The organism is Streptomyces sp. NBC_00631 (genome assembly GCF_045206895.1).
Lineage (GTDB): Bacteria > Actinomycetota > Actinomycetes > Streptomycetales > Streptomycetaceae > Streptomyces.
The window spans coordinates 3,200,753-3,425,473 of the sequence record NZ_CP107734.1 but is presented as its reverse complement, the minus strand read 5'-3'; the positions used below and the strand labels follow the sequence as shown (position 1 = coordinate 3,425,473).

The following is a 224,721-nucleotide window of genomic DNA, read 5'->3' as shown; positions in this document are numbered from 1 at the left end:
CTCGGCGAGGTCCTGCTCACCGTCGTCGGCTACGCGACGGCGCCCCTGATAGCGGCCCGCCGCCTGAAGGACGTCCCGACGCTGCAGCTGATAGCCCCGTGCCTGACCCTGGCGACCCTGGTCTACGCCCCGGCGGCCGCGGCGACCTGGCCCTCTTCCGTCCCCTCGACGAACGCCTTGCTCTGCCTGCTCGCCCTGGGGGTCCTCTGCACGGCGGTGGCCTTCGTGGCGTTCCTGGAGCTGATCAAGGAGATAGGCCCCACCCGCTCCACCGTGATCACGTACGTCAACCCGGCGGTGGCGGTGGCGGCGGGCGCCCTCTTCCTGAGCGAGAGCTTCACCCCGACGATCGCCGTCTCCTTCGCGCTGATCCTGACGGGATCGGTGCTGGCGACGATGGCCTCGGCACCGAAGGGGGTGGCACGCCCGGTGCCGCGTCGTCCCGGGGGACGCAGCACCCGACAGCGGCTCCGCCGCGGGCCGGACCCCCGGCCGGAACGAGGCGAGGCGCGCGCCCGGTAACATGGTCGACACGGCAGACGAGCCGGGCGGACGGCCGCGTGGAGTCCCCTTGACGGGGGGCTTCCCGAGGAACGTCCGGGCTCCACAGGGCAGGGTGGTGGCTAACGGCCACCCGAGGCGACTCGCGGGACAGTGCCACAGAAAGCAAACCGCCGGGGACCTCGGTCCTCGGTAAGGGTGAAACGGTGGTGTAAGAGACCACCAGTGCCCAGGGTGACCTGGGCAGCTAGGTAAACCCCACCCGGAGCAAGGTCAAGAGGAAACACCCCGGTGTTTCTGCGCGGACGTTCGAGGGCTGCCCGCCCGAGTCCGCGGGTAGACCGCACGAGGCCGGCGGCAACGCCGGCCCTAGATGGATGGCCGTCGCCGAGGGCTCCGCGAGGAACCCTCGGAACAGAACCCGGCGTACAGCCTGACTCGTCTGCCGCTCCTCATTTTCGCAGGTCAGAGGCAATGTTTACCAGCTAAACAAACCATCGGGGTCGAATCCGGGTCGAATCCGTACTACAGGTATCGTCGTTTCTGTCTGCTGCCCATGCCGTATATCCGGGCATTCCGGGTGTCAAATGCGGTCCGCGGCCGCTCTGTAGCAGACATCTCGGCACGGATGCATTGGAAGTACATGTGCGAGGTGTCTCCTTGCCGACCCGCTCCGGCTGAACCTCGATCACCTATGGCGCGTCCGGCAGTGGAGCCCGTTAGAAGTGATCACTGGTGAGAGCGTTTCGCTGCTTGCTCCTGCCGGGTACTACTGCCGTTCTCGGCGGGAGTCCAGTCGAGCGGGGCGCGGGTGACGCGTCGGCCCACCTCGTGAACGCCGATGTCGACGCTGGTGAGGGAGAGGTGGCGGATCTTGGCGAGGAAGCAGTTGTCGAAGCTCGCCAGCTACAGGTGCGCGGGGACAGGGGAGCAACATGACCTCCTCCAACCGTTGGATTCGACCATCAACGGCCCCGTCCGGCAGGTGTTCGATATCGTCACCTAGGTCCGGTTCTGGCCCAAGTGGCATGTGCTGACCAGGTCCGTTCCCTGTCAAGCCCTACGTGTTGAACCTCTACAACCCGCCCGAGCCCTCGCCCGGTTGCCGAGCCGGTCACAGTCAGGCTCCGCGCGTCGTGTCGGGCGCTCGCCCCGGTGTCGGCTTCGGCGCCCAGGCGGAGAGGAGTTCGTAACCGACATGGGCGGCGGCCACGCCGGTGATCTCGGCGTGGTCATAGGCCGGGGCCACTTCGACAATGTCCGCGCCCACGATGTTCAGCCCACTCGTCGCGCGCAGCATCATGAGCAGTTCGCGGGAAGTGAGACCGCCGGACTCCGGCGTACCGGTGCCCGGTGCGAACGCGGGATCCAGGACGTCGATGTCGACCGAGATGTAGACCGGGCGGTCCTGGAGGCGGGCGCGCATCCGCTCGATGGTGCCCCGCACGCCTATGTCCTCGATCTCCTCGCAGCGGATGGGCACGAATCCGAGGGCGCGGTCCTGCTTCATGTCACCCGGGCCGTACAGGCCGCCGCGGATGCCGACGTGCATGCAGCCCTCGGGGTCGAGCAGTCCTTCCTCGGCGGCTCTGCGGAAGGGGGTGCCGTGCAGGTAGGGCGAGTTGAAGTAGGTGTCCCAGGTGTCGAGGTGCGCGTCGAAGTGCAGGACGGAGATCGGCCCGTGCTGAGCGTGCAGGGCTCGCAGGACGGGCAGGGCGATGGTGTGGTCGCCGCCGAGGACGAGCAGTTTCCCGGCGCGTTCGAGAACGGCGCGGGTGCCGTCCTCGATGGCTGCGATGGCGGCCGGGATGTCGTACGGGTGGGCGGCGATGTCGCCGAGGTCGACCACCTGCTGGCCGAGGAAGGGCCAGGCGTCGGCCTCCGGGTTGTACGGCCGTAGCAGACGGGAGCTGATGCGGATGTGCTGCGGGCCGAAGCGGGCGCCGGGGCGGTAGCTCACACCTGCGTCGAAGGGCACGCCGACGACCGCGACGTCCAGGTCTCCGGTCTCGTGGGGGCGGGGCAGGGAGGCGAAGGTGGTGGGTCCGGCGAAGCGGGGGACCTGGGTGAAGTCGACCTGGCCGACCACTTGGTCGAGGTGGACCCGTGGCTGCGAGGGCAGGGGGAGGCTCACTGCGCTGTCCTTTGTGTCGTGGGGATGCAGGGTGCGGGCGTGCGCGGGGGCCAGAGGCGCTGGTGACGACAGGCGGCCGACTGCGGGGTGGCTACAGACCGATCACTGTGGTCTTGAGTTCGGTGTAGTGGTCAACGGCGGCCGAGCCGAGCTCACGGCCGAATCCGGACGCCTTCACGCCGCCGAAGGGCAGTGTCGGGTGGAAGATGCCGTAGGTATTGGCCCAGACCGTGCCGGCGCGCAGGCCGCGGGCGACGCGGTGCACCCGGGAGACGTCCTTGCTCCACACGGAGGAGGCCAGGCCGTAGGCGGTGCCGTTGGCGAGGCGGATCGCCTCTGCCTCGTCGTTGAAGGGCAGCACGCTCAGGACGGGCCCGAACACCTCCTCCCGCTCGACGGTCTGGCCTGGGCGGACACCGGTGACCAGGGTCGGTGCGACGAAGAAGCCGTCCTCCGCCGGCAGCGAGCACGCAGTTTGCACGTTGGAGCCCTCCGCGGCGGCCTTCTCCACCAGCGTGACGACATGGTCACGCTGCTTGGCCGAGATGAGCGGGCCCAGCGTCGTGCCGGGTGCCAGACCGTGGCCGAGTGAGGTCGCGTCCGCCGTCCGCCGTAGGAGTTCGGTGACGAATTCGTCGTGGACGCGGCGGTCGACCAGCAGGCGGCTGCCAGCGACACATACCTGGCCGGCGTTGGTCCAGATGCCGGCCATCACGCCCTCGATGGCTGCGTCCATGTCGGCGTCCGCGAAGACGATTTGTGGGCTCTTGCCGCCGAGTTCCAGGCTCACCCTGGTCATCGTGGTGGCGGCGGCGCGCATGACCGACTGGCCGGTGCGGGTCGAGCCGGTGAAGGCGATCTTGTCGACACCTTCGGCCGCGGTGAGGGCCGCACCGGTCGCGCCGGCACCGGGTACGACATTGACCACACCGTCCGGGATGCCGGTCTGTGCGCACAACTGGGCGAAGTACGCGGTCGACAGCACCGTTTGTTCCGACGGCTTGGCGACGAACGTATTGCCGAAGGCGAGTGCGGGCGCGAGCTTGTACATCAGGATGGGCAGCGGATAGTTCCAGGGCGTGATCGCTGCGCACACCCCGAGCGGCTCGCGGGTTCCGGTCGCCAGGAAACTGCGGGGTGCGGGATAGACAGCACCCTCTGCCTTCGTGGCCCAACCCGCGTAGTAGCGCAGCACGGCGACGGCCTCGTCGACGTCGAGTCGGGCCTCGGCCAGGGTCTTGCCCGTGTCCAGCGCTTCGAGCTGGGCGACGGTCTCCGTGGTCCCTTCCAGCAGGTCGGCCAGGAGGCGCAGCTCGGACTCCCGCTGCTCGGGGTCGAGTTCACTCCAGCGGCCGTCGTCGAACGCGGTCCGGGCGGCTGCCACGGCGTCGTTCACGTCCTGGGCGGATGCGGCGGTGTACTCGGTGAGAGTCAGTCCGGTGCCCGGGTCGATCACCGCGATGCGGTCGTCGGAGCGGGCGGCGCGGAAGGAACCGCCGATGAACGGCTCCAGCGGCGGCTTCTCCAGCCAGGCGCGGGTGGAGGCCAGGAGGTTGTCGCGCACGACAGGCGCGAGACGGGTGGTCATGGCTGTTCACTCTCCGGTGTCGATGACGGAGTCATGGCCGTCACCACTGGGTGGCGATGTACTTGGTTTCCAGGAACTCGTGAATGCCGTGGCGACCGCCTTCGCGGCCGATGCCGCTCTGCTTGATTCCGCCGAACGGAGCCGCGGGGTCGGAGAAGACCCCGGTGTTCAGGCCGACCATGCCCGACTCCAGCCGCTCCGCCACCCCGAGTCCGCGACGCAGATCCTGCGTGTAGACGTATGAGCCCAGACCCATCTCTGTGCTGTTGGCCATGCTGATCGCCTCGTCCTCGGTGTCGAAGGAGACGATGGGGGCGACTGGCCCGAACAGTTCGTGGCCGAGCACGGGGGCGTTCGGCGGGACGTCGTCGATCAGGGTGGGTGGGAAGTAGTAGCCCGTGCCGTCAGGAGCGCTGCCGCCCAGGACGACTCTGCCTCCCGAGTCCACGGCGGACTGCACTGCCTCGGCCAGCGTGTCGCGCGTGGATGCGGATGCCATCGGGCCCACTTGCACGGAAGGAACGGTGCCGGGCGCGACCTCCAGGGCGGAGAGGCCGTCGGCGAGGCGGGAGACGAACTCGTCGTGCACGGATCTGTGCACGTAGAACCGGTTGGCCGCGGTGCACGCCTCGGCATTGTGACGCATCTTGGCGACCAGTGCTCCGGCGACCGCCGCGTCGATGTCCGCGTCCTCGAAGACGAGGAACGGGGCGTTGCCGCCCAGTTCCATGGACGTCTTCAGCACGCGCTCGGCGGCCTGCGCGAGCAGGGCGCTGCCGACCCGGGTGGATCCGGTGAAGGACAGGGCTCGCACCGGGCCGTCGGCGACCAGCTCGGCGGTCACTGTGACGTCACGGGAGGTCGGTACGACATTGACCACTCCGGCGGGAACGCCTGCTTCGGCGAGCAGCCTGGCCAGGAACAGCGCGGTCAGCGGTGTCTGCCAGGACGGTTTGACGACGACCGAGCAGCCCGCGGCGAGGGCGGGTGCGACCTTTCGCGTGATCATGGCGGCCGGCAGGTTCCACGGAGTGAGCAGCAGGGCCACACCGACCGGCTGCGAGATCTCGATGATGCGCTTGTCACCGGCCGGCGACAGGCTGAGGTGACCGTCGATCCGGACCGCCTCCTCGCTATACCAGCGGAAGAACTCCGCCGCGTAGACGACTTCTGCCTCGGCATCCGCGCGGGCCTTGCCGTTCTCGGCGGTGATGAGCGCCGCGAGCTGCTCCTTCGCGCCGATCACCAACTCGTAGGCACGGCGCAGGATCTCAGCGCGCTCGCGGGGAGGACGCCGGCTCCAGGCCGGGAGCGCGGCGGCGGCTGCTGCGGCGGCGGCCTTGGCGTCCTCGACGTCCGCGTCGGCGACTTCGGCGATGACCTGTTGGGTGGCGGGGTCCTCCACCTGGAAGGTGCCGGCGTTCGCGGCCTTCCGCCAGGTCCCGTCTATGAAGAGGTCGGTGGGAGTGGTAGGGATCACGAGGACACCTCTGCGGGATGGTTCGGGCGGAACTCGTCGTTGTCGGAGCCGAGTCGGGGCACCGGCCCCGGTCGCGCTCCCTGGCCGTCGAAGAGCAGGGGGAGGCGTGGCAGGCTGAGAAGCGATCCGTCCGGGCGCCGGGCGCGCTCGTCGTCGATGGGGGCGAACAGGCCGCGGTGGGCGAGCTGTGCACAGGCGCGGACGTCGGCGACGGTCTGCACGACTCCGGCCGGCTGACCCGCGGCACGCAGCGCCGCCGCCGCCTCGTGGTGGTCCATGTCCTTGGCCCACTCCTCCAGCAACGGGACGATGCGGTCCGCCATGTGTTCCGCGCGCTTGAGGGTGGTATCGAGCTCGGGGTCCGTCTCCAGCTCCGGATTCCCCAGCGCGGCGCAGCAGCGCCGCCACATCTCGTCGGTGGGGATGACGATGGACACCCACGCTCCGTCGCCGGCCCGGAAGGCACCGACCGGGCTGAAGCGGTCGATGCCGCGCGTGGGCACCTCACCGGTGTACTCGTGCAGCGTCAGGGGGCGTTCCAGGAAGGCCGCGCCGATGTCGTACATGGCGGCGTCGACGTGGGAGCCCTGACCGGTGGCGGCCCTGCCGACAAGGGCGGTGAGGATGCCGATGGTGCCGTAGATGCCGGACATCAGGTCCATCGTGCCCATCGGGGCCAGACCAGGCGGGCCGTCCTGCTCACCGATGAGGCTGGACAGGCCGCTCATGCCCTGGATGACCGAGTCGAAGGCCGGCCACTGCGCGTACGGCCCGCCAGTCGTGCCGAAGCCGGAGATCTCGCAGATCACCAGGCGGGGGTGGCGCTCGCGCAGCACATCGGGTGCCAGCCCCTGCCGGGCGAGGGAGCCCGGGCGCAGGTTGCTGACCAGGACGTCGGCCGTTCCGAGGAGTTGGTCGAAGATCTCCCGGTCGTCCTCGGCGCTCAGGTCCAGCTCGACGGACTTCTTGCCGCGGTTGTACGAGGCGAAGCCGCCGCTGATGTAGTCGTCGTCGGGTCCGACCTTGGGGTCGTACCAGCGACGGGGGTCCCCGGTCCCGGGCCGTTCTACCTTGATCACCTCAGCGCCGGCGTCGGCCAGCATCTGCGTGCAGTACGGGGCGGCGATGAACTGCTCCAGCGACACCACACGGATGCCGTCGAGCAAGTGGAGTCCGTCAGACATGGGTCCCTCCAGAAGTGCCGGCGACCAGCGCCACAGGGCGGAAGTCGAGGACGTCCACCGGCTCGGCCTCGGGCCCCAGGGTCCGTCCCCGGAGCCGGAAGCCGACGAGCGCACCGTCAGTGACCGGCAGGATGTCTTCGAAGGTCAGGTCGAACGACAGCAGGTCGTCTTCGAAACAGGGGGCGAGGTGGTCGCACGAGCGCCAGCCGACGACCGCTGCCAGCCCCGGTACCAGCCGGGACAGTGACGCCTGGGCGAGAGCGACGGTGTGACCGCCGTAGACCAGCCGCCGGCCCCGCTGCCCGCGGGCGGGGTCGCGATGGGCGGCGGCTTGGTTCTGGGTCAGGCGTACGAGGTCCAGGGCGCCGCTGATCGAGTCGCGCAGCGGATCGGCCGCCTGGAAGCCCTCGGCGGGCAGCGGAGCTCGCGACAGTCGGGCGAGATCCCAGTGCCCGGGTACGGCGGGCAGGAAATCGGCGAGGGGGCGGGTGGAGTCGGCACTGCCGATGTCTCCGGCCTCTTCCAGGCGGCCCTGGTCGCGCAGGGGCAGCAGGGCCAGACGCTCCAGAGAGGCGACCAGGGCGCCGTGCTCGTCACGCGTCTCGATGGAGAGCAGGACCTTGGCCCGTCTGCCCTTGCCGTTGTCGCGTGTGAAGGCACGGGCGACGGGAGTGACGGTCGAGGTCACCGTCGCTCCGATGTGCACCTGTCGGTGCAAGGTGACGTCGCGGTAGAAGAGGTTGGCGATGACGATCTTCGTTGCGACGGTCGACTGACCGATGGCGACCTGCAGGGCGAGCGCCGAGTTCACCACTCGCGCGTCCGCGCCGGTGACCGCGTGCGACAGCGGTGTGCTGAGGGAGAGCCGGGCCGGGTCACCGCTGAGGGCCTGGTACAGGGCGGCGGTGCCCTCGTCGATGGTGATGGCCGGCGCGTTGGGCAGGGGTTCACCGATGACGAAGTCGTCGCCGTAGGGGCCGTCCCAGGGGTGGGCTGTGTTCTGTTCGCTCATTGCCGGCCTTCCGCGAGGATGCGACGGGCGCGGTCGACGACGGGTTTGTCGACCATGGATCCGTCCACGGCGATCGCGCCGTCGGCGGGTGCGTCGGCCGCGGCGGTCGTCACGCGGCGTGCCCAGGCGACCATGTCGGCCGAGGGAGCGAACGCCCGTTGTACGAGCTCGAGTTGAGCTGGGTGGATACAGAGCTTGCCGGTGAAGCCGAGGTCGCTCTGTCGTTGGCAGTCGGCCCGGAGCCGGGGCTCGTCCTCGACAGCGGCGGTGGGGCCGGCAATCGCCGGGATGGCGGCGCAGGCCGCCGCGTTCACGATGCGCGCCTGGGCCCAGGAGGTGTCCTGGGCGCGGAGTCCGCCCGCCGCGGCGAGTTCCGCACGGTAGTCCAGCTCGCCGAACATCACGGCCCGTACGGCCGGGTGGGCAGCGATGGCGCGGGCGTCCTCGACTCCGTCGGGGCTTTCGACAAGCGCCACGAGCGGCAGGTCCGTGCGGGCCGCGATCTCGCGCACAGTGTCGGGGGTGGCTTTGGGCAGCACGAGGGCATCGAGGTGTTCTCCCTGCGCGTTCGCGAGGGCAAGGTCGGCGGCCAGATGTGGTGAGCCGACGGCGTTGACCCGCAGCCAGAGCAGCCGTTGTGTCGAGGCGAGCCGATGTGCCGACATCCGCACCAGCGAGCGGGCTTCCTCCTTGCCGGTGGCGGCGACGCCGTCCTCGAGGTCGACCATCAGCGCCGAGGCGGTGGAAGTCCGGGCCTTGTGCAGGAACCGCTCGGAGGAGGCGGGCACCGCCAACACGGTCCGGGGAAGGAGCACGCTCATGCCGGGCTGAACCTCACCGGGAGGGAGGCCAGGCCGTTGACGAAGTTGGAGTGCAGGCGCACCGGTTCGCCGCTGACCTCGATGTCCGGCAGACGGACGAACAGTTCCTCGAAGAAGATCGTCATCTCCTTGCGGGCCAGTACCGCCCCCAGGCAGAAGTGGGGGCCGCCGCCGCCGAAAGCCACATGCTGCTCCTCTGGCCGTTCGAAGTCGAGCTCACCGGCCCGTTCGAACGCGCGCTCGTCGCGGTTCGCGGAGGTGTACCACAGCACCACCTTGTCGCCCTTGGCGATCGGCTGCCCGGCGATCTGCGTGTCTCGGGTCGCGGTGCGCCGGAAGTACATCACCGGGGTCACCCAGCGGACGATCTCCTCCACCGCGCGCGGCGCGAGCCGATGGAAGTCCTCCTGCCAGCTGCGCCGCTGCTCGGGGTGGAGCGACAGGGCGTACATGCCCTGCCCGATGCTGGTCGCCGTCGTTTCGATGCCGGCGGTCACCAACAGGGCGAAGAACACCGCGATCTCGTGGTCGCTCATCCGCTGCCCGTCGACCTCGGCGGCCAGCAGGCGTCGCAGGAACGAGGCCGAGTCGTCGACCTGTTCCCGTGCCCGCGCGACCAGTTCCTCGGCGTAGGCGATGATCTCCAGCATGGCGTCGTACGCCTCGGCGGTGCCGTACGCGGACAGCGCGGTGCCGGTGAGCGCGACGAGCCGGGGCCGGTCGTCGGCGGGGACGCCGAGCAGCTCGCAGATGATCTGCGCCGGGAAGTCACCGACGATGTCCTGCATGAAGTCGCACGAGCCCTTGTCGACGACGCGGTCGATGCACCGGCGGGCGTGTGCGCGGATCGTGTCGCTGAGGGCCTCGACGGTACGGGGGGTGAGGACCCGGTTGACGATGGCCCGGTGGTGGGCGTGCGCGGCGCCGCTCATGTTGAGCATCCCGCCGAAGATGTGGACCATCTCCGGCGTCATGTCGACGATCTCGGTGCCGTGAGCGGAGGTGAAGGTGTCCTGGTCGCGGCTGACCTCGACCAGTTCCTGGTAGCGGACCACCGACCAGAACCCCCGGCCGCCCTCGGGGAACCAGGAGGAGGGCGGTTCGTCGTGCCAGTGCACGGCGCCTTCCCGGCGCATCGCGGCGAACGCCGCCTGCGGATCCGGCTGTGTCCAGAACTCCGGCAGGGCCGGGTTGGTGGGTGTGTCGATGTCATGCATGAGGTTCGGCCTGTTCTGCTGGCTGTGGGAAGGGAGGGGTGCCGAACGGCTCAGAGGTCGAGGACGAGCTTGCGGGACAGGCAGCGGCCGACGCAGATCATCATCGTCTCGTTGCTGTCGCGCTCCTCCGGGGTGAGGACCTGGTCGCGGTGGTCGGGCGTGCCGTCGAGGACGGTCGTCTCGCAGGAGCCGCAGTAGCCCTCTTCGCAGGAGAAGGGGACCTGCGGCACGACCTCTCGGACCACGTCGATCAGCCGCTTGTCCGCCGGCACGGTCAGGGTCCGTGCGGAGCGGGCGAGTTCGACCTCGAACGAGGTGTCGGTGTCGGTTCGCTCGCCGTCGGGTACGGGCTTGGCGCCGAAACGTTCCAGGTGGAGCGTGCCGACGGGCAGCAACGTTTCGCTGAGGGTCTCGGCGGCCTGGAGCATCGGCTCGGGACCGCACGCGTAGACCGCGGTTCCCTCGGGCAGGTCGGCGAAGGCGGCGGCGAAGTCCGGATGCCCCAGCTCGTCCTGCGGCACCAGCGCCACCTCGCCCCCGGAGGAGGCGGCCAGTTCGGAGAGTTCGGCCGTGTAGGCCATGGACGACCGGGTCCGCCCGCCGTAGATGAGCGTCCAGGGAGTCCCCGCGGCGGCGGCTCGCCGCACCATCGCCAGGATCGGAGTGACACCGATGCCGCCGGCCAGGAAGAGATACCGGTCGGCCTCGGCCAGGCGGAAGTGGTTGCGAGGTCCGCGTATGGACAGCAGTGAGCCCTCGGTGAGCCGGTCGTGTACTTCGGCGGAGCCGCCTCGCCCATCCGGCTCCCGGAGCACGGCCACTACGTACTCGTCGGAGCGTTCCCCGGGCCCGCACAGGGAGTACTGCCTGACCGTTCCCGACGGCAGGACGAGGTCGATGTGCGCGCCGGGCTCCCACGCCTCGAACGGCCCGTCGGCCGTTTCGGCCGGTACGAGGGTCAGCTCCATCACGCCCTCGGCCGCTTCACGCCGGCCGGCGATCCTCACTCGCCGGTCCCCGGGACTCGACGTCTGCTCTTGCGAACTCACCGGTCGGTCTCCGGCAATGCTGGTGCTCATGACCCGTGTCTCACTTTCTTTCTGATCGTCCGCCGGCGAACGCCCGGACACTCCACCGGTCAGGCGGCGGAGTTCTGACGAAGCGCGAACGCCATCTCGGCTCCTGAGTCAGCCACGACATCGGTGCCGTTGACCCACGTGGCCTGCGCACTGGCCAGGAACTCGACGACAGCGGCGATCTCCTCAGGACGCCCATTGCGTCCACCGGCGAGTTCCGTCAGAGGGTCCAGCTCCGCGTGTCCCATCGACGCGTAGAACGAGGGCAGGAGGGGAGTCTCGACCGCACCCGGACTCACGGTGTTGAGGCGCACGTGACCGCGGTAGCGCTGGGCGGCGAGGGAGGTCCACACGATGAGGGCCTCCTTGCTGCGCGCATAGGCGTCCTTGCCGTCGCGAAGCAGAGCGGCGCCTGTGTCGACGCCGCTTCGGAAGTCGGGCGCTTCGATCAGCCGGGTCACCTCGGCGAGGTGATCGCGCCAGTACCAGCCGGCGGTGGACGCCACGCTGACGACGGCGCCGCCCTCGTTCATGCGCGGCACCAGCCGGTCGGTCAGGTGGCGCAGCCCGAAGAAGTTGACGCCGAGGATCAGCGGGACCGGGGAGGCTCCGGAGACCCCGGCCACGTTGCACAGGACATCGGCAGGCCGGTCCAGCGCGTCCACGGCCGTGTCGATCGACGAGCAGTCGTTCAGATCGGTCTCGACGAAGTGAACCGGAGAGCCGGGCTTCCTGCGGTCGAGAACGATGACCTCGTCCCCCCGCGCCGTGAAACGACGGACGACGGCTTCACCGATGCCCGACGCCCCTCCGGTGACCACGACGGTGCGTGACCTGGTCATGGACTTCCCCTTACGAACCCGCGGCAACTCACTGCTGCGCCGTAGGGGCACGGCAGCGCCGGACACCCTCACGATGACATGAGGAGACTGGTTCGGCAAGGGAATCTAACGAACGCGTGCAACTTGAGGCGCTAATTTTGCAGATCTACCTCGCCGGGGAAGCTTTTTTCTCGCGGGGTTTTACAGGGCGGACCAGGTGTACGGAAGTTTGTGGATGTCGATGTAGTTGAAGGTCTCCGTGGTCAGCACCCCCGGGATGCCGCGCAGGACGCTCCCGGTCAAGCGGTACAGATCGGCCCTGTCGGCGCAGCTCACCTCCAGCAGGAGGTCGTAAGGGCCGATCGTGGCGGCCACGACATCGATCTCCGGCACCTGACGCAGTCGCTCCACGACCTCGGGCAGGGGGCCCTGCACGCGTACTCCCACGCCGGCCTGCACCCGATGGCCGTAGCGGAGTTGGTTGGTGATGGTGACGATCTGCACGAGGCCGTTGTCGAGGAGGCGCAGCACCCGCCGGCGCGCTTGGGCGTACGGGACGCCCGACTCCTCGGCGAGTTGGCGGTAGCTGGCGCGCCCGTCCCGCTGCAGTATCCGGATCAGCGCCCTGTCGGCCTCGTCGAGTTCATCGGCGGAACGACGGGGGACCGGGGGGTGTTGCCGCGCGCCGCCGAGGAGAGCGTGCTGCGACCCGGCGGGCTCGTACTTCTCCACGGAGAGGTACTGCATGGTCAGGCACTGGGCGACACCGGGCAGCGTACGGACCGACTCGTCGAGGATCCGCAGCAGGTCGCGGTCATCCCGGGCCACCAGCTCGGCGACGATGTCGAACACCCCGGCCGTCTGTACGACGAGATCGGCTGCCGGAAGCGCGTTCAGCGCGCGAGCGATGGGCAGGGCCGGGCCGCTCACCGTGATGCCGAGCAGTGCGAAGCTCTCCAGCCCGAGCAGGGGGGCGGGGATGCTCCCCACCACCTGGATGACGTCTTCTGCGATCAGGCGCTTGAGCCGCTCACGGACCGCGTCCCCCGACAGGTCGACACCGGCGCCCAGTTCTGCATACGCGGCCCTCCCGTTCGCCGTGAGAAGTCTGATCAACTTCTCGTCCACGGGGTCAAGGGCCGCCCCGGATTTGGGGGTCTCCGGATCGGCGCTCCGGTCATCGTGCTGCCGTGGCATGAGCAATACCTCCGCGTGTAGGACCCCCGAGGGGGGTCCGCACACTACACTTCGAAACCAGGGAATTTTGCTATCTGGTTCGGTGCGCCAGCGTTTTGGACATGCGCCCTGGGGTGCGGCGGTTTGCCTGCGGTCGGCAGGGGTCAGTCGCGGACCTCGTGACTCGGTGCATCCGAGTCGGAAGGCGAGGGCAGGGACGCGTCCCGCGTGGCCGTTCCGTGCGGACTCCAGCTCTGGAGGAAGTCCCGCACCTCCTGCTCCAGCCGGGCGGAGGAGTAGGTGGCCGGGTCCAGGGCGGCCATGACGCCGAGGCCGTCGACGAATGTGGCCAGGGTCGAGGCCGCGCGGGCCGCCTCCCAGGGCGGGGCAAGGATTCCTTCCTCGATGCAGGACTCGACCAGCCCCCGTATCCGGCCGTGGTAGTCCTGGTGCTCCTCCAGCACCGCCTCGGCGAGCGCCGGATGGTCCGCCACTCGCCCCATGAACCCGAGCCAGATCTTGAAGTCCAGTCGCGACTGGGCATCCACGGGGAGCGCGCGGAGAAGAACGCCGACGAGGCGTTCGAGCGGGGGTGTCTCCGACGTCGGGCCCAGCTCCTGCTCGCGCTGGAGAGCCAGCCTGTAGGCGAAGAGGAGCAAGTCGTCACGGTCACGGAAGTAGTGGGCGATCACACCCCGCGTCCACCCTGCCTCAGCGGCCACGGAACGGATCGTGGCCCCCTCGATGCCCTCGCGTTCCACCACCGCCCACAGGGCGCGGGCGAGATCCTTCTTGCGCTCGCCGTGGTCGACGATCTTGGGCACGCTTCCTCCCGTGTTACGCCTGACTCGGCGACTGTTGTGAATGCCCTGCTCCGGTGCTGGTCAGAGCCGTGCCAGAGGTCGGTGGTCGCCATTTTTGCATTCACCCTCTTGACGCCGACCCAGCCCCGGGTTTTTATGACACCGTCATGTTAAAGCGGGGTTGTCGTCACGCTCCGTCGTCTCCGCGGCCCCCATGCCGTCACTCCATTGCCCTCGCGCGGCCGTCCCGCCGCCATCAGCAGGCACAGCCGGACACCGGGTGGACCCCCATACCCCGTCACTTGCTCTGCCTTCCGGTTTGTCCGCCCTTACCTGCCCGAAGGGAACCCCCGATGCCACCGACTGCCGACGGCACCATCGAAACGAACTCCGAGCGTGGAAACACGGACAGTCACGCCCACACCCTCAAACCGGGTGTGCTCGGGGTGACCGCGGTGGCCTTCCTCGTCATCTCAGCCGCCGCTCCGCTGAATCTCCTGGCCGGCTACGGCCCCCTGGGCTACATGGTCGGCGGGCTCGGTGCCCCGGCCGGGTTCGTGCTCGCCGGCCTGGTGCTCGCCACCTTCGTCGCCGGTTTCATGGCGATGAGCCGGTACATGCACCGCCCGGGTACGTTCTACGCCTACGTCGAGCGCGGGCTGGGCAAGGACCTGGGCCGCGGGGCCGCCGCGGTGGCGCTGATCTCCTACCTGGCGATCCAGGTGGGCGCGATGGGCATTCTGGCCACGGTCGCCCAGTCACTGATCGACAACTTCTTCGGCCTCCACGTCCACTGGGCGATCATCGCTGTCGTCCTCCAGGTGATCGTCTGGTACCTGGGGCGGCGGGGCATCGACATCGGCACGAAGGTCCTGGGAGTCCTGCTGTTCGCCGAGATCGGCATCCTCGCCGTCATCGCCGTGTGCGTGCTGGTCAAGGGAGGCAGCAGCGAGGGCATCCACGCCGGTTCGTTCGCCCCGTCGAACGTGTTCACCTCCGGCATGGCGGCGTCGTCCGTCGTCTGGTTCGGCGCCTTCCTCGGTATCGAGTACACCGCGATCTACCGACCGGAGACCAGGAACCCCGAGCGCACCCTCCCCCGCGCCGCATACGTCTCCCTGATCTTTCTGGCCGTCTTCTACTGCTTCGTCAGCTGGGCCATCGTCCAGGCTTTCGGCGACTCGGCCATCGCGACGGCGGCCGGTGACCACCCGACGGACATGATCTACCTGGTCGCCGAACGCTACGTCGGCACCTGGGCAGGCGACGTGACGCAGATCCTGATGGTCACCAGCAGCATCGCCTCCGGCCTGGCCTACTTCAACGCCATCAGCCGCTACGGGCACAGCATGTCCAGCGAGGGCATGCTGCCCAAGAGGATGTCGCGCGTGCATCCCGTGTACCGCTCCCCGAACAACGGCAACCTGCAGGCCATCATCACCGTCGGCGCAGTCTTCCTGTTCACCGCAGCGGGCCTCGACCCCTACACGAACATGACGGTCTGGATGAGCACGCCCGGTGTCCTCGGCATCATCGTGCTGATGACCCTGACCGCGGTAGCCGTCGTCGTCTTCTTCTGGCGCAGGCAGCAGTCCTCGCGCGACCGCTGGATCGTCGCGGTGTCCTCCGTCTCCGCACTCCTGCTCGGGACCGTGACGTACCTGCTCATCGACAATGTCGCGCTCATGACCGCCAGCACGGGAGCCGTCAACGCCTTCGCCGTCACCCTGCCGTTCGCCGCCCTGCTCCTCGTGGCGCTCGTAAGCCGCCTTCGACGCGGCCACGGTGCCGTCGCGGCCGCCGACACCGACGCCTGACCCCGAGAACCGAAAAGAGCCACACCTCATGCACGCTCAAACCGTCTTCCTCGGTGGCCCCGTCCACACCGTGGACGCCGCCCGTCCCTGGTGTACCGCGGTGGCGGTCCGCGCGGGCCGCATCGCCGCCGTCGGTCAGGAAAGTGATGTACGGGACCTCATCGGATCGCGGACCGAAGTCGTCGACCTCCAGGGCAAGCTCCTGCTTCCCGGCTTCCAGGACGCCCACGTCCACCCCGTCTTCGCCGGCCTCCAGCTCCTTGACTGCGACCTGGGCTCTGCGCGGAGCGCCGACGACTATCTAGCGGTCGTCGCGAATTACGCGGCGAGCCACCCCGAACGGTCCTGGATCAGGGGTGGAGGCTGGACCTTCACGGCTTTTGGCACCGCCATGCCCACCAGGGAGCTGCTGGACAGCGTGGTCAGCGACAGGCCGGTCTACCTCTCCGTACGTGACGTCCACAGCGCCTGGGTCAACAGCCGCGCCTTGGAACTGGCCGGCATCGACGAGCGCACCGACGATCCCGTAGGCGGCCGGATCGAACGCGACGCGAACGGCCGTCCCTCCGGGGTCCTCCACGAACAGGCCATGGAGCTGGTGGCACGGTTTCTCCCGGAGCCGACCATGGACGACCTGCGGACCGCTCTCGCTACCGCGCAGCGCCACCTCCATGCTCTGGGCATCACTGCCTGGCAGGACGCCTTTGTCGGTTCGTACGGCGGTCAGCCCGACCCACTCGACGTATACCTCGACGGGGCACGCTCCGGCCTGCTGACCGCCCGGGTGCGCGGCGCCCTCGGGTGGGACCCGGATCGGGGCCTCGAGCAGGTCGGCTCGCTGATCGAGCGCAGGGAACGCGGCCGAGCCGGCCGGTTCACGGCGGGCACGGTCAAGATCGTCCAGGACGGCATCCCCGAGAACGGGACGGCTGCGCTCACCGATCCGTACCTGGACAAGTGCGGCTGTCCCACGGACAACCGCGGCCACTCCATGGTGGAGCCCGAACGCCTCAAACGTGCCGTCGCGCAACTCGACGCCCACGGGTTCCAGCTGCACTTCCACGCCATCGGAGACCGGGCGCTCACAGAGATCCTTGACGCCCTGGAACACGCTCGGCAGACCAACGGCGACACCGGGCTGCGCCACCAGATCGCCCACCTCCAGGTCGTACGGCCCGAAGACGTCTCCCGCTTCCGAGCACTGGACGTAGCCGCCAACATCCAGCCCCTCTGGGCCGCCCACGACGATCAGATGGACGACCTGTGCATTCCGGTCCTGGGCGAGCAACGCGCCGCCTGGCAGTTCCCCTTCGGGGATCTTTGGCGCGCCGGCGTCACCCTCGCCGCCGGCAGCGACTGGGGTGTCACCTCGGCCGACCCCCTCCTGGGCATCCACGTCGCGGTCAACCGCGTCCTCCCCGAACTACACGGCAAGCGTGAGGTGTTCCTGCCCGAGCAGCGCCTCGACCTGGCCACCGCGATCCGCGCCTACACCTCCGGCAGTGCCTACGCCAACCACTTGGACGACACCGGCTCCATCACCGTCGGCAATCGCGCCGACCTGGTGCTCCTCGACCGCAACCCCTTCGACGGACCACCCGAGCACATCGCTCACACGCGAGTCCTGCGCACCTACGTCGAGGGCGCCCTCGTGCACGCCGCCGACTGACCCGCAGATCAACACGCCACTCCAACACATCGAGGTAAACCCATATGGCCCCCGCCATTCGTCCCCCCGAGACCGCCCAGGCACTGCCCCGCGAGGCGTACCTGTCGCAGGAGCACTTCCAGAAGGAACTGGAAAGGATCTTCTACTCGACGTGGCAGTACGCCGGGCACGTCTCGGAGTTCCCAACGACCGGTTCCTACAAGCGCTTCGCCGTCGGCGACGTCGACCTCCTCCTGGTCCGTGCCGGCGACGGCGCGATCAACGCACTGCACAACGTGTGCCGTCACCGCGGGGCACAACTCGTCTCCGACGAGACCGGAACCTGCAAACGCGCCCTGACCTGCCACTACCACGGGTGGGCCTACAACCACGACGGCAGCCTCCGAGGCGCTCCCAAGATGGGCGAGGACTTCGACAAAACCCAGTTCGGTCTGAAGCGCGCCCACACCGAGATCTGGAACGGGTGCGTCTTCGTACACCTCGGCGACCAGCCCCCCACCCCGGTCCGCGAAAGCCTAGCCGAGGTCGTCTGGCCCTACGCCGACCTCGACCGGGCCAAGGTCGCCGAAGTCGCCACCTACGAGGTGGAGACCAACTGGAAGATCTGCTGGGAGAACGCCCTCGAGTGCTACCACTGCGCGATCAACCACCCCGAACTCGTTCGCGTCTTCGATCAGGACGGCGACGCCGGCGGCGCCGACGGAGGCGACGACTACGTCTACTTCGTCAACCCGCTCCTCGGCGACTCGCTGTCGGTGACGCTCTCGGGCCACCTGGAGAGCAAGGTGCTCTTCGAGTGCACCACCCCCCTGGACGAGGCACGCGGCTTCTTCCAGTGGCACACGTCGACCTTCGAGATGGTCGCCAGCCCGGACTGCGTCGCCGTGATGACCTACACGCCGCTGGCTCCCAACCGCACTCGCATCACCCAGACCTTCCTCGTGCCCGAGAAGGCCGAAGCCGGCACGGACTACGACCCCGGCACTCTCTTCGAACTGCACAAGCTGGCACGCGAACAGGACAACCAACTCTGCACCTCGGTACAGAAGGGCGTCACCAACCCCGCCTACGTCCCAGGCCCCTTCAACGACATCTACGAGGTCGAGAACCTCCGCTTCCTGGACGTCTACTGGAAACTCATGGGCGACACCTCCAGCAGCGACTGACCGACAGGCTCTCGCGCCTCGCCCGCCACCGGCGACGGACGCCTCCTGCGAGCCCGCGGTCCTGGCCGGACTTCCGCCCGATCACGAGCCCTGAGCACGCTGCGGTAGAGGCCGAGCACATCTACCGCAGCTACTACCTCACCATCGACAAGGCGGAGAGCCTTCTCCGCTGGGCCAGCCGTTCACCGCCGCAGAGGATGCCTGTTGCTCCCCGGCGTCTCCGCGTCACCCGTTGGGTGCCAGATCGCGTCCGATGAGCTCCTTCATGATCTCGGTGGTGCCGCCGTAGATCGTCTGGACTCTTGTGTCGACGAATGCGCGGGCGACCGGATACTCCGTCATGTAGCCGTAGCCGCCGTGCAGTTGCAGGCAGCGGTCGATGACCCGCTTCTGTAGTTCGCTTACGTACCACTTGCCTTTCGCCGCGTCCACGGCGGTCAGGTCACCGGCGTTGTAGGCGTGTACCGAGCGGTCGACGTAGGCCTCGGCGACGTCGATCTCGGTGGCCATCTCGGCGAGTTCGAAGCGGATGTGCTGGAGGTCGCCGATGGGGTGGCCGAAAGCCCGGCGCTCGAAGCAGTAGGCACGGGTCAGATCGAAGACCGCTCGGCTGGTCGCGATGGCCGTGGCCGTCACGCCGAGACGCTCCCGGGGAAGGTGGCTCATGAGCTCCTGGAGGCCGGATCCCACCGGGCCGAGGACGTTGGCGGCCGGTACCCGCACGTCCTCGAAGAACAGTTCGGCCGTGTCCTGGCCGGGCAGTCCGATCTTGTCCAGTTTGCGGCCGCGGGTGAAGCCGGGCATGTCCCGCTCGACCACCAGGAGAGTGAAGCCCCGCGAGCCGCCTTCGGGATCCGTACGCGCGGCGACGATCACCAGATCGGCCATGATGCCACTGGTGATGAAGGTCTTCTGTCCGTTCAGGACCCAGTCGTCGCCGTCGCGGCGGGCCGAGGTGCGGATGCCCCGCAGGTCGCTGCCGGTCCCGGGTTCGGTCATCGCCAGCGCGCCGATGATCTCGCCGGAGGCGAAGCCCGGCAGCCAGCGCCGCTTCTGTTCGTCCGTGGTCAGGTCCAGCAGATAGTGCAGCACCAGGTCGTCCTGGAGGGAGATGGTGAGTCCGAAGGAGAGCGCGTGGACGCGGGCGATCTCCTCGCAGACGACCATGCGATAGCGGTAGTCCCGCTCGCCGGCGCCGCCGTGTTCCTCGCCGATCTGCAGGCCGTAGACACCCTGCCGGGCAGCCGCGGCGAACACCTTGCGGTCGATCCACCGGTCGGCCTCCCACCGCTGGTGGTGGGGGACGACCTCACGCGCGAGGAACTCGCGGACGGTCTCCCGGTACTGCTCGTGATCGTCTGTGTACAGGCCCCGTCGCATCAGGTCAGCCGAGCCTCTCGATGATGGTGACGTTGGCCTGACCGCCGCCCTCGCACATGGTCTGCAGACCGTAGCGGCCGCCGGTGCGCTCCAGCTCGTGGAGCAGGGTGGTCATCAGCCGTGTGCCGGTGGCCCCGAGCGGGTGACCGAGGGCGATGGCACCGCCGTTGACGTTGACCCGGGCGGGATCGGCGCCGATGTCGGCCTGCCAGGCGAGCACCACGGAGGCGAACGCCTCGTTGATCTCGACGAGATCGATGTCGTCGATGGTGAGTCCGGACTTCTTGAGGGCGTGCTCCGTGGCAGGGATGGGAGCGGTGAGCATCATGACCGGGTCGGAGCCACGCACCGACATGTGGTGGATGCGGGCCCGGGGCGTGAGGGAGTGCGTGCGTACGGCGTCCTCCGAGGCGATCAGCATCGCGGAGGAGGCGTCGGAGATCTGGCTGGCCACTGCGGCGGTCAATCGTCCGCCGGGCGTCAGTGTCGGGAGTCCCGCCATCTTCTCCAGTGTGGTGTCCGGCCGCGGACCCTCGTCCGACACGACCCCTTCGAACGGGATGATCTCCGCGTCGAACCGGCCCTCCCGCTGGGCTGTCAGGGCCCGGCGGTGACTCTCCAGCGCGAACTCCTCCATGACCGCGCGTTCCACGCCCCACTTCTCCGCGATCATCTCCGCGCCGCGGAACTGGGAGATCTCCTGGTCGCCGTAGCGGGCGTGCCAGCCCTTGCAGTCGGTCCACGGATCGGTCGACCCGTAGGGCTCGCCGGCGGTGAACCCGGACAGGATGGGGAACTGGCTCATCTTCTGCACACCGCCGGCCACGATGAGGTCGGCCGTGCCGGACATGACGGCCTGCGCGGCGAAGTGGACCGCCTGCTGGGACGAGCCGCACTGCCGGTCGATGGTCGTACCGGGCACCGACTCGGGCAGCCCGGCGGCCAGCGCGCTGGTCCGCGCGATGTCGCCGGCCTGCGAGCCGATCTGGTCGAGGCAGCCGAGAATGACGTCGTCGACGGCGGCAGGGTCGAAGCCGTGGCGTGCGACCAGTGAGCGGATGACGTGGGCGGCGAGATCGGCCGGGTGTGTTCCGGCGAAGCCGCCGCCGCGTTTGCCGACCGGGGTGCGTACCGCGTCGACGATGTAGGCCTCGGGCATGACGATCCTCCAGTGTGCTGTGCGAAGGGGTGATGAGGGCGGGCCCGGGGTCAGGGCACACCCAGGCCGTGCCGCACCAGGCTCTGCGCGGTGCGGATGACACCGGTCAGCGAACCCTGCCGCGGGTTCCACCACTCCGGCGTCCAGTTGAGGGCTCCCATGACGAGCATGCGCGCCGCTCGCAGGTCGATGTCGTTCCTGATGGCTCCCGCGGCCCTGGCTCTCGCCAGCAGGTCCCGCCACAGGTCGAAGTAGGCGCCGCTGTCCGCCCGCAGGCGGGCGCGGATGTCCTCGGGCAGCTGTCCGCTGTTGCGGCTGACCGCGGTCGCGAAGTCCGACAGGTGCAGCTCGACCTGCAGATGCGCCTCGACGGCGGCACAGATCCGGTCCATCGGGGGAGTGTCGTCGGGCAGCGCGGCCAGCGCGGTCTCGACGTGCTCCCGAAGCCGCAGCTGGCCGACCGCCATCACCTCGGCGATCAGCTCCTCGCGGGAGGGGAAGTAGTAGTACACGGCGGGCGGACGCACACCGGCCCGTTCGGCGATGTCGGCCAGCCTGGTCGCGGAGTAGCCCTTGAGGCTCAGCGTCCGAGCGGCCGCGGCGAGAATGCGGTCTCGGGTCGCCGCCGCCTTGACGGCCGGTGTCCCGGTGCCGTTGCTGCTGGTGGTGTTCACTGAGCGCGCCTCCTACGGCATCGAGTAGCCGCCGCTGACCGAGAAGACCTGGCCCGTCGCCTGCCGGGCGCGACGCGCCGAGGAGACCCAGACCACGGCGTCCGCGATGTCTTCCGGCGTGGTGAGCCGGCGCAGTGGGATGTTCTTGCGGACTGCCTCGATCTGCCGGTCGTCGAAGACGGGCGACTGGTCGCCCCGGGCCCACAGGCTGCCCGTCCCGATCGCGTCCGGGCTCTGGGGGACGACGAGTCCCGGGCAGACGACGTTGGACCGGATGCCGTCCCGGCCGTGCTCCCGGGCGACCGTGCGGGCGAAGGCGATCACCGCCGCCTTGGTCGCCCCGTACACCCCCTGCCGTATCTCCCCGAAGGCGGCGTCGCTGGAGATGAACACGATGGATCCGTGGCCCTCGGGCCGCATCACGTCGAGGGCCGCACGGGTGCACTCGACGGAACCGAACAAATTGAGGTCCACCATCCGCCGCCAGCCGTCGCGGTCCGCGTCCTGGGCGACGAACCCCGGCAGGCTCAGCCCCGCGTTGTTCACCAGCACGTCGATTCCGCCCCAGGCGGCGACGATGTGTTCGACGGCCGTGGCGCCGGCACCCTCGGCCGTCAGGTCGATGACGGCGACCTCCGCCCCGGCCGCTCCCCGTTCCAACGCTTCGGCATGTGTCTTGGCGGCCTGCTCCGCGTCGATGTCGCAGATCAGCACACGGGCGCCTTCCGCGGCGAAGCCGTGCACGATGCCCCGGCCGATGTTCGAGGCACCACCGGTGACCAACACCCGTGCCCCGCCGAGTTCCAGATCCATCCGCTCGCTCCCTCGTGGTGCGCGGCCCGCTGCAAACCGTTGGCCCGTTGCGCAACCGTTGACCCGTTGCGATTTATGAATCTAGATTAGATTCAAAATTCTGACCAGCCCCGGAGCGCGACATGAAGATCTTCAACGGACTAGCCGGACTCGCCGCCGCGGCAGGCGTGTCGCTCGGCACCACCGACTGGGTCGAGGTGGACCAGGAGCGCATCGACCGGTTCGCCGACGCCACGGGGGACCACCAGTGGATCCATGTGGACGCCGGGCGCGCGGCCCAGGGGCCCTTCGGCTCCACCATCGCGCACGGCCTGCTCACGCTGTCCCTGCTGCCGGTGTTCCTGCAGCGGCTCTACCAGGTCGAGGGGGTGAGCATGGCCGTGAACTACGGGCTCGACAAGGTGCGCTTCCCCGCCCCGGTGCCCGTCGGTGCCAAGCTGCGGGCCACCTCGACGATCACCGAGGTCACGCCGCTCGACGGCGCGGTCCAGCTGAAGTTGTCGACGGTCATCGAGATCGAGGGCGGCGCGAAGCCGGCTTGCGTCGTGGAGTCCGTCGTACGGTATCTCGGCTGATGGGCGGGCTGATAGCGGGCCGGTCCGCGATCGTCACGGGCGCCGGCCAGGGGATCGGTCTGGCGATCGCCCGGCTGCTGCACGAGCACGGCGCACGGGTGACCGTGGCCGACGTGGACGCCGGACGCGCCGAGCGGGCCGCAGCCGACATCGGCGGTGACGACCCGGCTTCCGTACTGGCTCTCGGCTGTGACGTCACGGACGAGTCGGCGGTCGAGAACATGGTGGGGCGGGCCGTCGAGCGGTTCGGCGCGTTGGACGTTCTGGTGAACAACGCGGGGATCACCCGTGACGCCTCGCTGAGGAAGATGACCGCGGAGGACTTCGACGCCGTGATCGGCGTGCACCTCAGGGGGACCTGGCTCGGCGTCCGGGCGGCCGCGGCGGTGATGCGCGAGGCCAGAAGCGGCTCGATCGTGAACATCTCCTCGCTGTCCGGGAAGTCCGGCAACCCCGGCCAGACCAACTACAGCGCGGCCAAGGCGGGCATCGTCGGCATGACGAAGGCGGCGGCCAAGGAACTCGCCCACCACGGGGTGCGGGTCAACGCGGTGCAGCCCGGCCTAATCCGCACCGCCATGACCGAGGCGATGGAGCCGGACGTCTTCGCGGCCCGCGAGGCCGACGTCCCCATGAGGCGGGCGGGACGGCCCGAGGAGGTCGCCGGGGCCGTCCTCTATCTCGCGAGCGAGCTGTCCAGCTACACGACCGGCGCGGTTCTCGAGGTGGGGGGCGGGCGGTCGATGTGAGTACCCAGGTCACCCAGGTCGTGCGCACGCGCGTGGAGGGTGCGGTCGGCCATGTCCTGCTCGATCGTCCCGAAGTGATGAACGCGATCACGGTCGAACTCGGCGCACAGCTGGAGCGCGCCCTGACGGAGGTGGCGTCGGCGGCACGAGTCGTCCTGATCCGGGGCGCGGGAGGCAACTTCTGTGCCGGCGGCGACTTCAAGGAGCTGCAGCGGCTGCGCGCCGGAGGACCGGGGGAGATGGCGCCGCTGTTCGACAACTTCGGCCGGGCCTGCGCCCTCATCGCGACCCTGCCGGTCCCAGTGGTGGCCGTCGTCGAGGGGTACGCCATGGCCGGCGGCTTCGAACTGATGCAGTCCTGCGACATCGCTCTGGTGAGCGAGGACGCCCGGATCTCCGACACGCATGCCAACTTCGGCCAGATACCGGGCGGCGGCAGCACCCAGCGGCTGCCCCGCCTCGTGGGTCGTCAACGGGCCCTGGCCCACATCCTCACCGGGGACCGGCTGTCCGGCACGGAGGCCGTGGCCTGGGGGCTGGCGTACCAGTGCCTGCCGGACAACGGGTTCGAGGAGGCGGTCGCCGCGTTCGCCGAACGGCTCGGCGGCATGGACCCCCGGGCACTCGGCACCGCGAAACGCCTGGTGTACGAGGGACTGCGGCTGCCGCTGGCGGACGGCCTCGCCCTGGAGCGGGCCGCGGTCCTCGACCACCTGGGCGGGGCGGCCGCCGGTGCCGGAATCGAGACCTTCACGGCGAGAGGTGAGTGAGATGACGGACAAACTGATCGACTCCGGGCCGGTGCTCCTGGACCTGGACACGGACGGAGTCGCACGGCTGCGGCTCAACCGCCCGGAGGCATCCAACGGCATGGACGTGCCCTTCCTGCGCGCACTGCACGCGGCCGTCATGCGCTGCCACGCCGAGGACAGGGCGCGCGTGGTGCTGATCACCGGAGAGGGCCGCCACTTCTGCGCGGGCGGCGATGTCCACACCTTCGCCGACCGGGGGGAGAAACTCCCCGAGTACCTGCGGGAGGCCACCTCCTGGCTGCAGATCACCACCTCCGCGCTGCTCCAGCTGCGTGCCCCGGTCGTCGCCGCGGTGCACGGTTTCGCGGCCGGAGGCGGTGGCTTCGGGCTGGTGTGCGCGGCGGACTTCGTCATCGCCGCGGAGTCGGCGCGGTTCATGTCGGGCGCGGTCCGGGTCGGGATGGTCGCGGACGCCGGAGTCTCGGTGACGTTGACCCGGCTCGTGGGTCTGCGCAAGGCCATGGAGATCCTGCTGACCAACCCCACCCTGACCGCCGCCGAGGCGCTGGACGCGGGGCTGCTCACCCGGGTCGTGCCGGACGACAGGCTGCTCGACGAGGCCCTCGCGTTCGCCGGAGGCCTCGCCGCGGGTGCGCCCCTGGCGCTGGCGGCGACCAAGCGGCTGGTGTGGGGCGGGGTGGGCGCGGGCGTCGAGGAGCGACTGGCAGAGGAGGCCCGTACGGTCGCCGAACTGTCGGGCACGGCGGATTCCAGGGAGGGGCTGGCGGCGGTCATCGAGCGCAGGCCCCCGGCCTTCACGGGACGGTGACAGGGGATGAGACGCCATGACTGACCACAGCGGCGAGGACATCGTGCTGGCCGAGGACCACGGCACCGTCCGAATACTGACCCTGAACAGGCCCAAGAAGCGCAACGCGATCGACCTCGCGCTGCGGGTGGTGCTCGCGGAGATGCTGGAGTCCGCGATGGCCGACGACACCGTACGGGCGATCGTGCTGACCGGCAGCGGCGGCACCTTCTGTTCGGGCGGGGACATCTCCACGATGCGTCGGCAGAGTCCCGAGAAGACCCGCCCCAGGGCCGAGGCGGCCCAGCGGGTGATCCGGGCCATCTGGGACGGGCCCACACCGGTGGTGGCAGCCGTCGAGGGTTTCGCGTACGGCGCGGGGGCGGCGCTCGCGCTGGCCTGCGACCGGGTGGTCGCCGCGACCGACGCGTCGTTCAGCACGGCGTTCACCAGCGTCGGTCTCGCCGGTGACATGGGGATCACCGTGTCCCTGCCGGCCAGGACCGGTCCGGCCGCCGCCCGGCAGCTGCTCCTGCTGCCCCGCCCGGTCCAGGGCCCGGAAGCGCTCACCCTCGGCCTCGCCGACGTACTGACCGAGCCCGGGGCCGCGTTGGACCGGGCGCTCGCCGACGCCGAACGCATCGCCGAGGGCCCGCCCCTCGCGCTCTCCGCTCTGCGGGCGATGCTCGGCGTCCGCGCCGGGGGCGATCCGCTCGCGGCACTCGACCACGAGGTCGAGCACCAGATCCGGCTCTTCGACTCGGCGGACTTCGCCGAAGGCGTCGCCGCCTTCCGTGAACGGCGCCGCCCCGAGTTCAAGGGATGCTGAACATGACAGAACCACTGGTGTCCTCACTGTGGCCGAGGGACGAGAGTGTGCCCCTGGTCGACCACACCATCGGCTCCCTGCTGGCGGAACGGGCCGTGACCCACGCCGACGCCACGGCCCTGGCAGGTGTCGCGCACGGCGGTGGTGCGGAACGCCGGCTGACCTACGGGCAGCTGTACACCGAGGCCCGGCGGGTGGCCGCAGCCCTGCTCAGGCTGGCCGAGCCGGGGGAGTTCGTCGCCCTGTGGGCGCCGAACGTCGTCGAGTGGCCGATCGTCCAGTACGGCGCCGCGCTGGCCGGAGTGACCCTGGTCGCCCTCAACCCCGTACTGCGGCGCGAGGAACTCGTCCATGCCCTCAACCACTCCGGAGCCGTCGCGCTGCTGCACGCGGACGTCAGCCGCGACTACGACCTCGCGGCCGTCGCCGCGGCCGTCCGGCCCCGGTGCCCCGGGCTGCGGCACGTGGTCTCCCTCGCCGAACACGACCGGTGGAACGCCGAGCCGCGGGATCTGCCGGACGCGGCTGCCCAGGACCCCGGTGCACCGGTGATGCTCCAGTACACCTCGGGCACCACCGGCCTGCCCAAGGGCGTGCTGCTGAGCCATCGGTCTCTGGTCAACGTCGCGCGACTGAACCTGGAGACGGTTCAGGCCGAGCGGGGAGCGGTGCACGTCAGCCCGCTGCCGATGTTCCACACGGCCGGGTGCGTGGTCGCCACCCTCGGCACCCTGTGGTTGGGAGGCTGCCTCGTACTGGTCGAGCAGTTCCGGCCCGGCCCGGTACTGGAGTCGATGCGCGAGGAGCGGGCCTCCCTCCTGTTCTGCGTGCCCACCATGCTGTCCGCCCTGAACGAGACCGCCCGGGAGACGGGTGGCCCGGCCCCCGCACTGCGCAAGGTCCTCGTGGGCGGCGCCAATGTGCCCGCACCCCTGATCGAGGCGACCCGGGAACTGTTCGGCGCCCGCGTGCACAACCTGTACGGCCAGACGGAACTGGGCCCCACCCTGACCGCCACCCGGGTCACGGACGACGACACGGACGTCAGGGACACCGTGGGGCGGCCGCTGCCACAGGTGGAGTGCAAGATCGCCGACCCGGTGACCGGCCAGGTGCAGCCGCTCGGCACGCCGGGTGAGATCTGCGCCCGCGGTTACCAGCAGATGATCGGGTACCTGCACGATCCGGAGGCGACCGCGCGCACGGTCGACGCCGAGGGCTGGCTGCACACAGGTGATCTCGGCGCCATGGACGCGCGCGGGGTGATCACCATCACCGGACGGCTGAAGGACCTGATCATCCGCGGTGGCGAGAACATCGCGCCGGCCGAGATAGAGACCTGCCTGCTGGGGCACGGAGCCGTGCTGGAGGCAGCCGTGGTGGCCCTGCCGGACGAGAGGTGGGGCGAGGCCGTGGCAGCGGTCGTACGTCTTCGGGGACAGGTGTACGACGGCCTGCACGAGGCCCTGGTCGAGCACTGCCGTGGCCGCCTGGCCAAGTACAAGGTCCCGCAGTACTGGTACGTCGCCGACGAGATGCCGGTCACTCCGGCCGGCAAGGTGCGCAAGTTCAAGCTCCGTGAGGCCGCCGCCGCGGGGATCCTGCGCCGTCTGGGGTGAGTCCCGTGAAGCGGTGGTTGCCTATCTCCGCCCTCGTCATTTAATCTAACGTCAATTAGAAAAAGGAGGTGTTTCGTGACATCGGAAATCGAGCGGCGCCGCGAGCACCTGAGTGCCCGGTTCCCGCGCTGGACCCCACGCACCCTCGACGACTGGCTCGACCATTGCGCCGCGCGGTACGGAGACCGTCCCTTCGTCATCACGGACGAGCGGACCATCGGCTACGCCGAGACGGCCGAGTGGGCCGCCCGCCTCGCGGACGGCCTCGCCGCGCTCGGTGTGTGCCCCGGCGACCGGGTGGGGTTGCTAATGGCGAACTTCCTGGAGTTCGCCCCACTGAAGTTCGCCGTCGCCCGGACCGGTGCCGTGGCGATCCCGTTCAACTACCTCTACCGCCAGGAGGAACTGGCCTACGTCCTGGCCCAGTCCGAGTGCTCCGTCCTGATCTCCATGACCGCGTTCGGCGACCTCGACTACCAGAGCATGCTCGACGCCGTCGCACCCGGCTGGGACACCGGCGCGGCGACCGCGCTGCCGCACCTGCGGCAGGTCGTCCTGCTGCCCACCGAGGGCACCGAGCCGCGCGACGGCGTGCCGACCGTGGACTCGCTCGCGGACTTGGGCGACCGCCACCGAGGGGAGTGCCCCGCCGGAGCTGCCCGGCCGGACGACATCGGGGACCTGCTCTACACCTCCGGCACCACCGGCTCGCCCAAGGGGGTCCTCGTCACCCATGACTCCGTGCTGCGGACCGCCTACGCCTCGGCCCTGACCAGGGCGTTCCAGGACGGCCGGAGGATCCTGTTCTCGCTGCCCTGCTACCACATGTTCGGCTACGTCGAGGGGATGCTCGCCGCGATGACGGTCGGCGGCGCGATCGTCCCGCAGACCGCCTTCGACCCGGTCCGTTACCTCGCCGGGATCCAGCGCCACCGCGCCACCGACATCCTCTGCGTGCCCACGATGACCGTGGCCCTGCTGGAACACCCCGCACGCGAGGACCACGACCTCTCCTCGCTCACCGCGCTGCTGTCCGGCGCGGCCCCGGCCCCGGTCTGGCTCTGGAAGCGGGTGCGTGCGGAACTCGGCGTGGAGGAGATCACCACGGGATACGGCATGACCGAGTGCGGCGGCGCGATGACGTTGACCCTTCCCGAAGATCCGCTGGAGCGGCACGCGGGCACCGTCGGCAGACCCAAACTCGCCGGCGTGGCCGGACTGCCCGACGGCACGCTCGCCACGTACAAGGCGATCGACCCGCTCACCGGCGAGGACCTTCCTCCCGGAGCCGAGGGCGAACTTGTCTCCCGGGGCCCGACGCACATGTGGGGCTTCTGGAAGAAACCCGAGGAGACCGCGAAGGCCCTGCGGGACGGCTGGGTGCACTCCGGCGACCTGGGCCGGGTCCGGGACGACGGCTACCTCGAAGTCACCGGCCGTACAAAGGAGTTGTACAAGAGCGGCGGCGAACTGGTCATGCCCAAGGAGATCGAGGACCTGCTCACCGCCCACCCCGCGATCAGCCAGGTCTACCTGGTGGGCGTGCCCGACGAACGGTGGGGCGACGCCGGCTGCGCCTGTGTGGTCCGTGCTCCCGGCGCGGACCTCTTGGCCGCGGATGTCGTCGCGCTGTGCAAGCAACGGCTCGCGCGGTTCAAGGTCCCCAAGCACGTGCTGTTCCTGGACGCCGCCGAACTGCCCACCACCCCCACCGGCAAGGTGCAGAAGTTCCGGCTGGCGCAGTACGCCCAGAAGCGAATCGAGGATGGCGAAGCATGACGGCCACGCTGCCGGAGACGGCACACCAGCAGACGGACAAGTACGCACGGCTGATCCAGCCGACCAGGGTGCACGGATCGCTCTACACCGATCCGGAGATCTTCGCCGAAGAACTGGAGCGCATCTGGTACCGCACCTGGGTCTACGTCGGGCATGAGAGCGAGGTCCCCCAACCGGGCGACTACGTACGCAAGAACATCGGTCCGCAGGACGTCGTCATGACCCGGGACCGCGACGGCGAGGTGCACCTGCTGCTCAACCGCTGCGCACACCGCGCCAACCTGGTGTGCGACGCGCCCAGCGGCAACTCCAACTCCTTCCGCTGCCCCTACCACGGCTGGACCTACCGCAACAACGGCGACCTGCTGGGCTACCCCTACAACAAGGGCTACGGCGGCAAGGGCAAGCTCGCCCTTGGCCTCGGCCGTCTCCCCAGGGTCGCCTCCCACCAGGGCTTCGTCTTCGGCAGCTTCGCATCCGACGGCCCGACGCTCACCGAACACCTCGGCGCCGCCGCCGGAGAACTGGACCGGCTCGCACGGCTCTCCCCGGAGGGCGAGGTCGAACTCACCGCCGGCTGGCTCAAGCACCGCACGCGCGCCAACTGGAAGCTCCTCGCGGAGAACGAGACGGACGGCTACCACCCGCAGTTCGTGCACGGCTCCATCTTCAGCGTCACCGGCAGTCCGATCGGCGCCCTGTACAGCGACAATTCCACGGCCGTGACCCGCGACCTGGGAGGCGGCCACAGCGAGAACGACCTGCGCCCGGAGTTCCGCCGCTTCGGCGAGCCGATGCGCTGGTTCGGCACCACCGAGGACCGGGTGCCCCAGTACGTGGCGCGTATGAGGGAAGTCCACGGCCCCGCCGCCGAGGAGATCCTCGTGGAGGGCTCCCCGCACGTGATGATCTTCCCCAACCTCTTCATCGCCGAGATCCAGCTCTTCGTCATCCAGCCGCTGGCGGCCGGGGAGTGCGTCCAGCACGCCACCGCCATCCAGCTCAAGGGCGCCCCCGAACTCAACCGGCGCATGGTGTCGCAGTGCGTCGGCTCGGCCGGGCCGGCCGGGATGCTGCTCGCCGACGACACCGAGATGTACGAGCGCAACCAGCGCGGCGTCGCCCTGCGCGAGCCGGAATGGGTCGACATCCGGCGCGGAGTGGAGCGGGAACGCACCGACGACAACGGATTCCGTATCGGCACCGCGACCGACGAGACGGGCATGCGGGGCTTCTGGTCGCACTACCGGAACCTGATGGAGGCTTGAGAAGTGACCGCACCGGCCACCACCGACGACACCGCACTGGACCTGCGCCAGGTGGAGCAGTTCCTGTACCGCGAGGCCCGTTACGCGGACGAGCACGACTACGACGCGTGGGAGGCGCTGTGGACCGACGACGCCCTCTACTGGGTGCCCGCCGGCGCCCCGGACGGTGACCCCGTACAGCAGATGTCGGTGATCAGCGACAACCGCAGTCGTATCGCCACCCGGCTGGGGCAGCTCAGGACCGGCAAGCGGTACGCCCAGTCACCGCCCTCCCATCTGCGCCGGATCGTCTCCAACGTGGAGATCCTCGACGACGACGACGCCGGTCCGGGCCGGGAGCCCGGAGACCTGACCGTCGGCGCCAACTTCGTGCTGGTCGAGTCCCGCGAGCGCGGCAAGGAGATCTGGGCCGGGCGCACCACGTACCGGCTGCGTCTCGTCGACGGACGGCTGCGGCTGGCGTACAAGAAGGTCGTCCTGGTCGACCACGACCGTGCGCTGCCGACCCTGTCCTTCCTGATCTGAGGGCGGCGCCGATGAACGACAACGAGATCGTGGGCAGCGAGTTCGCCGAGGTCGCGGTGAGCGTGGACACCACCGCCAACGGTCCCCGGCTCCGGCTGGAGGACCGGCGCACCGGGCGGGTCAGACACCTGGACGCACTCGAACTGGAAGCCCTGGTGTGGCTCCCCGACGGACACATGTCCAGGCTGCTCGACCCCTCGGCGGACCGCTGGCGCGAAGACGCCGGCAGTTGACGGGCCGGCACATGGATGTCATCGCACCCGACGAACTCGACCTGTCCCACTACGTCCGGGCGGGCGACACCGTTGCCTGGGGCCAGGCGTGCGCCGAGCCGCTGACCCTGACCGAGCGGCTGATGCGTCAGCGCGCCGGGATCGGGCCCTTCAGCTGCTTCCTCGGGATCCCGGCCACCGACACCGTGCGGACGGACCACGCGGACATGGTCTCCTTCGTTTCCTACACCGGCAGCGGCGGCAACCGGGCCCTGCACCGGGCGGGAAAGCTGGACGTGCTCCCCGCCCCCTATTCCAGCCTCCCCGGTCTGCTCACCACGGGCCCCGTCCGCGCCGACGTGGTGCTCATCCAGCTCCCTCCGGCGGACGAGCACGGTCGCCACAGCCCGGGGCTGGCCGACGACTACCTGAGCGCGGCCCTGCACACCGCGCGGGTGGTGATCGCCGAGGTCAACGACCAGGTCCCGCAGACCTGTGGCTCCCGCACGCTGGGTGCCGCCGACCTCGACGTCGTGATCCACACGTCCCGCCCGCCCGCCGAGATCCGGCCCGCCGTATCCGACGTCGTCACCGCACAAGTGGCGGCCCGCGTGGCCGGCCTGGTGGAGGACGGGGTCACGCTCCAGTTCGGCGTCGGCGGGCTTCCGGAGGCCGTGCTCGGGCTGCTGACGGACCGCCGTGACCTGGGCATCCACTCCGGCCTGATCAACGACGCGGCCATGGACCTGATCGAGGGGGGAGTGGTGACGGGCGCCCGTAAGACCCTCGACCGGGGCCGCTCGGTCGGCGGCCTGCTGATGGGCACCCGGCGGCTGTTCCGCTACGCCCACCGCAACCCCGCGATCCAGCTGCGCGACACCGCCTACACCCACGACCCGCGGACGCTGGCCGCCCAGCACCGGCTGGTCGCCATCAACTCGGCCATCGAGGTGGACCTCACCGGGCAGGTCAACTCCGAGCTGGTCAGGGGGAGTTACGTCGGTGCGGTCGGCGGAGCCGGTGACTTCCTGCGCGGAGCCGCCCAGTCACCCGGCGGCCTGCCCGTCGTCGCCCTGCCCTCCACCGCCGGTACCGCCAGCCGCATCGTGGCCCGGCTGTCCGGCCCGGTCAGCACCTCCCGCAGCGACGCGGGACTCTTCGTCACCGAGTACGGCGTCGCCGACCTGCGCGGACAGCCGCTGAGCGTACGCCGTGAACGCATGCTCGCCATCGCCCACCCCGACCACCGAGCGGCGCTGGAAGCCGCGCTCGAAGAGCAAGGAGCCCCGGCATGACAGCCCTGCGCCGCGCAGCGATCGTCACACCGCTGCGCACCCCCGTCGGCACCTTCGGCGGCACCCTGCGCCCCGTACCCGCGCACGACCTGGCCGCCACCGTCATCAAGGCCGTGGTCGAGCGCTCCGGCGTCGACCCGCACCGCATCGACGATGTCGTCTTCGCCCAGTCGTACGCCAACTCCGAGGCCCCGTGCATCGGCCGCTGGGCCGCCCTGAGGGCCGGTCTGCCGGTCGAGGTGCCCGGCTTCCAGCTCGACCGGCGCTGCGGCGGCGGACTCCAGGCCGTGGTCACCGCCGCGATGATGATCCAGACCGGAGCCGCCGACGTGGTCCTGGCGGGCGGCGTGGAGAGCATGAGCAACATCGAGCACTACTCCCCGGACGTCCGCTGGGGCAGCCGCTCCGGCACCGTACAGCTCTACGACCGCCTCGACCGGGGCCGGGAACGCTCGCAGCCGCAGGAGCGGTTCGGCCCCATCAGCGGAATGATCGAGACGGCCGAGAACCTCGCCGAGCGCTACGCCATCACCCGCGAGGAGGCCGACGCGTACGCGGCCCGCAGTCACCGGCGGGCCGCCGAAGCCCGGGACGCCGGACGCTTCGCCGACGAGATCGTGCCGGTCGACCTTCCTCGCCGGCGACCCGGTGACCCCTTGTCGTGCGAACGCGACGAGGGCATCCGCCCCGGCACCACCGAAGAGATCCTCGCCGGACTCCGTCCGTTGCTGCCCGACGGAACCGTCACCGCGGGCAACTCCAGCCAGCAGAACGACGCCGCCGCGGCCTGTCTCGTGGTTGCCGAGGACAAGCTCGGCGAACTCGGCCTGGAACCCATGGGTTTCCTGCGCGGCTGGGCGGCCGCCGGCTGCGAGCCCTCGGTCATGGGCATCGGCCCGGTGCCGGCGGTCGCCAAGCTGTTCGCCCGGACCGGGCTGGGCTTCGACGACCTCGACCTCGTCGAGCTGAATGAGGCGTTCGCCTGCCAGGTGCTCGCCGTCGTGAAGGAATGGGGGTTCAAGTACGACGAGGACGACGACCGGCTCAACGTCAACGGCTCGGGAATCTCGCTCGGCCACCCCATCGCCGCCACGGGGGTACGCGTCCTCGCCACCATGCTGCACGAACTGCGGCGCCGTGGCGGCCGGTACGCCCTCGAGACCATGTGCATCGGCGGCGGCCAGGGCATGGCCGCGATCTTCGAGGCGGCCTGACCACCATGACGACCACCCTGCCCCGCAGCCCCTACGGCATCGTCTCCTACGCCACCTACCTTCCCCGGCACCGCGTCATGCGCGACGAACTGGGCACCGCCCTCGGTGTCCGAGCGGGCCGCGGCGCCCGTGTCGCCGCATCCTTCGACGAGGACAGCACCACCATGGGTGTCGAAGCCGCTCGCCGGCTACGATCCGCCCAGCTCGCACCGGCGTCGCTGTACTTCGCGACCACCTCTCCCGCCTACCTCGACAAGACCAACGCCTGCGCCCTGCACGCCGCACTCGGCCTGCCGCGCGACACCTTCGCGGCGGACCTGGCAGGCTCCGCGCGCTCCGGGATCGCCGCGCTCCGCGCCGCCGGGCTCGACGGCGGTCTCGCCGTACTGTCCGACGTCCGCACCGGGCGCCCCGGCTCGGCCGACGAGCGGGACGGGGGAGACGGCGCGGCGGCCTTCCTCTTCGGCGCGGCGGACGCGGCGGTCGCCGAGATCCTCGCCCACACCTCGGCCACCGCCGAGTTCCTCGACCGCTGGCGCACCCCGGGGAGCCCGTCCGGCGAGCAGTGGGAGGAACGGTTCGGCCTGGAACGCTACCTGCCGCTGATCGAGGACACCGGACAGCGCGCTCTGAAAGCCGCCGGCACCGGACAACCCGACCACGTGCTGCTCGTCTCGCCGAACGCGGCCGTCCGCAAGCGCGCCCCCAAGGTTTTCCCCGCACGCCTGTCGGCGAGCGGCTCACCTCTCGGGTATTCCGGGGCGGCCGACGCCGGGCTCGCCCTGGCCGATGTCCTCGACCGCGCCGGCGCCGACGAGACCATCCTGCTGCTCTCCGCCGCAGACGGCTGCGACGCCCTCCTGCTGCGGACCACCGACCGCCTCCCCTCGGCCAGGCAGCACGACCCCCTGGCCCGGCAACTCGCCGAGGGCCGGTCCGTCCCGTACCCGACGTATCTGACCTGGCGCGGATGGCTGGAGCGGGAGCCGCCGCGCAGGCCCGAACCGGATCGGCCGGCAGGACCGCCCTCGGCACGCGGGGAGGGGTGGAAGTTCGGGTTCACCGGCAGCCGCTGTGAGAACTGCGGCTTCGTCCACCTGCCGCCCGCCCGGGTGTGCAAGGACTGCGGCGCGGTGGACGCGATGGCGGCCGTGCCGCTGGCCGGGACGACCGGCACGGTGGCGACGTACACCGTCGACCGGCTCGCCCACTCGCCCTCGCCCCCGCTGATCGACGCGGTGGTCGACTTCGACGGCGGCGGGCGTTGCACGCTGGAGATCGCCGACACGGTGGCCGACGAACTCGACGTGGGCGTACGGGTCGAGCCGGTCTTCCGGCGGCTGCACACCGCGAATGGCGTGCACAACTACTTCTGGAAGGCCCGTACGACGGCCGGTACGAGGGCAGGTACGACGGCCTCCGATGCGGCGGACACGAGTGAGCGGGAGGGCACGGCATGAGCAGCAACGGGATCCGCGACAGGGTCGCGGTTGTCGGCATGGGGTGCACCTCCTTCGGCGAGCACTGGGAGCGTTCGGCGGACGACCTCCTCCTCGACGCGACCCAGGAGTGCTTCGCGGGGACCCCAGCCCTGGCGGCCGAGGACGTGGACGCCTACTGGCTGGGCACCCTCGGCTCCGGACAGTCCGGCCTCACGCTCAGCCGCCCGCTGGCCCTGGATCACAAGCCCGTCACCCGGGTCGAGAACTACTGCGCCACCGGATCGGAGGCCTTCCGCAACGCCTGCTACGCGGTCGCCTCCGGGGCGTACGACACGGTGATGGCCGTCGGCGTGGAGAAGCTGAAGGACTCCGGCTTCTCCGGGCTGCTGCGCTCCGACCCGCCGGGCGACGGCACGGCGCCCGAGCTGTCACTGACCGCGCCGGCCGCCTTCTCCCTGCTCGATCCGGCGTACTGCGCACGGTACGGGGTGGATCCGGCCGCCATGCGGGAGGCGATGACGCACGTCGCGTGGAAGAACCACGCCAACGGCGCCCGCAACCCCAAGGCCCAGTTCCGCTCCGTGGTCGCCAAGGAGACGATCGAGCGGGCGCCGCTGGTGGCCGGACGGCTCGGGGTCTTCGACTGCTCCGGGGTCTCCGACGGCGCCGCCTGCGCCCTGATCGTCCGGGCCGAGGACGCCCTGCGCTACACCGACCGGCCGATGTACGTGAAGGGTCTGTCCCTGGTCGCGGGGGCCGTCAGGGGAGCCATGGACCCCGGCTACGACTACACCACCTTCCCGGAGGTGGTCCATGCCGCCGCCGACGCCTACCGGCAGGCGGGCGTCACCGACCCGGGCACGCAGATATCGCTCGCCGAGGTGCACGACTGCTTCACCCCGACCGAGGTGGTCCTGATGGAGGACCTGGGCTTCGCCGAGCGCGGCCAGGCGTGGAAGGACGTCCTGGACGGGGCCTTCGAGCTGGACGGCCGGCTGCCCGTGAACCCCGACGGCGGGCTGAAGTCCTTCGGTCATCCCGTCGGGGCGAGCGGCCTGCGGATGCTGTACGAGTGCTGGCTGCAGTTCCGCGGTGAAGCGGGCGAGCGTCAGCTGACGAATCCACGTCTCGGCCTCACACACAACCTGGGCGGGCGGCCGGGCGGATGTGTCTCGTTCGTCTCGGTCGTGGGTCCCGACGCGGGGTGACCGGTCCCGCCCGGCGAACGGGCGTTGACCCGGAGTCGAAACTTTATTTATATTAGATTCAAAACTGGAGGCTGTGAGCGTGCGACACGATGGGAAAGAGGCGGTGGCGGCCGAGCTCTACCGGGCACTGGCCCACGGAGACCGCGAGGGGCTCGACCGGATCCTGCATCCCGGGTTCGAGGGCCGGACCACCGAGGGGCTGCCGCTGGGCCTGGGCGGGACGTACACCGGAACCGAAGCCATGCGCCGCGGGTTCTGGGGCCGGATCGCCAGGAGCTACGACGCCCGGGCCGAACCCGCCGGTTTCCGCCACCTCGAGGACGGTGACTTGCTGGTCACCGGCCGGTACGTGGGCGAGGCGAGACAGGGCGGCGGCAAGCTCGACGCGGAGTTCTTTCACCTCCTGAGCTTCGAGGGTGAGCGGATCACCGGCCTCGTCCAACTGACGGACAGCGCACGCTGGTCCGAGGCACTGGGGGCCGGCCGGGCCCTGTCGACCGTGGATTTCCGCGTCACCGACGGACTCGCCGAGCTCCGGCTCGACCGCCCGCACGCCCGCAACGCCCTCGACCAGGCCATGGCCGACGACCTGTACGAGGTCGCCCAGCAACTGGCCGCCGATCCGGACGTGCGGGCGGTACTGATCACGGGTGACGGTCCCGCCTTCACCGTGGGCGGCGACATCGCCGTCTTCGCGGACAGCGCCGGCGCCGGACTGCCCGGCACGTTGCGCAGGATGATCTCGCCGTACCACGAGGCGCTTCGTCTGCTGAGCAGGCTCGACGCGCCGATCGTGTGCGCCGCGCACGGCGCGGTCGCGGGCGGCGGGCTGGGGCTGCTCTACTGCGCCGACATCGTGCTGGCCGCCGAGGGCACCAAGTTCGCCTCCGGGTTCACGGCGCTCGGGCTGTCCGGAGATGGTGGCAACTCCTGGTTCCTGCCGAGGCTCGTGGGCCCCCGCCGGGCAGCCGAGTTCTACCTCGAACAACGGGTGCTCGACGCTCACGAGGCCGTCGAATGGGGCCTGGCGACACGCGTGCTGCCGGCCGGTGAACTGGCCGACGAGGCCCTCGCGGTCGCCCGGCGACTGGCCGACGGCCCCACCCGCGCCCATGGCGAGATCCGCCGCCTGCTGCGCGAAACCTGGTCGGCCACGCTGGCCGAGCAGTTGGCGGCCGAGGCGGACGCGATCGCCCGCACCGCCCGGACATCGGACGCCTCGGCGGCCGTCGCCGCCTTCATCGACAAGCGCAAGCCCACGTTCCAGGGACGGTAGCGATGACAGCACTGATCACGGACAGCGACGAGCATCGGCTGATCCGGGAGAGCACCGCCAAGATCGCCGCCCGCTACGGGCACGCGTACTACAGCGAACGTGCCCGGACGGGCGCGGGCGTGGAGGAGCTGTGGAGCGAACTGGGGGAGGCCGGACTGCTGGGCGTCCACCTTCCCGAGGAGTACGGGGGCGGGGGCGCGGGTCTCGCCGAACTCGTCGTGGTCCTCGAGGAGTTGTCGGCGCACGGCATGCCGATCCTCAGCAGCGTCATCTCGCCCGCCATCTGCGGCTCGATCCTCGCGGCCCACGCCTCGCCGGAGATGAAACGGGCCTGGCTCCCGGACATCGCCACGGGCCGCCGGAGGATGGCGTTCGCCATCACCGAGCCGGACGCCGGATCCAACAGCCACGCCATCACCACCACCGCGCGCTCCGACGGCGACGGTTGGCGCATCTCGGGCTCCAAGTACTTCATTTCCGCCCTGAACGAGGCGGACGCCGTGCTCGTCGTCACCCGGGACGGCGATCTCGCGCCCTCGGCGTCCGGACGCAGCCCGCTGTCCCTGTTCGTTGTTCCCGTCGACTCGCCCGGCCTGCAGTTCCAGCCCATCGAGACCGAACTGGTCTGCCCGGACAAACAGTTCACCCTGTTCTTCGACGACGTCCGGGTGACCGGCGACGCCCTGATCGGGGAGCGCGGCAAGGGCTTGCGGCAGGTCTTCGCCGGCCTCAACCCCGAGCGCATCACCGCCTCGGCGCTCAGCAACGGCATCGGCCGCTACGCGGTGGGCAAGGCCCGCGACTACGCCCGCGAACGCACGGTGTGGTCCGCTCCGATCGGAGCTCATCAGGGCATCTCCCACCCCCTCGCCGAAGCGCACATCGGGGTCGAGCTCGCCCGGCTCGCCACCGCCCGCAGCGCGGAGCTGTTCGACGCCGGACAGGACGCCGCGGCAGCGGCCAACATCGCGAAGTTCACCGCCGCCGAAGCCTCTCTCAGGGCCCTCGACCAGGCGATCCAGACCCATGGCGGCAACGGACTGTCCCGCGAGTACGGCCTGGCCGACCTGTGGTTCGTCGCCCGCATGCTGCGCACCGCCCCGGTCAGCCGGGAGATGGTGCTCAACTTCGTGGCCCAGCACAGCCTCGGCCTGCCGAACTCGTACTGATCCCCCCATCCGAGCAACGAGGAGTACCCACATGGCAGGAGTACAGGACCGGGTCGTCGTGGTGACCGGCGCGGGCGGCGGGCTGGGGCGCGAGTACGCGCTGCTGTTGGCCCGGCACGGCGCCCGAGTCGTCGTCAACGACCTCGGTGGCGCGCGGGACGGCACCGGATCGGGCAACGCGATGGCCGACGCCGTCGTCGCCGAGATCCGGGCCGAGGGCGGCCGGGCGGTCGCCAGTTACGACAGCGTGGCCACCGAGGAGGGCGCCACCGGCCTGATCGGCACCGCCCTGCGGGAGTACGGGGCCGTGCACGGCGTGGTCAACAACGCGGGCATCCTGCGGGACGCCTCCTTCGTGAAGATGACGGTGGACCAGTGGGAGGCCGTGCAGCGCGTGCACCTCTTCGGCGGCTACCACGTCACACGCGCCGCTTGGCCGCACTTCCGCGAGCAGGGACACGGCCGGGTGGTCATGGCCACCTCCACCTCCGGGCTGTACGGCAACTTCGGACAGGCCAACTACGGCGCCGCCAAGCTCGGCCTGGTCGGCCTCGTCAACACACTCGCCGTCGAGGGGCGCAAGTACAACATCCTCGCCAACGCGGTCGCACCGCTGGCCAGGACCCGGATGAGTGAGGACGCCGCCCCCGCCGAGCTCCTGGAGCGGCTGCCGGCGGAGTTCGTGGCACCCGTCGTCGCCCATCTGCTGACCGACGAATGCACCGACACTGGCACGGTGCTGATCGCCGGCGGCGACCGCGTCCAGCGGGTCGCGTACTTCGCCTCCAAGGGGGTGACCTTCACCGGTACCCCGAGCCTGCGTGACGTCGCCGACCGCTGGTCCGACATCACCGACATGGACGGCTCCGCCCTCGGCACCAATCCGCTGGCCTGAGCCCGGAAACCTGAGCCCGGAAAGGAGACAGCCTTCGTGACATCCTTCGACGCCCTCGTCATCGGCGCCGGCGCGGGCGGCCTGTTCACCGCCGCCCGCCTGACCCACCACGGTTACCGCACCCTCGTGGTGGAACGCCTCGACCGTGTGGGCGGGCGCGCCTCCACCCACGACATCGACGGCTTCAAGGTCAACAACGGAGCCATCGTCATCGAGGTGGGCGGCATCACCGAGCAGACCTTCCAGGAGGTCGGCGCCAAGTTCGACGTCCGCCGGGCCAACCCGCCCATCCTGTACCGCATCGGCGGCAAGGACATCGACGTGACCGGTGGCGGCTGGGGCATGCTGCTGTCCAAGCTCACCCGCCAGGGCGCCAAGCTCCTCGGCGGCCTCGGTGCCGCCCGCGAGGACAGCGGTCTGCCCGACGCCGAACTGTCCACCGCCGACTGGATCCGCCGGTACACCAAGAACGAATCCGTGCACGGTGTCTTCCGCAACATGTGCGGATCGGTCTTCGCGGTGAGTTCCGAGGAACTGCCCGCCCGTGTCTTCCTCACCTACTTCACCCGCAAGAGCGCCTTCAAGAAGTTCGGGTTCTGTCCCGACGGCACCATCGGGATCTGGCGCGCGCTCGCCGACGTGGTCACCGCCGGCGGCGGTGAGGTCTGGCTGGACAGCGAGGTGCGCAGCCTGACGGTGGACGCCGGCCGGGTCACCGGCGCCGTCGTCGCCCGCGGCGGCCAGGACACCGAGGTCGCCTGCCGGTTCGCGGTCAGCGACGTCGGGCCGGCCGCCACCGTGACACTCGCCGGCGAGCAGCACTTTTCCGAGGAGTACCTGACCTCGGTACGGCGCGGCGACCGGCCCTGCGCGATGATCTCGGTCAACTTCGCCAGCCAGGAGCGCCTGGTCGAGGCACCGGGCCTCCTCAGTTTCGCCAGCACTCGCCGCATGTGCTACGTCGCCAACTTCACCGCGACCTGCCCGGAGATGGCACCGGAGGGCTGGCACCTCTACGTGGGTACGGCCGTCCCGCAGCCGGCTGTCGGCGACTTCGACGAGGCGGCCGAGACCGAGCTGCTCATGGCCGATCTCCGCGACCAGATCCCGGGTTTCGATCGCGCCCGGATCCTGTCCACCGTCGTCACCCGCGACGGCTGGCCTCCGCAACGTGCCGTGGCGGGCTTCGACCTCCCGAACACCACTCCCGTCCCCAACCTCTGGAACGTCGGCGACGCGGTCAAGGAGTACGCCAACGGCGGCACCACGGCCTGCGCGGAGACCGCGAAGCTCGTCGTCGAACAGATCCTGCGACACCACCCGGTCGGCGTCGCGGCCGAGCCGACCGGAGCCCCGAGGGAGCACTGATGAAGATCACCGTTGACCGTTCCAAATGCACAGGTCTGGGTATCTGCGAGTCCCTGGCACCCGACGTGTTCGAAGTGAACGACGAGGGCGAACTCGTGCTGAAGACGCAGACCGTCCCCCCGGGGACTCTTTCCGACGTCGAGGAAGCCATCGCGGGCTGCCCGACCGAGGCCCTCCGGCTGGAGCCCTGATGGGAACCCGCCGACTGGTCGTCGTCGGCGCGTCCCTGGCCGGGCTCCGGGCCGTCGAGGCCGCACGCAAAGGCGGCTTCGAGGGGCGGATCACCCTCGTCGGGGCCGAGCCGCACCTCCCGTACGACCGGCCCCCGCTCTCCAAGCAGTTCCTCGACGCGAACGGTGCGCACGGGGCCCCGCCGACCTTCCGCACCGAGGAGATGCTCCGCACCGACCTCGGCGCGGAACTCCTGCTCGGCGCCCGCGCCACGTGCCTGGACACCGCGGCCCGCACGGTCGTCGTCGGCGAACGGCCCATCGGCTACGACGCCCTGGTCATCGCCACCGGCGCGATCGCCCGTCGGCTGCCCGGCACCGAGGGCCTGGCAGGCGTTCACACGCTGCGCACCCTGGACGACGCGGCCGCCGTCCGACGTGCCCTCGACGCCGGGGCGCGGACCGTGGTGATCGGCGCCGGTTTCATCGGCGCCGAGACCGCGGCCGCCGCCAGGAAGCGCGGGCTGGACGTCGTCGTGGTCGAGGCACAGGCGACGCCGCTGGTACGTGCTGTCGGCGAGACCATGGGAGGCGCTCTCGCCTCCCTGCACCGGCGCCACGGCACCGATCTGCGCTGCGGGCTGAGCGTCACCGCGCTGGAGGGGGAGGGCCGGGTCGAAAGGGTCCGGCTCTCCGACGGGAGCGTCCTCGACGCCGACCTGGTCGTCGTCGGCACCGGTGCGGTACCCGCCACCGACTGGCTGGTGGGTTCCGGTCTGACCCTGGACGACGGCGTGGTCTGCGACGAGACGCTCTTCACCGGAGCCGAAGGCGTGTATGCGGCGGGCGATGTCGCCCGCTGGCACAACCCCGTCTTTGACCGGCCCATGCGCCTGGAGCACTGGACCAGCGCGGCCGAACAGGGGGCCCTCGCCGCCCGCAACGCCCTGAACCCCGGGGCGGCGAAGGGCTACGCGACAGTGCCCTACTTCTGGTCCGACCAGTACGACACCCGTATCCAGTTCGTCGGCGTCCCCGACGCGGAGGAGATCGCCGTGGCCGACGGCGACATCGAGCGCGACCACCAGGGCGTCGCCCTGTACCGCGCGGGTGACCGGCTGGTGGGGGCCCTGGCCGTCAATAGGCCCACCGAGATCATGAAATACCGGCGACTCGTCGCCCGGGGCGCCTCGTGGGAGGAAGGGCTCGCGTTCGCCCGGTCGCGGAGCGAATCCCGGCAGACCGCCGACGTATGAAAGGGAAGAAGATGGCAGAGGGCCCGCTGTCGGGATGCAGGGTGCTGGAACTCGCGGGCATTGGCCCGGGCCCGTTCGCGGGCATGACCCTGGCGGACCTGGGCGCCGAGGTGGTCCGGGTCGACCGCCCCGGCGGCAGCGGGCTGTTCGCGGGCTTCGAGCACGTGGACGTCCTCAACCGGGGGAAGAAGTCGGTCCTGCTCGACCTGAAGCGACCGGACGCCGTGCGGGCCGTACTGGACATGGCGGCCCGGGCCGACGTCCTCATCGAGGGTTACCGCCCGGGAGTCGCCGAGCGGCTCGGTCTCGGCCCCGACGACTGCCTCGCCAGGAACCCGCGCCTGGTCTACGGCCGTATGACCGGCTGGGGCCAGGACGGGCCGCTGGCCCAACTGGCCGGGCACGACATCGGATACATCGCCCTGACGGGCGCCCTGCACGCCGTCGGCAGCGCCGGCGGCCCGCCGCAGATCCCGCTCAATCTCGTCGGCGACTTCGGTGGCGGCGGGACGTATCTCGTCATCGGAGTCCTGGCCGCCCTGCGTGAGGCCGAGCGAACTGGCCGGGGGCAGGTCGTGGACGCCGCCATCGTGGACGGTACGGCCCATCTGCTTGCCGGCACCCACATGCTGCTGGCGACCGGAACGTGGCAGGACGAGCGCGGCGTGAACCTCCTGGACGGCGGGGCGCCGTTCTACGCGGTGTACGAGACCTCCGACGGCCGTCACATGGCGGTCGGCGCCCTGGAGCCGAAGTTCTACGCGGAACTGCTCGCCGTTCTCGGACTCGACGAGGACCCCGCCGCCCAGCACGACCGCACCGGTTGGCCGCGGCTGCGCGAGCGCCTCGCGGCCGCGTTCGCGAGCCGTACCCAGGACGAATGGACCGAGGTGTTCTCCGCGTCGGACGCGTGCGTGGCGCCGGTACTGAGCCTGCGCGAGGCGTCGGACCACCCGCACATCAGGGCCCGCGGCACCCTGGTGGAACGCGACGGCGTCCTCCAGCCGGCGCCCGCACCCCGCTTCTCGGCGACGCCCACCGCTCTCGGCTCGCCCCCGCCGGTGCCGGGCCGGCACACCGCCGACGTCCTCGATTCGTGGGAGGTCGAGAACGCCGAGGGCTTGCTGTCGTCGGGCGCCGCCGTGCAGGCCTGACCGTTCGGCACGGTCAATTCTCTAATTTACATTAGATTACGTTTTGAAGCGGGGAAGTCCCTGAGGCCCCTGCATGTGCCTCTCAGGCTGTTCAGCCCGCCGATGTGGCCGTCCGCCGGCCCCGGGAACCCCTTGACGGCCGCGAGCCGCCCTGCTCCTGTGCGGTGGGCACTTCCAGGCCGTGCCGCACCAGGGATTTCGCGGTGCGTACCACGACGTCCAGCGAGCCCTGGCGGGGATTCCACCACTCGGTCGCCCAGTTCAGGGCGCCCAGGACCAGCATCCGGGCGACCCGGGGTTCGAGGTCGGCGCGGAGTTCACCCGCCTTCTGGGCGTCGTGGACGAGTGTGCGCCAGATGTCTCCGTACTTGCCCTCCTCGGCGAGCTGCCGGGTGCGGATGTCCTCGGGGACCTGGCCCGCGTTGCGGATCGCGGCGGTGGCGAAGTCGGAGATGGCCAGCTGGAAGCGCAGGTGTTCCTCCACGGCGGTGTCGATGCGGTCCATGGGGGTGGTGTCCGGCGGGAGCGCTTCGAGCGCCTCCGCCACATGCTCCCGCAGGCGGGCCACACCGACCCACATGACCTCTTCGATCAGTACTTCCCGGGAGGAGAAGTAGTAGTAGATGGCGGGAGCCTGGATCTCCGCCTGCTCCGCCACGTCACTCAGCCGTGTTCCGGCGTAGCCCTTGCGGCTGAGGACGTGGGCCGCCGCGTCGAGGATGCGTTCGCGCGTGCGCGCCGACTTGGAGTCTGACGGATCGGCCGGCGGCTTACCCGCGGATTTTCTAGGCACGGGTCAACTATAGGTTGTCGACCAGCCGCCGGACGGCCTCCACCGTGCCGGCCGGGTCCGGCCCCACCGGGTCCAGGTTCAGGGTCGTCACGCCGGCTTCCCGGTACGCGTGGATCCGTTCCGCCACCAGACCCGGCGGACCGATCAGCGTGGTCCGGGCCAGCCACTCCCGGGGGACCGCGGCCTCGGCCTCCTTCTTCTTGCCGTCCAGGTAGAGGTCCTGGATGAGCTCGGCCTCGGCCTCGAAGCCGTATCGGCGGGCCAGGTCGTTGTAGAAGTTCTTGTCGCGGGAGCCCATACCGCCGATGTACCGGGCGGCCGTCGGCCGTTCCAGGTCGAGCAGGTCGTCGACCGGGAGGTTCTCCCCGACGGCGACCGGGCCGCCGGCGACGATGTCGAGCGGCGGCAGTTCGGGGGAGCGGCGTGCGGTCCCCGCGGCGAGCGCGGGCCCGAAGACCTCCGCCGCCTTGTCCGGCATGAAGAACAACGGAAGCCAGCCGTCCGCCACTTCTGCCGTCGCGGTCACCGAACGTTCCATCAGGGAGGCCCAGTAGACGGGGATGTCGGCGCGGTACGGATGGTTGATCAGCCGCAGCGGCTTGCCGAGCCCGGTTCCGCGGTCGGCGGGCAGGGGCAGTTGGTAGACCCTGCCGTCGTGGGTGAGGGGTTCCTGGCGCCGCCATGTCTTCCGGCAGATCTCGATCGTCTCGGTGATCCGCCGCATCGGCCGGTCGAACGGCACTCCGTGGAAGCCTTCGACGACCTGCGGCCCGGAAGCGCCGAGACCGAGGGAGAAACGGCCCCGGGAGAGGCTGTCCGCGGCGGCGGCACTCATGGCCAGGAGGGTGGGGGTGCGACTGAAGACGTTGACGATGCCGGTGCCGATCCGGATCCGTTCGGTCGTCGCGGCGAGATAGCCGACGAGCGTCATGGCGTCGAAACCGTAGGCCTCCGGGACCCACACCAGGTCCAGGCCCGCGGACTCCAGGTCGCGCACCAGGCCGGCGGTGGCCACCGGATCGCCGGTGTACCTGGACAGCAGCATCGAGAGTTTCACGTGGTCCTCCGGTCGGTCGTGGACTGCGGTGGTCGGTTCACGTCAGTCCGCCCCTGTCGACCAGCTGGGCGGCGATGACGTTGCGCTGGATCTCGTTGGTGCCCTCGCCGACGATCATCAGGGGGGCGTCGCGGAAGTAGCGCTCGACGTCGTACTCGGTGGAGTAGCCGTATCCCCCGTGGATCCGGACCGCGTCGAGCGCGATCTCCATGGCGGTCTCGGAGGCGAACAGCTTGGCCATGCCCGCCTCCATGTCGCACCGGTCCCCGGAGTCGTGGCGTTCCGCGGCGTACAGCACCAGCTGTCGTGCCGCGACGAGCTTCGTGGCCATGTCGGCGAGACGGTGGCCGACCGCCTGGTGCCGCCAGATCGGCTTGCCGAAGCTCTCGCGCTCTTGGGCGTAACGCAGGGCGTCGTCCAGGGCCGCCTGACCGACGCCGAGTGCCCGCGCGGCGACCTGGATACGGCCCGTCTCGAGGCCCTTCATCATCTGTGCGAACCCGTGTCCTTCGACGCCGCCCAGGAGCGCGTCGCCCGGCGCCCGGTAGTCGTCGAAGGAGAGTTCGCAGCTCTCGACGCCCTTGTAGCCCAGCTTGGGCAGGTCGCGGGAGACGGTGAGGCCGGGGCCGTGCTCGACGAGCAGGATGCTGATGCCCTTGTGGCGGGGCGAGGCGTCGGGGTCCGTCTTGCACAGCAGCGCGATGAGCCCGGAGCGGCGGGCGTTGCTGATCCAGGTCTTGGCGCCGGAGACGACGTAGTCGCCGTCCGGCCGCCGACGGGCGACGGTGCCCATGGCCTGGAGATCGGAGCCGCCGCCCGGCTCGGTGAGCGCCATCGTGGCCCGCAGTTCCCCCGTCGCCATCTTCGGCAGGTAGCGGCTCTTCTGCTCCTCGGTGCCGAAGGCGAGGAGGAGCTTGGCGACGACCGTGTGGCCGCCCATCGCCCCGGCCAGGCTCATCCAGCCGCGGGCCAGCTGCTCGGTCACGCCGACATAGCAGGACGTGGACACCGGCGCCCCGCCGTAGGACTCCGGGACGGCCAGGCCGTAGATCCCGAGCGCCTTCATCTGCTCGATCAGTTTCTCGGGATACTCGTTGGCGTGCTCCAGCTCCCGCACCACGGGCCGCACATCCCGGTCGACGAACGCCCGGACGACATCGACGACGTCCTGTTCCTCCTCGGACAGGGTGGGCATACAGGTCTCCTCACTCGGCTACCGGACTTGCGTCGATCGATTATAGTCTAATTTAGATTAGATAATGAGAGGGGATGAGGTGACCGCGAACATTTCGGCGGGTGCGCTCAGGGCACGTCTGTCGGTACCCGGCTCGGACGAGCACAAGATGGCGAAGGCCCTCGCGTCGGAAGCGGACGAGATCGTGCTCGACCTCGAGGACGCGGTCGCGGCCACGGCCAAGGCGGACGCACGGGAACGCGTCGCCGCCTGGCTGGCCCGTGCGCCGGAGGCCGGTCCGCGGATCGCGGTCCGGGTGAACGCGCCCCGGACGCCGTGGTGTCACGAGGACGTCGTCGCGTGTGCGCGGCAGGGCGCGCGGGTGTCCGTGGTCCTGCCCAAGGTGGAGTCGGCCGGTGACCTCGCCTTCGTGGACCGGCTGCTGGCGGGCGCGGAGGCAGCCGTCAACCGCGTCGATCCGGTCCCGATACAGGCGCTGATCGAGACGGCGGCGGGACTGGCCAACCTGCGCGAGATCGTGACGGCGACGCCCCGGCTGACCACCCTGATCATCGGCTACGCCGACCTGGCCGCGTCGCTCGGGCGGGCCGCCGACGCGCCGGCGGAGACCTGGCTGCGCACGCAGGACGAGATCCTGACGGCGGCTCGCGGGGCAGGCCTCGCCGCCGTGGACGGTCCGTATCTCGGGGTGGCCGCCGACGAGGAGTTCGCCGGACAGGTGCGCCGTGCCGCGCGACTCGGCTTCGACGGCAAGTGGGTCATCCATCCCCGCCAGATCGCGCAGGTCAACGAGGCGTTCACACCGTCGGCCGAGGAGGTGGCGAGGGCCCGGACGGTGCTGGCCGCCCTGGAGCGGGGGCACGCGCGCGCCGAGGGCGCCGTCATCGTGGACGGACGGATGGTCGACGAGGCCGTGGCGGTCGCCGCACGCCGGACACTCGGCCGGGTGGGAAGGGCAACAGCGTGAGCGCGGTTCCTGAAGGCGGGTCATCGACGGCCGAGGAAGAGAGGGGCACGGGAGTGAGTGTGGTGATCCCTGAGGAGACGGCACGTACGGCCGAGGGGCCGTACTTCGACGAACTGGCCGTGGGGCAGGTGTTCGGCGGGGCGCCCGGGGTGACCCTGACCTCCGGTCACGCCGCCACCCACCAGTCGATCGTGGGGGACCGGCTCACGCTCCCGCTGGACGAGGAACTGAGCCGCGCCGTGACGGGCCAGGCCCCCCTCGCCCACCCCGCCCTGGTCTGGGACATGGCGATCGGCCAGTCCACGCTGGCCACCCATCATGTGAAGGCCAACCTCTTCTACCGCGGTCTGGTCCTTCGCCGCACCCCGCTCATCGGCGACACGCTGCGCACCTCCACAGAGGTCGTCGCCCTGCGTCGCAACAAGGACCGTCCCGGGCGCCGTCCCACTGGTCTGGCCGCCCTGCGGATCACCACCACCGACCAGCATGATCGCCCGGTACTGGATTTCTGGCGGTGCGCCATGTTGCCCCTGCGGGACCCGGACGCCGGTACCCGCCACGCGACCGACCTCGACACCGTGGGTGCGGAACCGGACCACGCGGCGCTCGCCGCGGTGGTGCGGGGATGGCGACTGGACCGGTTCGCGCGGCGCGTGGCCGGGCCCAGGTTCGCCGATCTAGCCGAGGGCATGTTCTGGGAGGTCGGCGGTGGGGACGTAGTGTCGGGCGCTCCCGAATTGGCCCGGCTCACGCTCAACGTGGCCATGGTGCACCACGACCGGCATGCCGCGGGCGGGCGGCGGCTCGTCTACGGCGGCCACACGATCGGTGTGGCCCTCGCGCAGGCCGCCCGAGCCCTGCCTTCCATCGTCACCGTGGCGGGTTGGCACGGCTGCGACCACCTGGGTCCCGTCCATGAGGGGGACACCCTGTACAGCACGGTGGCAGTGGAGCGCCTGCGGTCGCTGGGCGAACACGGCGGCTTGGCGCACCTGCGCTCGCAGGTTCGCGCGGTCGGCGGCGACGAGCCCGCCCGCTCCGTCCTGGACTGGCGCTACGCGGTCGTGCTCGCATGAGGAGCACCGTCACGCGGCCGACGTGAACCGCCGGACCCCGTCGACGCGTTGTGGGCTGACCGCTCCCAGCTGGGCCAGGACATCCAGGTGGGCGTCGATCTCCAGCACCGCGGTCATCCGGTGCACCGGCGGGAGTTCGTCGAGCCGGCTCCGCCGACGGGTCCACGGCAGGGCGCGGGCCACCGCGTGGGCCGTGTCCGCGCCGGCCGCGACCTGCCGGAGGACCTCGTCCAGCCGCTCCTCGTGATGCGCGATCAGCTGGTCCACCCGGGTGTGGACGCTCCTGGTCACGGGGCCGTGGGCGGGCAGGAGCAGCGCGTCCGGCAGCTGTCGGGTCAAGCGCAGGGAGGCGAGATAGGACCGTAGCGGGTAGGGCTCGGGCGAGCGTTCGAAGCCCAGCGACGGAGTGATGTGCGGCAGCACATGGTCACCGGAGAACAGCAGGCCGTCGGTCGGGTCCCCGACCACGACATGCCCCCGCGTGTGGCCGGGCGTGGCCCGTATGTCCAGGCGGCGGTGTGCGAGATCGATCCGCTCGCCGTCCCTCAGCCACTCGTCCGGAGGCCCGAACGGCATGTCCCGGTCGCTCTGTTCGACCGGTAGGGCGGCGATCAGGGCCGCCAGTTCGGGGGCGCCGCACTCGCGCAGCAGCTCTACCTGGCGGGGCCATACCCCGTCCTCCAGATCGAAGCCCTCGATCGTGTGGCGCTCTTCCCAGCCGATCCGGACCCGGCTGCCGATCGACTCACGCAACGCCAGGGCCTGGGTGTAGTGGTCCCAGTGGGCGTGGGTCACGATGATCTGGCCGATGTCGTCCAGGCGGTGTCCGAGACTTTGCACCGCCTCGATCAGTGCCTTCTCGGTGTCGGGCCCGGCCCAGCCCGAGTCGATCAGCACCAGGCCGTCGTCATCCTGGATCAGGTAGACGTTGACCGCCGCCAGCCCGTCCAACGGCAGGGACAGAGGGATGCGGTACACGTGGTCCACAACGGCGTGGGCACCGGGTTCGGTCCAGTCGTCGGGTTGTTCGAGCAGTGGGGGCGCCAAGGTGTGCTCCTGCAAGCTGACGGCGAGGGATTTTATCTATCGTATATTAAAATTTGCAGGTGGGTGAGAGAGCCTCCCACCGGGCGGGTCGGGAGCAGCGCAGGTGGCGGATACGGCAGGACGGCTCATCGTGGCGCGGAGCGCGATGCCGCTCCCTTGGCTGCCGTCCTCTTCAGCTCGTGCAGCGCCCACGAGAGCACTTCCGGGTCGCGGAGTGACTCGGCCTGCTCGAACCCGATCAGCAGGTACATGCCGAGCGTGGCGAGTCGGTCGGCCTCTTCCGGGTCGACCAGGGCGGCGAACGCCTTCCGGACGAAGCTGTGCCGCTCCAGGTCGACGCTCTCCTGGATCCGGTGGACCGCCGGGTCGATCGTGCTCCACGCCCGGATCGCGGCTTCCGCGCCGTGCGGGAGTTCCATGGCCGCGTCGAGGAGGACCTGGAGCTGGTCCAGCGGGTCCGGTTCGCGTCGGGCCAGCTCGACGAGCCGGTGGGTGCGCTCCCGGTGCCAGTGGTCCAGCAGTGCCTCCGTGAAGGCGCCCCAGTTCGCGAAGTGGTGATAGAAGGCGCCTGTCGTCACGCCCATCCGTTCGCACAGGGGGGCGAGCTTGAGTCCGCCGTAGCCCTGTGTGGCGAGGATGGCGAGCGCGCAGTCGAAGTAGCGGGCGGCGTCCTTGTGTGCGGGCATGCGCGGACTCCTGGTCGGGGGTGTGGGAAGTCATGGTAGGCGCCCCGCGCGTATGAGTTCGGTGCCGAGCTCTAGTCGCCATAAGAAGACTTATGTTACGTTCCCGAAACGCACCCCCTTTCGAGGCCGCGGCACGTGAGGTGCTGCCCGTCGGGGACCCGTTGGGTGTGGAATCTAATCAAATTTATATTTGAATCGCTCATCGGATTCGGGCGATCTTCCTCGCGGACGTCAGGAGGAACCGTGGGATTCAGGGACGCGGACGAGGTCAGGAAGTACATCGGCGGCATCTTCGAGGCGGCGTTCGCCGACGCGGAGATCGGGCCCAAGCTCCGGGACACCGCAATGGTGCTGCAGTTCGCCTTCACCGAGCCGGACACGGTCGTGGAAGTGGACACGACGGCGGGCACCGTCGGGGACGGCACCGGCGGTGCACCCCCGCAGGCCGTCATGAGAATGGCGGCCGACGTCGGCAACGCCTACTGGCAGGGCAAGGTCAACCTCCCGCTGGCGATGGCCAAAAGCAGGATCAAGGTCGAGGGCAACGTGGCGAGCCTGCTCAAGCTGGCGCCGCTCGGCAAGAAGCTCTTCCCCCTCTACGTCGACAGCCTGCGCGGCGACGGCCGGGACGACCTCGTCCTCTGAGCCAGCCCGGGCCCGCCACCCCACCCACGGAGGAAAGATGGCCATCCAATCCACCGAAACCGCGTCGCGGGCGTACGACCCGGTCAGCATTTCCCCGCTGTCCTTCTGGGCCGGCACCTGGGAGGAACGGGAGAAGGCGTTCCGCACGCTCCGCGACGAGCGCCCGGTCAGCTGGCATCCGCCCCTCGAAGGCGCTCTGATGCCCCCGGAGAACGAGGGCGTGTGGGCCGTCACCCGGCACGAGCACATCGCCGAGGTCAGCAAGAACCCGGAGATCTACTGCTCGGCCCGCGGAGTGATGGTCGAGGAGATCCCCGAGGACATCCTTGAGGCGGCGTCCTCGTTCCTCGCCATGGACGCTCCACGCCACTTCCAGCTCCGGCGCCTGGTGAGCTCGGCGTTCACGCCCAGGCAGGTCGCGAGGATCCACGACCAGATCAGGCGCCAGGCCACGACGATCGTCGACGACCTCCTGGCCACGCGGGAGGGCGACTTCGTCAGCCAGGTCTCCAAGCGGCTCCCCATGTGGACCGTCTACGAGATGATGGGACTCCCCGAGGGCCAGCGCGAACTGGCCGCCCATCACGCCGACGGCATGGTCTCCTGGGCGGACGAGGACGTCGCCGCGGGGCGCGAGCCGGGCGAGGTGCTCAACGAGGCCCTGGTCACCCTGTTGCAGATCGGCCTGGAACACGTCGAACGCCGCCGGGCGGAGCCGAAGGACGACCTGTGGACCAGCCTGGTCCAGGCCGAGGTGGACGGCCGGCGGCTGACCGACGACGAGATCGCCGCCTACTTCGTGCTGCTGTCCGTGGCCGGCAACGACACCACCCGCAACACGATCAGCGTGACAGCCCGCGCCCTCCAGGACTTCCCCGACCAGAAGGCACTGCTCCTTGAGGACTTCGGGGGCCGGATCGCCCCGGCCGTCGAGGAGTTCGTCCGGTACGTCACCCCCGTCCAGACCTTCCGCCGTACCGCCACCCGCGACACCGTGCTGGGCGGGCAGGAGATCAGGGAGGGCGACTGGGTCCTGATGATGTACGCGTCCGGGAACCGGGACGAGCGCGTCTTCAAGGACCCGCACCTCCTCGACATCCAGAGGCCGGCCAACAACCACCTGGCCTTCGGCGGCGGCGGTCCGCACTACTGCATGGGCAACTTCCTGGCGAAGATGCAGCTCACCGAGATCTTCGACCAGCTGCTGCACCGTGCGCCGACCCTTCGGGTGGGCGAGCCCGTGTACCTCGCCGGCAACTTCGTGCGTGCCGTCAAGAGCATGCCGTACACCCTCTGAGCGTGTTGAGAGGCAGTCAGATGTCACAGTTCGCGGGAAAGCGTTACCTCGTCACCGGAGCCGCCTCCGGCATCGGTCACGAGGTCGCGGAGAAGCTGGTCGCCGCCGGCGCGGAGGTGTTCAGCCTCGACCGTAACGAGCCCACGGCGAAGGTCCATGCCCACATCGAGGTCGATCTCTCCGGCCCCGCCTCCATCGACGAGGCGGTCGGCCGGCTCGATGGCACCTTCGACGGGCTGCTCAACATCGCGGGCATCCCCGGCACGGCTCCGGGCGACACCGTGTTCGCCGTGAACTTCCTGGCCGTACGGCACCTGACGGAGTCGCTGCTGGAGCGGCTGAAGCCGGGCGGCTGTGTCGTGATCGTGTCGTCGACCGCCGGCTTCGGCTGGCAGGAGCGACTCGGGGCGATCAGGGAGCTGATGGCCACCGACACCTTCGAAGAAGGCGCGCGATGGTTCGCCGACCATCCCCAGCAGGGCAACGCCTACAACTTCTCCAAGGAGGCGACGACCGTCTACACGATGGCGATGGCGCTCGCCCTGGGAGAGCTGGGCCTGCGTATCAACGCCGTACTGCCGGGGCCGGTCGAGACACCCATCCTGGCCGACTTCGAGCAGTCGATGGGCAAGGACCAGCTCGACGGTGTGAAGGCGCTGCTCGGCCGGCACGCCACACCGGACGACATCGCCGGCGCCGTGCTGTTCCTGCTGACGGACCAAGCCCGCTGGATCAACGGTCACCCACTGACCGTCGACGGCGGCATCACCGCCTCGGTCCTCTCCGGCAACGTCCCGGCGCCCCAGGTCTGAGGGGCGGACGGACATGGCCACCTCACCGAGCACCCGGGCCGCCCAGGAGGCGGCCGGACTCGACGCACTGATGGCGACCCTGCGGTCGGTCCACGCCGACGGCCGCACCCGGAACCCGGAATGGCGCAAGCGGCAGCTCGACGGCATCGCGCGGCTCGTGGAGGAGCGCGAGACGGAGATCGCCGAAGCCCTGGCCATGGACCTAGGGCGCGGCGCCGCGGAGTCCTGGCTGGGCGACATCACCTCCACCCGGGGAGAGGCGCTCTACGCACGCCGGCGTCTGCGCTCGTGGATGAAGCGGAAGCGACAGCGCGTGCCGCTGAGCCAGCAGCCGGCGTCAGGCTGGGTGCAGTACGAGCCGCTCGGGGTCGTGCTGGTCATCGGGCCCTGGAACTACCCGGTGTACCTCAGCCTGGGCCCGCTGGTCGCTGCGGTGGCCGCGGGCAACTGCGCCGTACTCAAGCCGTCCGAGCTGGCCCCGGCCACCTCCGCGCTGCTGGCACGGCTGGTCCCGCGGTACCTGGACCCCGAGGCGGTCAAGGTGGTCGAGGGCGACGCCATGGTGACCCAGGACCTCCTCGCCCTGGGCTTCGACCACGTACTGTTCACCGGCGGAACCGAGATCGGCAAGAAGATCATGGCCGGAGCGGCTCCGACGCTGACCCCGGTGACCCTCGAACTCGGCGGAAAAAGCCCGGCGATCGTCCTGGCCGACGCCGACCTCGACGTCGCCGCGCGCCGCATCGCGTGGGTCAAGCTGATGAACTCGGGACAGACCTGCATCGCACCGGACTACGTGCTCGTGGAACGTACGGTCCGGGATGCACTGGTCGACAGGATCGTCGCGTCCATGAAGGCTTTCCGAGCCGACCAGGACGGCGGGATGCGCATTGTCAACGAGCGCCAGTTCGACCGGATCGCCGGTTACCTCGGTGCCACCGAAGGCTCGGTCGTGACCGGCGGTGGCACCGACCGCGCCGCGCTGACCGTCGAGCCGACAGTCGTCGTGGACCCGGCCCCCGACGAACCCCTCATGACCGAGGAGATCTTCGGACCCGTCCTGCCCGTGCTGACCGTCGACTCGGCCGACGAGGCCATACGCTTCGTCACCCGGCGCCCGAAGCCGCTGGCCCTGTACGTCTTCACCAGAGGCAGGGCGGCACGCACCCGGCTCGTGGACGAGATCCCCGCCGGCGGCGCCGTCGTCAACCACGCGGCGATGCACTGCCTCGTCCCCTCCCTGCCGTTCGGCGGGGTCGGCGCCAGCGGTATCGGCGCCTACCACGGGGAATGGGGCTTTCAGCGGCTCAGCCACCGCAAGGCCGTACTGGCGAAGACCTTCAGACCCGACCCCCGCGCCATGTACCCGCCGTACACCGAGAAGGCGCTGAGCATGATGCGCCGGATCCTCTGACCCGCAGCCGGACCGACACCCCAGTGAGGACGCCATGCCCAACCCAGCGCCAGACTCACCCACGTGGTACCCCGGAGCGCACCGGGGGGACAAGGAGACCAAACCGGCGGTCGTCATGGCGGACACCGGCGAGGTCCTCACCTACGGCGAGCTCGACGACGCCGCCAACAGGATCGCGCGCGTGTTCGGGAGCCTCGGGCTCGCCCCGGGCGACCACGTGGCGATCTGCGCGGAGAACCGTGTCGACTACCTCGAGGTGGTGTGGGGCGCGCACTACGCGGGTCTCTACTACACGCTGATCAGCACCCACCTCGCCCCGGACGAGGTGGCGCACATCGTCCGGGACTGCGAGGCCGGCGCCGTGGTCCTTTCCGCGACGACCGCGGCAGTTCACCTCGATGCGGTACGGGCGGCGGTCCCCGGCGTCGCCGTTCTGACCCTCGACGCAACGCCTTACGACGGAACCGAGGAACTGTCCGTCCTCATGAGCGGCCGGCCCGCCGAACCGCTCCCCGGCGCGGTCGAGGGCTCCGAGATGCTGTACTCCTCCGGTACGACGGGCAGGCCCAAGGGCATCAGGCCGACCTCGGTCGGCGCCCCGCTCGGCACCACGCCCCCGATCCCCGCACCTGCCCTGGCCATGTTCCAGGTCGACGAGGACACCGTGTACCTCTCCCCGGCCCCGCTCTACCACGCGGCGCCGGCCAGATGGACCCGCAGCGTCACGGCCGTCGGCGGGACCGTGGTCCTCCTGCGGAAGTTCGATGCCGCCCTGGCCCTGGAGTCGATCGCGAAGCACCATGTCACGCACAGCCAGTGGGTGCCCACCATGTTCACCCGTCTGCTCCGGCTGCCCGAGGAGGTACGGCGCGGGTACGACCCGTCCTCCCACCGAATCGCCATCCACGCGGCGGCGCCGTGCCCGCCGCAGGTGAAGCAGGCCATGATCGACTGGTGGGGGCCGATTTTCGTCGAGTACTACGGGGGTTCCGAAGGGCACGGCATGACCGTGTGCACCACCCCGGAGTGGCTGGAGCACCCGGGCACCGTCGGCCGGGCGGTGGTCGGCCGGGTGCACATCGTCGGCGCAGGCGGAGAGGAACTCGGCCCCGGCCAGGAGGGTGTCGTCTACTTCTCCGGCGGGCCGCCGTTCGAGTACTACAAGGACCCGGACAAGACCAGATCGGCACAGCTGCCCGGCGGTCTGGCCACCATGGGCGACATCGGCAGGCTGGATGAGGACGGCTACCTCCATCTCACCGACCGGCTCAGCAACATGATCATCAGCGGCGGGGTGAACATCTACCCGCAGGAGATCGAGAGCCTGCTGGCGAGCCACCCCGACGTCGAGGACGTCGCGGTGATCGGCGTGCCGGACGAGGAGTTCGGCGAACAGGTCAAGGCCGTCGTCACACGGGTGCCGGGCCCCGACTCCGACGAGGCCCTGGCCGCACGGCTCATCGCCTACTGCCGCGACCACGCGGGGCACGTGAAGTGCCCGCGCTCGGTGGACTTCCGGGCGGAACTGCCCCGGCACCCCAACGGCAAGCTCCTGAAGCGGCTGCTGAAGGACGAGTACTGGGCGGACCAGGCCTCACGCCTGGTCTGATCCGCGCGCAGCCGGTCTGTCCCCGAGGGGTGCCCCGCCGGGTGCGCCCCGGTCACCTACACGCATCTTTTCTAATCTATTCAAGATTCAAATCCACTGCGGGAAGGGCCTCCGCCTGTGACCACCGAAGCCTTTGTCTACGATGCGATCCGCACGCCGCGAGGCCGCGGCAAGAACACCGGCGCCCTGCACGGCACCAAACCGGTCTCCCTGGTCGTCGGGCTGATCGACGCCCTGCGCAAGCGCAACCCGACCCTGGACCTCGACCGTCTCAGCGACCTCGTCCTCGGCGTCGTCACGCCGGTGGGGGACCAGGGCGCCGACATCGCGCGCACCGCCGCCCTCGTGGCCGGACTGCCCGACACCGTGACCGGCGTCCAGCTGAACCGCTTCTGCGGCTCCGGCCTGGAGGCGGTCAACACCGCGGCGCAGAAGATCCGCTCCGGATGGGACGACCTGTTCCTCGCGGGCGGTGTGGAGTCCATGTCGCGGGTACCGATGGGCTCGGACGGCGGAGCCCTCGCGGCCGACCCGGCCACCGCCTACGACCTGGGATTCGTGCCGCAGGGCGTCGCCGCCGACCTCCTCGCCACCATGGAGGGCTTCACCCGCGCGGATCTCGATCGGTACGCGGCGGGCTCGCACGAGCGAGCGGCACGCGCCTGGCAGGAGGGCCGGTTCGCGGGCTCCGTGATCCCGGTGACCGACCAGAACGGCCTGGTCGTCCTCGACCGCGACGAACACCTGCGGCCCGAAACCACCACGGAGAGCCTGGGCCTGTTGCCGCCCGCCTTCGCCAAGGCCGGCGAGGCGGGCGGGTTCGACGCGGTCGCCCTGCAGAAGTACCACCACGTCGAGTCCGTTGACCATCGGCATACGGCCGGCAACTCCTCCGGCGTCGTGGACGGAGCGGCCCTGCTGCTCCTCGGCTCCGCGCAGGCTGGACACGACCTCGGGCTCACCCCCCGGGCCCGGATCACCGGCGCCGCGACCTCCGGGGCGGATCCCACGATCATGCTGACCGGCCCGATCCCGGCCACCCGCAGGCTGCTCGCCCGTGCCGGGCTGACAGTCGATGACATCGACCTGTTCGAGATGAACGAGGCCTTCGCCTCCGCGGTCCTGAAGTACGCGGGGGACCTGGGCGTGCCCATGGAGAAGCTCAACGTCAACGGCGGCGCCATCGCCCTGGGACACCCCCTCGGCGCGACCGGCGCCATGCTCGTGGGCACCGCCCTCGACGAGTTGGAACGCCGTGGCGCCCGGCGGGCCGTGGTCACCCTGTGCGTCGCCGGCGGCATGGGCGTGGCAACCCTCGTCGAACGCATCTGACGCCGTCCATCACGTCGTAGGGAAGAGGAAGACAAGAAATGAGCGAGCAGGACACCATTCACTGGTCCCGTGACGAGGACGGCGTCGTCGTACTGACCCTGGACGCCCCGGGTCAGTCGGCCAACACCATGAACGCCGCCTACGTCGCGTCCATGGGCCGGGCCGTCGACCGGCTGGAAGCGGAGCGCGACACCGTCACCGGAGTCGTGATCACCTCCGCCAAGAAGACCTTCTTCGCCGGTGGCGACCTGCACGACATCGTGGCCGCACGCCCCGAGGACGCGCGTTCGGTCCTCGACACCGCCACCCGGGTCAAGGACCAGCTGCGCAGACTGGAACGGCTGGGCAGGCCCGTGGTCGCCGCCATCAACGGCAGTGCCCTCGGCGGCGGCCTGGAGATCGCCCTGGCCTGTCACCACCGTATTGCCGCGGACACCCCGGGCTGCCGGATCGGCCTGCCCGAAGTCACCCTCGGCCTGCTGCCCGGCGGTGGCGGCATCGTCCGCACCGTCCGCATGCTCGGGGTCCAGGAGGCGCTGCTCAAGGTGCTGCTCCAGGGGCAAAAACACCGGCCGCAGGCGGCTGTGGCCATCGGCCTGGTGGACGAGGTCGTCGACACGGCCGCGGAACTCCTGCCCAGGGCCAGGGCGTGGCTCCGGGCGAACCCGGAGCCGGTGCAGCCATGGGACACCAAGGGCCACCGCATCCCGGGCGGCACCCCGTCCACCCCCTCCTTCGCCGCCGTCCTGCCCGCCCTCCCCGCGAATCTGCGCAAGCAGCTCAAGGGCGCACCGGTCCCCGCACCGCGGGCCATCCTGGCGGCGGCCGTCGAGGGCGCGCAGGTGGACTTCGACACCGCGCTGCGTATCGAGTCGCGCTACTTCGTGGAGCTGGCGACCGGACAGACCGCCAAGAACATGATCCAGGCGTTCTTCTACGACCTTCAGCACATCCAGTCCGGCGGCTCCCGGCCCGAAGGCCACGAGAAGGCGGTCGCACACAAGGTCGGTGTCCTCGGCGCGGGCATGATGGGGGCGGGCATTGCCCACGTCTGCGCCCTGGCCGGACTGGAGGTCGTCCTCAAAGACGTGTCGGCCGAGGCCGCGGAGAAGGGCAGGGACCATTCGGCCGGGCTCCTTGCCAAGGCGGTACAGCGGGGCCGGATGACCCGGGCGGACGCCGACACCGTCCTGGCAAGGATCACGGCCACCGCACTCCCCTCGGACCTGACCGGCTGCGACGTCGTGATCGAGGCGGTGTTCGAGAGCCAGGAACTCAAACACAAGGTCTTCGCCGAGATCGAGGAGATCGTGGCCCCCGCCGCGCTGCTCGGCTCCAACACCTCCACCCTGCCGATCACCGGGCTGGCCGAAGGCGTCGAACGCCGGGCGGACTTCATCGGGCTGCACTTCTTCTCGCCGGTCGAGCGGATGCCGTTGCTGGAGATCATCCGGGGCGAGCGGACCAGCGACGCGACCTTGGCCCGGGCGATCGATCTCGCGGGCCAGATCGGCAAGACTCCGATCGTGGTCAACGACAGCCGGGGATTCTTCACCAGCCGGGTGATCGGGGCGTTTGTCAACGAGGCCGTGAGCATGGTGGGGGAGGGGCTGCCGCCCGCCTCCATCGAGCAGGCGGGCGCCCAGGCCGGGTACCCCGCGCCGCCCCTGCAACTGGTCGACGAACTCTCGTTGACCCTCTGGCTCAAGGTCCGGGAGGAGACGATCGAGGCCCTGGAGAAGGAGGGGCGGGACGCTCCCGTCTTCGGCGCGGACGACGTCGTGCGCCGCATGGTGAGGGACTTCCACCGCGGAGGCAGGACAGCGGGGGCCGGCTTCTACGAATACGCCGAGGGCAGGCGCCTTCGGCTGTGGCCCGGCCTGGCGGAGCACTTCGGCTCCGGCCGGCACCGGATCCCCTTCGAGGACATGTGGGAAAGGATGCTGTTCGCCGAGGCGTTGGAGGCTGCGCGGTGCTTCGACGAAGGAGTGATCCTCTCCGAAGCGGACGCGAACATCGGGTCTCTTCTGGGGATCGGTTTCCCGGCCTGGACCGGGGGCGTCGCGCAGTACGTCAAGGGCTACCCGGGAGGCGTGGCGGGCTTCGTGACGCGTGCCAGGGAACTGGCCGACCGCTACGGTGAGCGCTTCCTTCCGACGCCGTCCCTGGTGGCCAAGGCCGACGCGTCCGGCGACCGCGCGAAACGACAGCGGAACGGGTTGACTTGAGGCCGCCTGACCCGGCCGCCGTCCTGCGGTCGGCCGGACCGGCCGGAGCGAGGTCGCGAGCTGCGGCTACGTGCTCAGCGGGCGGAGGAGGACGGCGATCACCCGCGGGCGTCGGCGTCGGTGACCGATGCCGGCGGGGCGTCGATCACGCCTGAGGACTGCCGGATACGTGTGTGCCGCGTGCCGCCGTAGGCGGCGGAGCGGGGCAGCGGGATCTTCTGCGCGAGCTTGTCGCCCTCGACGTCCAGGTCGGGCAGCAGACGGTCCAGCCAGGCGGGGATTCACCAGGACAGCGCCGCACGCCCCCTCGCGCGAGTACCTCGGTCGGGACCGCGAAACGTTCGGCTCTGTCACGTATTCGGTGGTAGCGAAGGGTGACGGTCGTCGTTGCCATCGTGTGCGCGATGTCAATGATCTTGTGGGTGCGGTGTTTTCGGGCCTGTCGGCCCTCGTAGTCGACGGCGTGACGGACGAGTGTGAGGTGTCGATCTCAAAGAAGCCGCCGACCTCGCGGCTCAGCGCCTCCAAGGCATGCTCGGCCCACTTGTCCACGCCTTCACTGCCGAGGACGCGCAACCGATCGGCTCAGTCCTGGAATGGCACCCCTCAGAGGCAACAGGCATGCTCGCGGCAGCCGCCCGAGGATCTTCGTGTGACAGTTCGTCGTCGAGTCCGGGTCCTGCGGTCAACAGGCGTACGGTGACGTTCACTTGGCCGCACGCTGTGAGTGTCAGCGAGTCGACGAGTGGGCTCTTCAGCGTCGGTTCGTCGCCTCGGGCCAACACTTCGCCGCCGACGTCCAGGACAGCGATTGAGGTCGGCCGCAAGTAGGCGACCAGTTCTTCGAGTTGGCGCATGACGCCCTCGGCTCTTCCCCGGGTCGACCACGGCGAAGGTGCGGGGGAGTTTCGCCGCGGCGGATTCTTCCGGGCTCTGGCACAGAGTGCGCCACGACGGTTACCAGGTGATGGGCTACGCCGGCGACAATTCACCGGCACCGCCTGGACGTTCACCTCGAACATCCCGACCTCCGGGGGACCGGCAACAACGACGTCATCGCCTTGCTGAAGGTGACGTTCAGGGCCGACAAAGGGGGCGGTCGGAGAGGTCCCTGACCGAGCCGGGCGACGGTGACCAGTCGGCCGGGGTGACCACGCGGACTCGTCGTTGGCGATCGGCGCGGACGCCAGGTCGCGTCACTGCTCGTGCGGGTCGGGATTGTCGCCGTCGTACTCGACGACCGGCTGAGGCCCGCCGTGAACTCGCCGAGCTGACCGGCCGTTCGACCGGGCCGGTGACAACCTGACCGTCAAGCCGGTGAGCCGCCCCAGGACGCCTCTGGTTTCGTCGTGCTGCCCCATCGCTACGAACGGCTCATCCAGTACTGAGACCCTGATCGTCTGGGCCATCGTCACCCTCATGACCAGGCGTCTCGCACGGAAGGAGGCCACCCCCGGCCGGCCAAGGAAACCCACATGGGCCACGAGCGCCTGGCAGGCATGGTCACCGTTTCCCGGTCAAGCGGATCCCCGCAGCCCGTGCTCCATCTGCTCTCTAGGCGGAGGCGGCAGCGACGAAGAACGGAATGGCGATGAGGAAGCGGTCGGCCTCGGCGCGTCGGTGCTGTTCGGCGAGCCACTCATCGGCCTGGTCACGGCCGACGGCACCGCTCATGCAGGCCGACTCGGCGAGCCCGGTGAGCAGCGACAGCATCGCGGGATCGGTGAACACGTTGGTGTGCACCTCGACGGTGACGTCGTTGAAACCGCCGTCCAGGAGCAGGTTGCGGTACTGGCGGGCGGCGCGGGGGGTGCCCAGGAGGTCGGCGCGGGCGTGCACGATCGTGCGGGTGAGCGCCGCATCATCAGAGTCGACCATGATGGCGTCCCAGTCCTGCCCGACCAGGACGATCCTGCCGCCCGGGCAGAGGACGCGCCGCGCTTCCGCCACCGCGCGCCATGGCTCCTGAAGTGCGTGGAAGACCTTGTCGGCACGGTAGCCGCGCACACTTCCGTCGGCGAACGGCAGATCCTCCGCCCCCGCCTCCCGGAACTCGGCCCCCGGCCACCGTTTCCGGGCCTCGGCCAGCATCCACGGATCGGGATCCACGCCCACCGCGTGGACGCCACGCTCGGCCAGCTCGGCGACGGCCCGCCCGGCACCGCAGCCGACGTCCACGACGGACGAGCCCGGGACAAGAGACAACAGTTCGTAGGAGCGGGCCCGCAGCAGGATGGCGCTCGGCATCTGGTCCATCGCGTCGAGGAGGGCCAGCATGGCCTCGGTGCGGCGGTGCTTTTCCACGAAAGGAGTCGTCACAGCCGTGGCCTCCTGCCTTTCCTTGTCCGTCATGGATCGGTCAGCCCTTTGAGTTCTGGGTGGTCGGAAGGGGGGTAGGTCAGCTGTTCAGGAAGTCCAGGATGTGGTCGGCGACCGTCTTGGGCTGTTCGACATGCGGGAAGTGCCCCGCGCCGGGTATGACGATGCGTTCGAAGCTGTTCGTGAACAGGTCGTCCATGCCGTCGCTCACCTCCGCGGAAAAGAAGTTGTCGTCGGCCCCGTGGAGGTGCAGCGACGGGACGGTGATGGCGCCAGGCGTGCACGCGGCCTGTCCGGTGAGCCCAGGACGGTTGTGTACTGAACAGTCGGACATCATTGACGCGATCCGCCTGTGCCTGCTGACCACAGCGGCTGACTACTACCGGATCACGCGCGACGACTTCCATGTCGGGCCAGGCGGCCGCGCGGAGGCCTTCAAGATCACCTGTGGTTTCAAGGATCTGACGACGGAAGAACAAGGGGTCTTCCTGGAACTGCTCACCACCGACGACGACGGCAACGTCGCCCTCTATGTCACCGTCAAAGCGGAGCTGATGGAGCCGCTGCCTCCCTGCAGGGTCTCGGCCACCACGCGCACCGGCCGCGACGGGCAGGGGCCCGCTCTGGACGGTGCCGCGCGCGAACTGCTGAAGGCCACCTACCTGCGCCCGTTGCGGGATGCCGAGGCCGAACTGCGCTCCGGCCGGGGATCGCGGCTGTCGCAGATCCTCGCCGGCTACCCGGTCATGCGCGCACAGGGTGTAGACGACTTCGACGAGGAGAGCGACAGCGCCACCACCCTGGTCGGCATCCTGCGTCGCGCTGAACGCCACATCGGTGACAACGATGCGGTGGCCGCGGCCCGCAACGACATCAACACCGGCTACCTGAACAAGTTCTCCATCGGCTCCGACGTCCTGCGCGCCGAGATCGGCGTCGCCGGCGACGCCACCCTCGCCCGCGCCCTGGAACGGCTGGAACTCACCCTGTTCGCGGGCACGGGGGAGTGGACCAGACACGGACTGGGCTACAACAACGCCCTGTTCATGGCAGCCGAACTGCTGCTGCTCGGCAACAGCGCCTTCGCACCCCTGCTGTTGATCGAGGAACCCGAAGCCCACCTCCACCCGCAACTTCAGACCCGCATCATGGACCTGCTGCGCGAACGCGCCGAGGCCGCCAAGACGTCCGGGACGCCGCCGGTCCAGGTCATCCTCACCACCCACAGCCCGAACCTGGCCTCGGCCATCCCGGTGGAACACCTCACCCTCGTAGCCCGCGGAGCAGCCTTTCGCCTGGCCCCGGGACTGACCTGTCTCGACGAGGGCGACTACGCTTTCCTCACCCGCTTCCTCGACGTGACCAAGGCCAACCTGTTCTTCGCCCGCAGCGTCGCCATCGTCGAAGGCGACGCCGAAGCCATCGTTTTGCCCGCCCTCGCACAGGCTGTCGGCCGGTCCTTCAGCGAATGCGGCGTCAGCGTCGTCAATGTCGGCGGCGTCGGTCTCTTCCGCTACAGCCGGATCTTCCAGCGCGAGGGCGAGCAGATACCGGTCGCGGTGGCCTGCATCCGGGACCGGGACCTGGTGCCCGCCGGCACTTCGGAGGAGATGCGCAAGCAGCTGAAGTGCTCCGCGGAGATGACCGGGCAGCAGATCGCCGATCACGTCGCAGCGCTGAAGGAAAAGGACAGCGGCCACGTGCGCACCTTCGTCTCCGACCACTGGACGTTGGAGTACGACCTGGCCGCCGCCTCCTGGACCATGGCGACCCTCATGCACCAGGCCGTCCGCGCTGCTGTCGCCTCCAAGACCAGCTGGCCCACTGCGGACAGGCTCGCCGACCTGGACCGCTTGGCGCAGGAGGAGGTCACCAAGTGGCGAGAGAGCAACGTCCCCCTGGAGAAGGCGGCCTTGGACATTTATGAGCCGCTGCGGATGGGCCGGGGCAACAAGCCGATCGCCGCCCAACACGCGGCCCGCCTCCTGCAGACCACCTCGGTGACCGATGGCGATCTGCCGCCCTACCTCGTGGCCGCCTTCACGTATCTGTGCAGCGAGGTCTGAGCGATGACACCCCTCTATGCCCCCGACGTCTTCATCAAGGACAAGGTCGAGGCACTCGCCCAGCAACTCGGCCTCGAACTGCCGCACCAGGAGCAGTGGGACTTCATCCAGAGCGCGGAATCCCTGGACCTGCAAGCAGCTCCCGGCTCGGGCAAGACCAGCCTGATCGGGCTCAAGCTCGCGCTCCTGAGCCAGGGGTGGACCTCGCCCACGCGCGGCATCTGCGTCCTGTCCCACACCAACACGGCCAAGGACGAGATCACCAACCGTCTCACCGCCACACCGGCGGGACGCCGTCTCCTGCAGTACCCGCACTTCATCGGCACGATCCAGGCCTTCACCAACACCTTCCTCGCCCTGCCGGCCCTACGGTCCCGGGGCATTGAAGTCCAGACCGTCGACGACGACACTTACGCGGACGAAGCCCTCCGGCTGCTCGAACGCCACCCCCAGTACCGGAAACTCAACACCGCACTCGGGCACCGCACGAACGGCCCCGCACTCGTCGCCGAGGCCCGCTACGTCTGCGACGCCGGAGACCTGATCGCAACGGGCCCTGATGGCACCCCGCCCTTCAAAGCGTCCAGCGACAGTGGCCAACAATTCGCCGCGCTCAAAGAGATGCTCACCGAGCGAGGCGTCTTCCGCTACCACGACATGTTTGCCCTCGCCGAGCACCACCTCTTTCATCACCCCCAGCTCGCTCCGGCTGTCGCCCACCGCTTTCCCTTCGTCCTCCTGGACGAAATGCAGGACACCAGCGACCTCCAGCAACGCCTGCTCGACAAGGTCTTCGGCCCGCCGGGCACGGTCGTCCAGCGTGTGGGTGACGTCAACCAGCGCATCTTCGCCGACGGACCGGACGCCGCACAGCCCTCGTCGTTTCCCCTGCCGCACGCCGCCCAACTCCCCGTCAGCCGCCGGTTCGGCAGCAAGATCGCAGCACTCGCCAGCGACCTCACGGTCCACCGCCGCCAATACATCGACGGCGCCGGCCACGACGGGAAGATCGCCCTGCTGCTCTTCGACGACGACACCGTCGCCGATGTTGTACCGGCCTTCGAACGGATGGCAGCGATCACGGTCCCCCGCCAACTGCTGCTGGACAACCCGCCCCGCGTACTGGGCGCCCGCCTCATCCGGGGAAGCGCCAAGGATTTTCCGCAGTCCCTCTCCTGTTACGTACCCGGCTTCACCGCCACGCCGGTCCAGGTAACCGGCAGTTTCATCACGGTGACCCGCACCGCCCAGGCGCTTCGGCAATCCGGCGACAACCACGCAGCCGTCACGCTCCTGTGGAAAGCCGTCCGTGATGTAGCCCGACTCGCCAGTTCCGGCGCCCTGCCCCCGCTGAGACGACTGGACCGAGACCCGGCGACAGCTGGAGGCCGGGCACGCCTGCTTCTGCACGACCTGCTGACGAGCCCACTCGACAGCCACGCTGAATGGGCAGTTTTCACCGCCCGGCTTCTGCGGCTGCTGCCGGACCTGACCCGGAGCCCCTTGAAGGGCGTCGCCCGTTTGATTGAGGCACCAAAGCCTCGCCGGTGCGAGCCTCCACGCCCCAGTGCCGGTCCAGTTCTCTGGCCACCTGGGCAGCGGTCGCCGCGCGGGCCAGCCGACAGGACCAGTGGTCCAGGAGCAGGGCATACGTGCTCTCTGGATCCTCAGCACGCAGTCCGACGCCGAACAGCAGGACCGAACCGACAAGGCCGTCGCGCTCCACGTGCTGGCGGACATGTTCGACCAGGCTGGTGAGTTGATCCGTGTCAGGCTTGGGATCGGCGAAGACCGGGTTTTTTGCCAGCAATCCGGTGATGTGCTCGGTGGACCGGCCACGCGCGTCCAAGACGGCGATCCGCAGGATCAGAAGGGCACGCAATAGATCCAGATCGCTCGGGTTACCGACGATCCGCGCCGGATCCAGCAACGGGTGGTGGCGACCGACGGAGGTGGCAATCCCCGCGCAGATAATGATGCGTCGGCAGACACGGACTTCCACTTGGATCACGGGGCGTAGAGAACTCCATGATCTTGGGAGCCCGTGCCTGCCAACTCCCCGATGACCGCCAATCCGACGGATTTTCACGAAGCGGACACCCGTGCGGCAACGCTGAAGCCCTGCCGTGTGCCACCCTGCTAGGGCAATCGCCTGAGCCACACCGCGGCAAGGCCGTAGACGACAGCCGACACAACAAGTCCGTCGAAGACCGTAGAGGTATACGCCCAGTCGGGCAGTGTCTGCCTGAAGAACCCGAACGAGACGTCGCGAGTGATGAGGAATGCTGCGACGGCGGCGAACGTCGCACCGGCTGACTGCCGGGTCCACCGTCCCGGCTTCGACGCGACGCGGTCATCCGGGCGAGGAGCAAGAGGTTCTGTCACTCGTCACTTGTACCGGTCCCGATGTGACTCATCAATGGCAGCCGGCCCCCGCACGCGGCAGGGCTTTGGCGTCGTCGCACGATCACGAACCGGATATCCAGTAACTACGCCGAAGCCCTGACCCATGTCAGCCCCGTTGATCAGGACACTTCACATGCTCAGCAGCTTCAGGGTGAAGTCGACCCGTTGATGGTCCAGGTGTCACCGTTACAGACCGGTGGGCCGTATGTGTATTTCTTGCCCGACTGGGTCGTGCCGACTATTTGATAGTTTTGGTGACACTCTCCGTCACGGCCTCCCAGGCGATTGATGTTGCAGCCGGTGTCTCCTCCTGGCCTTGCGCCCGCGACCTGCACCAGATGGCTCGCTGGGTCGTACTTTGTCGGAATGCGATTGATTTCGAAGTGGATTCCCTCGGTGGTCTCGTTCTTGATCTTGAACTGAGGCGCCGGTTCGCAGGAGGTGAGGCCCGCCAACGCGAATGGCACGCAGATGCAGGCGAGTATTTTCCTCCCTCGCCCTTGGACGTGTTGCTTCACCTGCAGCCTTCCTCCGATTCGTCGGGTACTGCCGTCCGCCGGAGCTGTCCCCGTTCACACTTCCGCCTCTGGGACCTTGCACGCCGAGTGGGTGACGAGGTGACCGGCCGACCGGTGTGCCGTGGGGCAAAGATATGGCATACCGGTCGGCCGGAGATTTAACCCGGAGGCTTGTGGCCTGGGGTCATGGTGTGGGAACGGTGGCCAGGAAGAGGGATGATCCTGGGTCGGTCATGGTGTTGTCGACGCCGTGGCTGGTGCCGGTGATGTCGGGTGAGTAGTTGTTGGTCTCGTTGTGGGCCCAGTCGCTGATGGGCGTGCCGCCGACGTCGAGGTGGTGGAAGGCGGTGCCGTCCCAGCCGAACTCGAAGATGCGGTGCGGTTCGCTGTAGAAGGTGACGATGGGTCCGGTGACGTCGTTGTCGAGGCGTTTGGTCATGGTGTTGTTGAAGAAGACGTTGCGGTAGCCGGAGGAGCCGCACCATTTGACGGCCTTCTGGCCGGCGGCCCACCAGATCGGGTACCAGTCGGAGTCGTCGGTGCCTCCGCCGCCTTCCTCGCCGCAGTTGACGGTGCAGTTCGCGGAGCGGTGGGCGTAGGGGACGTGGACGGTGTTGAGTTCGAAGAGGTTGTTGCGTTCGTAGCCGCCGTGCAGGTTGAGGTCGGAGTCGAGGTCGTTGCCGATGGCGACGTTTCCGCTGGCGGACCACTGGAAGGTGAAGTGGCGCAGGTTGCGGGAGATGTTGCCGGCGTAGACGGAGTCCCAGACGCGGGAGCCGCGGAAGTAGCCGCGGCCGCCTTTGCCCTTGTTCCAGGCGCCGTTGAGGTAGTTGCCGGTGATGGTGAGGTTCTTGGCCTCTTCGGTGACGATGGGGTGGGAGCCGGTCATCCCGGGCTGTCGGAGGCGCGGGAGTTGTTGCGCGCGCTGAGCACCGCCTCCGTTCCGCCGGCGGCCTTGCGGATGTCGTCGATGTCGGCGGGCGTGCCCTGGATCAGTTCGAAATGCCGGCCGGGGCCTGGACGGTGTCGGGGTTGCGTACGAGCGCGCGGACGCGGTGGCCGCTCCGTGCGGCCTCGTTGAGGACGTGGATGCCGAGGCGGCCGCTGCCGCCGATAATGAGCAGGTGGGACATGAGGATCACCTCCATGGAAAAGATCTGTGGCCCGGGTACCGGTTGGGGACAGCTTCAGGGCCGGACCGGGCGCACTGATCGCCGCGTCCGCCCGGTTCCTGGCGGCAGGGGTCAGAAGCTGTACGGGCCGAAGCGGCCCCAGGCCACCAGGGCGGCCAGGATCAGCAGGACGGCGTTGAAGGCGATGGCGCCGGGTTCCTTGCGTCGGGCGTGGGTGATCGCGGCCAGCACCATCACCACTACCAGGCCGGTCGCGGCCAGCGGCGTCAGTACGGGGGCTATGCCGGTGGCCCCGGTCCGACCGCCAGGGCCGGCGATGCCGAGAACCGTCAATGATCACCCGTTCTCGGCTCGGGCGGGACAGCTGCGTCAGTCCTCGATGGAGAGGGCCGCCAGGGACCGCATGGCCGGATCACTGTGCCGCGAACCGTCCCAGACGGTGTTGAGCCGAGTTATCCTGCCCGCGCTGTCGAGCTCTAGTGCGGTGACGCCGCTCAGCTCCGGCCTGCCGTCCACAACCCACTCGTAGCCGCCGCCTTGTGCGCTGCCGAGCACGTGGCGGACCACCGCCCCCGGCCCGTACGGTAGCTGGGGCAGCGCTCGCTGGAGGTAGCGGCCGATCGCCAGCCGTCCCTGCAGGCCGGCTCTCGTGGTCAGGTCCTCGAAGACGGCGTCGGCGGAGAACAGCGCTGCGCTCTGTGTGGCGTCGCCCGCCGCCATCGCGGAGCCCAGTTGACGGGCGACCCTGTCGATGGCCGGGGATGCGTTCTGCCGTACGTTCTCCACGCCGAGGGTGCGCGGGTACTGGTCGACCGGGGCACGGCCGGTGATGGCGGGATTGCGTCGTCCGTCCCAGTAGTCGACCTGGCGGGTGATCCTGCCGTCCTTGAAGTCGAACGTGGAAAGCGAGCGGATTTCCGCGCCGAACATTTCGGGTGTGTCGACGAAGTGGACGATGGCGCTGTTGGTGTCGCCGAAGATGCGCAGCGGGTACGCCAGCGCGCCCGGTGCCCAGCTGCTCATGGCCTGGGTGTTCGCTTCCTTCATCGTGGTCCAGTCGGTCATGACGACGCTGCCGCCGAGAGTGGCGTCGTAGTAGCCGAGTTGGGACCGGAGGAAGTGCTCCATGAAGGCGTCGGGGTCATGCAGGCTCTTGGCCGTGAAGTAGCTGCGGAAGAAGGCCACTGCCTTCTTGGAGGCGTGGCTGGTGTCCGCGACGTCCGGGTAGATGCCGACGCGGCGTTCGGCTGGTCCGGACTGTGTCGTCGCCGGTGCGGCCCCGGCGGCCGGAGCGGAACCGAGAAGTGCCAGTCCGGTGGCAGCGCCGCCGACGGTCAGGAATGCTCGTCTGTCCATCATGAACCATTCTGGGACATGGGCCGTTGTGTCGGCGGCCCGGGCTGTGGCTTTGTCGTGGCCGTGGTGACGTGGTCGGTGATGCGGAAGGTCTTGGCGTAGGCGGCGATCGTGTCGAGCAGGGCGGTGCCGATCGCCGGGGCCGTGCGGCCTGCTCAGATCTTGATGACGAGCTTGCCCCGGGCGTGGCCGGCCTGGCTGCGGGCGTGGGCCTCGGCGATCCGGTCGAGGGGGTAGGTGGCTTCGATGTGCGGGACGTACGCTCCGGCCGCCCCCAGGTCCGCGGCCTCCACCAGCGAGGCCGGCGTGGGGACGTCGGGGGCGAGCGAGAGACGGGCGCCGTGCTGCTGAGCGGTCGGGTCGGCGATGGAGACGACGGCTGCCGGAGTGGGCGCGATCTTGACGAGGTCCGGCAGGGAGCCGGCGCCCGCCACGTCGACGACGGCATCCACACCGGCGGGAGCGAGCGCGCTCACGCGGTCCGCCAGCCCGGGCCCGTAGGTCGTGGGCGTGGCGCCGAGCGAGCGCAGGTATTCGTGGTTGCCCGCGCCGGCGGTGCCTATCACGGTGGCTCCACGGGCGACGGCGAACTGGACCAAGGCACTGCCGACACCACCGGAGGCACCCTCGATCAGCAGCGTGCTGCCCGCACCGACCTTCAGCTCGTTCAGCACGCGGACCGCCGTCTCGGCCGCCACCCCCACGGCTGCGGCCTGCTCCATCGTCCACGCGTCCGGTACCGGCGCCCATTCGTAGAGCACCGCGTACTCGGCCGTGGTCCCCACGGCCGAGTTCCCGAACACCCGGTCGCCGACGGCGACACCCGTCACGCCGTCACCGACCTCGTCCACCACTCCGGCTGCGTCCCGGCCCGGGATCTTCGGGAACTGCAGCGGCATCATCTCCTTCAGGTACCCGGCCCGGAGTTTGACGTCGATCGGGTTGACGCTGGCGGCCTCGACCCGGATCCGGACCTCGCCCGGACCGGCGTGCGGCTCGGGCACGTCCTCGACCCTCAGCACCGACGGGTCGCCGTACTCGTGATAGGTCACTGCTCGCATCGAAATGGACCTCCAAGTCCTTTGTGGAATCGGGTAGTTGGGATTCGATAGTTGGATGGGCGGTGGGTGGTGGGTGGGCGCCAGGCTGCGGGGCGCTCAGGCGGCCTCGGTGACCGAGCGCATCACCCGTGCCGCGTCCGCGCCCGCACGAGGAGGATCCGCTCGCCCCTCGGGAGGGGGACCTCATGGGGCCATGGGCATGCGGTGTCCGGTCCCGACGAGGGGGGCCGACACCGCATGGGTGACTGGGTCAGACGGCCGACCAGCCGTTGTCGACGGGGAGTACGACGCCGCTGATGTTGCTCGCCGCGTCCGAGGCAAGGAACACGATGGCCGCTGCGACTTCCTCCGCCGCGGCCACGCGGCCCACGTTCCCCTGGTAGCGGCCCACGATCGAGGCGCCGTCGCCATCGAAGGTGACCGTGTCGGTGATGTGGGTCCGGGTGCCGCCGGGGGCGACGGCGTTCACGCGGACGCCACGGTCCCGGTACATGACCGCGGTCGACTTCGTCAGGCCGATGATCCCGTGCTTGGAGACGGTGTACGCGGTGCCGGCGGCGCTGCCGCGCAGGGCCGCCCCCGAGGCCGTGTTGACGATGGCGCCGTTGCCGCGGGCCAGCAGGTGGGGCAGGGCGGCGCGGGTGAGCAGGAACGGAGCGGTGAGGTTGATCCGTATGACCCGCTCCCACTCCGCGTCGCTCACGTCGGCGGTGGCGGTCATGGTGTCCATGATCCCGGCGTTGTTGACCAGGACGTCGAGGCCGCCGAAGGCTTCCACGGCCGTGTTGATCACCTCGTCGGCGGTGTGCTGGTCGCTCAGGTCGCCGACGACCGCGCGGGCGGTGCCGCCGCCCGCTTCGATCTCCTTGACGACCGCCTCGGCGCCGTCGGCGTTGAGATCGGCGACGAGGACCTTGTCGCCGAGCTGCGCGAACCGCAGCGCCGTGGCGCGTCCGATCCCCGACCCGGCGCCGGTGACGACGACGCCGCGACCTTGTGATCCGGTGGTGCTGCTCATGCTGCTGCTCCTTCCAGGAGGGACACGGCCTGCCGCCAGGGCGTGCGGGCGGCGAGGGCCTGTTGACAGGGGCTGATGCTCTTGGGTGGCATGCCGACGGTCAGGACGCCGGCGAGGTGGTCACCGGTGCGGTAGACAGCGGTGAACTTCCGTTGCTCCAGGCCGCCTTCGGCGATCCGCATCTCGTCGTGGCCGCGCAGGCAGCCGTAGGCAAGTGGGTGTTTTTTCTTCCTTCCGGCGTTGTCGATCTTTGTTCCGGAACGGGGCGTGCATGCTGCCGGGACTTGATGAACCGGGTGGATGAAGATCTTGTCGCCTCGTGTCCCTCGGGCTCTTGAACGGTTCGATGCCGCCTATCCCCGGGGCCACAACGCTCACTACCACCGCTGGATTCTGAGGCAGCTACCGAGACGGTCTGGTGGATGCCTCCCTCGCCACGGGATCAAGCCTGAGCTTGAGGCGCCGCCGGGCTCGAAGGCCGTGGGCGGCGCTGTCAGGCGTCGCCCACACCGCGTTGTTCACCGGGGGTACGTCGGCGGTCGGCCGGCAGGTGCGGCGTGGCCGCTCCGGGTCACTGCTTCCAGAAGCCTTCGAGGCCGTAGGGGTCCTTGACCTCGTCGAAGCCGATGGGGCGGAGTGTGTAGTCGCAGGTGAGGGTCCGGTAGGGGCCGGTCAGACCGCGTGCTTCCCACTCGGAGGGGTCCTCGTGGAGTTCGGTCTTGTGGATCAGCTCCCGGGCGATGGCGCCCTCGCTGACCGCGTCGACGAGGGGGTCGCCGTCGAAGTGGATCTGGTGGGTGAGCATGTGATGGTCGTCGTGGGTGATGTGCGCGTGGATGTGCCTGGCGCGTGAGTTGGCCCGTCCCAGCATGAGCAGGAGGTCGTCGAGCATGCCGCCCGGCACCGCCGCGGCCTCCACGCCCGGCACGACGGTGCGGTACTCGTAGCGGCCCTCGGCATCCGTGACGATCTTGCCGCGCAGGTGGTACTTCGGCAGGTCGAAGTCGACGACGTCGAGGCCGTCCAGGGGTCCCGCCTGCTCGGGTGTCAGGCCCGAGTACTGGCCTTCGGCGGTGGTCTGCCAGAGATCAATGACCGCGCCGGGCAGCGGCTTGCCCGAGGTGGAGCGTACGGTGCCGGAGACGAGCAGGGTCTCGCCGGGCTCGTCGGGTGCCATCGGCAGCACGCCGGGGTTGTCGATCTGCGGTGCCCCGGGCACGTAGGCGGGCCCGGTCGCCATCCACGGGGAGGCGCCGTCCTTCTCCGGGTGGGCGTAGGCCCTGCCGTAACTGACCTCTATCGTGCGGTTGGCGAGGAGCTGGATCGTCGCCAGCGGGAACTCCCCTGACGCGACCAGCTTCTGCACGTAGGTGATGGCCTGACCCAGCTCCTCGAACGTGAGGCCCTGCCTGAGCGCCACGTCCCCGAACGTCTTCTGGAGATCGTCGAACACCACGCGCAGACGCTGGTTGAACGCGATGTCGGTGTGGGGGGTGTCGGTGGTGGTCATGTCACTCCAGTCCGGCGTCGCCGTCGAGGGACGGCGCGCCTAAGGTCGGAACGCTGTTGTGCATGAGGTCGGAAAGCTGTTGTGCATGGGGTGGGTGTGGATCATGGGGTGGGTCATCCTCGTGTGTTCCAGACGAGGGGGGCTTTGCGGATCCAGGTGTCGTCCTCGATCGTCTGGACGAGGAACTGGGCGAGGTCGGCGCGGTTGATCCGGGCGCCGGGCTTTTCGGTGCCGGCCTCGGCGGCCCGTACGGGGCCACTCAGGGGCTTGTCGGTGAGGGTGACAGCGCGGGCCAGGGTCCAGTCGATGCCGGACGAGGCGCGCACGACCTGGTCGACGCCGGTGTGGTCCTCGAAGCCCGCCTTGATGTTCGACAGGTTGATGAACGCCTTGACCAGCGGGTTGAGCCGGGCCCAGTCGTCGCCCGCGCCCTGCGTGGACGTCAGCACGATGCGGCGGATGCCCTGTTCGCCCATGACGGTGAGCGTGCGGCGGGCGGCGTCGGTCATGAACATCGGCGGGCTGACCGGCTTGGCCCACGGGTTGTCGGAGGTGCGGGCGTTGTTCAGCGCGCTGATCACCGCCTCGGTGCCTTCGGCTGCCTTGCGGAGGTCGTCGATGTTGGCGGGTGTGCCCTGGATCAGTTCGACGCCGGCCGGTGCCTGCACTTTGTCGGGGTTGCGGACGAGGGCGCGGACGTGGTGGCCGCGCCGGGCCGCGTGCTCCAGGACGTGGGCGCCGGTGCGGCCGCTGCCGCCGAGGACCAGGAGGTTGCTCATGGTGATCAAACGCCTTTCGGGCAGTTCAGAGCTGGATCAGGCGGTCGGCCGGCCGGTCAGGGCAGAGCCCAGGCGGCGGGCCTCGTCGTGCGCCTTGGTCAGGGATGCCTCGTGCATCGGCAGCAGCGGGGCCATCATCGGCACGTACGGGGCCATGGTCAGTTCGGGTAGGACCGTCGTCAGGTCGAGGCCGAGGTTGGCCGGGTGGCCCAGGACGGTTTCCAGCGTGGGCACCAGGTGGTCCATGCCGTGCTTGGGGGCGCCGGGGCCGTAGCCGCCGCCGCGCGCGGAGATCAGCACGCCGGGGCGGCCGAGGGTGGGCGGGGCTGCGTCGAAGCTCAGGGTGCGCCCGGCGACCATGATCTGGTCCAGCCATGCCTTGAACACGGACGGCATCGTGAGGTTGTACATCGGCACGGTGAAGAGGTAGGCGTCGGCGCCGAGGAACTCCTCGATCAGTTCGTCCTGGACCGCCGCGGCCTTCGCCTGCTCGGGGGTGTGCTCGGCGGGGTCGGTGGTGCGGGCGGTGATGCCCGCCGCGCTGAGGTGCGGGGCGGGGGCGACGGCCAGGTCACGGTGGACGACCGCGCCCTGCCACGCGTCACGGAAGGACCGGGCGACCTGACGGGAGACGGATGCCTCGCCGAGCGAGGAGGCGTCGATGTGCAGCAGGTAGGACATGGAGAGGTCAGCCTTTCGACATGATCAGGGGTGTGTCGTGGGGTGAACGGTGGAGGTCAGCTGCGGGCCGGTACGGCGCAGCCGTCGGGGCCGCAGACCGCAGCGTCGCCGTCGGTCGCGAGGGTGAGCGGGTGGGATGCGTCCCAGGCCGTGCGCAGCACGTCGAGAAGGCCGTCGCTGTCCTGGGCCCCGGGGATGCCGTACTTGCCGTCGACGACGATGAAGGGCGCGCCGGTGGCGCCCAGGCGCTGGGCGCGGGCGGCATCGTCGCGGACGTGGCGCTGGTAGCGGTGCTCGGTGAGCGCCCGGCGGGTGCCCTCGCGGTCCAGGCCGATCTCCTGGCTCAGGTCGAGCAGGTCGTCGAGGCTGAAGACGGGGCGGGCCTGGCCGAAGTATGCGTGGAAGATCGCGTCCCAGGCTTCGCGGTTCTTGCCCTCGGCGGAGGCGTGGGCGAGGAACTCGTGCGCCAGGTCGGTGTTGCCGACCAGGTTGTCCAGCACCCTGTAGGGGGTGAGTCCCTCGGCCTCGGCCAGCGCCTCGATCCGACGCGTGGACGCCTCGGCCTGGGAGCCGCCCATGCCGTGCCGGCGCAGCAGCACCTCACGGACGCTGAACGTCTCATCCACGGGGAAGGAGCTGCTCAGCGGGAACGAGTGGTGGACGACCTCCACCTCGTCGCCGTGCTCGAACCGCTCCACAGCCCGGTCCAGACGGTGGCTGCCCAGTCCGCACCAGGGGCAGGTGACCTCGGCCCAGATCTCGATCTTCATGACGCGCCTCCCGTGCCTGCGCTTGCTTCCTACTTTTTGTTCGTAGCGTCATGATGGGCCAGTATGGAAGTCGATACAAAAGGCACATCGGTGTTCGTGCCGGAGAGGAATGTGCGTCATGGAGGTCACCGGCAGTTCGGGCGGCGCGGCGGCGGTGGGGCCCTGTGCCCGCATCCCCGCCGAGCACATGGCCTTCATCCGGCAGGTCCTCGACCGCGTCGGTGACAAGTGGAGCCTGCTGCTCATCGCGGTGGTGGAGGCCGGCCCGCTGCGCTACACCGACCTTCAGCGCCAGGTCCCCGGAATCTCCCAGCGGATGCTCACCCTCACGCTCCGCCAGCTCCACGAGGACGGTCTGATCACCCGCACCGCATACGCGGAGGTTCCACCGCGCGTCGAGTACTCCCTCACCCCGCTGGGGCGCGGCCTCCACGAGATCGTGACATCCCTGATCGGCTGGGCCGCCGACCACCACGACGAGATCCGCGCGCACCGGGCCCGCGCCGCGGCACCAGCAGCCCGGTCCTGACCGCAGGATCAGCGATCGGCTGTCGGCGTCGGGTGCAGCGTGCAGCGCGGATGCCCGACGCATCGTCTAGATAGATCACATCAGGCCAACATTGACATGCTGTGCCATCTGATGCATGTTGGGCCACACGCCTAGAGCGAGCGGACCGGCGGCCAGGTCCTCTTCACCGGGGTCAACAGCGGCTTCGGTCCGGGCCGGATGCACGTACCGATGCCGAACACCGCACTGTCCGGCCTCGGCAACCATGACGCCGACGCGCCCGGCGCACCGGGAGCCGGCGCCGACAGTCGGGCGCCTCGCTCGGCAGACCCTGCTGAACACCCTCGTCACCACGGCGGTGGCCGGTCCCATGGCCATTCGAGGCGTCTCGCCGGGCAACCAGGCCAACGGCGCCGTCACTGTCACCACGGTCCAGCTGGGGACCGGTGTGGAGCAGACGGCGCCGTTCGTCCGCACGTCGGCTGACTCGTCAGAGGGCTGGCACGAGTCGACCACGGCCGAGCCGGCATTCACGTACTAGGGAACGAGAGCGAGCAGTGTTCAAAGAATTCATGGGTCTCCCCCTGCACCCGCTTGCGGTGCACGCGGCGGTAGTGCTCATCCCGTTGCTGGCGCTGGGCGCTGCTGGATACGCCATGCTGCCCCGGTTCCGCCCCCAGTTGGGCTGGGTGGTGTGGGTGCTCGCGGTGGTGACTCCTCTCATGGCGATCGTCGCCCGGGAGTCCGGTGAAAGCCTGCAGGAAGTGGTCACCGAGAAGCACTACCCGAGCAGCGTGCTTCACAAGGTGGCGCAACACGCGGACTACGCCGACACGTTGCAGCTTCTCAGTCTGGGACTCGGTATAACGACCATTCTGTTGTTGCTGCAGGTTCGCTCGAAGCGCGGAGCCCGTATGCCACGCTGGGCGCCTGCGGCGCTCGTTGTCGTCGTGGTGGGCCTCTCCGGCCTCAATCTCGTCTACTCGTACCTGGCCGGCGACTCGGGCGCCAAGCTTGTCTGGACCGGCGTGCTCTGACGCGCCGTCGGGCTTCGCTGGCGGTCAGGCAGTTCGCCGCCGTCCACGCAGGACGGGGTGGCGGTGGACGGCCTGACCGACAACGCCGGAGCGGTTCGAACCGCTGCCCGGGGCCTGCGAATGGGGGGCATGGGCCGAGGGCGTGACGGACGGCTGATCGTCGCGACAAGCTCCACACCGGTCTGGCCTTCGACGGCATTCAGCGTCCGTGGGAGCGTCGAGGCGGCTGCTCCGCCGCCCGCCAGTGCCCCGGTCGTCCCGTCCGACCTCACTCCGCGGTGCTGAGAAGCCTCATTGCCGTTCTCACCGAGTTCGCGCCGGGTGCTGACATGCGCGGCCGCTGGGGTACCGGGGGAGAAGGGAGGGGCGTCGGCGATCACCAGCGTCGGTGCCGAATCCGACGCCTTTGGCGTGCGGCGGCGTGGGTCTGTCGAGGGTGCGGCCGGCCCGTGCCTACGGCGGTGCCGCGCGGTCAGTGCAGGTCCCCCCGGGGAGTTCTCGGGGTGGGCGAGCCGGCCGCCGGTTTCCATGCGCTGCCCGGCGCGTCCCATGGACTACTTCTCCTCGGAATACGTGACGACGCGCATTGGCCGCGTTCGGAGGTTCGAGGAACCCCGCCCGACGCCACCACGCCACTCGCGGCCTGCACGCGGCCGCGACGGCGCTTGAGGACCCAAACAACGCAGAACAGCGCCACAGCAACGGCGGCAAACACGGCGGCGCCGATCAGCCCCGCCGAGTGCAGGACCCTGGTCGCCGCCGTGCCGACGAAGTAGCCGAGGAGCACGTTACCGGTGCCCCAGACCAGCGATGCGGCCGCGCTGTAGAAGAAGAAGCGGCGGTACGGCATGCCGGACGCTCCGGCGGCGAAGGGCAGGGAGGCCCGGATGACTCCGACGAACCTGCCGGTGAGCACGGCGGCTCCGCCGTGACGCGTCAGAAACGTCTGGGCCTTGCCGCTCCAGCCGCCGGATCGGAGCCGGCGCGCCAGCCAAGTGCCCGGATGCCGTCCGCAACGTCGGCCCAGCGCGTAACCGAGGCCAGGGGCCGCCGACCTGACGGTCGGCGGCGCCTCAAGCGTGCTCATACTCCCCACCCTCCCCACATCGTCCGAAACCGGAACAAGTGAGGAAGAGAAGCAGCTCTGGCCGGATTTCAAAGAGTCTCATCGCCGTTCGGAGCCGTGAGGCCGAGGCGCGGCAGCACGCGCTCCTCCCGGGCACTCGCTCACCGCTGCAGCTGTATGCGGGCCGAAGACGGCCTTGGGTCATGCCGATAGGGCGGGTGCGTAGGCCACACCGGTCAGCTCCTCGGACAGCACCCACAGGCGGCGTGCGGTGTCAGGGTCCTCCGCCGCAGGGTCGGGGCGGACGACCGTGGGATGTCCGCGCAACTCCTTCCATCCGTCAGGGCCGAAGAACTGCCCGCCCTCGACGTCCGGTGCCGTCGCGGCGCGCAGTTGGGGAAGCGCGCCGATCTCGACGTCCTGGGCGAACAGCCGGTTGACCAGGGCGCCTCCCACCCGGAACAGGCCGGTCGGGCCGGTGCGCTGGAGGTTGGTGGCTGTGATCCCGGGGTGGGCGAGCAGGCTGCGCACCGGACTGTCGGCCGCGCGGAGCCTGCGGTCGAGTTCCAGGCCGAAGAGGACGTTGGCGAACTTCGACTGGTCGTAGTACTTCACGCGCTGGTACTTCCGGGCGCCGGAGAGGTCGTCGAAGTGGATCTGCCCGCCGTGATGCCCGATCGAGCTGACGGTCACCACACGCGGGTCCCGACCTTGCCGCAGCAGGTCCATGAGCAGGCCGGTGAGGGCGAAGTGGCCGAGGTGGTTACCGGCGAACTGTGACTCGTGCCCCTGGGGGCTCAGCGTTCGGGGCGGCGTCATGACCCCCGCGTTGTTGATCAGGACGTCGACCTGCAGGGCGTCGACGTGCGCGCGGGCGGCGAACGCCTTGACCGAGTCCAGATCGGCGAGGTCGAGATGGCGCATCTCAAGGCTTGCGTCGGGATCGGCGGCGCGGATGTCGGCGGCGGCCCGGCGGCCCTTGGACTCGTTGCGTACGGCCATGACGACGTGTGCACCGTGCCGCGCCAGGTGGCGGGTGGTGGCCAGGCCGAGGCCGCTGTTGGCTCCGGTGACGACGAAGGTCCGGCCCGTCAGGTCGGGGATGAGGGATGCGGTCCATGTGCTGTCTGGCATGAGACCCAGACTGCCGTTACTGGCACAGTGAGTCAACTAGGGCCTGGCGGGACTCATCTGGCTCGGTCTAGCATCGGTGTCGTGGGAGATGCGAAGACGGCCCCGGCGGCCACCATGGCGGAGCGCAAGCGCCTGCTCGTGCGCAGCGAACTGGCGGAGGCCGCGGTCAAGCTGCTGGCCGACCAGGGATTCGAAGAGACGACGGTCGACCAGATAGTGGCCGCCGTGGGCATGTCACGCCGTACGTTCTCGCGCTACTTCGATTCCAAGGAAGACGTGATCGTGCACATGCTGGCGGAAGCCGGCGTGAAGTTGTGCGCGGAGCTGAACGCCCGGCCCGCCGACGAGCCGCCCGCGGTGGCGTTGCGTCGTGCCCTGTCGGTGTTCACCTCGATGAGCGTCGGCAATCCGGCCAAGATGCTGCGCGTGAGCAGGCTGATCCTCGACACCCCGGCCCTTCTGGCCCGCTTCCTGGAGCGGCAGTCCCAGTGGCAGGCCGAGATGACCGACATCCTCGCCCTGCGTGCCGGACTGGACCCGGACGTCGACCTGCGTCCTGCCGTCGCTGCCGGCGTCGCCCTGACGGCCTTCCAGGCCGCCCTGCGCCGCTGGGTGGACAGCGACGGCAGCGAAAGCCTGGACGAGGTCGTCGATCAGGCTCTTGCCCTGGTCGGACCGGTGATCGAACTCGGAGTCGATGCGGGCTGACCGACCCCCCAACGTGGTCGGTCCTCGACAACTCTCCGCTGCGCTTGGCTACTCGCACTCCGCCGCTAGCGCGGTGGGCATCTTCGGGGCCTCACTCGCCGGTGCGCTCCATGCCGTTGGCCGAGCCGTGCCATTCGCCGTCAACGCGGTTTCCTTTGCCGTGTCCGCGGCGTCGCTGCGTCTGATGCGTGCTCGATTCCAAGTGGACCGGCAGGACGTGCGGACGACGTCCCGCCTCACCACCGAGATCCGAGAGGGGCTCGGCTGGCTCTGGCGCCAGCCAGTCATCCGCTTCCTCACTCTGGTCTCGGCCGCGGACAAGGTGCGTTACGGCGCCGGCTACTTGTTGATCATCACCCTCGCCCGGCAAGTGGGCGCCTCACCGCTGCGGATCGGCGTCATCTTCAGCGGCGCGGCGGTCGGTGCCATGGCGGGGGCGCTGGTCTCGGACAGGGCCACGCGCCGCTTTCCGCTGGGCCGGATCGCCGTAGTGATGCTGTGGTTGGAGGCGTTGATGTTCCCGCAGTACGCACTCGCGCCCAACCGGGGCTGATGCAGGTCCGGGTGAAGAGATGTCACCCGATCGTGCGGCAGACCCGGGTGAAGAAGGTGCGCCCGCGGCTGCCACGGTAGCGGCCTTTGATCTTCCGGCTGGATCGGTCCGGCGGGTCCTGCATGTAGACGATCTTCTTCGTGGGATGCCAGACCAGCTCGGAATGGGGGTCTTCAAAGTTGAGCGGTGCGGAGGTGTCCGCGGGCCCGGCGTGTGGTGACGCACTGTGTCCGTAGTCGCTGGTCGTCGGCGTTGCGAAAACCGAAGGCGTTGCGAGCGACGAGCTTGATGACGCGGTTGATGCCTTCGCTCTTGGCATTGCTGTGCCCGGTGTCGATGAACGCTTCGATCTCCGGCCACCAACGATCGACGGTGACGGCAAGCTGCCTCACCTCGGGGATGCCGGTGCCGCCGGAGCGCAGCCGTTCGGCGAGGGTGCCCTGCGGGGTGAGTTCCACCTCCAGTTCACCGGCGAGGTACTGGCGGGCGAACTCCTTGTTCTCGCCGATGTAGGAGCCGGTCACCCGGGCGATCCGGCCGGCCGCCAGCAGGACGCCGAGGCCCTGGCCGTCCACGCCGCAGTTGTTGGAGACGACGCGCAGTCCGCCGGCGCCCTGGGCGTCAAGGGCGTCGATGAGCACGGTGGGTATGCCGCACAGACCGAAGCCGCCCACCGCCAGCGACGCCCCTTGCGGTATGTCGGCGACCGCCTCGGCGGCCGAGGCCATGACTTTGTCCACGTTGTTCATGCCTTTCTCCGGTGCCGGACGCAGTGTCCGGCACCGGGGTGGTGCCAGAGCTCATCGCACGGTGGTTACCGACTTCGGCTCGTCAGGGTGAACTTCGGCGAAGTCCCTGATGAGTCTGGGGCGGTGGCCGTATCTCGTGCTGTGTGAGATATGCGGATGGGGGCGGGCTGAGTGCCGCGGGACGCCGGCGCCGGAAGACCGTGCGGATGCAGGCGGCCGAGATGTTCGAGCGGAAGGTCAAGCCGTCGGATGTCGCGCGGCTATTGCGGGTGAGCCGGAAGTCGGCTCACCGGTGGCAGCAGTTGTGGCGGGATGGTGGTGTACAGGCTCTGGTCTCCCGTGGCCCGAGCGGTTCGGCCGAGTGGGCTCGGCTTCGTCCCGTACGCCGCCCAGGTCATGGCTGTGCTTTGAGGATCCCGCTGAGGACGATGTCGAGTGTGCGGTCGAGCCGCTCGGGCAGGTCGAACGGCTCTGGTTCCGCGCCGATCCACCGGATGATGCCGGAGAAGTATCCCGCTGCCAGGAGCGCTCCAGCGTGGTGCGGGTCCACCTCGGGCCTCACCTCATCGTGGCGCACGCCGTCATCGATGATGCGAGTCAACTCCGTTTCCAGGGAGGGGTCCTGAAGAAGGCGGCCGAAGCGGGCGGAGGCTTCCATGAGAACGGCAGTCTCCGCGCGCAACGCGATGTTCAGTTCGGCCATCTCCCGCAGGTAGCGCCGCAGTCGATCGGCAACCGGCAGATCCTCGGAGTGTTCCTGGCCGAGGATCTCCGACACGCGGGCCCGGCGGCGAGCGCCCCACTCCTCCAGGAAGCCGACCTTCTGGGAGAAGTGGTTGAAGACAGTGGCCCGGGCGACATCGGCGCGTTCGGCGATCTGGTCCATGGTGGTCGGCTCATAGCCATGAGCGACGAAGAGTCCGATCGCGGCTGTGTACAACTCGTCATGAACCCGACGCCACTTGCGTTCGCGGCGGTTGGCGGGCGGGATGATGTCCTCCTCCGGGGGGCGGCGCGTCGGCGGCGGGCCCGGAGTGCCGCCTTCATGCCCGGCGATCAGTTTCCTTCTGGACTGTAGTCCGACAATGGCTCTCGGGTCAGACGCTGACTGCCCCCGGCAGCGCGGGCTGCTGCGGCGGTGTCGACTGCGCCGCTGTGTGCCTGCGGTCGAGCCCCAACAGGGAGTCGAGCGACAGGGCGCCCGGTCCGAGCGTGAGCAGTGCCAGCAGCGCGGCGAGCATGAGGAAGTCGATCTCAGCTCCCCCTGAGCCCTTTGGTCCGAGGACACCCAGGTGGAGGGTGTTGAGTTTGACCAGAACCCCCGTGCCCAGCATTTCGAGGCTGAGGAGCGCCGCGGCGACGCGGGCCAGGAGGCCCAGCACGAGCAGTCCGCCGCAGGCGAGCTCCATGGATGGCACGAGCCAGCGCAGTACCGAGGTGAGAGGCAGCCCGGCGGGCCGCAAAAGGTAGTTCTCGAAGTTGTCGAGACCCAGAATGTTGATCTTGTAGAGGCCATGGAGGATCATCAGCCAGCCGATCGTCGTCCGCAGGACGAGCAGCGGCAGATCGTTGAGCCTGGTGAGCCGGTTCGCGGCTGAGCCGTAGAGGCGCATTGTCGAGTCCTTCTGTGGGCGGGGAACGGGGAGAGTCAGGGTCTGCGTCGGGCCGGCCGTACAGGGACGGGCGAGCGCCCCTGTACAACCGTGTTGGTGATGGCACCTAGTCCCGTGGCGGTGATGGTGACGGTGTCGCCGGGGCGCAGCGGCGGAGGGTCGTGGCGTCCGGAACGGCCCCAGAGTTCGGCGAGACAGCCGCCGCCCCCGCACGTGCCGGAGCCGAGGACGTCGCCGGGGCGGACGGTGGTGCCGCGGGAGGCATGGGCGGTCATCTCCTCGAACGTCCAGGCCATGTTGGCGAGCGTGTCACCGCCGACCTTGGTGCCGTTGACCTCGACGACGAGCTCCAGGTCCAGGAACCCTTCAGGGGTGCGGTAGGCCTCAAGATCGTCCGGAGTGACCAGCCAGGGCCCGAGCGTGGTGGAACTGTCCTTGCCCTTGGACGGCCCCAGCTTGACCCGCATCTCCCGCCCCTGGAGATCGCGGGCGCTCCAGTCGTTGAGCAGGGTGTAGCCGATGATGTGCTCTCGTGCCTGTTCCGGTGTGAGGTCACTGCCCCCGCGTCCGATGACGGCCGCGACCTCGACTTCGAAGTCGAACAGCTCGCATCCGGGTGGAACGGGTACGTCGGCGCCGGTGCCGATCACGGAGTAGGGGTTGGTGAAGTAGAACACCGGCTCGGCGTACCACTCTTCGGGCACGGAGTCGCCGAAGCCCCGGGCGATGCCTTCGACGTGGCCTTCGAAGGTCATGAAGTCCCGGACCGTCGGCGGCAGGAAGGGCGCCAGCAGCGTGACGTCGCTCAGGGCGTACACCCCTCCGGCGGGGGTCGCGGCCGCGCAGTCCCAGAGGGCCTGGGAGCCGCGCCTGATCAGATCCAGCAGGTCCGTGCCCTCGGGGAAGGCGTGGACGGTGTCGCCGACGACGGCTCCCGACAGCCGTTTTCCGTAGTGGTCGAATGTGGCCAGTCGCATGATCTGCCCTCCGTTGCGGGCGGGTGGGTCAGTGGGCGGCGGGTGCCGAGGTCTCTACGGTCTGGGGCTTGCGGGTGAGGAAGATGCCGGAGATGACTGCGGCGGCAAGGCAGGCGACGGAGGTGACGATCAGGCCCGTGTCGTAGCCGTGGGCGAGGGCCTGCTGTGCCAGCGGGGCGACCTTGGCGCTCGCCGGCCCGAGCGGGGCTGACAGCACAGCCAGCGGTCCGCCTTGGGCGAAGACGGCGTCGACGATGTGGCCCTCCTGCGCGGTGAGGCCGGCCGAGCCCAGCTTTCCGGCGAGGTCGGTGGCGGCGATGCTCAGGGAGACGGCGCCGATGATGGCCGGGCCGAGAGTCTGGCCGAAGTCGCGGACGAGATTGGTGGCGGCGCTGGCCATGCCGGTGAGCTCGCTCGGCACGATGTTGACCGCTGCGGCTGTGAGTGCGGAGACGATCAGACCGAAGCCGGTGCCGTTCAGGAGCAGCGGCCCGAGGATCGACGTGAGCGCCGTGTCGCTGATCGGGACGCCGCTCAGCCACAGCTGCCCGGCCCCCACGCTGAGGAAGCCTGCCACCAGCATCAATCCGGGGCTGACCCTGCGCAGCAGCCTGACCAGCAGCGGCCAGACGAAGGGGGTGATTCCCTGGATGATCAGAAAAGGAACGGCCGCCTGCAGCGGACTCTGGTGCTGAATGGCGCCGACCCGGATGCTCAGGTCGTACGCACCGCCGAGGAAGCCGAACATCCCGATCACGGCGACGACCGCTGCGGCGGTGAACGCGGGGTTACGGAACAGCTCCAGCCGCAGCATCGGCGACGCCGACCGGTTCTCCACCGCGACGAACGCCACCATCAGCGCGGCCGCCATCGCGAACGCCCCGACGATTGACTCCGAGCCCCAGCCTGCCGTAGGCCCCTGGATGATCCCGTACAGCAGGGCCAGCAGCGCTCCGGCGATGGTGAGTTGCCCTGGCCAGTCCAGTGACCGTCCCTGCGGCGCGCTGGATTCTCCGGCGAGCAGCAGGCTCACCGCGGCCGAGGCGACGGCCAGTATCCCGACGGCGGCGAAGGCCCACTGGAAGGCGGTGTATTCCACGATCGCGCCGGACAGCAGCGGCGCGATGAACGCGCCCAGCGACAGCGCCGTGGTCCAGGAGGCCAGGCCCCGGGCCCGGGACTCCGGATCCGGCGTGGCCGTGACCACCAGGGCGAGCGAGGAGGGGAACAGTGCGGCGGCCCCGATGCCGGAGATGGCCTGGCCCGCGATCAGCTGGCCCGCCGAATCGGCGGTGGCCGCGATGAGATAGCCGAGGGCACCGATCACGGCGCCGGCCACCATCAGCCGCTTACGGCCGAAGAGGTCACCGAGGACGCCGAAGGTCAGTTCCAGAATGGCGGTGGGCACCAGGAAGGCGGCGCTGATCCAGGTGAGCTGGGAGCCGCTGGTGTGGAGGGTCTGCTGAATCTCCCCGTTGATCGCGGCGGGCAGCACCAGTCCGATCTGGGCGACGCAAACTGCCAGGCAGGCGGCGATCAGCGTGCCGAGGCGCCGTCGCGAGGTGGTGGTCGGCCCGGCGTGCGCCAAGGGTGGTGCGATGGAGACCATGTCTTCTCCCAAGGGCGAGGGACGTGCGGATGGGTTCAGGAGCCGTACAGCAGTTCGGCCATGCAGCCGAACAGTCCGGGGCCGTCGAGCGGAGGCAGTGAGGGGTCGAGCTCCCGGTAGACGGTGTGCACGTTGACGGCCAGGCGTTCGCTCTCGTCCAGGTCGGCGAAGCGGCCCAGGCGGATGTCGCGTGCCGCGTCCATGGCGGGCATGCCGGCGGTGAAGCGGGCGGTGGCCTGCTCGTGGACGTATGCGAGGTAGTCGCGGATCTCGCGGACGGCCTGCTTGGTGGTGACGGGGCCGTGGCCGGGTACGACGATGTCGGCGTCGAGGCCCAGCAGCAGGTCGCAGGCAGCGAGCCAGCGGGCGAAGGGACCGTGCCAGACGACCGGCGCTGCTCCGGCGAAGACGATGTCGCCGGTGTAGACGGTCCGGGCCTGCGGCACGTGGACGATCGTGTCGCCGGCGCTGTGCGCGGGCCCCACGTCGATGAGGCGGACCTCGGTCCCGCCGATGTCGAGGACGGTCTCGCCGTCGAAGACCCGGTGCGGGAGGACGGGTTCGATGTCGGTGTGGTCGAAGCGGCCGAAGATCCGGCGGGCGAAGTGTCCGGCCGGGCTGTCCATGCCGGTCAGTGCGCGCATTTCGGCCGGGCCCACCTGCCGCATGTCCGCCACGGACCCGCGGGCCGCGATGATCTCGGCGTGGGACACGAGCTGGTTGCCGAACCAGTGGTCGCCGTTGCCGTGGGTGTTGACCACGGTGGAGATCGGTGCGGGAGCGGTGAGCGGTGCCAGCGCGTCGAGCATGGCCTTGGTCAGCCGCAGGTCGTAGAGGGTGTCGACGAGCAGTGACGCGCCCCGGCCGGTGATCAGCCCGGCGTTGCTCATGCCCCATCCGGCATCGCCCGCGATCCAGGCGTAACAGCCGTGTCCGAGCTCGACAAGGCCCGTCCGGGATGTCACGGAAGCCACGTTGCCTCCTTGTCAGCGTCCCGCGACCAACAGCGCGAGACTTTCATCCACTGCTGGACTCGGGTCCAGCAGTGGCGAGGAATCTAGAGCGGTCCCGGGGTGGGGTCAAGAGCTGTGCGGCCTTGTGCTGTACTGAGGGCCATGAAGATCCGGGACGCGGCAGCCGCCTCCGAGGGCGGCGCGGCCGTCGGACGCCAGGAGCGCAGGCGTCGGAAGCTGCACGACCAGCTGTATGAGACGGCGGTCGGTCTCTTCGTCGCCCAGGGATACGAGGCGACCACCATGGAGCAGATCGCCGCGGCCGCCGATGTCGCCCGGGCCACCGTCTTCAACCACTTCACGCAGAAGGTCGGCTTCCTCGAGGAATGGGGAGTCCGCCGCCGCGCCCGCGTCGCTGAGATCCTCGGCGCGGAGCACGCCGAGGACCTGCCGGTCGGCGACCGGCTGCGCCGCTACCTGAAGGAGATGGGCGACCTCAACGTTGCCTCCCGCGCGGAGACCACCGTCCTGATGGACGCCTCAGCGCGGCACGGGTACCTCCTGCAGGATCCGTCCCTGGAAGTCGAACTCGCCAGGATCGTCGAGCAAGGGCGGCAACGCGGGGAGATCAGGGCGGGCGTCGACTGCGACCAGGCCGGCCAACTGCTGGCCGCCTGCTACTTCTCGACGATCCTGCGCTGGATCCGCGAGGAACCGGCCCCCTTCGACCTGCACGAGCGCCTCGCCGGGGCGCTCGACATCATCCTGCTGGGCCTTCTTGCCGACGAGGCACATGCCGGGGAACCCTGACGGTTCCCCTCACCGCCGCCTTGAGGCAGAAGGCCGGTGGGCCCCATCAATCAAGCAAGCTCATGGCTCCTGCGTGATCGTTCTGCGTAGAGAACAGAAATGATCACGCAGCACCCCGGGCATCTTGCCGGCCCAACACAAATAGTGACGCCCGATCAGCAGACCGAGCCAGCGCACCGCTCAACTTCGAAGACCCGCTATTACGCGGAAACGGAGACGATAGGGCGGTCCCGGATGTGTACGAGGTCGCGGACTCTTACGACGGCTACCAGGGTTAGTCTCCGCCTCAGAACGGCCTTCTGCCGGAATCAGGTACGCGGGCAACAATGGTTGCCCCATTCTGCGGTGGGCCCGTCGGCATGTCTACGTGTGAGAACGTGGTTCCGAATACTGTGACCGTGACCTCCTCGACGGCAATTGGTGGGTGGGCGTAGGTGTCCCAGGTCTCGGAGAATTTGGCGTGCCGGGAGAGCGCTTGTACGGTCTTTGGATCGTGCTTGCCAGAGCCGCCGAGCGAGGTGGTGTAAAAGTGCTTGAGGTCGTGGAAGCGGGTTCTGCCTGGAAGCCCGGCTTGTTCCACGGCCTTTCGCCGGCGGTGACGCAGTGTGACGTGTGTCCTCGTGTGGCTGTGTGCCGCGGTTGCTTGTGGCGGGTCACGTCCCGTACTTTCCGGCGTAGCCAGCGATTATGCACAGCTGTTCATGGTGCACATCATGGTGTGACGGTCAAGTCGCCGTGTGCCTGAAAGTCAATGCGGGCCGCGTGACGTCGGCGGTGCGAAGCATTCAGGGGGCGGTGGGCGCTCTGCGAGCCAACGGCCACACCTGAATGGGGAGGTCGTGATTCGAGAGTAATTGTCAAGAGTTGTGGATCGCTGGACTTGGGTGTTCTGAGATGAGCTGAGCTGCGACGCGGGACCACCGGTGGCGCGAGGCGGTCAGGCCGTGACTGGTTGTACCTCCTGGGCGGCTCGCGCTTCGTAAGCGTCGCGGGCATCCAGGACGGCGTTGATGTTCTCCTCCGACCATGTGCGGATCGCCTGCATCAGCGCGGTGACGCTCCCGCCCAGTTCGGTGGCCGCGTATTCGACCTTCGGCGGAATGGTCGGGTAGACCGTGCGGGCGACGAGGCCGTCCCGCTCCAGGGTACGCAGGGTCTGGGTGAGCATCTTCTGAGTGATGCCGTCCAGACGGCGCCGCAGCTCGCCAAAGCGCATCGGGCCGCGGGACAGTGCGCCCATGACCAGCATGGTCCACTTGTTGGCGAGTACGTCCAGGATCTGGCGGGAGGGGCAGGCAGCCAGATAGGCATCCGCGCCGCCGTAGAAGCGCAGGTTGTCAGTAGTACCCATGAGGTACCTATATACCTTTGAAGTGCCTTCTGTTCAACGGGTACCGCCCTGCCGAAGGATAGGGACATCCCGAACGGCTTTCCCAACAGGAGTGCATGACGATGCGTGCGATCACTCAGAAGACCTTCGGCGGCCCCGAGGTGCTGGAGCTCGTCGACGACGCGCCCAAGCCGGCACCTGGACCGACGCAGGTGCTGGTCCGAGTCAGAGCGACCAGCGTCAACCCCGTGGAACTGTTCGTCCGCTCCGGCGCCTTCCCGTTGCTGGGCGAGCCGCCTTTCGTCCTTGGCTGGGACGTCTCCGGGGTGGTGGAGCAGGTCGATCCGGGTGTGCACCGGTTCAAGGTCGGCGACGAGGTCTACGGGATGCCGTACTTCCCGGCCGCGGCCGGGGCGAACGCCGAGTACCTGGTCGCCCCCGCACGGCAGTTGGCTCGCAAGCCGACAGGGATCAGCCACGAGGAGGCCGCGGCACTGCCGCTGGTCGGACTGACCGCCTGGCATGCGCTGGTGGAGATCGCGCAGCTGCGGCCGGGGCAACGGGTGCTGATCCACGGTGCGGGCGGCGGGCTCGGTCACGTCGCGGTGCAGCTGGCCGAGCACCTCGGCGCAGAGGTGATCGGCACGGCGAGCGCGTCCAAGCACGACTTCCTGCGCGGGTTGGGCGCGGACCAGCTGGTCGACTACCGGACCCAGGACTACACCGAGGTGCTCCAGGACGCGCCGGTGGACGTGGTGTTGGAGACCCTGGGCGGTGGGAACGCCGAGCGTTCCTTGGGCGTGCTGCGGCGGGGCGGTGTGCTGGTGACGGCGGTGGAGCGGCTCAGCACCACCCTGCCCAAGCTGGCGGAGCAGTCCGGCGTACGCTTCGCGGCGGTCGGCGTGGAACCGGACCCGGCCGGCCTGGAAGCGCTGACCGAGCTGGTCGAGGCGGGGAGGCTTCGGGTGCACTTGCAGCAGGTGTTCCCGCTGGAGAAGTTGCCGCAGGCGCACGAGGTGCTGGCTGCCGGCGGCGTGCAGGGCAAGCTGGCGATCACGGTCTGAAAGGACTCACGCCCGCGGGGGGCGGTGAGTCATCGTCAATACCTCTGGCTCCGAGGTGTTCGTCCTTCGCTGATCAGCTGCTTCCGAGCAGTCGTGCTGTGCTCTGGGCGGGTTTCTCGTCACGGGTGTAGATCGTCCGTGTCACGACCTGTTCGGTGCCGGGGTCGTCGAGCCAGTGGGCAAGGAAGTCGTGCCCGTCGATGATCCAGGATCGGCCCTTGCTCGCTGTGCAGCGTCGCCGTAGGACGGTCAGTGAGACGTCGCGGTTGGGGGAGGGCAGGAGTCGGACCACGTCTCGGCAACGGCTCAGAGCGGCCTGGCGTGTTTGTCCAGGCCGTAGGGATGCGATGACTCTCCCCGGCGTACAGCCCGACGCGTCATGTCGCCGACCACCGGAAGAGTGGCTGTCGCGTTGATCCGGTCCGCCCGGTCACCCCGCGACACCTCCACGCCGAGCGCGTTCGACACGTCCGCGTACGACAGGTAGGCGGTCGCCTCGGCCTTGCGGGCGTGGGCCTCGTCGGCGCTCCCCGAGGTCTCCAGTCCGTCCATCCCGACCGTCAGTCTGGTCACCGGCAGGGGCCGGGTCGTGCCGTTCGCGGGTATGTCGTGGGCGGTGAGGTCGACGTGGTCCAGGCGGCCCGCGGCGAGTTGGGTCACCACGGGGAACCCGCTGACGTGCACGGAGGGCCGCTCGGTGGTTCCCATGCCGTCCTGGAAGGCCTTGGCCGTACGGCTCTCCGCGCGCGCTGCGGCGATCCGGTCGACCGTGACTCCGCCGACCAGCAAGGCCGCCAGGGAGGCGGCGGCGACGATCAGGCGCCGCCTCGTCCGGGTCGGGGCGCTCACGTACACGGAGCCGTCGCCGTAGTAGGGCTCATCGACGTACTCCGCGTCGTACCGGGGCTGGTACATGTCTCTCCTCTTCGAGTGGTGCCCGGGGAAGTGCGTCTACGCGGCGTCGTCGCTCTCGGGCCGGGCGAGACCGTGGACACACCTCGCGGCGCTGTCGCCGTCCACGCCCATCGCGATCAGGGCGGCGGTCGCGGTGCCGGTGCCGTCGTCGCCCCAGACCCCGCTGTTCACGCAGTCCACAAGCCCCAGCAGGTGCCCCTCCAGCGCCCGGGTCAGCACGGCCGGCGGAATGCCGGTCTGGAAAACGCCCTGCCGCCGGCCCCGGGAGATGACCGCTTCCGCCATGTCGCGCGCGGGGGCGAGGACCTCGGCGACCCGTTCGGGCCCGAGGTCCTGGGGGGCGAGGCGGAGCAGGATGCGGTAGCGGTCACCGATGGGCCACACGGCGAGGACGAAGCGCGCCAACTCCGTGACGGCATCCGCCACCGGCACCTGCGGGACGGCGAGCGCCTGCCGCAACGCCTGCGCGGCCTCCTGCACCAGCCCCTCCACGAGGGCGGCCCGGCCGTTGAAGTGGCCGTAGACCGTACGACGCACCACGCCTGCCGCCTCGGCGATGTCGCCGAGGCTGCTGTCGGGGTCACGGCCGAGTTGCTGCCGGGCCGCTTCGAGGATGCGGGCCCGTGTGAGCAGGGTTCGGCCGCGTTCCGGGGCGGCTGTGACGGGGGTGGTGATCATGTCGGACCTCTGGTTGACGGGGAGGGCGAATCGATAGTTGCACATAGGCGGGCAATAAAATAGTCTGCACATCATCGGGCAATTAACTGCCCCGGTGCCGTGCCACCCCTGTCCGCGGCCGCACCGCTCCCATCCCGCACCCCGAAGCCTCCGCTTCACCTCCTGCCGAGGAGCCTGACGATGCCGCTCTTTGCGAAGACACCCGTCGAGACGACGACCGAGCCGTATCCGCGCCGCTGGTGGGCCCTGCTGGTGCTCTGCCTGAGCCTGCTGATCGTCGTCATGGCGAACACGTCGCTGATCGTGGCCGCCCCCGACATGACCAGGGACCTGGGGCTGAGCAGCAGCGATCTCCAGTGGGTCATCGACGGCTACACCGTCCCCTACGCCGCGCTGATGCTGGTGCTGGGCGCGACAGGCGACAAGTACAGCCGCCGTGGTGCGCTCGTCCTGGGCCTGCTGATCTTCATCGGCGGTTCGGTGATGGGCGGCCTGGTCGACGAGACGAACCTCGTCATCGCCGCCCGCGCGATCATGGGCGTCGGTGCGGCCGTCGTCATGCCAGCCACGCTGTCGCTGCTTGTCGCGATCTTCCCGAGGGCCGAGCGGGCCAAGGCGATCACCGCCTGGTCCGCCACCTCCGGACTCGCCATCGCCGCCGGTCCGCTGGCCGCCGGCTGGCTGCTGCGGGACCACGCCTGGGGCTCGACCTTCCTGATGAACGTCCCCGTCGCCGTCCTCGGCGTCGTGGGTGCGCTGCTCCTGGTGCCGCCGTCGAAGGCGGAGGGCATGGGCCGGATCGACTACGTCGGCGGTCTGCTGTCGATCGTCTCGGTCGGCTCCCTGGTCTACGCGACCATCGAGGGCCCGCACTTCGGCTGGGGCGTCGGCCCGATCACCGCGGCCGTCGTCGCCGGCGTGGGGCTGCTGGCCTTCGTGGCGTGGGAGTCGAGGCACCCGAACCCGATGCTGGACGTGCGCAGGTTCGCCGAGCGGCCCTTCGGCGGCTCGATGCTCGCGGTGCTGTTCTTCTTCTTCGGCACCTTCGGCTCGATCTACTACTCCACCCAGTTCCTGCAGTTCGTCCTCGGCTACGACGCCCTGGAGACCGGCGTACGGCTGCTGCCGCTGGCCGGTGCGGTCTTCGTCGGCGCCGCGGTGACCGGCCGGATCGCCCCGAAACTGGGCGTGAAGCTGGTGGTCGGCGGCGGCATGGTGATCGGCACGGCGGGCGTCCTCCTGCTCACGCGCATCGAGTCAGGCTCGACGTACACCGACTTCCTGGCGCCCCTGCTGCTGCTCGGCTTCGCGATCGGCCTGAGCCTGTCCCCGGCCACCGACACCATCATGGGGTCCTTCCCGGAGGACGAGTTGGGTGTCGGCGGCGGCGCCAACGACACCGCGCTGGAACTCGGCGGCGCCCTGGGCATCGCGATCCTCGGCTCGCTGCTGGCCACCTCGTACAAGGACAAGCTGACCGACCTGATCGGCGGCCGGCTCCCGGCCGAGGCCATGGACACCGCCAAGGACTCCGTCGGCGGCGGCATCGCGGTCGCCGAGCAGGTCGGCAAGAACCCGCAGGGCGGCGCCGAACAGGCCCAGGTCCTGCTCGGCGCGGTGCACGAGTCCTTCGCCCACGCCATCGCCCACACCAGTCTCATCGGCGGCATCATCATGGCCGTCGCCACGGTGATCGTCATCGCCGTCCTGCCCGGCCGCAAGCGCGACACCACGCGCGGTCAGGAAGAAGCGGCGGAGACGAGCGAGGAGCGGACCGAGACCGTGGGTGCCTGAGCCCCCCACACCGGAGGCCGGAGCCCAGGACCCGGCCTCCTCCGCCCCCAGGACGGGCCGTGCCTTGAGCGGCGCCCGGCCCCGGGACGGTGCCGGGAGGTGACACCCGGCGCCGTTCCCCCGCCGGTTTCTCACTGCCGGGGGAGCGGGAACGGTTCTCACTGCCGGGGGAGCGAAATGGGCGACCCCGAGGGTGCGGCGCCCAGAAACGGGCGCCCGCCACAGACATGTCGCCGTCGGAACACCCGGTGCACCAGCACGACGGTGGGGGTTCGCCTGCGATGCGCACCCGCCACCAGGATTGCCGTCCGGGGAGCCTTCGTACGCCTGGCCCCGCATCAGGTGCCCCCTCACCCCACCGTCGGACTCGGCGACACCGTGCTGTTCGCCGGCGGAGTGAGGACGACCTGCGGCTGGCCCGCGACCGCGGGCGGCGGGGTCAGGCTCTGAGCCGGAAGGCTGGGCGAGGTGGTCTCCTGGACGAGGACCTGACCGAAGTCGACCAGGCCGGTCTTCTCCACGGCGGTGATGTGGTCCAGGACGGTGTCGTTGGCCTGGTCGGCCAGAGCGCGGACCAGCGAGTTCCTCGTGGTGGTGCGGACACTGGCGATCGTGGTGAGGAACTGGCCGTTCGTCGCACGCACGGTGGTGGCCAGGTCGGTGTCGAACTGCCTGCCCCGCTCCGCGTTCAGCCGGGACTCGAAGCTCTGCTGTTGCGGCGACGGCTGGTTGGGCAGCGCGATGCCCAACTGATTGGCGACATCGCGGCAGGCGGCGTCCAACGCGGCATCCCCGTCGACCAGTTGCTCCCCGGCGCTCCGGACGGCCTTCGTCGTCCCTTTCTTCGACGCCGTCTGGCCGACGGGGTACTCCCACAGTCCGGCCGAGCGCACCTTGACCACGAAATCCCGGTCGGCTTCCGTCAGCGTCCCGGTCGCCGGCTTGGCGACCACCCGCGCGGGTGCGCCGCTGACCGTCTGAACTCCGAGCATGGAGGGGTAGAGGAGGGAGCCGAGGGTGATGCTGAGCGCACCACCCACGAAGAGGGTTCCCGCCGCCTTCCTTGAAACGAACACCGTGTCTCCTGATCCGGTTCTTCGGATCCCGCACACCCGGAGATACGGATGCGAGGCATCCGCAGAACCTCTTGGGCTCGTCACGGGTTCGCAAAGCGTCCGGGCCGGCCGGCGCGAAGAAGGGCCGTTCGGCCCTACCGGCCCCCAGGAAAGGGACTGTTAGGCCCTAGCGGGACCGGGTGCCTCAGGGCCGACCATGTGGCGGCGACCGGGAAGGGCCAGGTCCATTTCCCGCACTTCTGGTCCTTCCCGGCTCGTCGACGACACCGACCGAGGGGGAGGGCGCCGTACGGCCGACGAGTTACAGCCGCCGCCGCAGGAAGAACAGCGTCGGGCGGCTGCGCACGCGGAAAGAGCTGTGACCTCATGGGACAGCTGGTGCTGGAAGGGCCCCTGGGCCGCAATGGACTGCTCCGCCACGCACAACCTTCCGGCAGGCCACCGGTCTGAACAGACACACACCTGCGCGAGCTGCTGGGGGGTAGTCATGCGACGGATAGGTACTGCACTGGCCGCGATGATGCTGGCGGGCGGTGGCTTGTTGGCCGGCACGGTGCCGGCGGTGGCCGCACCGACGGCCGTGGACTGTGCCGTGACGTGGGGGAGCCTGGACAAGACCGGTGACTCCGTTGTCTCCAGGCGACTGGCCGACGTGCGGACCGGACAGCACGAGTGCTACGACCGGCTGGTCTTCGACGCCCAGGGCACGACGGCCGACCCGATCGGCTACAGCGTCCGCTATGTCGACGTCCTGCACCAGGACCCGTCCGACATCGTGGTTCCGATCAAGGGCGGAGCCATTCTGGAGATCTCGCTGTTCTCCCCGCGCTACGACCCGGCGACCGGGCAGCCCTATCCGCCGCTTCCGGCCGTCGACGTCACCGGGTACCGGACGTTCCGCGAGTTCAAGTTCACGGGTGGGTCCGAGGGATACACCCAGGCCGGACTGGGCGTCCGCGCCCGGCTGCCGTTCCGGGTCTTCCAGACGGCCAACCATCTCGTGGTGGACGTGGCTCACACCTGGTGACCCCGCAGGGCCGGGGGTGCGTCTCCTTGACGTGCCCCCGCCCCGCCGCGCTCCTCCAGAGCCGTGAAAGAGGTCAGGCCGTCCTCGATGAGCTTGGCCGCGCGGCGGACGTCGGCGGTCACCGCCTGATGTACCTGCCCGGGTGTGCGGTCGCCCGCCAGGTGCTTTCCCAGGCTCCGGAACTGGACGGGCCACAGGCCGAGCAGAGCCGTTGCCGCGATCTGCGGTTCCGGGTCGTCCGGGACCATCCCGGTGCGCTGGGCCAGCGCCTCGGCCGCGACGCCGATGAGCCGGTCGATCATGTCGCGGTGATAGGCCCGAAGTGAGGGCGTGGACCGGGTCAGCTCGCGGAAACGCCTGATCGTGTCGGCGGCCCGGACCGGGTCGTCCTGCGCCGCGATCCAGGACGTCATGCCGTGCAACTCGTCGGACAGCACCCGCAGTACCGCGTCGACCGGACGACGGCCGGGGACGGCCAGACCGGTGCGCAGGGCGGTCATCGTGGTCTCGCCCAGGTCCAGGATGAGCGATTCCTTGGTGGGGAAGTAGTTGAAGACCGTCTTCTCCGAGACTCCGCACGCCTCGGCGATCTCCGCCACGCGAACGCCGTCGAAGCCGTGCTCCAGGAACATCTCCGTCGCGGTGTCCGACAGGCGTTGCCGCGTCAGACGCTTCTTCCGCTCCCGCAGTCCCTCGGCCTCGGGTTCCCCGGCCTGCCTGCGCCATCCCGTCCAGTCCACCGTGCTCACGCGGGACAGCGTAATCCAGCGCCGATATTCTTACTGCTGCTATATATTTTCAGTTGCTGTAAGTTCGTTCCGCTGGCGAGCCGTCCACACTGCCTTGGGAGCCTCCGTGAGCGCCATCCACATCGTCCACGACTACCCGCACTCCGCCACGAAGGTCTGGCGCGCCCTCACCGACCCGGCGCTCATCCCCCTCTGGACCGCGACCGGCGCCGGGGCCCGGCCGGAGGGATTCGCCACCGCCGTCGGCACCGAGTTCCGGTTCGTCGCGAAACCCAAACCGGGCTGGAGCGGCATCGTCGACTGCGTCGTGCTGGAGGTGGACGAGCCGCGGCTGCTGCGCTATTCGTGGACCGACCACGGCGGCGGCGCAACCACCGAGGTCACCTACCTGATCGAGCCCCGGGCCACGGGAACCCGCTTCACCTACGACCACACGGGCTTCGCGGGAACCGGCGGGTTCTTCATGGCGCAGATCCTCGGCCACGTCCGGCGCAGGATGCTGCGCGTCGGCCTGCCCGCGGTGCTCGACGACCTCGACGAGTCCGGCAGACTCCACCCCGGCAGCGGTTCCGGGCGAACGACCTGAACAATCTGACGGCTGCCGCCACCCATGAATCACGGCTTCGAGGCGACGAGCTGGTCGGCCAGGCGGTGGGCCTGGGTCAGCAGGGTGCCGAAGGTGGCGACCTCGTCGGGATCGGCGGGCCGGGAGCGGGACAGCTGGCGGCGCAGCTCGTCGAGCGCGCGGTGCAGGTCGTCGACGGCGGGACGCAGCCGGTGGTCGTGCCGGTGGCCGAAGCGGCTGTCGTTGTACAGCTGGAGCGCCTGGGCGGTCTGGCGGAGGAAGGCCGCGTAACGGCGGGCGAGGGCGGGGTGGGGCCGGGCGGCCCGGCGGCCCTCGGCCGAGGCCTCCAGGACGGTGCGGGTGACGCCGACGGTGTGGACGGCGGCGTAGTCCAGGACCACCACGGCGTCGTCGTAGTCCTTGCCCGGGGCGGCGGCGCGGGTGCGGCGGCGCAGGTTGACGCGCAGGCTCTCCCGGCTGTGGCCGAGGGCCGAGCGGGCCTGGTCGACCAGACGGTGCAGGCGAAGGGCGCGTTCGTGCCAGGTGCCGGCCTCGTCGGCGTCCCACCGGCCGTCGGCCAGCCCGTCGGCCACGGCATCGAGGATGTCGTGGGCCTCGCGGGTGGCGTCCCGCAGGGCCGCTCGGACGTCCCGCAGGTACACCGGCGGACGGATCAGCGCGTTGACGGCGATGCCGACCGCGGCGCCGAAGACGGCCTCGGTGATCCGGGCCGCGGCGGTGGAGATGCCGACGTCCCCGCCGGTGAGGACGAACAGGGCACCGGTGGCCGCGTAGATGCCCTGGCTGCCCAGGCGCTGCCAGTTGCCCAGCAACACCACCGTGGGCAGGACCAGCGCCATCGCCAGCATGGTGTCGTGCAGCAGCAGCGCGGCCGCGGTGGCCACGACCGTGCCCGTGGCGATCGCCGCGAGCTGCTGCAGCCCGTGCGCGATGGACCGGTAGACGGTCGACTCCACCAGTACGACCGCCACCCACGGCGCCACGAACGCCATGGGCGCCTTCAGCCACCAGCCGGCCAGCGCCCACGCGAGCCACGCCGCCAGCGCGGCCTTGCCCGCCTGGACGACCAGGTCCCGCTCCCGGCCCGGCCCCGCCCAGGCGCGCCCCACCGCCTGCCCGGCGGCCCGCACCTGACGCTTCGCCGTCTGCGCCGCCGTTCGGATCCCCTGCATGCCACTGCAGGTGCCACCAGCTCGCCGGTCCATGCCGCCGGTCCGGCCTCGCTGACCGGAAGCCCCGGTGTGTCTGGTCGGCGGAGCAACGCCCGCAGCCGCTGATGTACACCGACCGTCACCAAAACTTCACACGAGACGGCGGCTGACGGCGGCCCGGAGGGCAACCCGGTCAGGTGCCGTCCACCGGAAGGGACCTGCCGTCGTGATCGCTGTGGCTGCGTCGCTGTTGCCCGTGCTGGGTCTGCTGCTGTACGGAATGGACCGTGTGGAGGACTGGCTGGGCGGCGGACCACCGACCGCACGCCACGCCCGGGACCGTCACCTTCGGCTGGTCCACAGCGACAGCCGCCCTCCGACGGAGTCGAGCCCGGCCGGTCCTGCCCCACGCCGTATCGACGCGGCCTGAGCACACCATCCCGGCCATGCCGCCGACCGCGACCGGGCCCAGGACGCCCGCAACGACAGCGGCGCCGTGCCGTACGACCTGCGCAGCATCGATGAGATCACCATGTTCTTCGACGGTCTGGAGCTCGTCGGACCCGGTGTCGTGTCGGTGACGGAGTGGCGGCCGGAGCCCGGTGCGGGTGCTGTGGAGGTCGTCGCCGAGCACGGGGGACTCGCGCGGAAGCCATGACGGCGGGAGGGGAGCGGGGCGCCGGTGCGCGGGGCGTGTTCGCACGCCCCGCGCACCAGGTACAGCGGCCGCAGGTTCCTCGCACCAGAGGGAGACGGCGTTCACCTCCTGGACGGACCGCTCAGGCCCTCGGGCGGTCCGGCTCGGGACCGCCGCCCCCCTCCCGCGGCGCGAGTCAGGAAACGGAGGCCGTGTCCGGTGCCGTCTCCCGTGCCCCGGCCCGGCCGGAGATGCGCTGGCGGAGCAGGGCGAAGACGACGACGGCCACGGCCACCAGGGTGGACAGGACCACCTGGTCGCGGCCGCCGCCGTTGCTCGTGTCGGTGAGCATGTAGCCGAGCACGAAGGTGATCAGGGCGATGGTGGCCCAGGTCAGGTAGGGGTAGAGCCACATCCTCACGATCAGTTTCTCCGGCGCCTCGCGCTCGATGATGCGGCGCATCCGCAGCTGGGAGAAGCAGATGACCAGCCACACGAACAGGGCGATCGCGCCGGAGGAGTTGAGGAGGAACTGGAAGACCGTGTCCGGCCACAGGTAGTTGAAGGCGACGGCGACGAAGCCGAAGACCACCGAGGCGAGGATGGCCGTCCGCGGCACCCCGCGGCCGGTCGTCCTCGCGAACGCGGCCGGGGCGTCGTTGCGGCCGCCCAGGGAGAACGCCATGCGGGAGGCCGTGTACAGGCCGGAGTTGAGGCAGGACAGCACGGACGTCAGCACGATGGTGTTCATGATCTGGGCCGCGTGCGGGATGCCGATGGAGCTGAGCGCGGCGACGTAGGAGCCGTCCTTGAGGATCGCCGGGTCGTCCCAGCGCAGCAGGGAGACGACGATCAGGATGGAGCCCAGGTAGAACACGGCGATACGCCAGATGACGCTGTTGGTCGCCTTGGTGACCGCGGCCCTCGGGTCGGGGGTCTCGCCCGCCGCCAGCGTGACGATCTCGCTGCCCATGAAGGAGAAGACCACCATCAGGACACCGGTGAGGATCGCGCCAGGGCCGTGGGGGAGGAAGCCGCCGTGCGCGGTGAGGTTGGTGAAGCCGGACGCCGGGTGGTCGGAGCCGGGCAGCAGGCCGAAGAGGGCGAGGCCGCCGATCACGATGAAGGCGGCGATGGCGACCACCTTGATGCCGGCGAACCAGAACTCGAACTCGCCGTAGGAGCTGACCGAGACGAGGTTGGTGGCGGTGAGGACGAGCATGACGATCAGGGCCCAGCCCCACTGCGGGACCGCCGGGATCCAGCCGGCCAGGATCTTCGCCCCGGCGGTGGCCTCGACGGCGAGCACCACGACCCAGAAGAACCAGTACAGCCAGCCGATGGTGAAGCCGGCCCAGCGGCCCAGGGCCCGGTCGGCGTAGGCGGAGAACGAGCCGGAGGTGGGGTTGGCCGCGGCCATCTCGCCCAGCATGCGCATCACCAGGACGACGAGGACGCCGACCAGCGCGTACGAGACGAGGATGCCGGGGCCGGCGGCGGCGATGCCGGAGCCGGAGCCGACGAACAGGCCGGCGCCGATGACACCGCCGATGGCGATCATCGACAGGTGGCGGTTCTTGAGTCCGGCCTTCAGGCCGGGCTCGGTGGGTGGGCTTGCGGGCAGGGTTGTGGTCATCTCGCCATCCATGGAGGGGTGCGGACGGGGGCGCCACGGAAATTAGTTCAGCACGATCTAAAAAAACAGTCTTGTTTAAATGTTCACCTTGCTCTATTTTCCGTTCAGCGTGGAGCCACGCCCTCCGGGCGCGGCCGTCGCCCCGTCCCCCCGTGTTCCGGCCCTGAGGGGAACTCGTGCACGTAGCAGCGCAGTGGTCGCCGTTAGGGTGGCGTCGTGGTGAACACAGCGGGCAAGTTCGGCCCGTACAGCCAGCCGGGTCCCGGGCGGCCCGCGCCGGGTGCCGGGGTCCTGGACCCCCGTGTCCTGCCCGGCCGGGGCCTGACGGGAGCGGAACTCGTCCGCTCGCGGATCGCCCTGCGGGTGCGGCTGCGGTCCGCGACGCCCGGAGACCGGCTGCCGGACGCCGGGGTGCTCGCCGAGGAACTGGGGATCAGTGAGATCACCGTGCGCCGCGCCCTGGAGGGCATGTGCCAGGACGGCCTGCTCGACCGCCGCCGCGGCCGGTCCGGCGGCACGTTCGTGGCCGGGGAGTGGGACACCGTCGTCGCCGTGCTGCACGATCCCGCCGAGGCGGCCGCGCTGGACGCCGTCCATGTGCTCCTGGAGTGCGGCCTGGTCTCCCACGCGGTGGGCGAGCTCCCGGACGGCGGGCTGGACGGGCTGCGGGCGCTGGTCGAGGAGATGGACCGGTCCGAAGCGCCGGCACGGCTGCTCGAACTGGAGACCCGCTTCCACCTCGACCTCGCCCAGGCGCTCGGCGGCCCCGGTATCCGCGAGTTCGCCGCCGACCTGCTCGGCCGCCAGTGCCTGCTGGTGCCGGCCCCGGCGCCCGAAGTCGTCCGGGCGCGCAACCACCACCACGCCGGCCTGCTCGACGAACTGGCCCGCGGAGCCATGGCCGAGGCGGTGGCCGCGGTGAAGGCCCACCGGGACACCGAACCGGTTGCCTGACGCCGGCCGTACGCCGGCTCCGACGACCGCCTCGCCCCGACCCAGTCCTGACGACCGCCCCGCTCCGACGACCGCCTCGCCCCGACCCAGTCCTGACGACCGCCCCGCCCCGACGCAGTCCCGACGACCACTCCGCTCCGACGACCGCCTGGTCCGGACCACCTCCTCGCCCCGCCCCTCACCACCCGCACAAGGAGCTGGCGCCATGCCCGACCCCGCAGCCGTCGGACCGCCGCCGACACCGGACCCCGCCGGATCCGCGCCCCAGCGGCTGCGCGGCGGTGTTCTCGGCATGGCCGACATCGCCGCCGCCACCATGGCCAACGTCGGTCCGGCCATGAGCTTCTTCTTCGGTTTCGCCTTCCTGGCCACCACCGCGGGCGTCGCCTCCCCGCTGACCATCGCCGCCGCCGGCGTCGCCGTCGCCCTGCTGGGCAACACCCTGGCCGAGTTCTCCCGGGCGCATCCCTCGGCCGGCAGCTTCATCACCTTCGTCGGCCGGACCTTCGGCCCGGTCAGCGCGGTGACCACGGCCCTGCTCGCCGGACTCGGCTACATCATCGCGATGGCCTCCGTCATCGCGATCTCGGGCGGCTTCGTGCAGATCACCCTGCACCACTACACCGGCCTCGACGTGCCCTGGATCATCTGGACACTGCTGCTGACGGGGCTGTCCGTCGTTCTGATGCTGCGCGGGATCGTGGTCTCCACCAAGTGGGCCGGCTACTTCTTCGCGGTGGAGATGCTGGTCCTCGTCGTGGTCTCGGTCGCGGCGCTCGCCGAGCACCGCGGCGGCCTGTCCGCCGACCCGTTCCTGCCCGGTCACATCACCCACGGAGTCAGAGGGCTGGCCGCGGGCTTCCCGCTCGCCGTGTACCTGTTCGTCGGCTGGGAGAACTCGGCGGCGCTGGCCGAGGAGACCGAGAACCCCCGGCGCAACGTCGGCCGCGCGGTGTTCTCCTCCGTCGCCATCATGACGGTGAGCTACATCCTCTTCGCCTACGCCACCGTGACCGGTTTCGGCTACGACGTCGAGCGGCTCGGCGACTCACCCATCCCCTTCGTCGACCTCGCCCAGAACACGTTCGGCACGCTGGCCGTCCTCGCATACGTCGGCGGCCTGACCTCCACCCTCGGCGTGCTGATCGCGGGCATCAACTCCCAGGCCCGGCTGATCTTCAACGCCGGGCGGGAGGGGCTGCTGCCGTCCTTCTTCGGCTACGTCCATCCCACCCGCCGCACGCCGAACAACGCGATCGTCACCTTCGCCGTCACCGCCCTGCTGATCATCGGCGGCTGGGGGCTCGGGCACCTGCTGGGCGCCGACGGCGGTCCGATGGACCCGGTGGTCTTCTTCACCGAGTCCTCCAGTCTGGGCACGATCCTGATCCTGCTGGTCTACCTGGCCTCCAACATCGCCCTGCCGCTGTACTACCGCAGGTACCGGCCGCAGGAGTTCCGGACCGTGCGGCATCTGGTCCTGCCGGCGACCGGTGCCCTGGCGATCCTGGTTCCCCTCTACTACCTCACCAAGCCCGGCCAGCCCGCCCCGTACAGCTGGTTCCCGTACGCCGCCCTGGCCGTCCTGCTGGCGGCCGTCGGCTACGCCACGGTGCTGGTCCGCCGCGACCCCCTGCTGGCCGACCGGGTCGGCTCCGTCGTCGCCGACGCGGAGTGACCCTCCGGTCCGCCGTCACCTCGGCCGCACGGGGAGCGCCGGGCGTTCCCGGTGAACCGCCGCCGGGCCGACGGCCGATGGCCGAGCGCGCGGACACCACGGTCGTCGAGGGGCCCGGCAGTCATGCCATGTGTGTGTCGCGGCCATAGGTGGTCGTCGGTGTCATCGGAGGGGCCACCGCCGCCGGTTGAGACACCTGTCGGCCCGAGTCATGCCCGTGGGGCGGCTCATGTGCGTAGGCTGTATCCCCGCGCGGAGACATCGACATTCCGCGCGGAGCACATCGACGAGAGGTCCGACCCTATGTCCGAGTCACCCGGGACCGAGCTGGCGTCCGAGTACAGCGCGCGGATCGCGCAGGACCTCGAACTCAACGCGGAGAAACAGGACCGCCTCGCCACCGAGATCGCCGCCCTGGAAGAACAGTTGCGCGCGGTACGGGAGAACAGGGTGGTGCTGGAACGGCTCCAGCAGGCGCTCACCCCGCAGGCCACCGCCTCCGTCCCCGCGACCGCCGCCTCCGCACCCGGGACCGCCGAACCGGCCGAGGCCAACGAAGCCGTCGAGGCCGCCGTGCCGCACCAGCGGACCGAGCCCGCGCCGAACCGCCGTGCCGCCGCGAAGCCGAACCGCCGTGCCTCCGCGAAGCCCAGTGCCGCGAAGCCGAGTGCCGCGAAGCCGAGTGCCGCGAAGCCGAGTGCCGCGAAGCCGAGTGCCGCGGAGACGAAGCCGAGCCTCGTCGAAGCCGTGAACACCTATCTCGCCCAGCAGCAGGAACCGGTCTCAGCGACCGACGTCGCCGAGGCGATCAGGGCCGGTCAGCCCGGTCGCACCATCAAGACGACGGTGATCCGTACGACGTTGGAGAACCTGGTCGCCAGGAACCGTGCCCGGCGCACCAAGCAGGGCAGGGCGGTCTTCTACACCCTGTCGGCACCGGAGGGACCCCAGACACCGGAGGCCGACGCCGGGGCCGAGGCCGAGGCTTAGACCAGTGCCGAGGCACGTACCTGGGCCGGGCCTCTGCCTGGGTCCAGGTACGGGCCCGCTACCCCTACGGCTACCGGTCTCGCCCGAGACATAGAGACGCCGGGACACATGTTCTGACCGGTCTCACGCCGACGGGCCTAGTGATCGCTTCCTGACGGCTTCCAAGTGGGCCTCGAACACCCCCGCCGCGTCCGGTGTCAGTGTCCGCAACGCCACCAGCGCCGTGATCACCACGTCGCACAGCTCGCCCTGCACGTCCTCCCAGGTGTGAGTGACACCCTTGCGGGGGTTCTGGCCGGTCGCGCCGATCACCGCCTGGGCGACCTCGCCGACCTCCTCCGTGAGCTTGAGCATGCGCAGCACCAGGCCGGTCTCGCCCTCGTGCCTGCGGTTGGCGTCCAGCCAGGTCCAGAGGTCCTCGACGGAGGTCCACAGGTCGGGGGCGTCCGGGGCGTCCGGGGTGTCCGGGGAGTCCGAGGTGTCCGCAGGCGGTGTCGTCCGCTGATCCGTCATGGCCCGTAGCCTGCCCTACCGCGCCGCTACTCCTCGAACAGGGCCTCCTGCTCGCCCTCCTTCGCCCGCCGTACCCGCCGGTTCCGTGCGCCGATGACCACGGCCGTCACCGCCGCCGTCACGCCCAGGGCCGTCGGGACCATCCAGCCGCGGTCGAAGACATGGCCGAACGCGTGGTCCAGGGAGAGCCGGCCGGGGCCCGTGACCGCGAGACCGGCGGTGGCCAGGCCCAGGGTCGCCGCGTACTCGTAGCCGCCCTCCTGGGCGAAGAATCCGTTCGGCTTGTGCAGGGCGGTCGCGCCCGCCATCGAGCCGGCCGCCGCGGCGCCCGCCGCCGGGGTCGCGAGGCCCAGCGCCAGCAGCGTCCCGCCGCCGGCCTCCGCCAGCCCGGCCGCCAGCGCGCTCTGCCTGCCGGGTGCGTACCCGACCGACTCCATGTACTGGCCCGTGCCCTCGATCCCGCCCCCGCCGAACCAGCCGAACAGCTTCTGGGTGCCGTGCGCGGCCAGCACCCCGCCGGTGCCCAGCCGGAGCAGCAGCAGGCCCACGTCGCGTCGGTCGTAGCAGGTCACGGCGGCTCCCATTGTCGGCAACGGATCACGGGTTTCCACCGTCGCACCGGTCACACCCGGTCGGCCCGTCCTCGCCGCCGTTCGGGTGGCGGGCGGGTGGCGGACCGCCGGGACCGATGTGACGCTGGCTGGCATGACGATCAAGACAGCCAAGCTCAGCGACCCGGCCGTCCGGGCCTTCGTCACCGCCGTCAACTCCAGCGACCGCGAGCGTTTCCGGGATCTGTTCACGCCGGGCGCGACCATGGCGGACGACGGCTCCGACCGGGACCTGGACGACTGGATCGACCGGGAGATCTTCTCCTCCAACGGCCACATCGACGTCGACAACGAGTCCAACGGCGGCCGCTCCCTGCTCGCCCACTACCGCAACGACGCCTGGGGCGAGATGGTCACCCGCTGGGACTTCACCGTCGAGGACGACGGCCGTATCTCCCGCTTCGAGACCGGTCAGGCGTAGCGGCGGTTACGGTGATCCCCTTGCCTTCGTGTGCGCTTCAACTCCTAGCGTCTCAGGCATGGAAACCGACAGCACCACCAGGACCCTGGGCCGTTCCGGCATCCGCGTCAGCGCGCTCGGCTTCGGCTGCTGGGCCATCGGCGGCGAGTGGCAGGACGCCACCGGGCAGCCGCTCGGCTGGGGCAAGGTCGACGACGAGGAGTCCGTCCGGGCGATCCGCCGCGCCCTCGACCTCGGTGTCACCTTCTTCGACACCGCCGACACCTACGGCGCCGGCCACAGCGAGCGGGTTCTCGGCCGTGCCCTCGGCAAGCGGCGGGACGACGTCGTCGTCGCCACCAAGTGGGGCAACGTCTTCGACGAGGAGACCCGCACGCTCACCGGCGGCGACGACTCCCCGGCCCACGTCCGCCGCGCCCTCACCGCCTCCCTGCGCCGTCTGGGCACCGACCACGTCGACCTCTACCAGTTGCACCTCTCCGACGCCGACCCGGCCCGCGCCGCCGAACTCCGCGACGTGTGCGAGGAGTTGGTCGGCGAGGGGCTGATCCGGGCCTACGGCTGGAGCACCGACGACCCGGCCCGCGCCGCCGTCTTCGCCGAGGGGCCGCACTGCACGGCCGTACAGCACACCCTCAACGTGCTCCAGGACGCTCCGCAACTCGTCGCGCTGGCCGAGAAGTCGGGGCTCGCCGCCGTCAACCGCAGCCCGCTCGCCATGGGGTTGCTCGGCGGACGGCGGGCGGGGGCCACGGCGGGCGACATCCGCAGCAGGCCGCCGGCCTGGCTGCCCGGGTTCGGGGACGGCGACGGCGCCGATCCCGCGTGGGTCGAGCGGATCGAGGCCCTGCGCGAGGTCCTCACCAGCGACGGGCGGACCCTCGCCCAGGGCTCCCTCGCCTGGATCTGGGCCCGGAGCCCGCGCACGATCCCGATCCCCGGCTTCCGGTCCGTCGCCCAGGCCGAGCAGAACGCCGGCGCGATGGCGAAGGGGCCGCTCACCGCCGGGCAGATGGCCGAGATCGACCGCCTCCTCGGGCGCTGAGCGGCCCCGACAGGCGGCCTGGCGCGGAACTAGTGACCCTGGCCGCCGCCGTACTGCTGCTGCGCGTAGGGCTGCTGGCTGTGAGCCGCCGCCTCCTGGGGCCGGCCGCCGCCGTCGGGTCCCGCCGCCTGCTGCGCGTACCGCTGGCCGCCGCCCTGCTCGGTGAGGGTGATCTGGCCGGCCTTGATGGTGGCCAGGCGCGGCGCGCGGCGGGCGATGGAGGAGTCGTGGGTGACCATGATGAAGGTCAGCCCGTACTCGTGCCACAGGCCTTCGAGGAGGGCCATGATGTCGTCGCGGGTGCCCTCGTCGAGGTTGCCGGTCGGCTCGTCGGCGAGCAGCACCTTCGGCTTCTTCACCAGCGCGCGGGCGATCGCGACGCGCTGCTGCTGGCCGCCGGAGAGCTCGGAGGGGGCGTGCGTGAGACGCTCGCCGAGGCCCACCGAGCGCAGGGCCTCGGCGGCACGCTCCCGGCGGTCGGCCGGCTTGATGCCGAGCGGGACGAGGGCCGTCTCGACGTTCTCCTGGGCGGTGAGCGTCGGGATCAGGTTGAACGACTGGAAGATGATGCCGATCTTCTCGGCGCGCAGCCGGGTCAGCTTGGTCTCGCTGATCCGGGCCAGGTCGACGCCGTCCAGTTCGACGCTGCCCTCGGTCGGGCGGTCCAGGCCGCCGATCATCTGGAGCAGGGTCGACTTGCCGCCGCCGGTCGGGCCCTGGATGACGAGCTGGTCGCCGTCCTCGATGGTCAGGTCGACGCCGCGCAGCGCCTCGACCGTCTCCTTGCCCCGCGTGTAGCGCTTGGTGACTCCGGTGAGTCTGTACATGGGTTCTCCACTGGGTGGTAAGGGGGTGGGGGCGCCGCGTCCCGGGGGGAGTGGAAGCGGCGCCCCGGCTTGGAGGGGGCGGGGTGTTACGCGACGCTGCGCAGGGCGTCGGCCGGGCGCATCCGGGAGGCGCGCCAGCCGCCCATCGCGCCGGCGATCAGACCGCCGGTGACCGCGAGGCCGACCGCGAGGGCGATGGTGGTGAGGGAGACGGGCGCGGACAGCGCGATCTCCAGGGTGTTCTGGGAGGCCTGCTGGCCGGGGCCGCCGCCGCCCGGGCCGCCGCCCACGCCGCCACTGCCGCCGGTGCTGCCCAGCTGGGCGGTGAGCTTCGGGCTGATCGCGGTGACCGCGTAGGCCGCGCCGACGCCGAGGGCGATGCCGAGGGCGCCGCCGATCAGGCCGTTGACCATGGACTCGCCGACGACCTGGCGGGTCACGTTGCGCGAGGGCCAGCCGAGCGCCTTCAGGGTGCCGAACTCACGCACCCGGCGGGAGACGGCGGAGGAGGTCAGCAGGGCCGCCACCAGGAAGGCCGCCGCGAGGACCGCGATGGACAGCCACTTGCCGACGCTGGTCGCGAGGCTGGAGGCGGTGGAGAGGGAACCCGAGACGGTGGAGGCCAGGTCGGCGGAGGTGGTGACCGTGGTACCGGAGATGTTGGCCGTGATCTCCTTCTTCACGGTGGAGATCTGCTTGGAGTCGCTCGCCTTGACGTAGATCGTGGTGACCTGGTTCTTGGCGTCGCCGAGGGTCTGCGCGACCTTCAGCGGGATGAAGACGTCGGTGTCGGACTCGCTGCTGTCCGGGGTGGCGATGCCGATGACCGTGAACTTGGTGCCGGAGATCTTGAAGGTCGAGCCGACCTTGTACTTCTTCTCCTTGGCGTACGACTTGCTGACCACCGCGACCTTGCCGCTGGTCTGCGCGGAGGTGAAGGTCTTGCCCGAGGTGATCTTCATGGTGGACAGCGGGCCGAGGCCCTGGTGGGCCACGTCGACGCCGGCCACGGAGTAGCTGTTGACGTCGAAGTTGGCGCCGCCGCCCTGGACCTGCGGCGCACCGCCCGAGCCGCTGCTGCTGCCGCCGCTCGGCTGCCCCTGGCCGCCGCTGGTGCTGCTGCTGGTGGAGGTCTTCGCCTTGCCCTGGGTGAAGGAGCCGTCGACCTTGGTGACGTTGAGGGAGAGCGCTCCGACCGCGCTCTCCACACCCTTCTGACCGGCGACCTTGGTGACCAGGGACGACTTCAGGGCCTGACCGCCCTGAGTCTGCACCCGGTCCGAACTCTGCGTGGAGCTGCTGCTGGACTTGGCGTCGAACTTGAAGTTCGGGCCGCCGGAGCTGCCCGAGGTCGGCGCGGTACGGGCCTTGGTGACCGTCATGTCGGTCCCGAGGCCGTACAGCGACTTGAGGACCTTGTCCTGCGCCTGGGTCATGCCGGCCGACACTGAGTTGACCGTGATGACCAGCGCGATACCGAGCGCCAGACCCAGAGCGATGACCAGGGCCGCCTTCTTCCTGCGGCCCAGCTCGCGCTTGAGATAGATGCCAAACATCCCGTTCCTCGAAGGTTCTTGGCGCCCGCTGTGGACGCGAGCTCAAGTTAGGGAGAAACCTTTGAGTCACACTGGGTAAAAGATGTGTCAGAGCTGAGAAACGGTGAGGTCTTAGCAAACTTTCATAAGGCAGCACATTCCTGGGCGGGCGAGGGGGTACCGCCAGGTAACACGTGTGGCCTGCGGTGTACGGTCCCGGGATGCGCGATTCCTCTCGGCTGACCCGGCGTGCCGCCCTTGGACTGACGGCCGCCGCTCTCCCCCTGTCCGCGGCGGCTCCCGCCTCGGCCGCCACCGTCATAGGCGGCGAGCGGCTGGCCCGTGGCGGCATACAGGTGCAGGGGACCACCGGCCTGCCCAAGAAGATCACCGCCCACGCCTGGCTGATCGCCGACTGCGACAGCGGTGAGGTGCTCGCCTCGTACAACGCGCACCGGCGGCTGGCACCCGCCTCCACCCTGAAGATGCTGTTCGCGGACACCGTGCTGAAGAAGTTCGAGCGGACCGAGCGGTACCGGGTCAAGGACTCCGACATCTCCGACGTCCCGGCCGGCTCCAGCCTGGTCGGCATCAAGCCCGGCCTCACCTACACCGTCGAGCAGCTGTGGCAGGGCGTCTTCCTGCGCTCCGGCAACGACGCCGTGCACGTCCTCTCCCACATGAACGGCGGGATCGCGAAGACCGTCGCCGAGATGCGGGCCAAGGCGGCCGACCTGCAGGCCCTGGACACCCATGTGGTCAGCCCCGACGGATTCGACCACAAGGGCCAGCTGTCGTCGGCGTACGACCTGACCCTCTTCGCCCGGCACGGGCTGAAGGACGACGACTTCCGCGGCTACTGCTCCACGCGGACCGCGAACTTCCCGGCCGGCGGCAAGAAGACCTTCCAGATCCAGAACACCGACCGTCTGCTCACCGGCGCCTGGGGGCTCGACGTCTACAAAGGCCTGTTCGGCGTCAAGAACGGTTACACCAGCCACGCCGGCAACACCTTCACCGGCGGTGCCACCCGGGACGGCCGCACCCTCCTGGTGACCGTGATGCACCCGGCTCTCGGCACCAACGCCGTGTACGAGCAGACCGCCGCGCTGCTCGACTGGGGCTTCGGGAAAGGGAGTTCGGCGCAGCCGGTGGGCGTACTGGTCGATCCGCTCAGCGAGGGCGGGGCGAGCGCGAGTGCGTCGCCGTCGAAGGGCAAGGGGGCCGCGGGGGCGGCCGGGACGGGGACGGCGGCCGGTTCGGGCTCGTCCGGACCGTCGCCGTGGCGGCTCGCGGAGGGCGGGGCGGGGACGCTCGCGCTGCTGGGCGCGGGGGCGTGGGCGCTGCGCCGGCGACGCCGGGCGGCCGCTGCCGCGGCCGTCCCCGAGCCGGGGGACACGCCGGCCGACTCGGCCGGCACTCCCGCGGGCTGACGTCTCGCGGCAGCCGCCCCACCCACCGGTGCGTACCCGCGGTCCCACGCGGGTCCACCCCCGCCCCGGTCCGGTGGAACGGCTGCCGCCTCCCCCTCGGAGTGGTCGGCGGAATGCCAGAGCCTCAACTGTGAAGTTCTGGTGAAGGAGAGTTGAGCATAGGCCCGTTACCGGCGGCAATACTGCGGACGTACGCATTCCGCTTGTGCAGGTTGTGGATTGTCCGACTGAACGGAGGTTCAGCCCCGGCCCACGTACGGCATCGCCGTCGCCAGTACCGTCGCGAACTGCACGTTCGCCGCGAGCGGCAGCTCGGCCATGTGCCGCACGGTCCGGGCCACGTCGGCCACGTCCATCACCGGTTCCGGGGCGACCTCCCCGTTCGCCTGCAGTGCGCCGGTCTGCATCCCCGTCGTCATGTCCGTCGCCGCGTTGCCGATGTCGATCTGCCCGACCGCGATGTTGTACGGCCGCCCGTCCAGGGACAGCGACTTGGTGAGGCCGGTCAGCGCGTGCTTGGTCGCGGTGTAGGCCACGGAGTGCGGGCGGGGCGTGTGCGCCGAGACGGACCCGTTGTTGATGATCCGGCCGCCCTGCGGCTCCTGCTCCTTCATCTGTCGGAACGCCGCCTGCGCGCACAGGAACGCGCCGTTGAGGTTGGTGTCCACGACATGCCGCCACGCCTCGTACGGCAGGTCCTCCACGGCCACCCCGCCGGGCCCGAACGTCCCCGCGTTGTTGAACAGCAGGTCCACCCGCCCGAACCGCCGCACGGCCGTCGCGAACAGCGCGGTCACGTCGTCGGGTTGTGAGACGTCGGTCCGTACGGCGACGCAGGTGCCCTCGGGCGCCAGTGCCGCCGTCTCCTCCAGCCGCGCCGGGCGCCGGCCGGCCAGCGCCACCGACCAGCCGGCCCGCAGCAGTTCCGTGGCCACGGCCCGGCCGATACCGGAGCCGGCGCCGGTGACCACGGCGATCTTTGCTTGGTTGGCATCCATGGACGCGCAGCGTAGGCGCTCCGCTGGGCGGGCCGTGTCGGGTTGTCGGTCGGGTGCGGCGCTGTGGGGGCTGGTCGCGCCCACGCGGCGGAGCCGCATGTCAGTTACAGCCCCGCGCCCCTTTCGGGGCGTTCCGACCGGGGCGCCCTACCAGGTCAGGCCGCTGCAGTTTCACCTGGGTAGCGGACGCCGATCTGCTCCCGTAGGGCGTCCAGGGTGCGCATGATGGCGAGGGTGCCGTCGTGCGGGACGAGGGGGGATTCCTGTTCGCCGGCCCGGACGGCGCGCATCGCCTCCCTGGCCTCGTGGCGGAAGGTGCTGCGCGGGCCGTCCTCCGGGGGCAGGGTGAACTCCTCCGGGGCGCGGCCGTCGCGGTGCAGCACGAAGCGCTCGGGGTGGAAGAAGCCGTCCGGGATGTCGATCCGGCCCTGCGAACCGGTGACCGATGCCGTGGTGCCGGTGCCGCCGGCGATGGAGCAGTGCAACATTGCGAGAGCGCCGCTCTCCCAGGAGAGCAGTGCTCCGGTCTGGAGATCGACGCCCTCGTCCGAGAGCACCGCTCGCGCCGACATCCCGTCCGGCTCGCCGAGCAGCAGCTGCGCGAAGGACACCGGGTACACCCCCAGGTCGAGCAGCGCGCCCCCGCCGAGCAGCGGGTTCCGCAGCCGGTGCGCCGGCGGGAACGGCCCCTCCAGGCCGAAGTCCGCCTGCACCGTCCGCACCTCGCCGATCGCCCCGTCCGCGACCAGCGCCGTCAGCCGCCGGATCAGCGGATTGCAGTACATCCACATCGCCTCCATCAGGAAGCGGCCGTGCTCCTTGGCCAGCGCGACCAGTTCCCCGGCCTCGCGGACGTTGAGCGTGAACGGCTTCTCGCACAGCACGTTCCGCCCGGCCTCCAGGCACAGCCCGGCGGCCGCCCGGTGCGCCGAGTGCGGGGTGGCGACGTACACGATGTCGATGTCCTCGTCCCGGGCCAGCGACTCCCAGTCCCCGTACGCCCGCCCGATCCCGAACCGCTCCGCGAACCCCGCCGCCGACTCCGGGGACCGCGAGGCCACCGCCACTATCTCCGCGTCGGGCAGATCGACCAGGTCCGCCGCGAACGCGGCCGCGATCCCACCCGTCGCCAGGATCCCCCACCGCACGCTCTGCTCACCCATCCCGGCCGCCCCACCCTCGCTCATGTGTTTCCCGGCAGTCTGTACGAGCTGAGAGCATATGTGGGGGCCATCGGTGTCCATCAAGAGCGGACCGGACCGCGAGACCGGCGAAGAACGGCGAAGCGGCCGACGAAGACCGCGGGACCGACGCTGACCGTGGGCCCACGAGGACCGGCGAAGCGATCGACGGAGACCGCGCAGCCGCCGCAGACCGTGAGACCTGACGACGACAGACGGGGGACACATGCCCGAGCAGCCGGCGCCGCCGACACCGGATGCGCAGGACACGCAGGACGCGCAGATGACCGGCGCACCCGCGGCGCACAGCCCCGCCACGCCCGCCACACCCGGCCCGCCCGTCGCCCCCGCGACCCGTCGGGCCGGCCTCCTGCTGGTGCTGCTCCTCGGTGGGCTCACCGCCACGCCCCCGCTGGCGATGGACATGTACCTCCCCTCCCTGCCGGAGGTCACCCGCTCCCTGCACGCCCCCGCCGCGACCGTCCAGCTCACCCTCACCGCCTGCCTCGCCGGCATGGCCCTCGGCCAGCTGGTCGTCGGCCCGATGAGCGACCGCTGGGGCCGTCGCCGCCCCCTGCTGACCGGCCTCGCCGTCTACGTCGTCGCCACCGCCCTGTGTGCCCTCGCGCCGGACGTCGAGACCCTGGTCGCCTTCCGCCTCGCGCAGGGTCTCGCGGGCGCGGCCGGCATCGTCATCGCGCGAGCCGTCGTGCGCGACCTCTACGACGGGGTCGCCATGGCCCGGTTCTTCTCCACCCTGATGCTGGTCTCCGGGGTCGCCCCGGTCATCGCCCCGCTGATCGGCGGGCAGATCCTGCGGGTGACGGACTGGCGGGGCGTGTTCGTCGTCCTCACGGTCGTCGGAGCGCTGCTCGCCGTGCTGGTCTGGGTGCGGCTCCCGGAGACGCTGCCGCCGGCCGGCCGGCACGCCGGGGGAGCGGCCGCCGCCGTCCGCGCCATGCGCGGCCTCCTCGCCGACCTGCCCTTCACCGGCTACATGCTCGCGGGCGGCTTCGCCTTCGCCGCGCTGTTCGCGTACATCAGCGCCTCGCCGTTCGTGATCCAGGAGATCTACGGCGCATCCCCGCAGACCTTCTCCCTGCTCTTCGGCCTCAACTCGGTCGGCCTGGTGATCGCCGGGCAGGTCAACGGGAAGGTGCTGGTCGGCCGGGTCAGCCTGGACAAGGTGCTGGGCGTGGGCCTGGCCGTGACCGTGCTCGCCGCGACCGCCCTGCTGCTGATGTCGGCCGGTGCCCTCGGCCCCGTCGGCCTCGCCCCGGTCGCCACCGCCCTGTTCGTCCTGATGTCCGCGATGGGGTTCACCCTCCCCAACGCCCAGTCCCTCGCCCTGCTGCGCACCCGGCATTCCGCCGGTTCCGCGTCCGCGCTGCTCGGGACCTCCTCGTTCCTCGTCGGCGCGGTCGCTTCGCCCCTCGTCGGGATCGCCGGGGAGAGAACCGCCGTGCCCATGGCGATCGTCCAACTGGCGGGGGCACTGGTGGCGCTGGCCTGCTTCATGGGAATGTGCCGTCCCTGGGCAGCACGTGGGAACGCCCGTGCGAACGCGGAGGGAGCAGAGAGCTGAGCGTAACGAGACTGCGCGTCGAGACACCGGAACGGGCCGGTCTCGACCCCGCGGAACTCAGACATCTCGTCCGTGAAGTGCGCGAGCTCACCACCGGTGAGCGGCCCTGGGCGGCCGGGGCCGTCGTGGTCGCCGGACGCGGCCCCGTGATCGCCGTACAGGAGGCGGCCGGCTGGGCCGTGCGGTACTCCGCGTACGACCCCGCGACCGACGCCGGTGTCGAACTCCCGCCCGCCGCCCGGGTCCCGATGACCGTCGACACCCCCTTCGACCTGGCCTCCCTCACCAAGCTGTGCACCGCGGTCGCCGCCGTGCAGCAGCTGGAGCGCGGCACCCTCGGCATCGACGCCCGCGTCGGCGCCTACCTCCCCGACTTCCACGGGGCCGCCGCCCACCGCATCACCGTCCGCCAGCTCCTCACCCACACCTCGGGCCTGCGCCCCGAACTCCCGCTGCACGACTGCCCCGACGACGCGGCCCGTCTCGACCTGCTGCGCGCGGAGACCCCGAGCAGCGCACCCGGCGCCTACCGCTACTCGGACCTCAACATGCTCCTCCTCCAGCACGTCCTGGAGCGGATCACCGGCCGCCCCCTCGACGTCCTCGTCCGCGACGGCATCACCCGCCCGCTCGGCATGACCGACACCGACTTCGGCCCCTGCCCGGGAGCGGCGGCCACCGAGGACCAGCGGCGGCCGTGGGCCAAGGCGGACCGGGGGATGCTGCGGGGCGTCGTGCACGACGAGAACGCCTGGGCGCTGGGCGGAGTGGCCGGGCACGCCGGCCTCTTCTCCACCGCCCGGGACCTGGCGATCTTCTGCCGCACCCTGCTCTCGGGCGGCGCGTACGGCCCCGCACGCATCCTCGGCCCCGACTTCGTGGACCTGCTGCTGGCCCCGCCCGGCCTGGGCTTCCTGGTGGACCAGCCGTGGTTCATGGGCGAGCTGGCGGGACACGGCGCGGCGGGCCACACCGGGTTCACGGGGACGTGCCTGGTCCTGGACCCGGCGACGGACACGTTCCTGGTGCTGCTGGCCAACACCGTGCATCCGCGCCGCCGCCCCGGCGACAGCGCTCCGCGAGCGGCGGCGGCGACCCGCCTTGCCAGGGCTGTCCATACAATCGCCGGGTGAACCACCCCACCGCACCGGCCGGCCGGCCGGCCGACCGGCTCCGCGCCACGCTCCTGGACCTGCTCGACGGCCTGCCCCCGAAGCAGGCCGCCACAGCCGTCGAGCGGCTGATCGCCCACTACCGCGGGGCCACCCCGACCGACGCGCCGATCCTGCGGGACCGGGCGGACGTGGTGGCGTACGCGGCGTACCGGATGCCGGCGACCTTCGAGGCGGCACGGTCCGCGCTGGCCGCGTTCGCCGACGCGGTGCCGGAGGGATGGGTGCCGGGCAGCCATGTGGACGTCGGCGGCGGGACGGGCGCGGCGACCTGGGCGGTGACCGACACCTGGGACGGCGCGCGGCCGGTGACGGTCCTCGACTGGGCCGAGCCCGCGCTGGCCCTCGGCCGGGAGATCGCCGCGGCGAACCCGGCCCTGCGGGACGCGACGTGGCAGCGCTCTCGGATCGGAGCGGCGCTCACCATCGAGAGCACTGATCTCGTCACGGTGTCGTACGTCCTCAACGAGCTCGACGAGGCCGGCCGAGCCGCCCTCGTCGCCGCCGCCGCGGCCGCCGCGCAGGCCGTCGTCATCGTCGAGGCCGGCACCCCCGCCGGCTACGCCCGGATCATCGAGGCCCGGGACCGCCTGACCGGCGCCGGCTTCCACATCGCCGCCCCCTGCCCGCACAGCGCCGCCTGCCCGATCACCCCCGGCACGGACTGGTGCCACTTCTCCGCCCGGGTCAGCCGCTCCTCCCTGCACCGTCAGGTCAAGGGCGGATCACTGCCCTACGAGGACGAGAAGTTCAGCTACGTGGCCGCCACCCGCTTCCCGCCCGCCCCGGCACCGGCCCGGGTGGTCCGCCGCCCCCAGATCCGCAAGGGCCAGGTCCTGCTCGACCTGTGCGAGGCCGACGAACGGCTGCGCCGGACGACGGTCACCAAACGCCACGGCGACCTGTACAAGGCGGCCCGCGACGCGGACTGGGGAGACGCCTGGCCGCCGCGGTGACGCGGCCCGGTGCCGAGCCGCGTGACACGGTCCGTGACACAGCCCCCGTACCCCCCGCTTCGCACCCAGACGGGACCATAAGGCATCCTGGCCGGACCACAGCGAGGCGAGGCGATAGATGAGCGCGACGTTCGGCGGCCCCAGCGGCCGGCAGGGCAAACTCTCCCGGTGGCTGCGCGGACGCCGCCCGAAGGAGGCCGCCGCCGACGACTCGGGCCGCGCGGCTCTGCTGCTCGCCGCCGCCGAGGCGGGCCTCCCGCTGGCCCCGGCCGCCCACCCCGCCCCCGGCTACGGCTGCTCCTGCGACCGCGTCGGCTGTCCCACCCCGGCCCGGCATCCGGTCTCCTTCGCGTGGCAGACGCAGTCCACCACCGACCTCGCCCAGATCGAACGCTGGGCCCGGCACCAGCCGCAGGCCAACTTCATCACCGCGACCGGCATGACCCACGACGTCCTGGACGTGCCCCTGGAGGCGGGCCGGCAGGCGCTGGAACGGCTGCTCGCGAACGGCGTCGAGGTCGGCCCGGTCGCCGAGAGCGACGACGGGCGCATGCTCTTCTTCACCCTCACCCGCGGCACCCCCGAGGACGAGGACGAGTGGTGGCCCTGCGAGCTGGACTGCCACCCCGAGACCATGGACGAGCACCCGGGCCTGCGCTGGCACTGCCGGGGCTCCTACGTCCTCGTACCGCCCGCCCGGCTGCCCGGCGACGACGACCGGCGGGTGCACTGGGTGCGCGGCCCCGAGCACGCGCTCCCCGATCCGCTGAGCCTGCTGGAGATCCTCACCGACGCGGGCGCCCGGTACGCGGGCGAAGGGGCCGACCAGGTGGGCGCGGCCTGGCCGCTGCGCCGCTGAGCGCTCCGCTGGAAGCGCCGGGTCGGGTTGTGCAGGGTCGTCGGTCGGGTGCGGCGCCGTCGTGGCTGGTCGCGCCCACGCGGCGGTAGCCGCATGTCGGACACTGCCCCGCGCCCCCTACGGGTGCGCTGTTCAGGAACCCTGTGCCGAGGTCAGGCCCTGGACGCGGCCGAGGATCGTGACCTTGCCGGTGCCCGCCGGGTCCAGCGCGACCTGGTTGGAGACGAACTCCATCGTCAGCGACTGCTTGATCTCGCCCTTGGTGAGCGCCTTGACGTCCTGGTTCTGCGTCGGCACGGAGGTGCCCGCGGCCGCCGTCTGCTTGGCGTAGTAGCGGGTGGTGAAGAAGACCATCGCCCCGCCGTCGGCGGTGCGCAGCGCGAGCGGTGCGTAGTCGCCGTTGGTCAGCGGCTCGTCGATGTACTGGGTGGCCAGGCCCGGCTTGGTGGACTTCTTGCGGTCCGCGCGCCAGCCGCTGGTGTGCGGGCCGTCCGCGAAGTCGGTGCCGCCGCTCTTCAGGTACGTGGCGTAGTCCCGGCTCAAGTCGGCCGGGGAGATGGCGAGTCGGGCGCTGTTCACCGGTACGGCCGTGGCCCAGCCGTCCTTGTCGGTGGTGAACTTCGGTACGTCGCCCGGTGCGACCAGGGTCAGGTACGCCACCTGGAACGGGTCGGAGAGGCTGTTGCGGGTGAAGACCAGCAGCCACCGTTCGTCGCCGCCCTTGTTGCCGTGCGCGTCCGCTACGAACCAGCGCGGCCAGCCGGCCTTCTTCGGGATGGTGTAGGTGACGTCGTCGAACTTCAGCGGCGAGTGGCCGGAGTTGCCGCCCGGACTGTTGGCGTGCCCGGCCTTCAGGCGCGCGGAGTCGATGTCGGCGAGGGCGCCGGTGGTGTAGTCCGCGTCGAGGGAGCCGTCGTAGGCCTTGTCGGCCTTGTTGTAGGCGTCCGTGAACTGCCGCAGCGCCTTGGCGGCCTCGGCGCGGGTGGTGGTGGGGAGGATCTCGCGCTCCCCGTGCACCACCACGCATCCGCTCGCCGTCAGTGACAGGGCGGTCAGCGAGACCGCCATGAGTGCGTTCCGGTCACGCCTGCGGAGCCGTCGAGGGCCGCGATCCCTGGTCGTCAGGTGCGTCATCAGGTGCCTTCACCTTCCCCTTCCCGGAGCCGAACCCTACCGGGGCGAAGAAGAGGGCGAGCGTCGGGATCAGGTACAGCAGCCACACCGTGACCTGGAGCACGGTCGGGTCCGGCTGGAAGTTGAAGACGCCCTTCAGCAGCGTTCCGTACCAGCTGTCCGGCGGGATGGTGTCGCTGATGTCGAAGGCCTGGTGGGTCAGGCCCGGGATCCAGTCGGCCTCCTGGAGGTCGTGGAAGCCGTAGGCGAGGACGCCCGCCGCGACCACGACCAGCATGCCGCCGGTCCAGGTGAAGAACTTGGCGAGGTTGATCCGCAGGGCGCCCCGGTAGAACAGCCAGCCCAGGAGGACCGCGGTGGCGAGGCCCAGCGCCACGCCGATCAGCGGGCGCGGGGTGCCGTCGCTCGCCGCGTGCACGGACGCCCACACGAAGAGGGCGGTCTCCAGGCCCTCCCGGCCCACGGCGAGAAAGGCGGTGGCCACGAGCGCCCCCGTGCCCATCGCGAGAGCGGCGTCCAGCTTGCCGTGCAGCTCCGCCTTCAGGTGCCGGGCGGTGCGCCGCATCCAGAACACCATCCAGGTCACCAGGCCCACCGCGACGATCGACAGCGACCCGCCGAGCGCCTCCTGCGCCTGGAACGTCAGCTCCTGGGAACCGAATTCGAGCGCGCACCCGAAGCCCATGGCGATCAGCACCGCCACCGCGATGCCGATCCAGATCGGCTTCAGGGCGTCGGTGCGGCCGGTCTTGACCAGATAGGCGATGAGGATGCAGACGACGAGCGACGCCTCAAGGCCTTCCCGCAGCCCGATCAGGTAGTTGGAGAACACGGATCACGCCCCCTCGGCGGACTCGGAGAACAGCGTCCGGCCCCACCAGTCGTCCTTGTCCCGGACGCCGGGCGGGACCGCGAAGACCGCCGAACCCACGTGCTGGATGTACTCGTTGAGCGCGTCGGACGCCGACAGCCTGCGCTGCAGCGGGATGAAGCCCTTGCGCACGTCGCGCTGGTAGGCGAGGAAGAACAGCCCGGCGTCGAGCCGCCCGAGTCCGTCCGTCCCGTCGGTGAAGGAGTAGCCGCGGCGCAGGATGGTGATCCCGTCGTTGGAGTCCGGGTGCGCGAGCCGCACATGCGCGTCGGGCTTCATGGCCTTCAGGAACGGCGCGTCGTGCTCCCTGGCCTTGCCGACCGGGGCGCCCTCGTCCTTGTCCCGCCCGAAGACGTCCTCCTGTTCCTGGAGCGAAGTACGGTCCCAGGTCTCGATGTTCATCCGGATCCGCCGCGCGACGAGGTAAGACCCCCCGCTCATCCACTCCGGCCCGTCCCCGTCCCCGACCCACACGAACTTCCGCAGCCGGTCGGTCTCGGTGCCCGCGATGTTGCGGGTGCCGTCCTTGAACCCCATGAGATTGCGGGGCGTCTGGGCGTCCGGGGTCGTCGACGAGGTCTTGCCGAAGCCGAGTTGGGACCACCGGATGGCGACCTTGCCGAAGCCGATCCTGGCGAGGTTGCGGATGGCGTGCACGGCGACCTGAGGGTCGTCCGCGCAGGCCTGGACGCACAGGTCGCCCCCGGTGCGGGCCGCGTCGAGGTTGTCCCCGGGGAACTTGGGCAGGTCGACGAGGGCGGCCGGCCGCTGCCCGGTCAGGCCGAACTTCTCGAAGAAGGACGGCCCGAAGCCGATCGTCAGCGTCAGCCGGGACGGCTTGAGGCCGAGGGCCTCACCGGTGTCGTCCGGCGGCGCCTCGGCGAGCCCGCCGTACGCGCCCTCGCCCACCGCCCTGCCCGCGGTCAGCCGCCGGGCCGCGGCCGTCCAGTCCTTCAACAGCTGTACGAACTCGGCCCGGTCGCCGGTCTTCACGTCGAACGCGGCGAAGTGCAGCCGGTCCTGGACGGGTGTGGCGATCCCGGCCTGGTGGGCGCCGTGGAACGCGACCGCGCCCCCTGTCTCGGCGGCCGCCGGGTCGACGTCGTCGCCGGCGTCGGCCATCGCCACCGCGCCGCCGGCCACGGCCGCCCCGAGCGCGAGCCCGGCACCACCCCAGCCGATCAGCGTCCGACGCGACGGACTGGTCTTCTCGCTCATGCCCCGCCCCCTACTTGACCACGGTCGCGGCGAGCTTGGACAGCGGCTCCGCGAGGGCGTTGACGGCGTCGGACAGCTCCTTGCGCTGGTCCTTGGTGACCTTGTCGTACGAGACGAAGTCGTACGACGTCCTGTCCGACGCGTCCGTCCGGAACTTGTCCAGCAGCGTGTTCAGCGCGGTGAACTGCTTGTCCAGCTCGCCGGTCAGCGACGCGTCGTTCTTCGCGGCGACCGGCTTCAGCAGCTCGTACGCCTTCTGCGCGCCCTCGACGTTGGCCTTGAAGTCGACCAGGTCGGTGTGGGAGTAGCGGTCCTCCTCGCCGGTGACCTTGCCGGTGGCGACCTCGTCGAGGAGTTCCTTGGCGCCGTTGGCCATGGAGGTCGGGGTGATCTCGGCCTTGCCGACCCGCTTCTGCCAGTCGGTCAGGTCGGTGACGAGCTGGCCGGCGAGGGCCGCCTCGGTGGCACCGATCTTCTTGTCGGCCCACAGGGCCTTCTCCAGCCGGTGCCAGCCGGTCCACTTCTGCCCCTCCTCCAGACCGTCGGCGCGGGTGTCGGTCTTCGGGTCGATGTCTCCGAAGGACTCGGCGATCGGCTCGGTGCGCTCCCAGCCGAGCCGCGAGGGGGAGTACGCCTTCCTGGCGGCCTCCAGGTCACCGGCCTTGACGGCGTCGGCGAAGGTCCGGGCCAGCGGGACGGTGGCGTCGGCCTGCTCCTGGGCGTACTCGCGGTAGTCGGCGACGGCCTTGTCGAGCGTCGGGTTGCGCTTGGCGACGGCGCCGGAGCCGGTGACGGTCAGCTTCTGCCGCACCCCGTGCCCCTTCATCCCGGGCCGGCAGGCTATCTCGTACGACCCCGCCTTCACCTCGGCGGTCAGCGTGTACTTGGTCCCCGGCCCGATGTTCTCCTTCTCGGAGACGATCCGGTCGTCCGGGAAGAGGATCTCGACCTCGGTGGCCTTGGAGCCCTTGTTCTCGATGGCGAGCGTGACGTGCCCGGCCGGAACCGACTTCGTGGACGTCTCGCACCTGGCGTCGGCGGCGGTGACCTTGATCGCGTCATCGCCCTCGGCATCGCTCTTCGCCGTGCAGGCCGAGAGGGCGGTCAAGGCGGCCGCGGTGGCGGCGGCGGTGACGGTGAGTCGGACGGCACGCATGCAGGCTCCAAGCGGGATGGTGTGGTGAGGCTGGCCTAACTTACCTGAGGCTTACCTCACCCTTACCCACCCGGGTGGTGATTCACCAGACACAGAAAGATCACAGACACGGCTTGATGTCGACGGCTCAAAGCAAACACCAAGGAAAGGTAAAGGGATGGTCAAGTGGTCGGTGGGTGCTTCAATTCCGGAGTGACTGATTACGACGTGCTGCGTGTCTTCTGCGCGGCGAACGGCGGGTACGGCAACGAACTCGGGGTCGTCCGGGACGGTTCCGTGCTGCCCGACCGGGAGGACCGGCAGGCGCTGGCCGTGAAACTCGGGTTCAGCGAGACCGTGTTCGTGGACGATCCCGAGCGCGGGGCCGTCGACATCTACACCCCCACCCTGCGCCTGCCGTTCGCCGGGCTCCCCTGCGTCGGCGCGGCCTGGCTGCTGGACGTGCCCGAACTGGTCACCCCGGCCGGTGTGGTGGGCGCCCGGCTGGACGGCGAGTTCAGCTGGATCGAGGCGCTGCCGGAGTGGGTCCCGCCGCACACCCTGCGCCGCTACGCCACGGCCGCCGAGGTCGACGCGCTGCAGGTGCCGCCGCCGTACGAGCGAAGCGAGACGGGGGTCCCCCCGGACGAAGTCCGGGGAAGCGTCTACGCCTGGGCGTGGGAGGACGAGGCGGCCGGACGGGTGCGTGCCCGCGCCTTCCCCGGCCGCGACGACGGCATCGACGAGGAGGAGGCGACCGGCGCGGCGGCGCTGCTGCTGACCGCACAGCTGGGCCGGGCCCTGAACATCACCCAGGGCAGGGGCTCACAGATTCTGACCGCGCCCCAGCCCTACGGCTGGGTGGAGATCGGCGGGCGGGTCCTCCTGGAGGGCGAGGAGAAGCAGCCGGGGATCAGCCGGTGACCGACTTCCCGGCGCGGTCCCGCCGCACGTAGTACCAGGTCATGTTGGACGACAGACCCGTCAGCAGCACCCAGACCACACCCATCAGCCAGCTGCCCTGGACGAAGGAGACGACAGCGGCGGCGACGGCGAGGACGCAGACGACCAGGGCGTAGAGGGCGAGGCGGGGCATGAAGTCGCTTTCTGAGGAGTGCGGGGGACACTGCTGGCGTCCACCAGTGTCCCCCATCGGCTCAGACGTCCGTGACGCGGAGCCCGGCGTGTGCCTTGTAGCGGCGGTTGACCGAGATCAGGTTCGCGACCAGGGACTCCACCTGGTGGGCGTTGCGCAGCCGCCCAGCGAAGACCCCGCGCATCCCGGGGATGCGTCCGGCCAGCGCCTGCACGATCTCGACATCGGCCCGCACCTCGCCGAGCACCATCACATCGGTGTCGATCTCCTCGATCTCCGGGGCCTGGAGCAGCACCGCGGAGAGATGGTGGAAGGCGGCCGTGACCCGTGAGCCCGGCAGCAGCGCGGCGGCCTGCTCCGCCGCGCTGCCCTCCTCCGGCTTCAGCGCGTAGGCGCCCTTCTTGTCGAAGCCGAGCGGGTTGACGCAGTCCACGACCAGCTTGCCGGCCAGCTCCTCGCGCAGTGACTCCAGCGTCTTGCCGTGCCCGTCCCACGGCACGGCGACGATCACCAGGTCGCTGCGGCGCGCGCACTCGGCGTTGTCGGCGCCCTCGACACCGTGCCCGAGCTCGTCCGCGGCGGCCTGCGCGCGCTCGGCGGCCCGGGAACCGATGATCACCTTCTGGCCGGCCCGTGCCAGCCGGTAGGCGAGGCCCTTGCCCTGCGGGCCGGTGCCGCCGAGCACACCCACGACCAGACCGGAGACGTCGGGCAGGTCCCAGGGATCCTTGGCGGCGGCCTTCTCGGCCGGCGGCTGCTGTGCACTGTCGGTAGAGGTCATGGGCCGACTCTACGTCCGGGCCGACGACCGTACCCGGTCAGGTGAGCCGGTTCACGGGCACCCGGCGGAAGGTGATCGTCTCGTACGCGCCGAAGTCCCCGGTCTCGTACAGCAGACCGACGGTGGCCGCGTCGATCCGGGTCAGGTCGGAGTAGGCGGCGGGCAGTCCGTCGACCGTGTACGCGGGCCGCCAGGTGGTACCGCCGTCGGTGGAGACACGGATCGTCATCAGGGCGCGGGCCGCCGGATCGGCCGGCCCGGAGTACAGCAGCAGGTCGGGATCGCGGAGTTGGAGCACGGCGGCCTCGCAGACGGGTGCGGTGAGCCCGGCCTGCGGCCTGAACGGCTTCACGAGGGTGCGCCCGCCGTCCGCCGAGTGGGCGTCGGCCCTGTTCCCCGGCGCCGGGGAATCGTTGCGCGTGTTGAAGTAGACGCGCCCGTCGGGCAGTTCGGCGGCGGTGGTCTCGTTGACGTTGACGTATCCGTTGGTGTTCTCGTCGAGGTAGCCGAGGTACCAGGTCTCCCCGCGGTCGTCGCTGAGCAGGCAGTGCCCGCTGTTGTACCTGCCCTCGGTGCCGTTGTCCGTCCCGGTGGGCGGCAGGGTGTGGTTGGCGGCCACGACGACCCGCCCCGAGCGCAGTTGCAGCGCGTGTCCGGGCGTGGTGGCGTACCACCGCCATCCGGCCTTCTTCACCGACCGGGTGATCTCCTTCGGCGCGGACCACGTCACCCCGTCGTCGTCACTGTGCTGCACCCACACCCGCCGCCCGTCGGCGTCCGGCACCTGCCCACGCAGGATGGCGTCCTCGGTGGCCGAGGCGGCACTGCGGACGTGCACGAGCAGGATCCGCCCGCTGTCGAGCACCACGGGAGCGGGGTTCCCGGCCAGACCGGGGCCGTTACCGGCGGCGACCTGGAGAGACTCCCAGGTGCGCCCGCCGTCCCGGGACCTCTTCAGTACGACATCGATGTGCCCGTGGTCGGCGGCGGAGTCGACTCTCCCCTCGCAGAAGGCGAGCACGGTGCCCGCCCGGGAGACCACCACCGCCGGGATCCGGAAACTGGCGTAGCCCTCTGTGCCCGCGCGAAAGGGAATGCTTGCTTCTGCGTCGCTCATGGGCCGCCTTCTCCCCGGGGCGGGCGAATTCGGGGTGAACTCCGCGTCACGAGTGCCCGATTGCGGCAGTATGCGGGGGCATGGATGCCGTACGGGTCGCGTTGCTGCGTGAAGTGCTGGCCGGGACCGAGTGGTTGACCGCGACACGCAGATTCGCGGGCGCCCTTCGGGGCTCGGTGGTGACCCACGGCGGCGGACTGCTCCTCCTCGGCACCCCGGAGTACGAGCCGTGGCATCTCGCCGCGCACCTGGTGGACGAGGCCGCGTGGTCCGGTACGCCGGAACTGGCGCCGACCCTCGTACGGCACGACGCCCGCCCCACCGACCCGGCGCACCTCGCGGTCGGTCCCGCCCGCATCGAGACGGCCCGCCGGGGCGAGACGCTGCTGGTGGTGGCGCCGGGGGACGCCGAGCCCCTGCTGGAGCGGGTCCACACGGCCCGCCGCGCCGGCGTGACGGTCCTGACGCTGTCCACCACCGCCGACGACGCGCTGAGCGCCATGTCCCACGAGACCCTCACCGTCCCCGAGGCGGCGGAGCTGGACCTGGACACCGTCCAGCACCTGGTCAGCGCGGCGGCCGGCGAGAACGGGCCGTCGCCGAGGGGGCGCCGCAGCTTCAGGGACCGTTTGGCGAAGCTGGCGGAAACGGTGATGGCCCCGCCGCCGACTCCCTGGTGAGACGTCGGCTGCGGGCGCGTAGTGGTTGCTCGCGCAGTTCCCCGCGCCCCTTCAGGGGCGCGGGGAACTGCGCGACCAGCCCCCACCGGGCGGTACCCCGGCCGTGGTCGCTGGGGCATGGGGGTCCCCCAGGCCCTCAAGGCACTGGGGGAGTACGCGAGCGTCCCGGCCGGGTCGCTCTGGTGAGCCTGGTCAGCGGCTGGGCCGCGCGGGTGCGCCGGCACGGGCGGATGGTGGTGCTGTCGACCGCGATGTGGAACCAGACGATCCCCGACGAGCTGCGCGGCCGCCTCGCCGGGATCGAACTGCTGTCGTACTCGGTGGGCCCGACCCTCGGTCAGGTCCGGTCCGGCGGCATGGCCGGGTGGCTCGGCGTACGGGAGTCCGTCGGCGCGGGCGGCCTGCTGTGCACCGGCGCGGTGGGCCTGCCGGCCCGGTGCCTGCTCGCCCTGATGTCGTACGACGCGCGGACCAACGAACACGCCGTGCGCCGGAGCGCACCCGGCGCGCGACCGTGGCCGGCGCCCCCACCCAGCCCTGACCGGACTCTCTCAGCCCTCGTCCGAGGGGTCACCCGCCGGCGCGTCGTGCCACCGCGGATCGTTCTCCCACTGGAGGTTGCGCTCTCGCGCGAGCTCCATCGCGTGCTCGGCCTCCGCGCGGCTGGCGTAAGGGCCGAACCGGTCCTTGGCGGGGCACTCCGGGCCCTCCTCGACCTTGTGGTGCTGCAGGCAGTAGTACCACTCGCCCGCCTTCGCGACGGTCCGCTTCTTGAACAGGGCCATGACCGGCTCCTTTCGCCATCCACATGTTCCCGCATGCCCGCTGGTTAGACTCGCTTGCATGTCTGGCCAGTCGCTGCTCGTACCAGGGGAGCTCTCTCCCACCCGTTCGGTACCCGGAAACATCCGCCGCCCCGAGTACGTCGGCAAACCCGCGCCGGCCCCGTACACCGGGCCCGAGGTGCAGACCCCGGAGACCATCGAGGCGATGCGGATCGCCGGCCGTATCGCCGCACAGGCGATGGAGGAGGCCGCGAAGATCATCGCGCCGGGTGTGACCACGGACGAGCTCGACAGGGTGGCGCACGCCTACATGTGCGACCACGGGGCCTACCCGTCCACCCTCGGCTACCGCGGCTTCCCCAAGTCCCTGTGCACCAGCGTCAACGAGGTCATCTGCCACGGCATTCCGGACTCGACGGTGCTCCGGGACGGTGACATCGTCAACCTGGACGTGACGGCGTACATCGGCGGGGTGCACGGCGACAACAACGCGACCTACCTGGTCGGGGATGTCGACGAGGAGAGCCGGCTGCTGGTGGAGCGGACCCGGGAATCCCTGAACCGGGCGATCAAGGCGGTCCGGCCGGGCCGGCAGATCAACATCATCGGCCGGGTCATCGAGTCGTACGCCAAGCGCTTCGGCTACGGGGTGGTCCGTGACTTCACCGGTCACGGCATCAACTCGTCCTTCCACTCGGGGCTGATCATCCCGCACTACGACAGCCCGCACGCGACGACCGTGATGCAGCCCGGGATGACCTTCACGATCGAGCCGATGCTGACGCTCGGGACGTACGAGTACGACATGTGGGACGACGGCTGGACCGTCGTCACGAAGGACCGCAGGCGGACCGCGCAGTTCGAGCACACGCTGGTGGTGACGGACACCGGCGCGGACGTCCTCACGCTGCCCTGACCCCTGTCGACCAGGCCCGTCCTCCGCTCGGAGGGCGGGCCTTCTTCCGGTACGCTTTTACCGACAAGGTGTCGGTAACTTTACCGGCGAAGCGTCGGCAAGGTCGTCGACTTAGGTAAGGCTTGCCTTGGGAAGGTGGTGTCCATGGATTCGTTCTCGACACTCATCCGCACCGCGTCCCACGAGCAGCACGTGGCGGCGGAGACCTCGACGTTCATGAGTGATCTGCTGGGCGGCCGGCTCGGGGTGGAGGCGTACGCGCGCTACACCGAGCAGCTGTGGTTCGTGTACGACGCGCTGGAGGGCGCGGCCGGGCGGCTGGCCTCGGACCCGGTGGCCGGGCCGTTCGTGCGGCCCGAGCTGTACCGGCTGGCGGCGCTGGAGCGGGACCTGGCACATCTGCGCGGGCCCCGCTGGCGCACGGGGCTCACCGCGCTGCCGGCCACCGAGGAGTACGCGGCGGCGCGGGTGCGGGAGTGCGCCGAGCGCTGGCCCGCCGGTTACGTCGCCCACCACTACACCCGCTACCTCGGCGACCTCTCCGGCGGCCAGATCATCCGCGACCGGGCCGAGCGGACCTGGGGGTTCGAGCGCAGGGGCGACGGCGTCCGCTGCTACGTCTTCGAGGACATCGCCAACCCGGCCGCCTTCAAGCGGGGTTACCGCGAACTGCTGGACGCGGTGGACGCCGACGACCTGGAGAAGCAGCGCATCGTGACCGAGTGCAAGCGGGCGTTCGCCCTCAACACGGCGGTGTTCCGGGCGCTGGGCGAGGAGTTCCCGCTGTCGGCGTGAGGGTCAGCCGACGGCGGAGCAGAACTCGTCCGTCCCCTGCCAGAAGCGGTAGAGCTGCTGCCCGCAGTACTGGTCCAGGTCCCCGACGCCCAGGTGGCGCAGCAGCGCGTCGATCACGTCGAAGAACGCGCTGTTGATCGACGGCACCCACAGCAGCGCGAACACGAACAGCAGGCCGAACGGGGCGAACGGCTCCACCTGGCGCTTGATGCCGGACGACAGCCAGGGCTCGATCACGCCGTAGCCGTCCAGGCCCGGCACCGGCAGGAAGTTCAGGATCGCCGCCGTGACCTGGAGCAGGGCGAGGAAGGCGAGGGCGAACCGGAAGTCGCGCGGGACGCCGTCCAGCGCGTCCAGCCAGAAGGGGGCGGTGCAGACGGCGGCGAACAGGACGTTCGTGAGCGGGCCCGCGGCCGAGATGAGGCTGTGCCGCCAGCGGCCCCGGATCCGGCTGCGCTCGATGAAGACCGCGCCGCCCGGCAGACCGATCCCGCCCATGATCACGAACAGCACCGGGAGCACGATGCTCAGCAGCGCATGGGTGTACTTCAGGGGGTTCAGGGTCAGGTAGCCCTTCGCGCCCACCGTGATGTCGCCGCCGTGCAGGGCGGTGCGCGCGTGCGCGTACTCGTGCAGGCAGAGGGAGACGATCCAGGCGGCCGTCACGAACAGGAACACGGCGACGCCGGGCTGCTCGGCGAACCCGGACCAGGTGGCCCACCCGGTGACCGCGGTGACGGCGAGGATCCCGACGAACACGGGACTGATCCGCCGGTCACTGGGGCGGGTGGTGGTGGCGGTCATGGGCGGGGCTCCTGGAGGGCTGGGGCGGTCGACGCGGGTCCGACCGTACCTGGCGCGGCCGGAAAACGCCTCAGGTGCTGGGGAAATACCTCTGGGCGCAAGTGAAAACGGATCGCGACCGGCGATCGGTTCCCGGAAGCATGAGGGCATGCGACTGCTGAAGGTGTTCTACGAGGACTGGCAGATGGAGTGCTGCGGCAAACCGTTCGCCGTCGGCGACGACGTGGCCTGGAAACTGGTCGCCTACGGCGCCGGAGCCCGGCGGGAGCGGGCCGGGTACGGCGCCGAGGCCTGGGTGGAGAACCACGGCGGCCCCGACCGCCCCACCACCGGCCGGGTACACGCTGTCGAGCTGGTCCACGGGGAGTTCCGCTTCCCCGCGGCCGACCCGGTGCCGGTCGAACCGGGGGAGGGGGTCGTGATCCGGGGTACCGGACGCGGCCTGGAACCGGTGCCCGGCACCCTCGCGCTGGAGCCCGCCGAAAGCTGCCCGAAGTGGTTCGCGGAGGCGGACCTCGGCATCGTGGACGGCCTGCGGCGGGTCCGCCGCACCTGCGGTGCCCTCGTCACGCTCGACGCTTCGGACACCTCGGGCATCCTGCGCGTGCCCCCCTCCTGACGGCCGCCGGCGAACCCCGACACCCCCCTCGGCGAAACCCCGTGACCGCTCCCGACGTCCCCAGGGAGAATGGACCCCGTGCGCTACGCGATCCTCGGCACCACCCAGGCACTCCGCCCCGACGGCACGGCCGTCCCCGTGGGCGGGGCGCGGCTGCGTGCCCTGCTGACCGTGCTGGCGCTGCGCCCCGGGCGCGCGGTGCCCGCCGGACTGCTCGTCGACGAGGTGTGGGGCGACGATCCGCCCGCCGACGCCGGCGGCGCGCTGCAGGCGCTGGTCGGCCGGCTGCGGCGGGCGCTCGGCGCGGACGCCGTGGAGTCCACCGACGGCGGCTACCGGCTCGCCGCCGCCTCCGACGACGTCGACCTGCACCGCTTCGAGCGGCTCACCGGCGAGGGCCTGCGCGCCCTCGCCGACGGCGACCCTGCCAAGGCGGCCACCGTCCTCGACGACGGCCTCGCCCTGTGGCACGGACCGGCCCTGGCCGACCTGCCCGACCGCACCGCCGAGGCGGCCCGCGTCGACGTCCGCCGCCTGGACGCCCTGCGCGCCCGCCACACCGCCGCCCTCGCCCTCGGCCAGGCCGAGCAGTCCCTGCCCGAGCTCACCGCCCTGTGCGACGCCCACCCCCTCGACGAGCCCCTCCAGGCCCTGCGCCTGCGCGCCCTGCACGCCACCGGCCGCACCGCCGGGGCGCTGGCCGCCTACGACGACGTACGCCACCTCCTCGCGGACCGCCTCGGCTCCGACCCCGGACCCGAACTGCGCGCCCTGCACACCGAGTTGCTGGACCCGGCACCGGCGGTGTCCACCGGGCAGCCGGCCCGGCCCGGGAACCTGCGCGCCCGGCTCACCTCCTTCGTCGGACGCGAGGCCGACATCGAGGCCATCCGGGGCGACCTCGCCGCCGCCCGGCTGGTCACCCTGCTCGGACCGGGCGGGGCCGGCAAGACCCGGCTGTCGCAGGAGGCCGCCGAGACCGTGGGGTACGCCCGGGACGGCGTCTGGCTGGCCGAGCTGGCCCCCGTCGACGACCCGGCCGACGTCCCCGAGGCCGTGCTCAGCGCGCTCGGCGCCCGTGAGGCCGTGCTGTACGGCGGTGGCGCCGAGGCCATGCGGGCCGCCGCCGACCGGCACGACGACCCGGTCGAGCGGCTCGTCGACCACTGCGCCCGGCGCCGGATGGTGATCGTCCTCGACAACTGCGAGCACGTCGTCGACGCGGCGGCCGACCTGACGGCCCGGCTCCTGGAGCGCTGCCCGGACCTGACCATCCTGGCCACCAGCCGCGAACCCCTCGGCGTGCCGGGGGAGTTGCTGCGTCCGGTGGAACCGCTGCCCGAGCCGGTGGCGCTGCGGCTGCTCGCCGAGCGGGGCGCCGCGGCCCGCCCCGGCTTCACGGTCGACGGCGACGACGAGACCGCGGCGGCCTGCGCCGAGATCTGCCGCCGCCTGGACGGACTGCCCCTCGCCATCGAACTGGCCGCCGCCCGGCTGCGGATGCTGACCCCGCGCCAGATAGCCGACCGGCTGGACGACCGCTTCCGCCTCCTCACCTCCGGCAGCCGCACCGTGCTGCCCCGCCAGCAGACCCTGCGCGCGGTCGTCGACTGGTCCTGGGACCTGCTGGACGCCGGCGAACGCGACGTCCTCGGCCGCCTCTCCGTCTTCGCGGGCGGCTGCGACCTGGCCGCCGCCGAGGCCGTCTGCGGCCCCGCCGCCCTCGACGCGCTCGGCTCCCTGGTCGACAAGTCCCTGGTCGTGGCGGCCCCTTCGGGCGAGGCCGATCACGAGGGGATGCGCTACCGGCTCCTGGAGACCGTCGCCGAGTACGCCGGCGAGCGCCTGGACGAGAGCGGCGGGCGCGCCGCCGCCGAGCGCGCCCATCTGACGTACTACCGCGAACTCGCCCGCACCAACGAACCGTTGCTGCGCGGCACCCGCCAGCGGGCCGCCATCGCACGGCTCCAGCTGGAGTACGAGAACCTGCGCACCGCGCTGCGGCACGCCATCGCCGTGCGCGACGAGCACGAGGCCCTCTGCCTGCTCCACTCCCTGTTCTGGTACTGGCAGTTGCACGACCAGCGCATCGAGACCCGCACCTGGTGCGCCGACGTCATAGCCCTCGGCCCCGACCCGTTCGCCGAACCGCTGCGCCGGGCCGAACCCGTGTGGCAGCGCTGCACCGACACCCCGCCGCCGTACGCCGGCGAGGTCCTCGCCGAGGCCTGGCGGGGCGTGCACCTGGCCCATCTGGCCTGTATGGACACCGAACTGGACGTCTGGCAGACACCGCAGGCGCAGGCCAGACTGCGCGCCGTCACCGAGATCTACGAGCCCGGCATGCCGCAGACCTGCCGGGCGCCGGGCATGTTCTGGTTCTTCGCCGTGATGCTGACCGGCGGCATGGACCGGCTGCGCGAGATCCTCGACGCCGCCGTCCGCACCTGCCGCGAGACGCCGGACTACGAGTGGGAACTGGCCGGGTCTCTCGCCATGCGCGCCAACCTGCTCGCCAACCGCGCCGCCTGGGCGGGCGACGCCACCCGGGACGCCGACGAGGCACTGGAGATCTTCCGGCGCCTCGGGGACGACTGGGGCACCGCCGAGGCCTTCTCCGGGCGCGCCGAGGCCCGGGAGCGCAGAGGCGACTACCTGGCCGCGGCCGCCGACTACGAGGCCGCCATCGAGCGGGTCGGCCGGCTCGGCGCCCGCGCCCAGATCGCCGTGCTGCACGCCCGCCTCGGCAGTGTGCTGATCGAATCGGGCCAGACCGAGCGCGGAGAACGGCTGCTGCGCCAGGTCGTCGCCGACAACGAGGGCCTGAACAACGAGGCGATGCCCGCCGCCCGGCTCTTCCTCACCACCTGGCTCCTGCTGAGCGGCCGCGTCCCCGAGGCCCGCGAGCAGGTCCGGCTGGTGCGCAGCGAGTTCAAGATCGCGCACTTCGTCGTCTTCGACGCCCTGATCCTCACCCAGGAGGCCTGGGTGGACGCCCTGGACGGCCTCCACGCGGAGGCCCTGGCCCGGCTGCGGAAAGCGCTGCGGCTCGCCGCCGACCCGCTGAGCGAGGCCATCACCCCGCACCTGACCTCCCTGTGCCTGACCGTCGCCGCGGTCGCCCTGTCCGGCCTCGACGGGGGTGTGCGCGCCCTGGACGCCGCCCGCTGCCTGGGCGCCGCCGAGGCCCTGCTGCCGCCCGGCCACCTCCAGGTCGGTCTGGAGCGCACGGCACGCGACCGGTCGGAGGCCCGGGTCCGGGCCGCCCTCACCGACGACCGGGCCTACGAGTCGGCGTACGCCGAGGGCGGTGACCTCTCCCGCGCGGAGGTCACCGCCCTGCTCTGACGTCTTCCTGCCGGCGGAGACGTCAGCTCTTCGTACGGAACTTGTAGATCGCGTACGGTGCCGCCACCGCGGTGAGCCCGACCGACCAGGCCAGGGTGATCCACAGGCTGTGCGCCACCGGACCGCCGAGCATCAGGCCGCGCGCGGTGTCGGCGAGCGCGGACAGCGGGTTGTAGTCCGTGAAGGCCTGGAGCCAGCCCGGCATCGAGTTGGTCGGCGCGAAGATCGAGGAGCCGAACTGCAGCGGCATCAGCACCAGGAAGCCCATCGCCTGCACCGACTGCGCGCTCTTCATCACCACACCGAGGGTGATGAACACCCACATCAGGGCCGAGCCGAACACCGCCGACAGTCCCACCGAGGCCAGCAGGCCCGACCAGTGAGTGATGTCGAAGCCCACCAGGACGGCGACGACCATCAGGACCGCGGTCGCGAACAGCATCCGCATCAGCTCCACCGCGATCTTGGCGAACAGCACGGAGCCGCGCCCGATCGGCAGGGACCGGAAGCGGTCCATCACACCGGAGTTGAAGTCCTGGTTGAAGCCGGTGCCCACGCCCTGGGCCATGTTCATCCCCATCATGGCCATGAGACCGGGGACGACGTACTGGACGTAGGCCTGCTGGCCGCCGCCCAGCGACTGGCCGATGGAGCCGCCGAAGACGTACACGAACAGCAGCGTGAAGATCACCGGGAACAGGATGGCGTCGAACATCGACTCCGGGTCCTGCCGGATCCACAGCAGGTTGCGGCGGACGAGCGCACCGGTGTGCCGCAGATGGGCGCGCAGCGAGATCGGCGTGTCGGCCACGGGAACAGGGACAGTCGCAGGGGCGGCGCGAAGCGCCTCGTTCAGGGTGGTGGTGGGCGACGGGTGGGAGCTCATACGGCGACCTCCTGACGGTCGTCGGCGGGCACGGCGTCCTGCGGGGCACTGGCGCGGTGGCCGGTGAGGGACAGGAACACCTCGTCCAGGCTGGGCAGTTCGGTGGTGATGGAGCTGATGGTGATGCCGCGGGCGGTCACGGCGCCGACCACGGCGGTCAGCTGCTCGTCGCTGAGGATCGGCACCAGCAGGGTGCCGTTCTCGCCGTCCACGGTCGTACCGGCGAGCCCGGTGATCCCCAGCTCGTCGATCATGGCGGCGAGCGGCCGCACCTGCAGCGGATCGACGGGCCGCACCCGCAGCGTCCGGCCGCCGACCTTCGCCTTCAGCTCCTCCACCCTGCCGTTCGCGATGACCTTCCCGCGGTCCACGACGGTCAGCTCGGCGGCGAGCTGCTCGGCCTCCTCCATGTACTGGGTGGTCAGCAGCACGGTCACCCCCTCACCGACCATGGCCTTGACCTCGTCCCACACCTCGTTGCGGGTGCGCGGGTCGAGACCGGTGGTCGGCTCGTCCAGGAACAGCACCTGGGGGCGCCCGATCATCGAGGCGGCGAGGTCGAGCCGGCGCCGCATACCACCGGAGTAGGTGCTTGCGGGCCGCTTGGCGGCCTCGGTCAGCGAGAACCGCTCCAGCAGCTCGTCGGCCCGGGCTCGCGCGTCCTTGCGCGGCAGGTCCAGCAGCCGCCCGATCATGTACAGGTTCTCCCAGCCCGGCAGCTTCTCGTCCACGGAGGCGTACTGCCCGGTCAGCCCGATCACCCGGCGCAGCCGGCGGGGCTGGCGCAGCACGTCGTACCCGGCGACGGTCGCCTCTCCCGCGTCGGGCCGCAGCAGCGTGGACAGGATCCGCACCAGGGTGGTCTTGCCCGCCCCGTTCGGTCCGAGCACGCCCATCACGGTGCCCTGGCGGACGTCCAGATCAACTCCGTCGAGTGCCTTGGTGTCGCCGTAGTGCTTCACCAGCCCCCGTACGGACACGGCGTTGTTGTCGATTCGCGTCATGGGAAGAACCGTGCCAGGCCCCACCGACAAACCACCGACAGCCCGCCGACACCGACCTACAGTTCGCCGATAGCCCACCGATAGTCCGTCGATAGCTCGCCGACGGTTCGCTTGGTGGACGGCGGAGCCGGCCCGCCGACGGTCCGGCCGGACCGGGCGCGAACGGCAGCCGGCCCGCCGACGGGGGAAGATCGGCGGGCCGGCCCCGGTGTTTCCGCAGTGGCTCTGGGCAGCGCCCCGAAGGCCGTCCCGTAAGGGGCGCGGGGCTGTACTCGGTATGCGGCTCCGCCGCGTGGGCGCGACCGGCCACGACGAGGCCGCAGACGAAGACGGCGCATCGTGGCCGGCTGGCCCAGCGGAGCGTCAGTGGACGGAGTGCTCCTCCTGCGGGAACGTCCCGCCGACGACGTCCTCGGCGTAGGCCTTGGCCGCGTTGCCCATGACCTCGCGCAGGTCCGCGTACTTCTTCACGAACTTCGGGACCCGGCCCGAGGTCAGGCCGAGCATGTCCGTCCAGACCAGGACCTGCGCGTCGGTCTCGGGACCGGCGCCGATGCCGACGGTCGGGATGTGCAGCACCCGGGTCACCTCGGCCGCGAGCTCCGCCGGGACCAGTTCGAGCACGACCGCGAACGCGCCCGCGTCCTGCACCGACTTGGCGTCGCGCAGCAGCTGCTGGGCCGCCTCCTCGCCGCGGCCCTGCACCCGGTAGCCCATCGCGTTGACGGACTGCGGGGTCAGGCCGATGTGCGCCATCACCGGGATACCGGACTCGACGAGCAGCCGGATCTGTTCGTGCGACCGTTCGCCGCCCTCCAGCTTGACCGCGCCGACGCCCGCCTCCTTCACCAGCCGGGTCGCCGAGCGCAGCGCCTGCACCGGGCCCTCCTGGTAGGAGCCGAAGGGGAGGTCGCCGACGACGAGGGCGCGCTGGGTGCCGCGGACCACGGCCGCCGACAGCATCGTCATCTCGTCCATGGTGACGGGGACCGTCGACTCGTAGCCGAGGTGACAGTTGCCGGCCGAGTCGCCGACCAGGAGCACCGGGATGCCGGCCTCGTCGAAGACGGACGCGGTCATCGCGTCGTAGGCGGTGAGCATGGGCCACCTCTCGCCGCGTTCCTTGGCGAGGGCGAGGTCGCGGACCGTGATGCGGCGAGTGCCCTTACCCCCGTACAGCGCCTTGCTGCCGTCGGAGGGGCTGTTCTGCACAGTCTGGGCAGCCGAAACCTGCGTCATGACAACGGCTCCTTCAAGTCATCTCGTGGCACCCTCACGGTGTCCCCGGATCCCTCCCATGGTGGCACTTCGTGCCGCCCTCGGCCAGAGCGCCCCCGTGTGATCCATCGGTCACCACCCCCCGGCCGCCCCCTCCCCGCTCCACCCTGTCGCGTTATGTAAGGTTCAGGTAAAGTGATTCAAATACGAGACGGTGCCGTATTGAAATGGGACTAGGCTCGTCTGCATGACAACTCCTGCCGACCACGCTCCGCCCGGTCCGCGCATACCCGAGGCAGTGCACCGGCGCCGCTGGGCGATCCTCGGCGTGCTCATGCTCAGCCTGCTGATCGTGGTGCTCGACAACTCGATCCTGAACGTCGCCGTCAAGACCATCTCCACCCCGGCTCCGGTCGGCCTCGGTGCCACCCAGAGCCAGCTGGAGTGGGCGATCAACGCCTACACCCTCGTCTTCGCCGGCCTGCTCTTCACCGCCGGTCTCGTCGGCGACCGCCTGGGCCGCAAGAAGGTGCTCATCGGCGGCCTGGTGGTCTTCGGCGCCGGTTCGGCCCTCGCCGCCGAGTCCGGCTCCGCGGGCCAGCTGATCACCTTCCGGGCCCTGATGGCCCTCGGCGCCGCATTCGTGATGCCCGCCACCCTCGCCGTCCTGATGAACGTCTTCGAGCGTCAGGAGCAGCCCAAGGCGATCGGCATCTGGGCGGGCGGCGTCGGCCTCGCGATCGCCATCGGCCCGATCACCGGCGGTGTGCTGCTGGACCACTTCTGGTGGGGCTCGGTCTTCCTCATCAACGTTCCGATCGTGATCATCGCGCTCGCCCTGATGTTCTGGCTGGTGCCCGACTCGCGCGACCCGCGCCCGGGCCGCATCGACCCTGTCGGCGTGGTGCTCTCCGTCGTGGGCCTGGTCCTTCTCGTCTACGGCATCATCAAGGGCGGCGAACTCGCCGACTTCACCGACGCCAAGGTGCTCGCCACCATCGCCGCGGGCCTCGTGGTGCTCGCCGCCTTCGTGATCTTCGAGAAGCGCAGCGACCACCCGTCCCTGGACGTCACCTACTTCAAGAACAAGATCTTCTCCGCCGCCATGGCCGCCATCGCGCTGGTCTTCTTCGCGCTGATGGGCGTGACCTTCTTCTCCGTCTTCTACACCCAGAGCGTGCGCGGCTACTCGCCCCTGCAGTCGGGTCTGCTGCTGCTCCCGCTGGCCGTCGCGCAGATCATCTTCGCGCCGCGGGCCCGGCTGGTCGTCGACCGGTTCGGCAACAAGGCCACCACCACGGGCGGCCTGCTGCTGATCGCCGCCACCCTGGGTGCCTTCGCCACCTTCGAGGCCGACACGCCGATCTGGATCCTTGAGATCGTCTTCTTCCTGATGGGCTTCGGCATGGCGCACATCATGACGCCGACCTCGGTCGTGATCATGCAGGCCCTGCCCCGCGAGAAGGCCGGTTCCGCCTCCGCGCTCAGCAACACCTTCCGCCAGGTCGGCGGCGCCCTCGGCATCGCCGTGCTCGGCTCGGTGCTGTCCACGTCGTACCGCAACGGCATCGAGGGCAGCCTCGGCGCGCTGCCGCCCGGGCTGCGCGAGACCGCCGGCGAGTCCATCGAGGCCACGCTCGGCGTCGCCTCGAAGCTCGGCGCCCAGGGCAAGGCCCTGGTCACCCCCGCCAACGACGCCTTCCTGCACGCCATGCACACCACCGCCCTGTGGGGCGCGGGCGTCGCGCTGATCGGCGCCGTGGTCGTGGCCCTCTTCCTGCCGGGCAAACCGCCGGCCGGTCAGCAGGGCGACCGGGAACAGGAGTTGGTCGCGGCGACGGACTGACGAACGACCGAGGCACCGGCAGCGGCAGGAACTACGGGGAACCCCGACGGCCCCCTACGGGAAAGCCGGGGAACCCCGACGGTCCTACGGGAAAGCCGGGGAACCCCGACGGCCCTACGGGAAAGCCGGGGAACCCCGACGGTCCTACGGGAAAGCCGGGGAACCCCGACGGCCCTACGGGAAAGCCGGGGAACCCCGACGGCCCTACGGGAACCCAGCGGAGACCACAGGAGCACACAGGACCACAGGGGGGAAACCTCGTGGGCGACCACGGGGGGAGGCTTCGGTTGCGGGAGGATTCTCGTAGCCAGTGAGAGGACGGTATGACGTGACGCTTGCCGACAGCGGCCCGCGGTCGATGGCTCCGGCCCGGGGCCGCCCCCGCAGCGAGGCGGTGGAAATCGCCATTCTGGAGGGCGTGATGAAGCTCCTGGAGGACGGCGTTCCGCTCGGCGAGCTGTCCATCGAGCGGATCGCCCGGACCGCCGGCGTCGGCAAGGCCACCATCTACCGCCGCTGGAACGGCAAGGAGGAGCTCTTCGTCGACGTCATGCGCGCCGCCGAGCCCCCCGACCCCGAACTCCCCGGCACCTCCATGCGCGACGACCTGGTCGTGCTCCTCGAATCGCTGCGGCAGCGCGGACTGATGAACCGTTCGTCGGCGATCCTGCACAACGTCTACGCCCAGATGAAGAGCAGCCCCCGCATCTGGAACGCCTACCACGCCAACGTCGTCAACCCCCGGCGCGAACTGGGCAAGGAAGTGCTGCGCCGCGGCCAGCGCAACGGCGAACTCGGCGCCGGCGTCGACATCGAACTGGCCAACGACATGTTCACCGGCCCGATGCTGCTCAGGGCCATCCTGCGCCCGGATGCGGAACTCCCCGAAAGCCTGCCCGAACAGATCGTCGACGCCGTACTGGCGGGTCTCGGGCCCGTCACCCCGCCGGAGTCGTGAGCGGGAGTGTGCGCGTTCTGTCACAGACCCCGCCGACCCGCCGGTAACCGGAACTCCTCCCCTCGGCTTGTTCGTCCTCGTCTTCCGTACGGCCGTCATGTGACGGCGGGAGAGGAGCCGATCATCCCCTAGGGTCGTAACCGGGGGACGACGGTGTGCACGGCAGGTTGTGAGGCAGACGGTATGGCGCAGCAGGCGTACATGACGGAGACGGACAGCGGCGGCTCGGGGCCCGAGCGTCGGGGAGACCGGTTCCGGCGCCTGGTGGAACGGCTGCTGTCGGGCTGGCGGGACGATCCACGCATCTGGCGCCGGGGCATCGTCCTCGCCGTCATCGCGCTGCTGCTGGCCGGTGTGATGCTGCTGCACTCCCGCATCCCCAACGCCATCGGCAACCTCGGCAGTCTCACCGAGACCTTCCTGCCCTGGCTGGGCCTGCTGATCCCGGTGCTGTTGCTGCTCGGCCTGGTACGCAGGTCGGCGACCGCGCTGATCGCCGTACTGCTCCCGGCGATCGTCTGGCTGAACATGTTCGGCGGACTGCTCACCGACAAGCAGGGCACCGGCGGCGACTTCATGGTGGCCACCCACAACGTCAACGCCGACAATTCCGACCCGACCGGTACGGCCACTCAGCTCGCCTCCTCCGGCGCCGACGTGCTGGCCCTGGAGGAACTGACGGCGACGGCCGTGCCCACGTACGAGAAAGCGCTGGCGCCGACGTACAAGTACCACGCGGTCGAGGGCACCGTCGGCCTGTGGAGCAAGTACCGCCTCACCGGCGTGAAGGCCGTCGACATCAAGCTCGGCTGGACGCGCGCGATGCGGGCCACGGTGGCCACCCCGGACGGCCCTCTCGCCGTCTACGTGGCCCATCTCCCCTCCGTCCGGGTCAAGCTGAACGCCGGCTTCACCGCCCGGCAGCGCGACACGAGCGCGGACGCGCTGGGCGAGGCCATCGCCGACGAGACCCTGCCCCGGGTGATCCTCCTCGGCGACCTCAACGGCACGATGAACGACCGTTCCCTCAACGCCGTCACCTCACAGATGCGCTCCACACAGGGCGCGGCGGGCAGCGGCTTCGGGTTCAGCTGGCCGGCCTCGTTCCCGATGGCCCGCATCGACCAGATCATGGTCAAGGGCGTGGACCCGGAGAGTTCCTGGACCCTCCCGAGGACCGGAAGCGACCACCTCCCGATCGCCGCGCGTGTGAACCTGACCACATCGGGCTCGTGAAAACCGCTGGTCATCGGCGTGTGGTCGGCTTTGTAAGGACAACTGGACACCGCATCGCAACCTGGCGGAATACTTGGCCTGGGAGACTTTGTTCCGTAGCTGAACATAGAACGCACGGAACCCTGCTCCCCGAAAGGCAAAGCCCTTCATGCCTCTGGCCCTGCTCGCCCTGGCCGTCGGCGCTTTTGGTCTCGGCACCACCGAATTCGTGATGATGGGCCTGCTGCCCGACGTCGCCGACGACCTGCACATCTCGATCCCCGCCGCCGGCCACCTGGTCTCGGCGTACGCGCTGGGCGTCGTCATCGGCGCCCCGCTCCTGGCCGCCCTCACCGCCCGCCTGCCCCGCCGCACGGTCCTCATCTCCCTGATGGGCCTGTTCGTCGCGGGCAACGCGCTCTCCGCGCTGGCTCCCGGCTACGACTCCCTCCTGGCCGCCCGTTTCCTCAGCGGCCTCCCGCACGGCGCCTTCTTCGGCGTCGGCGCGGTCGTGGCCACCAACCTGGTGGCACCGGAGCGCAAGGCCCGCTCCGTCTCCCTGATGTTCATGGGCCTGACCGTCGCCAACATCGCGGGCGTCCCGGTCGCCACCCTCACGGGCCAGCACCTCGGCTGGCGGGCGACCTTCCTGGGCGTGAGCCTGATAGGCGTCGCGGCGATGGCCGCGGTGTTCTTCCTGATCCGCCCCACGCACACCCCGGCCCCGGCGTCCGGCCTGCGCGGCGAACTCACCGCCCTCCGCTCCCTCCCGGTGTGGCTGGCCCTCGCCACCACGGTGGTCGGCTTCGGCGCCCTCTTCTCCGCGTACAGCTACATCACGCCGATGCTGACGGCGTCCGCCGGCTACACCCAGAGCAGCGTGACCCTCCTCCTCGCCCTCTTCGGCGTCGGCGCCACGATCGGCAACCTGGTCGGCGGCCGCCTCGCCGACCACGCGATGCGCGGCACACTCTTCGGCGGCCTGGTGTCCATGGTGGCGGTGCTGCTCCTCTTCCCGGTCCTGATGCGGACCGAGGGGAGCGCGGCCGTCGCGGTCGTCCTGCTGGGCGTGGCGGCCTTCGTCACCGGCTCCCCGCTCCAGCTGATGGTCATGGAACGCGCCGCCGCGGGCCCCTCTCTCGCCTCCTCCGCCAACCAGGCGGCCTTCAACCTCGCCAACGCGGGCGGCGCCTGGATCGGCGGCGTGGCCCTGGCGGCGGGCTTCGGCGTCACCTCCCCGGCGCTGGCGGGCACGGCCCTGGCCGTCCTGGGCCTGGGCGTGGCGAGCGTTGCGTACGCGGTGGACCGGCGCCGGACGGTGCCGGTCGCGGTCCGTGACCGGGTCATCGCCTCGCACGTCCCGGAGGCCGTGGAGCCGGTGCACTCCTCCTGACCGGCCGTGTCCCGGCCGACCGCCGACACGGAGGCCGGCCGGGACACCGCGGTGCACGGTGCGCCGCCGGATCCGCCCGTCAAGGGGCAGGCGCGGTGTTCACCTTCGGGTGAAGCGCTTAGGACGGGGCGTCGGCGATCGGATCTGCCTACGATGATGCTCTCGACACCGGCCCCTGGGAGGCACGCGATGTCCGCCGCAGCCATCGGGCAGCCCTTCGACGACGAGCCGTTCTCGCTCACGGCCATCGCCGACGAGATCATGGAACGGCATCCGGGCTACCGAGTCGAGATCATCGGAGGCCACCTCCTCGTGACCCCATCACCGGATGCCCCGCACGCCCGTGCCTTGACCAAGCTCATGCGACCCTTCATCGCGGCGGGGCTGGACGACGGCGACACCGAGGTCCTCCAGAACGTCGGCGTGTGGCTGCCCACCGGAGCCGAGGACTACGTCATCCCCGATCTCGCGATCGTGGACGCCGACATCGACGACCACCTCGTCGAGAACAACGCCTACGACCCCGTGTGCTTCCGTCTCGTCCTTGAGGTCACCTCCAGCAACTGGAAGGACGACCTGAAGACCAAGGCCGTCGCCTACGCCCAGGCCAAGGTCCCGGTCTACGTCATCGTCGACCGCAAGCACCAGCGCGTCCACGTGCTCACGGATCCCACTGGGGAGCAGTACGAGCACCACCGTCCGTACTCGCCCGGCGAGACCATCACGCTGCCCCGGTCGATCGGCGCCCAGGTCACCCTCGACGTCGACCAGATCCTCAAGGCCGCCCAGAAGAAGGCCGACTGACCGCGTCCGCCTCCCCGGCGACGAGCCTCACGTCGTGCACCGGACACCGCCCCTCCTGTCGGAGGGGCGGTGTCCGCGCTTGCTGGGATACCAGGACTCGAACCTGAACTAACGGAACCAGAAACCGTCGGGCTGCCAATTACCCCATATCCCATTCGCACCGAAGACCGCCGGAGCTCGGTCAGCCGGGCGTCGCCCTACCGCGTGTTGCTGTAGGGCCTTGCCCAACCTATCCGCGCTCTCCGCGGTGCGCCGTGAGGTGCGCGGGGTGTGTCGACCGGAGTCCTGCCCGTGCTCTCCTCCCGGACCCGCCGAGGGCTTCGGCCGGTCCTGCGCGTCGCCGGTCCTCGAAGCCCCCGCCGCGCCGCAGGCGCCGACAGTGGCGGGGCGAGGTCCGCGCGCTCGTTCGGTGCCTTCGGACAGAAGCTCATCCTGCGGCCTCCGGGGCCGGTTCGCCGGTCACCGGAGCCGATCGGGGGATTCCTTGCGCCGATCACCTCGCCCGATTGCGGGACCGCTCGGCGTGGTCATAACTTCGACATGTCGGAAATATTCCGAAAAGGTAAACAGCTTGTCTTATGTTTACCTTCCTGTGACATCGAACGGAGTATTCATGTCGGTGATGACCGGTACCCCGCCTCTGCAGCAGTTCGGCCAGCAGTTCGCCGGGCCGCAGCAGCAGCTCGCGCAGGTCGTCCAGCAGTCCATCCAGCAGGCCTGCCAGCAGGCGAGCCAGCAGATCGCGCAGCGCATGCAGCAGACGCTGCAGCAGCTCCACCAGGTCCAGCAGCAGCTGCAGCAGCAGGGCATCGCCCACCACGCCCACCCCTACCTGGCCGTCGCGCTGCACCACTCCCTGGTGCAGGGCGTGCGCAGCGCCGTGGAGCAGTCCGTGCAGCAGGCGCTGCCGACCGCGATCCTGACGCTGGTGCAGCAGGGCCAGCAGAGCCAGCAGGGCCAGCAGGGCCAGCAGGGCCAGCAGGGCCAGCACCAGTGGGGCGGCGGGTTCGGCCAGCAGTCGTTCGGTCAGCAGCCGTTCGGCCAGCAGTACCCGCAGCAGTACCAGCAGCCCGGCTTCGGCTTCGGCCCGATGGGTCAGCACTTCGGTATCGGCTGACGCAAGGCAGTGACCAGTGCGGTGTGCCCGGGACCGGTTCCCGAGCACACCGCACAGCCACGGAAGGCACGAGCCGCCCGTCATACGGATCAGAAGCGCGGAAACCGACGTAGGCATGGTTAAGGTGGATGTAATGGTCAAGGACAGGCCCGGAAGTAAGCCCAGGAGCAGCCGCCAGAGCGAATCCGAGGGCGCGGGGGCCGGCGGGCCGGGCCCCGAGGAAAAAGCGGCGCCGCGCAAGAAGGGCGGACCGTCGCCGATCGCGGTACAGCCGCGCCGGTCCCGCTACATGGTGACCCCGCTGCCGCAGCAGCTGCTGCCTGTGGGAGTGCCCGAACTCGGCATGGACGCGGTGTGTGACCACCTGGAGCGGATGCCCGAGGTCACGGTGGTTCGCAGACTCACCCCGTCGGACAAGCTGCAGTCGGCGGGAGTGCAGCCCTCCTGCCCGGAACTCGTGGTCGTCGAGGCCGCCGAAGCCCAGGTACCGGCGATGCAGTCGCTGCATGTGCACATCGAGCCGGATCTGCCGCTGTCCACGGCCGTACCCGTCGCCATGCCGGCCGCGGGGTTGCTGCCGCTGCGCGACCCGGGGCTGGTCATGCCGCTGGAGAAGCCCCTGCAGGTCTCGATCAGTGTCTGCTGTCCGGACGGCGAACCGCTTGCCGGTGCAGGGGTGTTCCTGATCGGGGCGGCATGGCCGAGCCAGGGCGTCACCGGCCCCGACGGGAGGGTCACCCTCACGCTGGCGACGGAGACCGCGCAGTCCGTGCAGGCACTGTACGTCCGGCCCGCGGGCGGCTACACGGACCGCTGGATCCACCGCCCCGAACTCTCGGTGACGCAGGACAACCTGGTCACGCTCACCCCGCTCTCCGGGGTCTACCCGGAACTGGAACAGCGGCAGAGTTACGGCTGGGGCCAGCAGGCCATGCGGCTGGACCGGCTGCCACCCACGTTCCGTGCCTTCGGCACCAAGATCGCCGTCATTGGTACGGGCGTCAGCATCGACCACCCCGACCTGAAGCAACGGGTGCGCTCCGGCGCCGATTTCGTGCGCGGCACGAAGGAGGGCTGGGCCCACGATCCGGTCGGCACCGGCACCCACGCGGCAGGCATCATCGTCGGGGCGGACACGGGCAAGGGCGTCATCGGCATCGCCGTCGACGCCGAACTTGAGGTCTGCGGGATCATGCCCGACGGCCACTTCAGCGACCTGATCGCAGCCCTGGACCACTGCGTCGAGCACGAGGTCGACATCGCCCACATCCAGGTGGCGACCCCGTACCCCTCGTCGCTGGTCTCCCGCAAACTCGCCGATGCCACCGCGGCGGGCATCGCCTGCATCGCTGCGGTCGGCGACAGCGGCGGACCGGTCTCCTTCCCCGCCTCCCTGCCCACCGTCTTCGCCGTGGGCGCCCTGGGAGCCTTCGGCACCTACCCGCCCGACACCTCCCAGGCCACCCACATCGGGCCGCAGTTGAGCGCAGAGGGGCTGTTCGCCGCTCCGTTCAGCTGCCACGGTCCCGGAGTGAACGCGGCCGCCCCCGGCGTCTCGGTCCTGTCCTGTGCCCCGGACGGCGGCTACACCGCCCTCGACGGCACCGGCACCGCGTCGGCCCACATCGCGGGCCTGGCCGCGCTCGTGCTGGCCCATCACGAGGACTTCCACGGCCAACTGCTGCCCCGGGGGCCGGGCCGCGTGCAGCACCTCTTCGGGATTCTCGCCGCCAGCTGCCGCCCGCTCGCCGCACTGGGAACACTGGACGCGGCCCGTACCGGGTGCGGCGTGCCCGACGCCCTTGCCGCCCTCGGCCTGGCCCACGGCCCCCAGCTCGGCCCGGCCCTGTCTCCCTTCGCCCCGTCCATGACCGGGTAGCTCCCTCTCCCGGCCCGCGAGCCGGATACTCCGGGTACTCCGGGCCAGGGCGAAAGCCTTCCGCTCGTCGTCATGCGGAGGGAGTGGGGTCACCAGGACCAGGACCCCACGCCCCTCCGCTCGGCGAGTCGGCCGATCAGCGGCTCCATGGCGACCTGCCGGCGTACGCCCACATGAACGGCCTCTGGGCGCAACCGGGTCGGCATTCAGGTTCGACCACGTGAATCGGCCGTTCCTGAGGTGGTCGAGCGGGACGGGGGCCGAATCGGTCTTCTTCATCGTCCTCGATGCCGGCCTGTTGGTGCTTGCGGCGAAAGCCGCGCCGGGGATTCCTTGCGAAGGGCCGGATGACTGATCTCGCACCAGACCGTCTTTCGGTCAGGGCCCCGGTCCGCGCCCCAGCGACCGGTCAGCGCGTCGAGGACGGCCAGGCCGCGCCCCGATTCCTCCGTCGACGTGGCGGGGAGCAGGGCGGGCAGCGTCCGTGGATCTGAGTCGGACACCTCGCGCCATGATCGAGGCAGCGGCAGGGGAATACCGAAATGGCAAGCAGCCGGATCGACTTGAGTGACGCGCTCTGGTTCAAGAGCAGCTACAGCAACGGTGACGGCGGGGAATGCGTCGAAGTGGCCCGCGACTTCCCCGGTGCCGCCCCATGGCGCAAGCCGGGCTACAGCAATGGTGACGGCGGCGACTGCCCAGAAGTTGCCGCGAACTTCCCCGGCCTCGTCCCCGTACGCGACTCCAAGTCCCCCGAGGGTCCCACCCTCCTCCTCCCCGGCACCGCCTGGGCCCCTTTCGTCGCTTTCCTCAAGTAGGCGTAACGCACAGGGGCGTGAGGTCCATAAGAACCCCACGCCCCTGTGCTCAGCGGATCAGCTGCTCAGTGCCGTCAGTGCTTGCGGTGCGACTGCTTGTACGACTCGACGTAGCCGTTCGCCGGGGTGCCGACGCCGGTCACGTCGTCATAGCCCTTGACCGCGGACAGGGAGCTGTCCTTGCCGAGGCTGCGGACCGAGGTCAGCAGGCCGTCGGTGGCGTCGTAGCCGTTGGCGAAGTCGACGCGGGCGACCGCGAGGTCCTTGCCGGTCGGCTTGTCGGTGACGTCGTGGTAGGCCTTCGTGCCGTACTTGGAGTAGATCAGCGGGTTGGCGAAACCGATCGCCTGGCCGCCGCGCGCCTCCTGGGCGAGGGCCTGGACGGCGGCGATGACCGGCGCGGCCAGCGACGTGCCGCCGATGCGGTACTCGCTGTACGCCTCGGTGCCGTCCGCCTGGGTCTGGGTCTGGCCGACCTTGAACCCGGTGTTGGGGTCGGCGATCGCCGAGATGTCCGGCACGACCCGGTTGCCGCCGGCGCTGTTGGCCGTGGCCAGCGCCTTCGGGACGACGTTCTTCTGGTAGTACGGCTCACCGACCGTCTTGCTGGTGCCGCCGCCCGCGCCCGAAGTGAACGCGCCGGGGAAGTTGGTCCAGCTCTTGCCGTCGGCCGCCAGCGCGGCCTTCTCGGTGCCCCAGCCGGTCTCCCACAGGTACTTGTCGCCCTTGCCGACAGCCAGCGAGGTACCGCCGACCGCCGTCACCCAGGCGGAGTTGGCCGGGGTGTCGACCTGCTTCGTACCGGTGTTGGCGACCTCGTCGCCGTTGTCACCGGAGGAGAAGTAGAAGCCGATGCCCTGCACCGCGCCCAGCTGGAAGACCTGGTCGTAGGCGGCCGCGATGTCCGGGGTCTCGTTGCCCTCGATGTCGCCCCAGGAGTTGGAGACGATGTCGGCGAGGTGGTTGTCGACGATCTTGCCGAGCGCGTCCAGCAGGTCGCTGTCCTGGCAGGAGGCGGCGCCCACGTAGGTGACGTCGGCGTCCGGCGCGACCGCGTGCACGGCCTCGACGTCGAGGGTCTCCTCGCCGTACCAGCCGGAGGCGTCGCACTCGTCGGCGCCGGTGTTCGTGTAGTTCGAGGGCAGCACCTGGTGCAGCTGGCTCGTCTTCCACGCGGAGTCGCCGTGCGCCTTGGCGTAGGTGCCGGCGTCGAAGGCGATGGTCGGCGAGGCGAACGCGTCGGTGATGGCGACGCGCACGTGCTTGCCGGTGTAGCTGCCGGCGCCGTAGGCGGCCCGCAGCTGCTTGCCGGTGTAGCCCTCGACGGCGTACGGGATCTTGCTGCCGTACGCGTCCGGCAGCGTGGTCGCGATGTTCGAGCCGTAGTACGACGAGAACGGCCCGGAGTTCTTGAACACGGTCGCCGGGGGCGGCAGCGTGTCGTCGTGGGTCGCCTTGTGCGGCGCGTTGTCCAGACCGGTGACGGTCAGGACGGCGGAGCTCACGGAGGCCGGCACGGACGCGGTCTGCGCCGGGGCGCGGTAGGTCTTGGAGCCCTTGGCGTAGTTGTGCAGCTGGGTGCCGAACGCCTTCTCGGCGGCGGACACGTCGCCGGTGACGGCGATGTAGTGCTGCGTGACCTCGGTGACCGTCAGGCCCGACGCGGTCAGCCAGGACTTGACGGCCTTCACCTGGGCCTTGGTGGCACCGAAGCGGGCCTGGACCTGCTTGGCGCTGAGGTACTTGCCGTAGAGCGGCGAGCTGGGGTCGGACACCGCCTTCGCGTACGCCGCGAGGCCCTTGGCGTCCTGGCCGGCCAGGTAGACCCGGGCCTTGACCTGCGCGCTGTTCGAGGTTGCGCCCTTGTCCGCCTTGGCCGTGGCCCAGAGGGGCTTGGTGCCCTTGAGGGTGTCACGGGCCGGGTTGTCCGCGGCGTGCGCCGCGGGTATGCCGAGCGCGAGCGCACCGGCGATCATCGGCAGTGTCGCTGCCATGCTCACGCTGGCCCGCACCTTGGCACGGTTGGATCTCATACTGCCCCCTGCTATGCGGTTCGACGCATGGAGTGGTCGGTCGTCCGTGATCACCGGGAGGCCTGCGGCGGAAGGGCCCGTGAATGGATCACACGGTGGAGGTCACTCTCTCGGTGAACTGTTCATGCCAGGGGAATGGGAAACCCAAGGAAATCCCAAGTGGGCGTTGATTAGGGGCTTTTGGTCCACTTTCGGTGGCGCGCAGAACATTACAGATCGGTTGCGATTGTTGTTGAAAGCTTGCGGTGCCGTTAAGTCGACAAATCCCTCATCTTGCAAGGCGGTTCGGTCGCGCGGTTCAGTCGCGCGGCTCGGCGCCCCGCTCCGTCAGCATCTGCTTCATCGTCGTCAGCTCCGACTGCTGCGCGTCCACCATGCCCTGGGCGAGGTTCTTCTCCACCGCGACGGTGCACCTGGCCACGCACCCCTCGGCCATGTGGATACCGCCCTTGTGATGGTCCGTCATCAGCTGCAGGTAGAAGATCTCCGCCTGCTTGCCGTTCAGGGTCCCCAGCTTCTTCAGCTCGGTGTCGGTCGCCATGCCCGGCATCAGCGAACCGTCCCCGCGCTCGGGCATGTCGCCCATGCCCATCCAGGACATCGGCGGCTTCGCCGACACCTTCGGCAGGTCCCACAGATCCAGCCAGCCCAGCAGCATGCCGCGCTGGTTGGCCTGCGTCTGCGCGATGTCGTAGGCGAGCCGCCGCACTTCCACGTTGGTCGTGCGGTCGCGGACGATGTACGACATCTCCACGGCCTGCTGGTGATGGACCGCCATGTCCCGCGCGAACCCCGCGTCCGCCCCGTCCGCGCTCGGGACGCCCAGGCCCCCGCCACCGCCGCCGTCCTCGGCGACCGCGTAGGTGATCGCGCCGGCGGCGACCAGCGCCGCCGCGGTCGTCCCGGCGATCCAGCCGATGTGCTTCCTCACGTCACATCGTCCCGCCGGTGCACGAGGCACCCGGCTCGGGAGTCTGCTTGCCCTGCACGTACGTCTCGAAGAACTTGCCGACCTTCGGGTCGTCGGCGCTCGTCACGCTCAGCTGGTGCCCCCACGCCGAAAGCTCGATCGGCGAGGTCTGGTTCGCGTACGGACTCATCAGCGAGTACGGCGTCTGCTTCACCTTCGCCGCCAGCTTGTCCACGTCCGACTTGCTCGCCTTGTCGGTGTACGTCACCCAGACCGCGCCGTGTTCGAGGGCGTGCACGGCGTTCTCGTCCTTCACGGCCTTCGTGTAGACGTTGCCGTTGCAGTTGAGCCACACCGGGTTGTGGTTGCCGCCGACCGGCGGGTGCATCGGGTACTTGACCGTCCCGGTGACGTGGGTGCGGGAGAGCTTGCCCGTCCAGGTCCGCACGCCGTCGCTGCCGGTCACGAAGTGCCCGGAGTCCCCGGAGGAGCCGCCCTTCGCGTCGCTCGCGCTGTCGCTCTTGTCCGACTGCGAGTTGACCAGCACCACCGCGCCGACGACGAGACCGGCGACGACCACGACGCTCGCGCCGATCGTCAGGATCCGGTTGCGCCGCTCGCGCGCCTGTTCGGCACGCCGCATCTCCTCTATGCGTGCCTTGCGCGCTGCGTTGTTGCTCTTCTTGGCGGTAGCCATGGCCGTGTCCTTCTTGGGGGAAAGGGACGTGGAGGATGGGGCCCGCTGATCGTAATGGGGGAGATGGGGCGAGTCGTAGGGAGGGCACAGGAAAGAACCGGAAAGACCCCCCGTCCGACAGGAAACCGATAATTTGAATGGCGGATGCGTATTACCTACGCTGGCCGGTATGCGGCTGTTGCGCTCCACCGACCTGGCTCTGCGCCTCCTGATGCGGCTCGCCGTCGCGGGCGAGTCCACCCCCACGACCCGCGAGGTCGCGGCCGACATGGACGTGCCGTACACGCATGCCGCGAAGGTGGTCGCCGAACTCCAGCATCTGGGCCTGGTCGACGCCCGCCGCGGGCGGGGCGGCGGGCTCACGCTGACCGAGAAGGGCCGTACGGCCTCGGTGGGGGCGCTGGTGCGCACCTTCGAGGGGGACGGCGAGGTGGTGGAGTGCGAGGGGGCGACGCCCTGCCCGCTGAACTCCGGGTGCCGTCTGCGGGGCGCGCTGCGCCGGGCCCAGGAGGCGTTCTACGCGGCCCTGGACCCGGTGACCGTGGCGGACATGGTGGCGGAGCCGACGGGGCCGTTGCTGCTCGGTATCTCCAGGAGGCCCGGGGCGGTTTAGGCGCCTACCGGGTTGCCGCGGTCCGCCGCCGGCGGCTGCGGCGCCATCGAGGCTGGTCGCGCCCACGCGGCGGTAGCCGCACGTCGGACACGGCCCCGCGCCGCTTCGGGGCGCTGCAGCCTCAGGCCTTTGCCAGCCACAGGTCCGGGCCGAAGACCTCGTAGTGGATGTCGGCCGGGGACACGCCCTTGTCGATCAGCTGGGTGCGTACCGAGCGCATGAAGGGGAGCGGCCCGCACAGGTACGCGCGCGTGCCGGGTGCCACCTCGACGTCGGTGAGATCCACCAGGCCGGTGCGGGTGCCCGGCTCGGCGTCGCGCTCGTAGAAGAAGTGGACGGCCGTGTCCGGCAGCTTCCCGGCGTACGCGGTGTGGTCGGCGCGCAGGGCGTGGTCGGCGGGGGAGCGGTCGCCGTGCACGACGGTGACCGGGGCGCGGTGGCCGTCGGTCGCGAGCGCGGCCAGCATCGACACCATCGGGGTGACACCGATACCCGCGGACGCGAGGAGCAGGGGCCGGTCGGTGACATCGCCCAGCACGAGGTCGCCGTACGACTCCGACAGCTCCAGGACGTCACCTTCGCGCACGCGCGCGTGCAGGTGGTTCGAGACCTCGCCGTCGGGCGTCGCGGTGTCGCCGGGCACGCGCTTGACGCTGAACTGGCGGACCGACTCGCCCGGCGCGCCGGAGAGGCTGTACTGGCGTATCTGGCGGGCGCCGTCGGGGAGGGTGACGCCCACGGACACGTACTGTCCGGCGCGGAAGCCGCGCACCGCCCCACCGTCCGCGGGCCGCACCCGGAACGTCACGACGTCGGCGGTCTCCGTCACCCGTTCGACGACCTCCCAGGGGCGGAACCCGGTGGTCTCGCTCTCCTCGTATAGGCGCTTCTCGATCGCGATCAGCGCGTTGGCCATCAGCCAGTAGACCTCGTCCCAGGCCGCCGCGACCTCGGGGGTGACGGCGTCGGCCAGCACCTCGACGATGGCGGCGAAGAGGTGTTCATGGACGACGGTGTACTGCTCGGGGGCCACCCCGAGGGAGGCGTGCTTGTGGGCGATACGGCCCAGCATCGCGTCGGGCCGCTGGTCCGGACGGTCCAGCAGGTGCGTGGCGAACGCGGCGATGGAGCCGGCGAGGGCCTGCCGCTGGGTGCCGGCGGCCTGGTTGCCGCGGTTGAAGAGGTCGCGCAGCAGTTCGGGGTGGGCGGCGAAGAGCCGGGCGTAGAAACGCTCGGTGATCTCGCCGATGGCCGCGCCGACGGCCGGGAGGGTGGCGCGGACGGTGGCGGCTGACGGCTCGGACAGCATCGGGGCTCCTTGTGGCTCGCCGGTTCGACACCCCGACGCTATTAAAACTTGCATCTCAGATTCAAATTTAAGAACCGTGGCGTCGGTCACCCCGGATCCCGATCGGCCATTACGGATGTCGCTGCGAGCAGGCAAGATGGGCGGCAGGGCAGGACACCTGCCGTACGAGAGCCGTTCAGGCCGAGGTCGCTCGGGCGATCAAGGTCCGCAACGCGCATGAAATGCTGTTGTGGTGTGATGCTCAGGTGCCCGACCGCCTCCTGCGGGACAGGGAGACAGGCGGCCTGACCAGCAAGGATGGGGAAGCGCAAGATGGACAAGCAGCAGGAGTTCGTGCTCCGGACCTTGGAGGAGCGTGACATCCGGTTCGTACGCCTGTGGTTCACGGACGTGCTGGGCTTCCTCAAGTCCGTCGCCGTGGCCCCGGCCGAGCTTGAACAGGCCTTCGACGAGGGCATCGGTTTCGACGGCTCCGCGATCGAGGGCTTCGCCCGGGTCTACGAGTCCGACATGATCGCCAAGCCGGATCCGTCCACCTTCCAGGTCCTGCCGTGGCGCGCGGAGACCCCCGGCACGGCCCGCATGTTCTGCGACATCCTCATGCCGGACGGCTCCCCGTCCTTCGCGGACCCGCGGTACGTCCTGAAGCGGGCCCTGGCCCGCACCTCCGACCTCGGCTTCACCTTCTACACCCACCCCGAGATCGAGTTCTTCCTCCTGAAGGACCGCCCGCTGGACGGTTCCCGCCCCACCCCGGCCGACAACTCGGGCTACTTCGACCACACGCCCACCAACGTCGGCATGGACTTCCGCCGCCAGGCGATCACCATGCTGGAGTCGATGGGCATCTCGGTCGAGTTCTCCCACCACGAGGGCGCGCCCGGCCAGCAGGAGATCGACCTGCGCTACGCCGACGCGCTCTCCACGGCCGACAACATCATGACGTTCCGGCTGGTCATGAAGCAGGTGGCGCTGGAGCAGGGGGTGCAGGCGACCTTCATGCCGAAGCCGTTCTCCGAGCACCCCGGCTCCGGTATGCACACCCACCTCTCCCTCTTCGAGGGCGACCGCAACGCGTTCTACGAGTCGGGTGCGGAGTTCCAGCTCTCCAAGGTCGGCCGCTCCTTCATCGCGGGCCTGCTGCGGCACGCCGCCGAGATCTCCGCGGTCACCAACCAGTGGGTGAACTCCTACAAGCGCATCTGGGGCGGCTCCGAGCGCACGGCCGGCGCCGGCGGCGAGGCGCCCTCGTACATCTGCTGGGGCCACAACAACCGCAGCGCGCTGGTCCGCGTCCCGATGTACAAGCCCGGCAAGACCGGCTCCGCGCGCGTCGAGGTCCGCTCCATCGACTCCGGCGCGAACCCCTACCTGGCCTACGCCCTGCTGCTGGCGGCCGGCCTGAAGGGCATCGAGGAGGGGTACGAGCTCCCGCCGGGCGCCGAGGACGACGTCTGGGCCCTCTCCAACGCCGAGCGCCGCGCGATGGGCATCGAGCCGCTCCCGCAGAACCTCGGCGAGGCCCTGACCCTCATGGAGGGCAGCGACCTGGTCGCCGAGACCCTCGGCGAACACGTCTTCGACTTCTTCCTGCGCAACAAGAAGCAGGAGTGGGAGGAGTACCGCAGCGAGGTCACCGCCTTCGAACTGCGGAAGAACCTGCCGGTGCTGTAGGGGCCGGTTCGGGTGTTTGTCCTGTTCGTCAGGGTGTTGCGGGGCCGGCGGCCAGGGGTCGCCGGCCCCCGCCGCGTCCCGTCCGCGAACCATCCGGCACCCTGCACCGCGCTGTGCGGCCGCGGGGGCTCATGCGGCCCGCGGCGCCGTCCGGTCGCGCTGGAGGGCGATCATGGCCAGGTCGTTGAGCCGGCCGCCCGTGTGTGCCCGGACGTCCGCGGCGAGCTGTTCGACGAGCGGACCGGGTGCCTTGTCCGCCCCGGCCGTGGCGCGCTCGGCGAGCGGGTAGAAGTCGCCGTCCGCGTTCCGGGCCTCGCTGACGCCGTCCGTGTACGGGAGCAGCCTGTCGCCGTGCCCGAACGGGGAGGTCGCCGGTACGTAGCAGTCGGCGGCACTGTCCGTGCTCTTCGCGTCGTCTGTTTCCGAGCGCAGCTTCCTGCCGGGTCAGCCCACGTATGCCGGTGACACGGCCGACACGCTGATCCGGTGCGGCTTGCCCGTGCCGTCCGCCGGGACCGAGTACAGGTCCGCCCCGTAGTCGCCGGGCAACGCGTACACGACCGTGCGCGCGTCCTTCCACACCGCCTGGTCGTCCACGCTGCGGGGCTCGGCGAGCGGGGTCTCGTGCATGGTCCGGAGGTCGAGGACGTACAGATGCCAGGGGGCGTCCTTGGGTAGGCCCTTCACCCGTTTCTTGTAGGCGACGCGGGTGCCGTCGGGGGAGAGGGAGGGACATTCGACGTTCGTGTGGAGGGTGGTGAGCGTGCGGGTGCGCAGGTCGCCGCGGACGAGGTAGGTGGAGCCCTTCGTCGCCAGCGTCGCGTAGAACGTGCGGTCGTCCGGAGCGAAGGTGACGCCCCAGAAGTTCACGTCCGCCGCGTGGTAGGTCCTGCGGTCCTTGACGACGCGGAAGGCCTCCAGGGAGGGGATCAGGGCGCCCGTGCGGGTGTCCACGATCGCCGTGCGGGTCGAGAAGTTCGTGCCCGCGTACGAGTCGCCGCCCACGAACGCCGTCCAGGCCGCGTAGTGGCCGGTGGGCGAGACACGGGCGCGGGACGGGATGCCCGGGACGTCGTAGTGGGCGGTGGTGCGCAGGCGCGCGTCCAGGATCAGGGCGCGGTAGGTGTCCGAGACCGGGCCGTGAACGGCCTGGAGGCAGACGCCGGTGCCCGCGGCGGCGTAGAAGCGAAGACATTTCACGCCGGAGGCGGTCCGGGGGCCGGAGGGGGAGGAGGCGGGGACCGTGGACAGTTCGTCCCGGTGCGGTCCCCAGGCCATGTTGCGGAAGATCATGCGGCCGGGGGCCGTCAGCGTCACCGTCCCCGAGGTGACCTTCGGGCCGCCCGCCTGGGTGCGGTCGCGGCGCTCCGCCCGGGCGGAGGCGTGCAGGACGGAGGCCAGCGCGACGGCCGCCAGGACCGCCAGCGCCGAGAGCAGGATCAGGAGGCGGGAGCGGACGGTCATGCGGCGGCCTTCCGGAAGGGACGGAGGGTGAGGGCGTATGCCGCGCACACCGCCAGGGCCACCGCCGACACGCTCAGCGCCGTACGGTCGCCCCACAGCGTCCACGCCGCCCCGAACCCCAGCGAGCAGGCGAAACGCGCCGCCGCCTGACCCGTCTGGACCAGCGCCAGACCGGACGAGCGCAGCGCCTGGGGAACGCTGTCCGACGCGGCCGCCATCAGGACACCGTCGGTCGCCGCGTAGAACGTGCCGTGCAGGGCCAGCACCACGTAGGGGAGGGCGGTGCCGTGCCAGGACGTCAGGAGCAGCGCGTAGGCGAGCAGCAGGGCCGCGTGGCCGGCCAGGAAGACGTGCCAGCGGCCCCAGCGGTCCGCCAGGCGGCCCAGCGGGACGGCCAGCAGCAGGAACGCGGCCGCCGTGCCGAGGGGGAGGAGGGCGAACAGACGGTCCGGGACGCCGAGCCGGCGTTGCAGCAGCAGGTAGACGAAGGAGTCGCTCACCGTGGCGAGGCCCAGGAGAAGGGCGCAGACGGTGATGCGGCGCAGGTCGCGGTCGGCCAGGAGGCCGAGTGCCGCGCGCAGCGTGGGGCGCGCGGCGGAGACGCTCGCTTCGGTACGGCCGCCGGACGGTACGAACAGGACCAGGATCAGCACGCCCAGCACCGCCACGCAGAAGCTCACCGTGAACACCGCGTCGTAGCCGTCCACGGTCGCCCGGAGGATGAGGAACGCGGCCAGCGGGCCGAGCAGGGCGCCCGCCGTGTCCATGGCGCGGTGCACGCCGAAGGCGCGGCCCCGGGTCTCCGGGGTGCTGGAGAGCGAGATCAGGGCGTCCCGGGGGGCCGTGCGCAGCCCCTTGCCGGTGCGGTCCGCCGCCAGGATCAGGCCGATGGGGGTGAGGGTGTGGGCGATCAGCAGGAGGGGTTTGCACAGGGCCGAGAGGGCGTAGCCCGCGCCCGCCACCCACTTGTGCCGGCCGCCCCCGCGGTCGGCGAGGTGCCCCCCGACCAGGCGTACGACCGCCGAGAAGCCGTTGTAGACACCGTCGAGGAGGCCGAAACCCAGCGGGGACAGGCCCAGGCCCGCCACCAGGTACAGCGGGAGCACCGCCGTGACCATCTCGGAGGACACGTCCGTGACCAGGCTGACCGTGCCGAGGGCGAGGACGGTGGGCGCGATCGTGGAGCGGTACCGCCCGGCCGTCGCGGGCCGGGCGGTACCTTCCACGGACGCCGTCGCCGGAGTGCTCGCGCGGCTGTCCGCTACGTACACGTCAGGACGCCCAGATCCCGGTGATGTCGGACGCGGACGCCGCGTTGCCCGCGTGCGCGGACAGGCCCTGGCCGTCCTCCAGGGTGCGCAGCAGGTCGTAGTGGTCGTACGTGGTGGACGAGGTGGAGCCCGCGGTCACCGGCTGGCCGTACAGGACGGTCGGGATGCGGTTGCCGGCCAGGCGGTTGTCCTCGTCCATGGTGACGACGAGGAGGCTGTTGTGGGTCTTGGCCCAGGTGGCGTACGCGCCCAGGTTGTTCTTCAGCCAGGTGTCACCGGTCGACACCGAGCAGTCGTGCATGTCGCTGCACAGGTTCGGGGTGACGAAGGACAGCTGGGGGAGGGTGGAGTAGTCGGTCGGGAACTGGGCGAACGTCTTCGCGGTCGAGGTCGGCACGTTGCTGAAGCCGAACCACGGGTTGTGCTTGCGCGCGTAGTTGCCGCTGCTGCACGTGGTCGAGCCCTGGCTGGGCAGGGTCTCGTTGTAGCTGGCCCAGGTGCGGCCGGCCGCGAGCTGCTCGGAGGCCAGGTTCGCCGCCGAGGAGAAGCCCGGGGTGTAGCAGCTGTCGTCGGTGATGCCCTGGGTGGAGCCGGAGAACAGGGCGAAGTAGTTGGGCTGGCTCGGGTGGGTCTCGGCGTACATCTGGGTCAGGTTGGCGCCGCCGGTCGCCAGCGAGTTGATGTACGGGGCGCTGGAGGAGCCGATGACCTGGTTGTAGGCGTGGTTCTCGAAGACCACGACGATCACGTGGTCCGGGGTCGGTACGGCGCTCGCGGCCTCGGCGGACGTGCCGCCGAGCCCGGTCCACAGGCCGATCGCGGCCGCGGTGAAGGCGGTGGCCGAGGCCACCGCCGTACGGGCGCGGCGGAGCATCGCCGAACGTGCGGAACTGCCGGACACATCAACCTCCGGGGGAGAGGACGGGGAAGAAGGACTGGCGGTGCGGACAGAGCATGCACACGCCAAGACTCCCATGCCTCACGGAATCCGGCCCCATGGGTGAAGAGCCGGTGAACGCCGGGTACTTGCGCTCCCATGGCACGCATCCTCGTGGGCACCTGTGGCTGGACCGACCGCGCCCTGGTGGCGAGCGGCTGGTACCCGCCCGGCCGGCGCGACCCGGAAGGCCGGCTGCGGCACTACGCCGGCCGGTTCCCCGTCGTCGAGGCCGACTCCCCGTACTACGCCCTCCCGGCCTCCCGCACCACCCGGCTCTGGGCGGAGCGCACCCCGGACGGCTTCCGCTTCGACGTCAAGGCGTTCTCCCTTCTCACCGGCCACCCCACCCGCCCGGCCGCCCTCCCCGCCGACCTGCGCGGCCACCCCCGTGACGAAGGCCTGCGCGCGGAGGTCTGGGCCCGCTACGCCGAGGCCGTCGACCCCCTGCGCCGCTCCGGCCGCCTGGGCACCCTCCTCTTCCAGTATCCGCCCTCCCTGGCCCCCGGCCCCGGCGCGGAGGCCGTCGTCCGGGCCGCCAGGGAACGCGCCCGCGACTGGCCGTTCGCCGTGGAGTTCCGCGACCCCGCGTGGTGGCGGAGCGAGCGTACGACGGCGTTTCTCCGGGACCTGGACGCCACCGCCGTGGCCGTGGACACGGCCCGGGGCCTGCCCGGCTCCCTCCCCCCGACGGCCCAGGTCACCACCGCCCGCCTGGCGGTCGTCCGCCTCCACGGACGCAGCCCCCACTGGGGCACCGGCACCAAGGAGGACCGCTTCCGCCACACCTACACCGTCCCCGAGCTCATGGAGTGGCTGCCGCGCGTGCGCACCCTGGCCGAGCAGGCCGAAGAGGTCCATGTCCTGTTCAACAACTGCTGCGCGGACAGCGCCGCGCAGGCGGCACGGACGATGGCGGAACTGCTCACGGCCCACCTGCCGCACCAGCGCGGCGCCCCGTCGCCCGGACAGCCGCCGCGTCTCACCGGCCGCGCGGCCGAAGCCCGCCCCGGCCGCTCCGGTTAGGCTCGTCTGGCCAGGACCGTGATCCCAGGGGAGGCCGCAGATGACGCCGGGGCGCAGGAGCAGTACCTTCACGCGACTGCTGCGGCACGGCTTCACCGATGCCTCGGCCGCCGAGCGGCTGCTCGACAGCACCGAGCTGGCCGCCGTACGCGACGACCCGGTGCTCCTCGAAGCCCTCGGCGCCACCGCCGACCCCGACCTCGCCCTGCACGGCCTGGTACGGCTCCTGGAGGCCCAGCCCGGCGCCACCGCCCGCCGCGAGCTGGTCGACACCCTGATAGCCGCCAAGCCGCTGCGGGACCGCCTGCTGGGCGTCCTCGGCGCCTCCGCGGCCCTCGCCGACCACCTCGCCCGGCACCCGCGCGACTGGGAGGCCCTGGTCACCTACGAGCCCCGCGACCTGCACCCCGGCGTCGCCGAGTTCGAACGGGGCCTCGCCGAGGCCGCCGACCCGGTCGCCCTGCGCGTCGCCTACCGCCGCTGCCTGCTGTCCATCGCCGCCCGTGACGTCTGCGGCACCACCGACGTCGCCGAGACCGCCGCCGAACTCGCCGACCTGGCCACCGCCACCCTGCGCGCCGCCCTCGCCCTCGCCGAGGCCGCCGCGCCCGAGGACGCCGCCGCCTGCCGGCTCGCGGTGATCGCCATGGGCAAGTGCGGTGGCCACGAGCTGAACTACGTCTCCGACGTCGACGTCATCTTCGTCGGCGAGGCCGCCGAAGGCGCCGACGAGAGCAAGGCACTCAGGTCCGCCACCAAGCTCGCCTCGCACATGATGCGGATCTGCTCCGAGACCACGGTGGAGGGGTCGATCTGGCCCGTCGACGCCAACCTCCGCCCCGAGGGCCGCAACGGCCCCCTCGTGCGCACGCTCAGCAGCCACCTCGCCTACTACCAGCGGTGGGCCAAGACCTGGGAGTTCCAGGCCCTGCTCAAGGCCCGCCCGGTCGCCGGCGACCTCGACCTGGGGCAGGAGTACGTCGCCGCCCTCGACCCCCTGGTCTGGAAGGCCGCCGAGCGCGAGAACTTCGTCGTCGACGTGCAGAAGATGCGCCGGCGCGTGGTGGAGAACATCCCCGCCGCCGAGATCGACCGCGAGCTGAAGCTCGGCCCCGGCGGCCTGCGCGACGTCGAGTTCGCCGTCCAGCTGCTGCAGTTGGTGCACGGCCGGGCCGACGCCTCACTGCGCAGCGGTACGACCCTGGACGCCCTCCAGGCCCTCGCCGCCGGCGGCTACGTGGGGCGCGCCGACGCCGTCCAGCTCGACGAGGCCTACCGCTTCCTGCGCTCCATGGAACACCGCATCCAGCTCTACCGGCTGCGCCGCACCCACCTGGTCCCCGAGGACGAGGCCGACCTGCGCCGCCTCGGCCGCTCACTCGGCCTGCGCACCGACCCGGTGACCGAGCTGATCCGCGAGTGGAAGCAGCACACCGGTGTCGTACGGCGCCTGCACGAGAAGCTCTTCTACCGCCCACTGCTCGACGCCGTCGCCCAACTCGCCCCGGGCGAGGCCAGGCTGAGCGCCGAGGCGGCCAGGGAACGCATGGTGGCCCTCGGCTACGCCGACCCCGCCGCCGCCCTGCGCCACCTGGAGGCCCTCGCCTCCGGCGTCACCCGCAAGGCCGCCATCCAGCGCACCCTGCTGCCCGTCCTGCTGGGCTGGTTCGCCGACTCCGCAGACCCGGACGCGGGCCTGCTGAACTTCCGCAAGGTCTCCGACGCCCTCGGCAAGACCCCCTGGTACCTAAGGCTGTTGCGGGACGAGGGTGCCGCCGCCGAGAACCTCGCCCGGGTGCTGTCCGCCGGCCGCCTCGCCCCCGACCTGCTGATGCGCGCCCCCGAGGCGGTGGCCCTGCTCGGCGACGGCGACGGGTCGGGCCTGGAGCCGCGCGGCCGCGCTCACCTGGAGCAGGAGATCCTCGCCGCCGCCGGCCGCGCCGACAACGCCGAGGACGGCGTGCGGGCGGCCCGTGGCGTGCGCCGCCGTGAGCTGTTCCGTACGGCCGCCGCCGACATCGTCGACTCCTACGGCACCGAGACCAAGCCCGCCGAGGCCGATCAGGGCGCCCTGGTCGACCGGGTCGGCGCCGCCGTCTCCGACCTGACGGCGGCGACCCTGGCGGGAACCCTGCGGGCGGTGGTCCGGGCCGGCTGGGGCGACACCCTGCCCACCCGGTTCGCCGTGATCGGCATGGGCCGGTTCGGGGGGCACGAGCTGGGCTACGGCTCCGACGCCGACGTCCTCTTCGTGCACGAGCCGCGGGAGGGCGTGGCCGAGCGGGAGGCCACCGACGCGGCCAACAAGGTCGTCGCGGAGATGCGCCGGCTGCTCCAGATCCCCAGCGCCGACCCGCCGTTGCTCATCGACGCGGACCTGCGGCCCGAGGGCCGGTCCGGGCCGCTGGTGCGCACGCTCAAGTCCTACGAGGCGTACTACCGCCGGTGGTCGCTGGGGTGGGAGTCGCAGGCCCTGCTGCGGGCCGAACCCGTGGCCGGGGACGAGGAGCTGGGGCGCCGGTTCATCGAGCTGATCGACCCGCTGCGGTATCCGGCGGCGGGGCTCGGCGAGGACGCGGTGCGCGAGATCCGGCGGCTGAAGGCCCGGATGGAGTCCGAGCGGCTGCCGCGCGGCGCCGACCCGAAGCTGCACACCAAGCTGGGGCCCGGCGGGCTGTCCGACGTGGAGTGGACCGTGCAGTTGCTGCAGCTGCGCCACGGGTGGGCCGAGCCGGGGCTGCGCACCACCCGGACCCGGGCGGCGCTGGCCGCGGCGGCGGCAGCGGGGCTGCTGGGGACCGAGGAGGCCGGGACGCTGGACGAGGCGTGGGTGCTGGCGACGCGGGTGCGGAACGCCGTGATGCTGGTGCGGGGGCGGGCGGGGGACACGTTTCCTTCGGAGAGCCGGGAGTTGGCCGCGGTCGGGCGGTACCTGGGGTACGGGGACGGGCATGCGGGGGACATGCTGGATGCCTATCGGCGGACGGCGCGGCGGGCTCGGACGGTTGTGGATGAGCTCTTCTACGGGGCATAGGGGGTTGATCGGGGGGCGCTCGGTCGCCGTTCGGGTGCGGGTCGTGGAGGGCCGGTCGCGCGGTTCCCCGCGCCCCTTCGGGGCGCGTCAAGCCCACGCAAGCCAAGACAGCAACGCTCTCGCGTGATTCATGAGACCCGTGAGGCCCACCTCGGACGCGCGGTCCGCTCTACCCGCCCCCACCGCTGCCAGTGCCTCGGCCAGGTGGGGGGCGGTGTCTGCGTCGTCAGTTCCCACATCGTCTCCGGGGCCGCCAGGTCCAGGGCCGAGCCGAGGAGCAGGTTCTCCAGGGCGACCAGCAGCGGCATCACGTCCGCACGGGCGAAGCCCGCAGCCAGCGGCAGCGTGACCGCGCGCTCGTACTGCTCCAGCACCCGGGGGCCCGCACCGCGAGGTCGTCAGGAGCGGGAGCGTCCTCGGGTGCGCGGCGAACGCGGCTCACTGCAACGGCATGGAGATCGGCGTCTACGGCCTGCTCGGCCGCGCGGGGCGGGGCTCCGCGAAAGCCCTCTTCGGCGTCGACGTCCCCTGGCTGCCGATCGCCCTCGCCGGACTGCTCCTCATCGGCTACGGCGGCTACCGCTCCATCGGGTTCGGCGCCACGGTGCTCGGTGTGCTGCTGGTCGCCGAGACCGGGATCCTCCTGCTGCTCGCGGGCAATGCACGTCTTCATCGTGACCAGCGTCATCGCCTCGCTGCTCGCCTTCCAGGCGCGACCTGCGGGACGCGGGCGCGACGGTCGCCCTCGGCTCGGACTGGCCGATCGCCCACTACGACGCCCGAGCCGTCCTGGCGACGGCCCGCGCCCCACGCGGCGGGCATGTGGTGCACCGGGGGGAGCAACAGGCGCCCGGGTGGGCTGAGCAGGTCCGGCACCGCCGATCACCGCCGATCACCGCCGTCGTGGCCGGGCGCCGTGGCGGCGGGCGAAGAGGAGCGGCGGCTGTTCCGGGGCGGAGGTGACTCTGGGGCGAGGCTGGTCTTGATGCGTGGGTTGTTCTTGAGCCGAGGGCTCTCGCTTCTCCGCCGCAGCGGCGCTCAGCCACCGCGGTGGCGGGCGGCGGTGCCGAACCGGCTGCGCCCCGCACCCCGCCCGCAGGGCCTCGCCTCAGCCGCCCGCAGGGCTGCGCAGCGAGGTCACTGCCGACGGCTGGCGCGGGAGGTTGTACGGCAGCGCCCCGTACCACAGCCGGGCCACCAGGAAGCCGAACGTCAGGCACAGGGCGCCGCCCACCGCGTCGAGCCAGAAGTGGTTGGCGGTGGCGACGATGACGAGGAGGGTGGCCATGGGGTAGAGGAGGCCCAGCAGCCGGACCCAGGGGACCGAGGCCAGGGCGAAGATCGTCAGGCCGCACCACAGGGACCAGCCGATGTGCATGGACGGCATCGCGGCGTACTGGTTGGACATGTGCTTGAGGTCGCCCGAGGCCATCGAGCCCCAGGTGTGGTGGACCATCACCGTGTCCACGAAGCCGCCGCCGTTCATCAGGCGGGGCGGGGCGAGCGGGAACAGGTAGTAGCCGAGAAGGGCCACCCCGGTGGTGGCGAAGAGGGCCAGACGGGCCGCCGCATAGCGCCCGGGGTGGCTGCGGTAGAGCCAGACCAGCACGCCCAGCGTCACCACGAAGTGCAGCGTCGCGTAGTAGTAGTTCATGCCGACGATCAGCCAAGACACCGAGTTCACGGCGTGGTTGACCGACTCCTCGACGGCGATCCCCAGATGGCGCTCGGCCTTCCAGAGCCAGTCGGCGTTGCGCAGCGCCTGCGCCTTCTGCTCCGGAACCGCGTTGCGGATCAGCGAGTAGGTCCAGTAACTCACCCCGATCAGCAGGATCTCGAACCAGAGCCGGGGCCGGCGCGGCGTCCGCAACCGCCGTAGGACGCCCTGGTCCCCCTCGCCCGTGACGGTCCGCGGAAGGGTCTGTTGTGCGCGACCTTCCGGCTCTGTCACGGTCGAGTCACTCATAGGCACAGAGTCTGCCAGAAAAGACGTCTTCGACAGATCATCCCAAGGTTGGGTTCACGGTGCATCTTCTACGGCGGGGCGACTACTTCCCAGGTACTGCGGCCGTGGAACCGCGTACCACCAATTCCGGCATGAAAACGAACTCGCTGTGCGGAGCGGGGGTGCCGCCGATCTCCTCCAGCAGCGTGCGCACCGCGGCCTGGCCCATCGCCGGGACCGGCTTGCGGATGGTGGTGAGAGGGGGATCGGTGAACGCGATCAGCGGGGAGTCGTCGAAGCCGACCACCGAGATGTCCCGGGGGACGTCGAGGCCGCGCTGGCGGGCCGCCCGTATCGCGCCGAGCGCCATCATGTCGCTGGCGCAGACGATCGCCGTGCAGTTCCGGTCGATGAGCGCGGTGGTGGCGGCCTGGCCGCCCTCCAGGGTGTACAGGGAGTGCTGGACGAGCTCGGACTCGATGGTGGCCGCCGGCAGACCCGACTGGTCCTGCATCGCCCGCACGAACCCCTCGATCTTGCGCTGCACGGGGACGAACCGCTTCGGGCCGAGGGCGAGCCCGATCCGGGTGTGGCCCAGGGAGGCGAGGTGGGTGACGGCCAGCGTCATCGCGGCCCGGTCGTCGGGGGAGATGAACGGCGCCTGCACCTTCGGCGAGAAACCGTCCACCAGGACGTACGGCACGCCCTGCGCCCGCAGCCGCTCGTAGCGCTGCATGTCGGCGGTGGTGTCCGCGTGCAGGCCGGAGACGTAGATGATCCCGGCGACCCCGCGGTCCACCAGCATCTCGGTCAGCTCGTCCTCCGTGGACCCGCCGGGGGTCTGGGTGGCGAGCACCGGGGTGTAGCCCTGCCGGGTCAGCGCCTGCCCGATGACCTGCGCCAGGGCCGGGAATATCGGGTTCTCCAGCTCGGGGGTGATCAGCCCTACCAGGCCCTCGCTGCGCTGCCGCAGCCGTACCGGACGCTCGTAGCCGAGGACGTCCAGGGCGGCGAGCACGGACTGGCGGGTGGTGGCGGCGACGCCCGGCTTCCCGTTCAGGACCCGGCTCACCGTCGCCTCGCTCACCCCCGCCTGCGCTGCGATGTCGGCAAGCCGTGTGGTCACGGCACTGGACTGTACCGGCCGTATGTCCCCTTGCACACCGATCGGGCGCCTGATGCGGCCTGGGGGGCGGCCCATTTTGGGCTGCTGCGTCATCGCACTCCCTACTGAAACTTGACGGCAAGAGCTTGCAGAGTCTTGCACAAGCGGCCGCCGTAGCGCTCAAGCGCCGTAAACAAGCGTCTCACGGCGGTCGCCGACAGGTCACGCCCGGATAACTTCAGAGATCTCTTGCACTTTTTTTCTGCAAGGTCTTTCGCAAGGATTGCATCGCTGTTACGTTCCCTGACGCCCGGCCGCCGCAGCAACGGCGCAGTCGGCACGACAGCGGGACGGCGGACGGGACCGCCCCCGCATCACTCGGGCTTAACCCTCAAGGAGAACTCATGCGGCGTGGCATAGCGGCCTCCGCGCTGGTGGCGTCCCTCGCCCTCACGGCGACGGCGTGCGGCGGGAGCGACAGCGACAGCAAGTCGGACGGCCCGGTCACCATCACCTGGTGGGACACCTCCAACGCCACCAACGAGTCGCCGACGTACAAGGCCTTGGTCAAGGAGTTCGAAGCCGCGAACAAGGACATCAAGGTCAACTACGTCGACGTCCAGTTCGACCAGGCGCAGAACAAGTTCGACACGGCCGCCCAGTCCGGCAAGGGCGCCCCCGACGTGCTGCGCTCCGAGGTCGGCTGGACCCCCGCCTTCGCCAAGGCCGGCTACTTCGTGCCGCTGGACGGCACCGCCGCCCTCGCCGACAAGGACAAGTTCCAGTCCAGCCTGATCACCCAGGCCCAGTACGAGGGCAAGACCTACGGCGTCCCGCTGGTCACCGACACCCTCGCCCTCGTGTACAACAAGGCGCTGTTCAAGAAGGCCGGCATCACCGCCGCCCCCACCACCTGGGACGAGGTCAGGGCCGACGCCGCCAAGATCCAGGACAAGGCCAAGACCACCGGCTACTGGGGCCCCGAGGCCGCGTACTACACGCAGCCCTTCCTCTACGGCGAGGGCACCGACATGGTCGACGCCTCCGCCAAGAAGATCACCATCACCTCGGCGGCGGCCAAGAAGGGCTACCAGACCTGGCTGGACCTCTACTCCGGCAAGGGCCTGCACAAGGCGGACGTCACCGCCGACGCCTACGCCCACCGCCAGGACGCCTTCGTCAACGGCAAGGTCGCCATGACCATCGAGGGCCCCTGGGAGATCACCAACTTCTACAAGGGCTCCGCGTTCAGCGACAAGTCCAACCTCGGCATCGCCACCGTCCCGGCCGGCTCCACCGGCAAGGCGGGCGCCCCGACCGGCGGCCACAACCTGTCGGTCTACGCCGGCTCGGACAAGGCCCACCAGGCCGCGGCCGAGAAGTTCGTCGCCTTCATGACCTCCGCGAAGTCCCAGACGGAGATCGCCCTGAAGAACTCCACCCTGCCGACCCGCTCCGACGCCTACACCGCCGCGGTCAAGGCCGACCCGGGCATCGCCGGCTACCAGGCCGTCCTCCCCTCCGCCCAGCCGCGCCCCGCGCTTGCCGAGTACTCCTCCCTGTGGGGCCCGGTCGGCACCGAGCTGACCAAGATCGCCGGCGGCAAGGAGTCCCTGGACAAGGGCCTGAGCACCGCTGAACTCGGGATCGAGAAGCTCGTCCCCGACTTCAGCAAGTAAGCCCGCGTGGCCGCCGGAGCGCCCTGTCACGGGGGGAGCGCTCCGGCGGCCACCGGCCTGTGCCAGCCGCCCAGCCCAACCCCGGAAGAACCGGCCGGCAGAGCCAGCCGGAGGAACCAGAAGGTGTCGAACCCATGACAGTCGCCATCGACCGCGCGACCGGCCAGCGCCACGGTGACCGCGCGCCCCGCCCCGGGCTGGGCCAGCGGCTGAAGAACGGCTACCAGAAGTACTGGTACGCCTACGCGATGATCGCCCCCGTGGCCGTCGTCCTCGGGGCCCTCGTCGTCTACCCGTTGGTGTACGGGTTCTACCTGACGTTGACGGACGCCAACAGCCTCAACACCGCCCGCACCATCGGCGTCAACCACATCGACGCCACCTACAAGTTCATCGGCCTGGACAACTACAAGGACATCCTGTTCGGACCGACGTCCTACGACCGCTTCTGGTCCCACTTCCTGTGGACCATCGTCTGGACCGCGCTCTGCGTCGTCCTGCACTACACCATCGGTCTCGGCCTCGCCCTCCTCCTCAACGAGAAGTTCCGCGGCCGCACCTTCTACCGCATGGTCCTGGTGCTTCCCTGGGCGGTCCCCACCTTCGTCACCGTCTTCGGCTGGCGGTTCATGCTCGCCGACGGCGGCATCATCAACAGCGCCCTGCACTTCCTCCACCTACCGCAACCCGCCTGGCTGGAGGACACCTTCTGGCAGCGGGCCGCGGCGATCCTCGTCAACACCTGGTGCGGTGTGCCGTTCATGATGCTCTCGCTGCTCGGCGGCCTCCAGGCCATCGACGGCACGCTGTACGAGGCCGCCGAGATGGACGGCGCGAGCGCCTGGCAGCGCTTCAGGTACGTCACCCTGCCGGGCCTGAGGTCCGTCAGCTCCACCGTCGTACTCCTCGGCATCATCTGGACGTTCAACCAGTTCGCCGTCATCTTCCTGCTCTTCGGCGACACCGCCCCCGACGCGCAGATCCTGGTCACCTGGGCCTACTACCTCGGCTTCGGACAGCAGCCGAGGGACTTCGCCCAGTCCGCCGCCTACGGCATGCTGCTGCTGGCCATCCTGATCGTCTTCACCTCCTTCTACCGCCGCTGGCTCAACCGCAACGACCAGCAGCTCGCGATCTGAGGCAGGAGTTCCCATGAGCACGACCACTGTCCAGACCTCCGCCCAGGTCGCCGAGGAGGCCCCCGTGACCAGCAGTCCGCGCCGCGTCCGCGGCCGCGGCGAGCGCGGCCCGCTCGCCACCACCGTCACCCACGGCATCCTGGGTGTCGCCAGCCTCGTCGCGTTCTTCCCGGTCGGCTGGCTGATCTACCTCTCCCTCGGCCCGGACAAGGACGACTACCTGCACCCGAGCGGCATCTGGCACAAGATGACGCTGGACAACTACTCGTTCGTCCTCCAGCACACCGGGTTCTGGGACTGGTTCAGGACGACGATGATCGTCGTCGGCGGTACGACGGTCATCGGCCTGATCCTCGCCTCCACCACCGGCTACGCGGTCTCCCGCATGCGCTTCCCCGGCTACCGGAAGTTCATGTGGCTGCTGCTGGTGACCCAGATGTTCCCGATCGCCGTACTGATCGTGCCGATGTACCAGATCATGTCGCGGCTCGGCCTCATCGACAGCTACCTCGGCCTGATCCTCGTCTACTGCACCACCGTCGTGCCGTACACGGCCTGGCTGCTCAAGGGCTACTTCGACACGATCCCCTTCGAGATCGACGAGGCCGGCCGCGTCGACGGGCTCTCGCCGTTCGGCACGTTCGGCCGGCTGATCCTGCCGCTCGCCAAGCCCGGTCTCGCGGTCGCCGCGTTCTACAACTTCCTCACCGCCTTCGGCGAGGTCGCGTTCGCCTCCACGTTCATGCTCAGCGACGACAAGTACACGTTCGCGGTGGGGCTGCAGAGCTTCATCAGCGAGCACGACGCGCAACGGAACCTGATGACCGCGACGGCGGTGCTGATCGCGATACCGGTGGCCGTGTTCTTCTACCTCGTGCAGAAGAACCTGGTGACCGGGCTTACAGCCGGCGGCACGAAGGGGTAACGCCGCTTGCTCGAAAAGCTGCTTCGGTCGTTGTGTGTCTGCGGCGCCGTTGTGGCTGGTCGCGCAGTTCCCCGCGCCCCTTCGGGGCGCTGCCCCTCGGGCGCGGGCCGGCGGTCGTGGTCTCCATCCGACCCCGCTGTGACCACGGCCGCCTCTCCATCCATCCTCTGACCCGATGACCGTGTTACGACGCATCAAGGACGCCATGAGCCAGCAGCAATCCGCCGCACCGGCCCCCGCCATCGCCACCGTCGCCCGTCGCCGCGACTGGTGGCGGGACGCGGTGATCTACCAGGTCTATCCGCGCAGCTTCGCCGACAGCAACGGCGACGGGATGGGGGACCTGGAGGGCGTGCGCTCCAGACTCCCGTACCTGCGTGACCTCGGTGTCGACGCCGTGTGGCTCAGCCCGTTCTACGCCTCCCCGCAGGCCGACGCCGGCTACGACGTCGCCGACTACCGGGCCGTGGACCCCATGTTCGGCAACCTGCTGGACGCGGACGCACTGATCCGGGACGCGCACGCGCTGGGCCTGAGGATCATCGTCGACCTCGTGCCCAACCACTCCTCCGACCAGTACGAGTGGTTCAGGCGGGCGCTGGCGGAGGGCCCCGGCTCGCCGCTGCGGGACCGCTACCACTTCCGGCCGGGCAGGGGCGAGAACGGCGAACTCCCGCCCAACGACTGGGAGTCCATCTTCGGCGGGCCGGCGTGGACGCGGGTGGCCGACGGGGAGTGGTACCTCCATCTCTTCGCCCCGGAGCAGCCCGACTTCAACTGGGAACACCCCGCCGTCGGCGACGAGTTCCGCTCCATCCTGCGGTTCTGGCTGGACATGGGCGTGGACGGCTTCCGTATCGACGTCGCCCATGGGCTGGTGAAGGCGGAGGGGCTGCCGGACATCGGCGGCGGCGACCAGCTGAAACTGCTGGGCAACGATGTCATGCCGTTCTTCGACCAGGACGGCGTCCACGAGATCTACCGCCAGTGGCGGCACGTGCTGGACGAGTACGCCGGTGAGCGCATCTTCGTCGCGGAGGCGTGGACCCCGACCGTCGAGCGCACCGCGAACTACGTCCGCCCGGACGAGCTGCACCAGGCCTTCAACTTCCAGTACCTGAGCACGGAGTGGGACGCGAAGGAGCTGCGGGCCGTCATCGACCGCACCCTGGAGGCGATGCGCCCGGTCGGCGCCCCGGCCACCTGGGTCCTCTCCAACCACGACGTCACCCGGCACGCCACCCGCTTCGCCAACCCGCCCGGCCTCGGCACCCAGATCCGCTCGGCCGGCGACCGGGAGCTGGGGCTGCGCAGGGCGCGGGCGGCCACCCTCCTCATGCTCGCGCTGCCCGGCTCGGCCTACATCTACCAGGGCGAGGAGCTCGGCCTCCCGGACGTCGTGGACCTGCCCGACGAGGTCCGCCAGGACCCCGCGTACTTCCGGGGCGCGGGCCAGGACGGGTTCCGTGACGGGTGCCGGGTGCCGATCCCGTGGGAGCGGGAGGGCTCGTCGTACGGCTTCGGGGCCGGGGGCAGCTGGCTGCCGCAGCCCGCGAGCTGGGGCGAGCTGAGCGTGGCGGCGCAGACGGGGGTGGCCGGTTCCACCCTGGAGCTGTACCGCGGCGCGCTGCGCCTGCGCCGTGAGCAGGCCGACCTCGGCGCGGGCGACGCGGTGGAGTGGCTGCGCGCCCCCGAGGGCGTCCTCGCCTTCAGGCGCGGGGAGTTCGTCTGCGTCGCGAACACGAGCGGGGAGTCGGTGACGACTCCGGCGTACGGCAGGGTGCTGCTCGCCAGCGGTGAGCTGACCGAGGCGGACGGCGAGGCGAAGCTGCCCGCCGACACGACCGTGTGGTGGACCACCGCCTGACGGACGGTCATTCGGTAACTCCTTGCGGCAACTTCCGAGGGCCCGCCACCCAACTGGGTGGCGGGCCCTCGACGTCCGCGCGACCGCAAGGCTTCAGCAACATTTCTGCAAGAGCCTTCAACGGCGAAGGAACCGTTCCTGATCGGGGACCGTCCAGGACGCGGCCAGGTACCAGCGGCCCCGGACGACGTCTTCGAAACCGGTGCACCCCTGCCTGCTGCGGGACGGACGCCGACGCTGGACCACCGACAACGGTTGAGCCCGGGACGCACGGCCGGCCCCGACGGGATCGCCGGGGCCGGCCCCGCAGGGCTGGGAAGGTCAGTCGGCGACGTCGATGTGCCTGGCCAGCGCGGTGACGGAGAGGTCGCCGTGGTCGACCCACTCGTGGAACGCCAGCGTCTTGTGCTTGGTCGAGGCGGGCGGGGTGATCTCCAGGTAGGAGGCATGCACCGCGCCGGAGGTGCCGGTGTTGACGTGGGTCCAGGCGACGACGGCCTCGGCGCTCTGGCCGTCCTTGAGGACCAGGGTCTTCTTGCCGGGATCCTTGGCGTACCAGGTGCTGCCCCAGTGCGTGTGGGTCTTGATCGCCTTGTGCGCGGAGTTCTCCAGGCCCAGGCCCGGGTAGCCGCGCAGCGCGCAGGTCTTCCCGCTGAGGTTGCGGAGCCTGATGACCACGCCCTGGTGGTTCATGCCACCGGCGAGCTGCTGCCCGAAGGTGGCCTTGAGTGCGGCGGCGGAACAGGTCGGCGTGGCCTTGACGGTGCTCGGGGTGGCGGCCTGGGCGGTACCGGCCCAGGCGAGCCCCAGGGCGGCGACGGCCGTCGCGGCGAACACCGTACGGCCGAGCCTGCGGTCGGTGCGGTGCCGGGTGGTGGTGGACAGATCGGTGGTCTTCCGGTGTGCGTTCACGGTGACAGTGCTCCACTCGCGCTCTGAGGCGCGGGCCGCGGCGTGCGGCCCGCGCCGCCTTCGTGTGCCGTACACATGGTCAGATGCGCGGTGCTCCGGAATTGTTCAGAAGCAACGGCAGGAAAATTCCGTACCTGTCCGCGGCCGCTCGACTTACCTCCGGTGTCGCTCGTCGTGCAGCCGGACGCACTTGGCGAAGGGGCCATGGAGGTGAGCAGTTCGACGCCCCGGGCGACTTCTTCCCGGCTCGGCGGACAAGCAGGAGCGACAATCCGTACCCGATCTCCGGGCCGCAAACGTGGCGACCTCAACGACTGCGGATTCTGGTGGTCATCCATCCGACGATTCTGGAGTGCCCCATGCGGTGCGGACAGGCGGCACTCGCGTCCCTGCCGACATGTGCGCGGACGAGCGGGCTCTCGCCGGTGTACGTCGACGAGAGCCCGCTCGTAGGTGCTTGAGCTTGCTCGGCTACTTCCAGGTGTCGCTGGTGGTGTAGCCGGACGAGGTGCCGGTCGTGTACGACCGGTTCGTGCCCGACTCCCACGTCACGTTCCCGGAGCTGTCCTTCTTGAGGTACTTGTACGTGAAGGCCGTGCTCTTGGGGACGATCACCAGCTTGCTCCACGTCGGGTACGACTCCGACGACAGCGGGATCGCGTCGGCGGTGTTCCAGGAGCCGAGGGAGGCGGTGGAGCCGACGACGTAGACGTTGGTGCCCCAGTCGGTCGTCGCGTACTCGTTGAAGGTGACGTCGGTGGCGTCCGCGCTCGCCACGTTCCAGGAGTTGTTCAGGGAGATCGCCGAACTTGCCGTGGTGGCCGACCTGTTGGCGTTCGACTCCCAGGTGACGTTCCCGGAACTGTCCTTCTTGATGAACTTGTAGGTGAACGACGTGTTGATCGGCACGCTCACCGCGCCGGACCAGATCGGGTATCCGGTGGACGAGAGCTGGATCGCCTTCGAGGTGTCCCAGGCGCCCAGGGCGTCGATGGACCCGACGACGTAGACGTTGGTGCCGCTCGTGGTGGACGCGTACTCGTTGAAGGTCGCGGTCACCGTGGAGGTGGAGCCACCGCCGCTGCCGCTGTCGTCGCAGCCGACCGTGCAGGTGTAGGAGGAGTTGTAGAAGGCGACGGCGTCCTTGGCGGGGATCGTGATGCTCGCGTTGCCGCCGGAGACGGTGACCGTGGTGGCGCCGCCGTCGATGACGTCGGAGTACGTGCCGTCGGCCATGCCGGTCGCGAAGGTGTAGGTGGCCGCGCTTGAGCCGTTGTTGACGGCGAAGAAGCCCGCTCCGCTGCGGCCGAAGCCGATCACGTTCGACGACATGGTCTGCCAGTTGGAGACCGCCGCGGAGCCGGCGGCGTTGTGCCAGGCCACCATGCCGACGACAGCGGTGTCGCGGTCGAGGCAGTTCCAGCCGTTGGAGCAGTCCGTGTCGGTGACGAAGCCGGACGAGTTCGGCGGGGCCTGGTCGCTCTGGGTCCACTGCCAGCTGGAGTAGATGGTCGGCGTCGACCACTTGTAGGCGAGCTCGAAGAGGTTCGCCAGCTTGTAGGCGTCGCCGTCCTTGTACGACATGTCCAGGCCGTTGCGCTCGGTGTCGTGGTTGGTCACGAAGGACACCGAGTTCGCGGCCGGCAGGATGCCGCTGCTGGACAGGGAGGAGAGGTCGCTGACGTTGCCCTGGAAGGCCGACTTCATCTTGCTCGCGTACGTGAAGTCCAGGACGTCACCGGAGCCGTAGTAGTCGCTGGGCTGTGGGGTGGAGCCCGGGTAGACCTCGTCGAAGACGTACGGCGCCGCGCCGGACGTCGTGGTGTTCAGCTTGGCGACGATGGCCGCCATGTCGGTGGCCGGGATGTGCTTGGCCGAGTCCACCCGGAAACCGTCGACGCCCAGGGCGATCTGCTTGTTCAGGAAGGCGGCCAGGCCCGAACGGACGTTGTCCGCACCTGTCTTGAGGTCGGGCAGGCCGAGCAGTTCGCAGTTCTGGACCTGCGTGAGGTTCGAGTAGTCCTGGATGGTCAGGTCGGAGGTGGGACAGTCGGCGGAGGTGTGGTAGTCGCTGGGGTCCCAGTCGGGGGTGTCGTACTTGTTGGTGATCGTGGTGCCGTCGTAGCCGACGCCGGTCTGTGCGGCCGTGTGGTTGATGACCGCGTCGGTGTAGACCTTCACGCCGGCCGCGTGGCAGGCGGAGACCATCGACGCGAACTGCGTCGCCGTCCCGAAACGGCTGTTCAGGGTGTACGAGTACGGCTGGTAGACGTCCCACCAGTAGTAGTTGGACTGCTTGAGGGACTCGGAGGGCGGGGCGACCTGCACCGCGCCGTAACCGGCCGGGCCGAGGACGTTCGTGCACTCGCTCGCGATCGAGTTCCAGTTCCATTCCCACAGGTTGGCGATCACATCGCCCTTGGCGGTGGTGTCCGCCTGTGCGGAGGTGGCCGGCAGGGCGATCACACCCGCGAGCGCCAGGGCACCCGCGGCGACTGCGCCGGCCGTGCGTCGGAAGACACCCGGGGGCCGGTGTCTGGTCATGTGCGGCTCCAAAAGGTTCCAGGAGGGATGAGGCAGGTTTCAACAACCCGTGAGCGTGCGGCAGTTGAGACACCGCGTCAATACGCCTCGTGAAAGTTCTTGCTGTGAGTTTCAAGCCTCTTGCTGTAAACCTTTCGTTAGCGATACGGTCGCGCGGGGTCGGACCCAAGAGAGCAGCTATCGCTAGGAGTCCATGCCGGTGATACATGTCAGACGGGTCGCGGCCGTCGCCGTCGCCGCCCTCGCCGCCGCGCTGGTGCAGCCCCTCGCCGCACACGCCGCCGCGCTGGTGCAGCCCCTCGCCGCACACGCCGCCGCCCCGCCCGCACCACCCTCCGACGCAAAGCTCGCCGCCGAGCCAGCCCGGCACGACGACACCCGCGAGCAGTTCTACTTCGTCATGCCGGACCGTTTCGCCAACGGTGACACCGGCAACGACAAGGGCGGGCTCACCGGCTCCCGCCTCTCCACCGGCTACGACCCCACCGACAAGGGCTTCTACCAGGGCGGCGACCTCAAGGGCCTGACCAAGCGGCTCGACTACATCAAGGGGCTCGGCACCACCGCCATCTGGATGGCCCCGATCTTCAAGAACAAGCCGGTGCAGGGCACGGGCAGTAACGCCTCGGCCGGCTACCACGGGTACTGGATCACCGACTTCACCCAGGTCGACCCGCACTTCGGGACCAACAAGGACCTGGAGACCCTCATCTCAAAGGCGCACGCCAAGGGGATGAAGGTCTTCTTCGACGTCATCACCAACCACACCGCCGACGTCGTCGACTACCAGGAGAAGTCCTACGACTACCTCTCCAAGGGCGCCTTCCCCTACCTGACCGAGGACGGGCAGCCCTTCGACGACGCCGACTACGCGGACGGGAAGAAGAAGTTCCCGGCCGTCTCCGCCGCCTCCTTCCCGCGGACGCCGACCGTGACGAGCGACAGCAAGGTGCCGTCGTGGCTCAACGACCCGACGATGTACCACAACCGGGGCGACTCCACGTTCGCCGGCGAGTCCGCGACCTACGGCGACTTCTCCGGGCTCGACGACCTGTGGACCGAGCGGCCCGAGGTCGTGCACGGCATGGAGAAGATCTACGAGCGGTGGGTGAAGGACTTCGCCATCGACGGCTTCCGGATCGACACCGTGAAGAACGTCGACATGGAGTTCTGGACCCAGTGGGCGACCGCACTGGACAAGTACGCGGCGGGCCACGGCCGTAGGAACTTCTTCATGTTCGGCGAGACGTACTCCGCCGACACCTCCGTCACGTCCCCGTACGTCACGCAGGGCCGGCTCGACGCGACCCTCGACTTCCCCTTCCAGGACGCGGCCCGCTCCTACGCCTCCCAGGGCGGCAGCGCGCAGAAGCTGTCGAGTGTCTTCGGCGACGACTACAAGTACACGACCGACAAGGCCAACGCCTACGAACAGGTCACCTTCCTCGGCAACCACGACATGGGCCGGATCGGGTACTTCCTGGAGCAGGACAACCCGCAGGCCACGGACGCCGAACTGCTCGCCAAGGACAGGCTGGCCAACGAGGTGATGTTCCTCAGCCGGGGCAACCCGGTCGTCTACTACGGCGACGAGCAGGGCTTCACCGGCTCGGGCGGTGACAAGGACGCCCGGCAGACGATGTTCGCCTCGAAGGTCGCCGACTACCTGGACGACGACGAGATCGGCACCGACCGCACCGCCGCCGGCGACTCCTACGACACGAGTGCACCCCTCTACAAGCAGATCAGCGCTCTCAGCAAGCTCCGCAAGGACAACCCCGCCCTCGCCGACGGCGTCCAGACCGAGCGCTACGCGGCCGACGGTGCCGGCATCTACGCGTTCACCCGGACGGACGCCAAGACCGGCCAGGAGTACGTGGTCGCCTTCAACAACGCCGGCACGGCCAGGACGGCGACCTTCGCCACCGGCTCCGCCGGCATGCGCTACCGGGCGATCCACGGCACGGACGGCACCCTCACCTCCGACGGCTCGGCCGAGCTGACCGTCACCGTCCCCGCCGAGTCCGCCGTCGTCTACAAGGCGGCAGACCCCCTGGCCAAGCCCGCCACCAACCCGGCGATCACGCTCCAGGCTCCGGCGGCCGGCGCCACCGGCACCGTCGACCTCACCGCGGCCGTCACCGGCGGGCAGCTCGACCGGGTCGTCTTCGCCGCCCAGGTCGGCAACGGCAAGTGGACCACCCTCGGCTCCGCCGACCACGCCCCCTACAAGGTCACCCAGACCCTCGCCAAGGACGTCCCGGCCGGTACCGCCCTGCGCTACAAGGCGGTCGTCGTCGACTCCGCCGGGCACACCGCCGGCGCGCTCGCCGAGAGCACCAGCGGCACCCCGCCCGCCGCCGAGACCCCCACCGCCTCCTCCCGTGACTACGTCGTCGTCCACTACAAGCGCACCGACGGCGACTACGGCAACTGGGGTCTGTACGCCTGGGGCGACCTCGCCGACGGCGAGGCGACCACCTGGCCCGCCGGTCACCCCTTCACCGGCCGGGACGCGTACGGCGCCTTCGCCTACGTCAAGCTGAAGCCGGGCGCCACGAACGTGGGCTTCCTCGTCGTCGACAAGGACGGCGACAAGGACGTCTCCGCCGACCGCTCCATCGACGTCACCAGGACGGGCGAGGTCTGGATCGAGCAGGGGAAGGCGGACATGCTCACGGAGAAGCCGGCCGGCGACTACCCGGCACAGGACACCACCAAGGCGGTCATCCACTACCACCGCGCCGACGGGGACTACGACGGCTGGGGCCTGCACGTCTGGACGGGCGCGGCCAGCCCCACCGACTGGTCGGCGCCGCTCAAGCCGGTCAGGACCGACGCCTACGGCGCGGTCTTCGAGGTGCCGCTCACCGAGGGTGCCACCAGCCTCAGCTACATCATCCACAAGGGCGACGAGAAGGACCTCGCCGCCGACCAGTCACTCGACCTCAAGTCCGACGGCTACGAGGTGTGGCTGCTGAACGGCCAGGAGAAGTACCTGCTCCCGCAGCCCGCCGGCAGTGCCGCGGCACTCGACCTGTCCACCTCCAAGGCGGTCTGGATCGACCGGGACACGGTCGCCTGGGACGGCGTCGACGGCGCGGTCTCCACCCAGCTGCTCTACTCCCACGACGGTTCGATCGCCGCCAAGGACGGGACGCTGACCAGCGACGACGAGCGGTGGCTGCGGCTGACGAAGAGCACCCTCACCGACGCCCAGAAGGCCAAGTTCCCGTACCTGAAGGACTACACGGCCTGGTCGGTCGACCCGCGCGACCGGGACCGGGTGCGCGAGGCGCTCGGCGGACAGCTCGTCGCCTCCCAGCGGGCCGCCAACGGCGCGGTGCTGGCCGCGACCGGCGTGCAGCTCGCCGGGGTGCTGGACGACGTGTACGCCAAGGCCACGACGGCGGACCTCGGCCCGGTCTTCCACCACGGGAAGCCCACGCTCTCCGTGTGGGCGCCGACCGCGCAGAGCGTCGCCCTCGAACTCGACGGCTCGCTGAAGACGATGCACCGCGACCCCGCCACCGGCGTCTGGTCCGTCACCGGCCCCACGTCCTGGAAGAACAAGCCCTACCGGTACGTCGTGAAGGTCTGGGCGCCCACCGTCCAGAAGGTCGTCACCAACAAGGTCACCGACCCCTACTCGGTCGCCCTCACCGCCGACTCCGAGCGCAGCCTCGTCGTCGACCTGAACGACAGGTCGCTCGCGCCGACCGGCTGGTCGACATACACCAAGCCCAAGGCCGTACCGCTGAAGGACGCCCAGATCCAGGAGCTGCACGTCCGGGACTTCTCGGCGGCGGACAGCACGGTCCCGGCCGCGGACCGGGGCACATACCTCGCCTTCACCGACAAGAACAGCGACGGCTCCAAGCACCTCAAGGCCCTCGCCGAGTCCGGGACGTCGTACGTCCACCTGCTCCCGGCCTTCGACTTCGCCACCGTGCCCGAGAAGAAGGCCGACCAGGCGAGCCCCGCCTGCGACCTCGCCTCCTACCCGGCCGACTCCGACCAGCAGCAGGCGTGCGTCGCGAAGACCGCCGCCACCGACGCCTACAACTGGGGCTACGACCCGTATCACTTCACGGTCCCCGAAGGGTCGTACGCCACCGACCCGGACGGCACCGCGCGTACGGTCCAGTTCCGGAAGATGGTCAAGTCGCTCAACGACGACGGGCTGCGGGTCGTCATGGACGTCGTCTACAACCACACGGCGGCCAGCGGCGAGGCGGACACCTCCGTCCTCGACCAGATCGTGCCCGGCTACTACCAGCGGCTGCTCGCCGACGGCAGTGTCGCCAACAGCACCTGCTGCGCCAACACCGCGCCCGAGAACGCCATGATGGGCAAGCTGGTGGTGGACTCGATCGTCACCTGGGCGAAGGAGTACAAGGTCGACGGCTTCCGCTTCGACCTGATGGGCCACCACCCGAAGGCCAACATCCTCGCGGTCCGCAAGGCCCTGGACGCGCTGACCCTGAAGAAGGACGGAGTCGACGGCAAGAAGATCATCCTGTACGGGGAGGGCTGGAACTTCGGCGAGGTCGCCGACGACGCGCGTTTCGTGCAGGCGACGCAGCAGAACATGGCGGGCACCGGCATCGCCACCTTCTCCGACCGCGCCCGGGACGCCGTACGCGGTGGCAGCCCCTTCGACGACGACCCAGGCGTCCAGGGCTTCGCGTCCGGCCTGTACACCGACCCCAACCCCTCGACGGCGAACGGTACTTCCGCTGAGCAGAAGGCCCGGCTGCTGCACTACCAGGACCTGATCAAGATCGGCCTGACCGGAAACCTCGCCAAGTACCGGTTCACCGACACCGACGGCAAGGAGGTCACCGGCGCCGAGGTCGACTACAACGGCTCGCCCGCCGGATACGCCGACGTGCCCGGCGACGCCCTCGCCTACGTCGACGCGCACGACAACGAGTCACTGTTCGACGCGCTGACGTACAAGCTCCCGTCCGGCACCTCCGCGTCCGACCGGGCCCGGATGCAGGTCCTGGCGATGGCCACGGCCGCCCTCTCGCAGGGACCGTCGCTCTCCCAGGCCGGCACCGACCTGCTGCGCTCCAAGTCCCTGGACCGCAACTCCTTCGACAGCGGCGACTGGTTCAACGCCATCCACTGGAACTGCGCCGACGGCAACGGCTTCGGCCGCGGGCTGCCCATGGCCGCCGACAACCAGTCCAAGTGGTCCTACGCCAAGCCGTTGCTGACCTCGGTGAAGGTCGGATGCGCCCAGATCGACGGGGCCTCGGCCGCCTACCGGGACCTTTTGCGGATCCGTACGACCGACAAGGCGTTCTCGCTGGACACGGCCGCGCAGGTGCAGTCGGAGCTCTCCTTCCCGCTCTCCGGGAAGGACGAGACGCCCGGCGTGATCACGATGGAGCTGGGTGACCTGGTCGTCGTGTTCAACGCGAGCCCCGAGCGGCAGGAGCAGCGGGTGGGCACCCTGGCCGGAACCGGCTACCGGCTGCACCCGGTGCAGGCGTCGGGCGCGGACTCCGTCGTCAAGACCGCTTTGTACGAGCGGGAAACGGGTACCTTCGTGGTTCCGGGGCGCACGGTGGCGGTGTTCTCCCGGACCACGTGACCGCGGCCTTACTGTGGTGGGGCAGGCCCGGGACCGGGCACTGCCCCACCGGTGTTGTCCAGGGGCTGGGGAGATGGACGTCAACGGCAAGCTGACAGACGCGACCGTGCTGGTCGTGGACGCCACGGCCGCGAGCCGCTACGCGATCGGCACCGTACTGCGCCGGGCCGGTCACGAGGTCGTCGCGGTGACCGGCGGCCGCCAGGCGCTCAGCGAACTCGACGTACGGCGGCGCAAGGGCAATCTGCCCGATGTGGCCCTCATCGACGTGCACCTGCCGGACATGAGCGGCTTCGAGCTGTGCCGCCGGCTCAAGGAGCGGCCGCACATGGCCGGTCTGCCCATCGTGCACTTCTCCGCGCTGTCCGTCGTTCCCGCGGACCGCTGCCCGGGGCTGGACTCGGGGGCCGAGGCGTATCTGACGGTGCCCGCCGAGCCGGAGGAGATCGAGGCCACGGTCCGGGCCGTGGTGCGCGCCGCCCGGCTGCGCGCCGACGACCAGGCGCTGGTACGACGGCTGCGGCTGCTGTCGGAGACCATCGTCACCATCCAGGCGGCCCGCTCGCTGCACGAACTCGCCGACGCCGCCGCGGACGGCGCCGCCCGGCTCCTCGGCTGCCCCGCCGCCGTGTTCGTCCTCGACCAGGACGACGAGCTGTACCGGGGCCTGTACGGGGAGCGCACCTCACTCGCGCTGCCCGACGAGGACGCCCACCGCACCGTGCGCGACCTGATGCGGCGGCTCACCCGAGGACAGTCCGACGTGCAGATCACCACCGTGCCGTCGCCGCAGTGGCCCGCCGGGTTCTTCCGGCCCGGCGTGCAGCACGACGCCCGGCTGGCACTGGTCCTCACTCAGGACGGCAAGGCCCCGGTCTGCCTGGCCACGCCCACCCGCGGGCTGCGCCGGGTCAGTCCCGAGGGCGAGGCACTGCTGGCCCAACTCGCCCATGCCACCGCGCTCGCCGCCGAGCCCCTGCTCATGTACCAGGTGGAGCGGCATGTCGCGCTCACCCTCCAGCACAGCTTCCTGCCCCGCCCGCACCAGCTGCCCGAGCTGCCGGGCGTCGACATAGCGGTGCGCTACGAGCCCGCGTCCCAGGAGACGGAGATCGGCGGCGACTTCTACGCCGCGCTGCGGGTCCGGGACGGGGTGCTCACCGCGGTGGGGGACGTCGTGGGGCACTCGCTGGACGCGGCCACCGTCATGGTCGAACTGCGGCACGCGCTGCGCGCCTACTGCCTCACCGAGAGCGACCCGGCCGCCCTCGCGGAACGACTCGACCTGGTGCTCCAGCACTACCACGCCGAGGTCACGGCCACCGTCTGCCTGGCCCTGATCGACCCGGCGACCGGGCGCACCCGCATCGCCAACGCCGGCCACATCCCGCCGCTGATACTGGGCGACGACGGCAGCGCCGAGTACGTCAAGGCGTCCGGTCCGCTGCTCGGGGTGGGCCTGTCCCACCCCCCGCCCACCGAGCTGGTCCTGGCACCCACCGACCGGCTCCTCATGGTCACCGACGGCCTGATCGAGACCCGCGGCACCGACCTCGCGGTCTCGATGGAACACCTCCGGGCCGCCGCCGGCGGCGCCCTGCCCGGCGTGGAGGCCCTGTGCGACACCCTCCTCGCCTGCTTCGGCCGGGACCGCGAGGACGACGTCGCCATGCTGGCGCTGAGCCTGGCGAACTAGGCTGACCCCAGCCACCGCAGAACAGGAGTGCTCATGCCGCAGATCACCGTCGACTACACCGCCACGGCGGGCCCCGACTTCGACCGGAAGGGTTTCGCCAGGGCCCTGCACGGCGCCGTGGTCGAGATCGCGGCGGCCAAGCCCGAGGCCTGCAAGACACTGTTCCGCGCCGCCGAGGAGACCGCCTTCGGCTACGGCACCGACGGGGCGCATGTCATCGTCCACGTGACCTTCGGCCTGCTGGCCGGCCGCACCGACGAGACCAAGGCGAAGCTGACCGAGACGACCCTGGAGCTGCTGCGGGAGCACCTGAAGCCGGAGGGGGCCGTGCTGCACGCCTCGGCGGAGGTGCGTGACCTGGACCCGTCGTACCGGAAGTACGAGGGCTAGGACTTTCTTCTGCCGGTTGCTGTCGCGCCGCGGGGGCTGGTCGCGCAGTTCCCCGCCCCCCACTTACGGGGCGCTGCCGGACCCGCGCCCCCATGGCGCCGCAGCCGACCGACGGCCCCGGCGCCCCGTACCCGGGGGGCTAGCCCGCCAGAGCGATCAGCCGGGCGGCCAGGTCCGCGAACGGGCCGTCGGTCGGCTCGTGCCGGACCATCCGCTTGACCAGCGCGGTCATCTCCGCGTCGTACGCCGCGCTGACCGCCGTCAGCGCGGCGAAGTCGTGGACGAGCTGGATCTCCAGTTCCGCGCGGGGGATGCGCCGCCCGTCCAGCCAGATCAGTGCCGTCGACTCGGCGAGCGAGATCCAGGAGCGGATGACCAGTTCCAGGCGGGCCGGTGCCTCGGTGATGTCGAGGTGGGAGAGGATCTGCTCGTAGGCGGCCTGCCGTACGGAGTCGATGAGCGCGTTGGTCGCCGAGGAGCCGACCGCGGGCCCGCCGCGCATCAACGCGGCGAAACCTGGCCCGTGTTCGTCGACGAAGTCGAAGAAGCGGCGCATCACGCGCAGCAGCCTGGCCCCGAGCGGGCCCTCGTGGGGCTCGATGAAGCGGCCCGCGAGATCCTCCGAGGCACGCTTCAACGCGGCCTCGTACAGGCTGAGTTTGCCGGGGAAGTAGTGATAGACGAGCGGCCGCGAGATACCCGCGGCCGAGGCTATCTCGTCGATGGAGACCTCGTCGGGCGAGCGACGGCTGAACAGTTCGAGGGCGACGCCGATCAACTGCTGCCGCCGCTCCTCGACTCCCATCCTGCGGCGTACCCCGGTTGTCATGCGAACACCTTACCGATCAGATCCGGCCTCCCACGGACCAGACCCTTCACGGGTGTTCACAGATCCAGCACAAGTCTCCCGCTTCGCGCCCGGGACACACGGATCAGCATGGAGTCGGCACGCTCCGTGTCCGTCAGCAGCTCGTCCCGGTGTGCCACTTCCCCTTCCAGCACACGCTGTTGACAGGTCCCGCAGAACCCCTGCGCAGGGAACAGGGCGTGTCGGGCAGTTCCGCCCGCACGGCGGCCGGCCCCGTCGAGTCGGCCTGGATGCGGCGATCGTGTACGACGAGGTGTCGGCCGGTGCCCCGCAGAGCGAGTACTGCCGGACCAGTCCGGACGGCAGCACCACGTCGAGGTGGGCGCCGGGCTCCCAGCCCGGCAACCACCCGCCCTCCAGACGCAGTTGGACGACCCCGTCGGTGATCGTCCGGTGCGAGGCGACCAGCAGCGGAGGAGTCCGGACAGGCGGCCGCCTGGGCGGTGGACCTTCCTGGGAGGGGTGGTGGTCGCGGCTCACCCCGGCGGTGCCGGACTCACCGCAACCCGCTGATCTCGCTGCCGTCGTCCAGTGTTCCCGTCAGCTCGGCCTGCGCCCCCTGCTTCGCCGCGGCCACCAACCGCGTCCCCTGTGCCGACGCCGTGACCCCGCCGGTCGCCCGGATCGACGCGGTGTCGCGGCTGCCCGCGGCCAGCAGGTACCACTCGCCGCCCCCGGATTTCCACAGCACCCCGGCCAGCACGTGCGGATCGCGCGGGCCGCAGGCCGTCACATCGGCCCCCTTCGCCGCGACCGCCCCGTACCGGCTGCCCGGCGTCCGGAACTGGGCCAGCGACACCGTCCCGTCACCCCGCCAGGTCTCGGCGCGCGTGCACACCCACGACCCGGTGCCGCCGGCGTCCGGCAGCTGCTGCTCGGCGAACGCCCACGCGTTGACGCTGCGCACCCCGGCCGACCGCTCCGCGGCCAGCGAGCAGGCGAACGGCGCCCAGTCGCGCAGCGCCGCCGCCTCCGATGCCTCGCCGCTCTCGCCGGGCCGCCCGGCGGTGAGCCGGGCCGGCACCAGTTCGCCCAGGTCGGTCGCGAGGTGCACACCCTGCGCGTCGGTCAGCTGGAGCACGTTCCAGGACGTGCACGCCCCTTGCCGCAGCGCGGAACTGGCCTGCGGCCCGGTCACCCCGTCGGTCAGCCCGAGGTCCATCGCCCCCGCGCTCGGCTTCATCAGGTCCCGCTCGGCCGCCCTGGTCACCCAGGGAGCCGTCAGATAGCGGACGTTGCCGTCGGCGCGGCCGAGCACCAGGGCGCTCGCCTCCGCGCCGGTCGCGCCGTCGACACGGGCGAAGTCCAGGGCCGCGCCCTGGGCGCCGTCCTTCGGTTCGGCGTAGCGGGCGATGCGCAGCCCGTCGTAGAAGACCACCACCCGGGCGCTGTCGACCACGCCCGCGTACAGCAGCTGGGGCGGTCCTGCCGGGCCGCCGGTCTGGGTGCCGGGGGTCGCCGAGACGCGGACGGTGGCGCCGGGGCGGGCCCAGACGGCGAGAGCGCGGCGCAGCAGCGCGGTGTCGCCGGTGAGGGCGCCGCGGGCCGGCCAGACGGAGAAGTCGGTGCGCGCGGCGGTCTGCCAGACGGTCGCCGGGACCTTTGTCACCTGGGCCGGGTCCAGGGCGGCCTGGGCGGCCGGGTTCTGCGCGTACACCGGGGCGGCCGCGCCGTCGGCACCCCAGCCGCCGCCCGGCAGCGCGACCAGCGCCCCGCACACCGCGAGGGCGGCAGCGGCGGCGAGCGCGGCCTTGGTGTGCTGGCGGCGGCGCATCAGATCGGTGGGCCGGGCCTGCAGGGAACAGGGGTCGAACTCGGGGGAGTCGAGCAGCGGGTACTCGGCCGGGACGCCGTTCGCCTCGGCGAGCGCGCCCTCGGGGTGTTCGACGCCGACCGCCCGGAGCATCTTGCGGACGTCGCCGTCGGGCAGCTGTTCGAGGCCGCGCAGCGCGTAGGCCGCCCGGGCCGGCCCGGACAGGCCGGCGAGCCGCTGGTCCAGGGCGAGTTCGTCGGCGCCGCCGGAGCGCGGGAAGAGCCTGAGGCCCCACACCTGGGGGAGCAGCGGCGGCAACTGGGCGCGCTTCGGCCACGCGGTGAGCCGCAGCGGCCGGCCCGCCTCCAGTGCCGTACGCACCACTTCGAGGCGGACGAGGGAGTACCCGGGGTCGGTCTGCCGCCCGTCCGACTGGGCCGGGATCACCGGGACCTGCCGGCGGCCCCGGGGCAGGGCCCGCTGGACCAGGGAGTGCGCGGTCAGGACGCGGCGGCCGCGCGCGAGGCCCGGTGGCAGTACCAGGTAGGCGAGCCGGACCAGCCGTGGGTAGTGCTCGACGAGCGCGGCCTCGGCCTGCTCGACGTCGACGGCCGGATGGGGGGCTCCGGCGGAGGCGGCTGCGTGACGCTGGGCTACATCCTGTGACTGCACGTCCTTGAGAACGAGCGAACCGTTGGTTGGTCACCGCCACACAGGTGACACTGCGGTGTCCGCACGAGGTGAGTGCTTCGCGGCCCGCAGCCGTATCGAAGGGGACGGGCCCCTGAAGGCACCGGGGCCGGCAACGCGACCGGAGGAACAGATGAGGTTGACCCGACCGATGCTCGCCGTGGCCGGCGCCGTGGCCGTACTGGCGCTGGCGGGCTGTGGATCCGGAGACGGCAAGGCGGAGGCCGGCATCCCGGTCACCGCGACCGGCAGCCTGGAGAGCCTGGCCGCCAAGGTGAAGTGCGCCCCGGACATGCAGATCGACTCCGACGAAGTCCGCCAGGCCATCTGCAAGGTCTCCGCCGGCAAGTTCGTCTTCGCCACCTTCGCCACCGACCGCGGCCAGCGCGAGTGGATCAACGACGCCAAGGACTACGGCGGTTTCTACCTCGTGGGCCGCAAGTGGGTCGCCGTCGGCACCGACAAGGTCGTCAAGGCGCTGCAGACCACGCTGGGCGGCGAGGAGGAGATCGGGGTCGACCACAGCAAGCACACCAGCTGAGGTCCGCTCGGCCGAGGTCCGCGGCACATACGGAAGCGGGCGGTGGGAGACTCCCACCGCCCGCTTCGTGCTACCGGTCTGCGTGCTGCCGGCTAGCTACTGCTCACTGGCACTTCTTGCCGGAGTTGATGCAGTTGGCGATCGTGGCCGCCAGGTTGTTCTTGGTGACGCTGATGAAGTCGTCGTGGTCGGTCGCCGCCTTGTGCAGCTGCTCGGGGAAACCGTCCACCGCGTAGGCGTTCTTGACCTGGCCGTTCACGATGCTCGGCTGGGTCAGGTTGTACACCAGACGCATGGTCAGCTGCGGGATAGCCTTGAAGCCGTTGCCGCAGACACCGCTCGCGGGGTCCGCGAAGGCAACGTGCGTACGGTGGTTGGCGCTGTCGATGTTCACGCCGTCCCAGCAGCTCTGGAAGGCGAACGTACGCACCACCTGGCTGCCCTTCGGGCAGATCGGGTACTGCGTCGTCAGCTGGACCTTGTTCTCGAAGCCGGTGCAGCTCCAGTGCGCGTTGGCGTTGGCCAGACCGTTGGTGGTGGTCTTGGCGTCACCGGTGATGATGCGCAGGAACTGCGGCATCGCGACGACCTTGCTGGCCGGGCTGCCGACGTACTTGATCTGCGCCTGGACCGGCGTGATGATCTTGCCGACGTTGCCCTCCTTGCCACCGCCGTCCGCGTTCGCGTCGAACTCCTGCGAACCGTCCTGCTCACGCACGACCGGCCAGTAGTACGCCGAGAGGTCACTCTGGTTCTGGCAGCTGGAGGGGGCGGCCAGCAGCGAGTCGTTCGTCGAGAACGCGTTGACCTTCTGGTTGCCGACGTAGTCGTGCTCGTGGTGCGCGCCGTTGGTCACGCCGGGCGCCACGATGACGTTGTCGGTGTTGTGGTTCTTGTTCTGGTTCGTGCCACAGCGGGTGGTGAACGAGCCGGTCGAGGCCTGGCCGGACTTCTGCGGCTTCGCCTGGACGTTCGCCGCGACCTTCGTGATGTCCACGAAGTCGGCCGCGGACGGGCCGTTGCCGGCCTGGCCGCCGGCGCCGACGTCGACCGGGGTGCTGGCGCTGGCGCTCGGAGCTGCGCTGGCCTGGCCGCCGTTGTTCTGACCGCCGTTGTTCTGGCCGCCGTTGTTGTTGTTCTGGCCGCCGGTGTTGTTGCCCTGCCCGGCGTTGGTCTGGTTGGCGGCCTGCGTGGTGCAGGCGGCGAGCTGCGACAGCGCGTTGTCGAACGTGCCCCCGACCCGGGTGATGTCGATCCGGATCCGGTCGATCGTGGCCGCCCGCTTCTCCTTCAGGGGGCCGGTGATCGCGTTCTGCACGAAGCTGGCGTCGTTCGCCTGAGCCTGACGCGTGGAGGCGAGCCGGGAGTAGGCCTCGGTGATCTGCTTGTCGAGGTTCGCCAGCTCCGTCGCCACCCCCTGCTTGGCCTTGTCGGGCACGTTCGTCAGCTTCTGGCCGACGTCAGGGCAGGAGATGGTCGCCACCGTCGCGGCAGCGGCCTTGGTGTAGTTCTGCGCAGAGTTGTTCGACTCGTGTGCCGAAGCGTTCATCTGCGCATAGAGCAGCCCGCCCCCGCCGAGTGCGACAGCCGCCGATGCGGCTATGACCTTGACGGTCAGCGGCGAACGGCGTTTGCGTATGTTGCGTCCCATGGAACTCCTCAGACCTTCCTTGCGGGGCGGCATCGAGGCGCCCGACAGGAGTGAAGCGGCGTCCTTTCATACGCACCCCGTCTCAGGCGTGTTCAGCCGCCTCACAAATTCATCAGAGATTTGTTACGCACTTGGGGCACAACTGCTGTTTGAGCAGGGCAAGTTCCGGAAAATCACCGGTCGCGGTCAAGGTACGCGAGCACCGCGAGGACGCGCCGATTGTCATCGTCCGACACCTCAAGTCCCAGTTTGGTGAAGATGTTGGAGGTGTGCTTCGCGATGGCCCGTTCTGTGACGACGAGCTGCCCGGCGATCGCGGCGTTGGACCTGCCCTGCGCCATCAGCTCCATGACCTCAAGCTCCCGCGGTGTCAAGCCCCCCAGGGGCCGGTCGTCGGCACGCCGGGACAGCAGCTGCTGGATCACCTGCGGGTCCATGGCCGTACCGCCCCCCGCGACCCGCCGTACGGCGTCCACGAACTGCTCCGCGTCGAACACCCGGTCCTTCAGCAGATACCCCACCCCGCCGGTGCCGTCCGCCAGCAGCTCGCGCGCGTACAGCTGCTCCACGTGCTGGGAGAGCACCAGCACCGGCAGCCCCGGCCTCTCCCGCCGGGCCTGGAGCGCGCACTGCAGCCCCTCGTCGGTGTGCGTGGGCGGCAGCCGTACGTCCACCACGGCCACGTCCGGCTCCGACTCGGCCAGCGCGCGGGTGAGTTCGGGGCCGGACTCGACGGCCGCCGCGATCTCGAAGCCGTAGGCCTCCAGCAGCCGGACCAGTCCGTCGCGGAGCAGGAACAGGTCCTCGGCTAGGACAACGCGCACGGAATCTCCATCGTGACCATGGTGGGACCGCCCGCGGGGCTGCTGACGGCCAGGACACCGTCGAATGTACCCAGCCGCCGCTCCACTCCGGCGAGCCCCGACCCGGCACCGATCACCGCGCCGCCCCTGCCGTGGTCGGTGACCGAGATCCGCAGCATGCCGCCGCCGTCCGCCACATGATGCAGGTCCACCCAGATCCGGTCGGCACCGGAGTGCTTGACCGCGTTGGTCAGCACCTCGCTCACCGCGAAGTACACGGCCGACTCCACCGGCGCGTCCGCCCGCCCCGGCAGCTCCACCGTCACCTCGGTCGGCACCGGCAGCCGCAGCGCCAGCGCCCGTACGGCGTCCCCTAGTCCGCGCTCGGCCAGCACCGGCGGATGGATGCCCCGCACCAGGTCCCGCAGCTCGCCCAGCGCCTCGACGGACGCCCGCCGGGTCTGCGCGAGCAACTGCCGCGCCTTCTCCGGATCCTTCTCCAGCAGCATCTCGATCGTCCCCAGGTCCATGCCCATGGCGACCAGCCGGGCCTGCGCCCCGTCGTGCAGATCCCGCTCGATCCGGCGGAGTTCGGCCGCCGAGGTGTCCACCGCGTCCTTCCGGGTCTCGGTCAGCACCCGCACCCGCTCGACGAGTTCGCCCCGACCGGGGTCGAGGACCGCGCGGGTCAGCCGGAAGTGGGCGGCCAGCAGCCGCGGGCACAGGTACCAGGCACCGACCAGCAGCACGGCGGCGGTGGCACCGGCCCCGAGGGCGGTGGGCTGCCCGCTGACCGGCACGAAGCCGTACCAGTAGGTCTCACCGTCGGCGAGCACCCGCCACAGCCCGGCGGCCACCGCGAAGCCCTCGATCGGATAGAACAGCAGCACCGCCGGCAGCAGCGCGGTCACGAACCCGGCCGTCATGTCCGTGAACAGCCACAGCACGTCCCGCCCGACCTGCGGGTCGCGCAGCATCCCGAAGGTCCTGGCCCACGGGTTGGCGTCCGCGGGGATCGCCCGGTACGCCGACCGGATCCGCACCCCGCACCACTCGTACGCCAGCCGCCGTCGCACGTCCGCCACGTCCCGGACGCCGCCCAGGACCCACGGCGTGGTGACGATCCCCACCCCGACCGGGATCAGCGCCACCGACACCGCGGTCAACGTGAAGCAGAGCACCGACACCGGCAGAATCACCAACGCCAGCACCAGCCCCCGCACGGCGGCGAGCACGATCTCCCGAACTCTGGGACGGAAGCCCCCGCTGTCTGTGTTCGTCGTCATGCGACCAGTCTCCCGAACCGCCGGCCGGCGGGTCACTGGCCCGAGGCCCCATGTCAGGGGGTGGTGCTGGATACACCCGGGCTGCAGCGCGCCCGTTCAGGGGCGCGGGGCTGTGCCGATATGCGGCTCCGCCGCGCGGGCGCGATCAACCCCCACCGGCCCGCAGCCTGGTCACGACCCGATGCGCCGCACCGCAAGCACCCCGCTTCGACATCGGGGTCGAGCCCCACCCCCACCCGCACCGGCGCCGCACCGCCGACGCCCGGCAGCAGCCGTGCCGTCCCGCGCACCGTCCGGGGCGCGGCCGCGACCTGGGGGTACCGCCCACGCCCTCAAGGCAGTGGGGGGAGTGCCGACGGCCGGGTCCCCTTCGGTGCCGTCGGTGAGCGCGGTGCGGCCGTCGGGCGCGGTGCGGTCGCCGTGCAGCGACCGCACCCCGGCCGGGAGCCGGCGGCGGCCCCGGTGGAAGACGGTCACCTCCCGGCCACGCCCGAGCGCCGCCCCGACGACCGCCGCCCCACGAACTCCGTACCGCCCAGGACCAGCAGCCTCATGCAGCCCCCGTGCGCGCCGGGCACGGCCCGCGTCCGGTTCAGCCGAGGGCCGACCGGCCCGTTGGCGGCCTCGTACGGCCTCGTACGGCCTCGTACGGCCTCGTACGGCCTCGTACGGCCTCGTACGGCCTCAGCGGCCCGTCGGCGGCGTGTACTTGTATCCCACCCGGCGGACCGTCTGGATCGCCCGGCGGTGCTCCGCGCCGAGCTTGCGGCGCAGCCGGGCGACATGGACGTCGACCGTGCGGCCGTCGCCGACATGGCCGTAGCCCCAGACCGTGGTGACCAGCTGGTCGCGGGTGTGCACCCGGCCCGGATGCGCCACCAGATGGGCGAGCAGCTCGAACTCCAGGTAGGTGAGGTCGAGTTCACGCCCGTCGACCTGGGCGGTGCGCTCCACGGTGTCCACGGTGACGAGCGGCCGGAGGCCGGTCGCGGCCGGTGCCGGGGCAGGCCCCGTGGCCGGCTCCTGCGGGTCCTGCACCGCGACCGGCAAAAATGGCGGCTGCTGGTCCGCCGGGACCAGCACCAGGTAGCCGATCATCGGCGGCTGGCCCGGCAGCGTGGGCAGGGCGTGCTGCGGGGCGGGCAGCCAGGTGGCGCCCGGTGGCAGCAGGTCGGCCATGTCCACGACCTCGTCCCGGTCGACGGCGCGCAGCCGGTGCCGGGCGGGCGAGGAAGCGGCGAGGGGGGAGGCGGGGGAGAGAGAACGAGTGGTCGCCATGAGACGTCAGCTCTTTCGCGCGAGGAGTCAGTCGGTCGGGACGACGGCCGCGACTCGTGGTCGGGCGCGCCGGGGACGTACTGCTTTCCGCGCTGGCCGAAGGCCGGGGTGTACGGCTTTAGAGGGCCCGCGCGTTCGTCGCGCGGCAACACACCCGGTCGAAGTCGTGGTGCTGACGGGAAGGCCAGAACGGCTCAAGGTCCTGGCGACCTGTCGCGCTGTACTTCTGGAAGCCGACCATGCGCCCATTGAAGCAGACACAGCCGGGAAACAGGACCCTCCTCTCACTGCTTGGACGCTTCCTCGGCGTGAGGTTGACGTTGCCCGCTCCTCATGCCGAAGGGGCGCCCACCGTCACGGTGGGCGCCCCTTCGGGGGAGTCGTCCGCGGATCAGGCCTGGCCGGCCTTGTCCAGGGCGGTGCAGCAGGTGTCCACGATCAGCCGGGTCACGACGTACGGGTCGACGTTGGCGTTCGGACGGCGGTCCTCGATGTAGCCCTTGCCGTCCTTCTCGACCTGCCACGGGATACGCACCGAGGCACCGCGGTTGGAGACGCCGTAGGAGTACTCGTTCCACGGGGCGGTCTCGTGCAGGCCGGTCAGACGGTCGTCGATGCCCGCGCCGTAGTTCTTGACGTGGTCGAGCGGCTTGGAGCCCTCACCGAGCGACTCGCAGGCGGTGATGATCGCGTCGTAGCCCTCGCGCATCGCCTTGGTGGAGAAGTTGGTGTGCGCGCCGGCGCCGTTCCAGTCGCCCTTGACCGGCTTGGGGTCGAGGGTGGCGGAGACGCCGAAGTCCTCGGCGGTGCGGTAGAGCAGCCAGCGGGCCACCCACAGGTGGTCGGAGACCTCCAGCGGGGAGACCGGGCCGACCTGGAACTCCCACTGGCCGGGCATGACCTCGGCGTTGATGCCGGAGATCGCGAGGCCCGCCTTCAGGCAGTTGTCCAGGTGGGCCTCGACGATCTCGCGGCCGAAGATCTCGTCGGCGCCGACACCGCAGTAGTAACCGCCCTGGGGGGCCGGGAAGCCGCCCTCGGGGAAGCCCAGCGGACGGGAGCCGTCGAAGAAGGTGTACTCCTGCTCGATGCCGAAGATCGGCTCCTGGGAGGCGAACTTCTCGGCGACCTCGGCCAGCGCCGCACGCGTGTTGGAGGAGTGCGGGGTGAAGTCGATGTCCAGGACCTCGCACAGCACGAGGACGTCGTCGCCGCCGCGGATCGGGTCCGGGCAGGTGAAGACCGGCTTCAGCACACGGTCCGAGGAGTGCCCCTCGGCCTGGTTCGTGGAGGACCCGTCGAAGCCCCAGATCGGCAGCGCGTCGAGACCGGCGGGGGCGCCCGCGATGATCTTCGTCTTCGAACGCAGCTTGGCCGTCGGCTCGGTGCCGTCGATCCAGATGTACTCAGCCTTGAAGGTCACGGGCCACATCCTTCGGGGGTGGTCGGGCGCACTTGCGGGTGCAGCGGCGCTACGGCACTGGGGCGCCTCGGTGTTGCCCGGCAGCCTGTCAACAGGCGATTTCCCGATCATTGCTCGAATGTGAACCCGGTGTTACCTGGCGGTTCTGTGGTGCGACTCACGTTGTGAGGGCGGGACGGCCGGGGTAGCGAGCCCATTTCGGGCGCCGCCAGGGAGCCCGCGCGGCGGCCGCCGGCTCTCCCTCCGTGAAAGCCGGCGGCCGCGCCCGGGACCGTTGCCCCGGTCGGCCGGCCGTTTCGGTCAGCCGGCCTTTTGGGTCAGCCGACCTTTTCGATCAGCGCCCGGCGGATCAGGAACTTGCCGGGCTCCCGGACCTGTTCGAACGCCGCGTTGTTGAGCAGCACGCAACTGCCGGAGACCGACGTGACCTTCACCGTCGTGGACTTGTTGTTGTCCAGGTTGGTGACCTTCAGCGTGGTCCCCGCCGGGAACTGGTTGCTGGAGGCGGCCGGTGCACCGGCCTCACCGGAGAGCGTGACGGTCGAGCCCTTGCAGACCTGCTGCCCGGAGGCGGCGCCCCCGGTGCTGCCGGCGGCCGCGCTCTGTGCGGGCGTCGCGGTGGCGGTCTGCCCGGTCTGGCCCGTCTGCGTACCGCTCGCCGCCTGGGAGCCCTGAGCCGACTCCCCAACGACGCAACCGGACGCCTTCTGCTGGACCTTGATCTGCTCGATGACCGCCTGGCGGTTGGCGATCCGGGCCGCCGACTGGGCGTCCGGGTTCGCCTGTTGCCCGGCGATGAACTTCTGGTTGTTGCCGAGGGCCGTGGCCAGCCCCGAGCAGACCGTCGAGTCCGCGGCCGACGACAGGGTCTTCGCGTTCTGCGAGGTCTGCGCGGCGTTCGAGGTGGACGCCAGGGCGAAGGCCCCGCCGCCGGCGACGGCTGCGGCGCCGACCAGCAGGGCGATGGTCTTCTTGGCGCCGAGAGTTCTCCTACGCGACATGCGCGCCTCCTGTGAGAGGGGGTAGGGGAGCGTTCGCCGCTATGTACGAGATGCCGAACGTCGTTACTCACCGGTCACAGGAGACGCCGAAGTAACCTACGTCACATTGGAGTTGAGTGCTGCTCAGCTCTTGCGCCTGGCCAGCGCATCCTGTACGGCCTCGTCGGTGCGGCCGACGACCGCCGTGCCGTCGTCGGCGGTGATGATCGGCCGCTGGATGAGCTTGGGATGCTCGGCGAGGGCCGTGACCCACCGGTCGCGCGCGCTCGCGTCCCGTGCCCACTCCTTCAGCCCCAGCTCCTTGGCGACCGCCTCCTGGGTGCGGGTGATGTCCCACGGTTCGAGCCCGAGCCGTTCGAGTACGGCCCTGATCTCGTCCTCGGTGGGTACGTCCTCCAGGTAGCGGCGGACGGTGTAGTCGGCCCCCTCGGCGTCCAGCAGGCTGATCGCGCTGCGGCACTTCGAGCAGGCGGGGTTGATCCAGATCTCCATGCGGGAAACGGTACGCGAGCCGCCGCCAGGGGGCGCTCTGTTCGAATTCTGAGGGGTGCCGTGAGAACCTCGTACGTACCTCCCTCACCACCTGAAAAACCCGTCTCCACCTGGCTGTTCGGCGAAGTCGCGGGCTGTCTCGTTGTCAGTGCCGGCCGGTACACTGGAGGCAGTGTTCGAGAGAGTCGCCGGGGTGTCCGGCGGCCCTCTGACCGCGACAGGAGGATGCCTGTGCCCGCTGCCGCACTGAAGCCGAAGCCGAAGTCCCTGCCGACCCAGTCCACCGCGAAGCGTGCGGTCCTGTTCGACTCGCCGTACGCGCCGGTGGAGAAGCGCCCGCTGCCGGCCGGGCGGCCACGCGAGTGGTATGTCACGCACAACCGCCGTCTGAAGGCCATGCGCCTCGCCATCGCCCTGCTCGACTCCGGTGTCCACATGCCGGGGCAGGCCCGGAACGAGACGATACGGAGCACGGCGGAGAGCATCGGTGTCCACCCGCCGTCGGACACCACGTGCCACATGGTGCGGGCCCTGATGCGCTACTCACGCTGAGCCGGTGGTGCCGGGCGCCGTGTCTTCCCGCGGCGCCCGGCCGCCTCAGCCCCCGCTCACCCGGTGAGCTCCCGCTCCACCGGCGTCCGGAAGCGTGGCGTGACCTTCGTGGTGCCCACCCATCCGCGCAGCCGCTCCGCCTCCGCCGCGATCGCCTGCTCGGCCTCTCTGCGGATGCCGGGATCGGCGATCCGCCAGACGATCTCGCCGTCCCGGCGCTGTGCCCAGCCACCCACCACCAGCCCGTTCCACCACACCGTCGGCCCCACGTTGCCGCTTCTGTCGAAGAGAAGCGGCCGGAGCTGCGGCGGCAGGTACCAGTCCCGCTCCTGCCACGCCATGGCCGTCGGGTCGAGGGCGGGGAGGAGCGCCGCCCAGGGACGGGAGGGCTCGGTGACCGCCGGCAGGTCGTCGGCCGTCACGTACCCCGTGCCGCCCTCGTCCAGGGTCACCGGATGCGCTCCGATGGCGGTCAGCGCCCGCCGGACCTCCGTGACCCGCCATCCCGTCCACCACTTGAGGTCCGCTTCCGTGGCCGGGCCGCAGGCGTGCAGCCAGCGGTTCAGCAGGGCCGCCTGGGCCTGTGCCGTGTCCAGCTCCGGATGGTCCGGCGCCGGTGCCCAGCGGAACTGGCTCGACGTCCAGGAACCCAGCGGACGGCCCCGCACCACCTTGCCCTCCACACCCAGGACTCTCAGCAGGCGTGTCGAGACCGTGTGGATGCCCTCGTAGCTCTTGCCCGCGGCGTACGTGAACTGCTCGCGCAGACGTGGTTCGACGGCCGCCAGTTCCGTCGCCGTCGCCTGGCCGAGCCGGGCCAGCGCGGCCAGGGCGGCGGACTCGACCTCCGCGAGCCAGGCCGCGTCCGGGGCACCGGCCCGCGCCATGTCCTTCAGCAGCGCGGCACGCTCGCGGGCGGCCACCGCCAGGCCCGTCGAGGCGTGCACGACCGCCGTGAGATCCGCGGGGAAGACGAACACCGTGTGCCGCATGCCGTGCATCCGCACCAGGGTGCGGTCCTCGTACAGGGCCCGCTCCGTCTCCGGCACGGTCTTCGCCGCCTCGGCCAGCCGCGCCCCCACCGCCAGGTGCACCGTCGCCGGATCCGAGCCGTGCAGCGCCACCAGTGCCTCGGCGACCTCCTCCGGCGCCGTCACCCGCGCCGTGACCGCCAGCAGGTGGCGCTCCGCCAGCCTGGCCCGCCGCTCCGCCACCCCGATGTGCCGCCGCCCGCCGCTCATGCCGACCTCCCCATGGACTCCTGACCGCATCCTGCCCGACGCCACTGACAATCACCTGTTCGCCGGACTCGGCATGCAGCTCTGCGGCGACGCGCATCTGATGGACTTCGGGCTCTACGCCTCCCCCCGAGCGGTCTTTGCTCTTCGACCTGAACGACTTCGACGAGGTTCCCCGGGCCCTTCGAGTCGGACGTCAAACGGCTCGCCGCCTCCGTCGCCGCCCGCGAGAACGCGCACGGCGTTCCGCAGGCCCGCGCCGCCGCCCGCGCGGCCGTGACCGGGTACCGGTCCCCCGGCGGCGCCGGGGCCGTCGGGTCCGTCCGGGCCCTTCGGTGGCCGGGGCGCGGACCCCGCTGAGCCGTTCGCCGGCGTACTCGTGGGTGGAGGCGGTGAGTTGAACCGTGCCGCACATTCACCCACGCCCGCGGCTGCGCACGCACGCGTGCCCGCACGAAAAGGGGATGCACGCCGAGTGACCGGCTCCCTACGCTGGACACGCGTTGCGGAGGCGTCCACCACCGCTTTCCGAAGGGCAGGCCGCGCCCCCGGGAGCCGGGACTACACTGCCGCGCACCGACGGACGGCCGCCCGTCCCCCGCGCGCCGTCGGATCCGTCGACCGCTCACACACCCACGCCACGGAGGCCCGTCATGGGCACCATCGTCCTATCCGGAACCGTCGTCCTGGTCATCCTCGGATTCGGCAACCACAACTGGTGGCTCGCTGCCGTCGCCCTGCTCTTCCTGTACGTGCAGTACGGGCGGGGCTCGTCGTCGGCCTCCTCGTCGGGCGGTTCGTCCGGCGGGGGAGGGGGCATGGCCAACGACTACAAGACGTACCGCGACCGCCGTGACCAGCAGGCCAAGTGGGAGCGCCGCTACCGTCGCGAGCGCCCCCTGGAGTCCCGGCGCCAGCAGAACGAGAAGGGGAAGTAGGCAGCGCGTGGTCTCCGGCCGGTCAGAGGCCGGGGGCACCCCAGACCGGGAACCAGCGGCTGAGGTCCTGCTCGATCCGCAGGTCGCTCGCGAGCGCCGCCTTCACCTGCAACTCCAGCGCGCTGTCCCGCCGCTGCCCGGATCCGGGCAGCGGCGCGAAGGGGTAGAAGGTGCCCCGCTTGTAGAGGTAGACGAGCGCGAGCCTGCGCCCGCGCTCGTCCTCGAAGGCGGCAAGGGAACAGAGCAGCTGCGGGCCGAAGCCGTTGACCTCCATCGAGCTGTTCACCGCGTGCAGGTCGTTGACCAGCTGCGGAAGCTGGTCGGGGGAGCGCTGCGAGACCAGCCAGGAGTAGCCGTAGTCGTCCTGGTGCAGCTCCACCGGAACCCCGCCGCGGTCCGTGTCCGCGTCGAGGAGCGCCTGGACCTCCCGGTGGGTCTGCTCGAAGGCCGCGCCCTCCACGGTGGCGAAGCACACCGCGCCCCCGCCGGTGGGCCTGAACCCGGCCGCCGCCTCCAGCGTCACCGCCGCCGACGGCAGCGCGAACAACTGGTCGAGATTGGGCGCGACCGGCTTCGTACGGCCCAGCAGGATGTCCAGGAACCCCATGCTCACCCGGCCTCTCCGGGCGTCGCCGCCTCACCCAGCTCCGCCGAGATCCGGCCCAGCTGCTCAAGCCGCTGCTCCAGGGTCGGGTGGGTGGAGAAGATGCGCTCGATGCCGGGCTCCTTGCCGGTCGCCGGGGTGAAGTAGAACGCGTTGAAGGCCTGGGCCGTGCGCAGGTCCTTGGTCGGGATCCGGGCGATGTCACCGGAGACCTTGGTGAGCGCCGACGCCAGCGCGGAGGGCCGGCCCGTCAGGTGGGCGGCGGCCCGGTCGGCGGCCAGCTCCCGGTACCGGGACAGCGCCCTGATCAGCAGGAAGCTGATCGCGTACACGGCCGCGGAGACTCCGATGACCGCGGCGAACACGGCGGCGGTGTTCTGGTCCCGCCGGCCCCCGCCGAAGAGCTGCGAGTAGAACGTGAACCGCACGATGAGTCCGGCGATCACGCCCAGGAAGGAGGCGATCGTGATCACGGCGACGTCCTTGTGCGCCACGTGCGACAGCTCGTGCGCGAGCACGCCCTCCAGTTCGGCGGGCTCCAGCCGCCGCAGCAGTCCGGTGGTCACGCACACCACCGCGTGATCGGGATTCCGCCCGGTCGCGAACGCGTTCGGCATGTCCATGTCGGACACGGCGACGACCGGCTTCGGCATGTCGGCGATGGCGCACAGCCGGTCCACCACCGCGTGCAGCTCCGGGTACTCCTCCCGCTCCACGACCCGCCCGCGCATGGCGAACATCGCGATCCGGTCGGAGAACCAGAACTGCGCCACGAACATCGCGCCCACCAGGACGACGACCAGCAGCCACGACTTCAGCAACACGATCAACGCGGCAACGAAGCCGACGTACAACAACCCGAGCAAAAACAGCGTGACCGTCATCCGCATGGTCAGCCGCCGGTCGCTCCGGAAGCGGCTCTGCATCTTGCATCACCCCGCAGTCAGGCACTCGTCCCGCTGTCCAGTGTGCACCTACCGGGGGCCATGGAGAGGTTCCGAACGTCCCTAGTAGCGGCAAAAGGTCCCTGTGAAGGGTGCGGCGCCGTGGGGGCTGCTCGCGCCCACGCGGCGGAGCCGCATGTCGGATACAGCCCCGCGCCCCTTCCGGGGCGCTTGTGCGGGGCTTCTTCAGTACGGCGACCGCGTCTGTATGTACCCCAGCAGGACGATCACCGCCGCCACGCAGCCGAGCACGATCGCCGTCGACACCCACGACGACCGCCGCGGGGCCACCGGTCCCGGATCCGCCCGGAACGGCGCCGGGTCCGGGGGGTTCTCCCGCCACCGGGCGGCCAGCATGCGCGCCCGCGCGGACGGCTCCCTGTGTTCCGCCTCGGCGGCCCACCTGAAGTCGAACTCCTGCTCCTCGTTGTCCTGTTGGGACACCCCGTACCCCCGTCTCGAACATCAGTACCGGGGCACGATACGACGGCGCCCCCGTCCTGAGAAACAGGGACGGGGGCGCCGGGCCGCCGGGGAGGCGCCGATCACACGTCGAAGTACAGCTCGAACTCGTGCGGGTGCGGGCGCAGCTGCAGCGGGGCGATCTCGTTGGTGCGCTTGAAGTCGATCCACGTCTCGATCAGGTCGGGCGTGAAGACGTCACCGGCGAGCAGGAACTCGTGGTCGCGCTCCAGGGAGTCGAGGACGGCCGGGAGGGAGGTCGGGACCTGGGCGACGTTGGCGTGCTCCTCGGGAGCCAGCTCGTAGAGGTCCTTGTCGATCGGCTCGGCCGGCTCGATCTTGTTCTTGATGCCGTCCAGACCCGCGAGGAGGAGGGCCGAGAAGGCCAGGTACGGGTTGCCGGAGGAGTCGGGCGCGCGGAACTCGACGCGCTTGGCCTTCGGGTTCGAACCCGTGATCGGGATACGCATCGCGGCGGAACGGTTGCGCTGCGAGTACACCAGGTTGATCGGCGCCTCGAAGCCCGGGACCAGGCGGTGGTACGAGTTCACCGTCGGGTTGGTGAAGGCGAGCAGCGACGGGGCGTGCTTCAGGATGCCGCCGATGTAGTAGCGGGCGGTGTCCGACAGACCCGCGTAACCGGCCTCGTCGTAGAAGAGCGGGGCGCCGCCCGCCCACAGCGACTGGTGCACGTGCATGCCCGAGCCGTTGTCACCGAAGATCGGCTTCGGCATGAAGGTCGCGGTCTTGCCGTTGCGCCAGGCCACGTTCTTCACGATGTACTTGAAGAGCTGCAGGTCGTCCGCGGCGGCGAGCAGCGTGTTGAACTTGTAGTTGATCTCCGCCTGGCCGGCGGTGCCCACCTCGTGGTGCTGGCGCTCGACCTGGAGGCCGGACTTGGCCAGCTCCAGGGAGATCTCGGCGCGCAGGTCGGCGAAGTGGTCGACCGGCGGGACCGGGAAGTAGCCGCCCTTGTAGCGGACCTTGTAACCGCGGTTGTCCTCCAGCGCACCGGTGTTCCAGGCGCCGGCCTCGGAGTCGATGTGGTAGAAGCTCTCGTTCGCCGAGGTGGCGAAGCGGACGCTGTCGAAGACGTAGAACTCGGCCTCGGGGCCGAAGTACGCGGTGTCGGCGATACCGGTGGACGCCAGGTACGCCTCGGCCTTCTTCGCCACGTTGCGCGGGTCACGGGAGTACTGCTCGCCCGTGATCGGGTCGTGGATGAAGAAGTTGATGTTGAGGGTCTTGTCCCGGCGGAAGGAGTCCACCCGGGCGGTCGACAGGTCCGCGCGCAGCGCCATGTCGGACTCGTGGATCGCCTGGAAACCACGGATCGACGATCCGTCGAAGGCGAGTTCCTCGTCCGGGTCGAACGCCTCGACGGGCAGCGTGAAGTGCTGCATGACGCCCGGCAGGTCGCAGAAACGGACGTCGATGAACTTGACGTCCTCGTCCGCGATGAACTTCTTGGCCTCGTCGGCGTTCTGGAACATCCAGCTCCTCCTACTCCCGGCCGTTCCCGTGCCGGGGTGGTAGTTCGTTCGTGCGGCCAGTGCGGTGGCACACGCTGTCCTCGACACTAGGGACGGGTGATTTCTCGGGCGTGACCCATTTGTTTCGCTGAAGTTAACCGGCCCCGGTTCCACCGTAGCCCGTGGTACCCCGCCGACCCAGGGGCCGGGCCGGGCCCAGTACCGTGGACGGGTGGACAACAGGCAAGCAATCGGATCGTGGCTCTCCGGGCCCCGCGCGGCCATGGAAGAGGCCGGCGCGGAGTTCGGGTACCGGGGCGAGCAGCTGGGTCTGCCCCAGGACGGGCCGGGCTCCATCGCCCGCCCGGGGCGGCGGCTCGCGGCGCTGGCCGTGGACTGGGCGCTGTGCGTCTTGATCGCATACGGCCTGATCACTCACGGCTACACCCCGGCGACCAGCAACTGGGCCCTCCTCATCTTCTTCGTCCTCGGAGTCCTCACCGTGGGCACGATCGGCTTCACGCCGGGTAAGCGGCTGTTCCGGCTGCGGGTGGTCGGCGTCGGGACGGGCCGGGTGCAGCCGCTGCGTGCGCTGGCCCGCACGGCGCTGCTGTGCGTCGCGATCCCGGCACTGGTCTGGGACCGGGACGGCAGGGGGCTGCACGACCGGCTGGCCAGGACCGTCGAGGTCCGTATCTGACTCCGGGCCCGGCAGGGCGGCGTCGCCCCGCGGTCTGCCGGGTCCCGTCTCGTCGTCGGCGGCTGCGGGCGCGTGGTGGCCGGCCGCGCAGTTCCCCGCGCCCCTGACGGGGCGCCGCAGTCGCGTCAGCTTCACCCTGCCAGCGCCGGTGAGCGTCCCCGCCCCCCCGCTCACCTCCTCCGCAGTACCCGCGCCAGTACCTCCCGCAGCTCTGCCTCCGGGTCGGGCGCCGCTCCCTCCGAGCGCCACGCCACGAAGCCGTCCGGGCGCACCAGCACCGCCCCGTCCGCCGTCGTGCCGTGCGCCGTCGCCCAGTCGCCGCCCTCCGTGTCGTACACGAGGTCGGCCGCCGTCCCCGCCGCCCCGATCCGGTACGTGTCCAGCCGTAGCCGCTCCGTGTCCGCGATCCGCCGGGCGGCCGCGTGCCACGCAGCGCCCCCGGCCGAGTCGGCGTCGCTCAGCAGGACCAGTGACCGCTCGTACAGGTCGAGCGTGGAGAGCCGTTCGTCCGCGCGGCGCAGCCACAGGTGCGGGGCCCGGCTGCCCGGCCGGCCGGTGAGGTTCATCCCATCGGGTACGAGCGGCTGGTCCGGGTCGGCTCCGACGACCGCGCCCTTCGGGTAGCGGTAGCCGAGGACGATGTTGAGGATGCCGCCGCGCCGGTCGGCGCCGACGCCGGGGGCGGGCGCGAAACCGGGGTGGCTGTGCTCGACGGAGCGGGCGGACGCGCGGGCGCTGGTGGCGAGGGCGACCGGGCGGCGCTCGGCGTCGTAGGAGTCGAGGAGCCCGGGGCCGGCCCAGCCGTCGAGGACCGCCGCCAGTTTCCAGGCCAGGTTGTGGGCGTCCTGGATGCCGGTGTTGGAGCCGAAGGCACCGGTCGGGGACATCTCGTGCGCGGAGTCGCCGGCCAGGAAGACCCGCCGGTCGGAGTAGCGTTCCGCGACCCGTTCGGCCGCCCGCCAGGACGCCCGGCCGGTGATCTCGACGTCGAGGTCGGGGACGCCGACGGCCCGCCGGATGTGCCGGGTGAGCCGCTCCTCCGTGAACTCGTCGAGGGTCTCGCCGCGTTCGGGGTGCCAGGGCGCGTGGAAGACCCAGCGTTCCTTGTTGTCGACGGGGAGAAGGGCGCCGTCGGCCTCCGGGTCGGTGAGGTAGCAGCAGATGAAGCGGCGGTCCCCGACCGTGTTCTGGAGCAGCTTGGAGCGGAAGGTGATGCTGACGTTCGCGAACAGGTCGCCGGGGCCCGTCTGGCCGATGCCGAGCCGGCCGCGGACCGGGGAGCGCGGGCCGTCGGCCGCGACCAGGTAGTCCGCGCGGACGGTGTACATCCGGTCGGAGTCACGGTCGCGGACGTACGCCGTCACTCCTTCGGGGTCCTGTTCGAAGGACTCCATCTCGTGGAAGTAGCGCAGCTCGCCGGTGAGCGACTCGGCTGCCCGGCGGAGCACCGGTTCGAGGTCGTTCTGGCTGCACAGGCACCAACCCGTAGGGCTGAACCTCGCGAGTCCGCCTCCCGGGTCGATCTCCTTGAACAGCCATTCGCCGGCGTCGCCGACCAGCGTCGGGGTCTGCAGGATGCCGTGGTTGTCGGCGAGGAGGGAGGCCGCGGCCTTGATGTCCGGCTCGATGCCCGCTCTCCGGAACAGCTCCATCGTCCGCACGTTGTTGCCCCGGCCGCGTGGGTGGACCGAGGTCCCGGAGTGTCTCTCGACGAGCATGTGGCGGACGCCCAGTCGGCCCAGGAAGAGGGACATGGACAGGCCCACTAGGGAGCCGCCCACCACGAGGACGGGGACCTGGTGATCGGTTTTCTGGTGCATCGGGCACTCCAGAGGCGGGTGTTGGTGCGTCAGGTGCGTTGGAACGTCCATGCCCCGTCCGGGCCCCTTCCGGAGGGGTTCCGCGTGCTCAATCACCCACCTGGTTCACGCGAGTCGCGCGCTTCGGAGGACCGGCACAGGATCAAGAAGCGCTGACGCCGCGTCATCGGCGAAGGCGCAGGCCGCTGCCCCCGCGAAGGAGATGTGCGAAGCATGACGACGATCTCGGAAAAGGTTTCCAAGAAGCCGACCCGAACAACCCGCCCGGTCTCGACACGGGTCTCCCAGTCCGTCTTCGACGGCTCCCGGCTGCGGGTCGTCCTGCTGGTGGACGTGCACGACGGCGCGCAGCAGCAGTTCCTGGAGGCCTACGAGCAGCTGTGCAGCCAGGTCGCCCAGGTGCCCGGACATGTCAGCGACCAGCTCTGCCAGTCGATCGAGAACCCCTCGCAGTGGCTGATCACCAGCGAGTGGGAGAGCGCCCCGCCGTTCCTCGCCTGGGTGAACAGCGAGGAGCACGTGGAGATGGTCAAGCCGCTGCACAACTGCGTCCGCGACACCCGCTCGCTCCGCTTCCACGTCGTACGGGAGACCGGCGGCCCGTCGGCCGACGCGGTACGCGTCCTGCAGGCCAACCCGCGGATGGGCGACGGCGTGATCCGCCACGCGCTCACCTTCACGGTCACGCCGGGAAGCGAGGCCAAGGTCGCGAAGATCCTCGCGGACTACGCCTCGCCCGAGGCGAAGGTCGACGACTCCACCCGGCTCTGCCGGACCTCCCTGTTCATGCACGGCAACCGGGTGGTGCGGGCCATCGAGGTGCGCGGCGACCTGATGGCCGCCCTGCGCCACGTCGCCCGGCAGCCCGAGGTGCGGGCCGTCGAGGAGGCCATCAACCCCTACCTGGAGCAGGAGCGCGACCTCGACGACCAGGAGTCCGCACGGGTGTTCTTCACCCGGGCGGCGCTGCCGGCCGTCCATCACGTCAGCGCCGAGGAACTGGCCGAGGGCGAGCGGCACGCCCTCTACTACCCGGCCCGCCCCGGCTGCGGGATGCGGCTCGCGGAACTGCTCGCGCAGCAGGACGAGGCCGCGGCCGAGGACCCGGCGAGCGCGGTGCTGCACAGCACGGTCTTCCAGCGCGACGACGTCGTCGTCCGCCTGGTCGAGCAGCGGCCCGGCACCCCCGCGGACGTCACCCCGGCCCACGCGCTGACCGCCCTGCTGGACGGCGACGCGGTGCGGATGCAGCTCATCACCGACCGCCGCTCACCGGACGCCTGACCCTTCACCGTCGCATCACCCCCACGGAGGAACGCAGACATGCAGCCCATTCCGAAGATCGTGGACCTCAGCGAGGTCGAGCCCAACACCCGGCGCGGCGGCGATCTGCGCGCCATGCTCACCCCGGCCACGGTGGGTTCCACCAGCGGTTTCATGGGTGTGGCCATCGTGCAGCCGGGCGACCGCATCGCCGAGCACTACCACCCGTACTCCGAGGAGTTCGTGTACGTCGTCTGCGGCGACATGGAGGTCGACCTGGACGGCGAACCGCATCCGCTGCGGCCCGAGCAGGGGCTGATGATTCCCATCAACATGAAGCACCGCTTCCGCAACGTGGGCAACGTCGAGGCCCGGATGGTCTTCCACCTCGGCCCGCTGGCCCCGCGCCCGAGCCTCGGCCACGTCGACACCGAGGAGACGGAAGCCGTCGCCGTGGGGCAGGTCCGGTCGTGACCCGGCGCGTGGCGGTTACGGGCATAGGCATCGTGGCTCCGGGGGGTGTGGGCGTACCGGCGTTCTGGGATCTGCTCGCCTCGGGCCGGACCGCGACGCGCGGCATCACCTTCTTCGACCCCTCGGGCCTCAGGTCGCGGATCGCCGCCGAGTGCGACTTCGACCCGGCGGCGCACGGCCTGGACGCCGAGGAGATCGAGCGGGCCGACCGTTACATACAGTTCGCCCTGGTCGCCGGTGACGAGGCGGTCCGGGACTCCGGGCTCGACCTCGGCCGGGAGGACCCCTGGCGGATCGGGGTCTCCCTGGGGACGGCGGTCGGTGGCACCACCCGCCTGGAGCACGACTACGTCCTGGTGAGCGGCGCGGGCCGGCGCTGGGACGTGGACCACCGGCAGGCGCAGCCCCAGCTGCACCGGGCGTTCTCCCCGAGCACCCTGGCCTCCGCGGTGGCGGAGCGATTCGGCGCCCAGGGTCCGGTGCAGACCGTCTCCACCGGCTGCACCTCGGGCCTGGACGCCGTCGGCTACGCCTTCCACACCGTCCAGGAGGGCCGCGCCGACATCTGCATCGCCGGCGCCTCGGACTCCCCGATCTCCCCGATCACCATGGCCTGCTTCGACGCGATCAAGGCCACCTCCCCGAACAACGACGACCCCGAGCACGCCTCCCGCCCCTTCGACAACCGCCGGGACGGGTTCGTGATGGGCGAGGGCGGCGCGGTGCTCGTCCTGGAGGAGGAGGAGCACGCCAGGGCCCGCGGCGCGCACATCTACTGCCGGCTCGACGGCTACGCCACCTTCGGCAACGCCTACCACATGACCGGTCTCACCAGCGAGGGCCTGGAGATGGCCCGCGCCATCGAGACCGCCCTGGACCACGCCCGCCTCGACCCCACCGCCATCGACTACGTCAACGCGCACGGCTCCGGCACCCGGCAGAACGACCGCCACGAGACCGCCGCCGTGAAGAAGGCGCTCGGACAGCACGCCTACAGCACGCCCATGAGCTCCATCAAGTCCATGGTGGGCCACTCGCTCGGCGCCATCGGCGCGATCGAGGTCGTCGCCTGTGTGCTCGCCCTGGCCCACCAGGTCGTCCCTCCCACCGCCAACTACGAGACCCCCGACCCCGAGTGCGACCTCGACTACGTGCCGCGCGTCGCCCGCGAACGCAGCCTCGGCGGCGTCCTGTCCGTGGGCAGCGGGTTCGGCGGCTTCCAGTCCGCGGTGATCCTGACCCGGCAGAGAGGACGGACACGATGAGCGAACCCCGTTCTCGGCGGGCGGCCGTCACCGGCATCGGTGTCGTCGCGCCCAACGGAACCAGCACCGAGACCTTCTGGAAATCCGTCCAGGAGGGACGCAACGTCCTCGACAAGGTGACCCGCGACGGCTGCGAGCACCTGCCCATGAAGGTGGCCGGAGAAGTCCGCGACTTCGACCCGGCGGCCGCCGTCGAGGAACGCCTCATCGTCCAGACCGACCGTTTCACGCACTTCGCCATGGCCGCGGCCGACCTGGCCCTCGAAGACGCCCGCCTCGGCCGCGCCGACACCGACGGCTCGCCGTTCGACGTCGGCGTGGTCACCGCGGCCGGCTCCGGGGGCGGCGAGTTCGGCCAGCGCGAGCTCCAGCAACTGTGGGGCAAGGGCAGCCGGTTCGTCGGCCCCTACCAGTCCATCGCCTGGTTCTACGCGGCCAGCACCGGCCAGATCTCCATCCGGCGCGGCTTCAAGGGACCCTGCTCGGTGGTCGCCGCCGACGAGGCCGGCGGCCTGGACGCCCTCGCCCACGCCGCCCGCGCGGTGCGCCGCGGTACGGACGTCATCGTGGCCGGTTCCACCGAGGCGCCGATAGCTCCGTACTCGGTGGTCTGCCAGCTCGGCTACGAGGAGCTCAGCCGGGAGACCGACCCGGCCCGTGCCTACCGCCCGTTCACCGAGCAGGCCTGCGGGTTCGTGCCGGCCGAGGGCGGCGCCATGCTCGTCGTCGAGGACACCGGCTCGGCCCGCAGACGCGGACTGCCGGTACGGGCCACCCTCGACGGCCACGCGTCCACCTTCACCGGCGCCTCCCGTTGGGCCGAGTCCCGGGCCGGGCTCGCCCAGGCGATCCGCGGGGCGCTGGCCGAGGCCGGCTGCGCCCCCGAGGAGATCGACGTGGTCTTCGCCGACGCCCTCGGCGTGCCGGAAGCGGACAGGGCCGAGGCGCTGGCCATCACCGACGTCCTCGGCGGGCACGGCAGGCGGGTGCCGGTCACCGCGCCCAAGGCCGGGATCGGCCGGGGCTACTGCGCGGCCCCCGTCCTCGACACCGCCGCCGCGGTGCTGGCGATGGAGCACGGGCTGATCCCGCCGACCCCGGGCGTCTTCGACATCTGCCACGACCTCGACCTCGTGACCGGCAGCGCCCGAGCCGCGCGGCCACGCACGGCACTGGTGCTCAGCCGGGGCCTCATGGGGTCGAACTCGGCGCTCGTGCTGCGCCACGGCGCGGCCGGGTGAGTCGAACACACCAGCTGCCCAGCAGCGAAGCAGAAGGAGTTGCTATGAGCATCACCGTGGACGAACTGTCCGAACTCATGAAGAAGGCGGCCGGCGTCACCGTCTCCCCGGCCGACCTGCAGGACCGGGCCGACAGCGGCTTCGACGTCCTCGGCGTCGACTCGCTCGGCCTGCTCGGCATCGTCGGCGAGCTGGAGAACCGGCACGGCGTGCCCATGCCGGTGGACGCCGAGCGGTGCAGGACGCCCCGCCAGTTCCTCGACCTCGTCAACAGCGCCATGCCCGCGGGAGCCTGACATGACCGGACACACCCAGAACGAGATCACCATCGCCGCCCCCGTCGACCTGGTCTGGGACATGACCAACGACGTGGCCAACTGGCCCCAGCTGTTCAGCGAGTACGCCAGCGCCGAGATCCTCGAAGAGGACGGGAACAAGGTCACCTTCCGGCTGACCATGCACCCCGACGAGAACGGCAAGGTGTGGAGCTGGGTCTCCGAGCGCGAGGCGGACCGCCGCAACCTCCGGGTCAAGGCCCGCCGGGTCGAGACCGGGCCGTTCGCGCACATGGACATCCTCTGGCAGTACGAGGAGGTGCCCGCCGGCACGCGGATGGTCTGGACCCAGGACTTCGCGATGAAGCCGGAGGCCCCCGTCGACGACGACTGGATGACCGACAACATCAACAGGAACTCCAAGGTCCAGATGGCCCTGATCCGGGACAAGATCGAGAAGGCCGCCACCGGCCGGCGCCCCGACCCGGCCCTGGCCGACTGACCCGCGCGAGCCGTACGAACAGGAGAGACACCGTGCACCAGGCCCTGATCGTCGCCCGTATGGCACCGGGCTCCGCCCCCGACATCGCGAAGGTGTTCGCGGAGTCCGACCGGGGAGAGCTGCCGCACCTCGTCGGGGTGGTCCGGCGCAGCCTCTTCCAGTTCGGCGATGTGTACATGCACCTCGTCGAGTCCGAGCGCGAGCCGGGACCGGCCATCGCCAAGGCCACCTCGCACCCCGAGTTCCGGGACATCAGCGAACGTCTCACGGCGTACGTCAGCGCGTACGACCCGGAGACCTGGCGCTCCCCGAAGGACGCGATGGCCCAGCGCTTCTACCTCTGGGAGCGCGACGGCGGCGCGTGACCCCGCGTAACGCCGTACGCCAACGGTGCCGGACCCGCACACGACGCGGGCCCGGCACCGGCGCATGCCGGGGGTGCCGTCTCAGGCGGGCACCGTGCAGTCGAAGGCGTGCAGATACGGGTTGACCGGCCGGATGTCGTTGACGCTCAGGCCCGCCTCGGTCAGCCGGCGCACCATGCTGTCGGTGGTGTGCTTGGCCCCGCCGACGTTCAGGAGCAGCAGCAGGTCCATCGCGGTGCTGAACCGCATCGACGGGGTGTCGTCGACCAGGTTCTCGATCACCACGACCCGGGCCCCGGGCCCGCCCGCCGCGACCACGTTGGCGAGCAGCCGCGCGGTGGACTCGTCGTCCCACTCCAGGATGTTCTTGATGATGTAGACGTCCGCGTCGACCGGTACGGCCTCCCGGATGTCACCGGGCACGACCAGTGCCCGGTCCGCGAGGTCCCCGCCCTCGCGCAGCCGGGGCAGCGCCTTCTCCACCACCTTGGGCAGATCCAGCAGGTAGCCCTTCATCGCCGGGTACTTGTCCAGCAGACAGGCCACCACATGCCCCTGCCCGCCGCCGAGGTCCGCGACCGACCGGCTGCCGGACAGGTCGAGCAGCGCGGCGACCTCCCGGGCCGACTGCTCGCTGGACGTGGTCATCGCCCGGTTGAAGACCTCCGCCGATTCCGGCGCGTCCTCGTTCAGATAGACGAAGAACTCCTTGCCGTACAGGTCCTCGACGACGTTACGGCCGCTGCGCACGGCCTCGTCGAGCTTGGGCCAGGCGTCCCAGGTCCACGGCTCGGTGCACCACAGGGCGATGTGGCGCAGGCTGTGCGGGTCGTCCTCGCGCAGCAGCCGCGAGGTCTCGGTGTGGGTGAACGTCCCGTCCGGCCGCTCGGCGAAGACGCCGTAGCAGGACAGGGCGCGCAGCAGCCGGCGCAGCGGCTTGGGGTCGGTCTTCACCGCCGACGCCAGGGACTCCACGGTCATCGGGGCGTCCCCGAGCGCGTCGGCCACGCGCAGCCGGGCGGCCGCGCGGACGGCGGCGGCACAGGCCGCCCCGAACACGAGCTCGCGCAGCCGCATCGACGGCGGCGGAGCGTCCTCCTCCAGCCCCTTGGCCGGCGTCGGGAGGTCGCGTGCTGGTGCGGTCATGTGCCGCCTTCCTTCCGTGTGAGGTGTCGTACGGCCGTCAGGTCAGCACAGACCCGCGGGCTTGGACTTCTTGCAGGTGTTCTGCTTGAAGGCGTTGCCGTGCTTGGCGGCTTCCTGGTTGACCAGGTCGGCGGGGGCGTTGCCCGACAGCTTGTTGCGGGTGATCTGGTTCTTGTCGCTGGTGACACCCACGAAGCTCTTGAAGACCACGACACCGCCCGACAGCGGCGACTTGCCGGAGTTCCCGGTGACCGTGTTCCCGGTGACCACGGTGTTCTCGGTGCCGGTCAGGACGATGCCGGAGCCCTGCAGGAAGGCCAGCCGCGCGGTCTTCTTGCAGTACTTGTTGTTCTTCACGACCTGGTTGTCGGCGACGGTCAGGTGACCGGCCTTCGGCTTGTTCTCGTCGCCGACGACGAAGACGCCCGCGCAGTTGCCGGTCACCGAGTTGTCCGCGACGGTGAGGTTGCGCAGCCGGCGGACGGTGACGCCGATCCTGTTGTCCTGCAGGAGGTTGTGCTCGACGACCGTGCCGTCGGTGTCGACGGCGCCCTTCTCCGTGGTGACGGAGTTGGCGAGGAAGATGCCCGCGTCACCGTTGTTCCGGGCGACGTTGTCGCGGTACGTGCTGTGGACCGAGCGCTCCTCGGCGATGCCCCACTGCCCGTTCTTCACGGCGGCCACGCCGTGCACGTGCAGGTTGGCCGCGCCCACGGCCATGACGCCGATCCGGGAGAACCCGGTGACGGTCATGTGGGCGATGGTCACGTCCTCGACGGCCTGCTTCTTGGCGCCGACCACGCAGATGCCGTTGCCCATCTCGGCGCAGGACTTCTCGGCGGCCTTCTTCGCGGTGCTCTTGGCCTTCTTGGCCGGCTTGAGCACGGTGTCCGCGCCCATGCCGCGCAGGGTGAGGCCGGGCGTGGTCACCTTGACGCTCTCGTGATAGGTGCCGGCCAGCACCATCACCGTGTCGCCGGGCTCGGCGGCGTCGACCGCCTTCTGGATGGACTCACCCGGGTGCACGGTCAGCACGCGGTGCGTGGCGTCCGCCGGAGCGGCACCGAGAAGGGAGCCGCACAGGGCGGCGCTGCACGCGAGGTATGTGATATGGCGTTTTGTCACATTGGGCAGATTAGGAGCAGATGACCCGATAAACGGCGGGATGCTCCGTTCGGTGGCGTGTCATGAGCGCCCCGAAGGGGTGCGGGGCCGTGCCGATATGCGGCTCCGCCGCGTGGGCGCGAGAAACCACGAAGGCGCGGCGGTCGCAAACGCAACCACCGCGCCCGAGCTCGTGGGCGTGCTTACCGCCGCTTACCGCCCCCGAGGCCCGCCCTTGGGCATCCGCATCCCCTTCGGCATCGGCCCCTTGGGCAACGGCATGTTGGACATCAGGTCCCCCATCGCCCGCAGCCGGTCGTTGGTCGTCGTCACCTGGGGCCCGGTCAGCACACGAGGGAACTTCAGCATCGTGGTCCGCAGCTTCTTCAGCGGGACCTGGCCCTCGCCCGTGCCCACGATCACGTCGCGCACCGGCACGTCGGCCACGATCCGGGCCATCTTCTTCTTCTCGGCGGCCAGCAGGGTCTTCACCCGGTTCGGGTTGCCCTCGGCGACCAGGACGATGCCGGCCTTGCCGACCGCCCGGTGCACCACGTCCTGGCTGCGGTTCATCGCCACCGCCGGCGTCGTCGTCCAGCCCCGCCCGATGTTGTCCAGAACGGCGGCCGCGGCGCCCGGCTGGCCCTCCATCTGGCCGAAGGCCGCCCGCTCGGCCCGCCGGCCGAAGACGATCGCCGTCGCGAGGAAGGCGAGCAGCAGGCCCAGGATGCCCAGATAGACCGGATGACCGATCAAAAAGCCGATCACGAGGAAGACCGCGAGCGTGCCGAGACCGACGCCGGCAAGCACCAGACCGATCGTCTTGTCGGCCTTGCGGGTCATCTTGTACGTCAGGACGATCTGCTTCAGTCGTCCGGCATTCGCAGCGTCCGCTGCGGGTTCCTTCCTCGCCATGCCCCGAAGTCTACGTGGCCCCGGGAGTGCCGACGACGGCAGTGTCCCTACAGGGCCGTGGAAGGGGGCGTCAGGAGCGGCCGGCGGCCTGCTCAAGGAAGCGCTGGGCCTCGACCCGGTCCTTGGCGCGACGGCGGTCCTCCAGTACGGAGGTCCAGGCGTTCTGGCGTGCGGTGCGCTGGCCGCCGCTCATGAGGAGCGACTCGACGGCGCGCAGCGCGTCGGTGAAGGACGGGATCGCGGTGGCGCGAACGGGCGCGGCCTGCATGGTGGAGGTCCCCCTCGAAGTGGGTGTACGTGCTGTGATACCAGGGTCACTGTTCGGTGTTACCAGGGCGTGACCGACCGGTCAAACGCCCATGAAGCCTTGATGCGCGGGCCCGGAACACCGACGCGGCCCTGACGTGCGCCCTCATCAGCGAGGACGGTCAGGACCGCGTCCATTCGGTCATTACTGGCCAGTAGTAGTTTGTGCGTGAATTCACACGCTCGGCGGCAGGGGCCGGTGCGGGCCGTCAGACCGCCTGCGCGGCGACGAACGAGCCGCGCTTCTCGACGGCCATCCGGTACAGGCGGCCGGCGCGGTACGAGGACCGCACGAGCGGGCCGGACATGACGCCGGAGAAGCCGATCTGCTCGGCCTCCTCCTTCAGCTCCACGAACTCCTGCGGCTTCACCCAGCGCTCCACGGGGTGGTGCCGCACGCTCGGGCGCAGGTACTGCGTGATGGTGACCAGCTCGCAGCCGGCCTCGTGCAGCTGGCGCAGCGCGTCGCTGACCTCCTCGCGGGTCTCGCCCATGCCGAGGATGAGGTTGGACTTGGTGACCAGGCCGAAGTCGCGGGCGGCCGTGATGACCTTGAGCGAGCGGTCGTAGCGGAAGCCGGGGCGGATGCGCTTGAAGATCCGGGGCACGGTCTCGACGTTGTGCGCGAAGACCTCGGGGCGGGCCGAGAAGACCTCCGCGAGCTGCTCGGGGACCGCGTTGAAGTCGGGGGCGAGGAGCTCGACCTTGGTGCGGCCGTCCTCGCGCTGTGCCGTCTGCGCGTGGATCTGCCGGACCGTCTCCGCGTACAGCCAGGCGCCGCCGTCCTCCAGGTCGTCGCGGGCGACGCCGGTGATGGTCGCGTAGTTCAGGTCCATGGTGACCACGGACTCGCCCACGCGGCGCGGCTCGTCGCGGTCCAGCGCCTCGGGCTTGCCGGTGTCGATCTGGCAGAAGTCGCAGCGCCGGGTGCACTGGTCGCCGCCGATGAGGAAGGTCGCCTCGCGGTCCTCCCAGCACTCGTAGATGTTCGGGCAGCCGGCTTCCTGGCAGACCGTGTGCAGGCCCTCGCTCTTCACGAGGTTCTGCATCTTCGTGTACTCGGGGCCCATTTTCGCCCGGGTCTTGATCCACTCGGGCTTGCGCTCGATGGGGGTCTGGCTGTTGCGGACCTCCAGGCGCAGCATCTTGCGTCCGTCGGGTGAGACTGCGGACACGACCGGCTCCCTAGCGATTGATTCTTCGGCGATCCCAAGGGTACGCCCGTTGATTTGTTGCCCGGCGAGGGTGCCGGCCTTGCCGGGGGCTGCCGCCCCCGGACCCCCGCCTCGGCCTGAACGGCCTCGTCCTCGAACGCCGGACGGACTGTTTGTGGCGCCCTTCGTCCTCAAGTGCCGGGCGGGCCGGTTTATGCCGCCGGGGCCTTCTCGACGACCCTCGGCCTGAGTTCCGCGTTCTCCAGGACGTCCTTCAGGTGCCGTTCCGCCACCGGCAGGACCTCCTCGATCGTCACGTCCCGGCCCAGCTCGGCCGCGAGGGAGGCGACGCCGGCGTCGCGGATGCCGCACGGGATGATCCGGTCGAACCACTTGTTGTCGGGGTTCACGTTGAGCGCGAAGCCGTGCATGGTGACGCCCTTGGCGACCCGGATGCCGATCGCGGCGATCTTGCGGTCCTCGCGGCGCTGGCCGGCGTTGGAGGGGGCGTACTCCGGGCCGTTGAGGCGGGGGTCGAACTCGTCGTCCGTCAGCCGGGGGTCGAAGTCCAGGGAGAGTCCTCCGAGGGCCTGCGGCCGCTGCTCGACCGGGTCGCCGAGCACCCACACGCCGCTGCGTCCCTCGACCCGGGTGGTCTCCAGGCCGAACTCGGCGCAGACGCGGATCAGCGCCTCCTCCAGGCGCCGTACGTGCGCGACCACGTCCACCGGGCGCGGGAGCTTCTGGATGGGGTAGCCCACCAGTTGGCCCGGGCCGTGCCAGGTGATCTTGCCGCCGCGGTCCACGTCGATGACCGGGGTGCCGTCGAGCGGCCGCTCGTTGTCCGCGGTACGGCGGCCCGCCGTGTACACCGGGGGGTGTTCGAGCAGCAGGACCGTGTCGGGCACCTCGTCGGCGAACCGCGCCGCGTGCACCCGGCGCTGCTCGTCCCACGCCTCCTGGTACTCGACGGCATCCGCGCCGAACCCCATGCGGACGAACCGCAACTCACTCACGGCAAGCGCCTCCCTCGGCGATGGGTGTGTCAGGCACATAACGCGCCCAAGCCACTGTACGTCCGCCCGTCACGCGTCAGCCCCGGGGTTAATCCTCACACGATCGGATGAATGAATGTCGAGATGTGCGATCGACTGCTCACTCTCCGCTACATTCGCGCCGTCCACGAGCGCCAAAAGGGCTGCTCACCGGCAATCCGGGCACAAGCGACCGAGCTGACCCAGAAGGCAGGAGACCGCACCCCAGATGACGGACCGTCCCGCGCAGCGCACCCCCAACCGCCAGCTCGCCGCGCTCATCGCAGAAGCGGGGTTCTCCAACGCGGGTCTGGCCCGTCGCGTCGACCAACTCGGACTCGAACACGGGCTGGATCTCAGATACGACAAGACGTCGGTCACCCGCTGGCTGCGCGGTCAGCAGCCCCGGGGCACCACTCCCGCCCTGATCGCCGAGGTCTTCACCCGGCGCCTCGGCCGCCGGCTCACCGCCCAGGACCTGGGCCTCGACGCGTGCGCCCCGGTGTACGCCGGGCTGGAGTTCGCCGCCACCCCCGAGGAGGCCGTCGACATCGTCGGCGGGCTGTGGCGCAAGGACTCCGGCAGCCACGCCGAGCTCCGCAAGATCGCGTTCACCCCGGCCGGGCTCGTGGTCCCCAGCCGGGACTGGCTGATCGGCCGCGCCGACGACAAGGTGGCCCGCGGCGAGCCGGCGGCGCCCGCGGTCGCCCGGGTGCCGGCGCAGACCCGGCCGGCCGCGCCCAGGCAGGTGCCGCTCGCACCGGTGCGGCCGCGCGGGCAGGCCGAGCGCGGGCCGGGCCAGCGGGTGACGGGCGGCGACATCGCCGCGCTCCGCTCGGTCGGCGAGCTGTTCCGCTCCCTCGACGACCAGTACGGCGGCGGCCACGCCCGGCAGGCCCTCGTCCGCTATCTGGAGCACGAGTGCGAGCCGATGCTGCGCGGCACGTACGGCGAGCAGACCGGCCGCAGGCTGTTCGGCGCCGCGGCCGACCTGACCAGGCTCGCGGGCTGGACGTCCTACGACATCGCCGCGCACGGCCTCGCCCAGCGCTACTTCGTCCAGTCGCTGCGGCTCGCCCAGGCGGCGGGGGACCGGGCCTACGGTTCCTACGTCCTCGTCACCATGAGCCGCCAGGCGGTCTACCTCGGCCACGGCCGGGAAGCGGTGCAACTGGCCCGGGTGGCCCAGCAGGGGGTCGGCACGAGCGCCCCGCCGGTCGTCCAGGCCCTGCTCCACGCGGCCGAGGCCCGCGCACACGGGGTCCTCGGCGAGGTGCGCGCCAGCACGGGGGCCCTGGTCCGTGCCGAGCGCGCCCTGGAGGCGGCCAGGCCCGGTGACGAGGTCCCCTACTGGGCCCGCTTCTTCGACGAGGCGCAACTGGCCGACGAGTTCGGCCACTGCCACCGCGACCTCCAGCAGTTCCGGGCCTCCGCCCAGCACGCGGAGCGCTCGCTGCAGCTGCGTGCGCCCTCCTATGCGCGCAGCCGCCTGTTCTGCCGGGTCGTCCTCGCCACGGCCCGCCTGGGCCTCGGCGAACTGGACCAGGCGTGCGCGCTCGGCGTGGAGGCGGCGGGGGCGGCGGCGGAGATGCGCTCGGTACGGGCGACGGAGTACGTCAGGGACTTCGAACGCCGCCTGGAGCCGTACAAGGACGCGGCGCCGGTGAAGGGGTACCGGGAGAAGGTCGCCGCGTTGAGCTGACGTTCTGCTCGTCTCACCGTCGCCGCACAGCTTCTCCGCCGCGGCGGTGCTCAGCCACGACGGCGTTCTCCGGCGGCACCGTCGCCGTCGCGGGCGGTGGTGGTCGGCTTGGTGCGGTGCCGTCGTGGCTGGTCGCGCAGTTCCCCGCGCCCCTTTCGGGGCGCTGTCGTGGCCCGGCGGTGCCGGACCGTGGTCGTGGCCGCGCTTACGCTGCCCGGCGTTGCAGAGGCTCCGCGCTGTGCATCGAGCCCGAGGCGCCGAGGTCCGCCAGGATCGCCGCCGTTGCCCGGTGGGCCGAATGCAACGCTCCCTGGACCGTGCTGGTGTCGCGGTGGTCGCCGCAGACGTAGAGGCCGGCGAGGAGGCGGACGGGGCGCCGGAGGTCGTGCGGGGGGCGCATGGCGGGGATGGCCTCGGGGGTGTGGTGGACCGCGAGGGTCTCCCAGCGGTGCGTCGACGTGCCGTAGAGGCGGGCCAGGTGCATGCGGACCGCCGTGTCGACGTCCGAGGGGGGCTTGCCGAGGAGCGTCGAGGAGATCAGGGCGCGGCCCTGCGGGGCCCGGCTCGGGTCGATGTTGCTGACGACGGAGGTGTGCGAGACGGGTCCGCCCCGGTCCGCGTCCAGGAGGAGGGACGTCCCGGTGGTGAGCGCCGCCGGCTCGTCCGTCGCGTGGTGGACCACCGTCACCCGGTGGAAGTCCGGCACGCGCAGCCCCGGGAGGAGCTCGGCGGCGGCCCTCGCGTCCGTCGCCAGCAGTACCGCACGGCAGCGGATCTCGCCGTGTTCGGCCGTCGTCACCGAGGTGGTGGAGACCGACGTGACCCGTACGCCGGTGTGGACCGTGCCGGGCGGCAGGGTGCGGGCGAGGAGCTCCGGGAGGACCTCGGCGCCGCCCTCCGGCACGCACAGCCGCCCGCTCGCGAAGGAGCGCAGGGCGAGGTCCGCGCAGCGGCTGGACGTCGTCAGCTCCGGGTCGCTGAGGAGGGCCGCGAGCAGCGGGCGCAGGAAGCCGTCGACCGTCCGGGTGGGCACCCCGCGCTCCGCGAGGGCGTGGGCGGCGGGGAGTTCGGGACGGGCCAGGATCCGTTCGACGGGAGTGCCGGCGAGGCGGCCCAGCGCGGCACCCAGGCGGGCCTGGTCGACCGCTCCGCCCATCGGCGCGGTCGCCCGCGCCGGCGCCACCGGCGAGCCGCCCCTGGGGGCGCTTGCCAGGGCGCGCACGGCGTACAGTGCGCCCCTCGCGCTTCCGCCGCCCGCCGGAGCGCCGGCCCGGTGCCTGCGCCCGTCGCGATGCAGCAGCACGCCGGGCGCGTACCGGCGCAGAACCAGGGCGTCCAGCCCCGGGGCCAGCCGTAGTTCCGGGTAGGACGTGGACAGGAGCTGTCCGATCCGGTCCAGCCGGAAGCCGTCGACCTTCTCGGTCGACATACGGCCGCCGACGTAAGGGGCGGCCTCCAGGACCGCGGTCGTCACTCCTGCGCTGTTCAGCCGATGAGCCGCGGAGAGTCCGGCGATACCGGCTCCCACGACGACGACGTCCGCCTGGTACGCGGGCTCATGCACGAGGCCCCTCCTCGATTGCGCGTCCGGTGGAGACGTGATGCCCCCAACCCGCTCCGGGGATACCCGAGTTCGGGTCGAGGTTAGGGCGGTGACCGGTCAAGGACAGTCGCGCATGAACAGGGCACGGTCGCACGCCGGTCGCATACGGTCACAGGGGCCGTCACGCCGCGCGGATCGCGTCCTCGATGCCCGGGAACGCGAAGGTGAACCCTGATTCCAGCAGCCGCTTCGGCACCACGCGTTGGCTGCCGAGCACGTCCCCGGCCATCTCGCCGAGCGCCGCGCGGAGCACCGGGGAGGGCACCGGGAAGAGGGCCGGGCGGTGCAGCACCCGGGCCATGGCCGCGGTGATCTCACCGTTGGTCAGCGGGTCGGGCGCGGTGAGGTTGAACGGGCCCGACAGACCCTCAGTGTCCATCAGGAACCTGATCGCGGCCACCTCGTCGTGCAGCGCGATGAACGACCAGTACTGGCGCCCGTCGCCCAGCCGGCCGCCGAGCCCGGCCCTGAAGAGCGGGAACAGCCGGCCCCAGGCCCCGCCGTCACGGGACACCACCAGGCCGGTGCGCGGGAACACCGTCCGTACGCCGGCCTCCATGGCCGGGGCCGCCGCCTCCTCCCACTCCACGCACAGCGACGGCAGGAAGCCGTCCCCGGGCGGGGCGTCCTCGTCCACGACCCGGTCGCCGGTGTCGCCGTAGATGCCCATCGCGCTGCCGCTCACGAACACCCGCGGCGGGTCCGGCAGGGCCGCCACGGCTTCGGCGAGCGCGGCCGTGCCGAGCACCCGGCTGTCCCGGATCTCCCGCTTGTAGGCGGGCGTCCAGCGCCGGTCGCCGATCCCGGCACCGGCGAGGTTCACCACCGCGTCGCAGCCGGACAGTCCGGCGGCGTCCACGTACTGCCCGGCCGGGTCCCAGCAGACCTCCGCGGGGCCGTGGGCCGCGCGCCGCACCAGGCGCACCACCTCGTGCCCGTCCGCCCGGAGGGACCGCACCAGGGCGCTGCCGATGAGGCCGGACGCGCCGGCCACCGCGATACGAGAACGTTCCATGCGTCACAGCATGCCGGTACCGGCCGCGGAAAACCCGATGGGCCCCGACGGGCGGCCGTCCTAGGGTGAGCGCATGCCAGAGCCGTACATACGCACCGCCCTGCCCGACGACGACGAGGAGCTCTCCGCCCTCGACCGCGCCACCTGGTCGTCCCTGCACGCGGTCATGCCGCGCCCGCAGCCGCCGTACGACCCCTTCTTCAGCGAGCGCCACGCCCCCGAGGACACCCTGGTCGCCGAGGTCGACCGGCGCATCGTCGGCTATGTCCGGCTCGGCCTCGCCTACAAGCTCGCCTCCAACGCGCACGTCCGGCAGATCCAGGGCCTCGCGGTCGCCGAGGAGGTCCGCGGCCGGGGCGTGGCCCGGGCACTGCTGCGGGCGGCGATGGAGGAGGCCCGCCGCCGCGGCGCCCGCCGGATCCGGCTCGCCGTCCTCGGACACAACACCCCGGCGCGCCGGCTCTACGAGTCGGAGGGCTTCGCCGTCGAGGGCGTGTTGCCGGGGGAGTTCTTCCTGGACGGCGAGTACGTCGACGACGTGGTCATGGGCCGGCCGCTGTGACGGTCAGGACCTGATGAGCTCGCCGGTGTCCACCGGCGCGGTGGCGGTCGCCCCGCGCGTGGCGTCCGGGGCGACCTCGTCGGCGGTCAGCACGTACCCCGTCTCGTCGTCCGACGTGGAGCGGGCGAACACCACGCCGTACACCTTGCCGCCGGTGGTCAGCAGCGGGCCGCCGGAGTTGCCGGGGCGGACCGTGGAGCGGATCGAGTAGATCTCCCGGGTCACCGTGGCGTCGCTGTAGATGTTCTGGCCGGTGGCCTGCACCTTGTTCGCCACGGTGGCCGCCTGCAGGTTCAGGTCGCCGTCCTGCGGATAGCCGGCCACCACCGAGGAGTCCCCGCGCGCCGCCGTCGTGTCGAACCGCAGCACGGGCGCCCGCAGCTGCGGCACGTACAGCACCGCCACGTCCCGGTCCGGGTCGAAGAGCACGACCTCCGCGTCGTACGACGGCCCGACCCCGCCGATCCGCACGCTCGGGTTGTCGATGCCGGCCACCACGTGGGCGTTGGTCATCACATGCTCCGGCGCGAACACGAACCCGCTGCCCTCGCGGCCCTGGTTGCCGGAGGAACCCTCGATCTTGACCGTGCTGCGCCTGGCCGCGTTCGTGGCGGCCGCCGTGACGTTGTCACCGGACGGCTTGGCCACCCGGGCCGTCGACTCGTTCTCGAACGGGTTGAAGACCTGCGGGAAACCCGCCTCGGTCAGCGCCGAGGTGGCCCGCGAGAACCAGTCCGGCGTGGTGTCCGGCATGGTGTTCTGCACCGCGCCGAGCAGCTTCGAGTCGCGGATCGCCGTCGTCACCGCGGGCGACGAGGACGCCCCCAGCACGCTCGCCGCCACCCAGGCCACGATCAGCACCGCCACCGAGTTGGCGACCGCCCCGCCCATCCCGTCGGCCACCCGCAGCGGCCCCTCGTCCAGCTCGCGGCGCAGCCGCAGCGCCAGCCGGCCCGCCAGCTCGTGCCCCACCACCGCCGGCACCAGCACCGTCAGCACCGCGACCACCGTCGCCGTCGCCGTCCCGCGCGTGACCAGCTCCATCACCCACGGCAGCACCCACACGCCGATCACCGCGCCGCCCACGAACCCGGCCAGCGAGACACAGCCGGCCACCAGCCCGCGCCGGTAACCCGACGCCGCGTAGACGAGGACCACCAGTACGAGCACCAGGTCGAGCAGGTCCACGGAGCCGCCTTTCTCTCGGTGCCCTTAATACGGCCGGGACAGGCCCAGTGATCAGTTCACGCGCCCGTGGCCCCCGGGGACCGGCCACGTGTGCGTGTACCCCCTGAAACGCCTCGGACCAGGACGATGGTTCCACCAGGTGGCACAGCACACATCGCGGGCGGCTTCGATCGACCCGAGAGTGAGTGCCATGCGTGTCTTCCCAAGAGCGGGGCGGCGCACCAGGATCACCGCCCTGACGCTGCTCGGCTGCCTGCCCGGCCTCGCCGCCGTCCTCGCCCTGGTGCTGTGCGCCCAGGGCGTCGACCGCACCGTCGCGATCCACCTCTCCGCGCCCGCGCCCGCCAGCCCGGCGACCCGCTACCGGGCACCCCGGCCGCACATCGTGCCGCGCTCGGCCTGGCTGACCGGCGCCGTCCGCCGCACCCAGCCGCCGCCGCGCTACGACGACCAGGTCGTCGCCGTCTTCGTGCACCACACCGACTCGCCCAACGGCTACTCCTGCGCCCAGGCGCCCGAGATCATCCGCCGCCTGTACACCGGCCAGACCGGCGACCGCGCCTGGGACGACATCGGCTACAACTTCCTCGTCGACCGGTGCGGGACCATCTACGAGGGCCGCGCGGGCGGCGCCGACCGGGCCGTCACCGGCGCCCACACCCAGGGCTTCAACCACCGCACCGCCGGCATCGCCGCCCTCGGCACCTTCACCGCCGGGGTGCCCGTGCCGACCGCCATGGCCGACTCGATCGCCGCCGTCGCCGCCTGGAAACTCGGCCTGGCCGGCGTCGACCCGCGCGGCAGCGCCCGGCTGGTCTCCAGCAACGACCGCAGCCGCTACCGGCAGGGCGCGGTCGTCGCCCTCCCCGCGGTGGCCGGCCACCAGGACGGCTACCGGACCAACTGCCCCGGAGCCGCACTCGTCGCCCGCCTCCCGGAGATCAGGGAGACGGCGGCCCGGCTGCAGGGCAGGGCCGGGGCGGCGGCACCCTCGCCTTCCGGGACACCCGCGCCATCGGCGGCGCCGGCCGGAACTCCGCTGCGCACACTCCTGGAAACGCCGCCGGGAAGGTTTCTCGGACCACCCGCGAAAACGTCCACAGGAACGCCATAGGCGGCACGCAGGCCGTTCAGATCCCCGCGTCCTACGGTCAAGGACATCAGCAGCCGACTGGAGGTGGGGATCATGAACAGCAGTCGTACCGAAGCCCGTACCGAAGCCGAAGCCCGTACCGAGGCCGCGGAGAAGGCCGGCCGGGTCAGGTCGTCCAGGGGGCCGTGGGCCGTGGTCTGCGCGGTCGCGACGGTCGTCCTCGGCCCGGCCGCGGTCACCGCGTCCGCCCTCGACCAGGCCAACGCGGCACCCATGCACCACGCGGTCAAGGCCGAGCAGACACAGGCGTACATCCCGTCCGACGTGACCCGACGCCGCGCCGCGTGACCCCTACTCCTTGAAGCGGTCCCACAGTCTGGGGAACCGCTCGGCGAGCACCCGCGCGTTCTCGAAGTCGACCGGGGTGCCCTCCGGCTCGGAGGGTGCGGGGGCGATCCCCAGGTCCGGCGCCACGGTCCCGGTGAGCTGCTCGTACGCCTCGTCGGCGGCGTACCCCAGCTCCTCGCCGTCGCCGTCGATCTCCTCGTCGAAGTCGTCCAGCAGCTCCGCCAGCGCGTCCGGCTCGTGCAGGGCGCCCTCGAAGATCTCCCGGCCCTGGCCGATGAGCCAGCACCGGAAGAAGTCGAACGCGTCGTCGCTGGCCCCGTCCAGCAGCACCCAGGCGGCGCCCCACAGATCCCAGCGGTAGGCGCGGTTGTAGCGGGCCTCGAAGTGACGGGCGAAGTCCAGGACCAGGTCCGGCTCCATCTGGAGCAGCCGCTCCACCAGCAGGTCGGCCTGCTCCTCCGGGTCGCCCCCGGCGGCCTCGCGGGTGGCGTCGACCAGCTCCCAGAACTCCGTCTCGTCCATCACGGGTCCAGCATCGTGCCTGGGCGGCGGGGGCGCACGCGGAGTGGTGCGGATTGTTATCCGGCGCCCGTCGACCCCACGCCCCCTCGACTCGCGTGTGCGCGGCGACGGCCGACGGCTCCGCTCCGCCCCACAGCCCGAACGGCCCCGACGGAGGGGTCCGCCGGGGCCGTTCGGGCGCGTTCAGACGCGCCGGGCGCGCTCAGGGGCGCACGGGCTCACAGCCCGTACTTCTCCCGCGCTTCCTTCACCGCGGTCGCCTTGACCTCGCCGCGTCTGGCCAGCTGGGCCAGGGCCGCCACGACGATCGACTCGGCGTCGACACCGAAGTGGCGGCGGGCCGCGTCACGGGTGTCGGAGAGACCGAAGCCGTCGGCGCCGAGGGAGGACCAGTCCTGCTCGACCCACTGCGCGATCTGGTCGGGGACCTGGCGCATGTAGTCGGAGACCGCGAGGACCGGGCCCTCCGCGCCGTGCAGCGCCTGGCGGACGTACGGCATCCGCTCCTCGCCGCGCAGCAGGGCCGCGTCCGCCTCCATGGCGTCCCGGCGCAGCTCGGACCAGGACGTCGCGGACCAGACGTCCGCGGCCACGCCCCACTCCTCGGCGAGCAGCCGCTGCGCCTTGAGCGCCCAGTGGATCGCGGTGCCGGAGCCGAGCAGCTGGATGCGCGGGGCGTTCGCCACCGCGGTCAGCCCGGCCGACTCCGCCGTGTTGAAGCGGTACAGGCCCTTGACGATGCCCTCGTCGACGCCGGGCCCGGCCGGCTTGGCGGGCTGCGGGAGCGGCTCGTTGTAGACGGTCAGGTAGTAGAAGACGTTCGGGTCCTCGCCCGCGGCCGGCTCGCCGTACATCCGGCGCAGACCGTCCTTGACGATCGTGGCGATCTCGTAGGCGAAGGCCGGGTCGTACGTCAGGGCCGCCGGGTTGGTCGCGGCGATCACCGGGGAGTGGCCGTCGGCGTGCTGGAGGCCCTCACCGGTCAGGGTGGTACGGCCGGCGGTCGCGCCGACCAGGAAGCCGCGGCCGAGCTGGTCGCCGAGCTGCCACATCTGGTCGGCGGTCCGCTGCCAGCCGAACATCGAGTAGAAGATGTAGAACGGGATCATCGCCTCGCCGTGCGTCGCGTACGCGGTGGACGCGGCGATGAAGTCGGCCATCGAACCGGCCTCGGTGATCCCCTCGTTGAGGATCTGGCCGTTCTTGGCCTCCTTGTAGTACATCAGCTGGTCACGGTCGACCGGCTCGTACGTCTGGCCCTTGGGGGAGTAGATCCCCAGGGACGGGAAGAGGCTCTCCATGCCGAAGGTGCGCGCCTCGTCGGGGACGATCGGCACCCAGCGCTTCCCGGTCTCCTTGTCCCGGACCAGGTCCTTGACGAGCCGGACGAAGGCCATGGTGGTGGCCACGTTCTGCGAGCCCGAGCCCTTGTCGAAGGAGGCGAAGGCCTTGTCGGCGGGGGCGGGCAGGGGCGCCAGGGCGTGGGTGCGGCGGGCCGGGGCGGGACCGCCGAGGGCCGCGCGGCGCTCCTGGAGGTAACGGACCTCGGGGGAGTCGGCGCCGGGGTGGCCGTAGGGCACGACCCCGTCGGCGAACGCGCTGTCCGGGATCGGCAGCTCCAGCAGCTCACGCATCGTCTTGAACTCGTCCACCGTCAGCTTCTTCATCTGGTGGTTGGCGTTCTTCGACGCGAAGCCCTCGCCGAGGGTGTGGCCCTTGACCGTCTGGGCCAGGATCACGGTCGGCGCGCCCTTGAACTCGACGGCGGCCTTGTACGCGGCGTACACCTTGCGCGCCTCGTGACCACCGCGGGAGAGGTGGAAGCACTCCAGGATCTTGTCGTCGCTCAGCAGCTTCGCCATCTCGGCGAGCGCGGGGTCCTTGCCGAAGAAGTCGGCGCGGATGTAGGCGGCGTCGCGGGTCTGGTACGTCTGCACCTGCGCGTCCGGTACCTCGCGCAGCCGTCGTACCAGCGCACCGGTGGTGTCGAGCTGGAACAGCTCGTCCCAGGCGGTGCCCCAGAGCGTCTTGATCACGTTCCAGCCGGCGCCGCGGAACTGGGCCTCCAGCTCCTGCACGATCTTGAAGTTGGCGCGGACCGGGCCGTCGAGACGCTGCAGGTTGCAGTTGATGACGAAGGTGAGGTTGTCCAGGCCCTCGCGGGAGGCGAGTGCGAGGGCGGCCGTGGACTCCGGCTCGTCCATCTCGCCGTCGCCGAGGAACGCCCAGACGTGGGACGCCGAGACGTCCTTGATGTCGCGGGCGGTCAGGTAGCGGTTGAAGCGGGCCTGGTAGATCGCCGAGAGCGGGCCGAGGCCCATGCTCACCGTCGGGAACTCCCACAGCCAGGGCAGGCGGCGGGGGTGCGGGTACGACGGGAGGCCGTTGCCGCCGGCCTCCTGGCGGAAGTTGTCGAGGTGCGCCTCGGTCAGGCGGCCGTCGAGGAAGGCGCGGGCGTAGATGCCGGGGGAGGCGTGGCCCTGGATGTAGAGCTGGTCACCGGAGCCGTCCCCCTCCTTGCCCTTGAAGAAGTGGTTGAAGCCGGTCTCGTAGAGCCAGGCGGCGGAGGCGAAGGTGGCGATGTGGCCGCCGACGCCGTGCTTGCTGCCCCGGGTGACCATCGCGGCCGCGTTCCAGCGGTTCCACGCGGTGATCTTCCGCTCCATCTCCTCGTCGCCGGGGACGGCCGTCTCGGCGGCGGTGGGGATGGTGTTGAGGTAGTCGGTCTCCAGCAGCTTCGGCAGCGCGATGCCGCCCGCCTCGGCGCGCTCCAGCGTGCGCCGCATCAGGTACGCGGCGCGGTGCGGCCCGGCCTCCCTGGCCACGGCGTCCAGAGAGGCCTGCCATTCGGCGGTCTCCTCCGGATCCCGGTCCGGGAGCTGGTCGAGCGCGCTCGGCTGGATGGCGTTGGGGTCGGTCATGTCGCCGCCTTCCTCAGTCGAAGGGGGTTCCCTCATCGGTAAGGGGTTCGGGGTGCCCTTGGTCTTTGGCAGGACAGGGCAGAGGGCCCGGGTGCGAGCCCGTCGGCGACTCTAACTCCCTGATCGATGATCGATCAAAGGTTTGACGGGCAAAACCTCTCGATTTCGAGAAAGTCGGCACGCGGTGCCTTCGGCGGTGGCACCGGGTGACGCGATGTGATCGACGTTTGCGCAGGTGAGGAGGTGTTTGAGCGGGGGTGCGCTCTTGTGCGTCGGACGTGTCGGGCGCGTCGTACTCGCCAGACGCGTCAGGACGGAGTCGCGGTCGGCGCCGCGTCGGGGGCGGCGCCACTGGCAGGGCCCAACGCCTGTCCCCGGACCGACAACAGGATCGCCAGGGCGCATCCGCAGCTGATCGCCCAGTCGGCGAGGTTCATCACACTGAAGTCCCGGACCGAGATGAAGTCGACCACCGCTCCCCGCATACCGCCGGGAGAACGGAAGACCCGGTCGGTCAGGTTGCCGAGCGCCCCGCTCAGCAGCAGCCCCAACGCGACCGCCCACGGTGCGCTGGTCAGCCGACGCGACACCCGCACCACGGCGACGGCGACGGCCGCCGCGATCAGCGTGAACACGATGGTCGTCGTCCGGCCCATGCCGAACGCCGCGCCGGGGTTGCGCTGCACCCGCAGCTCCATCCAGCTCCCGAGCACCGGGACCGCGGCACGCCCCTCCAGCCAGGCGACCACCGCGGCCTTGCTCCCCAGGTCGATGGCGTACGCGAGGCCGGCCACCCACCACAGCACCCACACCCGCCGCTGCTTCACCGCGGTCTCGCCCGCCATCACGTCCGCCCTCCTCGCCGTCCGGTCCGCCGCCGGCGTACGGCCGTCACGCCCTCGGCGCGCAACCCAGGACATGGGCCTTCACGATCTCCGCGATCCGCGGGTCCCGGCGCTGGAACGCGGCGACCAGCTCCTCGTGCTCCTCCGCGTACGACTGCTGGACCGTGCCCAGCCAGCGGATCGACAGCGCCGTGAAGACCTCGATGCCCAGGCCCTCCCAGGTGTGCAGCAGCACCGAGTTGCCGGCCGCCCGGACCAGCTCGCGGTGGAAGCCGACGGTGTGCCGGACCTGGGCCGTGCCGTCGGCGTCCCGGTCGGCGTCGTAGAGGGCCGCCACATGGGGTTCAAGGGCCGAGCAGTCCTCGGCCAGCTTCTCGGCCGCCAGCTCCGCCGCGATCGCCTCCAGACCGGCCCGCACCGGATAGCTCTCCTCCAGGTCGGCCGCCGTCAGGTTCCGCACCCGTACGCCCTTGTTCGGCGCCGACTCGATGAGACGAAGGGACTCCAGCTCGCGCAGCGCCTCCCGCACCGGTGTCTGGCTCACCTCCAGCTCCGTCGCGATCCGTCGCTCCACGATCCGCTCGCCCGGCTGCCAGCGCCCGCTGACGATCCCCTCCACGATGTGCTCGCGGATCTGTTCGCGCAGCGAGTGGACGACGGGCGCGGTCATGAGAGCTCCTTAAGGGCGTTTGACGTTTAGACAATAAGGCCGGACCGCCGTTCGGGAGAGGCGCACGGGGGCGCTTTCGCGCAGGTGAGACGAGACTTACACGACGGTGCCCCGCCCGGAGGAACTCCGGACGGGGCACCGTGGAACCCGTGAGGGATCAGAGACCGAGCTCGACCTCGAACTCGCCCGCCTCCAGGATCGCCTTGACGGCCGTCAGGTAACGGGCCGCGTCGGCGCCGTCCACCAGACGGTGGTCGTAGGACAGGGTCAGGTACGTCATGTCGCGGACGCCGATGACCGTGCCCTCCTCCGTCTCGATGACGGCCGGACGCTTGACCGTGGCACCGATACCGAGGATCGCGACCTGGTTCGGCGGCACGATGATCGTGTCGAACAGCGCGCCGCGCGAGCCGGTGTTGGAGATGGTGAAGGTCGCGCCGGACAGCTCGTCCGGGGTGATCTTGTTGGCGCGGACCTTGCCGGCCAGGTCGGCCGTGGCCTTGGCGATACCGGCGATGTTGAGGTCGCCGGCG

At 70.6% G+C, this 224,721-nt stretch carries 207 protein-coding genes, 1 tRNA gene, 1 other RNA gene and 12 pseudogenes (2 of these 221 only partly in view); 104 read left to right on the top strand and 117 right to left on the bottom strand.

Annotated features, from left to right (window positions below):
* Together OHB00_RS15775 and rnpB are read left to right on the top strand one after the other, a co-directional pair.
* On the top strand, positions 1–522 hold the 3' portion of the coding sequence (locus OHB00_RS15775; RefSeq protein ID WP_406435362.1) for a DMT family transporter. 450 nt of this gene lie to the left of the window's left edge; the window shows 522 of its 972 coding nt (coding positions 451–972); the start codon falls outside the window, past its left edge; it ends in the stop codon at positions 520–522.
* A gap of 18 nt (positions 523–540) precedes the next feature.
* Positions 541–946: RNase P RNA component class A (gene rnpB, locus OHB00_RS15770), an RNA gene on the top strand.
* A 675-nt stretch (positions 947–1,621) separates the two neighbouring features.
* Here rnpB and speB read toward each other — a convergent pair.
* The 11 genes from speB to OHB00_RS15715 form a co-directional block, all read right to left on the bottom strand.
* Positions 1,622–2,635 carry an agmatinase gene (gene speB / locus OHB00_RS15765; RefSeq protein ID WP_406435360.1) on the bottom strand — a complete coding sequence of 338 codons (1,014 nt, stop codon included), beginning with the start codon at positions 2,633–2,635 and terminating at the stop codon, positions 1,622–1,624.
* Between the two features lie 91 nt (positions 2,636–2,726).
* Positions 2,727–4,223, bottom strand: a complete 1,497-nt coding sequence (locus OHB00_RS15760) for an aldehyde dehydrogenase family protein (RefSeq protein WP_406435358.1) — start codon at positions 4,221–4,223, stop codon at positions 2,727–2,729.
* A 40-nt stretch (positions 4,224–4,263) separates the two neighbouring features.
* Positions 4,264–5,703, bottom strand: a complete 1,440-nt coding sequence (locus OHB00_RS15755; protein ID WP_406435356.1) for an NAD-dependent succinate-semialdehyde dehydrogenase — start codon at positions 5,701–5,703, stop codon at positions 4,264–4,266.
* Positions 5,700–6,887: a CaiB/BaiF CoA transferase family protein gene (locus OHB00_RS15750; RefSeq protein ID WP_406435354.1), complete on the bottom strand. Its 1,188-nt coding sequence runs from the start codon at positions 6,885–6,887 to the stop codon at positions 5,700–5,702. The genes OHB00_RS15755 and OHB00_RS15750 overlap by 4 nt, the downstream gene beginning before the upstream one ends.
* Positions 6,880–7,899, bottom strand: a complete 1,020-nt coding sequence (locus tag OHB00_RS15745) for a hypothetical protein (protein WP_406435352.1) — start codon at positions 7,897–7,899, stop codon at positions 6,880–6,882. The genes OHB00_RS15750 and OHB00_RS15745 overlap by 8 nt, the downstream gene beginning before the upstream one ends.
* On the bottom strand, positions 7,896–8,720 hold the full coding sequence (locus OHB00_RS15740; protein ID WP_406435350.1) for an HpcH/HpaI aldolase/citrate lyase family protein: 825 nt from the start codon (positions 8,718–8,720) through the stop codon (positions 7,896–7,898). The genes OHB00_RS15745 and OHB00_RS15740 overlap by 4 nt, the downstream gene beginning before the upstream one ends.
* Positions 8,717–9,937, bottom strand: a complete 1,221-nt coding sequence (locus tag OHB00_RS15735; protein ID WP_406435348.1) for a cytochrome P450 — start codon at positions 9,935–9,937, stop codon at positions 8,717–8,719. Before OHB00_RS15735 ends, OHB00_RS15740 begins: the two co-directional genes overlap by 4 nt.
* Positions 9,938–9,987: 50 nt before the next feature.
* The gene (locus OHB00_RS15730; protein WP_406435346.1) at positions 9,988–10,944 is read right to left on the bottom strand and encodes a PDR/VanB family oxidoreductase; all 957 of its coding nucleotides are present in this window, start codon (positions 10,942–10,944) and stop codon (positions 9,988–9,990) included.
* A gap of 131 nt (positions 10,945–11,075) precedes the next feature.
* The gene (locus OHB00_RS15725) at positions 11,076–11,855 is read right to left on the bottom strand and encodes a coniferyl-alcohol dehydrogenase (protein WP_406435344.1); all 780 of its coding nucleotides are present in this window, start codon (positions 11,853–11,855) and stop codon (positions 11,076–11,078) included.
* A 180-nt stretch (positions 11,856–12,035) separates the two neighbouring features.
* Complete coding sequence (locus tag OHB00_RS15720) at positions 12,036–12,962, bottom strand: Lrp/AsnC family transcriptional regulator (protein ID WP_358289163.1); 927 nt, start codon at positions 12,960–12,962, stop codon at positions 12,036–12,038.
* A 212-nt stretch (positions 12,963–13,174) separates the two neighbouring features.
* Entirely contained in the window at positions 13,175–13,834 is a 660-nt protein-coding gene (locus OHB00_RS15715) for a TetR/AcrR family transcriptional regulator (protein WP_406435342.1), read from the bottom strand.
* A 332-nt stretch (positions 13,835–14,166) separates the two neighbouring features.
* Between OHB00_RS15715 and OHB00_RS15710 the strand changes: the two genes are divergently transcribed.
* The 3 genes from OHB00_RS15710 to OHB00_RS15700 are packed head-to-tail and all read left to right on the top strand — an operon-like array spanning position 14,167 to position 18,465.
* Positions 14,167–15,630 carry an APC family permease gene (locus OHB00_RS15710; protein ID WP_406435340.1) on the top strand — a complete coding sequence of 488 codons (1,464 nt, stop codon included), beginning with the start codon at positions 14,167–14,169 and terminating at the stop codon, positions 15,628–15,630.
* A gap of 28 nt (positions 15,631–15,658) precedes the next feature.
* Entirely contained in the window at positions 15,659–17,299 is a 1,641-nt protein-coding gene (locus OHB00_RS15705; RefSeq protein WP_406435338.1) for an amidohydrolase, read from the top strand.
* A gap of 44 nt (positions 17,300–17,343) precedes the next feature.
* The gene (locus OHB00_RS15700; RefSeq protein ID WP_406435336.1) at positions 17,344–18,465 is read left to right on the top strand and encodes an aromatic ring-hydroxylating dioxygenase subunit alpha; all 1,122 of its coding nucleotides are present in this window, start codon (positions 17,344–17,346) and stop codon (positions 18,463–18,465) included.
* 225 nt (positions 18,466–18,690) lie between these two features.
* Here the strand turns inward: OHB00_RS15700 and OHB00_RS15695 are convergent, their stop codons facing one another.
* Genes OHB00_RS15695 through OHB00_RS15680 form a run of 4 tightly spaced genes read right to left on the bottom strand, consistent with a single transcriptional unit; the run spans position 18,691 to position 22,491 of the window.
* Positions 18,691–19,845 carry an acyl-CoA dehydrogenase family protein gene (locus OHB00_RS15695; protein WP_406435334.1) on the bottom strand — a complete coding sequence of 385 codons (1,155 nt, stop codon included), beginning with the start codon at positions 19,843–19,845 and terminating at the stop codon, positions 18,691–18,693.
* A gap of 4 nt (positions 19,846–19,849) precedes the next feature.
* The gene (locus OHB00_RS15690; RefSeq protein WP_406435332.1) at positions 19,850–21,004 is read right to left on the bottom strand and encodes an acetyl-CoA C-acetyltransferase; all 1,155 of its coding nucleotides are present in this window, start codon (positions 21,002–21,004) and stop codon (positions 19,850–19,852) included.
* A 50-nt stretch (positions 21,005–21,054) separates the two neighbouring features.
* On the bottom strand, positions 21,055–21,678 hold the full coding sequence (locus tag OHB00_RS15685) for a TetR/AcrR family transcriptional regulator (protein WP_406435330.1): 624 nt from the start codon (positions 21,676–21,678) through the stop codon (positions 21,055–21,057).
* A gap of 12 nt (positions 21,679–21,690) precedes the next feature.
* Complete coding sequence (locus OHB00_RS15680) at positions 21,691–22,491, bottom strand: SDR family NAD(P)-dependent oxidoreductase (protein ID WP_406435328.1); 801 nt, start codon at positions 22,489–22,491, stop codon at positions 21,691–21,693.
* Positions 22,492–22,613: 122 nt separating this feature from the next.
* Here OHB00_RS15680 and OHB00_RS15675 point away from each other — a divergent pair, with 122 nt between their 5' ends.
* From OHB00_RS15675 to OHB00_RS15575, 21 genes are all read left to right on the top strand, one after another.
* Entirely contained in the window at positions 22,614–23,066 is a 453-nt protein-coding gene (locus tag OHB00_RS15675) for a MaoC family dehydratase (RefSeq protein WP_406435326.1), read from the top strand.
* Entirely contained in the window at positions 23,066–23,815 is a 750-nt protein-coding gene (gene fabG, locus OHB00_RS15670; protein WP_406435324.1) for a 3-oxoacyl-ACP reductase FabG, read from the top strand. The genes OHB00_RS15675 and fabG overlap by 1 nt, the downstream gene beginning before the upstream one ends.
* Positions 23,812–24,585, top strand: a complete 774-nt coding sequence (locus tag OHB00_RS15665) for an enoyl-CoA hydratase/isomerase family protein (RefSeq protein WP_406435322.1) — start codon at positions 23,812–23,814, stop codon at positions 24,583–24,585. Before fabG ends, OHB00_RS15665 begins: the two co-directional genes overlap by 4 nt.
* A gap of 1 nt (position 24,586) precedes the next feature.
* Complete coding sequence (locus OHB00_RS15660; RefSeq protein WP_406435320.1) at positions 24,587–25,396, top strand: enoyl-CoA hydratase/isomerase family protein; 810 nt, start codon at positions 24,587–24,589, stop codon at positions 25,394–25,396.
* Between the two features lie 16 nt (positions 25,397–25,412).
* Positions 25,413–26,204, top strand: a complete 792-nt coding sequence (locus OHB00_RS15655) for an enoyl-CoA hydratase/isomerase family protein (protein WP_406435318.1) — start codon at positions 25,413–25,415, stop codon at positions 26,202–26,204.
* Positions 26,205–26,206: 2 nt separating this feature from the next.
* A complete protein-coding gene (locus OHB00_RS15650; protein WP_406435316.1) occupies positions 26,207–27,823 on the top strand; it encodes a class I adenylate-forming enzyme family protein in 1,617 nt (538 codons plus the stop codon).
* Positions 27,824–27,898: 75 nt separating this feature from the next.
* Positions 27,899–29,602: a class I adenylate-forming enzyme family protein gene (locus tag OHB00_RS15645; RefSeq protein ID WP_406435314.1), complete on the top strand. Its 1,704-nt coding sequence runs from the start codon at positions 27,899–27,901 to the stop codon at positions 29,600–29,602.
* Complete coding sequence (locus OHB00_RS15640) at positions 29,599–30,870, top strand: Rieske 2Fe-2S domain-containing protein (RefSeq protein WP_406435312.1); 1,272 nt, start codon at positions 29,599–29,601, stop codon at positions 30,868–30,870. Before OHB00_RS15645 ends, OHB00_RS15640 begins: the two co-directional genes overlap by 4 nt.
* 3 nt (positions 30,871–30,873) lie before the next feature.
* On the top strand, positions 30,874–31,395 hold the full coding sequence (locus OHB00_RS15635) for an aromatic-ring-hydroxylating dioxygenase subunit beta (protein ID WP_406435310.1): 522 nt from the start codon (positions 30,874–30,876) through the stop codon (positions 31,393–31,395).
* A gap of 11 nt (positions 31,396–31,406) precedes the next feature.
* The gene (locus OHB00_RS15630; protein ID WP_406435308.1) at positions 31,407–31,628 is read left to right on the top strand and encodes a hypothetical protein; all 222 of its coding nucleotides are present in this window, start codon (positions 31,407–31,409) and stop codon (positions 31,626–31,628) included.
* A gap of 11 nt (positions 31,629–31,639) precedes the next feature.
* A complete protein-coding gene (locus tag OHB00_RS15625; protein ID WP_406435306.1) occupies positions 31,640–32,902 on the top strand; it encodes an acetyl-CoA hydrolase/transferase family protein in 1,263 nt (420 codons plus the stop codon).
* Positions 32,899–34,116, top strand: coding sequence for an acetyl-CoA C-acetyltransferase (locus tag OHB00_RS15620; RefSeq protein ID WP_406435304.1), 1,218 nt, complete (start codon positions 32,899–32,901; stop codon positions 34,114–34,116). The genes OHB00_RS15625 and OHB00_RS15620 overlap by 4 nt, the downstream gene beginning before the upstream one ends.
* 5 nt (positions 34,117–34,121) lie before the next feature.
* Positions 34,122–35,576: an OB-fold domain-containing protein gene (locus tag OHB00_RS15615; RefSeq protein ID WP_406435302.1), complete on the top strand. Its 1,455-nt coding sequence runs from the start codon at positions 34,122–34,124 to the stop codon at positions 35,574–35,576.
* Positions 35,573–36,766, top strand: coding sequence for an acetyl-CoA acetyltransferase (locus tag OHB00_RS15610; RefSeq protein ID WP_406435300.1), 1,194 nt, complete (start codon positions 35,573–35,575; stop codon positions 36,764–36,766). Before OHB00_RS15615 ends, OHB00_RS15610 begins: the two co-directional genes overlap by 4 nt.
* Before the next feature lie 79 nt (positions 36,767–36,845).
* On the top strand, positions 36,846–38,042 hold the full coding sequence (locus OHB00_RS15605) for an enoyl-CoA hydratase-related protein (RefSeq protein ID WP_406435299.1): 1,197 nt from the start codon (positions 36,846–36,848) through the stop codon (positions 38,040–38,042).
* A 2-nt stretch (positions 38,043–38,044) separates the two neighbouring features.
* A complete protein-coding gene (locus OHB00_RS15600; protein ID WP_406435297.1) occupies positions 38,045–39,211 on the top strand; it encodes an acyl-CoA dehydrogenase family protein in 1,167 nt (388 codons plus the stop codon).
* A 31-nt stretch (positions 39,212–39,242) separates the two neighbouring features.
* A complete protein-coding gene (locus OHB00_RS15595) occupies positions 39,243–40,106 on the top strand; it encodes an SDR family NAD(P)-dependent oxidoreductase (protein WP_406435295.1) in 864 nt (287 codons plus the stop codon).
* A 36-nt stretch (positions 40,107–40,142) separates the two neighbouring features.
* A complete protein-coding gene (locus OHB00_RS15590) occupies positions 40,143–41,474 on the top strand; it encodes a phytoene desaturase family protein (RefSeq protein ID WP_406435293.1) in 1,332 nt (443 codons plus the stop codon).
* Positions 41,474–41,665: a ferredoxin gene (locus tag OHB00_RS15585; protein WP_059210178.1), complete on the top strand. Its 192-nt coding sequence runs from the start codon at positions 41,474–41,476 to the stop codon at positions 41,663–41,665. Before OHB00_RS15590 ends, OHB00_RS15585 begins: the two co-directional genes overlap by 1 nt.
* Positions 41,665–42,900: an NAD(P)/FAD-dependent oxidoreductase gene (locus OHB00_RS15580; RefSeq protein WP_406435291.1), complete on the top strand. Its 1,236-nt coding sequence runs from the start codon at positions 41,665–41,667 to the stop codon at positions 42,898–42,900. The genes OHB00_RS15585 and OHB00_RS15580 overlap by 1 nt, the downstream gene beginning before the upstream one ends.
* 11 nt (positions 42,901–42,911) lie before the next feature.
* Positions 42,912–44,054, top strand: coding sequence for a CaiB/BaiF CoA transferase family protein (locus OHB00_RS15575; RefSeq protein ID WP_406435289.1), 1,143 nt, complete (start codon positions 42,912–42,914; stop codon positions 44,052–44,054).
* Positions 44,055–44,145: 91 nt separating this feature from the next.
* Here the strand turns inward: OHB00_RS15575 and OHB00_RS15570 are convergent, their stop codons facing one another.
* The 3 genes from OHB00_RS15570 to OHB00_RS15560 are packed head-to-tail and all read right to left on the bottom strand — an operon-like array spanning position 44,146 to position 47,099.
* Positions 44,146–44,847: a TetR/AcrR family transcriptional regulator gene (locus OHB00_RS15570; protein ID WP_406435287.1), complete on the bottom strand. Its 702-nt coding sequence runs from the start codon at positions 44,845–44,847 to the stop codon at positions 44,146–44,148.
* 7 nt (positions 44,848–44,854) lie between these two features.
* On the bottom strand, positions 44,855–45,904 hold the full coding sequence (locus OHB00_RS15565) for an LLM class F420-dependent oxidoreductase (RefSeq protein ID WP_406435285.1): 1,050 nt from the start codon (positions 45,902–45,904) through the stop codon (positions 44,855–44,857).
* Between the two features lie 37 nt (positions 45,905–45,941).
* Positions 45,942–47,099: an acyl-CoA dehydrogenase family protein gene (locus OHB00_RS15560; RefSeq protein ID WP_406435283.1), complete on the bottom strand. Its 1,158-nt coding sequence runs from the start codon at positions 47,097–47,099 to the stop codon at positions 45,942–45,944.
* 79 nt (positions 47,100–47,178) lie between these two features.
* Between OHB00_RS15560 and OHB00_RS15555 the strand changes: the two genes are divergently transcribed.
* Both OHB00_RS15555 and OHB00_RS15550 read left to right on the top strand, forming a co-directional pair.
* The gene (locus OHB00_RS15555; protein ID WP_406435281.1) at positions 47,179–48,066 is read left to right on the top strand and encodes an HpcH/HpaI aldolase/citrate lyase family protein; all 888 of its coding nucleotides are present in this window, start codon (positions 47,179–47,181) and stop codon (positions 48,064–48,066) included.
* A 59-nt stretch (positions 48,067–48,125) separates the two neighbouring features.
* Positions 48,126–49,142 (top strand): MaoC family dehydratase, encoded by a 1,017-nt coding sequence (locus OHB00_RS15550; RefSeq protein WP_406435279.1) that lies wholly within the window; start codon positions 48,126–48,128, stop codon positions 49,140–49,142.
* A gap of 9 nt (positions 49,143–49,151) precedes the next feature.
* On the opposite strand, the gene OHB00_RS15545 is transcribed toward OHB00_RS15550, so the two are convergent.
* Both OHB00_RS15545 and OHB00_RS15540 read right to left on the bottom strand, forming a co-directional pair.
* Positions 49,152–50,189 carry an MBL fold metallo-hydrolase gene (locus tag OHB00_RS15545; RefSeq protein ID WP_406435277.1) on the bottom strand — a complete coding sequence of 346 codons (1,038 nt, stop codon included), beginning with the start codon at positions 50,187–50,189 and terminating at the stop codon, positions 49,152–49,154.
* A 125-nt stretch (positions 50,190–50,314) separates the two neighbouring features.
* The gene (locus OHB00_RS15540; RefSeq protein ID WP_406435275.1) at positions 50,315–50,875 is read right to left on the bottom strand and encodes a TetR/AcrR family transcriptional regulator; all 561 of its coding nucleotides are present in this window, start codon (positions 50,873–50,875) and stop codon (positions 50,315–50,317) included.
* A gap of 243 nt (positions 50,876–51,118) precedes the next feature.
* Here OHB00_RS15540 and OHB00_RS15535 point away from each other — a divergent pair, with 243 nt between their 5' ends.
* The 7 genes from OHB00_RS15535 (at position 51,119) to OHB00_RS15505 (ending at position 60,212) form a co-directional block, all read left to right on the top strand.
* The gene (locus OHB00_RS15535; protein WP_045557809.1) at positions 51,119–51,520 is read left to right on the top strand and encodes an SCP2 sterol-binding domain-containing protein; all 402 of its coding nucleotides are present in this window, start codon (positions 51,119–51,121) and stop codon (positions 51,518–51,520) included.
* A gap of 37 nt (positions 51,521–51,557) precedes the next feature.
* Positions 51,558–52,817 carry a cytochrome P450 gene (locus tag OHB00_RS15530; protein ID WP_406435273.1) on the top strand — a complete coding sequence of 420 codons (1,260 nt, stop codon included), beginning with the start codon at positions 51,558–51,560 and terminating at the stop codon, positions 52,815–52,817.
* A 20-nt stretch (positions 52,818–52,837) separates the two neighbouring features.
* The gene (locus OHB00_RS15525; protein ID WP_406435271.1) at positions 52,838–53,629 is read left to right on the top strand and encodes a coniferyl-alcohol dehydrogenase; all 792 of its coding nucleotides are present in this window, start codon (positions 52,838–52,840) and stop codon (positions 53,627–53,629) included.
* A 13-nt stretch (positions 53,630–53,642) separates the two neighbouring features.
* Positions 53,643–55,043, top strand: coding sequence for an aldehyde dehydrogenase family protein (locus OHB00_RS15520; RefSeq protein ID WP_406435269.1), 1,401 nt, complete (start codon positions 53,643–53,645; stop codon positions 55,041–55,043).
* Between the two features lie 34 nt (positions 55,044–55,077).
* Positions 55,078–56,652 (top strand): acyl-CoA synthetase, encoded by a 1,575-nt coding sequence (locus OHB00_RS15515; protein WP_406435267.1) that lies wholly within the window; start codon positions 55,078–55,080, stop codon positions 56,650–56,652.
* 117 nt (positions 56,653–56,769) lie between these two features.
* Positions 56,770–57,984, top strand: a complete 1,215-nt coding sequence (locus tag OHB00_RS15510; RefSeq protein WP_406435265.1) for an acetyl-CoA C-acetyltransferase — start codon at positions 56,770–56,772, stop codon at positions 57,982–57,984.
* A 38-nt stretch (positions 57,985–58,022) separates the two neighbouring features.
* Positions 58,023–60,212: a 3-hydroxyacyl-CoA dehydrogenase NAD-binding domain-containing protein gene (locus OHB00_RS15505; protein ID WP_406435263.1), complete on the top strand. Its 2,190-nt coding sequence runs from the start codon at positions 58,023–58,025 to the stop codon at positions 60,210–60,212.
* Between the two features lie 515 nt (positions 60,213–60,727).
* On the opposite strand, the gene OHB00_RS15500 is transcribed toward OHB00_RS15505, so the two are convergent.
* The 3 genes from OHB00_RS15500 to OHB00_RS15490 all read right to left on the bottom strand — a co-directional run bounded on the left by OHB00_RS15500 (position 60,728) and on the right by OHB00_RS15490 (position 62,730).
* The gene (locus OHB00_RS15500; RefSeq protein WP_406435261.1) at positions 60,728–61,069 is read right to left on the bottom strand and encodes a DUF1152 domain-containing protein; all 342 of its coding nucleotides are present in this window, start codon (positions 61,067–61,069) and stop codon (positions 60,728–60,730) included.
* A gap of 697 nt (positions 61,070–61,766) precedes the next feature.
* Positions 61,767–62,489 (bottom strand): methyltransferase domain-containing protein, encoded by a 723-nt coding sequence (locus tag OHB00_RS15495; protein ID WP_406445800.1) that lies wholly within the window; start codon positions 62,487–62,489, stop codon positions 61,767–61,769.
* A 121-nt stretch (positions 62,490–62,610) separates the two neighbouring features.
* Complete coding sequence (locus OHB00_RS15490; protein ID WP_406435259.1) at positions 62,611–62,730, bottom strand: alpha/beta fold hydrolase; 120 nt, start codon at positions 62,728–62,730, stop codon at positions 62,611–62,613.
* Positions 62,731–62,842: 112 nt separating this feature from the next.
* Here OHB00_RS15490 and OHB00_RS15485 point away from each other — a divergent pair, with 112 nt between their 5' ends.
* Positions 62,843–64,597 (top strand): ATP-dependent nuclease, encoded by a 1,755-nt coding sequence (locus OHB00_RS15485; protein ID WP_406435257.1) that lies wholly within the window; start codon positions 62,843–62,845, stop codon positions 64,595–64,597.
* Between the two features lie 3 nt (positions 64,598–64,600).
* Positions 64,601–65,386, top strand: a pseudogene (locus tag OHB00_RS15480) (UvrD-helicase domain-containing protein); the annotation flags it as partial.
* A 667-nt stretch (positions 65,387–66,053) separates the two neighbouring features.
* Here the strand turns inward: OHB00_RS15480 and OHB00_RS15475 are convergent.
* From OHB00_RS15475 to OHB00_RS15435, 9 genes are all read right to left on the bottom strand, one after another.
* Positions 66,054–66,608 carry a hypothetical protein gene (locus tag OHB00_RS15475; protein WP_406446376.1) on the bottom strand — a complete coding sequence of 185 codons (555 nt, stop codon included), beginning with the start codon at positions 66,606–66,608 and terminating at the stop codon, positions 66,054–66,056.
* Positions 66,609–67,149: 541 nt separating this feature from the next.
* Complete coding sequence (locus OHB00_RS15470) at positions 67,150–67,521, bottom strand: hypothetical protein (protein WP_406435255.1); 372 nt, start codon at positions 67,519–67,521, stop codon at positions 67,150–67,152.
* A gap of 184 nt (positions 67,522–67,705) precedes the next feature.
* Positions 67,706–68,410 (bottom strand): hypothetical protein, encoded by a 705-nt coding sequence (locus OHB00_RS15465; RefSeq protein ID WP_406435253.1) that lies wholly within the window; start codon positions 68,408–68,410, stop codon positions 67,706–67,708.
* 103 nt (positions 68,411–68,513) lie between these two features.
* On the bottom strand, positions 68,514–68,654 hold the full coding sequence (locus OHB00_RS15460; protein WP_406435251.1) for an NmrA family NAD(P)-binding protein: 141 nt from the start codon (positions 68,652–68,654) through the stop codon (positions 68,514–68,516).
* A gap of 111 nt (positions 68,655–68,765) precedes the next feature.
* Positions 68,766–68,987, bottom strand: a complete 222-nt coding sequence (locus OHB00_RS15455) for a DoxX family protein (protein ID WP_406435249.1) — start codon at positions 68,985–68,987, stop codon at positions 68,766–68,768.
* A gap of 36 nt (positions 68,988–69,023) precedes the next feature.
* Entirely contained in the window at positions 69,024–70,010 is a 987-nt protein-coding gene (locus OHB00_RS15450) for a hypothetical protein (RefSeq protein WP_406435247.1), read from the bottom strand.
* 155 nt (positions 70,011–70,165) lie between these two features.
* The gene (locus OHB00_RS15445) at positions 70,166–71,071 is read right to left on the bottom strand and encodes an NADP-dependent oxidoreductase (RefSeq protein ID WP_406435245.1); all 906 of its coding nucleotides are present in this window, start codon (positions 71,069–71,071) and stop codon (positions 70,166–70,168) included.
* Between the two features lie 250 nt (positions 71,072–71,321).
* The gene (locus OHB00_RS15440; RefSeq protein ID WP_406435243.1) at positions 71,322–72,089 is read right to left on the bottom strand and encodes an SDR family NAD(P)-dependent oxidoreductase; all 768 of its coding nucleotides are present in this window, start codon (positions 72,087–72,089) and stop codon (positions 71,322–71,324) included.
* The gene (locus tag OHB00_RS15435; RefSeq protein WP_406435241.1) at positions 72,086–72,271 is read right to left on the bottom strand and encodes a hypothetical protein; all 186 of its coding nucleotides are present in this window, start codon (positions 72,269–72,271) and stop codon (positions 72,086–72,088) included. Before OHB00_RS15435 ends, OHB00_RS15440 begins: the two co-directional genes overlap by 4 nt.
* 118 nt (positions 72,272–72,389) lie before the next feature.
* Here OHB00_RS15435 and OHB00_RS15430 point away from each other — a divergent pair.
* A pseudogene (locus OHB00_RS15430) lies at positions 72,390–72,518 on the top strand (SAM-dependent methyltransferase); the annotation flags it as partial.
* 142 nt (positions 72,519–72,660) lie between these two features.
* On the opposite strand, the gene OHB00_RS15425 reads toward OHB00_RS15430, so the two are convergent.
* From OHB00_RS15425 to OHB00_RS15410, 4 genes are all read right to left on the bottom strand, one after another.
* Positions 72,661–73,599 carry a catechol 1,2-dioxygenase gene (locus tag OHB00_RS15425; protein ID WP_406435239.1) on the bottom strand — a complete coding sequence of 313 codons (939 nt, stop codon included), beginning with the start codon at positions 73,597–73,599 and terminating at the stop codon, positions 72,661–72,663.
* 113 nt (positions 73,600–73,712) lie between these two features.
* Positions 73,713–74,378: an NAD(P)-dependent oxidoreductase gene (locus OHB00_RS15420; RefSeq protein WP_406435237.1), complete on the bottom strand. Its 666-nt coding sequence runs from the start codon at positions 74,376–74,378 to the stop codon at positions 73,713–73,715.
* A 36-nt stretch (positions 74,379–74,414) separates the two neighbouring features.
* Complete coding sequence (locus tag OHB00_RS15415) at positions 74,415–75,059, bottom strand: FMN-dependent NADH-azoreductase (protein ID WP_406435235.1); 645 nt, start codon at positions 75,057–75,059, stop codon at positions 74,415–74,417.
* A 56-nt stretch (positions 75,060–75,115) separates the two neighbouring features.
* Complete coding sequence (locus OHB00_RS15410) at positions 75,116–75,829, bottom strand: DsbA family protein (protein ID WP_406435233.1); 714 nt, start codon at positions 75,827–75,829, stop codon at positions 75,116–75,118.
* 118 nt (positions 75,830–75,947) lie between these two features.
* Here OHB00_RS15410 and OHB00_RS15405 point away from each other — a divergent pair, with 118 nt between their 5' ends.
* The 3 genes from OHB00_RS15405 to OHB00_RS15395 all read left to right on the top strand — a co-directional run bounded on the left by OHB00_RS15405 (position 75,948) and on the right by OHB00_RS15395 (position 77,374).
* Positions 75,948–76,358 carry a winged helix-turn-helix transcriptional regulator gene (locus tag OHB00_RS15405; RefSeq protein ID WP_406435231.1) on the top strand — a complete coding sequence of 137 codons (411 nt, stop codon included), beginning with the start codon at positions 75,948–75,950 and terminating at the stop codon, positions 76,356–76,358.
* Between the two features lie 244 nt (positions 76,359–76,602).
* Complete coding sequence (locus OHB00_RS15400) at positions 76,603–76,878, top strand: hypothetical protein (protein WP_406435229.1); 276 nt, start codon at positions 76,603–76,605, stop codon at positions 76,876–76,878.
* Positions 76,879–76,909: 31 nt separating this feature from the next.
* Positions 76,910–77,374, top strand: a complete 465-nt coding sequence (locus tag OHB00_RS15395; RefSeq protein ID WP_207921682.1) for a DUF2231 domain-containing protein — start codon at positions 76,910–76,912, stop codon at positions 77,372–77,374.
* Between the two features lie 472 nt (positions 77,375–77,846).
* On the opposite strand, the gene OHB00_RS15390 is transcribed toward OHB00_RS15395, so the two are convergent.
* Together OHB00_RS15390 and OHB00_RS15385 are read right to left on the bottom strand one after the other, a co-directional pair.
* Positions 77,847–78,461: a DedA family protein gene (locus OHB00_RS15390; RefSeq protein ID WP_406435227.1), complete on the bottom strand. Its 615-nt coding sequence runs from the start codon at positions 78,459–78,461 to the stop codon at positions 77,847–77,849.
* Positions 78,462–78,641: 180 nt separating this feature from the next.
* Entirely contained in the window at positions 78,642–79,574 is a 933-nt protein-coding gene (locus tag OHB00_RS15385; protein WP_406435225.1) for an oxidoreductase, read from the bottom strand.
* Positions 79,575–79,688: 114 nt separating this feature from the next.
* On the opposite strand from OHB00_RS15385, the gene OHB00_RS15380 reads away from it, so the two are divergent.
* The gene (locus OHB00_RS15380; protein ID WP_406445798.1) at positions 79,689–80,282 is read left to right on the top strand and encodes a TetR family transcriptional regulator; all 594 of its coding nucleotides are present in this window, start codon (positions 79,689–79,691) and stop codon (positions 80,280–80,282) included.
* A 127-nt stretch (positions 80,283–80,409) separates the two neighbouring features.
* Positions 80,410–80,835 (top strand): hypothetical protein, encoded by a 426-nt coding sequence (locus OHB00_RS15375; RefSeq protein ID WP_406435223.1) that lies wholly within the window; start codon positions 80,410–80,412, stop codon positions 80,833–80,835.
* Positions 80,836–81,008: 173 nt separating this feature from the next.
* Here OHB00_RS15375 and OHB00_RS15370 read toward each other — a convergent pair whose 3' ends face one another.
* Both OHB00_RS15370 and OHB00_RS15365 read right to left on the bottom strand, forming a co-directional pair.
* Positions 81,009–81,236 (bottom strand): transposase, encoded by a 228-nt coding sequence (locus tag OHB00_RS15370; RefSeq protein ID WP_406445797.1) that lies wholly within the window; start codon positions 81,234–81,236, stop codon positions 81,009–81,011.
* Positions 81,231–81,575 (bottom strand): annotated as a pseudogene (locus OHB00_RS15365) (CoA transferase subunit A); the annotation flags it as partial. The pseudogene OHB00_RS15365 and the gene OHB00_RS15370, both read right to left, overlap by 6 nt.
* 152 nt (positions 81,576–81,727) lie before the next feature.
* Here OHB00_RS15365 and OHB00_RS15360 point away from each other — a divergent pair.
* Positions 81,728–81,952: pseudogene (locus tag OHB00_RS15360) on the top strand (helix-turn-helix domain-containing protein); the annotation flags it as partial.
* 26 nt (positions 81,953–81,978) lie between these two features.
* On the opposite strand, the gene OHB00_RS15355 reads toward OHB00_RS15360, so the two are convergent.
* The 5 genes from OHB00_RS15355 to OHB00_RS15335 all read right to left on the bottom strand — a co-directional run bounded on the left by OHB00_RS15355 (position 81,979) and on the right by OHB00_RS15335 (position 86,757).
* Positions 81,979–82,524 carry a TetR/AcrR family transcriptional regulator gene (locus OHB00_RS15355; RefSeq protein ID WP_406435221.1) on the bottom strand — a complete coding sequence of 182 codons (546 nt, stop codon included), beginning with the start codon at positions 82,522–82,524 and terminating at the stop codon, positions 81,979–81,981.
* A 157-nt stretch (positions 82,525–82,681) separates the two neighbouring features.
* Positions 82,682–83,197, bottom strand: coding sequence for a DoxX family membrane protein (locus OHB00_RS15350; protein ID WP_406435219.1), 516 nt, complete (start codon positions 83,195–83,197; stop codon positions 82,682–82,684).
* A gap of 35 nt (positions 83,198–83,232) precedes the next feature.
* Entirely contained in the window at positions 83,233–84,174 is a 942-nt protein-coding gene (locus tag OHB00_RS15345) for a fumarylacetoacetate hydrolase family protein (RefSeq protein ID WP_406435217.1), read from the bottom strand.
* Between the two features lie 28 nt (positions 84,175–84,202).
* Positions 84,203–85,783, bottom strand: coding sequence for an MFS transporter (locus OHB00_RS15340; RefSeq protein ID WP_406435215.1), 1,581 nt, complete (start codon positions 85,781–85,783; stop codon positions 84,203–84,205).
* Between the two features lie 35 nt (positions 85,784–85,818).
* Positions 85,819–86,757, bottom strand: a complete 939-nt coding sequence (locus tag OHB00_RS15335) for an MBL fold metallo-hydrolase (protein ID WP_406435213.1) — start codon at positions 86,755–86,757, stop codon at positions 85,819–85,821.
* A 141-nt stretch (positions 86,758–86,898) separates the two neighbouring features.
* Between OHB00_RS15335 and OHB00_RS15330 the strand changes: the two genes are divergently transcribed.
* On the top strand, positions 86,899–87,546 hold the full coding sequence (locus OHB00_RS15330) for a TetR/AcrR family transcriptional regulator (RefSeq protein WP_406435211.1): 648 nt from the start codon (positions 86,899–86,901) through the stop codon (positions 87,544–87,546).
* Between the two features lie 937 nt (positions 87,547–88,483).
* On the opposite strand, the gene OHB00_RS15325 is transcribed toward OHB00_RS15330, so the two are convergent.
* The gene (locus tag OHB00_RS15325) at positions 88,484–88,897 is read right to left on the bottom strand and encodes a winged helix-turn-helix transcriptional regulator (protein WP_406435209.1); all 414 of its coding nucleotides are present in this window, start codon (positions 88,895–88,897) and stop codon (positions 88,484–88,486) included.
* A 101-nt stretch (positions 88,898–88,998) separates the two neighbouring features.
* Here OHB00_RS15325 and OHB00_RS15320 point away from each other — a divergent pair, with 101 nt between their 5' ends.
* On the top strand, positions 88,999–89,940 hold the full coding sequence (locus OHB00_RS15320) for an NADP-dependent oxidoreductase (protein ID WP_406435207.1): 942 nt from the start codon (positions 88,999–89,001) through the stop codon (positions 89,938–89,940).
* 73 nt (positions 89,941–90,013) lie between these two features.
* Here the strand turns inward: OHB00_RS15320 and OHB00_RS15315 are convergent, their stop codons facing one another.
* Genes OHB00_RS15315 through OHB00_RS15305 form a run of 3 tightly spaced genes read right to left on the bottom strand, consistent with a single transcriptional unit; the run spans position 90,014 to position 91,578 of the window.
* Positions 90,014–90,232 carry a hypothetical protein gene (locus OHB00_RS15315; RefSeq protein WP_406435205.1) on the bottom strand — a complete coding sequence of 73 codons (219 nt, stop codon included), beginning with the start codon at positions 90,230–90,232 and terminating at the stop codon, positions 90,014–90,016.
* Between the two features lie 14 nt (positions 90,233–90,246).
* The gene (locus OHB00_RS15310; RefSeq protein ID WP_406435203.1) at positions 90,247–90,855 is read right to left on the bottom strand and encodes a DUF2993 domain-containing protein; all 609 of its coding nucleotides are present in this window, start codon (positions 90,853–90,855) and stop codon (positions 90,247–90,249) included.
* 36 nt (positions 90,856–90,891) lie between these two features.
* Complete coding sequence (locus OHB00_RS15305) at positions 90,892–91,578, bottom strand: TetR/AcrR family transcriptional regulator (RefSeq protein ID WP_406435201.1); 687 nt, start codon at positions 91,576–91,578, stop codon at positions 90,892–90,894.
* Positions 91,579–91,713: 135 nt separating this feature from the next.
* Here OHB00_RS15305 and OHB00_RS15300 point away from each other — a divergent pair, with 135 nt between their 5' ends.
* Positions 91,714–93,327 (top strand): MFS transporter, encoded by a 1,614-nt coding sequence (locus tag OHB00_RS15300; protein ID WP_406435199.1) that lies wholly within the window; start codon positions 91,714–91,716, stop codon positions 93,325–93,327.
* Between the two features lie 350 nt (positions 93,328–93,677).
* Here OHB00_RS15300 and OHB00_RS15295 read toward each other — a convergent pair whose 3' ends face one another.
* Positions 93,678–94,367 carry a DUF4142 domain-containing protein gene (locus tag OHB00_RS15295; protein ID WP_406445796.1) on the bottom strand — a complete coding sequence of 230 codons (690 nt, stop codon included), beginning with the start codon at positions 94,365–94,367 and terminating at the stop codon, positions 93,678–93,680.
* A 523-nt stretch (positions 94,368–94,890) separates the two neighbouring features.
* Between OHB00_RS15295 and OHB00_RS15290 the strand changes: the two genes are divergently transcribed.
* Positions 94,891–95,430 (top strand): hypothetical protein, encoded by a 540-nt coding sequence (locus OHB00_RS15290; RefSeq protein WP_406435197.1) that lies wholly within the window; start codon positions 94,891–94,893, stop codon positions 95,428–95,430.
* Here the strand turns inward: OHB00_RS15290 and OHB00_RS15285 are convergent.
* Complete coding sequence (locus OHB00_RS15285) at positions 95,418–96,179, bottom strand: TetR family transcriptional regulator (protein ID WP_406435195.1); 762 nt, start codon at positions 96,177–96,179, stop codon at positions 95,418–95,420. The genes OHB00_RS15290 and OHB00_RS15285 overlap by 13 nt on opposite strands.
* Before the next feature lie 106 nt (positions 96,180–96,285).
* Here OHB00_RS15285 and OHB00_RS15280 point away from each other — a divergent pair, with 106 nt between their 5' ends.
* Positions 96,286–96,765, top strand: coding sequence for an SRPBCC domain-containing protein (locus tag OHB00_RS15280; RefSeq protein WP_406435193.1), 480 nt, complete (start codon positions 96,286–96,288; stop codon positions 96,763–96,765).
* Positions 96,766–96,794: 29 nt separating this feature from the next.
* Here the strand turns inward: OHB00_RS15280 and OHB00_RS15275 are convergent, their stop codons facing one another.
* Positions 96,795–97,937, bottom strand: coding sequence for an FUSC family protein (locus OHB00_RS15275; RefSeq protein WP_406435191.1), 1,143 nt, complete (start codon positions 97,935–97,937; stop codon positions 96,795–96,797).
* A 205-nt stretch (positions 97,938–98,142) separates the two neighbouring features.
* Between OHB00_RS15275 and OHB00_RS15270 the strand changes: the two genes are divergently transcribed.
* Entirely contained in the window at positions 98,143–98,346 is a 204-nt protein-coding gene (locus OHB00_RS15270) for a hypothetical protein (protein ID WP_406435189.1), read from the top strand.
* Between the two features lie 30 nt (positions 98,347–98,376).
* Positions 98,377–98,574 (top strand): annotated as a pseudogene (locus OHB00_RS15265) (SAM-dependent methyltransferase); the annotation flags it as partial.
* 175 nt (positions 98,575–98,749) lie between these two features.
* On the opposite strand, the gene OHB00_RS15260 reads toward OHB00_RS15265, so the two are convergent.
* Complete coding sequence (locus tag OHB00_RS15260) at positions 98,750–100,189, bottom strand: amino acid permease (protein WP_406435187.1); 1,440 nt, start codon at positions 100,187–100,189, stop codon at positions 98,750–98,752.
* Positions 100,190–100,405: 216 nt separating this feature from the next.
* Here OHB00_RS15260 and OHB00_RS15255 point away from each other — a divergent pair, with 216 nt between their 5' ends.
* Positions 100,406–101,143, top strand: coding sequence for a FadR/GntR family transcriptional regulator (locus OHB00_RS15255; protein ID WP_406435185.1), 738 nt, complete (start codon positions 100,406–100,408; stop codon positions 101,141–101,143).
* Positions 101,144–101,348: 205 nt separating this feature from the next.
* Positions 101,349–102,821 carry an APC family permease gene (locus OHB00_RS15250; protein WP_406435183.1) on the top strand — a complete coding sequence of 491 codons (1,473 nt, stop codon included), beginning with the start codon at positions 101,349–101,351 and terminating at the stop codon, positions 102,819–102,821.
* 312 nt (positions 102,822–103,133) lie between these two features.
* Here the strand turns inward: OHB00_RS15250 and OHB00_RS15245 are convergent, their stop codons facing one another.
* The 3 genes from OHB00_RS15245 to OHB00_RS15235 form a co-directional block, all read right to left on the bottom strand.
* Positions 103,134–103,580 (bottom strand): pentapeptide repeat-containing protein, encoded by a 447-nt coding sequence (locus tag OHB00_RS15245; protein ID WP_406445794.1) that lies wholly within the window; start codon positions 103,578–103,580, stop codon positions 103,134–103,136.
* A gap of 354 nt (positions 103,581–103,934) precedes the next feature.
* On the bottom strand, positions 103,935–104,324 hold the full coding sequence (locus OHB00_RS15240; protein ID WP_406435181.1) for a MazG-like family protein: 390 nt from the start codon (positions 104,322–104,324) through the stop codon (positions 103,935–103,937).
* A gap of 26 nt (positions 104,325–104,350) precedes the next feature.
* Positions 104,351–104,896 (bottom strand): DoxX family protein, encoded by a 546-nt coding sequence (locus OHB00_RS15235; protein WP_406435179.1) that lies wholly within the window; start codon positions 104,894–104,896, stop codon positions 104,351–104,353.
* Positions 104,897–105,029: 133 nt separating this feature from the next.
* Between OHB00_RS15235 and OHB00_RS15230 the strand changes: the two genes are divergently transcribed.
* Both OHB00_RS15230 and OHB00_RS15225 read left to right on the top strand, forming a co-directional pair.
* Positions 105,030–105,356: a nuclear transport factor 2 family protein gene (locus OHB00_RS15230; protein ID WP_406435177.1), complete on the top strand. Its 327-nt coding sequence runs from the start codon at positions 105,030–105,032 to the stop codon at positions 105,354–105,356.
* A gap of 58 nt (positions 105,357–105,414) precedes the next feature.
* A complete protein-coding gene (locus tag OHB00_RS15225; protein WP_406435175.1) occupies positions 105,415–106,401 on the top strand; it encodes an aldo/keto reductase in 987 nt (328 codons plus the stop codon).
* Positions 106,402–106,430: 29 nt separating this feature from the next.
* Here the strand turns inward: OHB00_RS15225 and OHB00_RS15220 are convergent, their stop codons facing one another.
* Positions 106,431–107,228 (bottom strand): ABC transporter ATP-binding protein, encoded by a 798-nt coding sequence (locus OHB00_RS15220; RefSeq protein WP_406435173.1) that lies wholly within the window; start codon positions 107,226–107,228, stop codon positions 106,431–106,433.
* Between the two features lie 86 nt (positions 107,229–107,314).
* Positions 107,315–108,784 (bottom strand): ABC transporter permease, encoded by a 1,470-nt coding sequence (locus OHB00_RS15215; protein ID WP_406435171.1) that lies wholly within the window; start codon positions 108,782–108,784, stop codon positions 107,315–107,317.
* 200 nt (positions 108,785–108,984) lie between these two features.
* Here OHB00_RS15215 and OHB00_RS15210 point away from each other — a divergent pair, with 200 nt between their 5' ends.
* Positions 108,985–110,196: a D-alanyl-D-alanine carboxypeptidase family protein gene (locus tag OHB00_RS15210; RefSeq protein WP_406435169.1), complete on the top strand. Its 1,212-nt coding sequence runs from the start codon at positions 108,985–108,987 to the stop codon at positions 110,194–110,196.
* A 239-nt stretch (positions 110,197–110,435) separates the two neighbouring features.
* Here the strand turns inward: OHB00_RS15210 and OHB00_RS15205 are convergent, their stop codons facing one another.
* Together OHB00_RS15205 and OHB00_RS15200 are read right to left on the bottom strand one after the other, a co-directional pair.
* On the bottom strand, positions 110,436–111,194 hold the full coding sequence (locus OHB00_RS15205; RefSeq protein WP_406435167.1) for an SDR family oxidoreductase: 759 nt from the start codon (positions 111,192–111,194) through the stop codon (positions 110,436–110,438).
* Positions 111,195–111,349: 155 nt separating this feature from the next.
* Positions 111,350–112,357 (bottom strand): Gfo/Idh/MocA family protein, encoded by a 1,008-nt coding sequence (locus tag OHB00_RS15200; protein ID WP_406445792.1) that lies wholly within the window; start codon positions 112,355–112,357, stop codon positions 111,350–111,352.
* Between the two features lie 301 nt (positions 112,358–112,658).
* Between OHB00_RS15200 and OHB00_RS15195 the strand changes: the two genes are divergently transcribed.
* The 4 genes from OHB00_RS15195 (at position 112,659) to OHB00_RS15180 (ending at position 116,947) form a co-directional block, all read left to right on the top strand.
* The gene (locus tag OHB00_RS15195; protein WP_406445790.1) at positions 112,659–113,960 is read left to right on the top strand and encodes a multidrug effflux MFS transporter; all 1,302 of its coding nucleotides are present in this window, start codon (positions 112,659–112,661) and stop codon (positions 113,958–113,960) included.
* Positions 113,900–115,093, top strand: a complete 1,194-nt coding sequence (locus OHB00_RS15190) for a serine hydrolase domain-containing protein (protein WP_406435165.1) — start codon at positions 113,900–113,902, stop codon at positions 115,091–115,093. The genes OHB00_RS15195 and OHB00_RS15190 overlap by 61 nt, the downstream gene beginning before the upstream one ends.
* Positions 115,090–116,088, top strand: a complete 999-nt coding sequence (locus OHB00_RS15185) for a small ribosomal subunit Rsm22 family protein (RefSeq protein WP_406435163.1) — start codon at positions 115,090–115,092, stop codon at positions 116,086–116,088. Before OHB00_RS15190 ends, OHB00_RS15185 begins: the two co-directional genes overlap by 4 nt.
* A 118-nt stretch (positions 116,089–116,206) precedes the next feature.
* Positions 116,207–116,947, top strand: a complete 741-nt coding sequence (locus OHB00_RS15180; RefSeq protein WP_406435161.1) for a bifunctional DNA primase/polymerase — start codon at positions 116,207–116,209, stop codon at positions 116,945–116,947.
* 132 nt (positions 116,948–117,079) lie between these two features.
* On the opposite strand, the gene OHB00_RS15175 is transcribed toward OHB00_RS15180, so the two are convergent.
* The 4 genes from OHB00_RS15175 to efeO are packed head-to-tail and all read right to left on the bottom strand — an operon-like array spanning position 117,080 to position 121,326.
* Positions 117,080–118,015 (bottom strand): hypothetical protein, encoded by a 936-nt coding sequence (locus OHB00_RS15175; protein WP_406435159.1) that lies wholly within the window; start codon positions 118,013–118,015, stop codon positions 117,080–117,082.
* Between the two features lie 13 nt (positions 118,016–118,028).
* Positions 118,029–118,913 carry an iron uptake transporter permease EfeU gene (gene efeU, locus OHB00_RS15170; RefSeq protein ID WP_406435157.1) on the bottom strand — a complete coding sequence of 295 codons (885 nt, stop codon included), beginning with the start codon at positions 118,911–118,913 and terminating at the stop codon, positions 118,029–118,031.
* 3 nt (positions 118,914–118,916) lie between these two features.
* Entirely contained in the window at positions 118,917–120,170 is a 1,254-nt protein-coding gene (gene efeB / locus OHB00_RS15165) for an iron uptake transporter deferrochelatase/peroxidase subunit (protein ID WP_406435155.1), read from the bottom strand.
* A gap of 10 nt (positions 120,171–120,180) precedes the next feature.
* The gene (efeO, locus tag OHB00_RS15160) at positions 120,181–121,326 is read right to left on the bottom strand and encodes an iron uptake system protein EfeO (RefSeq protein WP_406435153.1); all 1,146 of its coding nucleotides are present in this window, start codon (positions 121,324–121,326) and stop codon (positions 120,181–120,183) included.
* A gap of 192 nt (positions 121,327–121,518) precedes the next feature.
* Between efeO and OHB00_RS15155 the strand changes: the two genes are divergently transcribed.
* The gene (locus tag OHB00_RS15155; protein WP_406435151.1) at positions 121,519–122,229 is read left to right on the top strand and encodes a PhzF family phenazine biosynthesis protein; all 711 of its coding nucleotides are present in this window, start codon (positions 121,519–121,521) and stop codon (positions 122,227–122,229) included.
* On the opposite strand, the gene OHB00_RS15150 is transcribed toward OHB00_RS15155, so the two are convergent.
* The 3 genes from OHB00_RS15150 to OHB00_RS15140 form a co-directional block, all read right to left on the bottom strand.
* Positions 122,219–122,401 carry a hypothetical protein gene (locus OHB00_RS15150; RefSeq protein WP_406435149.1) on the bottom strand — a complete coding sequence of 61 codons (183 nt, stop codon included), beginning with the start codon at positions 122,399–122,401 and terminating at the stop codon, positions 122,219–122,221. The genes OHB00_RS15155 and OHB00_RS15150 overlap by 11 nt on opposite strands.
* 61 nt (positions 122,402–122,462) lie before the next feature.
* On the bottom strand, positions 122,463–123,182 hold the full coding sequence (gene npdG / locus OHB00_RS15145; RefSeq protein WP_406435147.1) for an NADPH-dependent F420 reductase: 720 nt from the start codon (positions 123,180–123,182) through the stop codon (positions 122,463–122,465).
* Between the two features lie 37 nt (positions 123,183–123,219).
* Complete coding sequence (locus OHB00_RS15140) at positions 123,220–124,299, bottom strand: exo-alpha-sialidase (RefSeq protein ID WP_406435145.1); 1,080 nt, start codon at positions 124,297–124,299, stop codon at positions 123,220–123,222.
* An 80-nt stretch (positions 124,300–124,379) separates the two neighbouring features.
* On the opposite strand from OHB00_RS15140, the gene OHB00_RS15135 reads away from it, so the two are divergent.
* Together OHB00_RS15135 and OHB00_RS15130 are read left to right on the top strand one after the other, a co-directional pair.
* The gene (locus OHB00_RS15135) at positions 124,380–124,979 is read left to right on the top strand and encodes a hypothetical protein (protein ID WP_406435143.1); all 600 of its coding nucleotides are present in this window, start codon (positions 124,380–124,382) and stop codon (positions 124,977–124,979) included.
* A 153-nt stretch (positions 124,980–125,132) separates the two neighbouring features.
* Positions 125,133–125,500 (top strand): annotated as a pseudogene (locus tag OHB00_RS15130) (MFS transporter); the annotation flags it as partial.
* 30 nt (positions 125,501–125,530) lie between these two features.
* Here the strand turns inward: OHB00_RS15130 and OHB00_RS15125 are convergent.
* Entirely contained in the window at positions 125,531–125,764 is a 234-nt protein-coding gene (locus tag OHB00_RS15125; RefSeq protein WP_406435141.1) for a hypothetical protein, read from the bottom strand.
* 58 nt (positions 125,765–125,822) lie between these two features.
* Here OHB00_RS15125 and map point away from each other — a divergent pair, with 58 nt between their 5' ends.
* Together map and OHB00_RS15115 are read left to right on the top strand one after the other, a co-directional pair.
* On the top strand, positions 125,823–126,680 hold the full coding sequence (gene map, locus OHB00_RS15120; protein ID WP_406435139.1) for a type I methionyl aminopeptidase: 858 nt from the start codon (positions 125,823–125,825) through the stop codon (positions 126,678–126,680).
* 144 nt (positions 126,681–126,824) lie between these two features.
* The gene (locus OHB00_RS15115; RefSeq protein ID WP_406435137.1) at positions 126,825–127,475 is read left to right on the top strand and encodes a heme oxygenase (biliverdin-producing); all 651 of its coding nucleotides are present in this window, start codon (positions 126,825–126,827) and stop codon (positions 127,473–127,475) included.
* A gap of 3 nt (positions 127,476–127,478) precedes the next feature.
* Here OHB00_RS15115 and OHB00_RS15110 read toward each other — a convergent pair whose 3' ends face one another.
* On the bottom strand, positions 127,479–128,279 hold the full coding sequence (locus tag OHB00_RS15110) for a site-2 protease family protein (RefSeq protein ID WP_406435135.1): 801 nt from the start codon (positions 128,277–128,279) through the stop codon (positions 127,479–127,481).
* Positions 128,280–128,427: 148 nt separating this feature from the next.
* Here OHB00_RS15110 and OHB00_RS15105 point away from each other — a divergent pair, with 148 nt between their 5' ends.
* Positions 128,428–128,898: a DUF6578 domain-containing protein gene (locus OHB00_RS15105; protein WP_406435133.1), complete on the top strand. Its 471-nt coding sequence runs from the start codon at positions 128,428–128,430 to the stop codon at positions 128,896–128,898.
* Positions 128,899–128,967: 69 nt separating this feature from the next.
* Complete coding sequence (locus tag OHB00_RS15100) at positions 128,968–132,246, top strand: BTAD domain-containing putative transcriptional regulator (protein WP_406435131.1); 3,279 nt, start codon at positions 128,968–128,970, stop codon at positions 132,244–132,246.
* A gap of 22 nt (positions 132,247–132,268) precedes the next feature.
* On the opposite strand, the gene OHB00_RS15095 is transcribed toward OHB00_RS15100, so the two are convergent.
* The 3 genes from OHB00_RS15095 to panB form a co-directional block, all read right to left on the bottom strand.
* Entirely contained in the window at positions 132,269–133,132 is an 864-nt protein-coding gene (locus tag OHB00_RS15095) for an ABC transporter permease (protein ID WP_406435129.1), read from the bottom strand.
* Positions 133,129–134,136 (bottom strand): ATP-binding cassette domain-containing protein, encoded by a 1,008-nt coding sequence (locus OHB00_RS15090; RefSeq protein ID WP_406435127.1) that lies wholly within the window; start codon positions 134,134–134,136, stop codon positions 133,129–133,131. The genes OHB00_RS15095 and OHB00_RS15090 overlap by 4 nt, the downstream gene beginning before the upstream one ends.
* A gap of 363 nt (positions 134,137–134,499) precedes the next feature.
* Positions 134,500–135,375, bottom strand: coding sequence for a 3-methyl-2-oxobutanoate hydroxymethyltransferase (gene panB / locus OHB00_RS15085; RefSeq protein ID WP_406435125.1), 876 nt, complete (start codon positions 135,373–135,375; stop codon positions 134,500–134,502).
* 226 nt (positions 135,376–135,601) lie between these two features.
* Between panB and OHB00_RS15080 the strand changes: the two genes are divergently transcribed.
* From OHB00_RS15080 to OHB00_RS15060, 5 genes are all read left to right on the top strand, one after another.
* The gene (locus OHB00_RS15080; protein ID WP_406435123.1) at positions 135,602–137,200 is read left to right on the top strand and encodes an MFS transporter; all 1,599 of its coding nucleotides are present in this window, start codon (positions 135,602–135,604) and stop codon (positions 137,198–137,200) included.
* A 328-nt stretch (positions 137,201–137,528) separates the two neighbouring features.
* A complete protein-coding gene (locus OHB00_RS15075) occupies positions 137,529–138,158 on the top strand; it encodes a TetR/AcrR family transcriptional regulator (RefSeq protein WP_406435121.1) in 630 nt (209 codons plus the stop codon).
* A 183-nt stretch (positions 138,159–138,341) separates the two neighbouring features.
* Entirely contained in the window at positions 138,342–139,394 is a 1,053-nt protein-coding gene (locus OHB00_RS15070; protein ID WP_406435119.1) for an endonuclease/exonuclease/phosphatase family protein, read from the top strand.
* Between the two features lie 148 nt (positions 139,395–139,542).
* The gene (locus OHB00_RS15065) at positions 139,543–140,766 is read left to right on the top strand and encodes an MFS transporter (RefSeq protein WP_406435117.1); all 1,224 of its coding nucleotides are present in this window, start codon (positions 139,543–139,545) and stop codon (positions 140,764–140,766) included.
* Positions 140,767–140,955: 189 nt separating this feature from the next.
* A complete protein-coding gene (locus OHB00_RS15060) occupies positions 140,956–141,570 on the top strand; it encodes a Uma2 family endonuclease (RefSeq protein WP_406435115.1) in 615 nt (204 codons plus the stop codon).
* 82 nt (positions 141,571–141,652) lie between these two features.
* Here the strand turns inward: OHB00_RS15060 and OHB00_RS15055 are convergent.
* Positions 141,653–141,724 (bottom strand) — tRNA-Gln (locus OHB00_RS15055).
* A gap of 459 nt (positions 141,725–142,183) precedes the next feature.
* Here OHB00_RS15055 and OHB00_RS15050 point away from each other — a divergent pair.
* From OHB00_RS15050 to OHB00_RS15040, 3 genes are all read left to right on the top strand, one after another.
* Positions 142,184–142,687: a hypothetical protein gene (locus OHB00_RS15050; protein WP_406435113.1), complete on the top strand. Its 504-nt coding sequence runs from the start codon at positions 142,184–142,186 to the stop codon at positions 142,685–142,687.
* Positions 142,688–142,820: 133 nt separating this feature from the next.
* On the top strand, positions 142,821–144,566 hold the full coding sequence (locus tag OHB00_RS15045; RefSeq protein WP_406435111.1) for a S8 family serine peptidase: 1,746 nt from the start codon (positions 142,821–142,823) through the stop codon (positions 144,564–144,566).
* Between the two features lie 542 nt (positions 144,567–145,108).
* On the top strand, positions 145,109–145,384 hold the full coding sequence (locus tag OHB00_RS15040) for a DUF397 domain-containing protein (protein ID WP_406435109.1): 276 nt from the start codon (positions 145,109–145,111) through the stop codon (positions 145,382–145,384).
* A gap of 74 nt (positions 145,385–145,458) precedes the next feature.
* Here OHB00_RS15040 and OHB00_RS15035 read toward each other — a convergent pair whose 3' ends face one another.
* The 3 genes from OHB00_RS15035 to OHB00_RS15025 all read right to left on the bottom strand — a co-directional run bounded on the left by OHB00_RS15035 (position 145,459) and on the right by OHB00_RS15025 (position 149,024).
* A complete protein-coding gene (locus OHB00_RS15035) occupies positions 145,459–147,378 on the bottom strand; it encodes a protease pro-enzyme activation domain-containing protein (protein WP_406445788.1) in 1,920 nt (639 codons plus the stop codon).
* A 337-nt stretch (positions 147,379–147,715) separates the two neighbouring features.
* Positions 147,716–148,348 (bottom strand): DUF305 domain-containing protein, encoded by a 633-nt coding sequence (locus tag OHB00_RS15030; protein ID WP_406435107.1) that lies wholly within the window; start codon positions 148,346–148,348, stop codon positions 147,716–147,718.
* A gap of 1 nt (position 148,349) precedes the next feature.
* Positions 148,350–149,024, bottom strand: coding sequence for a DUF3105 domain-containing protein (locus OHB00_RS15025; RefSeq protein WP_406435105.1), 675 nt, complete (start codon positions 149,022–149,024; stop codon positions 148,350–148,352).
* A 169-nt stretch (positions 149,025–149,193) separates the two neighbouring features.
* Between OHB00_RS15025 and OHB00_RS15020 the strand changes: the two genes are divergently transcribed.
* Complete coding sequence (locus OHB00_RS15020; protein ID WP_406435103.1) at positions 149,194–149,637, top strand: Rrf2 family transcriptional regulator; 444 nt, start codon at positions 149,194–149,196, stop codon at positions 149,635–149,637.
* A 121-nt stretch (positions 149,638–149,758) separates the two neighbouring features.
* On the opposite strand, the gene OHB00_RS15015 is transcribed toward OHB00_RS15020, so the two are convergent.
* The gene (locus OHB00_RS15015; protein WP_406435101.1) at positions 149,759–150,946 is read right to left on the bottom strand and encodes a globin domain-containing protein; all 1,188 of its coding nucleotides are present in this window, start codon (positions 150,944–150,946) and stop codon (positions 149,759–149,761) included.
* A 312-nt stretch (positions 150,947–151,258) separates the two neighbouring features.
* Here OHB00_RS15015 and glnA (OHB00_RS15010) point away from each other — a divergent pair, with 312 nt between their 5' ends.
* Positions 151,259–152,620 (top strand): type I glutamate--ammonia ligase, encoded by a 1,362-nt coding sequence (gene glnA, locus OHB00_RS15010; protein ID WP_406435099.1) that lies wholly within the window; start codon positions 151,259–151,261, stop codon positions 152,618–152,620.
* Between the two features lie 129 nt (positions 152,621–152,749).
* On the opposite strand, the gene OHB00_RS15005 is transcribed toward glnA (OHB00_RS15010), so the two are convergent.
* The 4 genes from OHB00_RS15005 to OHB00_RS14990 are packed head-to-tail and all read right to left on the bottom strand — an operon-like array spanning position 152,750 to position 156,229.
* Complete coding sequence (locus OHB00_RS15005) at positions 152,750–153,052, bottom strand: SpoIIE family protein phosphatase (RefSeq protein WP_406445787.1); 303 nt, start codon at positions 153,050–153,052, stop codon at positions 152,750–152,752.
* A gap of 12 nt (positions 153,053–153,064) precedes the next feature.
* Complete coding sequence (locus tag OHB00_RS15000; protein WP_406435097.1) at positions 153,065–154,084, bottom strand: TolB family protein; 1,020 nt, start codon at positions 154,082–154,084, stop codon at positions 153,065–153,067.
* Positions 154,081–155,355 (bottom strand): MFS transporter, encoded by a 1,275-nt coding sequence (locus OHB00_RS14995; RefSeq protein ID WP_406435095.1) that lies wholly within the window; start codon positions 155,353–155,355, stop codon positions 154,081–154,083. Before OHB00_RS14995 ends, OHB00_RS15000 begins: the two co-directional genes overlap by 4 nt.
* A 1-nt stretch (position 155,356) precedes the next feature.
* Positions 155,357–156,229, bottom strand: a complete 873-nt coding sequence (locus OHB00_RS14990) for an alkaline phosphatase family protein (RefSeq protein WP_406445785.1) — start codon at positions 156,227–156,229, stop codon at positions 155,357–155,359.
* A gap of 162 nt (positions 156,230–156,391) precedes the next feature.
* Between OHB00_RS14990 and OHB00_RS14985 the strand changes: the two genes are divergently transcribed.
* Together OHB00_RS14985 and OHB00_RS14980 are read left to right on the top strand one after the other, a co-directional pair.
* Entirely contained in the window at positions 156,392–157,318 is a 927-nt protein-coding gene (locus OHB00_RS14985; RefSeq protein WP_406435093.1) for a DUF72 domain-containing protein, read from the top strand.
* Between the two features lie 40 nt (positions 157,319–157,358).
* The gene (locus OHB00_RS14980; protein ID WP_406435091.1) at positions 157,359–160,352 is read left to right on the top strand and encodes a bifunctional [glutamine synthetase] adenylyltransferase/[glutamine synthetase]-adenylyl-L-tyrosine phosphorylase; all 2,994 of its coding nucleotides are present in this window, start codon (positions 157,359–157,361) and stop codon (positions 160,350–160,352) included.
* 87 nt (positions 160,353–160,439) lie between these two features.
* Here OHB00_RS14980 and OHB00_RS14975 read toward each other — a convergent pair.
* Positions 160,440–160,790: pseudogene (locus OHB00_RS14975) on the bottom strand (TetR/AcrR family transcriptional regulator); the annotation flags it as partial.
* A 7-nt stretch (positions 160,791–160,797) separates the two neighbouring features.
* On the opposite strand from OHB00_RS14975, the pseudogene OHB00_RS14970 reads away from it, so the two are divergent.
* Both OHB00_RS14970 and OHB00_RS14965 read left to right on the top strand, forming a co-directional pair.
* A pseudogene (locus OHB00_RS14970) lies at positions 160,798–161,022 on the top strand (amino acid transporter); the annotation flags it as partial.
* 41 nt (positions 161,023–161,063) lie between these two features.
* A pseudogene (locus OHB00_RS14965) lies at positions 161,064–161,169 on the top strand (amidohydrolase); the annotation flags it as partial.
* A gap of 291 nt (positions 161,170–161,460) precedes the next feature.
* On the opposite strand, the gene OHB00_RS14960 reads toward OHB00_RS14965, so the two are convergent.
* On the bottom strand, positions 161,461–162,318 hold the full coding sequence (locus tag OHB00_RS14960) for a phosphatase PAP2 family protein (RefSeq protein ID WP_406435089.1): 858 nt from the start codon (positions 162,316–162,318) through the stop codon (positions 161,461–161,463).
* Between the two features lie 82 nt (positions 162,319–162,400).
* On the bottom strand, positions 162,401–163,423 hold the full coding sequence (locus tag OHB00_RS14955) for a LacI family DNA-binding transcriptional regulator (RefSeq protein WP_406435087.1): 1,023 nt from the start codon (positions 163,421–163,423) through the stop codon (positions 162,401–162,403).
* Positions 163,424–163,806: 383 nt separating this feature from the next.
* Here OHB00_RS14955 and OHB00_RS14950 point away from each other — a divergent pair, with 383 nt between their 5' ends.
* From OHB00_RS14950 to OHB00_RS14935, 4 genes are all read left to right on the top strand, one after another.
* A complete protein-coding gene (locus OHB00_RS14950; RefSeq protein ID WP_406435085.1) occupies positions 163,807–165,081 on the top strand; it encodes an extracellular solute-binding protein in 1,275 nt (424 codons plus the stop codon).
* Between the two features lie 134 nt (positions 165,082–165,215).
* A complete protein-coding gene (locus tag OHB00_RS14945) occupies positions 165,216–166,220 on the top strand; it encodes a carbohydrate ABC transporter permease (RefSeq protein ID WP_406435083.1) in 1,005 nt (334 codons plus the stop codon).
* Positions 166,221–166,233: 13 nt separating this feature from the next.
* The gene (locus OHB00_RS14940) at positions 166,234–167,145 is read left to right on the top strand and encodes a sugar ABC transporter permease (RefSeq protein WP_406435081.1); all 912 of its coding nucleotides are present in this window, start codon (positions 166,234–166,236) and stop codon (positions 167,143–167,145) included.
* Between the two features lie 205 nt (positions 167,146–167,350).
* The gene (locus OHB00_RS14935) at positions 167,351–169,012 is read left to right on the top strand and encodes a glycoside hydrolase family 13 protein (RefSeq protein WP_406445783.1); all 1,662 of its coding nucleotides are present in this window, start codon (positions 167,351–167,353) and stop codon (positions 169,010–169,012) included.
* 321 nt (positions 169,013–169,333) lie between these two features.
* Here the strand turns inward: OHB00_RS14935 and OHB00_RS14930 are convergent, their stop codons facing one another.
* A complete protein-coding gene (locus tag OHB00_RS14930) occupies positions 169,334–169,924 on the bottom strand; it encodes a DUF4232 domain-containing protein (protein ID WP_406435079.1) in 591 nt (196 codons plus the stop codon).
* A 471-nt stretch (positions 169,925–170,395) separates the two neighbouring features.
* Positions 170,396–172,468, bottom strand: a complete 2,073-nt coding sequence (locus OHB00_RS14925) for a carbohydrate-binding module family 20 domain-containing protein (protein WP_406435077.1) — start codon at positions 172,466–172,468, stop codon at positions 170,396–170,398.
* Between the two features lie 199 nt (positions 172,469–172,667).
* Here OHB00_RS14925 and pulA point away from each other — a divergent pair, with 199 nt between their 5' ends.
* The 3 genes from pulA (at position 172,668) to OHB00_RS14910 (ending at position 180,159) form a co-directional block, all read left to right on the top strand.
* A complete protein-coding gene (gene pulA, locus OHB00_RS14920; RefSeq protein ID WP_406435075.1) occupies positions 172,668–178,073 on the top strand; it encodes a pullulanase-type alpha-1,6-glucosidase in 5,406 nt (1,801 codons plus the stop codon).
* Between the two features lie 73 nt (positions 178,074–178,146).
* A complete protein-coding gene (locus OHB00_RS14915; RefSeq protein ID WP_406435073.1) occupies positions 178,147–179,769 on the top strand; it encodes a SpoIIE family protein phosphatase in 1,623 nt (540 codons plus the stop codon).
* Between the two features lie 33 nt (positions 179,770–179,802).
* Positions 179,803–180,159, top strand: a complete 357-nt coding sequence (locus OHB00_RS14910) for a 5-carboxymethyl-2-hydroxymuconate Delta-isomerase (protein ID WP_406435071.1) — start codon at positions 179,803–179,805, stop codon at positions 180,157–180,159.
* A gap of 139 nt (positions 180,160–180,298) precedes the next feature.
* Here OHB00_RS14910 and OHB00_RS14905 read toward each other — a convergent pair whose 3' ends face one another.
* From OHB00_RS14905 to OHB00_RS14895, 3 genes and pseudogenes are all read right to left on the bottom strand, one after another.
* Complete coding sequence (locus OHB00_RS14905; protein ID WP_406435069.1) at positions 180,299–180,988, bottom strand: TetR/AcrR family transcriptional regulator; 690 nt, start codon at positions 180,986–180,988, stop codon at positions 180,299–180,301.
* 56 nt (positions 180,989–181,044) lie between these two features.
* A pseudogene (locus OHB00_RS14900) lies at positions 181,045–181,489 on the bottom strand (flavin reductase family protein); the annotation flags it as partial.
* Between the two features lie 34 nt (positions 181,490–181,523).
* Positions 181,524–183,452, bottom strand: coding sequence for a hypothetical protein (locus OHB00_RS14895; protein WP_406435068.1), 1,929 nt, complete (start codon positions 183,450–183,452; stop codon positions 181,524–181,526).
* A 151-nt stretch (positions 183,453–183,603) separates the two neighbouring features.
* Here OHB00_RS14895 and OHB00_RS14890 point away from each other — a divergent pair, with 151 nt between their 5' ends.
* On the top strand, positions 183,604–184,011 hold the full coding sequence (locus OHB00_RS14890; protein WP_406435066.1) for a hypothetical protein: 408 nt from the start codon (positions 183,604–183,606) through the stop codon (positions 184,009–184,011).
* Positions 184,012–184,114: 103 nt separating this feature from the next.
* Here OHB00_RS14890 and OHB00_RS14885 read toward each other — a convergent pair whose 3' ends face one another.
* From OHB00_RS14885 to OHB00_RS14850, 8 genes and pseudogenes are all read right to left on the bottom strand, one after another.
* The gene (locus tag OHB00_RS14885; protein ID WP_406435064.1) at positions 184,115–185,662 is read right to left on the bottom strand and encodes a DUF1996 domain-containing protein; all 1,548 of its coding nucleotides are present in this window, start codon (positions 185,660–185,662) and stop codon (positions 184,115–184,117) included.
* 173 nt (positions 185,663–185,835) lie between these two features.
* Positions 185,836–186,486 carry a LuxR C-terminal-related transcriptional regulator gene (locus OHB00_RS14880; RefSeq protein WP_406435063.1) on the bottom strand — a complete coding sequence of 217 codons (651 nt, stop codon included), beginning with the start codon at positions 186,484–186,486 and terminating at the stop codon, positions 185,836–185,838.
* Positions 186,471–187,751 (bottom strand): sensor histidine kinase, encoded by a 1,281-nt coding sequence (locus OHB00_RS14875; protein ID WP_406435061.1) that lies wholly within the window; start codon positions 187,749–187,751, stop codon positions 186,471–186,473. Before OHB00_RS14875 ends, OHB00_RS14880 begins: the two co-directional genes overlap by 16 nt.
* A gap of 374 nt (positions 187,752–188,125) precedes the next feature.
* Positions 188,126–188,305 (bottom strand): annotated as a pseudogene (locus OHB00_RS14870) (reductase); the annotation flags it as partial.
* Positions 188,306–188,435: 130 nt separating this feature from the next.
* A complete protein-coding gene (locus tag OHB00_RS14865) occupies positions 188,436–189,029 on the bottom strand; it encodes a winged helix-turn-helix domain-containing protein (protein ID WP_406435059.1) in 594 nt (197 codons plus the stop codon).
* Positions 189,030–189,420: 391 nt separating this feature from the next.
* Entirely contained in the window at positions 189,421–190,452 is a 1,032-nt protein-coding gene (gene glnII / locus OHB00_RS14860) for a glutamine synthetase (protein ID WP_406435057.1), read from the bottom strand.
* 317 nt (positions 190,453–190,769) lie between these two features.
* Positions 190,770–191,453 carry a hypothetical protein gene (locus OHB00_RS14855; protein WP_406435055.1) on the bottom strand — a complete coding sequence of 228 codons (684 nt, stop codon included), beginning with the start codon at positions 191,451–191,453 and terminating at the stop codon, positions 190,770–190,772.
* A 123-nt stretch (positions 191,454–191,576) separates the two neighbouring features.
* Entirely contained in the window at positions 191,577–191,945 is a 369-nt protein-coding gene (locus OHB00_RS14850) for an arsenate reductase family protein (protein ID WP_406435053.1), read from the bottom strand.
* Between the two features lie 231 nt (positions 191,946–192,176).
* Between OHB00_RS14850 and OHB00_RS14845 the strand changes: the two genes are divergently transcribed.
* The gene (locus OHB00_RS14845; protein ID WP_406435051.1) at positions 192,177–192,497 is read left to right on the top strand and encodes a hypothetical protein; all 321 of its coding nucleotides are present in this window, start codon (positions 192,177–192,179) and stop codon (positions 192,495–192,497) included.
* 56 nt (positions 192,498–192,553) lie between these two features.
* Here the strand turns inward: OHB00_RS14845 and OHB00_RS14840 are convergent, their stop codons facing one another.
* Positions 192,554–193,738 carry a winged helix DNA-binding domain-containing protein gene (locus OHB00_RS14840; protein ID WP_406435049.1) on the bottom strand — a complete coding sequence of 395 codons (1,185 nt, stop codon included), beginning with the start codon at positions 193,736–193,738 and terminating at the stop codon, positions 192,554–192,556.
* A 64-nt stretch (positions 193,739–193,802) separates the two neighbouring features.
* Here OHB00_RS14840 and OHB00_RS14835 point away from each other — a divergent pair.
* Positions 193,803–194,029, top strand: a pseudogene (locus OHB00_RS14835) (DUF2252 family protein); the annotation flags it as partial.
* Between the two features lie 359 nt (positions 194,030–194,388).
* Entirely contained in the window at positions 194,389–194,673 is a 285-nt protein-coding gene (locus OHB00_RS14830; protein ID WP_350780771.1) for a hypothetical protein, read from the top strand.
* A gap of 22 nt (positions 194,674–194,695) precedes the next feature.
* On the opposite strand, the gene OHB00_RS14825 is transcribed toward OHB00_RS14830, so the two are convergent.
* The 4 genes from OHB00_RS14825 to glnA (OHB00_RS14810) all read right to left on the bottom strand — a co-directional run bounded on the left by OHB00_RS14825 (position 194,696) and on the right by glnA (OHB00_RS14810) (position 198,176).
* Complete coding sequence (locus OHB00_RS14825) at positions 194,696–195,280, bottom strand: hypothetical protein (RefSeq protein ID WP_406445781.1); 585 nt, start codon at positions 195,278–195,280, stop codon at positions 194,696–194,698.
* A 2-nt stretch (positions 195,281–195,282) separates the two neighbouring features.
* Positions 195,283–196,203: a zinc metalloprotease HtpX gene (htpX, locus tag OHB00_RS14820; protein ID WP_406435047.1), complete on the bottom strand. Its 921-nt coding sequence runs from the start codon at positions 196,201–196,203 to the stop codon at positions 195,283–195,285.
* Between the two features lie 204 nt (positions 196,204–196,407).
* Complete coding sequence (locus OHB00_RS14815) at positions 196,408–196,665, bottom strand: hypothetical protein (RefSeq protein ID WP_406435045.1); 258 nt, start codon at positions 196,663–196,665, stop codon at positions 196,408–196,410.
* A gap of 101 nt (positions 196,666–196,766) precedes the next feature.
* Positions 196,767–198,176: a type I glutamate--ammonia ligase gene (gene glnA, locus OHB00_RS14810; RefSeq protein ID WP_360515319.1), complete on the bottom strand. Its 1,410-nt coding sequence runs from the start codon at positions 198,174–198,176 to the stop codon at positions 196,767–196,769.
* 211 nt (positions 198,177–198,387) lie between these two features.
* On the opposite strand from glnA (OHB00_RS14810), the gene OHB00_RS14805 reads away from it, so the two are divergent.
* Positions 198,388–198,855 carry an RDD family protein gene (locus OHB00_RS14805; RefSeq protein ID WP_406435043.1) on the top strand — a complete coding sequence of 156 codons (468 nt, stop codon included), beginning with the start codon at positions 198,388–198,390 and terminating at the stop codon, positions 198,853–198,855.
* 170 nt (positions 198,856–199,025) lie between these two features.
* Here OHB00_RS14805 and OHB00_RS14800 read toward each other — a convergent pair whose 3' ends face one another.
* The gene (locus OHB00_RS14800; RefSeq protein ID WP_406435041.1) at positions 199,026–200,675 is read right to left on the bottom strand and encodes an FAD-dependent monooxygenase; all 1,650 of its coding nucleotides are present in this window, start codon (positions 200,673–200,675) and stop codon (positions 199,026–199,028) included.
* Between the two features lie 213 nt (positions 200,676–200,888).
* Here OHB00_RS14800 and OHB00_RS14795 point away from each other — a divergent pair, with 213 nt between their 5' ends.
* The 7 genes from OHB00_RS14795 to OHB00_RS14765 are packed head-to-tail and all read left to right on the top strand — an operon-like array spanning position 200,889 to position 206,060.
* Entirely contained in the window at positions 200,889–201,959 is a 1,071-nt protein-coding gene (locus OHB00_RS14795; protein ID WP_406435039.1) for a SchA/CurD-like domain-containing protein, read from the top strand.
* Between the two features lie 39 nt (positions 201,960–201,998).
* Positions 201,999–202,412, top strand: coding sequence for a cupin domain-containing protein (locus tag OHB00_RS14790; RefSeq protein ID WP_406435037.1), 414 nt, complete (start codon positions 201,999–202,001; stop codon positions 202,410–202,412).
* The gene (locus OHB00_RS14785) at positions 202,409–203,677 is read left to right on the top strand and encodes a beta-ketoacyl-[acyl-carrier-protein] synthase family protein (protein WP_406435035.1); all 1,269 of its coding nucleotides are present in this window, start codon (positions 202,409–202,411) and stop codon (positions 203,675–203,677) included. The genes OHB00_RS14790 and OHB00_RS14785 overlap by 4 nt, the downstream gene beginning before the upstream one ends.
* On the top strand, positions 203,674–204,918 hold the full coding sequence (locus tag OHB00_RS14780; protein WP_406435033.1) for a ketosynthase chain-length factor: 1,245 nt from the start codon (positions 203,674–203,676) through the stop codon (positions 204,916–204,918). The genes OHB00_RS14785 and OHB00_RS14780 overlap by 4 nt, the downstream gene beginning before the upstream one ends.
* Positions 204,919–204,962: 44 nt before the next feature.
* Positions 204,963–205,214: an acyl carrier protein gene (locus tag OHB00_RS14775; protein WP_189260620.1), complete on the top strand. Its 252-nt coding sequence runs from the start codon at positions 204,963–204,965 to the stop codon at positions 205,212–205,214.
* A 1-nt stretch (position 205,215) separates the two neighbouring features.
* Positions 205,216–205,695 (top strand): SRPBCC family protein, encoded by a 480-nt coding sequence (locus OHB00_RS14770; protein WP_406435031.1) that lies wholly within the window; start codon positions 205,216–205,218, stop codon positions 205,693–205,695.
* 32 nt (positions 205,696–205,727) lie between these two features.
* Positions 205,728–206,060 carry a TcmI family type II polyketide cyclase gene (locus tag OHB00_RS14765; RefSeq protein ID WP_406435029.1) on the top strand — a complete coding sequence of 111 codons (333 nt, stop codon included), beginning with the start codon at positions 205,728–205,730 and terminating at the stop codon, positions 206,058–206,060.
* An 81-nt stretch (positions 206,061–206,141) separates the two neighbouring features.
* Here the strand turns inward: OHB00_RS14765 and OHB00_RS14760 are convergent, their stop codons facing one another.
* From OHB00_RS14760 to lipB, 6 genes are all read right to left on the bottom strand, one after another.
* Positions 206,142–207,206, bottom strand: coding sequence for a methyltransferase (locus OHB00_RS14760; RefSeq protein WP_406435027.1), 1,065 nt, complete (start codon positions 207,204–207,206; stop codon positions 206,142–206,144).
* A gap of 42 nt (positions 207,207–207,248) precedes the next feature.
* Complete coding sequence (locus OHB00_RS14755; protein WP_406435025.1) at positions 207,249–208,331, bottom strand: nitrous oxide reductase family maturation protein NosD; 1,083 nt, start codon at positions 208,329–208,331, stop codon at positions 207,249–207,251.
* 192 nt (positions 208,332–208,523) lie between these two features.
* Positions 208,524–209,225, bottom strand: a complete 702-nt coding sequence (locus tag OHB00_RS14750) for a DUF4191 domain-containing protein (protein WP_406435023.1) — start codon at positions 209,223–209,225, stop codon at positions 208,524–208,526.
* A gap of 70 nt (positions 209,226–209,295) precedes the next feature.
* Positions 209,296–209,493 carry a hypothetical protein gene (locus OHB00_RS14745; RefSeq protein WP_181806529.1) on the bottom strand — a complete coding sequence of 66 codons (198 nt, stop codon included), beginning with the start codon at positions 209,491–209,493 and terminating at the stop codon, positions 209,296–209,298.
* Between the two features lie 247 nt (positions 209,494–209,740).
* Positions 209,741–210,706, bottom strand: a complete 966-nt coding sequence (lipA, locus tag OHB00_RS14740; RefSeq protein ID WP_406435021.1) for a lipoyl synthase — start codon at positions 210,704–210,706, stop codon at positions 209,741–209,743.
* 191 nt (positions 210,707–210,897) lie between these two features.
* Positions 210,898–211,701, bottom strand: a complete 804-nt coding sequence (lipB, locus tag OHB00_RS14735; RefSeq protein ID WP_406435019.1) for a lipoyl(octanoyl) transferase LipB — start codon at positions 211,699–211,701, stop codon at positions 210,898–210,900.
* Positions 211,702–211,948: 247 nt separating this feature from the next.
* Between lipB and OHB00_RS14730 the strand changes: the two genes are divergently transcribed.
* Entirely contained in the window at positions 211,949–213,421 is a 1,473-nt protein-coding gene (locus OHB00_RS14730; RefSeq protein WP_406435017.1) for a regulator, read from the top strand.
* Positions 213,422–213,626: 205 nt separating this feature from the next.
* Here OHB00_RS14730 and OHB00_RS14725 read toward each other — a convergent pair whose 3' ends face one another.
* Both OHB00_RS14725 and OHB00_RS14720 read right to left on the bottom strand, forming a co-directional pair.
* Positions 213,627–214,985, bottom strand: a complete 1,359-nt coding sequence (locus tag OHB00_RS14725; protein ID WP_406435015.1) for an NAD(P)/FAD-dependent oxidoreductase — start codon at positions 214,983–214,985, stop codon at positions 213,627–213,629.
* 160 nt (positions 214,986–215,145) lie between these two features.
* Entirely contained in the window at positions 215,146–216,039 is an 894-nt protein-coding gene (locus OHB00_RS14720; RefSeq protein ID WP_406435013.1) for a TIGR01777 family oxidoreductase, read from the bottom strand.
* A gap of 73 nt (positions 216,040–216,112) precedes the next feature.
* Here OHB00_RS14720 and OHB00_RS14715 point away from each other — a divergent pair, with 73 nt between their 5' ends.
* Entirely contained in the window at positions 216,113–216,601 is a 489-nt protein-coding gene (locus tag OHB00_RS14715) for a GNAT family N-acetyltransferase (RefSeq protein ID WP_406435011.1), read from the top strand.
* 3 nt (positions 216,602–216,604) lie between these two features.
* Here OHB00_RS14715 and OHB00_RS14710 read toward each other — a convergent pair whose 3' ends face one another.
* On the bottom strand, positions 216,605–217,789 hold the full coding sequence (locus OHB00_RS14710; RefSeq protein WP_406435009.1) for a MarP family serine protease: 1,185 nt from the start codon (positions 217,787–217,789) through the stop codon (positions 216,605–216,607).
* 190 nt (positions 217,790–217,979) lie between these two features.
* On the opposite strand from OHB00_RS14710, the gene OHB00_RS14705 reads away from it, so the two are divergent.
* Positions 217,980–218,903: a peptidoglycan recognition protein gene (locus tag OHB00_RS14705; RefSeq protein WP_406435007.1), complete on the top strand. Its 924-nt coding sequence runs from the start codon at positions 217,980–217,982 to the stop codon at positions 218,901–218,903.
* 72 nt (positions 218,904–218,975) lie between these two features.
* The gene (locus OHB00_RS14700; RefSeq protein ID WP_406435005.1) at positions 218,976–219,230 is read left to right on the top strand and encodes a hypothetical protein; all 255 of its coding nucleotides are present in this window, start codon (positions 218,976–218,978) and stop codon (positions 219,228–219,230) included.
* A gap of 3 nt (positions 219,231–219,233) precedes the next feature.
* Here OHB00_RS14700 and OHB00_RS14695 read toward each other — a convergent pair whose 3' ends face one another.
* The 5 genes from OHB00_RS14695 to sucB form a co-directional block, all read right to left on the bottom strand.
* Entirely contained in the window at positions 219,234–219,752 is a 519-nt protein-coding gene (locus tag OHB00_RS14695) for a DUF4240 domain-containing protein (RefSeq protein WP_406445780.1), read from the bottom strand.
* 218 nt (positions 219,753–219,970) lie between these two features.
* On the bottom strand, positions 219,971–222,673 hold the full coding sequence (gene aceE / locus OHB00_RS14690; RefSeq protein ID WP_406435003.1) for a pyruvate dehydrogenase (acetyl-transferring), homodimeric type: 2,703 nt from the start codon (positions 222,671–222,673) through the stop codon (positions 219,971–219,973).
* Positions 222,674–222,981: 308 nt separating this feature from the next.
* A complete protein-coding gene (locus OHB00_RS14685; RefSeq protein WP_406435001.1) occupies positions 222,982–223,518 on the bottom strand; it encodes a signal peptidase II in 537 nt (178 codons plus the stop codon).
* A gap of 46 nt (positions 223,519–223,564) precedes the next feature.
* On the bottom strand, positions 223,565–224,188 hold the full coding sequence (locus tag OHB00_RS14680) for a GntR family transcriptional regulator (protein ID WP_406434999.1): 624 nt from the start codon (positions 224,186–224,188) through the stop codon (positions 223,565–223,567).
* A gap of 157 nt (positions 224,189–224,345) precedes the next feature.
* On the bottom strand, positions 224,346–224,721 hold the 3' portion of the coding sequence (gene sucB / locus OHB00_RS14675; RefSeq protein WP_406434997.1) for a 2-oxoglutarate dehydrogenase, E2 component, dihydrolipoamide succinyltransferase. 1,436 nt of this gene lie beyond the right edge of the window; the window shows 376 of its 1,812 coding nt (coding positions 1,437–1,812); its start codon lies off the right edge, out of view; its stop codon occupies positions 224,346–224,348.

What these genes read in the sequence shown, in the direction of transcription:
- OHB00_RS15390 (WP_406435227.1), bottom strand. Translation starts at nt 78,461, where the DNA reads ATGAGCACGCTTGAGGCGCCGCCGACCGTCAGGTCGGCGGCCCCTGGC.
- OHB00_RS15060 (WP_406435115.1), top strand. Translation starts at nt 140,956, where the DNA reads ATGTCCGCCGCAGCCATCGGGCAGCCCTTCGACGACGAGCCGTTCTCG.
- OHB00_RS15495 (WP_406445800.1), bottom strand. Translation starts at nt 62,489, where the DNA reads ATGCTGGCCCTCCTCGACGCGATGGACCAGATGCCGAGCGCCATCCTG.
- OHB00_RS15125 (WP_406435141.1), bottom strand. Translation starts at nt 125,764, where the DNA reads ATGGCCCTGTTCAAGAAGCGGACCGTCGCGAAGGCGGGCGAGTGGTAC.
- OHB00_RS14905 (WP_406435069.1), bottom strand. Translation starts at nt 180,988, where the DNA reads ATGACAACCGGGGTACGCCGCAGGATGGGAGTCGAGGAGCGGCGGCAG.
- OHB00_RS15225 (WP_406435175.1), top strand. Translation starts at nt 105,415, where the DNA reads ATGGAAACCGACAGCACCACCAGGACCCTGGGCCGTTCCGGCATCCGC.
- OHB00_RS15140 (WP_406435145.1), bottom strand. Translation starts at nt 124,299, where the DNA reads ATGAGCGACGCAGAAGCAAGCATTCCCTTTCGCGCGGGCACAGAGGGC.
- OHB00_RS15115 (WP_406435137.1), top strand. Translation starts at nt 126,825, where the DNA reads ATGGATTCGTTCTCGACACTCATCCGCACCGCGTCCCACGAGCAGCAC.
- OHB00_RS15410 (WP_406435233.1), bottom strand. Translation starts at nt 75,829, where the DNA reads ATGAAGATCGAGATCTGGGCCGAGGTCACCTGCCCCTGGTGCGGACTG.
- OHB00_RS15250 (WP_406435183.1), top strand. Translation starts at nt 101,349, where the DNA reads ATGCCCGACCCCGCAGCCGTCGGACCGCCGCCGACACCGGACCCCGCC.
- OHB00_RS15440 (WP_406435243.1), bottom strand. Translation starts at nt 72,089, where the DNA reads ATGAGCAGCACCACCGGATCACAAGGTCGCGGCGTCGTCGTCACCGGC.
- efeB (WP_406435155.1), bottom strand. Translation starts at nt 120,170, where the DNA reads ATGAGCGAGAAGACCAGTCCGTCGCGTCGGACGCTGATCGGCTGGGGT.
- OHB00_RS15310 (WP_406435203.1), bottom strand. Translation starts at nt 90,855, where the DNA reads ATGTACCAGCCCCGGTACGACGCGGAGTACGTCGATGAGCCCTACTAC.
- OHB00_RS15100 (WP_406435131.1), top strand. Translation starts at nt 128,968, where the DNA reads ATGGACCCCGTGCGCTACGCGATCCTCGGCACCACCCAGGCACTCCGC.
- OHB00_RS15385 (WP_406435225.1), bottom strand. Translation starts at nt 79,574, where the DNA reads ATGCCAGACAGCACATGGACCGCATCCCTCATCCCCGACCTGACGGGC.
- OHB00_RS15575 (WP_406435289.1), top strand. Translation starts at nt 42,912, where the DNA reads ATGGCAGAGGGCCCGCTGTCGGGATGCAGGGTGCTGGAACTCGCGGGC.
- OHB00_RS15735 (WP_406435348.1), bottom strand. Translation starts at nt 9,937, where the DNA reads ATGCATGACATCGACACACCCACCAACCCGGCCCTGCCGGAGTTCTGG.
- OHB00_RS14775 (WP_189260620.1), top strand. Translation starts at nt 204,963, where the DNA reads ATGAGCATCACCGTGGACGAACTGTCCGAACTCATGAAGAAGGCGGCC.
- OHB00_RS15660 (WP_406435320.1), top strand. Translation starts at nt 24,587, where the DNA reads ATGACGGACAAACTGATCGACTCCGGGCCGGTGCTCCTGGACCTGGAC.
- OHB00_RS15425 (WP_406435239.1), bottom strand. Translation starts at nt 73,599, where the DNA reads ATGACCACCACCGACACCCCCCACACCGACATCGCGTTCAACCAGCGT.
- OHB00_RS15350 (WP_406435219.1), bottom strand. Translation starts at nt 83,197, where the DNA reads ATGCGCCTCTACGGCTCAGCCGCGAACCGGCTCACCAGGCTCAACGAT.
- OHB00_RS15260 (WP_406435187.1), bottom strand. Translation starts at nt 100,189, where the DNA reads ATGACCACAACCCTGCCCGCAAGCCCACCCACCGAGCCCGGCCTGAAG.
- OHB00_RS15095 (WP_406435129.1), bottom strand. Translation starts at nt 133,132, where the DNA reads ATGAGCTCCCACCCGTCGCCCACCACCACCCTGAACGAGGCGCTTCGC.
- OHB00_RS15175 (WP_406435159.1), bottom strand. Translation starts at nt 118,015, where the DNA reads ATGGCGGTCTCGCTGACCGCCCTGTCACTGACGGCGAGCGGATGCGTG.
- OHB00_RS15040 (WP_406435109.1), top strand. Translation starts at nt 145,109, where the DNA reads ATGGCAAGCAGCCGGATCGACTTGAGTGACGCGCTCTGGTTCAAGAGC.
- OHB00_RS15320 (WP_406435207.1), top strand. Translation starts at nt 88,999, where the DNA reads ATGCGTGCGATCACTCAGAAGACCTTCGGCGGCCCCGAGGTGCTGGAG.
- OHB00_RS15420 (WP_406435237.1), bottom strand. Translation starts at nt 74,378, where the DNA reads ATGAGCAACCTCCTGGTCCTCGGCGGCAGCGGCCGCACCGGCGCCCAC.
- OHB00_RS15395 (WP_207921682.1), top strand. Translation starts at nt 76,910, where the DNA reads ATGGGTCTCCCCCTGCACCCGCTTGCGGTGCACGCGGCGGTAGTGCTC.
- glnA (WP_360515319.1), bottom strand. Translation starts at nt 198,176, where the DNA reads ATGTTCCAGAACGCCGACGAGGCCAAGAAGTTCATCGCGGACGAGGAC.
- OHB00_RS15540 (WP_406435275.1), bottom strand. Translation starts at nt 50,875, where the DNA reads ATGCCCGCACACAAGGACGCCGCCCGCTACTTCGACTGCGCGCTCGCC.
- OHB00_RS14780 (WP_406435033.1), top strand. Translation starts at nt 203,674, where the DNA reads ATGAGCGAACCCCGTTCTCGGCGGGCGGCCGTCACCGGCATCGGTGTC.
- OHB00_RS15740 (WP_406435350.1), bottom strand. Translation starts at nt 8,720, where the DNA reads ATGAGCGTGCTCCTTCCCCGGACCGTGTTGGCGGTGCCCGCCTCCTCC.
- OHB00_RS15330 (WP_406435211.1), top strand. Translation starts at nt 86,899, where the DNA reads ATGAAGATCCGGGACGCGGCAGCCGCCTCCGAGGGCGGCGCGGCCGTC.
- aceE (WP_406435003.1), bottom strand. Translation starts at nt 222,673, where the DNA reads ATGACCGACCCCAACGCCATCCAGCCGAGCGCGCTCGACCAGCTCCCG.
- OHB00_RS15180 (WP_406435161.1), top strand. Translation starts at nt 116,207, where the DNA reads ATGAGCGCGACGTTCGGCGGCCCCAGCGGCCGGCAGGGCAAACTCTCC.
- OHB00_RS15620 (WP_406435304.1), top strand. Translation starts at nt 32,899, where the DNA reads ATGACAGCCCTGCGCCGCGCAGCGATCGTCACACCGCTGCGCACCCCC.
- OHB00_RS14830 (WP_350780771.1), top strand. Translation starts at nt 194,389, where the DNA reads ATGGGCACCATCGTCCTATCCGGAACCGTCGTCCTGGTCATCCTCGGA.
- OHB00_RS14695 (WP_406445780.1), bottom strand. Translation starts at nt 219,752, where the DNA reads ATGGACGAGACGGAGTTCTGGGAGCTGGTCGACGCCACCCGCGAGGCC.
- OHB00_RS15595 (WP_406435295.1), top strand. Translation starts at nt 39,243, where the DNA reads ATGGCAGGAGTACAGGACCGGGTCGTCGTGGTGACCGGCGCGGGCGGC.
- OHB00_RS15435 (WP_406435241.1), bottom strand. Translation starts at nt 72,271, where the DNA reads ATGCGGATCGCCGAAGGCGGCCTGGAGCAACGGAAGTTCACCGCTGTC.
- OHB00_RS14865 (WP_406435059.1), bottom strand. Translation starts at nt 189,029, where the DNA reads ATGGCGACCACTCGTTCTCTCTCCCCCGCCTCCCCCCTCGCCGCTTCC.
- OHB00_RS15045 (WP_406435111.1), top strand. Translation starts at nt 142,821, where the DNA reads ATGGTCAAGGACAGGCCCGGAAGTAAGCCCAGGAGCAGCCGCCAGAGC.
- OHB00_RS15135 (WP_406435143.1), top strand. Translation starts at nt 124,380, where the DNA reads ATGGATGCCGTACGGGTCGCGTTGCTGCGTGAAGTGCTGGCCGGGACC.
- OHB00_RS15275 (WP_406435191.1), bottom strand. Translation starts at nt 97,937, where the DNA reads ATGCAGGGGATCCGAACGGCGGCGCAGACGGCGAAGCGTCAGGTGCGG.
- OHB00_RS14800 (WP_406435041.1), bottom strand. Translation starts at nt 200,675, where the DNA reads ATGCACCAGAAAACCGATCACCAGGTCCCCGTCCTCGTGGTGGGCGGC.
- OHB00_RS14925 (WP_406435077.1), bottom strand. Translation starts at nt 172,468, where the DNA reads ATGACCAGACACCGGCCCCCGGGTGTCTTCCGACGCACGGCCGGCGCA.
- OHB00_RS15520 (WP_406435269.1), top strand. Translation starts at nt 53,643, where the DNA reads ATGGCCACCTCACCGAGCACCCGGGCCGCCCAGGAGGCGGCCGGACTC.
- OHB00_RS15560 (WP_406435283.1), bottom strand. Translation starts at nt 47,099, where the DNA reads ATGCCCACCCTGTCCGAGGAGGAACAGGACGTCGTCGATGTCGTCCGG.
- OHB00_RS15325 (WP_406435209.1), bottom strand. Translation starts at nt 88,897, where the DNA reads ATGGGTACTACTGACAACCTGCGCTTCTACGGCGGCGCGGATGCCTAT.
- OHB00_RS15230 (WP_406435177.1), top strand. Translation starts at nt 105,030, where the DNA reads ATGACGATCAAGACAGCCAAGCTCAGCGACCCGGCCGTCCGGGCCTTC.
- OHB00_RS14915 (WP_406435073.1), top strand. Translation starts at nt 178,147, where the DNA reads ATGGACGTCAACGGCAAGCTGACAGACGCGACCGTGCTGGTCGTGGAC.
- OHB00_RS15065 (WP_406435117.1), top strand. Translation starts at nt 139,543, where the DNA reads ATGCCTCTGGCCCTGCTCGCCCTGGCCGTCGGCGCTTTTGGTCTCGGC.
- OHB00_RS15210 (WP_406435169.1), top strand. Translation starts at nt 108,985, where the DNA reads ATGCGCGATTCCTCTCGGCTGACCCGGCGTGCCGCCCTTGGACTGACG.
- OHB00_RS15490 (WP_406435259.1), bottom strand. Translation starts at nt 62,730, where the DNA reads ATGGACGACCTGTTCACGAACAGCTTCGAACGCATCGTCATACCCGGC.
- OHB00_RS14885 (WP_406435064.1), bottom strand. Translation starts at nt 185,662, where the DNA reads ATGGGACGCAACATACGCAAACGCCGTTCGCCGCTGACCGTCAAGGTC.
- OHB00_RS15630 (WP_406435308.1), top strand. Translation starts at nt 31,407, where the DNA reads ATGAACGACAACGAGATCGTGGGCAGCGAGTTCGCCGAGGTCGCGGTG.
- map (WP_406435139.1), top strand. Translation starts at nt 125,823, where the DNA reads ATGTCTGGCCAGTCGCTGCTCGTACCAGGGGAGCTCTCTCCCACCCGT.
- OHB00_RS15465 (WP_406435253.1), bottom strand. Translation starts at nt 68,410, where the DNA reads ATGACCGGCTCCCACCCCATCGTCACCGAAGAGGCCAAGAACCTCACC.
- OHB00_RS15615 (WP_406435302.1), top strand. Translation starts at nt 34,122, where the DNA reads ATGACGACCACCCTGCCCCGCAGCCCCTACGGCATCGTCTCCTACGCC.
- OHB00_RS15530 (WP_406435273.1), top strand. Translation starts at nt 51,558, where the DNA reads ATGGCCATCCAATCCACCGAAACCGCGTCGCGGGCGTACGACCCGGTC.
- fabG (WP_406435324.1), top strand. Translation starts at nt 23,066, where the DNA reads ATGGGCGGGCTGATAGCGGGCCGGTCCGCGATCGTCACGGGCGCCGGC.
- OHB00_RS15070 (WP_406435119.1), top strand. Translation starts at nt 138,342, where the DNA reads ATGGCGCAGCAGGCGTACATGACGGAGACGGACAGCGGCGGCTCGGGG.
- OHB00_RS15745 (WP_406435352.1), bottom strand. Translation starts at nt 7,899, where the DNA reads ATGAGCGAACAGAACACAGCCCACCCCTGGGACGGCCCCTACGGCGAC.
- OHB00_RS15305 (WP_406435201.1), bottom strand. Translation starts at nt 91,578, where the DNA reads ATGTGCAACTATCGATTCGCCCTCCCCGTCAACCAGAGGTCCGACATG.
- npdG (WP_406435147.1), bottom strand. Translation starts at nt 123,182, where the DNA reads ATGACCTCTACCGACAGTGCACAGCAGCCGCCGGCCGAGAAGGCCGCC.
- OHB00_RS15505 (WP_406435263.1), top strand. Translation starts at nt 58,023, where the DNA reads ATGAGCGAGCAGGACACCATTCACTGGTCCCGTGACGAGGACGGCGTC.
- OHB00_RS14980 (WP_406435091.1), top strand. Translation starts at nt 157,359, where the DNA reads ATGACGCCGGGGCGCAGGAGCAGTACCTTCACGCGACTGCTGCGGCAC.
- OHB00_RS15500 (WP_406435261.1), bottom strand. Translation starts at nt 61,069, where the DNA reads ATGCGCCAACTCGAAGAACTGGTCGCCTACTTGCGGCCGACCTCAATC.
- OHB00_RS15690 (WP_406435332.1), bottom strand. Translation starts at nt 21,004, where the DNA reads ATGCCCGAGGCCTACATCGTCGACGCGGTACGCACCCCGGTCGGCAAA.
- OHB00_RS14940 (WP_406435081.1), top strand. Translation starts at nt 166,234, where the DNA reads ATGAGCACGACCACTGTCCAGACCTCCGCCCAGGTCGCCGAGGAGGCC.
- OHB00_RS15705 (WP_406435338.1), top strand. Translation starts at nt 15,659, where the DNA reads ATGCACGCTCAAACCGTCTTCCTCGGTGGCCCCGTCCACACCGTGGAC.
- OHB00_RS15405 (WP_406435231.1), top strand. Translation starts at nt 75,948, where the DNA reads ATGGAGGTCACCGGCAGTTCGGGCGGCGCGGCGGCGGTGGGGCCCTGT.
- OHB00_RS15610 (WP_406435300.1), top strand. Translation starts at nt 35,573, where the DNA reads ATGAGCAGCAACGGGATCCGCGACAGGGTCGCGGTTGTCGGCATGGGG.
- OHB00_RS14945 (WP_406435083.1), top strand. Translation starts at nt 165,216, where the DNA reads ATGACAGTCGCCATCGACCGCGCGACCGGCCAGCGCCACGGTGACCGC.
- OHB00_RS14680 (WP_406434999.1), bottom strand. Translation starts at nt 224,188, where the DNA reads ATGACCGCGCCCGTCGTCCACTCGCTGCGCGAACAGATCCGCGAGCAC.
- OHB00_RS15415 (WP_406435235.1), bottom strand. Translation starts at nt 75,059, where the DNA reads ATGTCCTACCTGCTGCACATCGACGCCTCCTCGCTCGGCGAGGCATCC.
- OHB00_RS15015 (WP_406435101.1), bottom strand. Translation starts at nt 150,946, where the DNA reads ATGCTGTCCGAGCCGTCAGCCGCCACCGTCCGCGCCACCCTCCCGGCC.
- OHB00_RS15200 (WP_406445792.1), bottom strand. Translation starts at nt 112,357, where the DNA reads ATGGGTGAGCAGAGCGTGCGGTGGGGGATCCTGGCGACGGGTGGGATC.
- OHB00_RS15035 (WP_406445788.1), bottom strand. Translation starts at nt 147,378, where the DNA reads ATGGCAGCGACACTGCCGATGATCGCCGGTGCGCTCGCGCTCGGCATA.
- OHB00_RS14825 (WP_406445781.1), bottom strand. Translation starts at nt 195,280, where the DNA reads ATGGGGTTCCTGGACATCCTGCTGGGCCGTACGAAGCCGGTCGCGCCC.
- OHB00_RS14935 (WP_406445783.1), top strand. Translation starts at nt 167,351, where the DNA reads ATGAGCCAGCAGCAATCCGCCGCACCGGCCCCCGCCATCGCCACCGTC.
- OHB00_RS15020 (WP_406435103.1), top strand. Translation starts at nt 149,194, where the DNA reads ATGCGGCTGTTGCGCTCCACCGACCTGGCTCTGCGCCTCCTGATGCGG.
- OHB00_RS14950 (WP_406435085.1), top strand. Translation starts at nt 163,807, where the DNA reads ATGCGGCGTGGCATAGCGGCCTCCGCGCTGGTGGCGTCCCTCGCCCTC.
- OHB00_RS15675 (WP_406435326.1), top strand. Translation starts at nt 22,614, where the DNA reads ATGAAGATCTTCAACGGACTAGCCGGACTCGCCGCCGCGGCAGGCGTG.
- OHB00_RS15725 (WP_406435344.1), bottom strand. Translation starts at nt 11,855, where the DNA reads ATGACCAGGTCACGCACCGTCGTGGTCACCGGAGGGGCGTCGGGCATC.
- OHB00_RS14790 (WP_406435037.1), top strand. Translation starts at nt 201,999, where the DNA reads ATGCAGCCCATTCCGAAGATCGTGGACCTCAGCGAGGTCGAGCCCAAC.
- OHB00_RS14985 (WP_406435093.1), top strand. Translation starts at nt 156,392, where the DNA reads ATGGCACGCATCCTCGTGGGCACCTGTGGCTGGACCGACCGCGCCCTG.
- OHB00_RS15215 (WP_406435171.1), bottom strand. Translation starts at nt 108,784, where the DNA reads ATGTTTGGCATCTATCTCAAGCGCGAGCTGGGCCGCAGGAAGAAGGCG.
- OHB00_RS14750 (WP_406435023.1), bottom strand. Translation starts at nt 209,225, where the DNA reads ATGGCGAGGAAGGAACCCGCAGCGGACGCTGCGAATGCCGGACGACTG.
- OHB00_RS15300 (WP_406435199.1), top strand. Translation starts at nt 91,714, where the DNA reads ATGCCGCTCTTTGCGAAGACACCCGTCGAGACGACGACCGAGCCGTAT.
- OHB00_RS14795 (WP_406435039.1), top strand. Translation starts at nt 200,889, where the DNA reads ATGACGACGATCTCGGAAAAGGTTTCCAAGAAGCCGACCCGAACAACC.
- OHB00_RS14910 (WP_406435071.1), top strand. Translation starts at nt 179,803, where the DNA reads ATGCCGCAGATCACCGTCGACTACACCGCCACGGCGGGCCCCGACTTC.
- OHB00_RS15080 (WP_406435123.1), top strand. Translation starts at nt 135,602, where the DNA reads ATGACAACTCCTGCCGACCACGCTCCGCCCGGTCCGCGCATACCCGAG.
- OHB00_RS15150 (WP_406435149.1), bottom strand. Translation starts at nt 122,401, where the DNA reads ATGCCCCGCCTCGCCCTCTACGCCCTGGTCGTCTGCGTCCTCGCCGTC.
- OHB00_RS14890 (WP_406435066.1), top strand. Translation starts at nt 183,604, where the DNA reads ATGAGGTTGACCCGACCGATGCTCGCCGTGGCCGGCGCCGTGGCCGTA.
- panB (WP_406435125.1), bottom strand. Translation starts at nt 135,375, where the DNA reads ATGACGCAGGTTTCGGCTGCCCAGACTGTGCAGAACAGCCCCTCCGAC.
- OHB00_RS15340 (WP_406435215.1), bottom strand. Translation starts at nt 85,783, where the DNA reads ATGGTCTCCATCGCACCACCCTTGGCGCACGCCGGGCCGACCACCACC.
- OHB00_RS14685 (WP_406435001.1), bottom strand. Translation starts at nt 223,518, where the DNA reads ATGGCGGGCGAGACCGCGGTGAAGCAGCGGCGGGTGTGGGTGCTGTGG.
- OHB00_RS14730 (WP_406435017.1), top strand. Translation starts at nt 211,949, where the DNA reads ATGACGGACCGTCCCGCGCAGCGCACCCCCAACCGCCAGCTCGCCGCG.
- OHB00_RS15205 (WP_406435167.1), bottom strand. Translation starts at nt 111,194, where the DNA reads ATGGATGCCAACCAAGCAAAGATCGCCGTGGTCACCGGCGCCGGCTCC.
- OHB00_RS15195 (WP_406445790.1), top strand. Translation starts at nt 112,659, where the DNA reads ATGACCGGCGCACCCGCGGCGCACAGCCCCGCCACGCCCGCCACACCC.
- OHB00_RS15625 (WP_406435306.1), top strand. Translation starts at nt 31,640, where the DNA reads ATGGATGTCATCGCACCCGACGAACTCGACCTGTCCCACTACGTCCGG.
- OHB00_RS14700 (WP_406435005.1), top strand. Translation starts at nt 218,976, where the DNA reads ATGAACAGCAGTCGTACCGAAGCCCGTACCGAAGCCGAAGCCCGTACC.
- OHB00_RS15240 (WP_406435181.1), bottom strand. Translation starts at nt 104,324, where the DNA reads ATGACGGATCAGCGGACGACACCGCCTGCGGACACCTCGGACTCCCCG.
- OHB00_RS15110 (WP_406435135.1), bottom strand. Translation starts at nt 128,279, where the DNA reads ATGACCGCCACCACCACCCGCCCCAGTGACCGGCGGATCAGTCCCGTG.
- OHB00_RS15580 (WP_406435291.1), top strand. Translation starts at nt 41,665, where the DNA reads ATGGGAACCCGCCGACTGGTCGTCGTCGGCGCGTCCCTGGCCGGGCTC.
- OHB00_RS15025 (WP_406435105.1), bottom strand. Translation starts at nt 149,024, where the DNA reads ATGGCTACCGCCAAGAAGAGCAACAACGCAGCGCGCAAGGCACGCATA.
- OHB00_RS15515 (WP_406435267.1), top strand. Translation starts at nt 55,078, where the DNA reads ATGCCCAACCCAGCGCCAGACTCACCCACGTGGTACCCCGGAGCGCAC.
- htpX (WP_406435047.1), bottom strand. Translation starts at nt 196,203, where the DNA reads ATGCAGAGCCGCTTCCGGAGCGACCGGCGGCTGACCATGCGGATGACG.
- OHB00_RS14855 (WP_406435055.1), bottom strand. Translation starts at nt 191,453, where the DNA reads ATGTCGCGTAGGAGAACTCTCGGCGCCAAGAAGACCATCGCCCTGCTG.
- OHB00_RS15750 (WP_406435354.1), bottom strand. Translation starts at nt 6,887, where the DNA reads ATGTCTGACGGACTCCACTTGCTCGACGGCATCCGTGTGGTGTCGCTG.
- OHB00_RS15290 (WP_406435197.1), top strand. Translation starts at nt 94,891, where the DNA reads ATGCGACGGATAGGTACTGCACTGGCCGCGATGATGCTGGCGGGCGGT.
- OHB00_RS14705 (WP_406435007.1), top strand. Translation starts at nt 217,980, where the DNA reads ATGCGTGTCTTCCCAAGAGCGGGGCGGCGCACCAGGATCACCGCCCTG.
- glnA (WP_406435099.1), top strand. Translation starts at nt 151,259, where the DNA reads ATGGACAAGCAGCAGGAGTTCGTGCTCCGGACCTTGGAGGAGCGTGAC.
- OHB00_RS15450 (WP_406435247.1), bottom strand. Translation starts at nt 70,010, where the DNA reads ATGGACAGACGAGCATTCCTGACCGTCGGCGGCGCTGCCACCGGACTG.
- OHB00_RS14760 (WP_406435027.1), bottom strand. Translation starts at nt 207,206, where the DNA reads ATGACCGCACCAGCACGCGACCTCCCGACGCCGGCCAAGGGGCTGGAG.
- OHB00_RS14960 (WP_406435089.1), bottom strand. Translation starts at nt 162,318, where the DNA reads ATGAGTGACTCGACCGTGACAGAGCCGGAAGGTCGCGCACAACAGACC.
- OHB00_RS15380 (WP_406445798.1), top strand. Translation starts at nt 79,689, where the DNA reads ATGGCGGAGCGCAAGCGCCTGCTCGTGCGCAGCGAACTGGCGGAGGCC.
- OHB00_RS15090 (WP_406435127.1), bottom strand. Translation starts at nt 134,136, where the DNA reads ATGACGCGAATCGACAACAACGCCGTGTCCGTACGGGGGCTGGTGAAG.
- OHB00_RS15050 (WP_406435113.1), top strand. Translation starts at nt 142,184, where the DNA reads ATGTCGGTGATGACCGGTACCCCGCCTCTGCAGCAGTTCGGCCAGCAG.
- OHB00_RS15445 (WP_406435245.1), bottom strand. Translation starts at nt 71,071, where the DNA reads ATGCGAGCAGTGACCTATCACGAGTACGGCGACCCGTCGGTGCTGAGG.
- OHB00_RS14745 (WP_181806529.1), bottom strand. Translation starts at nt 209,493, where the DNA reads ATGCAGGCCGCGCCCGTTCGCGCCACCGCGATCCCGTCCTTCACCGAC.
- OHB00_RS15525 (WP_406435271.1), top strand. Translation starts at nt 52,838, where the DNA reads ATGTCACAGTTCGCGGGAAAGCGTTACCTCGTCACCGGAGCCGCCTCC.
- OHB00_RS15650 (WP_406435316.1), top strand. Translation starts at nt 26,207, where the DNA reads ATGACAGAACCACTGGTGTCCTCACTGTGGCCGAGGGACGAGAGTGTG.
- OHB00_RS15700 (WP_406435336.1), top strand. Translation starts at nt 17,344, where the DNA reads ATGGCCCCCGCCATTCGTCCCCCCGAGACCGCCCAGGCACTGCCCCGC.
- OHB00_RS14990 (WP_406445785.1), bottom strand. Translation starts at nt 156,229, where the DNA reads ATGCTCCGCCGCGCCCGTACGGCGGTGGCCTCGGCCACCGCCTTCACC.
- OHB00_RS14715 (WP_406435011.1), top strand. Translation starts at nt 216,113, where the DNA reads ATGCCAGAGCCGTACATACGCACCGCCCTGCCCGACGACGACGAGGAG.
- OHB00_RS15640 (WP_406435312.1), top strand. Translation starts at nt 29,599, where the DNA reads ATGACGGCCACGCTGCCGGAGACGGCACACCAGCAGACGGACAAGTAC.
- OHB00_RS15760 (WP_406435358.1), bottom strand. Translation starts at nt 4,223, where the DNA reads ATGACCACCCGTCTCGCGCCTGTCGTGCGCGACAACCTCCTGGCCTCC.
- OHB00_RS15600 (WP_406435297.1), top strand. Translation starts at nt 38,045, where the DNA reads ATGACAGCACTGATCACGGACAGCGACGAGCATCGGCTGATCCGGGAG.
- OHB00_RS15680 (WP_406435328.1), bottom strand. Translation starts at nt 22,491, where the DNA reads ATGGATCTGGAACTCGGCGGGGCACGGGTGTTGGTCACCGGTGGTGCC.
- OHB00_RS15695 (WP_406435334.1), bottom strand. Translation starts at nt 19,845, where the DNA reads ATGCGACGGGGCCTGTACACAGACGATCACGAGCAGTACCGGGAGACC.
- OHB00_RS15460 (WP_406435251.1), bottom strand. Translation starts at nt 68,654, where the DNA reads ATGTCCCACCTGCTCATTATCGGCGGCAGCGGCCGCCTCGGCATCCAC.
- OHB00_RS14850 (WP_406435053.1), bottom strand. Translation starts at nt 191,945, where the DNA reads ATGGAGATCTGGATCAACCCCGCCTGCTCGAAGTGCCGCAGCGCGATC.
- OHB00_RS15655 (WP_406435318.1), top strand. Translation starts at nt 25,413, where the DNA reads ATGACTGACCACAGCGGCGAGGACATCGTGCTGGCCGAGGACCACGGC.
- efeO (WP_406435153.1), bottom strand. Translation starts at nt 121,326, where the DNA reads ATGCGTGCCGTCCGACTCACCGTCACCGCCGCCGCCACCGCGGCCGCC.
- OHB00_RS14770 (WP_406435031.1), top strand. Translation starts at nt 205,216, where the DNA reads ATGACCGGACACACCCAGAACGAGATCACCATCGCCGCCCCCGTCGAC.
- OHB00_RS15585 (WP_059210178.1), top strand. Translation starts at nt 41,474, where the DNA reads ATGAAGATCACCGTTGACCGTTCCAAATGCACAGGTCTGGGTATCTGC.
- OHB00_RS15710 (WP_406435340.1), top strand. Translation starts at nt 14,167, where the DNA reads ATGCCACCGACTGCCGACGGCACCATCGAAACGAACTCCGAGCGTGGA.
- OHB00_RS14840 (WP_406435049.1), bottom strand. Translation starts at nt 193,738, where the DNA reads ATGAGCGGCGGGCGGCGGCACATCGGGGTGGCGGAGCGGCGGGCCAGG.
- OHB00_RS15345 (WP_406435217.1), bottom strand. Translation starts at nt 84,174, where the DNA reads ATGCGACTGGCCACATTCGACCACTACGGAAAACGGCTGTCGGGAGCC.
- OHB00_RS15400 (WP_406435229.1), top strand. Translation starts at nt 76,603, where the DNA reads ATGACGCCGACGCGCCCGGCGCACCGGGAGCCGGCGCCGACAGTCGGG.
- OHB00_RS15000 (WP_406435097.1), bottom strand. Translation starts at nt 154,084, where the DNA reads ATGACCGTCCGCTCCCGCCTCCTGATCCTGCTCTCGGCGCTGGCGGTC.
- OHB00_RS15220 (WP_406435173.1), bottom strand. Translation starts at nt 107,228, where the DNA reads ATGTACAGACTCACCGGAGTCACCAAGCGCTACACGCGGGGCAAGGAG.
- OHB00_RS14875 (WP_406435061.1), bottom strand. Translation starts at nt 187,751, where the DNA reads ATGACGACGAACACAGACAGCGGGGGCTTCCGTCCCAGAGTTCGGGAG.
- OHB00_RS14720 (WP_406435013.1), bottom strand. Translation starts at nt 216,039, where the DNA reads ATGGAACGTTCTCGTATCGCGGTGGCCGGCGCGTCCGGCCTCATCGGC.
- OHB00_RS15105 (WP_406435133.1), top strand. Translation starts at nt 128,428, where the DNA reads ATGCGACTGCTGAAGGTGTTCTACGAGGACTGGCAGATGGAGTGCTGC.